The sequence below is a fragment of the Delftia sp. WSY_22 genome (genome assembly GCF_043104185.1).
In the GTDB taxonomy this organism is placed as follows: Bacteria; Pseudomonadota; Gammaproteobacteria; order Burkholderiales; family Burkholderiaceae_C; genus Comamonas; species Comamonas tsuruhatensis.
The window spans coordinates 55,404-278,852 of sequence record NZ_JBICKN010000018.1; the positions used below are offsets into that span (position 1 = coordinate 55,404).

Here is a 223,449-nt window from a genome sequence, read left to right on the forward strand (position 1 = left end):
TTCAAGCCGCCAGGCGGGCAGTGATGGGATGCGGGGGACCACGCGCATCGAAGAAAGCCGCCAGCACACGGCCATCGCGCACGATGGGCGGCTGGGCGGGCTCGGCCTGCTCGCCCCAGAAAGGCGGCAGCGCCACGGCGGGCGGTGGCCCCGCCATGCCTTCGTGCAACTGGTCCAGCAGTTGGCAGTCCGCCGGGCCGTGGCCCGAGAACAGCGCATGCACCCAGTCGACGGGTGCAGCGCAGGAGGTGGCCACCACCTCGACCGGGCCATGGGCCGTGGCCGAGGCCAGGCCGCCAGCATGCACCACACGGTGCATCTGGCCCAGCAACGGCGCCAGTGCGATGGACCAGACCAGCAACCAGGCCAAAAGCCAACCCCGATTCGGCACGGCACCGCGCAACGCAAGCCGTGAGGCGGGCGCAGGCGAGTGGCGACTCGGGAGTTTGAAGGGCATGGATGAATCAGGAGCGGGTCAGGCAGCGCAGAGTGTATGCGCCAATTGGCGGGGCAGGTTCCAGCATCCCGTCACAAAGACGGGCGACTGCTCACAGCAGTGCACGGCGGGCAATGCCGCGCTCAATGCGCATGGCGCATGCCGCAGAACTTGCCCAGCGCCAGGCCCTTGCAGTCGGCCTGCAGCTGCTTGTGGCATTGCGCATGGTCACGCCCTGCCGCCAGACACTGTGCGGCGGCCTCGTGGGCCTTGGCCATCGAGCGGTGTCGCTCCATGTCGGCACGGGCATGGGCATCCAGTTGCACCGAGCCACCCTGTGCCTTGGCGTCCGCCGGGGTCTTGGCATGGTCATGGTCTTGGCCGTGATCGTGCGCCTGGGCCGCAGCGGCCAGAAAGACAGCGGCCAGGATCAGGGAAACGGAACGGAAGGGGGAAAAAGTCATGCGAGATCCTGAAGGGCTATGCAAGAGAAAAAGGGGAAGACGGCCACCTCACACGGACGGATCATTCCGGGAGTGCCCGGTGCCGCTGCAGACCTGGCACCGCCCCGTCACCGACACATCGATGGCCTGGCCCTGCAGGCCGCTGGCTGCCAGCGCCTGCCGCAATTGCAGCAAGGCGGCCTGCAGTTGCTCACCGCCCCCGCCTGCCTCGCCGCCCAGACGAAAGGCGCTGTGGCAATCCGCACACTCGAAGTGCGCAGCGGCGTCGCCTTCGCAGGCCGCGCCCTGAAGGGGCCTGCCGTACCGGGCCACGCGTGCCGCATCCACGCTGCGGCGCAACACGCCGGCTGCGGCCAGCCGGTCCAGCAGCCGGTAGACGGTGACGCGGTTGACCTGCACGCCCTGGGCATGCAGGGCGGCTTCCACATCCGCCTCGCTCAACAGCGCATCGGCGCGCGCCTCCCACAGCGCCAGCACGGCCCGCGTGGCGCGGGTCGAACGCATGCCGCAAGGCAAGAGCAAGGGGGAGGGAGTCGGCGATGACATGGGCAATGCAAGAGCGGGCTGCAGAGCGCGACAGGACACCGTTATCGCAACCGGGTTGCATTATGCCCGCAAATCACAACCGCTTACACAACCCGCCCACCTGGGCTCATTGCTTGACCCAGCGCGCAAAGGCACCTCGGAATTTCTGCACCTTGGGCCCCACCACGAAGGCGCAGTAGCCCTGGCTGGGATGGTTCAGGAAGTAGTCCTGGTGATAGTCCTCTGCGGGCCAGTAGCTGGCCAGGGGCTGGACCTCGGTCACGATGGGAGCGTCATACGCGCCCGCCTGGGCCAGCTCGGAGATCAGCGTACGTGCGACCTCCGCCTGATGGTCATTCGTGGTGTAGATCGCGCTGCGGTACTGCGTGCCCACGTCGTTGCCCTGGCGGTTGAGCGTGGTCGGATCGTGCGTGCCGAAGAACACGGTCAACAGGTCGCGCAGCGGAATCACAGCAGGGTCGAACTGCACGCGGATGACCTCGGCATGGCCGGTCTGCCCGGTGCAGATGTCTTCGTAGCTGGGATCGTCCAGATCGCCGTTGGCGTAGCCGCTTTGCACGTCGCTCACGCCGCGCACGCGGTCGAAAACGGCTTCGGTGCACCAGAAACAGCCGCCGCCCAGATAAATGGTTTCAGTCGTCATATGCGCCTTTTCTGTGAGAAATCGAAAAAATGACCACACGCAATGCATGCAGGCCGTTGTGCCTACAGGTTAGCCCATGCACAAGCCAGGTGACGACGAACGGTTCTGCGGTTACGATAACTAACCCATCAGTCATTAATTTTCCGTGACCGACTCCCCCGCCTCTTCACCCGCCCCCGCCGAGCCTTCCGGAAAGCGCAGCCGCCGCAAGCACGAGCGTCCGGGCGAGCTGCTGGAAGCCGCGCTCGACCTCTTCGTGGAAAAGGGCTACGCCGCCACCCGCGTCGAAGAGGTCGCCGCCCGGGCCGGGGTTTCCAAGGGCACGCTGTTCCTCTATTTCGCGAGCAAGCAGGAGCTTTTCAAGGCCGTGGTGCGCCACAGCATCGCGGGCCGCTTCGGCGAGTGGAGCGAGGAACTCGACAACTACTGCGCACCGTCCACCGATCTGCTGCGCTACTGCTTCAAGTCCTGGTGGGAGCGCATCGGCAGCACCAAGGCGTCGGGCATCACCAAGCTCATGCTCAGCGAGGCGGGTAATTTTCCCGAGCTGTCGCAGTTCTATCACCAGGAGGTGGTTCTTCCAGGCCATGAACTGATCCGGCGCATCCTGCAGCGCGGCGTGGAGCGCGGCGAGTTCCGGCCCATGGATCTGGACCTGTCCGTGCACTGCGTGGTCGCCCCGATGATGTTCCTGATGATCTGGAAGCATTCGCTGGGCGGCTGCCTGCCGCACGGCGACTTCGATCCCGAGCGGTTTCTGGAATCCCAGATCGACTACCTGCTGCATGGCATGTGCCAGCCCCTTGCAGCCACCACACCACCCTCCTCCCCGCCCACACCATGAAGCGTCGCACCGGCTGGCTGATCGGCCTGGCCTTACTGATCGCCATCGGCGCCAGCGCATGGCGCGCCGCATCCACCCGGCATAGCAAGCAGGCCGCCATTGCCGCGGCCACCCAGCCGCGCGAGATGCCGGTGCGCGTGGGCCCGCAGGAGGTGGTGCAGCTGCAGCCGCGCCAGTTGCAATTGACCGTGCCCGTCAGCGGCGTGGTGCAGGCCGTGCGCAGCGCCGTGGTCAAGGCCTATGTGGCCGGCGAGCTGCGCGGCCTGCAGGTGCGCGAGGGCGACAGCGTGCGCAAGGGCCAGGAACTGGCCCGCGTGGACGCCACCGAGGTCGAGGCCCGCTGGCGGCAGGCCCGCCAGCAGGCCGACGCGGCCCAGGCGCAGCTGCAGCTGGCCCAGCGCCAGCACGACAACAACCAGGCCCTGGTCACCCAGGGCTTCATCTCGACCACGGCACTGGCCACGTCCCAATCCAATCTTGACGCCGCCCGCGCCAACCTGGCCGCCGCCCAGGCAGCCGCCGATGTGGCACGCAAGAGCGTGACCGACAGCGTGCTGCGCAGCCCCATGGACGGGCAGGTCGCCCAGCGTCTGGTGCAGGACGGCGAGCGCGTGGGCGTGGAAACGCGGGTGCTGGAGATCGTCGATCCCTCCGAGCTCGAGGTGGTGGCCCAGCTGGCGCCCGCCGATTCGGTGCGTGTGCAGGTCGGCCAGCAGGCCCTGTTGCAGGTCCAGGGCGCGGGCGACGATGTGGCCGCCGTGCCCGCGCGCGTGGTACGCATCAACCCCAGCGCCCAGCCAGGTTCGCGCAGCGTGGCCGTCTATCTGCGTGTGCAGGCTGCACCGGTCAACGCAGGCGCCGCCGGCAGATCCATCCCCATCGTGCGCCCGGGCCTGTACCTGCAGGGCAGCATCGTCACGGGGCAGACCGAACAGCTGGCCGTGCCCCTGACCGCCGTGCGCACCGACCAGCCCCAACCCTATGTGCAGCTGCTGCAGCCGGCGGGCGAGTCCGAACCGGACAAAACCCTGCTGCGCGTGCAGCACCGCCCGGTCACGCTGGGCAGCCAGAGCGCGCAGGATGGGGCCACCTGGATTGCCGTGTCCACCGGCCTGCAGGCCGGTGACAGGGTGCTGGCCGGCAGTGTGGGCGGCCTGCGCGCAGGCACGGCGGTGCAGATGCAGCAAATGCAGCAGGCCCCGCAGCCCCAGGCTGCGCCAGCCCCCGGAGCCCGCTGACCATGTGGTTCACGCGCGTCAGCCTGGCCAACCCTGTGTTCGCCACCATGCTCATGCTGGCCCTCATGGTGCTGGGTGTGTTTTCCTACCAGCGACTCAAGGTGGACCAGTTCCCGAATGTGGACTTCCCCGTGGTCGTGGTCACGGTGGACTATCCGGGCGCCTCGCCCGAGATCGTGGAGTCCGAGGTCACCAAGAAGATCGAGGAAGGCGTCAACTCCATTGCCGGCATCAACGCGCTGACCTCGCGCAGCTATGAAAGCACCAGCGTCGTAATCATCGAATTCCAGCTGCATGTCGACGGCCGGCGCGCTGCCGAGGATGTGCGCGAGAAAGTCGCCTCGGTGCGCCCCACCCTGCGCGACGAGGTCAAGGAGCCGCGCGTGCTGCGCTTCGATCCGGCCAGCTCGCCCATCTGGTCCGTGGCCGTGCTGCCCCAGGCCGATGCCGGCGCCAAGGCGCCCGATGCCGTCGCGCTGACCAGCTGGGCCGACCAGGTCCTCAAGAAGCGGCTGGAGAACGTGCGCGGCGTGGGCGCCGTCAACCTGGTGGGCGCCACGCCGCGCGAAATCAACATCTACCTGCAGCCCGAGGCGCTGGAAGCCTATGCCATCACGCCCGACCAGATCGTGAACGCCGTGCGCAGCGAGAACCAGGACCTGCCGCTGGGCGCCATCCGCTCGCGCGAGCAGGAGCGCGTGGTGCAGATCGACGCACGCATGAAGCGCCCGCAGGACTTCGAGCGCATCATCGTCGCCCAGCGCGGCGGCGCGCCCGTGCGGCTGGGCCAGCTGGCCCGCGTGCAGGACGGCGCGGGCGAGCTGGAGACCGTGGCCCTGTACAACAGCAGCCGCACCCTGCTGCTGTCCGTGCAGAAGGCCCAGGACGAGAACACCATCGAAGTCGTGGACGGCCTGAACGCCACGCTGCGCGAGATCGCCGCCGAAGTGCCGGCCGGCGTGCGGCTGGAGCCGATTGCCGACAGCGCCCGCCCCATCCGCGTGGCCGTCAACAACGTGCGCCAGACGCTGATCGAGGGCGCGGCACTGACGGTGCTCATCGTCTTCCTGTTCCTGAACTCCTGGCGCTCCACGGTGATCACGGGGCTGACGCTGCCCATTGCGCTGATCGGCACCTTTTTGTTCATGTACTGGTTCGGCTTCTCCATCAACATGATCACGCTGATGGCGCTGTCGCTGTGCGTGGGCCTGCTGATCGACGACGCCATCGTGGTGCGCGAGAACATCGTGCGCCATGTGCAGATGGGCAAGGACGCGCATGCCGCCGCGCTCGACGGCACGCAGGAGATCGGCCTGGCCGTGCTGGCCACCACGCTGTCCATCGTGGCGGTGTTCCTGCCCATCGGCTTCATGGGCGGCATCATCGGCAAGTTCTTCCACGAATTCGGCATCACGATCGTGGCGGCCGTGATGATCTCCATGTTCGTGAGCTTCACGCTGGACCCCATGCTGTCCAGCGTCTGGCACGACCCGACCATCCACGCCCATGGCGAGCAGCGCGGCCGCAGCCTCTACGACCGCACGCTGGGCCGGGTCACGGCTTGGTTCGAGCGCGCCACCGACTCGCTGTCCCACTTCTACCAGGATGTGCTGGGCTGGGCGCTGCGCCACAAGATCGCCACGCTGGCGGCGGCGCTGGCCATCTTCGTGGCCAGCATCTTCCTGGTGCCGCTGCTGGGCACGGAATTCGTGCCCAAGGCCGATTTCTCCGAGACCACGGTGAGCTTCAACACGCCCGTGGGCTCGTCCATCGAGGCCACCGAGGCCAAGGCACGCCAGGTCGATGCCATCATCCGCGCCCTGCCCGAGGTCCGCTACACGCTGGCCACCATCAACACCGGCACGGCCCAGGGCAAGATATACGCCAGCATCTACATACGCCTGCTGGACCGCCATTTGCGCCAGCGCAGCGGTGACGAACTGTCGGGCGTGCTGCGCGAGCAGCTGCAAAGCGTGCCCGGCATCACCGTCACCCATGTGGGCCAGCGCGAGCCCGTGGGCGGGCAAAAACAGGTCGAATTCTCGCTGCAGGGCCCGGACCTGGGCGAGCTGGAGCGCCTGAACCGCGTGGTGATGGAACGCCTGCGCGGCATTCCCGGACTGGTGGACCTGGACAGCAGCCTCAAGCCCGACAAGCCCGTGATCGACATCACCGTGCGGCGCGATGCGGCCGCCGACCTGGGCCTGTCGGTAGGCTCCATGGCCTCCGCGCTGCGCACCTGGGTTGCCGGCCAGACCGTGGGCAACTGGCGCGCCAGCGACGACCAGACCTATGACGTCAAGGTACGCCTGGCGCCCGAATCGCGCAGCACGCCCCAGGACCTGGAGCGCCTGCCCTTCGCCCTGCCCTCCACCTCCGGCGACGGCAACATGCGCATCGTGCGGCTGAACCAGGTGGCCACCGTCACGCCCGGCACCGGCCCCAGCCAGATCAACCGCCGCGACATGACGCGCGAGGTCGCCTTCAGCGGCAACGTCTACCTGCGCTCCAGCGGCGAGGTCTCGGCCGACATCCGCAAGGCCTTGGCCGACATCGCCCTGCCGCCCGGCTACCGCACGCAGTTCAGCGGCGCCACCAAGAGCATGAACGAATCGTTCGGCTATGCGGTGTCCGCCCTGGCGCTGGCCATCATCTTCATCTACATGATCCTGGCCAGCCAGTTCAAGAGCTTCCTGCAGCCGCTGGCGTTGATGACTTCGCTGCCGCTGACGCTGATCGGCGTGGTGCTGGCGCTGATGATGTTCGGCTCGGCCCTGTCCATGTTCTCCATCATCGGCGTGGTCATGCTCATGGGACTGGTCACCAAGAACGCCATCTTGCTGGTGGACTTCGCCATCCGTGCGCGCGGGCCGCACAGCGACCCGGACACCGGCCAGATCCGCGACGGCCTGCCGCGCGAGCAGGCCCTGCTGCTGGCGGCGCGCGTGCGGCTGCGCCCCATTCTGATGACCACGCTGGCCATGATCTTCGGCATGGTGCCCCTGGCCTTCGCGCTCAGCGAGGGCTCCGAGCAGCGTGCGCCCATGGGCCAGTCGGTGATCGGCGGCGTGGTGACTTCCTCCCTGCTGACCCTGGTGGTCGTGCCCGTGGTCTATTGCTACCTCGACGACTTCTCCCAGTGGCTGCGGCGTCTGTGGAACGGCAACCAGCACGACGCGGCCCCCGGCCAAGGCGCCGCCAGCGCCCCCACCCTGCCGCGAGACTCGTAGAATCAAAGGTTTGTCCTGACAAGTCTTTCTCCGGAGATACCCCATGAGCCTGCCCCTGAACAGCCTGCCCGAACACCACAGCGCCCAAGCGCACGCGCGCTACAACATGATCGAGCAACAGATCCGCCCCTGGAACGTGCTTGATGAAGAAGTGCTGGCGCTGCTGGGCAAGGTGCACCGCGAGAATTTCGTGCCGCCCGAGCATGCCGGCCTGGCCTTCATGGACCTGGAAATCCCCCTGGTCGCCCCGGCCGAGGAAGCCGCCGCCAAGGGCTGGTGCATGCTGGCCCCGCGCATCGAGGCGCGCATGCTGCAGGACCTGAAGATCAAGCCCACCGACCGCGTGCTGGAAATCGGCGCCGGCTCGGGCTACATGGCCGCCCTGCTGGCCGCCCAGGCCAAGGAAGTCGTGACGCTGGAAATCGTGCCCGAGCTGGCCGAGATGGCCCGCGAAAACCTGCTGGGCGCCGGCATCACCAATGCCGAGGTCAAGCTGGCCGATGGCGCCACGGCAGCGGCTGCCCTGGGCCAGTTCGACGCCATCGTGCTCAGCGGCTCGGTCGCCCAGGTGCCGCAGGCCCTGCTGGCCCAGCTCAACGACGGCGGCCGCCTGGCGGCCATCGTCGGCCAGCTGCCCATGATGCGTTTCACGCTGGTGCGCAAGAACGGCCACCAGTTCGAGACGAGCCAGCCCTGGGACGTGGTGACCGCCCGCCTGGCCAATTTCGAAGAGCCTTCGCGCTTCACGTTCTGAAACCCGCTGCAGCGGCCGATGCCCGCAAGACCATGGCCGCTGCCGCAACCCCATTCCATTCCGCAAGGATCTTTCCGATGCTTCCCCAAGTGCCTCCCGCGCAACTCAACGATTGGCTGACCCAGCACTCCAGCGGCTCCGATGCCCTGCCCCTGGTGCTGGACGTGCGCGAGCCCTGGGAAGTGGCCCAGGCCAGCGTACGCCCCGAGGGCTTCGAGCTGCGCTGCATCCCCATGGGCGAGATTCCCTCGCGCCTGCAGGAACTCGATCCGGATCACCCCACAGCCTGCCTGTGCCATCACGGCGCACGCAGCATGCATGTCGCTGCCTTCCTGATGAACAACGGCTTCGAGACCGTGGCCAATATCAGCGGAGGCATCGATGCCTGGTCGCGCGAGCGCGACCCAGGCGTGCCGCGCTACTGAGCGGCAAGACGCAAAAGAAGCCCGGGACACGGCCAACCCGCCGTCCCCGGTGCTTCGTGACGACTGTGTTTTGATTCGAGGACCTCTATGCCCCTGCTTCGGCCCCTTGCCCCTGTCGCTTACGCCCCGCCCCGCCCACACGCCTGGCCCCTTCGCCAGATTGCCTTGCTGCTGTGCGCCTGCGGCATGGGGACCGCTCTGGCCCAGTCCACCGTCCCTGCCGCCCCGGCCTCGGGCTTGCCCGCCGTGACAGCCTCATCGGCCACGGGCCAGAGCCTGTCGGAGTTGGTCGCCAAGGCACGCGGCTACGACGCCCAGTGGCAGGCCCAGCAGGCCGACGCCCAGGCCGCCGCCAGCCGTGCCGAGCAGGCGCGCTCGGGCCTTCTGCCCAGCGTGGGCCTGCAGGCGGGCGCCAACACATCGCATGTGGAAGTCAGCGTGCTGCCGGGGAGCTTTCGCTCGCCCCAGCAGAACCTGCAGCTCAGCGCCCAGCAGCCGCTGTACCGCCCGGCCAACAAGATCGCCTACGACCAGGGCCAGCGCGGCGTGGACGTGGCGCGCGCCCAGTTGGACAGCGGCGAGCAGAACCTGCTGGTTCGCGTGGCCCAGGCCTACTTCGATGTCCTCGGTGCCCAGGACAGCCTGGCCGTGGTCAAGGCACAGAAGGCCGCCATTGCACAGCAGCTGGAATTCGCCAAGCGCAACTTCGAGGTCGGCACGGCCACCATCACCGACTCGCGCGAAGCCCAGGCCCGGTTCGACCTGGCCGGTGCCCAGGAAATCGCCGCCGAGAACGATCTGCGCGTCAAGCGCCTGGTGCTGGACCAGATCGTCGGCGCCGTGGGCACCGTGCCCCGCCCGCTGGCCCAGCCGCTGCAGTTGCCGGCCCTGATGCCCGCCGATGCCCAGGCCTGGGTGGACACCGCCCTGCAAGGCCAGCCCCAGCTGCGCCAGGCCCGCCTGGCGCTGGACATCGCCCAGCTGGAAACGAAGAAAGCCGAGGCCGGCCACAAGCCCACCGTGGACCTGCAGGCCGGCTACGTGGTCAACCGCTATCCCAACGGTTCGGTCACCCCGCAGATCGGCACCAGCTACCGCACCAATGCCGCCAGCGTGGGCGTGGTCATGAACCTGCCGCTGTTCGCCGGCTTTGCCGTGCAAAACCGCATCAAGGAAACCCTGGCGCTGGAAGACAAGGCGCGCGCACAGCTGGACGACGCCCAGCGCAACGTGGAGCAGAGCACGCGCACGGCCTTCTTCGGCGTGCAGTCGGGCCAGGCCCAGGTCAAGGCGCTGGAGGCCGCGCTGGCGTCCAGCCAGAGCGCGCTGGACGCCAACAAGCTTGGCTACGAGGTCGGCGTGCGCATCAACATCGACGTGCTCAACGCACAGAGCCAGCTCTACCAGACCCAGCGCGACCTGGCCCTGGCGCGCTACCAGGTGCTGCTGGGCCAGCTCAAGCTGCGCCAGGCCGCCGGCACGCTCAGCGACGACGACCTGCGCGCCATCGATGCGCTGTCGCTCCGCGCGCCAGCCCCTTGAATCCCTGAAGCGCCCGCACGGCCGGCAGTGCCCCGGGCTGATGCCCGGCCGCCGCGGGCCGCGCGCCTGGCGCCGCAGCTCTGTGCTCTGGCAAAGCCGAGGCACGCAAACCCGCCACGACCAGAATCCAGGCAGCCAGCGCGCACAGCACCGCCAGGCGGCTCAGCAAGGAACAGCGGGAGAGTCTTGGCATGCGCGCCTTGCCTTCTTCGGAGTTGTCGAGCGGGCCACTGTGGCAAACCCGCCTGAAGACCTGCCCCGGCTTTCCTGAAGGGATGCTGAAGCGCATCGTCCCCGCCTTGACCGATACTCGCGGCAGCCCTCCCGCAGGCGCCGGTCCGCGGCATGGGAGAGGCACAGGGAACACACGATGAGACTGCTGCTGGTGGAGGACGATCTGGATTTGGGCAATGGCGTGCGCATCGCATTGGGCGATCACGCCATGGACGTGGTCTGGGTGCGCCGCCTGTCCGATGCGCTGCGCACGCTGGAGCAGCAAAGCTTCGAGATGGTGTTGCTGGACCTGGGCCTGCCCGATGGCGACGGCATCAGCCTGCTCACGCGCCTGCGCCGCGAATGGCGCCGCCTGCCCGTGCTGATCCTGAGCGCACGCGACAGCCTGCATGACCGGCTGCACGGCCTGGACAGCGGCGCCGATGACTATCTGGTCAAACCCTTTGCCCTGGCCGAACTGGTGTCACGCGTGCGCGCCCTGGCGCGCCGCAGCTATGGGCAGGGCGACGGAACGCTGCATCTGCGCGGCCTGTCGCTGCACGAGCCCACGCGCCGTGTCAGCGTTGCAGGCCAGAACGTCGAGCTGTCCCGCTGCGAATTCGACCTGCTGGCCCTGCTGCTGCGGCGCATGGACCGCGTGGTCACGCGCAGCGGCATCGAGGAGGAAGTCATCCCGGGCGGCAGCGCCAACGGCAGCAATGCGCTGGAGGTCCATGTCTCCAACCTGCGCCGCAAGATCGGGCCGGGCTTCATACGCACGGTGCGCGGCATTGGCTATGTCATCGACTCGCAGCCGATGGCTCCCCTGTCCTGACCATGACATCGCAGACCGTGCAGGGGCAGCAGGCCAGCCCGAGATGGCGCCGCTGGCTGCGGCCCACTCTGGGCCGGCGGATGCTGCTGGCCCAGATGGGCGTGCTCACCGCGATCTGGACCGCGTTGCTGGTGGCGGCCATCTACATGGCCCACTTCCACAATGAATTGCTGGTCAGCAAGCCTGTCTACGAACTTGTCATGGCAGTGGCCGAGGACCTGGCCGACCTTCCGGACCGCCAGCAGCACAGCCTGGCCGCGCTGGACACGGCCCTGCGCCATGAATACAGCGATGGAGACGACGACATCCGCTTCACGCCCACGCTGCTGGTCTGGCAGCGCGGCCAGCTCCTGTACCGCTCGCCCACGCCGGCACCCACCCTGCGCAACCGCGTGCTGGACACGGTCGAGGACATAGATTTCGAAGGGCAGACCTGGCGCATGAGCACGCTGCGCTCGGCCTCGGGCCAGACCGAAGTCACGCTGATGCTGCCGTCCTTCAAGGAACTGCTGATCACCCTCAACACCCGCAGCTACTACCTGCTGCCGCTGCTGATCAGCCTGCCCTTCCTGGCCTTTCCGGCCTGGTGGTCGGTACGCGCGGCACTGCGCCCGCTGCGCCGCGTGGGTGACGAGCTGGCCACACGCGGCCCCGACGACCTCAGCGCGCTCACCTATGCGCCGCCACACGCCGAGCTGCGGCCGCTGGTGCAGGACATCAACGCCCTGCTGGCCCGCGTGCGCTCCAGCAGCGAGCGCGAGCGCAACCTCATCGCCGATGCAGCCCACGAACTGCGCACGCCGCTGGCCGCCATGCACGTCAATGTCGAGGCCCTGCTGCGCCTTGGCAGCGAACCGCGCCAGCAGGAACTCATGGACAGCCTGCTGCGCAGCAACCAGCGCGCCAGCCGCATGGTGGCCCAGCTGCTGCAGCTCATGCGCAGCGAGACCGAAGCGCCCGGCATGGCCATGCAGCCGCTGCGCCTGGACCTGCTGCTGGAAGACCGGCTCGCCGCACTCGACGCCCTGGCCTGCCGCCGCCCGGTGGAACTGGCCCTGGAAGCCAGCGAGCCACTGAGCGTGATGGGCGAACGCGAAGGCCTGGTCTCGCTGATCGACAACCTCGTGGACAACGCCATCAAATACAGCCCCGCCCACGCCACCATCAGCGTGCGCCTGCAGCGCCAGGGCGACCAGGCCGTGCTCCAGGTGCGCGACCGTGGCCCGGGCATTGCCGAGGCCTGGCGCCAGCGTGTCTTCGACCGCTTCTTCCGCGTACCCGACCAGAGCCAGAGCGGCAGCGGCCTGGGCCTGGCCATCGCCAGGACCGTGACCGAGCGGCACGGCGGCAGCATCGAGCTGCTCAGTGCGGAGGATGGAGGGCTGCTGGCGAGTGTCAGCCTGCCCGTGCTGCAGGAAGGATAGGGCCCTTGATGCGTGCATGGGCCCAGGATTGCAGAGCCAACAGTCCAGGAACTAGACTGGGCCTGTAACCCGTGAGCGAAGGAGTGCAATCATGAAATCCTGGCCTGTACAAGATGCCCAAGACCACTTCAACGAGCTTCTCGAAGCCTGCCTGACCGATGGTCCGCAAGTGTTGACCCGGCGTGGCGCGGACACTGCCGTGCTCGTTCCTATGCAAGAGTGGCGCCGTCTGCATCCCGCTGCCGAACCTGCGTCGCTCAAGGAACTGCTGCTCTCGGAAGCGGGCCGCGCAGACCTGCTGATCCCGCCGCGCGGCCAGGCGCACCGCAGGCCCGTCGAGCCCGCCAACTGAGTGCGCCAGAAATGTATTTGCTGGACACCAACATCATTTCAGAGCTGCGGCGCCCCAGGCCCCACGGAGCCGTCCTGGCCTGGCTTCAAGCCCTGCCTGAGCCGGAGCTCCATCTGTCCGCGGTCAGCCTGGGCGAAATCCAGGCGGGCATCGAGCTGACCCGGCAACAGGATGCTGAGAAGGCCCGGGAAATCGAACGCTGGGCAGATCTGGTCTCCGCCTCCTACAACGTGCTGCCGATGGATGCCGAGAGCTTTCGGATCTGGGCCCGGCTGATGCACGGGCGCTCCGATGCGCTGTATGAGGACGCAATGATTGCAGCCACGGCCATCCGCCACAGGCTGGTCGTGGCCACACGCAACATTCGAGACTTCGCGGATTTTGGTGTGGCGCTTGTCAACCCTTTTGAGTCGCCCTTTCGCTGAACTGGCACAAGCCCCTTTGGTGCGTAGTCTTGCCTGCCCGCTCCCCTTGCACAGGAGGATCAGGAGAGCGGCTGCACCAGCCCGGCCACCGCCTGCGCCGTGGCCCGTGCGGCCCCACGGTGCTGGTCCAGAAAGCCGCGCGCCTGGGCCACGGCATGGGCGTGGGACTGGCGGTCCCCGGCCAGGTCCACGGCCAGGCGCAGCCCGTGCTCCAGGTCGGGTGCGCGCAGCGCGGCGCCGGCCTCGCAGGCCAGGTCCGAGGCTTCGCTGAAGTTGAAGGTGTGCGGCCCCAGCACCACGGGGCAGTCGCAGGCCAGGGCCTCGATGAGGTTCTGTCCACCCAGCGGCGCAAAGCTGCCGCCCATGAGCGTGGCATCGGCCAGGCCGTAGTACAGGGCCATCTCGCCCAGCGAATCACCCAGCCAGATGTCGATGTCATCCGCAGCAGCCCCGCAGGGCGGGCCACCCACCCACTGGCTGCGGCGCGAGACATGCAGGCCGCCGCCAGCCAGCAGCGCCGCCACTTCGTCAAAGCGCTGCGGATGGCGCGGCACGACCAGCCATTGCACGGCCCGGCCCACAGGCCCCAGCGTGCGCAGGGCGGACAGCAGCATGGCCTCCTCGCCCTCCCGGCTGCTGGCCAGCAGCACCACAGGGCGGGACAGGCCGGACTTCCATTGCCGGGCGCGCTCCAGCAGCGCAGCGTCCGGACGCGCATCGAATTTCAGGTTGCCGAGCACGCCGCGCACGGGCGCACCCAGCAGGCGCAGGCGCCGGGCATCGTCCTCGGTCTGCGCCCAGGCGGCGGCCAGGGCGGCATAGGTGGGCCGCGCCAGCGGCGCCACGCGCAGTGCCTGGCCCAGCGATTTGTCGCTGAGCCGCGCATTGGCCAGCGCCAGCGGCACGCCCTCTTCGCGGCAGATGGCGACCAGGTTGGGCCAGACCTCGGTTTCCATGAGCACGCCGACTGCGGGCCTGAACTGCTGCACGAAGCGGCGCACGGCCGCCGGCGTATCCCAGGGCTGCCAGACCTGCAGGTCGCCGGACTGCAGCAGCCGGCGGCCTTCTGTGCGGCCTGTGGCCGTGCCATGGGTCAGCAGCAGGCGCATGCCGGGCAGGCGCTCGCGCAGCGCGGTCAGCAAGATGGCGGCAGCGCGCGTCTCACCCAGCGATACGGCATGAATCCAGATCCACAGGCCGCGTCCGTCCTGCCCCAGCGTGGCCGGCTGGTAGCGGCCAAAGCGCTCGGGAATGTGCTCGGCATAGACGGGCTCGGCCTCGGCGCGGCGCAGCAGCTTGCGTCGCAGCAGCGGCTGCGCCGCCCAGGTCACAGCGCTGTACAGCGCGCGCGCCCAGGACGTGGGAGAGCGGGAAGTCATCGCCTGGCGCGCAAATCAGTGCGCGGCACCGCCAACCTGCGCGCCGGGCTTGACGCGCTCCAGCAGCGCCAGCATCTGCGTCTCGATGCGCGACAGCGCCTCCTGGGTCTGGCCCTCGAAGCGCAGCACCAGCACGGGCGTGGTGTTGCTGGCGCGGATCAGGCCGAAGCCGTCGGCCCAGTCCACGCGCAGGCCGTCGATGGTGCTGACCTGGGCCGGTGCGGCAAAGGTCTCGGCGGCCAGGGCCTGCAGTTCGGCGGCCAGGCGATGGGGCTCGCCCTCGGCGCAGGCCACATTCAGTTCCGGGGTGGAAAAGCTGGTGGGCAGCGCGTTGAGCAAGGCGCTGGGGTCGGCCTCGCGGCTGACGATCTCCAGCAGGCGGCAGCCCGCGTAGGTGCCGTCATCGAAGCCATACCAGCGCTCCTTGAAGAAGATGTGGCCGCTCATCTCGCCGCCCAGCGGCGCGTCCAGTTCCTTCATGCGGGCCTTGACCAGGGAGTGCCCGGTCTTGAACATCACGGGCTCGCCCCCGGCCTCGCGGATGGCGGGCGCCAGGCGCTGCGTGCATTTCACGTCGTAGACGATGCTGCCGCCCGGCACGCGCGAGAGCACGTCCTTGGCGAACAGCATCATCTGGCGGTCGGGGAAGATGTTCTGGCCGTCCTTGGTGACGATGCCCAGGCGGTCGCCGTCACCATCGAAGGCCAGGCCCAGTTCGGCGTCCGAGGTGCGCAGCGCCTCGATCACGTCGCGCAGGTTCTCGGGCTTGCTGGGGTCGGGATGGTGGTTGGGGAATTCACCGTCCACTTCGGAGAACAGCTCGATCACCTCGCAACCCAGGGCGCGGAAGATGCCGGGCGCCGAGGCACCGGCCACGCCGTTGCCGCAGTCCACCACGATCTTGATGGGGCGCGCCAGCTTCACATCACCCACGATGCGCGCCTGGTAGTCGGCCTGCACATCGGCGCGGCGCACGCTGCCGGTGCCCGTGATCGTCCAGTCATCGCTTTCGACGCGGCGGCGCAGGGCCTGGATTTCCTCGCCGTAGATGGCGCGGCCGGCCAGCACCATCTTGAAACCGTTGTAGTCCTTGGGGTTGTGGCTGCCCGTGACCTGGATGCCCGAGCGCGCCAGCGTGCTGGCTGCGTAGTACAGCATGGGCGTGGTGGCCAGGCCGATGTCGATCACCTCGATGCCGACCTCGGTCAGCCCGGCGATCAGCGCCGCGGACAGCGAGGGTCCCGACAGGCGGCCATCGCGTCCCACGGCCACCACGGTCTCGCCGGCCGCCAGGGCCGCCATGCCGAAGGCGCGGCCCACGCCGAGCGCGACCTCCTCGTTGAGCGTGGACGGCACGATGCCGCGGATGTCATAGGCTTTGAAGATGGAAGATGCGACCTGCACGTCGAAAACGCTTTCTCGTCGGTTGAAAACAGGGCGCCGCAGCCTGGGGACCTGGCCCGGCTGCGGCCCAAGGCGCGATTGTAGGCGCGGCAGGCAGGGGCGCCGGCGCACATCACCCCGGCTGCAAGCGGTTGCGGCGCGTGCCCTGCCTCACAGCTGCTGCTGCACCTGGGCCAGCGCAGCCGGGTCTTCCATGGTGCTGAGGTCGCCCGGGTCGCGCCCCTCAGCCACGGCCTGCATGGCGCGGCGCAGCAGCTTGCCGCTGCGCGTCTTGGGCAACGCACTGACGAAGACCACGCGCGAGGGCCGGGCCACGGCGCCCAGCCGCGCATCGACCAGCTTCATCACATCGGCCTGCAGAGCCGCGCGCTCGGCCTCGCCCTCCAGCGCCGTCCGGGGCACGGCAAAGGCCAGCGCCACCTGGCCCTTGAGCGTATCGGCCACGCCGACCACGGCGACTTCGGCCACCTGGGGGTGGGCGGAGATGCATTCCTCGATCTCGCGCGTGCCAAGGCGGTGGCCGGCCACGTTGATCACGTCGTCCGTGCGGCCCAGGATGAAGAAGTAGCCGTCCTCGTCGCGAATGCCCCAATCGAAGGTGCTGTAGACCATGCGGCCCGGAATGCTCTTCCAGTAGGTGTTGACGAAGCGCTGATCGTCACGCCAGACGGTCTGCATGCAGCCCGGCGGCAGCGGTCCCTCGATGGCCAGCACGCCCTTTTGCCCGGCGCCGAGCAGCTCCTCGCCCGTGGCCTCGTCGATCAGTTTCACGTCATAGCCATAGACGGCCTTGCCGGGACTGCCGAAGCGCGTGGTCTGCTGCTCCACGCCGTTGCACAGCGTGAGGATGGGCCAGCCGGTCTCGGTCTGCCAGTAGTTGTCGATGATGGGCTTGCCCAGGGCCTGGCTGATCCACTGCGCCGTGGGCTCGTCCAGCGGCTCGCCGGCCAGCCACAGCGCCTTGAGGCTGGAGATATCGTGGCGGTGCAGGTACTCGGCATCGTGCTTCTTGAGCACGCGGATGGCCGTGGGCGCCGAGAACATGTGGGTGACCCGGTACTTCTCCACGATGCTCCACCAGATGCCCGCGTCGGGGCGTATGGGCAGGCCCTCGTAGAGCACGGTGGCCATGCCCGCGATCAGGGGCCCATAGATGATGTAGCTGTGCCCCACGACCCAGCCGATGTCGCTGGTGCAGAAAAAGGTCTGGCCCGCCTCGGCCCCGAAGATCAGCGGCATGCTGGCGGCAAGCGCCACCGTGTAGCCGCCCGTGTCGCGCTGCACGCCCTTGGGGCGCCCCGTGGTGCCGCTGGTGTAGAGCGTGTAGCTGGGGTCGGTGGATTCCACCCAGGTGCAGGCGACCTGGGCGTCGGCGTGCAGCGCACGCAGGCTGGTCCAGTCGTGGTCGCGGCCGGCGCGCATGGGCGCAGGCGCCAGGCCACGGTCCACGATGAGCACGGCCGCTGGCTTGTGGCTGGCCAGTTGCAGGGCCTCGTCCAGCAAAGGCTTGTAGGCCACGACGCGCCCGCCGCGCGAGCCCGCGTCGGCACTGATGATGACCTTGGGCTCGGCATCGTCGATGCGCGAGGCCAGCGCCGCCGACGCAAAGCCGCCGAACACCACCGAATGGATGGCACCCAGCCGCGCACAGGCCAGCATGGCAAAGGCCGCCTCGGCAATCATGGGCATGTAGATCTGGACGCGGTCGCCCTTTTGCACGCCCAGCGACTGCAGCACGGCGGCCATGCGCTGCACCTCGGCATGCAGTTCGCGGTAGGTATAGACCTTCTCGGTGCCGGTCTCGGTGGAGATGGCGATCAGCGCATTCTGGTCGGCGCGCTCGGCCAGGTGCCGGTCCACGGCGTTGTGGCAAAGATTGGTCTGGCCGCCCACGAACCACCTGGCGAACGGCGGGTTGTCATAGTCGCAGATGCGCTGGGGCGGCACATGCCAGTCGATGCGGCCGGCCTGCTCGGCCCAGAAGGCATCGCGCTCCTGGATGGAGCGGCGGTGGAAATCGTCGAAACGCGGGGCCATTGTCTGTCTCCTGTCGTTGTCATGGATTGGCGGCTTCTGAATTCATAATTATTCATAATGCGCTTGCCCAAAGCTGACAAATCCTGCACAGCGACCCGGGCCGGCCCCCTCCGTCCCATTCGTCTTTCATGGCCCCGCCTTGCGACGGGCGTAAAAAAAGGCGCCGTGCAGGCGCCTCGACGGAAAACCATCGCTTCAGCCGCTTACTTGACCAGGGCCAGCAGATCCTTGAAGGCCGGGTGCTCGCAGCTGCGCAGCCACTCGAAGGCCACCATCTCCGTGGTCACCAGTTCGGCACCCGCGCCGGCCAGGCGATCGAAGGCAGCATCGCGGTTGCGCTCGGTGCGCGAGCTGCAGGCATCGGTGACGACCCAGACGTCGAACTCGTCTTCCAGCAGTTCCAGCGCCGTCTGCAGCAGGCAGACATGGGCTTCGCAGCCGGCAATCACCACCATGCTGCGCTCGGGCGCCTGCTGCTGGGGCTTTTGCAGGTGCTTGGGCAGGCTGCGCGCATTGCCGCCCTGGGGACGTGCAGGCGGACGCAGCCACTCGCCCAGTCCTTCGGACACGGCGCTGAAATGCATCTTGGACAGTGTCCTGTCGCACAGCGCGCGCAGTTGGGCATCGTTGGCACCCAGGCGCGAGGGGTTCTGTTCGGTGCCGAACACCGGCACTTCCACCAGATGCGCCAGACGAGCCAGTTTCACGGCATTGGCCAGGACTGCCGGGCCCTCGAAGATGGCCGGCATCAGGCGCTCCTGGTAATCGACGAGTACAAGCTGGGAGTCGGAGGCTTCAAGCAGCATGGCGGATCTTTCTTGGAATACGAGGCGGCGCGGGCCGCCCTTCTTATCGGAAAACAGGACAGCCCGCTATTGTCGCAGCTTGGGGGCCATCACCGCCGGGCGCCGGCGATTCCTGAGGTGGCTCAAAAACCCGGGCCTTCGGGGGTCTTATCGAATTTGTCCTACGTTTTTGCGTGGTAATCTCGCGCCCCATGTCCCGATGGCTTATCGCACTCCTGTTCGTCAGCGCCACTGCACACGCGGCTCCGCCCGAGCTGCGTGACGACGATATGAACCAGCTGCTGGTCAACCGCAGCCTCATCTCGCAGCTGCGCGAAGCCCGCCACCACATGGCGGAGCGCACTTCCGACTTCGTCAAGGAAGCACGACAAAGCGTCGCCGAAAAGACCTCCGACCTGGTCGTGACCGCCATGGGCTTCATCGGCGTTCCCTACCGTCGCGGCGGCAACAGTGCCGAGACCGGCTTCGACTGCAGCGGCTTTGTCCGTGCCATCTACTCCGAGACCCTGGGCAAGGTCCTGCCGCGTCGCGCTGACCAGCAGGCACAGGCCACGGAAAAAATCGACAAGAACGAACTCAAGCCCGGCGATCTGGTGTTCTTCAACACCATGCGCCGCGCCTTCAGCCACGTCGGCATCTATGTCGGCGACGGCAACTTCATTCATGCCCCTCGCACCGGTGCACAGGTGCGCGTGGAAAGCATGCAAAGCGCCTACTGGGCCCGCCGCTTCGATGGCGCCCGTCGCGTGCAGGACTCCGACGGCCTGGGCCTGGATGCCAGCAAGGCTGCCTTGGCCATGCAGATGCAGGCAAGCCAGCTGCAGTAACCACGGCGGGCTGTCTGCCCTCCCCCAGTCCAGGCGCCTGCAGATGCAGGCGTTTTGTTTTTCAGGGCACTGCACTGCCTTCGTCCCAGGTTGAGACGCTGTCCGACAGGGCCGGCATGCGCCGGGCCCTAGAGTCGCGGCATGGAAGCTTCAGTTCGGAGAAAAGCATGATGTCCTTGATTGGCACCCTCATCGTTGGCCTGGTCGTTGGCCTGCTGGCGCGCGCACTCAAACCCGGCGACGACAGCCTTGGCTGGATCATGACCATCCTGCTTGGTGTGGCAGGATCGTTTCTTGCCAGCTATGTCGGTGTCGCCATGGGCTGGTATGAAGCCGGGCAGCCCGCTGGCTGGATCGCCTCCATCGTTGGCGCCATCGTCATCCTCTTCATCTACAGCCTGGTGCGCAGCAAGAGCGCACGCTGACCGCACCGGTGCCAGCCGCCTCCTCCGGCTGGCGCATTCTCCTGATCGACATCTGCCCCGGACCCACTGGCACGCATGATCTTTCGCACATCGGACAAGACCCCTCCCCCTCCACCACCGCGCCACGATGTGGCGCAGGCCGCAGAGAGCGCGCGCAAGCTGCTGCACCGGCGTGCGCTGGTGGGAGCCGCAGCCAGCAGCCTGCCGATCCCGGGGCTGGACTGGCTGGTTGACGCAGCCCTGCTGGCGCGCCTGCTGCCGCGCATCAACCGTGAGTTCGGCCTCACGCCCGAACAGCTGGACAGGCTGGACCCCGGCAAGCGCGAGCAGGTGCAAAAGGCCGTGGCCATGGTCGGCTCGGTACTGATCGGCAAGCTGATCACGCGCGACATGGTGGTGCGCCTGGCACGCGCTGCCGGCATGCGCATGACGGCAACCCAAGCGGCAAAGTACGTGCCGCTGGCCGGCCAGGCTGCAGCGGCCGCGCTGGGTTACGCCACGCTGCGCTACCTGGGAGAGCGCCACATCCAGGACTGCATTCGCGTGGTCGAGCAGGCGGAGCTCGACATTCCCTCGCATCTGCCCACGCAGCTGGAACGCACGGCCCGCAAGGTCGAGCAGACCGGCAAGCAATTGCATGAGCACGGCAAAAGCAAGGGCGAGGGCGAGGGCGAGCCCGGGGCCGAGCCATCCGGCAAGCGCCCGCGCTTTTGGCGCCAGCCGGACCGCGGCCCCTGGGGCCGCTCCCAGTAAATGGCGATCAGCCCAGGTCCGAGGCGCGGTGGCGCTCCGGCACCTGGGTGGCCTCGTCTCCCCAGGTGCGATTGACGCGGCGGCCGCGCACCACCGCCGGCCGTTGGGCAATCTCGCGGGCCCAGCGCATCACATGCGTGTACTCATGGGCTGCCAGGAACTCGGCCGCGCCGTACACCTCGTTGAGCACCAGTGCGCCATACCAGGGCCAGATGGCGATGTCGGCAATGCTGTAGTGCTCTCCCGCAATGAAGGCGTGCTCGGCCAGCTGGCGATTGAGCACGTCCAGCTGGCGCTTGGTTTCCATGGTGAACCGGTTGATCGGGTACTCGAATTTTTCGGGAGCATAGGCATAGAAATGACCGAAGCCGCCGCCCAGGTAAGGCGCCGATCCCATCTGCCAGAACAGCCAGTTCAGCGTCTCGGTGCGTGCAGCGGGCTCGGCAGGCAGCAGCGCGCCAAACTTCTCGGCCAGGTACAGCAGGATGGAGCCCGACTCGAACACGCGCACCGGCGGCTCCACGCTGCGGTCCACCAGCGCGGGAATCTTGGAATTGGGGTTGACCTCGACAAAGCCGCTGGAGAACTGGTCGCCATCGCTGATGCGGATCAGCCAGGCGTCGTACTCGGCGCCGCCATGGCCCAGCGCCAGCAGCTCCTCCAGCATGATGGTGACCTTCACGCCGTTGGGCGTGGCCAGCGAATACAGCTGCAGAGGCTGCTGCCCCACCGGCAGTGTCTTGTCGTGGGTCGGCCCGGCGACCGGGCGGTTGATGTTGGCGAAGGTGCCGCCCGAGGGCGCAGGCTGCCATACGGCGGGCGGGACATAGGTGGAGCGGTCGGACATGCAGGATTCCTGTGGTTCGCGGGCATGGGAAAGGCGCCCGGCTGAAGGCCATTGTCCAGCCCCTGACACACTCCTGCCGCCGCGCGCAGAACGCCGCCACGGCGTCCGGGGATTTGCCACAATCGTTGCATGACTGCAGCCCCCACACCCTCCGCCCGCCAGTTCTGGCTCATGAAGAACGAGCCCGACGAATACTCCATAGACCATGCGCTGGCCGCGCCGCAGGCCACCATTGCCTGGGACGGGGTGCGCAACTACCAGGCGCGCAACTTCATGCGTGATGCCATGCAGGTCGGCGACGGGGTGCTGTACTGGCATTCCAGCTGTGCTGAGCCCGGTATCTACGGCATCGCCCGCATTGCCGGCAATCTGCGCACCGACGCCTCGCAGTTCGACCCGGCCAGCCCTTACCACGACCCCAAGTCTTCTCCCGACAAGCCGCGCTGGCTCACGCTGGACGTGCAGGCGCTGCGCAAGACACGCACGCTGCAGATTGCCGAGCTGCGCGCGCATCCTGAACTGGCGCAGATGCGTGTGCTGCAAAAGGGCAATCGGTTGTCGATCACGCCGGTCACGCCCGAGGAATGGAGCTTCATCGAAGGCCTGCTCAGGCACGGCTGAACACGCCTCGCACGGGCTGCTTTCTTACAAGCAAGAAGCCTCTTTCCTGCACTCCTGCCCTGCATCGGCCGCTATGCTTTTGGGCATTTGCGAACCTGGATTTCGCAAGCTGGAGGGACCATCTTCGTGCGCTGGCGAAAATCAAAAGCAAAAACAACCACTGGACCACTCAAGAGCGGCATGGCCGCGGCGCCAGGCCGCCTGCGGCTGGCGCTGCGCGATGCCATCGCCGCCTCGCTGGGCGCCATGCTGGCCTGGGAACTGTCCCACTACCTGCTGGGCCACCCCAGACCCGTCTTTGCCGCCGTCACCGCCCTGGTCTGCCTGGCGCCCGGCCTGCCCAGCCATCTCAAGCAAACCTGGGGCCTGGTGCTGGGCTGCGCCATCGGCATCATCGTCGGCGAACTGGCCTGGCTGCTGCCCGACACCATTCCCCTGCTGCGACTGAGCCTGGCCTCGCTGGTCGCGCTGTCGCTGGCCGCCATGCTGGGGCAGCCGCCTGTGGTTCCGATACAGGCCGGCGTTTCCGTGGTGCTGGTCCTCAGCATGGGGCCCAGCGCGGCGGGCGAGACCCGGCTGGTCGACGTGCTGGTCGGCGCAGGCGTGGGCCTGATGTTCAGCCAGGTCATCTTCACGGCCAATCCGCTGCGTGCCGTATCACGTTCGGCAAGCGCGTTGCTGGGTCAGCTGGCCGACGGGCTGGACGCCACGCTGCGCGCCACCGCCACCCACGACACACCCGACGCCACCGTGGCACTGGGCCAGCTCACGCGCAGCAGCGATGCGCTGAGCGCGCTGCGCACCGCCATGGCGGAGGCGCAAAGCGCCAGCCGCTGGTCCGTGCGCGGACGCCTGGGTGGCGCGGCACTGCAGACCGTCACGGCGCGCTACGACCGCCATGCCGTGCGCCTGTACGCCAGCGCGCTGCTGCTGGGCGAAAGCCTGGTGCGCGGAATGTCGCATGACAGCGGCCTCATGCCGCGCGCCATCGTCCTGCACTGTGAATGGCTGATCGAAGCCTGCCGGCAACTGGCCGCCAATGGCAACGTGGTGGCCCTGCAGCCCGACGACGCCCTGGCCAGGTTGGCCGCCTCGGCCCCCCAGGCGCCCACCCAGCCGCTGCCTGAGGCCTGGCTGCCCGCGCTGGACCACGCACGACAGATGGAAGAGGCCCTGAAGGCGCTCACAGGTTCGCGCGACGCGTGATCAGGCGGCAGCGCGTTCGCGCTGCCTTGCAGGCGCCGCGCTGATGCGGGCAATGGCGCCGGCCAGCCACCAGCCGATGGCGCACATGGCCGCCGTCACCACCCAGGTCCACTGCCATCCGCCCGCCTGCACTGCCACGGCCGCCACCAGAGGCGGCCCTGCAAACTGGCCCACGCTGGACCATTGCTGCATGAAGCCCACCGTGGTCGAAACAGTGGACTCATCGGGGGCAAGCCGCACGGCCATGGAAAACAGCGTGCCCGGAATCAGTCCCCCCGCTGCCGAGAACATAACTACCGCAGCAAAGCGCAGCCACAAAGGTGCCAACGGCTGGCCTTGCCATTGCACATAGGCCAGCAGCGCGCACAACGCCATGCAGCCGAAGCCCAGGCGCAGCGCCCGCGATGCGCTCCAGCCGCCTTGCAGCAGACGGCCCGATGCCACATTGCCCACCATGTTGGCCAGCGCCACCACGGCCGTCAGCGTGCCCGACAACGCCGCTCCCAGGCCCGCCTCGGCATAGACCGTGGGAAGAAAGCCGATGACGGCCATCCACTGTCCCGAATACACGGCAAAGCCCAGCGCCACGCACCAGGGGCCAGGGCTGCGCAAAGTCAGCGCCAGGCGCGGACGCCACCCCCCGCCAGCCGCCGACGTGCCAACGGGTGCCTTCGGGCCGTCTGCCGGCACGCCGTACCACACGGCGGCGCAAGCCAGGGCAGAGACCAGCCCCAGAAGCAGCCACCACAGCGGCCAGGAAGCCCAGGCCATCACCCAGGGACCCAGCAGCAAGCCGATGGCACTGCCCAGCGGCATGTAGGTGCCCCACCAGCCCATGCGCGCGCTCAGATCGTGCGGCGCCACGCAGCGGCGAATCAGGCCTGGCCCCGGCATGGCGACCAGCAGAAAGCCCAGTCCTTCCACGGCGCGCAGGGCCAGCAACGGTGCAAAACCCGTGGCGATGGCGCCCAGTGCGCTGGCACCCGCCATCAACAGCAGGCCCGCCAGCATGCTGCGCCGCAGTCCCCAGCGGTCAGCCCCCAGGCCCACCACCAGGCCCAGCAGCATGCCGGCCACCTGCACGGTGGAAAGCAGAAAGCCGGCCTGCAGCAGGGACACGCCCAGCTGCTGCTGCAGCACCGGCACGGCCGGCGGCAGCTTGCCTACATGCAGGGCCGCGCTGACGCCGGCCATCACGACGATCCATGAGGGATGCACCCCCTGCCTTGTTGTTTCCATTGGATGCGGTTTCCTGGGGGCACATGCCGTGCGCCCTGTGGGTGATGTGTGAAGTATCGAAAGCATAGGCCAAGCGGCGCCCGCAAGCAGCGCTCCTGGCATCTGCCCACCAACCGGCTTGCGGCAGCGGGCATCGGCAGCGCATTCGACATAGCCCGTGGCACTGGAACGCCCAGGTGAGGCGCTCCAGCTGCGCGGCCAGGCATTTCCGCTGCCCCAGAAACAGCTTGGCCTGCGAGGCACCCCATGGCACCTCGCAGGCCTTGCATGCCGGGCAGAGGCCGCATGCGCTGCGGCCTTTTGCCCGTCCTCCCCCACCGATTCCTGTCAGGCCTTCATGGCATCACAGCCTCAGCTTGGCACTGGCCAGCAACACACCGAAGCCCACCAACATGCCGCCAAAGGCCCGGTCTATCCAGTGCCGTACGGCCAGCAGCCGGGCACGAACCCGCTGCGCGGAAAAGCACAGCGCCACGATGCAAAACCAACCCACATGGGCCAGCGAGATGAACCCGCCGTACGCCAGTTGCGTGGCCAGCGATGTGTCCTGCCCCACGATCTGCAGGAACAGGCTCACCACAAACACCGTGGTCTTGGGATTGAGCGCATTCGTCAGAAAGCCCGTGCGCAGCGCCGCCATGTCGGACAGTACGGCAGCCGGCTGGCTGGCCATTTCTCCGTCCGGCCGGCTGCGCAGCATGGTCACGCCCAGATAGATCAGATAGGCTGCACCCAGCAGCTTGACCACATCGAACAGCCAGGTGGCCTGCTGCATCAGCAACCCCACCCCAAGCAAGGTATAGCTGACATGGACCAGCACGCCCAGACCTATGCCCAGCGCCGTGAGCATGCCCGCGCGGCGCGAGCGCAGCAGGCTGTTGCGCGTGACCATGGCGAAATCCGCCCCGGGGCTGATCACGGCCAGCAAGGTAATGGTGACTACAGCTATCCATTCGGTCATGCATTCTCCGTTCGACTCAGTGCAACGCGGGATAGTATTGGCCTTCCATGAAAATACATAACGATGTTTTCTGACACAGTTAGTGAACTCAATTCACAGACTCCCAGCAAGCGGCTGCCGTCGTTGCAGGCCCTGCGCTGCTTCGAAGCAGCCGCCCGACGGGAGAACTTCAGCAAGGCGGCTGAAGAGTTGCATCTGACCCACGGCGCCATCAGCCGGGCCGTGCGCCTGCTGGAAGACGATCTGGGCGTGACCCTGTTTGACCGCCGCAGCCGCCGCGTCTTCCTGACCGACGCTGGGCGCCATCTCGCACAGGCCGTGCATGAAGGCCTGGAGCGCATGCGCCAGGCGACGCAGGAGTTGCGCGCACGCGCGCGGCATGCGCGCCGCTGGGTGCTGTCCTGCGAACCCACCTTGCTGATGCGCTGGCTGATTCCACGCTGGCCACAGTTCCAGCAAATGCATCCCGAGCTGCAACTGCACCTGGTGGCCGGCGGCGGCCCGTTCTCGTTTGCGGACGGGATCGACCTGGCCATACGGCGCGACGATTTCGCCCTTCCCGCAGGCTGCCATGCCGAAACGCTGTTCGCAGAGCGCATAGGCCCGGTCTGCCGGCCCGATCGCCTGGCGCAATGGTGCGACCGCCCCGCGCAAGAGCACACGCCCAGGCTGCGCGCCGATGCGCCCTTGCTGCAAAGCCGCACGCGCCCCGGCGCCTGGGCCACCTGGGCCGAGTACAGCGGCCAGCCCCAGCCCTCGGGACCGCAGCTGCAGTTCGAACATTTCTATTTCACGCTCCAGGCTGCCGTGGCCGGAATGGGCGTGGCCATAGGCCCCTGGCAACTGGTGCGCGACGACATTGCCAGCGGCGTGCTGGCGGCGCCCATGGGCTTTGTGGAGGATGGATCGCGCTATTGCCTGCTGTCCCCTGCCCCGCCTGCACCGAATGGCGTGCACGCGCAGTTACTGCAGTGGCTGCGCTCCCAGGCCTGAGCCGGCCTGCGACCCGTACTACCCCCCAAAGCACAAAGGCAGCCGAAGCTGCCTTTGTGTCCTTGCCCGTTCCGAAGGCCGGGCGTTGCGCTTACTTGCGCTGCGGCGGCAGGTCCGTGCAGGAGCCGTGCGCCACCTCGGCCGCCATGCCCAGGCTCTCGCCCAGCGTGGGGTGAGGATGGATGGTCTTGCCGATGTCCACGGCGTCGGCACCCATTTCAATGGCCAGCGCGATCTCGCCGATCATGTCGCCCGCATGCGTGCCGACGATGCCGCCGCCCAGGATGCGGCCATGGCCATGCGCCTCGGGGCTGTCGTCGAACAGCAGCTTGGTGACGCCTTCGTCGCGGCCATTGGCAATGGCGCGGCCCGATGCCGTCCAGGGGAAGACCCCCTTCTTGACCTTGATGCCCTGGGCCTTGGCCTGGTCCTCGGTCAGGCCCACCCACGCCACTTCCGGGTCGGTGTAGGCCACGCTGGGGATCACACGGGCATTGAAGGCGCTGGCGGCCAGCTCCTTGTTGCCCTGCAGTTCACCGGCGATGACTTCGGCGGCCACATGGGCCTCGTGCACGGCCTTGTGCGCCAGCATGGGCTGGCCCACCACGTCGCCGATGGCGAAGATGTGGGGCACGTTGGTGCGCATCTGGATGTCGACTTCGATGAAACCGCGGTCCGTGACGGCCACGCCGGCCTTCTCGGCGGCGATCTTCTTGCCGTTGGGCGTGCGGCCCACGGCCTGCAGCACCAGGTCGTAGACCTGGGGCTCGGGCACGGTGATGCCGTCCTTGGCGGGCGCGAAGCTGACCTTGATGCCTTCGGGCGTGGCTTCGGCACCCACGGTCTTGGTGTTGACCATGATGTTGTCGAAGCGCGGCGCGTTCATCTTCTGCCAGACCTTGACCAGGTCGCGGTCGGCGCCCTGCATGAGGCCGTCCATCATCTCCACCACGTCCAGGCGTGCGCCCAGCGTGGAGTAGACGGTGCCCATTTCCAGGCCGATGATGCCGCCACCCAGGATCAGCATGCGTTTGGGCACGCTGGCCAGGTCCAGCGCGCCGGTGGAGTCCACCACGCGCGGGTCCTTGGGCATGAAGGGCAGGTGCACGGCCTGGCTGCCGGCGGCAATGATGGCGCGCTTGAACTGCACGATCTTCTTGCTGCCGGTCTTTTCCTGGCCGTCGCCCGTGGTCTCTTCCACCTCAAGGTGATTGGCACCGACGAAGTTGCCGTAGCCGCGCACCACGGTGACCTTGCGCATCTTGGCCATCTGGCCCAGGCCGCCGGTCAGCTTGCCGATGACCTTGTCCTTGTGTCCGCGCAGCTGGTCGATGTTGACCTCGGGCGCGCCGAACTTGACGCCTGCCACTTCCAGGTGCTTGACCTCGTCCACGACGGCCGCCACGTGCAGCAGCGCCTTCGAGGGAATGCAGCCCACGTTCAGGCAGACGCCGCCGAGGGTCTTGTAGCGCTCGACGATGACCACGTTCAGGCCCAGGTCGGCTGCGCGGAAGGCGGCAGAGTAGCCGCCGGGGCCACCGCCGAGCACGACCACGTCGCAGTCATAGTCGGCCACGCCACCAGCGTAGCTGGCTGCCGCAGGAGCAGGGGCCGGGGCCGCTGGAGCCGGCACGGCAGGTGCCGCGGCGCTGGCGGCTGCAGGAGCCGCAGCGGCAGCCTGGGGCGCAGCGGCCGCCTCGCCGGCAGCCTCCAGCGTCAGGACCACGGAGCCCTCGGCGACCTTGTCGCCGAGCTGCACCTTGAGTTCCTTGACCACGCCGGCGTGGCTGGAAGGAATCTCCATGGAAGCCTTGTCGGACTCCACGGTGATCAGGGACTGGTCCTTCGCCACGGTATCGCCGGGCTGGACCAGCAGTTCGATCACGCCCACTTCGGCGAAGTCGCCGATATCGGGCACCTTGATGTCGATGATTGCCATGTGTCGGGCCTCCGTTTACAGCAGGATGCGGCGGTAGTCCGCCAGCACTTGGCCCAGGAAGGCATTGAAGCGCGCGGCCGAGGCACCATCGATGACGCGGTGGTCATAGGACAGCGACAGCGGCAGCGTCAGGCGCGGCACGAACTGCTTGCCGTCCCACACGGGCTTCATCTGGCCCTTGGACAGGCCGAGGATGGCCACTTCCGGGGCGTTGATGATGGGGGTGAAGTTCGTGCCGCCGATGCCGCCCAGCGACGAGATCGAGAAGCAGCCGCCCTGCATGTCGGCAGCGCCAAGCTTGCCGTCGCGGGCCTTCTTGGCCAGCTCGCCCATTTCCTGGCTGATCTGCAGGATGCCCTTCTTGTCGGCATCGCGCAGCACGGGCACCACCAGGCCATTGGGCGTGTCTGCCGCGAAACCGATGTGGAAGTACTGCTTGTAGACCAGGGTGTCGCCGTCCAGCGAGGCATTGAACTCGGGGAACTTCTTGAGGGCCGCGACCACCGCCTTGATCACGAAGGCCAGCATGGTCACCTTGACGCCGCTCTTCTCGTTCTCCTTGTTGGTGGAGACACGGAAGGCTTCCAGGTCGGTGATGTCGGCCTCGTCATTGTTGGTGACGTGCGGGATCATGACCCAGTTGCGCGACAGGTTGGCGCCGCTGATCTTCTTGATGCGCGACAGGTCCTTGCGCTCGACCGGGCCGAACTTGGCGAAGTCCACCTTGGGCCAGGGCAGCAGGTCCAGACCTGCGCCGCCGCCGGAGCCGCCCTTGGGAGCCGCCGCAGCCTGGGCCTTGGTCTGCACGGCACCGGCCATGACGGACTTGGTGAAAGCCTGGATGTCGTCGGCCGTGATGCGGCCCTTGTTGCCCGAGCCCTTGACCTCGTCCAGCGGCACACCCAGTTCGCGGGCGAACTTGCGTACCGAGGGCGACGCATGGGGCAGCTTGCCCGTGGGCGCCACGGTGGGGTTGTGTGCAGGTACAGCGGCACGAGCCGATGCTGCAGCGGCAGCCACCGGAGCTGCAGCGGCCGGGGCAGCAGTTGCCGGTGCAGGGGCTGCAGCAGCAGGTGCCGGGGCCGCAGCCTGGGCTGCAGGCGCGGCAGCGCCCTGCACGCTCATCTGGCCGACCACGTCGCCCACATTGACCGTGTCGCCGATCTTGAGCGTCAGCGCCGTGATGGTGCCCGCTGCGGGCGAGGGGATCTCCATCGAGGCCTTGTCGGATTCGACAGTGAACAGCGATTGCTCTGCCGTCACGGTGTCGCCGACCTTGACCAGCATCTCGATCACGGCCACGTCCTTGAAGTCGCCGATGTCGGGAATCTTGATATCGATCTGCGTGGCGGCGCCCGAGGCCGCAGGCGCGGCAGCGGGAGCAGCGGCCGGCGCAGGCGCAGATGCAGGCGCAGCAGATGCAGGCGCTGCCACGGGAGCCGGGGCAGCAGCTGCCGGTGCCGGTGCCGCAGCGTCTGCGGTCTCGATCACGGCAATGATGCTGCCTTGCTTGACCTTGTCGCCCAGGTTCACGCGCAGCTCCTTGAGCACGCCGGCGTGGCTGGACGGAATCTCCATCGATGCCTTGTCGGACTCGACGGTGATCAGCGATTGCTCGGCCTTGATCTGGTCGCCGGCCTTGACCAGCACTTCGATCACACCGACTTCATCGAAATCGCCGATGTCCGGAACTTGAATGTCTACCAATGCCATAGGTGTCTCCCGTTCTTACTCAGGCGTGCAGCGGGTTGATCTTGTCGGCCTTGATGCCGTATTTGGCGATCGCCTCGGCCACGGTGGTGGCGTTGATCTTGCCTTCTTCGGCCAGCGCGCGCAGTGCGGCGACCACGATGTAGTGGCGGTCCACCTCGAAGTGCTCGCGCAACTTGCGGCGGAAGTCCGAACGGCCGAAGCCGTCGGTGCCCAGCACCTTGTAGGTGCGGCCCTTGGGCATGTAGGGACGGATCTGCTCGGCGTAGGCCTTCATGTAGTCGGTGGATGCGATCACCGGACCATTGTGCGACTGCAGCTGCTGCGTGACGAAGGGCACCTTCTGCGTTTCCAGCGGATGCAGCAGGTTCCAGCGGTCGGCTTCCTGGCCGTCGCGGGTGAGTTCGTTGAAGCTGGGGCAGCTCCACACGTCGGCGGCAATACCCCAGTCGGCCAGCAGCAGTTCCTGGGCGAAGAAGGATTCGCGCAGGATGGTGCCCGATCCCAGCAGCTGCACGCGCAGGCCGCTTTCCGGCACCTTCTGGCCGGGCTTGCACAGGTACATGCCCTTGATGATCTGCTGCTCAGTGCCGGGCGTGAGGCCGGGCATGGCGTAGTTCTCGTTGAGCAGCGTGATGTAGTAGAAGACGTTTTCCTGCTCCTGCACCATGCGGCGCAGGCCGTCCTGCATGATCACGGCGACTTCGTGGGCGAAGGTCGGGTCGTAGCTCACGCAGTTGGGAATGGTGTTGGCCAGGATGTGGCTGTGGCCGTCTTCGTGCTGCAGGCCTTCGCCGTTCAGCGTGGTGCGGCCCGAGGTGCCGCCCAGCAGGAAGCCGCGCGCCTGCATGTCGCCGGCCGCCCAGGCCAGGTCACCGATGCGCTGGAAGCCGAACATCGAGTAGTACACGTAGAACGGGATCATGATCCGGTTGCTCGTGCTGTAGCTCGTGGCTGCCGCGATCCAGCTGCTCATGCCGCCGGCTTCGTTGATGCCTTCCTGCAGGATCTGGCCGGCCTTGTCCTCGCGGTAGTACATCACCTGGTCCTTGTCGACCGGGGTGTACTGCTGTCCAGCGGGGTTGTAGATGCCGATCTGGCGGAACAGGCCTTCCATGCCGAAGGTACGTGCCTCGTCCACCAGGATGGGCACGACGCGCGGGCCGATTTCCTTGTCGCGCAGCAGCTGCGTCAGGAATCGCACATAGGCCTGCGTGGTCGAGATCTCACGGCCTTCGGGCGTGGCTTCGAGGATGGCCTTGAAGGTGTCCAGCGCAGGCGCCGTGAACTGCTCGCTGGCCTTGACGCGGCGGTGCGGCAGGTAGCCGCCCAGGGCCTTGCGGCGCTCGTGCAGGTAGCGCATTTCCGGCGTGTCGTCAGCCGGCTTGTAGAAAGGCAGGTCGGCGATCTGGCTGTCGGGAATCGGGATGTTGAAGCGGTCGCGGAAGGCCTTGATGTCCTCGTCGCCCAGCTTCTTGGTCTGGTGAACGGTGTTCTTGCCTTCACCGATCTTGCCCATGCCGAAGCCCTTGACGGTCTTGACCAGCAGCACGGTGGGCTGGCCCTTGTGCGAGTTGGCCGCATGGAAGGCCGCATAGACCTTCTGCGAATCGTGGCCGCCGCGGCGCAGGTTCCAGATCTCGTCGTCGCTCATGTGCTCGACCATCTTCAGCGCGCGCGGATCGCGGCCGAAGAAGTTCTTGCGCACGTAGGCGCCGTCATTGGCCTTGAACGACTGGTAGTCACCGTCGTTGCACTCGGCCATGATCTTCTTGAGCACGCCGTCCTTGTCCTTGGCCAGCAGCTCGTCCCAGCCCTTGCCCCACAGCAGCTTGATGACGTTCCAGCCGGAGCCGCGGAACTCGCCCTCGAGTTCCTGGATGATCTTGCCGTTGCCGCGCACCGGACCGTCCAGGCGCTGCAGGTTGCAGTTGATCACGAAGATCAGGTTGTCCAGCTTTTCGCGGGCGGCCAGGGAGATCGCGCCCAGCGACTCGACCTCGTCCATTTCCCCGTCGCCGCAGAAGACCCAGACCTTGCGGTTTTCGGTGTCGGCAATGCCGCGGGCGTGCAGGTACTTGAGGAAGCGCGCCTGGTAGATGGCCATCAGCGGGCCCAGGCCCATGGACACCGTGGGGAACTGCCAGAACTCGGGCATCAGCTTGGGGTGCGGGTAGCTGGACAGGCCCTTGCCGTCCACTTCCTGGCGGAAGTTCAGCAGCTGCTCTTCGGAGATGCGGCCTTCCAGATAGGCGCGGGCATAGATGCCGGGCGAGACGTGGCCCTGGATGTACAGGCAGTCGCCACCGTGGTTTTCGTTTTCGGCGTGCCAGAAGTGGTTGAAGCCGGCCGCAAACATGTTGGCCAGCGAAGCGAAGGAGCCGATGTGGCCACCCAGGTCACCGCCTTCGGGTGGGTGCAGGCGGTTGGCCTTGACCACCATGGCCATGGCGTTCCAGCGCATGTAGGCGCGCAGGCGGCCTTCGATTTCCAGGTTGCCGGGACAGCGCGCTTCCTGCGAGGCCTCGATGGTGTTCACGTAGCCGGTGTTGGCCGAGAAGGGCATGTCCACGCTGTTCTGGCGTGCATGTTCGAGCAGGTCCTCGATCAGCTTGTGCGCATATTCGGCGCCTTCACGGTCGATGACGGCCGACAGTGCGTCCATCCATTCGCGCGATTCTTGTTGGTCCAGGCCGGCGGGAACGCCTGCATTGCCTTGCGGGTCAGTCTGAGCTGTCATGGGAATGTCTCCTTGCAGAAGGTAGCGTCTTGGGGTCGAACCAGTGAGCGGCGCAGCGCGCCATCGCAGGCGGGTAGTTCACCACGCCTTGCGCGGCACAGACCCTGTCTGGCGAACTTGAAGATACCGATTCACTGCCTCAATGCTCGGCGAGTGTCGCATACTTTTTTCGAATTTCAAATGGTGCTTTTTGATTTCATAATTTGAAATTTTGCTGCAAACGCACATACAGTGAAGACCCCAAAGAACGTCGCCGAAGCGCCTGCGTGGCGACTCCAATACTCCTTAAAAACAGTCAGACTCTCCCCTACACTGGGCGCATGCAATCCTCCCCTTCCGAGCACGGCACGCACAGCCCTGCCCCCATGGCGGGCGTGGCCGCGCCAGTGCGCTGGTGGCGCAGCTGGTGGCGCAGTCTTTCCCCCACGCGCCAGGACCGCTTTGCGGCACTCGCCCCGCTGGCCGCCGTACTGATGTTCATGGCCGCCATCGTCGCGTCGTTCTGGTATCTGCGCATGGAGGAGATCGACCGCGAGAAGGAAGCGTTGCACCGCGACGTGGAATATGCCCAGCAGCGCGTGCGCCTGCGCCTGCTGGAGCGCCAGGAGCAACTGATGCGCATGGCGCGCGACATCAGCAACCACGATCTGGCCGAGTCCGATTTCGCCAGCCGCGCCGAAGCGCTCATCAGCCAGTATCCCGAACTGCAGTCCATCACCTGGATCGACTCCCAACGCCGCATTCTGGCCAGCCAGTCCGCCCCCACCGTGAGCAGCGACCAGTTGCGCATCCCCCGCGAGGTACTGCGCGCCGGTGACGCCCTGGAGGCCTACCAGCTCGCGCGCGAGATGCAGCAGCCCATCTATGTGCAAGGCCTGGCCCACAAGGGCGAGGCCGCGCCGCTGCTGCAGCTGCATGTGCCGCTGGCGCAGGACGGCCGCTACATCGGCGAGCTGCTGGGCGAGTATTCCGTGGACAGCCTGCTGCGCTACGGCACGCCCACCGAAATCATGGCCCGCTATGCCATGACCATGCTCGACAGCCGGGGCCAGGTTCTGGCCGGCACACCGCTGACGCCGCGCAAGCAAAATGCCACAGACCTGCTGCGCTGGCGCACGGTGGCCAATGAGGACGAGGCTCCGGTCGCCCCCGTGGGCAACAGTCTGGTGCTGCGCGCACAGGCCTACCGCACCTCGCTGGGCGTGGTGGGCAGCGGCCTGTTCTGGCTGGTGGGCACGCTCAGCGCGATGACGGCATGGCTGCTGCTGGCCACCTGGCGCCACACGCGACGCCGCCAGCGCGCGCAGGAAGCCCTGGTTGCCGAAACCAATTTCCGCCGCGCCATGGAGAACTCGGTGCTCACCGGCATGCGCGCGCTGGACCTGCAAGGCCGCATCACCTACGTGAACGCCGCCTTCTGCCAGATGACGGGATGGAGCGAATCCGAACTCGTCGGCCAGATGCCGCCCTATTCCTACTGGCCCGACAACGACTATGACAACCTGCACTCCAAGCTGCGCGAGGAGCTGTCGGGCAAGACCATCGTCGGGGGCTTTCAGGTGCGCGTGCAGCGCAAGAACGGCACGCAGTTCGACGCGCGCCTGTATGTCTCGCCGCTGATCGACGCCCACGGCCAGCACACGGGCTGGATGTCGTCCATGACCGACATCACCGAGCCCAACCGCATCCGCGAGCAGTTGTCGGCCTCCTACGAGCGCTTCACCATCGTGCTGGAGGCGCTGGACGCCTCGGTGTCCGTCGCCCCGCTTGGCAGCGCCGAGCTGCTGTTCGCCAACAAGCTGTACCGGCAATGGTTCGGCTCGCAGACCGATGGCCATCTGCAGCTCGTCGCCCAGGCCGGCGTGCTGCCCGTGCGCTCTCAGCCGCAGGGCATGGACGATGAGGATGGCCTGATGGGCCTGCCCACCGACTCGCTGACCAGCGCACGCAGCGAGAACGCCGAGATCTATCTGCCCGAACTGGGCAAGTGGCTGGAAGTGCGCTCGCGCTACCTGAGCTGGGTGGACGGACGCCTGGCGCAAATGGTGATCGCCACCGACATCACGCCGCGCCGCCTGGCCGAGGAGCAGGCCGATCGCCAGGCCGAGCACGCCCAGTCCGTCAGCCGCCTGATCACCATGGGCGAGATGGCCTCCAGCGTGGCCCACGAACTCAACCAGCCGCTGACCGCCATCAGCAACTACTGCAGCGGCATGCTCACGCGCCTCGAAAAAGGCACGCTGACCGAGGAGCAGATGAAGTTCGCGCTGGAGAAGACCGCCCACCAGGCGCAGCGCGCGGGCCAGATCATTTTGCGCATACGCTCCTTCGTCAAGCGCAGCGAACCCAACCGCACCCTGGCCCAGGTCACCGACATGGTCAGCGAGGCAGTGGAGCTGGCCGGCATCGAGCTGCGCCGCCGCAATGTACAGCTGACCTACCACGTGGCCGAGCGCATGCCGGCCATCATGGCCGACACCATCCTCATCGAGCAGGTGCTGGTCAACCTCATGAAGAATGGCGCCGAATCCATCGAGCAATCGGGCCGACCCAGCCACCAGCGCAACGTGGAACTGCGCGTGGTGCCGCGCACCATCGAGGACCAGCGCGTCATCGAATTCAACGTGCAGGACACCGGCAAGGGCTTGCCGCCCGAGGTGCTGGAGCGCCTCTTCGAGGCCTTCTTCACCACCAAGAGCGAAGGCATGGGCATGGGCCTGAATCTGTGCCGCAGCATTGTCGAGTCCCACCAGGGCCGTATGCGTGCCGAGAACCTCTACAATGGTTCCGAGGTTGTCGGCTGCCGATTTTCATTCTGGCTGCCGCTGGCCCCGCCGGGCGACGCGACAACGCCGGCAGCGACCATTGAACCCACAACAAGGACGATTGCATGAGCTTGATCCCCAAAAAAGGCACTGTGTACGTAGTTGATGACGACGAAGCGGTTCGTGATTCGCTGCAATGGTTGTTGGAGGGCAAGGACTATCGTGTGCGCTGCTTCGACTCGGCCGAGACCTTCCTCTCGCGCTACGACCCACGCGAAATCGCCTGCCTCATCGTCGACATCCGCATGGGCGGCATGACCGGCCTGGAACTGCAGGACCGACTGATCGAACGCAAGTCTCCCCTGCCCATCGTCTTCATCACCGGCCACGGCGACGTGCCCATGGCGGTGAACACCATGAAGAAGGGCGCACTGGACTTCATCCAGAAGCCGTTCAACGAGGAAGAACTGCTGAACCTGGTCGAGCGCATGCTGGACCATGCCCGCGAAGCCTTTGCCGGCCACCAGCAGGCCGCCAGCCGCGACGCCCTGCTGGCCAAGCTGACCAGCCGCGAAGCCCAGGTGCTCGAGCGCATCGTCGCCGGCCGCCTGAACAAGCAGATCGCCGACGACCTGGGCATCAGCATCAAGACCGTGGAGGCGCACCGCGCCAACATCATGGAAAAGCTCAACGCCAACACCGTGGCCGACCTGCTCAAGATCGCCCTGGGCCAGGGCCAGACCGCTGCGGCGGCCAAGGCGGCCGTCGCAGGATAAGCACCGACGCCATCCCCTGCTTTTTTCAAAGGGCTGCTAGCGCTTGACCAACAAGCCCTAGCAGCATTTTTATTTTGGTATCCACTGCAATGACAGCCCAACTCATCGACGGCAACGCCCTCTCCCGCCAACTGCGTGCCGAAGTCGCACAGCGCGCCACTGCCCTGAAGGCCCGAGGGACCACGCCCGGCCTGGCCGTGGTCCTGGTCGGCGACAACCCTGCCTCCCAGGTCTATGTGCGCAACAAGGTCAAGGCCTGCGAGGACGCGGGCTTTCATTCGGTGCTGGAGAAGTACGATGCCTCGATGACCGAGGCCGAACTGCTGGCCCGCGTCGAGGCGCTGAACAACGACCCCAGCATCCACGGCATCCTGGTCCAGCTGCCGCTGCCCGCACACATCGACGACCACAAGGTCATCGAGACCATCTCGCCGCTCAAGGATGTGGATGGCTTTCACGTGGCCAGCGCCGGCGCGCTGATGGTGGGCGAAGTCGGCTTCAAGGCCTGCACGCCCTATGGCTGCATGAAGATGCTCGAATCCATCGGCATGAAGGACCTGCGCGGCAAGCACGCCGTGGTCATCGGCCGCTCCAACATCGTCGGCAAGCCCATGGCCATGATGCTGCTGGCCGCCAATGCCACCGTCACCATCTGCCACAGCGGCACGGCGGACCTGGCCGCCATGACGCGCCAGGCCGACATCGTGGTCGCCGCCGTGGGCAAGCGCAATGTGCTGACCGCAGACATGTGCAAGCCTGGCGCCGTGGTCATCGACGTGGGCATGAACCGCAACGACGAAGGCAAGCTCTGCGGCGACGTGGACTTTGACGGCGTCAAGGAAGTGGCCGGCTTCATCACCCCCGTGCCGGGCGGCGTCGGCCCCATGACGATTACCATGCTGCTGGTCAACACCATGGAGGCGGCCGAGCGCGCCGCCGGCTGACCAGGAGCTGACAAGCATCGGGCGGCTCCCCGGGGAGCCGCTTGATTTCAATGCACCCGACGGCATCTGACACGCATGAGCAATCCCCTCCTCGAATCCTCCGACCTGCCCCTGTTCGATCGCATCCGCCCCGCCGACGTCGGCCCGGCCATCGACCATCTTCTGACCGGGGCCTGCGAGGCCCTGGAGACCGTCACGGCACCTGACTTCCCCGCGCGCTGGGATTCGATCTCCGCCGTGCTCGATGTCGCCACCGAGAAGCTGGGAACCGCCTGGGGCGCCGTCAGCCACCTCAACAGCGTGGCCGACACACCCGAGCTGCGCGCTGCCTACAACGAATCCCTGCCCAAGGTCACCGAGTTCTGGACGCGCCTGGGCGCCGACGAGCGGCTGTACGCCAAGTACAAGGCCATCGACCCTGCCACGCTCAACGTGGAGCAGCGCGCCGCATGGGACCATGCCATGCGCAATTTCGTGCTGTCTGGCGCGGAGCTGCAGGGTGAAGCCAAGCTGCGCTTTGCCAAGATTCAGGAACGCTCGGCCGAACTCACGCAGAAGTTCAGCGAGAACGCGCTGGATGCCACCGATGCCTTTGCCTACCACGCCACGGCCGATGAGTTGGACGGTGTGCCCCAGGACGTGTGCCAGGCCGCCCGTGCCGCCGCCGAAGCCGAAGGCAAGCAAGGCTTCAAGCTCACGCTGAAGATGCCCTGCTACCTGCCCGTGATGCAGTTCGCCACCAGCAGCGCGCTGCGCGAGAAGCTCTACCGCGCCTATGTGACACGCGCCTCCGACCAGGCAGAGGGCGATGCCCGCCGCTTCGACAACACGGCCAACATTTCCGAAATACTTGCCCTGCGCAAGGAAGAGGCGCAGCTGCTGGGCTACCGCAACTTCGGCGAGATCTCGCTGGTTCCCAAGATGGCGCATTCGCCGCAGCAGGTGATCGACTTCCTGCGTGACCTCGCGCACCGCGCCCGCCCCTATGCCCAAAAGGATGTCGCCGACCTGCGCAGCTTTGCACGCAAGGAACTTGGCCTGGCCGATCCCCAGCCCTGGGACTGGGCCTATATCTCGGAAAAGCTCAAGGAAGCGCGCTATGCCTTCAGCGAGCAAGAGGTCAAGCAATATTTCCCCGCCCCCAAGGTGCTGGCCGGCCTGTTCAAGATCGTGGAGACGCTGTTCGACGTGGCCATCCGCCGCGACGTGGCGCCGGTGTGGCACCCCGCTGTCGAGTTCTATCGCATCGAGCGCAGCACGCCGCAAGGCCCCCAACTGGTCGGCCAGTTCTACCTGGACCAGCCCGCACGTTCGGGCAAGCGCGGCGGCGCCTGGATGGACGATGTACGCACCCGCTGGCTGCGCCCCGACAGCCACAAGCTGCAGACGCCGGTCGCGCACCTGGTCTGCAACTTTGCCACCGGCGTTGACGGCAAGCCGGCCCTGCTCACGCACGATGACGTGATCACGCTGTTCCATGAGACAGGCCATGGCCTGCACCACATGCTGACCCAGGTCAACGAGCGCGATGTCTCGGGCATCGCGGGCGTGGAATGGGACGCGGTGGAACTGCCGAGCCAGTTCATGGAAAACTTCTGCTGGGAGTGGGAAGTGCTCAAGCACATGACCGCCTACGTGGACACGGGCGAGCCACTGCCGCGCGCACTGTACGACAAGATGATCGCGGCCAAGAACTTCCAGTCTGGCATGCAGACGCTGCGCCAGATCGAGTTCTCGCTGTTCGACATGCTGCTGCACACCGAGCACGATCCGAAGGCCGACATCATGCCGCTGCTGGCCCAGGTTCGCGCCGAAGTGGCCGTGCTGCCCTCGCCCGCCTACAGCCGCTCGGCCCATACCTTCAGCCACATCTTTGCAGGCGGCTACGCAGCGGGCTACTACAGCTACAAGTGGGCCGAAGTCCTCTCGGCGGATGCCTATGCGGCCTTCGAGGAAACCATGCTGGCCGATGGAACCCCCAACCCCGAGACAGGCCGCCGCTACCGCGAGGCCATTCTTGAAGCCGGCGGATCCCGCCCGGCGATGGAGTCGTTCAAGGCCTTCCGTGGCCGCGAACCCCAGCTGGACGCGCTATTGCGCCACCAGGGCATGGCCGAGGCCTGAGCCTGGCAACCAAGTCTGCAGCGCCCCGATGGGGCGCTTTTTCCTGGCCCGGCAACTCCACCGGACGCGCAGCCACATCCTGCGACTCCAGAAGATGGCCCAGGATGAATGGCACGCTATGCTTGCAGGCACTCCTGTGCGGGCATCCATCCGGCGAGTGGTCGCCGCCCCGGCACGAAACCCTTCTTCCGAAACCGAGATCGTCCATGCAGTCTTCTCCCAGCCTTGGCCACGGCGCCCTGCGCCACCTGATGCCATGCCTCGCCCTCGCCTGCCTTGCCGCCGCGCTGCCAGCCGCCGCACAGCAGGTCTACCGTATCGTCGGGCCGGATGGAAAAGTCACCTTCTCGGACCGCCCCGCCCCAAGCGCACAGCAGCAGGCAGCGCCCGCCGCCCAGGCAGTGGCGGGCGCCCCGGACAGCAACGCAGGCCTGCCCTATGCGCTGCGCCAGATTGCGAGCCGCTTTCCAGTGACGCTGTACTCCTCGTCCGATTGCACGCCCTGCGATAGCGCTCGTCAGTTGCTGCAGTCCCGGGGCATCCCCTATGCCGAGCGCCTGGTGCAGACCGAGGCGGACGCGGCAGCCCTGAACAAGCTCAGCGGGCAGACCGGACTGCCGTTTGCCACCATCGGCAAGCAGTTTCTGACCGGCTTCTCCTCCAGCGAATGGACGCAGTACCTGGATGCCGCAGGCTACCCCGCAAGCTCCCAGCTGCCAGCCCAGTACAAGCGGCCACCCGCGCAGCCCCTGACCACACCCAAGCCTGCCGCACCGGCCGCATCAGCGCCCGCCGCAGCACCCACCGCCGAGGAGCAGGCAAACAGGCGCGCCCCCATACCCGCCCCCGCGCCAGGTGCACGCACCAGCGACAACCCCGCAGGCCTGAGCTTCTAGGCAGACACTGCCGCCGTCAGGAGCCCGGCCGTGGATTCCATGCTGTCCGACGTGGCCTGGACCTTGGCCAGGCTGGGCATTCTTGTGGGCCTGCCTGCGCTCATCGGGTGGGTACTGGTGGCAAGGCCTTCGTGGCGAGAGCCGTTGCGGCTAACCTGCCTGGTGCTGGTGCCCTGCCTGATCACGCTGTGGTTCATGCATGACGGAGGCCTGGGCAACGGTCTCAACCGCCTGGCCTACTACATGACGACGGCTGGCTTCTTTGCCATCTACGCCGGGCTGGCGGCCGTCACCTGGCTCATTCAGCGCATCAAAAAACAGCGCACGCAAGCTTCATTGCGCGCGCTGTGTCTCGGTGGCATGGCCCTGCTCGTCTGGACCGCAGGCGCTGCGGTGTTCGAGAGCATCGGCTAGCAGCCGAGAGGCCAGGACCGGGTTCCTGCCTCAATAGTCGAGCGTCTGCACGCCTTCAGGCGTGCCCAGCAGGCAGACCGATGCCTTCTGGTGCGCAAAAACGCCCACGGTGACCACGCCGGGCCACTGGTTGACCTCGGACTCAAAGGCCAGCGGCTCAGCAATCTTCAGGCCGCGCACATCAAGAATGTGCTGGCCGTTGTCCGTCACCAAAGGAGCGCCGTCCTTCATGCGGATCTCGGCCCGGCCACCCCTGGCCTCGAAACGCCGGGCAATCTGGGCAGCAGCCATGGGAATCACCTCCACCGGCAGCGGAAAGTCTCCCAGCACCTCGACGCGCTTGGAGGCATCGGCGATGCAGACAAAGCGCTCGGCCAGCGCCGCAACGATTTTCTCGCGCGTCAGTGCCGCGCCCCCGCCCTTGACCATGTAGCCCCGGCCGTCGATCTCGTCGGCGCCATCGATGTATACCGACAGGCGGTCCACCTCGTTGGCATCCAGCACCTTGATGCCCAGCGCCTTCAGGCGCTCGGTGCTGGCCACGGAGCTGGACACGGCCCCAGGGATCTGGTCCTTGATGGTGGCCAGCGCATCGATGAACTTGTTGACCGTCGAGCCCGTGCCGACGCCGACGATTTCGCCGGGCACTACGTAGGCAAGAGCGGCTTGCCCGACCAGGGCTTTGAGTTCATCTTGGGAAAAAGAGGCAGCAGATGTCGTCATGAGGGAAAATCCAGGTAATCCTTCGATTATCCCCATGTCTTTGATCCCCTACGCCCTGACCCGTCCCTTTCTCTTCGGCATGGACCCCGAATCCGCCCACGATCTCACGATGAACCTGATGGCAAAGGGGCAGAACACGCTCCTGCAGCAGGCCTGGGCCCAACCCATGGTGAGTGATCCCGTCGAGCTTGCCGGGCTCAGGTTCCCCAATCGCGTCGGCATGGCTGCAGGCCTGGACAAGAACGCACGCTGTATCGATGCGCTGGCCGCCATGGGCTTCGGCTTCGTCGAGGTAGGCACCGTGACTCCGCGCGCGCAGCCCGGCAACCCCAAGCCGCGCATGTTCCGCATCCCCGAACGCAATGCACTGATCAACCGACTGGGCTTCAACAACGAAGGCCTCGATGCCTTCCTGAGCAACGTCAAGCGCTCACAGGCCCGCGCCATGGGCAAGCCCATGCTGCTGGGGCTGAACATCGGCAAGAACGCCAGCACGCCCATCGAAGAAGCCACCAGCGACTACCTCAAGGCGCTCGATGGCGTCTACCCGCATGCCGACTACGTGACGGTGAACATCAGCTCGCCCAACACCAAGAATCTGCGTGCCCTGCAAAGCGACGAAGCGCTGGATGCCTTGCTGGGAGCGATTGCCGAGCGGCGCGAGCGACTGGCCACGCAGCACGGCAAGCGGGCGCCGGTGTTCGTGAAGATCGCACCCGACCTGGATGAGGAGCAGGTCGGCGTCATCGCCACCACGCTGCAGCGCCACGGCATGGACGGCGTGATCGCCACCAACACCACGATCAGCCGGGATGCCGTCAAGGGCCTGCTCCACGCCGAAGAAACGGGCGGCCTTTCCGGCGCGCCGGTGCTGGAGGCCAGCAACCAGGTCATCCGCCAACTGCGCTCTGCGCTGGGAAGCCGCTACCCCATCATCGGCGTGGGAGGCATTCTCAGCGGCGAAGATGCGGTCAGCAAGATCCGGGCGGGCGCCGATGTGGTCCAGATCTACAGCGGCCTGATCTATCGGGGCCCCTGCCTGGTACCAGAGGCCGCACGGGCCATCGCGCAACTGCGTTGACTGCCGCGTTATCCGCGTGCTGACCAAAGAAAACGCCCGGCATGCCGGGCGTTTTTTTGTGCAAGAAGCCTTGCAAGGCCTTATCTCAGCCCCTGCGCTGCTGAAGGCGTGCCAGCAAAGGCATGAGTGTGGTGCCGATGCGGATCAGTTTGCGCGGCCCCATGACCAAGGCAGCGGCAGCCGCCACGCCCACGGCCACGGGGTGCAGACGCGCAAACGTTGCGACGCGCTCGATCAGCGGTGCATCCGGGCGCACGTGTGTGGCGGCACGGCTCAGCGCCCGGGCCTGGGCCACGGCCGCCGAGCGCGCCCTGAGGCGCTCGCGCTGCTGGGCAATGCGCTGCATCACCTGCTGCTGCTCCACGGTGGAAGTGGGCCACAGCGCCGCATTGGGGCCCGTGGGCCTGGGCGACGCAACCTCGTCGCGGGACTGGGAAGCATTGGAAGCATTGACCATGGTTACAGCCTCTTCTTCAGCGCCTGCCAGTCCTGGCTCAGCTCGTTGCGGGTGAGGATGAAAGGGCGTGCCAGGCGTCGTACGGCCGCAAGCAACTGCCACAAGGCAATTGCAAGGATAGCCAGCCAGCCGCCAAACAGCAGCCAGGCCACCATCACGCGGTGCTCGGTGTCCCAGAACTGCACCAGCACCGCCACGGACAGCATGAGCATGACCACGACGCTGAGTCCGGCCAGCGCAATCAGCAGCACGACCACGGTCTGCATGCTGCGCTTGTGCTGAACCCATTCAAGCCGAGCCAGGTCGGTACGGTCCTCGGCGGCAATGGCCAGCTCGATCACGGCAGCACGCCAGCGCGCCACCCAGGCATCCAAACCCAGAAGGGAAATCCAGTTCACAGGCATCCTTTTCTGGTCAGGCATGCCGTTGATCAGCGACGGCCCAGCATGAAGCCCAGCAAGGCGCCCACAGCCAGGGCCGCGCCAGCCACACGCCACGGCTCGTCGTGGGCATAGCGATCCGCCGCATAGGCGGCATCCTTAGCTTGGCGGGCCGCTTCCTGCGCGGCGCGCACAGCCGAGTCACGCACATTGGACATGCCGTCATCGATGCGCTGGCGCAGCATGTGGATTTCCGGCACGGCATCCAGCTCCTTGGCAGACAGCAGGCCACGCAGGTCGCTGACCAGTTTTTCAAGATCGGCTTGCGCGGTGGAGACGGTTTCAGTGATCGACTTCGTCATGATGAGCCTTTCTATTGAGGTGAAAACAAATACAGCGGGGAGCAGGCAATCATGTCGCCCGATACCTGTCACGCAACATGGGCAGGCCCTTGTTACATGCAAGCATCTTATCCAATTGTTCCCTGGCTTCCGGGAAGCGAGGGGGCCTGAGCCTTGTCAGACAAGGCCTGCCGCGGCCGTGTGTCGTGGACCGGCAGACCATCAGGCCAGCAGCTTCGCCACATGTGCGCCGATGGCCAGGCAGCTGGTCAGACCCGGCGATTCGATGCCCAGCAACTGCACCACGCCCGCAACGCCATGGACCTGCGGTCCCTGGATCGTGAAGTCTGCCGCCGCCTCGCCAGGACCGCTGATCTTGGGACGGATGCCAGCGTAGCCGGGCACCAGCGCGCCATCGGCCAGGGCCGGCCAGTACCGGCGGATCTCTGCATAGAAGGCGTCGGCGCGCGCTGGATCGACCTGCAGATCGCTTGCGCTTTCCACCCACTGCACATCGGGGCCGAACTTGGCCTGTCCACCCATGTCCAGCGTGAGATGAACGCCCAGACCTGCAGCCTCGGGCACGGGATAGATGAGGCGCGAGAACGGCGCGCGCCCGGACAGTGTGAAATAGTTGCCCTTGGCATAGAAGGCGCGTGGAACCAACTGCTGCGGAAAGCCTTGCAGGCGCGCCGCCAGCAACGGGGCATTCAGGCCTGCCGCATTGACCAGGCTACGCGCCTGCAGCTGCGTGCCGTCGGCGGTGCGCAGCCACACGCCGCCAGACGTGGCAGCGGCCTCCTGCACCTCGGCATGGCAGACCACCATGCCGCCTGCGTTTTCGAGATCGCCCTGCAGAGCCAGCATCAGGCCGTGGCTGTCGATGATGCCGGTGCTGGGCGAATGCAGTGCCGCCACACACTGCAGCGCAGGCTCCAAGGCCCGTGCCTCGGGGCCATCCAGCCAGCGCAGGTCATTGACGCCATTGGCCTCGGCCTTGCGCGCAATGGCCTGGAGCTGGCCGCGCTGCGCCTCATCCGTTGCCACGATGAACTTGCCGCAGCGCTGGTGGGCAACGCCGCGTTCCTCGCAATAGGCATAGAGACGCTGGCGGCCTTCGACGCAAAACCGGGCCTTCAGCGAACCCTGGGGATAGTAGATGCCGGCATGGATGACCTCGCTGTTGCGCGAACTGGTGCCCGTACCAATGGCTTCAGCTGCCTCCAGCACCATGACTTCCCTGCCCTGCAACGCCAGGGCCCTGGCCACGGCCAGCCCCACGACGCCCGCCCCCACCACCACGCAATCGACCTGCTCGCTCATCCTGCCTGCCCTTTCGTCGTTCAGCCACTGATTATCAGACCGCGCCAGATACGAATACGCCGCAGATCACCGGGCTGCACTGGAATATCCAGGACCTGGAACAAATGGGAGCAACCAAAACGGAAAAGCCCTCCTGAACAAGTTTCAGGAGGGCTTGAATGGTGGGTGATACATGGATCGAACATGTGACCCCTGCCGTGTGAAGGCAGTGCTCTACCGCTGAGCTAATCACCCGTGAAGCACGGCTGCGAGGCCGTGCTTCCTTGGAAAAAATTGGTGGGTGATACATGGATCGAACATGTGACCCCTGCCGTGTGAAGGCAGTGCTCTACCGCTGAGCTAATCACCCGTGAAGCATGGCTGCGAGGCCATGCTTCCTTGGAAAAAACTGGTGGGTGATACATGGATCGAACATGTGACCCCTGCCGTGTGAAGGCAGTGCTCTACCGCTGAGCTAATCACCCATGAAGCCGGCTGTGAGGCCCGCTTCCCTGGAAAAAATGGTGGGTGATACATGGATCGAACATGTGACCCCTGCCGTGTGAAGGCAGTGCTCTACCGCTGAGCTAATCACCCATATGTCGTTACCGCGACAAGACTTAGATTATGTCATAACTTCTAGGACTGATTTTCGAAGCTGCGCCAAATTGTCTTGCCGCCGCTCGATTTATCCATTTGCACCATCACGTCCTCGTGCGCGGCCAGCTCCTGATCATTGGCGCTCACCACGCGCAGCCTGAAGCTGCGCAGATCGACCTGCGCGACCACCAGGCCGCCCTCGGACTGGGCCGGCTCCTCCACCATCAGCAGGGCCTCCTGGCCTCGCGTGAGGTTGATGTAGACATCGGCCAGCAGTTCCGCATCCAGCAAGGCGCCGTGCAGCGTGCGCCCGGAGTTGTCCACTTCCAGACGGTCGCACAGCGAGTCCAGCGAGTTGCGCTTGCCTGGGAACATTTCCTTGGCCATGACCAGGGTGTCGATGACGCCGCTCACGCACTGCCTGATCGGCGGGCGGTTGGCAAGCTCCAGCTCCTTGTTCAGGAATCCCAGATCGAAAGGCGCGTTGTGAATGATGAGTTCAGCGCCTTGCAGATACTCCCAGATCTCATCGACCTTTTGCTCGAAGCGAGGCTTGTCCTTGAGGAACTCGGTGGTGATGCCGTGCACGCGCAGCGCGTCCGGATGGCTGTCGCGCCCCGCATTGAAGTACAGATGCAGGTTGTTGCCGGTCAGCTTGCGGTTGACCATCTCCACGCACCCCAGCTCGATGAGCCGGTCGCCGTTGTCGGCGGACAGGCCCGTGGTTTCCGTGTCGAGAATGATTTGACGCGACATGTGCTGGGTCCTCAGTGGTTTTCCTTGGCGTGGTTGAGCGAGTACTTGGGAATCTCGATGGTCACGTCCTCGCGCGCCAGGATGGCCTGGCAGGACAGGCGGGACTGCGGCTGCAGGCCCCATGCGCGGTCCAGCAGGTCTTCTTCCTCTTCCTCGGCCTCGTTCAACGAGTTGTAGCCGGCCTTGACCACCACGTGGCAGGTGGTGCATGCACAGCTCATGTCGCAGGCGTGCTCGATCTTGATGTTGTTGTCCAGCAGTGCCTCGCAGATGGAGGTGCCGGCAGGCGCCTCGATTTCGGCACCCTGAGGACAGTATTCGGCGTGGGGAAGTATTTTGATAACGGGCATGGCGGATCTGCGTTCGGATCAGAAATCAGGAAAGGGATTGCACGCTCTTGCCGGCCAGGGCCTGCTGGATGCTGCGGTTCATGCGCTCGGCGGCAAAGGACTCCGTGCCCTTGGCCAGCGCCTGTGTTGCGGCCTCGATGACGGCGGCATCCTCGGAGCCCACGCTGGCGCGCAGGGCGTCGACCAGAGCGTCGATGGCTGCGCGCTGGTCTGCAGCCAGCACATCGCCATCGGCCTGCAGCGCGCTCTCCGTGGCCATGAGCATGCGGTCGGCATCGACACGCGCCTCCACCAGCGCGCGCGCCTGAATGTCCTGCTGGGCCGTGGCAAAGCCGTCCTGCAGCATGCGGGCGACCTCGTCGTCCGAGAGGCCGTACGAGGGTTTGACATGGATATGCGCCTCGACGCCGCTGATCTGCTCCTTGGCACCCACCGACAGCAGGCCGTCGGCATCCACGGTGAAGGTCACGCGGATGCGCGCCGCGCCGGCTGCCATGGGCGGGATGCCGCGCAGTTCGAAACGCGCCAGGCTGCGGCAGTCCGCCACAAGATCGCGCTCACCCTGCACCACATGAATGGCCAGGGCCGTCTGCCCATCCTTGTAGGTGGTGAAGTCCTGGGCGCGGGCCGTGGGAATGGTCTCGTTGCGCGTGATGATGCGCTCCACCAGACCGCCCATGGTCTCCACACCCAGCGACAGGGGAATCACATCCAGCAGCAGCATGTCGCCGCTGGAACTGTTGCCCGCGAGTTGATTGGCCTGAATGGCAGCGCCCAACGCCACGACTTCATCGGGATTGAGGTTGACGAGAGGATCGCGGCCAAAGAACTGGGCCACTGCCTCGCGCACCTGGGGCATGCGGGTGGAACCACCGACCAGGACCACGCCCTGCACCTCGTCGCGCGTCAGGCCAGCGTCCTTGAGTGCGCGGCGCACCGCCGCCAGCGAGCGCGCCGTCAGATGGGCCGTGCTCGCATCGAAGTCGCCACGCTTGACATCGAAATGCACAGTGCCGGTGGACAGCTCTGCCGTGAACGTGGCGGCCTGAGCATCCGTCAATGCCTGCTTGCAAAGGCGTGCCGCCATGCGCCAGCGGGCCTTGTCCTCGGCGGTCTGCGGAACCACGCCGGTCTGCTGGGCCACCCACTCAGCCAGTGCCGCATCGTAGTCATCGCCACCCAAGGCCGAGTCCCCCCCCGTGGAGACGACCTCGAACACACCCTGGGACAGGCGCAGGACCGAAATATCGAAAGTGCCGCCACCCAGATCGTAGACGGCGTAAACACCTTCGGAGCCGTTGTCCAGGCCATAGGCAATGGCGGCAGCCGTGGGCTCGTTGATCAGGCGCAGCAGGTTGATGCCGGCGAGCTTGGCCGCATCCTTGGTGGCCTGGCGCTGCGCGTCGTCAAAGTAGGCTGGCACGGTGATGACCGCGCCATGGATGTCGTCGTTGAAGGTGTCCTCGGCGCGAAAGCGCAGCGTGGCCAGGATCTCGGCGCTGACTTCCACGGGGGTCTTAGTGCCATCGATGGTCTCGATCCCGATCACGCCACGACCGGCTTCTTGCTCAGCAAAGCGGTAAGGCAGCTTCTCCGGCGCGTCGATGTCCGCCAGCGTACGGCCCATGAAGCGCTTGGCCGAGGCGATGGTGTTGCCCGCATCGGTGGACAGCGCCGCCTGCGCGGCGTAGCCGATCTCGCGGCGTCCCTGGGGCAGATAGCGCACGACGGAAGGCAGCAGTACCTGGCCCTGATCATCCGGCAGGCATTCGGCCACGCCATTGCGGACTGCGGCGACCAGCGAATGGGTGGTGCCCAGGTCGATACCCACGGCAATGCGTCGCTGGTGGGGATCGGGGGACTGACCGGGTTCGGAAATCTGCAAAAGCGCCATGGAAATACTCGGGGAAATTGCAGGTCCGGGCCGGCCGGCCTGCCTTGTGAATGAGGGACTCTCGTGGGAGGTTCGGGTCGCGGACTATTGTCCCAGTTGATCGCGGCGACGCTCTATGTCCTGCGCAAATCGCGCAACAAACATGAGGGCTCTGACCTGCTGCACGGCCGCCTGGGCATCGTGCAGTTCATCGAGCTGGCGGCCGCATTCGGCCAGCATGCTCTTTCTGGCCTGCGACACTTCGCCGTCCAGCGCATCCAAGGCGGCCTCGTCCTGCGCATCGTCCAGCGCCTCGCGCCATTCCATCTGCTGCATCAAAAAGGCGGTGGGCATGGAGGTGTTGTCCTCGGCACGCACGGGTGCACCCAGCAATTCGCAAAGATAGGCTGCTCGCCTGAGCGGCTCTTTCAGCCGTTGATAGGCCTCGTTGATGCGTACCGACCATTGCATGGCCACACGCTGCGCAGCTGCGCCCTGCGAGGCAAAGCGGTCAGGATGGGCCTCGCGCTGCAACTCCTTCCAGCGCGCGTCAATGGTGCTGCGCTCCTGCGCAAATTGGCGCGGCAGCGCAAACAGCTCGAAATCGTCCGATTGCAGGTTCATGTCGATAAAAAGCCGCCAGCACCGAAGCGATGGCGGCCTCTTGAGGGAGTAGAAAAGTCAGGGCCTGCCGGGCATGCCGCCAGGCCACCAGAGCCTGGCCCCCCCGGCAAATGCCGGTCAGATGCGAAAGCTCTCGCCGCAGCCGCAGCGATCGCGCTCGTTGGGGTTGTGGAACTTGAAGCCTTCGTTCAAGCCTTCACGCACGAAGTCCAGTTCCGTGCCATCGATATAGGCCAGGCTCTTGGGGTCGACCAGCACCTTGATGCCGTGGTCCTCGAAGATCACATCCTCGGGCAACTGTTCGTCCACATACTCCAGCTTGTAGGCCAGGCCGGAGCAGCCCGTGGTCTTGACCCCAAGGCGCACGCCGATGCCCTTGCCGCGGCGCGACAGGTAGCGGCTCACATGGCGGGCCGCGGACTCGGTCAGCGAGATCGCCATATCAGGCGGCCACCACCGCAGTGCGCTTGGCACGGTAGTCGTCCACTGCGGCCTTGATGGCGTCTTCGGCCAGGATGGAGCAGTGCACCTTGACGGGAGGCAGGGCCAGTTCTTCGGCGATCTGGCTGTTCTTCAGCGCAGCCGCTTCATCCAGCGTCTTTCCCTTGACCCACTCGGTCACCAGCGAAGACGAGGCGATTGCCGAACCACAGCCATAGGTCTTGAAACGGGCATCTTCAATGACGCCGGTTTCGGGGTTGACCTTGATCTGCAGCTTCATCACGTCGCCACAGGCAGGCGCGCCGACCATGCCGGTGCCCACCGATTCGTCGCTCTTGTCGAACGAACCCACGTTGCGGGGGTTTTCGTAGTGGTCTACCACTTTGTCGGAATAAGCCATGATGTCTACCTCTTCAATACTTGATTCGCGTGCCGGCCGACGCTCAGTGCGCCGCCCACTGGATGGTGCTGAGGTCGATGCCGTCCTTGTACATCTCCCACAGCGGGCTGAGTTCGCGCAGCTTGACCACATTGGTGCGGATGGTGCTGATCGCGTAGTCGATTTCTTCCTCGGTCGTGAAACGGCCGATGGTCATGCGCAGGCTGCTGTGCGCCAGCTCGTCACTGCGGCCGAGGGCACGCAGCACATAGCTGGGCTCCAGGCTGGCCGAAGTGCAAGCGGAGCCCGACGACACTGCCAGCCCCTTGATACCCATGATGAGCGACTCGCCTTCGACGAAGTTGAAGCTCATGTTCAGGTTCTGAGGCACACGGTGCTCCATGCTGCCGTTGATGAAGACCTGTTCCAGATCCTTCAAACCGTTGAGCAGGCGCTGTTGCAGCGCATAGGCCTTGGCATTGCTCTCGACCATCTCTTCCTTGGCGATGCGGAAGGCCTCGCCCATGCCGACGATCTGGTGCGTGGGCAGCGTACCCGAACGCATGCCACGCTCATGACCACCGCCGTGGATCTGCGCCTCCAGACGCACACGCGGCTTGCGGCGCACGTACAGGGCACCCACGCCCTTGGGGCCGTAGGTCTTGTGCGCGGTCATGCTCATCAGGTCGATCGGCAACTTGGACATGTCGATCTCCACGCGGCCCGTAGCCTGCGCAGCATCCACATGGAACAGGATGCCCTTCTCGCGGCACAGCGCGCCAATCGTGGGAATGTCCTGGATGACGCCGATTTCGTTGTTCACGAAGAGCACGCTCACCAAGATGGTATCGGGACGCAGCGCGGCCTTGAAGGCCTCAATGTCGAGCAGACCATCAGGCTGCACGTCCATGTAGGTCACTTCAAACCCCTGGCGCTCGAGTTCACGCATGGTGTCGAGCACGGCCTTGTGCTCGGTCTTGAGCGTGATCAGATGCTTGCCCTTGCCTTGATAGAAGTGCGCCGCACCCTTGATGGCAAGATTGATGGACTCGGTCGCGCCACTGGTCCACACAATTTCACGGGGATCCGCGCCAATCAGATCCGCCACCTGGCCGCGGGCCTTCTCGATGGCCTCTTCGGCCTCCCAACCCCATGCATGGCTGCGCGATGCAGCGTTGCCGAAGTGCTCACGCAACCATGGGATCATGGCGTCCACCACGCGAGGGTCCACGGGAGTGGTCGCGCCATAGTCGAGATAGATGGGGAAATGCGGGGTCATGTCCATGACTGGCTCTTATCAAAGTTCCGGCTGGCAAAAATCGGGAAGGCGATGAACTCCGGTGAATCCATCCGGGCGGGCAGCACCGCGCCACACAGCCATGCGCAGCGGCGCCCTGCCCTCAGGGTGTCAAAAGTCGATCAGGACTTGGCGAAGGCGTTGCCCAGCGCGAATACCGAGTTCGGTGCATTCACGCGGATGGGCTTGACCACGGGAGCCGTGGAAATTGCACGACGCACTACGGGCTTGTCCTCGATCTGGATGCCCTTGGCCAATTGTTCGTCGACGAGCTTTTGCAGCGTCACGGAATCGAGGAACTCGACCATGCGCTGATTCAATGCCGCCCACAGTTCATGCGTCATGCAGCGGCCAGCTTCGCCCAGACAATTTTCCTTGCCGCCGCATTGGGTGGCGTCAATGGGCTCGTCCACGGAGACGATGATGTCGGCCACGGTGATGTCGCCAGCCTTGCGGGCCAGCGTGTAGCCGCCGCCGGGTCCACGGGTGGACTCGACGAGTTCATGGCGGCGCAGCTTGCCGAACAGCTGTTCGAGATACGACAGGGAAATCTGCTGTCGCTGGCTGATGGCAGCCAGCGTAACAGGGCCATTGTTCTGGCGCAGGGCCAGATCGATCATGGCAGTGACCGCAAAACGGCCTTTGGTGGTGAGACGCATTACGAGCTCCTTCAGTCAGGCTTGTACGTTACAGAAACACCCGCTCCAGCGATTTGACTGGAGTTGGGCACAGTCTCCGCCCTTACTCCGTCCTGTTCAAAAGGTTCAGAGCCCTTCTTTTCATCGAAGTTTTTGTTGTTGTTGAGTGTTGACCCTGAGTGTACCACATTCCCCATCAATTTTGTCGGGTAACAAGAGCCAACAGGCTTCAGACAAGGCACCGCCTCAGGAAACCTGCGCGGAAGAGCCTCCGAACAGTTGCTCCTTGAGCAGTGCCAGCTGATCGCGCACCCGCGCCGCCTGTTCGAACTCCAGGCTGCGCGCATGTTCGAGCATCTGCTTCTCCAGACGCTTGATTTCCTTGGCCACATCTTTTTCGGACATGTCCTCGACACGCGCTCTTTCGAGCTGATTGGCCTCCAGACGTTCCGCTTCCTTGCCGCTTTTTTCGCTGTAGACACCATCAATCAGGTCTTTCACCCGCTTGACAATCTGCTTGGGTTCAATTCCGTTTTCCTCGTTGAACGCCATTTGCCTGGCGCGGCGGCGCTCGGTCTCGCCGATGGCCTTCTTCATCGACTCCGTGATCCTGTCCGCGTAGAGGATGGCCTTGCCGTGCAGGTTGCGTGCTGCGCGGCCGATGGTCTGGATGAGACTTCGCTCGGCGCGAAGAAAGCCTTCCTTGTCGGCATCGAGGATGGCGACCAGCGAGACTTCAGGGATGTCCAAGCCCTCTCGCAGCAGGTTGATGCCCACGAGAACGTCGAAGACGCCCAGACGCAGGTCACGAATGATCTCCACGCGCTCCACCGTCTCCACATCGGAGTGCAGATAGCGCACCTTGACCCCGTTTTCGCTCAGGTAGTCGGTGAGCTGCTCAGCCATGCGCTTGGTGAGCGTGGTGATGAGAACACGCTCCCCGCGCTCGACGCGCAGGCGGATTTCCTGCAGCACGTCATCCACCTGGTTGGTGGCTGGGCGCACTTCGATTTCGGGGTCGATCAGCCCCGTCGGGCGCACAACCTGGTCCACGATCTGACCTGAGTGGGTTTTTTCGTAGTCTGCCGGCGTGGCCGAGACAAAGATGACCTGGCGCATGCGCCGCTCGAATTCCTCGAATTTCAGCGGCCGGTTGTCCAGCGCCGACGGCAGCCGAAAGCCGTACTCCACGAGCGTGGTCTTGCGCGAGCGATCGCCGCTGTACATGGCGTTGAGCTGACCGATCATCTGGTGGCTCTCGTCCAGGAACATGAGCGCGTCGCTGGGCAGGTAGTCGGTCAATGTGCTGGGGGGCTCGCCCGGGGCTGCGCCGGAGAGGTGGCGCGTGTAGTTCTCGATGCCCTTGCAGTGGCCGACCTCGGTGAGCATTTCAAGGTCGAAGCGCGTGCGCTGCTCCAGGCGCTGGGCCTCGACCAGCTTGCCGTCACCCACCAGTTGCTTGAGCCGCTCGGCCAGTTCCAGCTTGATGGTTTCCACGGCGGCCAGCACCTTGTCGCGCGGCGTGACGTAGTGGCTGCTGGGGTAGACAGTGAAGCGCGGAATGCTCTGGCGCACGCGGCCCGTGAGCGGGTCGAACAGTTGCAGGCTTTCAACCTCGTCGTCGAAGAGTTCGATGCGGATGGCCAGCTCGGAATGCTCGGCGGGGAAGACATCGATGGTGTCGCCGCGCACGCGGAACTTGCCGCGGCTGAAGTCCTGGTCGTTGCGCTGGTACTGCATGCGGATCAACTGCGCGATGACGTCGCGCTGGTTGATGCGGTCGCCGGTACGCAGCGTCATGATCATGCGGTGGTAGCTTTCGGGCTCGCCGATGCCGTAGATGGCCGAGACCGTGGCCACGATGACCACGTCGCGCCGCTCCATGAGACTTTTGGTGCACGAAAGCCGCATCTGCTCGATGTGCTCGTTGATGGCGCTGTCCTTTTCGATGAAAAGGTCGCGCTGGGGCACGTAGGCCTCGGGCTGGTAGTAGTCGTAGTAGCTGACGAAGTACTCGACGGAGTTCTTGGGAAAGAACTCGCGGAACTCGCTGTACAGCTGTGCGGCCAGTGTCTTGTTGGGTGCGAAGACGATGGCCGGACGCCCCAGGCGGGCGATCACGTTGGCCATGGTGAAGGTCTTGCCCGAGCCCGTCACGCCCAGCAGGGTCTGAAAGGATTCACCGTCCTGGATGCCCTCGACCAGCTTCTCAATGGCGGCGGGCTGGTCGCCAGCCGGTGGATAGGGCTGGAACAGCTCGAAGGGGGAGTCCGCGAAATGCACGAACTGGCCCGAGGCCGCAGGTGCTGGAGAGGAATCAGAGACTTCGTGCATGACGTGGGTTCGCAAAAGTGGGTATCGGCCGGCGAGATCGCTAGAATTCATGGGTTAACCCGAAAGCCTACCGCAGCTTGGGGCTAGCCGCGTTTTTTCCACCTCCCAAGACATCCCAAGGACGCTTCATGTCTCTGTTTACCGCCGTCGAAATGGCCCCCCGCGACCCCATCCTGGGTCTGAACGAGCAGTTCGCTGCCGACACCAACCCCAGCAAGGTGAATCTGGGCGTGGGCGTGTACTTCGACGACAACGGCAAGTTGCCCCTGCTCGAGTGCGTGCAGGCCGCCGAGAAGGCGATGATGGACAAGCCCACGGCCCGCGGCTACCTGCCCATCGACGGCATCGCTGCCTATGATGCCGCAGTCAAGGGCCTGGTGTTCGGCGCCGAGTCCGACGTCGTCAAGTCCGGCCGCGTGTCCACGGTGCAGGCCATCGGCGGCACCGGCGGCCTGAAGATCGGCGCCGACTTCCTCAAGAAGATCAGCCCCGCTGCCAAGGTGCTGATCTCCGACCCGAGCTGGGAAAACCACAAGGCCATCTTCACGAACGCCGGTTTCGAGGTGGGCACCTATGCCTACTACGACGCCGTCAACCGCAAGGTGAACTTCGAAGGCATGCTGGCCGACCTGAACGCAGCGGCCCCTGGCACCATCGTGGTGCTGCACGCCTGCTGCCATAACCCGACCGGCTACGACATCACGGCCGAGCAGTGGGACCAGGTGATTGCCGCCGTCAAGGCCAAGGGCCTGGTGGCCTTCCTTGACATGGCCTACCAGGGCTTTGGCCACGGCATTGCCGAAGACGGCGCCGTGATCGGCAAGTTCGTGGCCGCCGGCCTGAACATCTTCGTCTCGACCTCGTTCTCCAAGAGCTTCAGCCTGTACGGCGAGCGCGTGGGCGCACTGTCGGTGGTCGCCAACGACAAGGAAGAGGCGGCCCGCGTGCTGAGCCAGCTCAAGATCGTGATCCGCACCAACTATTCCAACCCGCCCACCCATGGTGGCGCCGTGGTGGCGGCCGTGCTGAACAACCCCGAGCTGCGCGCACTGTGGGAAAAGGAACTGGGCGAGATGCGCGTGCGCATCAAGGCCATGCGCCAGAAGCTGGTTGACGGCCTGAAGGCTGCCGGCGTCCAGCAGGACATGAGCTTCATCACCACGCAGATCGGCATGTTCAGCTACTCCGGCCTGAGCAAGGACCAGATGGTGCGCCTGCGCACCGAGTTCGGCGTCTACGGCACGGACACGGGCCGCATGTGCGTGGCCGCGCTCAACAGCAAGAACATCGACTACGTCTGCCAGTCGATCGCCAAGGTGGTCTGACCGCCACCCCAGCCACCTGGCCCTGCGCCGGGTGACAAGGCATGCCGCCAGCGCTCCCTGCCCTGGCGGCATTTTCTTTGTGCGGGCGGTTTTTGCATCCTGGCAGTCCGGTATGCGCCAGGTCTGCGCGGGTACCGGTGCGATCATGCGGGCAGCCGAAACATCGAATGAAGAACGAGACGCTCCATTCCCATGCCAGATCACGCCTGCCTCACTCCCTTCACCTCCTCGCCTGCAGACGGGCTGCCCCTGTCCGGCGTACGCATTCTGAGCCTGGCACTGAACCTGCCGGGTCCCGCCGCCCTGATGCGCTGCGCGGCCATGGGCGCGCAGTGCAGCAAGCTGGAGCCGCCCTCTGCGCAGCCAGGGCCTGCCGGAGCGGACCCGATGGCGCTCTACAGCCCGCAGGCCTATTCCGACATGCACCAGGGCATCGCGGTCTGGCAGGCACAGCTCAAGACCGAGGACGGACAGGCCGCGCTGCACAAGGCGCTGGACAGCGCCGATATCCTGCTGACCTCGTTCCGCCCCGCCGCGCTGGCCAAGCTGGGGCTGGACTGGGCTTCATTGCAGCAACGCCATCCGCAGCTGTCGCTGGTGCGCATCGTCGGCAGCGCGGGAGCCCTGGCCGATGTGCCGGGCCATGACCTGACCTATCAGGCCGAGGCCGGCCTGGTGCAGGGCGGCGCCATGCCACCCAGCCTGTTTGCCGACATGGCCGGTGCGCTGATGGCCAGCGAGGCCGTGCTCAAGGCCTGGCTGCTGCGCCAGCTCAGCGGCCACGGCAACCTCCAGGAAACAGGACTGGCACAGGCCGCGCAATGGCTGGCCCTGCCCTGGCACTGGGGCCTGACCCGGCCCGACGGGGATGTGGGCGGCGCGCACGCAGGCTATCGCGTCTATGCCTGCGCCGACGGTTCGGTGGCCGTGGCGGCACTGGAGCCGCATTTCGCGGAACGCCTGTGCGCAGCAGCCTCGGTGCCGGGCGATGGCAGCATCGCCTGCATGCGCAACCCGGCCACGCATGCGGCCCTGGAAGCCTTCCTGGCTGCCCTGTCCTGCGCCGAACTGGCAGACCTGGCCGAGCGCCACGACCTGCCCCTGCATCCGCTCGCCGCTCAGCCAGCGGCCTCGCGCCGCTTGTAGGCGAATGCCGAAAGGCAGCATCTGCGCACGACCTACAAGCCGCCTGGGTCGCGGCTGCCCGCCGAGTACGAACATGCTGCTGCCGACGACCCTCTTTACCGCGATAGCCTGCTCCTCTTAAATCAGAGCTGCGCATACAACCAGACAACCCGAACACATCTGGAAACACCCATAATCGGCTCATCTGGAGGCAGCCCCATGGTTCGAGAACATCCATCGACCGCCCCGCTATCCGGGATGCGTCAGCCACCTAGCCACTCAGCGCCTGGCCTGCAGCGCATCGGCGCCAGCGCCTAAGACCGCCGCCGGGTCCCCCTTCCGTCCACCGCCTATGCAAAGCCAGCCCCCAGCCCATGTGCCGGTACTGCAGCTGGTGCAGCGCATCTGGCCCCTGGTGCTGGTGGTCGTGGTGCTGGTGGTCATGGCCAGCGGCAGCCTCTACCTTGTGTCTGCGGTGCGCGCCTTCGTTGCCGGAGAAAGCCTGTGGTCCAAGGCACAGAAGGATGCCATCTACGCCCTGAGCCGCTATGTGGACAGCGGCTCGGCGCGCGACCTGGCGCGCTTCGAGCAGGCCATGATCGTTCCTGCAGGCGACTGGCAGGCCCGCATGGCGCTGGACGATGTGCCGGCCAGGGTCAAGGACGCGCGCGCCGGCATTCTGCTGGGAGGCAACCACCCGGACGATGCCGACGCGCTGATCTGGCTGATGCAGACTTTTCGCCATGTCGAACTGCTGGAGGAGCCCTATCGTTACTGGAAGCAGGGCGACCAGTACCTGCAGCAGCTCGACCGGCTGGCGCAGGAGATAGAGCAGCGCCACACCGTGGGAAGCGTGAGCGCCGAGGACGTCATCACCTGGAAGCGCGAGATCGAGCAGATCAACGCCGGCGTCACACCCGCCACCCAGCAGTTCAGCGCCTCGCTGGGCCGCAGCTCCCGGCAGATGGTGGTGTGGCTGCAGTGCATTCACCTGATGCTGGGCGTGGCGCTGATCCTGGTGGCGCTCTGGCATACGCGGCGCATGCTGCAGCAGCGCCAGCAGGTGCAAAACGACCTGCTGACCGAAAAGGAAAGGGCCCAGACCACGCTGGCATCGCTGGGCGATGCCGTGATCACCACGGACGCCCAGGGCGTGGTGGACTATGCCAACCCTGCCGCGCTGGGCCTGCTGGGCAGCAGCGAGCAGCAGCTCAAGGGACGGCACCTGGCCAAGGGCCTGCATTTCAACAGCATCGACACCACCCAGACGGCGGAAAGCCTGCTGACCCATCTGCTGTCGGGTCGGCAATTGCGCGAAGAGCACACGCGGTGGCTGCGGCGCCATGACCGCAGCATCGTGCCGGTCAAGCTCATGGGCTCGGCCATCAGCGGCGGCGGGGAGCGCCCGGCAGGTGCGGTGATCGTGCTCAGGGATGTCTCGCGTGAGCAGCAGTATCTGGACCAGCTTTCCTGGCATGCCAGCCATGACGGCCTGACCGGGCTGGAGAACCGCGTGGAATTCGAGCGCCGCCTGCAGCGCCTGCTCAACCAGGGCCAGCACAGGCTGCGGCCCGCAGCCCTGCTGTACATGGATCTGGACCAGTTCAAGCTCATCAACGAGACCTGCGGCCATCCGGCGGGCGATGAAATGCTGTGCGAGGTCAGCCGTCTGCTGCTGCACAACCTGCGCGAGACAGACACCCTGGCACGCCTGGGCGGCGACGAATTCGGCGTTCTTCTGGAGAACTGTCCGCCCGAGCCCGCGCTGCGCATTGCCGAAAAGCTGCGCCAGGCTGCCGAAGCCCTGCACGTGCACTGGGGCAAGCAGGTGCTGCGCACAGGACTGAGCATTGGACTGGTCCACATCGGCGGCGAGGTCCAGTCGGCCCAGGACCTGCTGCGCATGGCCGACATGGCCTGCTACCGCGCCAAGGAGCGCGGCCGCAACCGCATCTATGTCTACCGCAGCGACGACGGCGAATACACCCGCCACGTCAGCGAGATGGAATGGGTCACGCGCATACGCACGGCGCTGGAGCAGGAGCGCTTTTGCCTGTACGCACAAAGCATTGCACCGCTGCAGCCCGATGGCCAGCGCGGCCTGCATTTCGAGGTGCTGCTGCGGTTGCGCGACGAGCAGGGCCAGATCATCTCGCCAGCCGCGTTCATACCCGCGGCAGAGCGCTACGGCATCATGCCAACCGTCGACCGCTGGGTGATCGCCAGAACGCTGGCCACGCTGGCCGAGCATCCGGCCGCGCTGCGCCATATCGACACCTGCGCCATCAATCTGTCAGGCCCCAGCCTCGACGACGACGGGCTGCTGGACTTTGTGCAGGCGCAGCTGAGCGCGCACGGCATCGCGCCGCAGCTGCTGTGCTTCGAGATCACCGAGACCAGCGCCATCGCCAGTCTGTCCAGCGCCACCCGGCTGATCCAGGCCCTGCGCACGCTGGGCTGCCGTTTTGCGCTGGACGACTTCGGCGTGGGCATGTCCTCGCTGACCTATCTGAAGCAGTTGCCCGTGGACTATCTGAAGATCGACGGCGGCTTCGTGCGCGACATGCTCCAGGACCCCAGCAACCACGCCATGGTGGAGATGATCAACCGCATAGGCCATATCCTGGGCAAGCGCACGGTGGCCGAGTATGTGGAAAGCCGGGAGATCGCCCAGGCCCTGCAGGCCGTGGGCGTGGACTACGCGCAGGGCTTTGCCCTGGCGCGGCCCGTGCCGCTGGACACGCAGTACTTCGAAAGCGGTGCCCAGGCCGCCCGCCGCGAATGGCAAGGCACGCTGGCGCCGGCAGTCGGCTGAGGCGCGTCAGCGCGGCTTGCGCCCGCCCGGCGCGGCCTTGCGGCCGGCCCCGGCAGCGCCTGCGGAGCCGCCCACGCCAGGGCGCGGTGGCAGGCCCGTGTGCTGGGTCAGCATGCGGCCGGGCTTGGGCTGACTGGAGCGCAAGCGCACGTCGCCTCCGGGGTCGCGGGCCTGTGCCTGCGCCTTGCCCGGCCCCGCACTCTTGCCACCGGCCTTGTTGAGGGCATAGGCCTTGCCCTGCTGGGAGACCACGGCACGCGCGGCCACGCCCGTTCCCTGGGTGCTGTTCTTGCGGCGCGCGCTCTGGTAGCCGCCATCGACCAGGGGCTGGAAGGTGGGGATCAGGTGCTGCTTGCCGTTGCCGATGAGGTCGGCACGGCCCATGGCCTTCAAGGCCTCGCGCAGCAGCGGCCAGTTGTTGGGGTCGTGGTAGCGCAGGAAGGCCTTGTGCAGTCGGCGGCGCTTTTCACCGCGCACGATGTCCACCGACTCCTCGCTTACGTCGCGCATCTGGCGACGCACCTTGGTGAGGGTGTTGCGACCCGAGTGGTACATGGCCGTGGCCGTGGCCATGGGGCTGGGGTAGAAGGTCTGCACCTGGTCGGCGCGAAATCCGTTCTTCTTCAGCCAGATGGCGAGGTTCATCATGTCCTCGTCGCTGGTGCCCGGGTGGGCGGCGATGAAGTAGGGAATCAGGTACTGCTTCTTGCCCGCTTCCTCGCTGAACTGCTCGAACATCTGCTTGAAGCGGTCATAGCTGCCTATGCCCGGCTTCATCATCTTGGTCAGCGGCCCGGATTCGGTGTGCTCGGGCGCGATCTTCAGGTAGCCGCCCACATGGTGCTGCACCAGTTCCTTGACGTACTCGGGCGACTTCACGGCCAGGTCGTAGCGCAGGCCCGAGCCGATCAGGATCTTCTTGATGCCCGGCAGATTGCGCGCGCGGCGGTAGATCTTGACCAGCGGGGCATGGTCGGTGTGCAGGTTCTGGCAGATGCCGGGGAACACGCAGCTGGGCTTGCGGCAGGCGGCCTCGATCTCGGGGCTCTTGCAGCCCAGGCGGTACATGTTGGCCGTGGGGCCGCCCAGGTCGGAGATGGTGCCGGTGAAGCCCTTGACCTTGTCGCGGATGTCCTCGACCTCCTGGATGATGGACTCCTCGGAGCGGCTCTGGATGATGCGGCCTTCATGCTCGGTGATGGAGCAGAAGGTGCAGCCGCCGAAGCAGCCGCGCATGATGTTGACCGAGGTGCGGATCATCTCCCAGGCCGGGATCTTGGTCTCGCCCTCATGGCTGCCGTTGGCGTCGGCATAGCTGGGATGGGGGCTTCGCGCATACGGCAGGCCAAAGACCCAGTCCATCTCGGCCGTGGTCAGCGGGATGGGGGGCGGGTTCAGCCACACATCGCGCGCGGTCACTCCTTCGCCGTGGGCCTGGACCAGGGCGCGGGCGTTGCCGGGATTGGTCTCCAGGTGCAGCACGCGGTTGGCGTGGGCGTAGAGGATGGGATCGGCCTTGACCTGCTCATAGCTGGGCAGGCGCAGCACGGTCTTGTCGCGCGGCGGCTGCTTGCCCTTGCCGCGCAGCGACGGGTTGGGCACGAACTGGATGGTCTGAACGGCGGCGACCGAGGCGCCGTCCGGCTTCGCGTCGGCATCACCCTCTTCCTTGGAGCAGGTCTGGCCCTGGGCCTCGGCCTGCTCGCTGGTGGTCATGTAGGGGTTGATGTGGGGCTCGACCACGCCGGGCTCGTCCACCACGGAGGAATCCAGCTCGAACCAGCCCGCCTCCGACTCACGGCGGAAGAAGGCCGTGCCGCGCACGTCGGTAATGCTTTCCACGGGCTCGCGCGCAGCCAGGCGGTGGGCCACCTCGACCAGGGCGCGTTCGGCGTTGCCGTACAGCAGGATGTCGCACTTGCTGTCCACGACGATGGAGCGGCGCACCTTGTCGCTCCAGTAGTCGTAATGGGCGATGCGGCGCAGGCTGCCCTCGATGCCGCCCAGCACGATGGGCACGTCCTTGTAGGCCTCGCGGCAGCGCTGGCTGTAGACGATGGCCGCCCGGTCCGGGCGCTTGCCGCCCACGTCGCCCGGCGTATAGGCATCGTCGGAGCGGATCTTGCGATCGGCCGTGTAGCGGTTGATCATGGAATCCATGTTGCCCGCCGTCACGCCCCAGAACAGGTTGGGCCGGCCCAGGGCCTTGAAGGCCTCGGCGCTTTGCCAGTCAGGCTGGGCAATGATGCCCACGCGAAAGCCCTGTGCCTCCAGCACCCGGCCGATCACCGACATGCCGAAGCTGGGGTGATCCACATAGGCGTCGCCCGTCACCAGGATCACGTCGCAGCTGTCCCAGCCAAGCTGTTCCATCTCGGCCCGGCTCATCGGCAGGAACGGGGCCGTGCCAAAGCGCTTGGCCCAGTAAGGACGATAGCTGGTCAGCGGCTTGGCGGCGCGATGGAAGAAGGAAACGTCAACGGGGGCGTTCATGATGGGCGGTTCGGCTTCTGGGAGCCTGTGCGGAAGGAACCGGCCAGTGTACGTTTCGGCACTCAACCCTGCTGGTCAAGGGTCTTGCTCCAGCCCCCTGATACGGCCTTCCTGCTGCTGCCAGCCCGACCTCTTTGCGGCCTCCTGCGCCAGCCAGGCCTTGGGCGTGTGCCCGGACCAGCGGCGAAATGCCCGCGCAAACACCTTCGGCGAGTCGTAGCCCGCGTTCTCGGCGATGCGGGCCGATGACAGCCCGCCGGCTTCCATCTGCTGGGCCGCCAGCGCCATGCGGTGCGCCGTCAGATAGCCGATGGGCGTGGCACCCACCAGCTCCTTGAAACGCATGCTGAAGCGGGTGCGCGACATGCCGGCCTCGATGGCCAGCGTCTCCACGCTCCAGGCCCGCTGCGGTTCGCGGTGCATGCACACCAGGGCACGCGCAACACAGGCATCGCCCAGGCCCCGCAGCCAGCCTTCGCCAATGGCAGTCTCGCGCGCCAGGTGCTCGCGCAGGATGTTGACCAGCAGCAGCTCGCCCATGCGCGCGGCCGACAGGCGCCAGCCCGGGCGCCGCGCCAGCGTCTCCAGCGTGAGCGACTCCATGGTGGTGGCCAGGCAGCCGGCCAGCGGCAGGTCGCTTGCCCGGATGTGGATCAGCGGCGGCAGGATGCGGAACACCGAATGACGGCAGTAGGCGGAAAACCACAACAGGGCCGAAAACATGTCCGTGGCCTCGCCGCCGCCGCCATGGCTGAAGACCAGGGGATTTTCGTCCCGCGGTCCTTCGGCGTGGCGGGCGATCATGCGCGAGAACAGCTCGCTGGCAACGTCCATGTCGGACGCCACCACATGCGCGGCGCCCATGGGCAGCATGACCAGATCGCCGGGCTCGACCCGCAGCGCCGGCATGCCCTCCACCTGGATCCAGTAAGGCGCGCCGCGCGCCATGCGGATCATGGCGCCGGTGACGCCCGTGGACTTCAGGCTCCACGGCGCCGTCAGCGCAAAGCGCGCCGTGACGGCGCGCTCCGAGCGGCAAATATCGAGAACTTCACTGAGTACATCCATGGCTCGCGGGACCCTTGTTTTCGGGCCGATGTTAGCCAGTGCCGGCCATGCCACGGCCCGTCGGCGCCCCGACAGCGATAGCGGTTTTCCCTGGAGCGCGACTACGCACTAGAGATCCTGCTGCGCCGCCTGCACCAGCTCCGAGAACACGGACGCGCTGCCCAGCCGTTCGGCCGCCAGCAGCGCCAGCTTGACCAGGAACAGCTCGGACCGCTGCGGGCCCGCCGTGTCGATGGCTGTGGCCAGCTGGTCGTAGACAGTTTCCAGGCCGGCGATATCAAGGGTGTGGGGTGATGTCTGTTCTTGGCTCATGCCGGAACTCCTTGCGTGCAGGTGGCGTTGTCGATGGCCGATTGCAGGCGCCGGGCATCCAGCGCCAGCCAGCGCGCGCAGACATGCTGATCGGGCCGCAGCAGATAGGCGGCACCAGGCGGGTGCCCTGCCGGCACGCCATGGCGTGCACGGCAGCGGCCATCTGCATCGGCCAGGGTCAGATCGGCACCCTGGACCGGCTGCGCGGCCGCCTGGCTGGAGATGGCCACGATGCGCAGGCCCACGCCACGGCCGCGCGCCATCCTGGCAACTTCGCACCACTGGGCAGGCACGGGCGTGCCATCGGTGAAATACAGCAGGTCGAATCCACCGCCCAGGTGGTCCAGCAGATAGTCATCGGGCCCCAGGCGCAGGTTCAGCGGCGGTGCGCCATGGCCAGGGCCGGCTTCAAACAGGTGGTTGTCGTCATCCGCGCTGTTGAGCGGCGAGTGCGCGTATTCGTGCGGCCGGGAGGTGCGCCAGTGGTACAGCGGCCGCACGAATTCCTGGGTGAGCGACAGCGACAGCACGGCATCGCGCAGCAGCCGGAAGCCGCGCGAGGGCGGCGCCATGAAGCGCGTGCTCTTGCCGGCCTCTTCGACAATCTCGCGCGCCGCGCCCACGCGCTCGCCGCTGTAGCTGTCCAGCAGCCTCACCGGCGCCACGCCGCGCGCCACCAGGGCCAGCCGCCAGGCCAGGGCCTGGGCATCCTGAAAACCCGTGTTGGCACCGCGCACGCCGAAGATGGGCAGCATGTGGGCCGCATCGCCCGCGAAGATCACGCGGCCGTGCACATAGTCCGGCAAGGTCAGCGCGCGGGCGGAGTAGACCGAACTCCAGTCCATTTCCCAGGGCGTGCCGCCGAAGCCGATCATCTCCAGCTGCGCGTCGATGCGCGCCTTGAGCGATTCGGGCTGCAGCGCCTGCTGCGCGTCCTCGCCCGCAGGCAGTTGGTAGTCCACGCGCCAGATGCCATGCGGCTCGCGGTGCATCAGGATGGTGTTGCCGGGGTTCCAGACCGGGTCAAAGAAGGCCAGGCGCTCCGTGGGCAGTGGCAGGTCGATGCGGATGTCGGCGATCACGAAGCGGCCCTCGTACGACGCCCCCTCCATCACCAGGCCCATGGCCGTGCGTATGCCGGAGCGGGCGCCATCGGCGGCGACCAGCCAGTCGGCCTCCATCGCATACGGGCCTTGCGGCGTGTCCACTTGCAGCCGCGCCTTTGCGGCGGCGCCGCTGCCGACCTGCTCCACCCGGTCCACGCGGTTGCCCCAGCGCAGCTCGATCAGCGGATGGGCCAGCACCGCATCGACCAGGTATTCCTCCAGGTACTGCTGCTGCAGATTGGTCATGGGATGGAAGCGATCGTCCTCGCTGTGCGGCGCCTCCATGCGGAACACGCGCCGCCCCCGGTAGAACGAGTTGCCACAGCGCCAGGGCAAGGCGTTCGCCATGACCCGCTCGGCCACGCCCACCTGCTGCAGGATCTCCATGGAGCGGCGCGTGAAGACGATGGCGCGGCTGCCTTCGGACACCTGCAGTTCGGACTCCAGCAGCACGCAGCGCTGGCCGTGGCGCGCCAGCTCCAGCGCCGTGGTCAGCCCCACAGGGCCCGTGCCGACGATGACGACAGGATGGCGCTGCACCCCTGGATGCTGCGAAGGCAGCCAGGGCTGGTGCACCCGGTACCGGTAGTAGATGGAATGCCGCGGCTGGGCATGGGGCTGATGCATGGATGTCTCCGTCTTGCGTCTTGCGTCTTTGTGAGGCCGCAGTGTAGGCAGCCCCCGCTCCGGCAATGTCCCCGGATGGGGACAGACAGGACCCTCCAGCCCCCAGGCTCAGGACAGCGCCTCGGGCTCCATCAGCAAGGCAAACAGCTCGCGCTGCCCCTGCACGCCCAGCTTGCCGCAGACGCGCTTGAGATAGGTCCGGGCACTGGCCACCGTGATGCCCAGGCGCTGCGCCAGCCGCTCGGTGTCCAGCCCCTCGACCACGCAGCGCACCACGTCCATATCGCGTTGCGTGAGATGCGCAAAGCGCCGCGCCAGGCGCGCCAGCACCAGGCCCGCCAGATCGTCCTGCAGGGCCTGGCCCGCGTAATGCAGGCGCATGGCCTGCATGACCAGCGGAGCAAAGGCCTCGATGCGTGCAATGGACTGCGGGTCAAAGCCGCCGTGCTCCTCACCCCGGTACAGATTCACCGCCAGCCAGCGTGCGCCGGTCTGCAGGGTCAGCAGCGAAAGCCGCTCCACCAGGCGGGGCAGGTCATAGCAGACACGGCGGTACTCGGGATGGCTCACGTCCGAAGGCTTCTGGCGATGGAGCCAGACGCGCGCTGGCGCCTGGGGATTGCGCTGCTGCCGCGCCAGCTCGGCCTGCATCACGCGCTGCGCGCCGTCCAGTGGATAGAAGCGCTCGCTGTAATCCTGGGAAATCAAAGGCAGTGCGCCTGTGCGTGCCCGGTCCCCGAACCCCACGATGCGCGGCCGAGATCGCCCCTGGAACGAAAAGATCGTGCACTGCGCCAACGGCACATGCCGGCCCAGCAGGTGCAGCAGCTGCCCGGCCACCTCGTCGCTGCTGCCGCTGGAGCGGCCCACCTGCTCCAGCAGCGCCGTCACATCGCCCAGCGGCACAGGCAGGCTGGCATCGCTGGCGCAGGCAGGTGCCAGCAGCCAATGGCTGCGAATGGTGTCATTGCTCATGGGTGCGGGAACAGGCTGTGGCAGGAATGCAAAAAGGCCGGTGCATTGCGCAGCCGGCCTGGGTGAAGATGTTGGAATGATAAATCCAGCGCAGCGAGGCCATTGCCTGCTGCGTTCCTGTCGGCGGTCGTTGGAGCCGCTCAGCCTGGCCGGATGGCCCTTGGCTGCACGGCTGCAGCCATCACCATTCGCCTACGTTGCGAATGCGCTGGTCCAGGTCCAGAGGAAGGCCGCCACCGGCGGCTTCATGGTCCTGGCCTGCCTGCTCCAACGCCATGGGCGGAGGACTGAAATGATCGCGGCCAAAGGTGTGTTCGGTGAGAACGGGATCGCGGGAAGGTGGGGTGTTCATGGTTGCGCCTCCTTGACAGAAAGCTTACTGCGAATCTTTCACGATTTCTGTAGGACAAACCTGGATGCAACCCTCTGAAGCTGAAATGACACAAGGTACGCATGCTCACAAATGTGTAGCGCTTCGTAATAAAGGCGTAATGAATCCATGCGCCAAACCCCGAGCCAGGGGCGATCGGGTAAGCTTGCCGCCCTCCATGCCACAGACACTCCGCGCGCCCGCGCACAGCGAACTCCTCATCAAGAAAAGCCGCTTCATCGGTTGCGTGCAGCCCATGGCCGACCGCGCCAGCGCCCAGGCGGTGGTCGATGCGCTATGGCGCGAGCACCCCGGCGCCGCCCATGTCTGCTGGGCGCTGCTGGCAGGCGGCCAGTCGGCAGCCGTCGATGACGGCGAGCCCAGCGGCACGGCAGGCCGCCCCATGCTGGACGTGCTGCGCCACCAGGACCTGGAAGGCGTGCTGGCCACCGTGGTGCGCTACTTCGGCGGCGTCAAGCTGGGCGCCGGCGGCCTGGTGCGCGCCTACACCGATGCCGTGGCCCAGGCCTTGCTGACTGCCGAAAAGGTGACGCTGCAGCGCATGCAATTGCTGCGCTGCAGTGTCCCTTATGCGCTCGAAGGCCTGGTGCGGCGCGAGATCGAGGCGGCAGGCGCCGAATTGCTCCAGGTCGAGCATGGATCGCTGGTGCAGTTCGATCTGCGCCTGCCGCAGTCGCAGGCTGAAGGCTTTGTGAGCCGCCTCAACGAGAGCGGTCAAGGACGCGTGGGCTGGCTGGAAGTCCACCCCAGCGAATGAGATGCGCCGGGCTCAAGCAGTTCAACCGGCCACCAGAAACCGCTGCGCCAGCAGCACCCAATAGGCGGCTCCCACGGCGATGTTGTCGTCGTTGAAGTCATAGCCCGGGTTGTGCACCATGCAGGCGCCTTGCTCGCTTCTCTCGCCATTGCCAATCAGCAGATAGCTGCCTGGCACGCGCTGCAGCATGAAGGCAAAGTCTTCGCTGCCCGGCAAGGGTGGCGCCTGCAGCGTGACATGTTCCGGGCCCAGCAGCTCCAGCGCGATCTGGCGCGCGAAGTCCGTCTCCTTGGGCGTGTTGACCAGCACGGCATAGCCGGGTCGCCAGTCGAGTTGCGCCTGCACGCCGAAGCTCTCGGCCTGCGCACTCACCAGGTCGCGAATGCGCTCCTCCAGCAGCCTGCGCACATCGGCATCCAGCGCACGCACGCTCAACTCCAGCACCGCGCTGTGGGCGATCACGTTGTTGGCCTTGCCCGCATGGATGGCGCCCACGGTCACCACCGCCATCTGCAGCGGATCGATGTTGCGCGAGACGATGGTCTGCAAGGCCATGACGATGCTGGCGGCCGCAACGATGGGGTCGGCCGCGCGGTGCGGCATGGCACCATGCCCGCCCACCCCGGTGAGCGTGAGCGTGGCGTAGTCGGAGGACGCCATGGCTGCGCCCTCGCGCAAGGCCAGCCTTCCCTGGGGCAGGCCCGGCATGTTGTGCATGGCAAAGATGGCGTCGCAGGGATGTCGCTCGAAGAGGCCGTCCTCCATCATGCGCAGGGCGCCGCCGCCGCCCTCCTCCGCAGGCTGGAAGATCAGCGTGAGCGTTCCGTCGAAGCCGCCGTGCTCGGCCAGATGCCGGGCCGCTGCCAGCAGCATGGCGGTATGGCCGTCATGGCCGCAGGCATGCATGACGCCGGCATGCGTGCTGGCATGGGCGAATTCATTGGCCTCGGCGATGGGCAGCGCGTCCATGTCGGCGCGCAGGCCCAGGCGCCGGCTGCCGCTGCCGCGCACCAGCCACCCCACCACGCCGGTGCCGCCCAGGCCGCGCTCCACCTCGTATCCCCATTGCTCCAGCTGCTGCGCGACCAGGGCGCTGGTGCGATGTTCCTCGAAGCCGAGCTCGGGGTGCCTGTGGATGTCGCGGCGCACCTCGACGAAGGCTGCGGCCGAGCCGCGCAAAGTGTCCAGAAGGGTGTTCATGTGCGGCGTCTCACTGGGGTTGCAGGCGGATGGAGCGGGCAATGCTGCGGTAGCGGGCGGTCTCGGCCTCATAGAACTGCGCGGCTTCGGCCAGCGACATGGGCGCCGCGGCCAGTTGGGTCTGCAGGGCCAGTTGCTCGCGCACGCCCGGGTCCTTGAGCATGGCGCCTATCGCCTGGTGCAGCCTTTGCACCACCTCCTGCGGCGTGTCCTTGCGCACCAGGAAGCTGGTCCAAGTCTTGTAGGCGAAGTTTTTCAGCTCCCGGCCCTCACGCACCGTGGGCACATTCTTGAGCAGCTCCGATCGCTGCTCCCCCAGCTGGCCCAGGATCTTGAGCCGGCCCTGCTCGGCCAGCGCGCCCATGGCAGCGCTGTAGACGAGCACAGCGAAATCGACCTGCCCGCTGCCTATGTCCTGCAGCAGCGGCGCATTGCCCTTGTAGGGCGCATGCATGAGTTGTATGCCAGCGTCCTGCTGCACCTTCTCCAGGATCAGGTGGTAGAGCGAGCCAATGCCGACACTGCCGTACGACAGCGGCCGGCTGGCGCTTTTGCGGGCCAGCGCGATCAGCTCATCCACGTTGCCGGCCTCCAGGTCCTTGCGAGCGACGAAGACCATCACGGCCTCGGCCACGGGATGGACCAGGCGGAAATCCTCGGCCTTGAGCCGCACGGCGGCATTGGCCAGCGGCGACAGGATCACCTCGTTGGGCGAGCCCTGGAAGACGTAGTGCCCGTCAGGCGGAGCGGCCAGCACTTTCTGCGCGGCCATGGCGCCGCTGACGCCGCCCAGGTTCTCCACGATGACCTGCTGGCCCAGGGTCTTGGACAGCGGCACGCTGAAGATGCGGGCAATGGCATCCGAAGGGCCGCCGGCCGGATAGGGAACCATCAGGCTCACGGGCCTGGAGGACGGGCTCTGCGCACAGGCCAGGCCCGCGCTCAGCAACAGGCCGGCGCCCGTCAGCCAAACGCGCTGGAACAAAAATCTCATCATGTCTCCTTGGTGGATGGCTCCGGCTCGGTCGGCCGGATACGCGGCATCCTAGGAGCCGGGTCATCGAACGTCCAATGCATTGTTGGCTGCATTAGCATGAGTTTCATGCAGACTTCAGGGCGCGAAAAATCATGACGCTGGTGCAGCTCAGACATCTCATATCGGTGGCGCAGACCGGCTCCTTCAGCCGCTCGGCCGAGGCCATGCATCTGACACAGCCGGCCCTCAGCCGCAGCGTGCGCGCGCTGGAGCAGGAGCTGGGCATACCCTTGTTCGACCGCATCGGCCGCCACAGCGAACTCACAGCATTCGGCCGCGAGATGCTGGGACGGGCACGCGCCCTGGTGACTGAAGCCGACGAGCTGCGTGACAGGGGGCGCCAATTGCGCGAGGGTGCGGCCGGCACTGTGCGTGTGGGCCTGGGATCGGGCCCCGGCGCAATATTGATGACGCCGTTCCTGCAGCACATGACCGTGCACCACCCCGGCGTGCGAACCGAGGTGGCGCGCGGCAGCACCGATCTGCTGGTGCACTCGCTACGCGAGCGCCTGCTCGACGCCCTGGTCGTGGACCTGCGCGCGCTGCGGCCCGCACCCGACCTTGCGTTGGACGTCGTGCACGAAATGCGCGCCGCCTTCATGTGCCGCACCGACCATCCACTCGCCCGCCTGCAGCGGGATCTGCGCTTCGAGGATGTGCAGCGCTACCCCGTCGCCTCCACCCCGCTGAGCGACCAGGTGGCCTGGCTGCTGGTGGAAACCTATGGCGCCATGGCCCACCCGGCGCGGTTCGTCACACTGCAGTGCGAGGAGTTGCCCAGCCTTGTGGACGTTGCGCGCAACAGCGACACCGTGCTGCTGGCCGTGCGCGCCGTCGCCCCGGACCTGGCCGAACTGTCCATGGACCCGCCCATGCGCAGCACCGCCCGCTTCGGGCTGGTCACGCTGCGTCAGCGCAGCGAGGCGCCGGCGCTGGCAATCCTGCGAGGCCTGATGGTCGATTTGATGTGCGATGGCCCTCCAGCCGTCGCATAGGCAAGGCCTCTGCCCTGCCCGGCCGGGCTGAGGCCTCTGCAAGGGCCGACAAGGACCACAGGCAGCGCTTCAGCGGCGGTCTTGGGTCGGCCACCAGGGATAAGCGAAATCGGCTTGAAACGAAGGCAGTTGTGCTCAAAACAGAAAATGATCATCGATCAGTTTTTGCTGGACATCTTTACCCATTCCAACCAATGAAGAATGTCCACCAAAAGAGTAAATTGGATTTTCCAATGACCACATCCCTATACTATTTGCTTGGACTCCACATGACCAAAAAGCCGCAATGGCAACTGACACTGCCGCTGTAAATCTTGCATATCGCTTTTTCATAAAATCACCTTTCTTGGATTTGAAATGATTTCAAGCTTTCATGGCGCACACAGGTTCTGTATGAAAGCGTGCGTCGCAAGCTGCGTGACTTCGCTTTTGCCTGTCATGTAGCAGCCATCCTGGCTCAGTGCCGAGGCCGCACTGTTCTCGCCGCCTGCGAGGGTTCCCTGGTCCACGGTGCCGCCCAAGGGGGTCCAGGTGATGGCGTGCGAACTTCCGTCGGCCAGTTCGCTGTGGCCTGCCACTGTTCCGTTGTCACCGATATCCACCACACGTGCATTCATGCCGCCAGGCAGCGGAGGAATATCGCGGATGACACCGGTCTGGCTGTTCCAGTAATAGGGCATGCTGCGCCCGTCTGCCAACTGGTAGTGCCCAATCACCTCGCCGAGGATGTTGAGATCGACGCCGCTGTTTCGCGCGGGCGGGGACGATATGGACAGCACCTGCGGACTGGAGGACGAGTTGAGCCAGACGACGGTGCGTCCACCCTGGGCACCAAAATCGCAGTAGCCCATGATGCGGGTATTGACGACGGTCTTTGCGCGGCAGAAGACGGCATTGAGAGGCAGGTTCAGGGCCGTGGCCATATAGCCGCCCAGGACTGCGGCAGACCAATAGACAGGACGCGGATGCCCGCTGTTGTCGGGACAGTTGCCCACGATGCCCGGCATGTTGCCGCCCACCACGAAATTGTCCACATCGGACGGCACGCAGTTGGTGCTGTTCAGGCCCAGCAGGCCCGCCGGCAGCGCGCGTGCCGTGGTTTCATTGTTGCGCCACATGACAGGGCGGGCCGTGTTGCTGCCGCTCAGGCTGACGCCTGCCACATAGCCGCCCTGGTTGAATGCCGTGGGCATGCTGCGCACATCGAGCGTCAGCGGCTGCAGTGTCTGCACCGTGGCCGGCGTGGCCGCATTCCAGAACACGCCGACGGACACCGAATTGCCGTCCAGGCAGGTGCCCACCACCTGGCCGCTGTTGGTGATGGCCGCCGCGTTGCAGTTGCGCCCCGGCGACAGGCGCACAAGGTCTGCCGCACTGCCCGGCGCCAGCGACACGAAGCCTGCGGACGAGCCGTCGCTCTCTGCACAGGCGCCCACGACATGGCCGCTGTTGTTGATGTCCAGGCCCACGCATTGCGGGCCTGCCGACGTGCCCACGTCCTGCATGGGCAGGGCCTGCGCGGCCGGCAGTGCCAGCAACGCAAGGCACGCCGCGGAAAAATTCAAATGCTTTGGCTGAAGGCGCATGAAGGGTTCTCCTGAAAAAGCAAAGAAGTCGTTCATGGAAATCGGGCACCGAACAGGAAATCCGCATGGGGCTTGGCATATGCGCGCCGGTGCAGACGCTATTTCCGTGATCCGCATCCCGGCCCCACGATAGGCATCGCGGTATGGAGCCGTCCATCCGAGCAGCAATCAAAACAACAAAAACAATCAACAAAATCAAAATCTTGCAAAAGAATCCCCCATCAATAATTGTCTCATCGGCATCCGGGATTCAGGCCATGCCACAGCGCAGCGCCATATGAATGGGAGCTTTCCATGGCAATCACACACTGCCTGACATCCGACAGCGCATGGCCGAATGGCGCAATTCGCCGCCGCTGGAGTCCCGCAGAACTGCTTGCACTCGAACGCTGGGCCGGCGTCCTGCCCGTGCAGGTGATCTGCCGCCGGCTGGACCGCAGCGAACGCTCCGTTCGCTGCCAGATGCACAGGCGCGGCCTGAGCACCCGGGTCCGCGAGGGCGTCGGGCTGCGGCAGGTCTGCGAGGATCTGCAGCTGTCCGCACGGTCGGCGAAGGCCTTCATCCTCGATGGCCGCCTGCGCCTGCACAGCGCACAGGTGCATGGCGGGGTGATGGCGCAGCTTCATTGGTCCCTGCGCCGCTGGCTGCAGACGGCGCAAAGCCGCTTGTGCCGTGTCAGCCATTTGAGGGTTACCGAGACATCCCTCAGGCGCTTTGCGCGGGAAGCGGATTTCGGCGCATCAGGCAGCCGCACGGGCGCGGCATGGCAACACTGGGCATCCGGCTAGGCCCTGAATGTCCAGCAGCGGTTTCGGCCCTTCGCCTACGACTGCCGCGAGCGCCAGCATGCAGACTGGCACGCATGTCCCATGGCAGGCGAGGCAGTCATCTCGACCATCTGTCGGCACTTCAGTCGGCACTCCCGTCGGCACACCTTTCGGCACATCCACCGGCAGCGGAGACCTCCACGGGACCTGGTGCCACAGTCAAAGGAATCAGACAGCATGAAAAACCCACCCACCACCGCCCTCGACGTGATCATCGTCGGCGCCGGCTCGGCCGGACTGTCGGCGCTGCGCGAGGTGCGCAAGCACACGGAGCATTTCGCCATCGTCAACGACGGGCCCTGGGGAACGACCTGTGCGCGGGTGGGATGCATGCCGTCCAAGTTGCTGATCGAGGCGGCCAACGCCTTCCATGCACGCCATCACTTCGATGCCTTCGGCATACGCGGCGCGAGCGGGCTGCAGCTGGACCTGCCCGCCGTTTTGCGCCGCGTGCGCAAGCTGCGCGACGAGTTCGTGGCAAGCACGATCAAGGCCACGGAGGGCCTGGGCTGGCGGGCCATCGACGGGCGTGCCAGGCTGCTGGCAGCCAATCGCATCGAGGTCAATGGCAAGGTGCTGGCTGCGCGCAAGCTCATCCTCGCTCCGGGCTCCAGCCCCGTGGTGCCGGAGGAATGGAAGCGCTTTGGCAAGCGCATCCTGACCACCGACACCTTGTTCGAACGCAAGACGCTGGGCCCGCGCGTGGCCGTCGTCGGCCTGGGTCCGCTGGGCGTGGAGATTGCACAGGCGCTGGCGCGGCTGGGCCTGGAGGTCACCGCACTGGGACGCGGCCCGAAGCTGGCGGGCCTGTCCGACCCGAACGTCACCGATGCGTTGCGGCATCTGCTTGAGAAAGAGATGGTGGTGATCACCGACCATGAAGTGCAGTTGAGCAAGGGCCCGGACAGCAGCATCGTCGTGCGTGCAGGCGACACCCGCATCGTCGTGGACCACGTGGTGGCCGCCATGGGTCGGCGCCCGCAGCTCGAAGGCCTGGGCCTTGAGACGCTGGGCCTTGAGCTGGACGAGCATGGGCAGCCGCCCGTGAGCCGCGAGACACTGCAGGTCGGCGAGCTGCCGCTGTTCCTCGCGGGCGATGCCAATGGCGACCGCCCCTTGCTGCATGAGGCCGTGGACGAAGGCCATATCGCTGGCACCAACGCCATGGCAGAGAACGTGGCCTGCTTCGAGCGGCGCGCGCCGCTGTCCATCGTCTTCAGCTCGCCCAACGCGGCCGTCGTGGGCCAGCCCATGAAGGCGCTGCTGGGGCAGGACTTCGTGGTGGGCCGCGTGGATTTCGCGCACCAGGGGCGTGCGCGCGCTGCGCAGCGCAACGCGGGCCTGCTTCATGTCTATGCGGACACGGCCAGCGGCCGGCTGCTGGGCGCGGAAATGTGCGCACCGGGCGGCGAGCATCTGGCCCATCTGCTGGCCCTGGCCGTGCAGCAGCAACTGACCGTGCATGAGTTGCTGCGTGCGCCCTTCTACCACCCCGTGCTGGAAGAGGGCCTGCGCACCGCCCTGCGCGATGCGGTGCGCCAGTTGCCCCAGCAGCCGCCCTCCGACCTGGGCAACTGCGATTCTTTGCCCATGGACGATTGATCGCGCGCGGCCCAGGGCCGCACGCGATCAATCCTGGGGCGCGCTCTGCGGTGCGCTTACTTCCGACAGCGTCCACCCGCCATTGCCATCGACCGCCAGCGCGTGGGTATGGAAACCCGCCAGCGTGCTGCGGTGGCCCACGCTCACCAGCATGGTCGAGCGCATCTGCTCGCGCAGCAGCGTGTACAGCGCATGCTCCAGGCCCTCGTCCATGGCCGAGGTGGATTCATCGAGAAAGACGATGGCGGGCCGGTTGAACAGCACGCGGGCAAAGGCCAGGCGCTGCTGCTCGCCAATCGACAGGATGCGGGACCAATCCTGGTTGACATCCAGCTTGTCGGCCAGATGGGCCAGGCTGACCTGGCGCAGCGCCTGTTGAAGGCGCTCGTCGTCCTGCGGTGAAGCATCCATCGGATAGGCAATGGCCGTGCGCAGGTCGCCCAGCGGCAGATACGGGCGCTGCGACAGGAACAGCGCCTGGTGGCCGCCCGGGCGGCCCACCGTGCCCTGGGCATGCGGCCACAGGCCGGCAATGGACCGCAGCAAGGTGGTCTTGCCGCTGCCCGAAGGCCCCTTGATCAGCAGCGCCTGGCCGGGAATGAGCTTCAGTTGCAGGCCGCTGAGCAGGTGGTGGCCGTCCGGGCGGCTGACCTGCAGGTGCTCGATGTCCAGGGCGCCGGGCTGCTCTCTGTGGACGACCTGGGGCAGTTCGCGGGTCTGCGCATTGGCATCCAGAAAGCCGCACAGGCGATCCAGCGCAGCGCGGTACTGGGCGAAAGTGTCGTAGGAGGTTCGGAAGAAGGACAGCGCATCCTGCACCTGCCCGAAGGCCTGCGAGGTCTGCATCACATCACCGAGCTTGATGGCACCGCTGAAAAAGCGCGGCGCCTGCAGCAGAAAGGGAAAGACCACGGCCACTTGGTTGACGGTGAGGTTGAAGCCGTCGAACTTCAGGCTGCGGTAGACCAGCGCCCAGACATTGGCGATCAACGCCGAAAAGCGCGTCAAAAGCGTGTTGCGCTCGATGGCCGCGCCCTGGTAGAAGGCGATGTTCTCCGCATATTCGCGCACGCGCACCAGGGCGTAGCGGAAGTTGGCGGTCAGCCTCTCGTTCAGGAAGTTCAGCCGGATCAGCGGCTGGCCCAGGCGAAAGGCGATCAGCGTGGCGACGATCACATAGAGGTAGACCGCGAACACCATGGCCCGCGGAACCTCCACGCCCGCCACGGCAATCGGGGCAGACAGCCCCCAGAGAATGCCCGTGAACGCCACCAGCGAGACCACCGCGCTGACGGCACCCAGCGCCAGGGTCAGCGAGTTCGAGACAAAGGTGTTCACATCCAGCTCGATGCGCTGGTCGGGGTTGTCCACCGGCTCGTCCAGGAAGTGGCTGCGATAGTAGGCATCGCCGCGCATCCAGTCGGTGGTCACGCGCTCGTTGAGCCACACCCGCCAGCGGATGCGAAACGCCTGGTTCACATAGAAATTGAACAGCTCGCGCAGGATGTGGACCGTGGCCAGCACCGCAAAGATACCCAGGAAGCGCCAAAAGCCCTTCTGGTCCAGTTCCTGCAGCGCGCTGTAGAAGCCGTTGTACCAGTAGGAAAACAGCACGTTCATGCGCACCGAGACCAGGGCCAGCACCAGCAGCAGCGTGAACACCAGCAGCGGCCACCAGCTGTTTCTGGGGTGCAGGAACGGGCCGGCCAGCTGCCAGAACTGCCGACCCCAGCGGGTGAATCGAACCACCAGCAGCGCCACGGCCGCGAAAGCCACGACGGTGATCACTGAGGCCGCCGCCAGCCAGACCAGGCTTTCCTGCAGCGCCTTGCTCCAATCCATGTCCATGTCGGAGATCCTCGGGTTGTGTGGGTGGAGAGAATCTACTCCTGTTCAGACAGGCCGGCGGGCAGGCCTGGGCGCATGCCGGCAGCAAGCCATCTGCGCTTGCAATGCCCCCATCGCCGTTGCCGATGGGGCCGCTGCCGACAAGGCCGCTGCGCAGGATTAACATTCCGTGCGTGCCGCCCCGGCGGCAGGCACGAAGACAGGACCGGCCCGCGCGGTTCCCCCACGACAACAGCGATGCCCTCCCGGGGCCCTGCCCGGGCGGCTCAGACACAAGCCAGAACATGCCCGCATCGCCGCCCCAGGCCCTCCCGCCACACGACCCCGCCGATGTGCCGGCCCGGCGTCCCGCCCCCGTCAATCTGCGCGATCTGTTCTGGTCCTTCACCTGGCTGGCCCTGCAGGGCTTTGGCGGTGTGCTGGCCGTGGTACAGCGCGAGCTGGTCGAGAAAAAGCGCTGGCTGACCAATGAAGAGTTTGTGGAGGACTGGGCCGTGGCCCAGATCATGCCCGGCCCCAATGTGGTCAACCTGTCCATCACCATTGGCGAGCGCTACTTCGGCTGGCGCGGTGCCGTGGTGGCCGTGTGCGGCATGCTGTGCTTTCCCATGCTGCTGGTGCTGACGCTGACCGTGATCTATTCCCAGCTGGCCGACCACCCCGCCGTGGCCGGCGCGCTGCGCGGCATGGGCGCCGTCGCAGCCGGCCTGGTGGCGGGCATGGGCCTGAAGCTGGCCAGCACGCTGAGCCGCCACCCGCTGGGGCGCTGGTGCAGCGCGGGCCTGGCGCTGGCCTCGTTCATTGCCATGGCGGTGATGCGCATTCCGCTGGCCTGGGTGCTGCTGGTGGTCGGCGGCGCGGGCTGCGTGCTGACCTGGAGAAAGCTCACGCCATGAATGCTGCCCACCAGATTGCACTGAGCCTGCAGCCCGCCGACTGGTTGCAGTTGCTGCTGTATTTCCTGACGCTGTCGCTGATGGCCGTGGGCGGGGCCATTGCCACGGCGCCCGACATGCACCGTTTTCTGGTCGATGGCCATGGCTGGCTCAGTGAGGCGCAGTTCAGCTCCTCCATCGCCATTGCCCAGGCGGCGCCCGGGCCCAATGTGCTGTTCATCGCCCTGCTGGGATGGAACCTGGGCCTGAACGCAGGCGGAGGCACGGGCCTGCTGGCCTGGGCCTTTGGAGCACTGGGCGTGACCATCTGCATGGTGGGCATCCTCTTGCCCAGTTCGCTGCTGGCCTGGCAGGCATCGCGCTGGGGCCAGCGCAATAGGAACCGGCGCGGCGTGCGGGCCTTCAAGCAGGGCATGGGCCCTCTGGTCATCGGCCTGCTGCTGGCCACGGGCTGGCTGCTGGGCACGGGCAGCGGTCGCCCCGCCCAGGATTGGCGCCTGTGGCTGCTGACCCTGGTCTGCGCCCTGCTGGTCTGGCGCACGCGCATCCACCTGCTGTGGCTGCTGGGCGCCGGCGCGGCGCTGGGAGCGCTGGGCTGGATCTGAGCGGATGCGCGAGAGGGAGGGGACTGCCCCGGTTGTGCGTCAAATGGAGCCGCCATGGCGCAAGCCCCTTCCCTCCCCCCCTGGGCCGCGTCGGGCGGCCTGCCCCTCCGCCTTCAGTCGCCCAGCAGCAGCGGCAGCACCTGTGCCGACGGGCCGCGCAGGCATTGGTGGGCCGCGTCATCCAGCTCGGACGGTGCGGGATTGATCACGGCCACATGTGCGCCCGCCCTGCGTGCGATTCGCGCCAGCCCTGCAGCCGGGTACACGGCGCCCGATGTGCCCACCACCAGCAGCACATCGCACTGCTGCACCGCCGCCTCGGCGGCCTGCCACACGCCCATGGGCAGGGACTCGCCGAACCAGACCACGCCCGGGCGCACCAGGTTGCCGCAGACGGCGCACTGCGGCGGCTCGCCCGGCTTCACCTGGGCCAGATCGCAGCATGCGCGCGGCCTTTCCAGCCAGCGGTCCCGCATCAGCTCACCATGCAGGCACAGCACGCCGGGGCTGCCTGCGCGCTGGTGCAGGCCATCGACGTTCTGCGTGACCAGCGTCATGCGGCCCGGGTGGCGCAAGGCCCATTGCGCCAGCGCATGGTGGCCGGCGTTGGGCTGCACCGCGGCCACGGCTTCGCGCCGGTGCGCATACCACTGCCAGACGCGCTGCGGATGCGCGCGAAAGCCTGCCTCGCTGGCCATGTCCTGCGGGTTGAACTGTGCCCAGTAGCTATTCTTGTCGTCGCGAAAGGTGGGTACGCCGGATTCGGCGCTGACGCCTGCGCCCGTGAGCACCGCGATATGGGCTGCACGCGCGATGCGGTCGCGCAGCTCGCCCTGGCCGGCCAGTTCAGGCTCGGCGGGGGAAGGCGAGGAAAGGGAATGTTCGTCGGGCATCGGGGCGGCGATGGAAAAAAGGCAGGCCATTGTGAGGCAGTGTCGCCCCGCCACGCATCAAATGCCTTTTTCCACCATCTCCAGCAGGCGCAGCGCCAGCGCGCGCCGCTGCTCGGCGGTGGCGTGGCGCAGCGGCCCGTCTATCACCAGCAAGGCCATGCCGTGCACCGCGGACCAGGCCAGGAACTCGGCCTGGGGCCGGCGCTCGGCAGGCAGCACGCCGGCCTCGGCCATGCTGTCCAGCGCATAGCCCAGCAGCTCGAACGGGTTCAGTCCCATGGCCGCTGCACGCGTGGTGTCGGGCGGCAGGTCCACGTCGTACTCGACCGAAGCAAAGGCCGTGCGAAACCAGCCGGTCTCCGTCTGGGCAAAGCCCAGATAGCCGCGCCCCACGGCAGCCAGCAGCGCGCGTGAGCGCTGCAGCACATCGGGCAGGGTGCGCGCCTGGGCCATTTCGGCCTCGATGGCTGCGGCCAGTGCGCCCAGGGCCGCGGCGCGCACGGCATCAAACAGCGCCTGGCGGTTGGCAAAGTGACGATAGGCTGCATTGGGCGCCACGCCCGCCCGGCGCGTGGCCTCGCGCAGCACGATCGCCTGGGGACCGCCTTCACGCGCCAGCGCCAGGCCAGCCTCGACCAGGGCTTGGCGCAGGTCGCCATGGTGATATGACTCACGCCTGACACGTCGCTGCGTCACTGTTTTGCTTCCTTTTTTCTGCGTGGCCACATCACCCGAGAGGGAAGACAGCCCTGCCCCGCCGATTTACAGCTTGACACCGAAGCTGACAGCGCCTGATGTGGACAGCGTCCATTTTAGTCCCTAGCATATGTGAACGGCGTACACACGCCGGGCAGAAATCGATAAAAAGCCGGCATCGAACGGCATGAAACGGTTATCACCGTCACCAAGGAGACAAGCATGGCTTTGCACACCGGCCGCATACAGCCCTGCCTCTGGTTCGACAACCAGGGCGAGCAGGCGGCGCGCTTCTATACCGAAGTCTTTCCCGATTCCCGCATCACGGCCATTGCGCGCTACGGCGAAGCAGGCCACGACATCCACGGCAGGCCGGCGGGCAGCGTGATGACGGTGCAATTCGAGCTGGAAGGCCAGCCCTTTCTGGCGCTCAACGGCGGCCCCATGTTCCGCTTCAACGAGGCCGTCTCGCTGATGGTCAGTTGCGATACACAGGACGAGATAGACCACTACTGGGGCGCCCTGTCCGAGGGCGGCGACCCGGCGGCGCGTCAATGCGGCTGGCTCAAGGACCGCCATGGCCTGTCGTGGCAAATCGTTCCGTCCCAGATGGCGAACTGGATGGGAGGCCCCGACATGGCCGCCGCCCAGCGCGTGATGCAGGCCCTGCTGGGCATGCAAAAGCTGGACATCGCCGCTCTTGAGCGCGCGCATGACGGCGGCTGAAGCCTCCTGGTCCCCTCCTCCCGTCGTCCCGTCCTCCCGTCCTCCCGTTCCTCCACTCCCCTCGCCACCGTCCCTCCCAGGAGCGTTCCATGCAATTCATCCCCTATCTGAACTTCAACGGCAACTGCGCCGAGGCCTTCGCCTTCTACGCCAGGCTGTTCGGCGGCACCATCGTGCACCAGAGCACCTTTGGCGAGACGCCGGGCATGGCGCAGATGCCCGAGGCCGACAAGCGCCTGATCATGCATGCCCACCTGCAGATCAAGGACCAGGCGCTGATGGCCTCTGACGCCACCGACAACTGCGGTGGCGGCGGCTACCAGCAGGCCCAGGGCATGTGGATCTCGATCGGCGTGGACGACGCCACCGAGGGCGGCCGCATCTTCAACGCGCTGGCCGAAGGCGGCAAGGTGACCATGCCCTTCCAGGCCACGTTCTGGTCGCCGGGCTTTGGCATGGTGACGGACCGCTTCAACACACCCTGGATGGTCAACGTCAAGGGCGAGGCCTGAACAAGGCCGGCCGACACATTGCCTCTGTCACCCAAGAAGGAGTCCTCATGAACGCCAATCCCGTCGTCTGGTTCGAGATCCATGTGCAGGACATGGCGCGTGCGCGCCGGTTCTATGAAACCGTCTTCCAGGGCAAGCTGGAGCACCTGCCCGCGCCCGATGGCTCCGACAGCCAGGAGATGCTGTCCTTTCCGATGGACATGACAGGCCCCGGCGCGGGCGGAATGCTGGTGCGGATGGACGGCGCACCTTCCGGGGGCGGCGGCACGCTGGTCTATTTCGGCTGCGAGGACTGCGCCATAGAACAGGGCCGCGTCGAGGCCGCAGGCGGGCGCATCGAGCAGGCCAAATTCTCCATCGGCCCCCACGGCCACTGCGCCGTCGTGGTGGACACCGAGGGCAACCGCATCGGCCTGCACTCCATGCAATGAGGAGCACCATGACAGCACAAGACCTTCCCGAACACGCCAACGACCTGGTGCTCACGCGCCTGCTCGACATCCCCGCCGACAGGCTCTACCGCTGCTGGACCGAGCCGGCGCTGATCCAGCAATGGTTTGCACCCAGCCCCTGGAGCGTGGCCCGGGTGGACAACGACGTGCGGCCCGGCGGCCACAGCCTCATCGTCATGCGCAGCCCCGAAGGCCAGGAGATGCCCGGCAGCGGTGTCTACCTGGAAGTCATTCCCAACCGGCGCCTGGTCTTCACCGACGCCTTCACCCAAGGCTGGGTGCCAGCCGACAAGCCCTTCATGACGGGCATCGTCACCTTCGACCCCGAAGGCAGCCAGACCCGCTATACCGCCCGGGTGCGCCATTGGAATGCCGCCGACCGCGCCCAGCACGAGGCCATGGGCTTTCACAGCGGCTGGGGCCAGTGCGCAGACCAGTTGGCGGAACTCGCAGCCCGGCTCTGACGCCGGTTTTCACCAGGAGAGCACCATGCACTACATCGACGGATTCGTACTGCCCGTTCCCCGGGCCAACCTGCAGGCCTACCGCGAGGTGGCCGAGGCCGCAGGCAAGGTCTGGATGGAATACGGAGCGCTGCAGTACTGGGAATGCGCGGGCGACGACGTGCCCATGGGCAAGCTGACCTCGTTTCCCCAGGCCGTGCAGCTCAAGGAAGGCGAGATCGTGTTCTTTTCATGGATCGTCTATGCCTCGCGCGCGGAGCGCGACCGCATCAATGCCGCCGTCATGAAGGACCCGCGCATTGCCTCCATGGACCCGGCCACCATGCCCTTCGACGCCAAGCGCATGTTCTGGGGCGGCTTCGAGAGCGTGGTGGAGCTGGGCGCCGACGGCGCGCCAGCCTAGATCTGGTCGGCCGGGGCGGCGGATACGGCAGGCGTGGTGCCCAGGCCGCGCTGGCGCAGCGCCTCGTACAGGCACACGCCGCTGGCCACGGACACATTGAGGCTGGAGACGGCGCCCATCATGGGAATGCCAATCAGCTCGTCGCAGGTCTTGCGCGTGAGCTGGCGCATGCCGTCGCCTTCTGCGCCCAGCACCAGGGCCGTGGGGCCCTTGAGGTCCACCTCGTACAGGGTCTTGGGCGCATCGTCGCTGGTGCCGATGATCCAGATGTCGCGCTCCTTGAGCTCGTTGAGCGTGCGCGCCAGGTTGGTGACCATGAAATAGGGCACGGTCTCGGCCGCGCCGCTGGCCACCTTGGCCACGGTGGCGTTCACGCCCACCGCATGGTCCTTGGGCGCAATCACCGCATGGGCGCCTGCGCCATCGGCCACGCGCAGGCAGGCGCCGAGGTTGTGCGGATCGGTCACGCCGTCCAGCACCAGCAGCAGCGGGTTGCTGACGCCATCGGCCTCCAGCTGCTCCAGCAGTTCATCCAGCGAATGCACCTGGGCCACCGCCTCCACGCGCGCGGCCACGCCCTGGTGGCCGTGGCTGCCGGCGAGCTTGGCCAGGCGTTCGCCGTCTGCCTCGATCAGCCGGACGCCGGCCGACTTGGCGCGGTCGAGGAACTGGCGCATGCGCGCATCACGGCGCGTGGCCTCGTAGTAGACCTCGATGATGGATTGGGGCGCGGTCTTCATGCGCACGCCGACGGCGTGGAAGCCGAAGAGAACTTTGGGGGACGACATGGGGCGCGATTATCCCGCCAATTGGGCGCAGCCCCGGCACCCGCCGGACGAAGCCCGTCTGCACGCAACGGCTCCTGTGGTTTTTACGTAGCCGCTACACTGCGCGGGTTGGCCGCTTTCCAGCGGGCCCCTCTCATTGCGGCATGCACCGAAGCCACGGGCATGCCGCTTTGCATTTTTCATCGCCCTGTTTTTTCATTTCTTTCTCAACCATCATGCTCAAAGCCTTTCTTGCCTGGCTTGCCCGCACCAGCCTGGTGGGCCAGATCGCCATCAGTCTGGTCGCCGGCGGCCTGTTGGCCTGGCTCTGGCCCGAGGCCGCCCAGTCCGTATCCCTGCTGGGGACGCTGTTCATCTCCGCCCTCAAGGCCGTTGCCCCTGTCCTGGTGCTGCTGCTGGTGGTCTCGGCCACCAGCAACCACCGGCCCGGCCACGCCACGCAGATACGGCCCATCCTGTGGCTGTATGTGCTGGGCACCTTTGCCGCGGCCGTGGTGGCCGTGGTGGCCAGCATGGCCTTCCCGTCCACCATCCAGTTCAAGGACGCCGCCCCCGCCCAGGGCGCGCCTGGGCGCATTGGTGAAGTGCTGATGGCCCTGGTGCAAAGCGCCTTCGACAACCCGGTACGCGCGCTGATGAATGCCAACTACATCGGCATCCTTGCCTGGGCAGTGGCCATGGGCCTGGCCCTGCGCCACGCCTCTGAGACCACGCGCGCCGTGATGCATGACCTGGGCCAGGCCATCACCCGCGTGATCCAGGGCGTGATCCGCCTGGCGCCGCTGGGCATCTTCGGCCTGGTGGCGGGCACCTTTGCCCAGTCGGGCCTGGAAAAGCTGCTGGACTATGCCCACCTGCTGGCCGTGCTGCTGGGCTGCATGCTCTTCGTGGCCCTGGTGGTCAATCCGTTCATCGTCTGGACGCAGACGCGCCGCAATCCCTATCCCCTGGTGCTGACCTGCCTGCGCGAGAGCGCGGTCACGGCCTTCTTCACGCGCAGCTCGGCCGCCAACATCCCGGTGAACCTGGCGCTGGCCAAGCGCCTGGGCCTGGATGAGGACACCTACAGCGTCTCCATCCCGCTGGGCGCCACCATCAACATGGCCGGCGCCGCCGTCACCATCAGCGTGCTCTCGCTGGCTGCGGCCCATACCCTGGGCATCCAGGTCGATCTGCTGACCGCCATCTTGCTGTGCGTGGTGTCCGCGGTGTGCGCCTGCGGCGCCTCGGGCGTGGCCGGTGGCTCGCTGCTGCTGATTCCGCTGGCCTGCAGCCTGTTCGGCATCTCCAACGATCTGGCCATGCAGGTGGTGGGCGTGGGCTTTGTGATCGGCGTGATCCAGGACTCGGCCGAAACCGCACTCAACTCCTCCACGGACGTGATCTTCACGGCCGCGGCCTGCGAGGCGGCCGGACGGCGCGAAGCTGTCGCCGCCTGAGGTCCTGCCACTGGTTGCAGCCGCTTGACCCGGCGGCCGATCAGGCCGCCAGCGCCTGCCCCTCTTCGATGCTGGCGACGCGGCCGGCCTCGATGGTCACGCGCCGCTCGCAGCGCGCGGCGATGGCTCGGTCATGCGTGACCATGACCAACGTGGTGCCGCGCTCACGGTTGAGCGCGAACATCAGCTCCATGATGGTTTCGCCGGTCGCAAAGTCCAGGCTGCCCGTGGGCTCGTCGGCCAGCAGCACGGCGGGCTCGACCACGAAGGCGCGGGCCAGCGCCACACGCTGCTGCTCACCGCCCGACAGCAGCTTGGGATAGTGGCCCAGGCGCTGGCCCAGCCCCACGCGCTCCAGCATTTCGGTGGCGCGGCGGCGGGCGTCGCGGCTGCCGGCCAGCTCCAGCGGCAGCATCACGTTCTCCAGCGCCGTCAGATTGCCCAGCAGCTGGAAGCTCTGGAAGACAAAGCCCAGCTTCTGCGCACGCACGGCAGCGCGCGCATCCTCGTCCAGCGCAAACATGTCCTGGCCCTGCAACCGCACCGTGCCGCGCGTGGGCGTATCCAGGCCTGCGAGTATGGACAGCAGCGTGCTCTTGCCCGAGCCCGAGGCACCGACGATGGCCACGGTTTCCCTTGCCGCGAAGCGCAGATCGATATCCCTCAGAATATCCAGTGTTCCGGTCGAATCGCTGACCGACTTGAAGACATGCTCGACTTCGATCAGGGGCTGGGCAGTGCTTTGTGACATGGAGGATGGGAAGACGATGCAAGACAAGCTGCGCGCAATGCGCCGACGCCGCCACTTTATCTCGGCCGGCTTGGCCTTCGGTCTGCTGGGTACTTGGACGGCCATGCCCGCCCGGGCTGCAGACGCCGGCCCGTTGCTGGTACTGGGCGATTCGCTGAGTGCCGAGTACGGTCTGGCCCGCGGAACGGGCTGGGTGGCGCTGCTGCAAAAGCGCCTGCAGGAGAGCCAGAAAAATGTGCCGCTGGTCAACGCCAGCGTGAGCGGCGAGACCACCTCGGGCGGCCGCTCGCGCCTGCCGGCCCTGCTCAAGCAGCACAAGCCGTCGGTGGTGGTGATCGAATTGGGAGGCAACGATGCGCTGCGCGGCTTGCCGCTGCAAAGCACGCAGGGCAATCTGGACGCCATGGTACGCGCGGCCCGTGATGCAGGGGCCAAGGTGCTGCTGGTGGGCATGCAGGTGCCTCCCAACTACGGCAGCGGCTATACGCGCCAGTTCGAGCAGTTGTTCTCCAAGGTGGCGCAGGAGCAGAAGGTACCGCTCGTGCCCTTCCTGCTGGCCGGTATAGGCGATGCGGCCGACTCGGCCCAGTGGTTCCAGGCTGACCGCATCCACCCCACGGCCAAGGCCCAGCCGCGCATGCTGGACAACGTCTGGCCACAGCTCAGCAAACTGCTGCCCTAAGCACAGGGCAGCCAGGCTGTCAGCTGCTGCGGCCTTCCTCGCCGGAATGCGCCGCTGCGGGGGATGCCTGGTCTTCACCCGCCATACCGCCGCCCTCATGGTCGTCGGGTTTTCTTTCGGCCTTGGCCTTCTCCTTTTCAAGCTTCTTCTGCTTCTTGGCCAGTTCGCGCTGGCGTTTTTCATAGGCGTAGTTGGGTGTCGCCACAGGTGGACTCCTCTGTTGTTGCAAGCCCCACTGTAGCCGCAAGACGGGGCCCGGCCGTAAAACCTCAGGATAGGGGGGACGCAGGGTCGGCAGATTCACCCACGCTGCAGCGGTAAGCATGCCAACTGGCGCAGCCCAGCAAAGGCCCCACCAGCAGCAGGCCCACGCCGTGCCACCACAGCGCAGCAGCCACCAGCACGGTGATGATCGCGGCCCATTGCAGCATGACGGCCAGGTTGAGGCCGACCACGCGCATGCTGGTGATGCAGGCCGTCAGCGCATCGCTGCCCCGGTCCAGCATGGCCGGCAGCGCCACCACCATGCTGGCGAACACCAGGGCCGCGAAGGCGCCGCCGACCAGCATGTAGATCGCCAGGAACTCCCAATTCTCCGGCCGTGCCACGGCCTGCAGCATGCCGGCCGTGGTGGGCATGCCGGTATCGAAGAACACGGCAAACACCACCATGGAGGCGCGCGCCCAGAGCATTTCCAGCACCAGCAGCACCATGACCAGCATGCCCATGCTGCCCATTTGCGTGTCCCAGCAGGTCAGCGAGCTGCTCAGTTGGGGCGGCAATCCCCGCTCCAGCCTGCGGCTGGTGTCGTACAGGCCCATGGCCAGGAAGGGGCCGATGAGCAGACAGCCGCTGGCCATGGCCATGCTGTATTCAGGGCTGGCACGGAACACCCAGCCGATGAGCAGGGCCATGGCCCAGAAGCACAGGCCATAGAACAGCGCAACGCCCGGCGCCCGCTGCAGATCGCGCCAGCCCAGCGCCAGCCAGCGCCAGGGATCGGCCATGCGCAGCGGTTGCACCTGCAGCGCGCCAGCCGGGTGGTCGGAAGCTTTCTCGGGAGCGGGGGATGCCTGCATGCCTGGACCTCCTGGATCAGCGAGCCCCAAGTTAGCGCAGCCATGGCCGCGCTGCCATGGCGGAAACTACCGAGGGCCCCCGCCCAGACCGCGCAGGCCCGCACCCCGGTCCGCCCTCAGGCCTGCACCAGCTTGCCCGGCTGGCCGGGCAGCACCTTCCAGGCCGCGTCCCGCACGGTCTGGTACTGGCGGCTGAACACCGTATCCACATAGATCCATTCGGCCTGGCAGGCCTGGGGGGTTGCCGTGACGATCATGTAGCCGCGGCGGGAGGTATCGCAGTACTTGAGCGTGTTGATGAACTGCAGCAGCGCGCCACGCAACTGGGCCGGATCCTGGCCGGGCAGGTAGTCCTCGAAGCCGGGCGAGCTGACGGACGAGGTGGCGAACTCCACGCCCACGCCCTGCCCGCTGCGGTCGCGCAGCTCGCTGGCCCAGGCGTTGTGGGTGTCACCGGCCAGCACGACCAGGTTCTTGCCCAGGCTGCGCGCCGTGGCCAGCACGGTCTCGCGAGCCACGGCGTAGCCGTCCCAGGCATCGAGGTTGTAGGGAATGCTGGGCTGGGCCAGGATGGCCTTTTCCGCCGCCGTCAGGCTGGCCGGGTTGGCCTGGGCCTTGGCCAGCAGCGCCGCGTAGGCCGGCAGCGAGACACCGCTGCCGGGGCTGAGGATGTCCATCAGCAAGGGCGCCGGCAGCTCCATGCGCCCCATCAGCACCTGCTGGCCCAGCACCTGCCAGGTGGCCTGCGAGGCCGCCATCTGCTGGCCAAGCCACTGGGTCTGCGTGGCGCCCATGAGCTGGCGTGCGGGATTGGCCATGTCGGAGGAAAAGCGCGCCGCGTCCAGCCCCTGTGCCGTGAAATAGTCGGCGTAGTCCAGCTGTTCGTCACGGCCGATGACGCGCGTGTCCAGCATGTGCAGCGCCAGCAGGTCGCCGAAGGCGAAGCTGCGGTAGATGATCTCGGGCTGTGCGTTGCGCGTGGGCATCCACTCGTGATAGGCCTTGAGCGCGGCCACCTTGCGCAGCTCGAAGTCGCCTTCGGTGGCCGGCTGGTGGTTCTCGGCGCCGTGCATCCAGGTGTCATTGGAGACTTCGTGGTCGTCCCAGACCGCAATCATGGGCGCTGCCGCATGCAGGGCCTGCAGGTCGGCATCGCTCTTGTACTGGGCATGGCGCTGGCGGTAGTCGGCCAGGCTGACGATTTCGTTGGCCGGCAGGCTCTGGCGCTGCATGGCTTCGGCCTTGCCGTTGGCATAGCCGCCGCGCGCATATTCGTAGATGTAGTCGCCCAGATGCACGGTGGCGTCCAGGTCGCCCTGGCGCGCCGCATGCGCGTAGACATTGAAGTAGCCGGCCGGGTAGTTGGCGCAGGAAAACACGGCCAGCTTGACCTGCTGCACGGCGCCCACGGGCAGGGTTCGCGTGCGGCCCGTGGCGCTGGTCATGCCCTGGCAGCGAAAGCGGTAGTGGTAGCGCGTGGCGGGCCTGAGGCCCGTGGCATCGGCCTTGAAGGTGAAATCCTGGGTGGCGCGCGCCATGGCCTTGCCCGAAGTCACGAGGGTCTTGAAGTCGGCGTCCGATGCCACTTCCCACTCCACCTCGATGTCGCTGGAATGGCCCTGCGGCGGCGTCACGCGGGTCCAGAGGATGACGCGGTCACTCAACGGGTCGCCGCTGGCCACGCCGTGGCGGAACTCGACGGGAATGCGGCTGTCGCCATCCGACCCGCCGCAGCCGGCCAGTGGCAGCGCCAGGGCCGAGGCGCCCATGCCGCGCACGAAATGGCGGCGGCTGGCCACGAGGCCGGATTCGCGGGAGCCGGCTTTCGCCTGCTGCAGGATGTTGGTGATGCTCTCTTTGTGCTTCATGCTGGACCGGGGCCCGAAGGCCTCCGTGGGGTGGTATGAAGCCAGCGAGCATCGGCGGCGCAGGTGACAGGCAGATGTCACCTGCGCCTGGCGCTCAACTATGCAAACGCGGCGGCCAGGGCCTGCTCCAGGTCGGCACGCAGGTCCTGCACCGCTTCCAGGCCGATGGCAAAGCGCACCACGGTGCCGCTGCGCAGCTGGGGCGTGGGGCAGCTGCGCATGGACGACAGCTCATAGGGCACGACCAGGCTGATGGGACCGCCCCAGCTGTAGCCGATCTTGAACAGGCGCAGGCTGTCGCAGAAGCGGTCCACGGCCTGCTGGCCGTGGCGCGGATCGATGACCACGCTGAACAGGCCGGCGGCCACGCCCTCGCCGCCTGCGGCTGCGCCACACAGCGCCTTCCAGTTCTCGTGGCCCGGAGCGCCTTCCAGCGCCGGGTGCAGCACCTGGGCCACGGCCGGCTGCTGCTGCAGCCAGCGCGCCAGCTCGCGCGCGGCGCGGTCCTGTGCGTGGTAGCGCAGTGCGATGCTGGGCAGCGATCGCAGCACGGCCTCGGTGTCGTTGCCGCCCACGCCCAGGCCCAGGCGCATATGGGCCAGCTTGATGCGCATGTGCAGCGCCTGGTCGCGCGTGATGATGCTGCCCATGAGCACATCGCCGCCGCCGCTGGGGTACTTGGTGAGCGCATGGACGGTGGCGTCCACGCCCAGGCTGTGCGAGCCGTCGCCCAGCAGGTCGAAGGGATTGAAGGCCAGGCCCGCGCCCCAGGTGTTGTCCAGCACGGTGGTGATGCCGCGCGCGCGGCACAGGCGCACCATGGCGATGAGGTCGGGGAACTCCATGGTCACCGAGCCCGGCGCCTCCAGCCAGACCAAACGCGTCTTGGACGTGATTTTGGCTTCGAGGTCGGCAACATCCATGGCGTCGTAGCACTGGTGGCGCACACCGAAATGGGCCAGCTCGCCCTCGCTCAGGGTCTTGTTGGGACCGTAGGCGTTGTCGGGCAGCAGCATCTCGTCGCCGGTGCGCAGCAGGGCCAGGGAGGTGGTGGCGATGGCCGCCAGGCCGCTGGGCACCAGCAGGCATTGCAGGCCGCCTTCCAGCGCGCTCAGGCGCTCTTCCAGCAAGAACGTGGTGGGCGTGCCGTGCAGGCCGTAGGTGTAGCTGCTCTTGTCCAACCACTGGCGGCGGCGCATGGCCGCCACATTCTCGAAGATCACCGTCGAGGCCTTGTGCACGGGCGGCTGCGGCGCAACAAAGCCCTCTGGCGGCTGGTAGGGATGATGGATGAGATGGGTGCTGATCTGCAGGTCGGGTGTGCTCATGCAGCGCATCTTATGCGCTGGGCTGCAGCGTTCAGGCATAAAAAAACCAGGCGGGGAATCCGCCTGGTTTTCACAAGGGCAACGGAGCCGGTGGCTGCGATCAGCTGGCCTTGATCTCCAGCATGTTGCTGACGTTGTTCACGCCCTTGACGGATTTGGCAATGTCGCCTGCGCGCATCTTGAGTGCTTCGCTGGGGACCGAGCCGGTCAGCGTCACGGCGCCTGCCTTGGTGTCCACGTCGATCTTGAGGGCGGAGATATCGGGCTCCTTGATCAGGTCGGCCTTGATCTGGGCGGTGATGCCGGCGTCGTCGAGTGCGGCGCCTGCCTGGCTCATGGCGTTGTTGGTGGCCGCTTCGGCCTTGGCAGCACCTTCCTCGATCTTGGTGCCGGCGCTGCTCATGGCGTTGTCGATCTTCTGGCCGGCGCTTTGCGCGGCCTGCTGGGACTGCTGAACCGCAGAGTCGAGCTTCTGGCCCGCAGTGTCTTCGGTCTTGCCGCAGGCGGCAAGGCCGAAGGCCAGGGCAGACACGGCGAGGATCTGGCAGCAGCGTTGGGTGATGAAAGTCATGCGGTTACTCCTTGAATAGTTGTGAGGCGGTCAACACAGGCCTCGACTTTATTGAGGGCCCTGGGACAAACCCATACGACGCCGACGCAAGCGCCTGTAGGACAAGCCCGAACATCCCGGCACCATCCAGTTAGCATGACAATAGCGGCCATGCATTCCCTGGCGCGCTGGTTTCCCTTCCTGGCATGGCCCAAACCTTCGGCAGCCGTGCTGCGCGGGGAGTTCTGGGCAGGTCTCACCGTTGGTCTGATGCTTCTGCCCCAGGGCGTGGCCTATGCTGCCCTTGCGGGCATGCCGCTGATCACGGGCATTTACGCATCCATCGTTCCAGCCCTGGTGGCCGTGCTGTTCAGCGGCTCGCCCCGTCTGGGCGTGGGACCCACGGCCCTGAGCGCGCTGCTGATCGGCGCCTCGCTCACAGGCTTGGCCGAGCCAGGCTCCGCGCACTGGGTGGCGCTGGCCGCATGGATGGCGATTCTGTCGGGCCTGGTGCAGTGGTCGCTGGGGCTGATGCGCGCCGGCTGGCTGCTCAACCTGGTGACCTCGCCCGTGCTCACCGGCTTCACGCAGGCTGCGGCGCTGCTGATCCTGGCCTCGCAGCTGCCCACGCTGCTGGGCCTGCGCTCGACCTGGGGTGCCGTCTGGAACACGCCGTCGCTGCAGCTTTTCGACTGGCAGTCCATCGTCTACGGCATGGCCAGCATTGCCTTGCTCGTGCTCGCCAAGCGCTGGCGTGCGGCCTTTCCCTCGGCCATCTTCATCATTGCGCTGACCGGCGTGATCAGTTGGGCCACGGACTTTGCCGACGACGGCGGCGCCGTGGTCGGCCATCTGCCCGCGGGCCTGCCCAGCTTCCAGCTGCCGGGGCTGCTGAGCTGGGACGAGTTCGGCGCCCTGGTGATGCCGGTGCTGGTGATCTCGCTGGTGAGCTTTCTGGAGACGGCCTCCAGCGCCCAGGTGGAGCACCAGCAGGCCGGCACGCGCTGGAACGAGAACCAGGACCTGGTCGCCCAGGGCCTGTCCAAGATCAGTGCGGGCCTGTTCGGCAGCTTTGCCACCAGCGCCTCGTTCTCGCGCTCGGCCGTGAACCTGCTGGCCGGCGCCAAGACGGGATGGTCCAACGTGTTCTCCATCCTGCTGGTGGTCATCGTGGTGATGTGGTTCATCCCGGCGCTGTACCACGTGCCCAAGGCGGCGCTGGCGGCCATCGTGATCACGGCCGTGGTCAACCTCGTCAAGCCGCGTGTGCTGCTGCAGCTGTTCAAGGTGTCGCGCGTGGAGGGCAGCATTGCCCTGGCCACGCTGCTGCTGACCATCGTCACGGCGCCGCGCATGTACTGGGGCGTGTTCGCGGGCATCGTGCTGAGCCTGGGCTACTTCCTCTACCAGCGCCTGCACCCGCGCATCATCGAGGTGGGCCAGCATCCTGATGGCAGCCTGCGCGACCGCAACCTCTGGCAGTTGCCTCCGCTGGCGCCAGGCCTGCTGGCCCTGCGCATGGATGCCGAGTTGGACTTCGGCTCGGCCTCGGCCCTGGAGCGACGCATCGGCGACGAATGGGCGCTGCGCCCCGAGACGCACCACCTGTGCCTGCTGGCCCAGCCCATCAACCGCATCGACGTGACGGGCGTGGAGACCTTCGTGCGCCTGCAACTGCTGGTGGCCAAGCGCAGCGGCGTGCTGCACGTGGTGGGCCTGAAGTTGCCGGCCGAGCAGGTGCTGCTGCGCGCCGGCGCCCTGCACCGCGGGCCGCACCTGCGGCTGTACCGCACCGATGCGGAATTCCTCGCCGCGCTGGCCCTGCCGCCCTTCATATCTCGGCCGGGATCAACATCTGTTACCAGCGATGGTGCAAAAGTCGACGCCGGCGCGGCGACAATTGAGCCTACACACTGATACACTTCACCGGCTTTTGATTCAGCCCTCTGTGACTGCCCCCGCCTCCCACCAATCCGTATACCTGCGCGACCTGCGCCTGGCCACAGCCCACGCGCTGGTTACCCACGCTGGCGGGGCGGTCCATTTGCCCACGGATTCGCCGACGCGATACCTGCAGGCGCTGATCGACGAACTGTGTTCGCTGTCGCTGCGCGACCCGCTCACGGGACTGGCCAACCGCCGCCATTTCCGCACCATTGCCGAGCGCGAGATCGACCGCGTGGCGCGCTCGGGCGAAGCGGCGCTGATGCTGATGCTGGACATCGACCATTTCAAGCAGATCAACGACCAGCACGGCCATATCGTCGGCGACCGGGTTCTGCAGTCGGTGGCCCGAACCCTGACCAGTTGCGTGCGCCCCATGGACACGCTGGCCCGCTACGGAGGCGAGGAGTTCGCCATCGTGCTGCCGGCCTGCCCTGCGACGTTCGGCCTGTCCGTGGCCGAGCGCATACGCAGCGCCATCGAGCGCATGCCGGTGGTCATCTCACCCACGTTGACACTGCAGATCACCATCAGCATCGGCGGCGCCTATGCGCTGCAGTGGATACGCAGCACCACGACCTTGTGGACCGAGCGTGCCGACAAACAGTTGTACCTGGCCAAGTCTGCCGGCCGCAACCGCGTGCACATTGAAGAACAACCAGACAGTACGGTAAGCGCGGAGGAAAAAAGCCTGCTTTTCGGACCTTTGTATGCCCCCTCCCCGTTTGACAATGGGCTGAATCCAGATATTGCAACCGATGTGGACCCCGAAGATGGACTCCGCTGATAGCCCGGTGGTAAGCGACAACGCCATTCCCCACCCCTCCCTGCCCGCTGCCGTTTCGATGAGCGATGCCGTGCGCGCCAAGCCGCGCGGACACATCATCGCCGTGACCAGCGGCAAGGGCGGCGTGGGCAAGACCTTCGTTTCGGCCAACCTGGCCGCAGCGCTGACACGCCATGGCCTCAAGGTCTTGGTGCTCGATGCCGACCTGGGCCTGGCCAACCTGGACGTGGTGCTCAACCTCTACCCCAAGGTCACGCTGCACGATGTGTTCACCGGCCGTTCCACGCTGGAGGAAGCCATCCTGCCCGCCCCCGGCGGCTACTCGGTGCTGCTGGCCGGCTCGGGGATGATCGAGTACTCGCGGCTCACGCCCGAGATCCGCCAGCAGTTCACGCACACCATCGAGACGCTGGCCCCTCGCTACGACATCGTGCTGCTGGACACGGGCGCGGGCATCTCCGACGTGGTGCTGTTCTCGGTGTCCATGGCCACCGAAGTGCTGGTCATCGCCACGCCCGAGCCCACCTCGCTGACCGATGCCTATGCAGCCATCAAGGTGCTTGCCATTCAGCAAAAGCGCCAGCAGATCCGCCTGGCCATCAACCAGGCCGCGCGTCCCGGCGATGGCCGCGCCATCACGGGTCAGCTCCAGCAGGTGCTCAACCGCTTTGTCAGCACGGCCTCCGGCGAGCCATTGCGGCTCACGCACCTGGGCGACATTCCCTCCGACCCGGCCGTGCGCGAGGCCGTGATGCGACGCCAGTTGCTGCTGCAATCCATGCCCGGTGCACCGGCTTCGCTGGCCGTGGCCCAGCTGGCCAATAAAATCAAGGCCCTGCTGGTGTCGGGCGGCTGATCGGGCCGCCCCTCGCCGGCGACCCGATCCAACCTGCGGCCCTTGCCGCCCCCCGCCTGCCTTCCTGTGCCCGATATCCTCAATATTTCCTGCTACAAGTTCACGCCGCTGCCCGACGCAGCGGCGCTGCGCGACACCCTGGCCGAACGCGCCCAGGCCCTGGCGCTCAAGGGCACCATCCTGCTGGCCGAGGAAGGCATCAACTTCTTCCTGGCAGGCCCCGCCCAGGCGGTGCACAGCTTCGTCGATCAGTTGCGCAGCGATGAGCGCTTTGCCGACCTGGCCCCCAAGGAAAGCTGGTCCGACACCGTTCCTTTCCGCAAGATGCTGGTCAAGGTCAAGCGCGAGATCATCCGCATGGACCACCCCACCATCCGCCCGGCAGAGGGTCGCGCGCCTTCTGTCAGCCCCGCCACGCTGCGCCGCTGGCTGCAGCAGGGCCACGATGACGAGGGCCGCGAGGTGGTGACGCTGGATACGCGCAACGACTTCGAGGTCGATGCCGGCGCCTTCAAGGGCACCATCGACTGGCGCATCACCAAGTTCACCGAATTCCCGCCCGCGCTGCGTGCCCACAAGGCCGAACTGGCCGGCAAGACCGTGGTCAGCTATTGCACGGGCGGCATACGCTGCGAGAAGGCCGCCATCCTCATGCAGGACGAAGGCCTGGACCATGTCTATCAGCTCGAGGGCGGCATCCTCAAGTACTTCGAGGAGACCGACGGCGCCTTCTATAACGGCGGCTGCTTCGTCTTCGACGAGCGCCGCGCCGTGGGTGCGGACCTGGCCATCACGCCCTTGGCTCCGGCAGAGCCGCTGGAGCCGATACAGCCGACAAGCCCGCCAGGCAAGGCTTAGGCCTTCAACCGCAGCGCCTGCTGCGCCACGCGCTCGCCGAACAGGCGCGCGGTCTCCAGGTCGCCCGGCAGCATCTCGGCGGCCGAGGCATCCGAGGCCGATTGCGCCATGGCGCCGCTGAAGGCGCCTATCCAGTTGAGGTCGTTGCGCTGCGCGGCGCGCGCGTTGGACGGCAGCATGCCGCTGCCCACCCACAGCCCGCCGTGCTGCATGGCCAGCTGGAACAGATAGTCCAGCGTGGTCTGCTTGTTGCCGTTGACGCTGGCACTGTTGGTGAAGCCGGCGAACAGCTTGTCCTTCCAGGCCTGCACGAACCACGGCTTGGACGAGGCATCGGCAAAGCGCTTGAACTGCCAGCTGGGCCCGCCCATGTAGGTGGGCGAGCCGAAGATGATGGCATCTGCCGCCGCCAGCAGCTCCCAGCCGCCGGCAGGCAGCTGGCCGTCGCTGTCTATGGCCAGCATGCGCGCACCCGCGCCATCGGCCACGGCCTGGGCCATGCGCTGGGTGTGCCCGTAACCCGAGTGGTAGACCACCACGATATCTGCCATACAAGAAATCCTCGGGCGCCGGCCACGGCTCCAGGCCGGCAGGCGCCACATTCATCGATCATCCACGCCAAAAGGCCCCACAGCGCTGCTGCGGGGCCCACTCAGGCCGGTAGCCTAACAAAAATAAAGGAGCCGGCGGCAGTGCGCGGGCCACTCAATGGCGCCGTGCATCCACACTCCAGCCACCGGCGCCATGGGCGGCAAAGCCCAGCAGGCCGCCCGTGACGGCGATGTTCTTCCAGAACAGCAGCTGCTGCATCATGGCCGCGTCAGCCGGCACGCTCCAGTAGGCATGGAAGAAGAAGCTGGCCACCAGCGTGAAGAAGGCCAGCGCCAGGGCCGCCCAGCGCGTGCACCAGCCCAGCAGCAGGGCCAGCCCGCCGACGATCTCCACCACCAGGGCCACGGCCACGCCGATCTGCGGCATGGGCATGCCCACCGAGGCCGCATAGCCCACCGTGCCGGCGAAGCCTCCGATTTTCTGAAAGCCCGCAGGCACGAACATCAGCGCGATCAGGATGCGGCCGGCCAGCGCCAGCGGGTTGCTCAGACGGTTCAGCATGATGGTTACTCCTCGTGAATGCTCAGGCTTGCAGATCGAACACCAGGACCTCGGACTGTTCCCCGTCGTGCAGGCGCAGTCGCGGTTCATTCTCCACAAGGGCCGCATCGCCCGTTGTCAGCCGTTGCCCATTGACGCTCAGCGCGCCGCGCACCAGATGCACATAGGTTTTGCGGCCGGGGGGCAGCTCCATTTCGGCGTGCTCATCGCCGTCGAACAGGCCGGCATAGAGCCGGGCATCGGCATGGACGGTGACCGAGCCATCCGCGCCATCGGGCGAGGCCACCAGGCGCAGGCGGCCGCGCTTTTCCTCGTCGGCAAAGGCTTTCTGCGCATAGCCGGGCGCAATGCCCGTCTCGCTGGGCAGCAGCCAGATCTGCAGGAAATGCGTGGTCTGGCCTGGTGCGTGGTTGTGCTCGCTGTGCACCACGCCCGAGCCGGCGCTCATGCGCTGCACCTCTCCCGGCGAGATGGTCTGCTCATTGCCCATGCTGTCCTTGTGCGAGAGCCGGCCTTCGAGCACGTAGCTGATGATCTCCATGTCCTTGTGGCCATGGGCGCCAAAGCCCGTGCCCGGGGCGATATGGTCTTCATTGATCACGCGCAGGTTGCCAAAGCCCATGTGGCGCGGATCGTGATAGCCCGCAAACGAGAAGCTGTGGTGCGAGCGCAGCCAGCCGTGGTCGGCATGGCCGCGTTCGCGGGATTTGCGCAGGGCGATCATGTGTATGTCCCTTTCAACTGGTCAGATCTTCAAAACTCTTGCGTCGGTGGCTCCACTGTAGAAGCCGCTGTAGCAGGCCAGGCACAGCGGGATTGATGGCATCATTCAAAGCTTTTGAATCCATAACGCCCCATGCCCAGCCCCCGCGACGTGCTCACTCCCGACAGCCTGGCCATGCTCCAGGCCATTGCCGAGGCCGGCAGCTTTGCCGCCGCCGCACGCCAGCTGGGCCTGGTGCCAAGTGCCCTGACCTACCGCGTGCGCCAGATCGAGGATGCGCTGGACGTGCTGCTGTTCGACCGCCGCTCGCGCCACGCCCAGCCCACCGAGGCCGGCCGGGAACTGCTGCGCGAAGGCACCCGGCTGCTGCATGAGATCGACACCGTGGCCCACCGCGTGCGCCGTGTGGCCACGGGCTGGGAGCCGCACCTGACCATCGTGGTGGACGGCGCCGTGGCGCGCACGCCCATGCTGGAACTGGTCGAGGCCTTCTACGCCATGCAGCCGCCCACGCGGCTGAAGCTGCGCGACGGCATCCTCACCGGCACGCTGGAGACGCTGACCTCGGGCCGCGCCGACCTGGCCATCGGCGTGGCCGTCAACTCCAGCAACGTGGCAGGCCTGCAGGCCTGCGAGCTGGGCGAGCTGGACTTCGTCTTTGCCGTGGCGCCACACCATCCGCTGGCCACGGCGCCCGAGCCCATCACCGACGCGACGCTGCTGCAGCACCGCATCATCGCCGTGGCCGATTCAGGCCTGCGCGACAGCGCCAGCATGGGCCTGCTCAGCGGCCAGGACATCTTCACCGTGGACTCCATGCAGGCCAAGATCGAGGCACAGGTGCGCGGCATAGGCTGCGGCTTCCTGCCCCATTTCATGGCCGACGTCTATGTGCAAGCCGGCCTGCTGGTAACGCGCCAGGTCGCCCGGCCCTCGCGCAATGTGCGCATGCACTACGCATGGTCCTGCCCGCCGCAGCAGGACCCGCCGCGCGCGCTGCAGTGGTGGCTGCAGCAGCTGGAAAGCCCCGCCACGCGCCGCGCTCTCATGGAAAATCATCACCGACATTGAGCTGGCGCACGCCGCCGGGCGGTCTGTGCGGGTGTAGAGTGGTTACAGGTCCCGGCCTGCTCCGCCGCTGCGGCGAAGCAGGCCGGCAAGGACATGCTTCCCGGAATCTGCCACTGCCCGCAAAGGTCTGCTCCATGAACGCTTCCCGCGCCGCCTCCAAGTCCACGGTCAAGAAAAAGGCCACCAAGCCCCCCGAAGCCTCCAAGGCGCGCCCCAAGGCCGGCGCGCGCCGCATCGCCGTGATCGGTGCCGGCATGGCGGGCCTGGCCTGCGCCCGCACGCTGATACAGGCCGGCCACGATGTCCATGTCTACGAACGGCTGCCCCAGGTGGGCGGGCGCATGCGCTCCGTCAACGCCGCGCATGGCGCCTTCGACATCGGCGCGCAGTATTTCACCGTGCGCGACAAGCGCTTCGAGCTGGCCCTGCAGACCGTGCCCGGCCTGTGCCGCCCCTGGAGCGTGAGCACGCTGCGCGTGCTGGATGCGCAGGGTCGCCAGTCCAGCGCCGCACCCGCACCCACAGAGGCCCATTGGGTGGCCACGCCCGACATGCAGGCCCTGCCGCTGGCCTGGGCCGCGCCGCTGTGGGATGCCGACCGCCTGCATCTGGGCCAGCGCGTGACCAAGCTCGAACGCCAGCCCGGATCGCGCGGCTGGAGCCTGCATGTGGAGACGACCGAGCCGACCACGCAGATCCGCACGGGATTCGATGAAGTGATACTCGCCCTTCCCGCGCCCCAGGCGCGCCAGCTGCTGCAGACCACGCCCCTGGCCCTGTCGCTGGTGCAGGGCATGGCGGCCGTGGAGATGGCACCGTGCTGGGCGCTGACGCTGTCCTATCCCATGGCCACCGAGGCCGGCCTGTCCACCCTGGGCCCACAGTGGAATGCAGCCCGTACCACCCATGAGCGTGCAGTCTGGGTGGCGCGCGAATCGTCCAAGCCGGGACGCTCCCAGAGCGAGCGATGGACCGTGCTGGCCAGCCCCCAATGGTCCCAGGAGCACCGCTCCGACGACGCGCCCCGCGTGCTGGCCAAGATGCAGAAGGCCTTTGGCGAGATCACGCGCATCCGCATCCCCCCCCGCCATGCCAGCGTCTACCTCTGGCCCCATGCGCAGACCCTGTCGCCGCTGGGCCGCAGCCATTTGCGCAACAAGGATGCGGGCCTGGGCTTGTGCGGCGACTGGTGCATTGGCCGCCGCGTGGAGGATGCCTTTGTCTCGGGACTGGAAATGGCCCTGGCGTTGGCTGCGGACTGAACCAGGCCACCAGGTCCTGGCAGGGGGCGGCGCAAGGCCTTAACATCCGGCCCCGATGATTCCCGCCGCCCCTGAATCCGCCGAGACCGGCTCCGCACCCGCCCCATCCCCGTATGTCGGCCGCTTTGCGCCCTCGCCCACGGGCCTGCTGCACGCAGGCTCCCTGGTGGCAGCGCTGGCCAGCTGGCTGGATGCCCGGGCCCACGGCGGGCGCTGGCTGGTGCGCATCGAGGACATAGATCCCCCGCGCTGCCAGCCCGGTGCCGACATGGCCATCCTGGGCCAGCTCGCCGCCTGCGGCCTGCTGCCCGACGAGGAGCCGGTCTGGCAATCCCGCCGCGGCGCCCTCTACGAGGCCGCTATGGAGCAGCTCAAGGCCAGCGGCCTGGCCTATCCCTGCGGCTGCACACGCAAGGACATCGAGGCCGCCTGGGACCATCTGGGCTGGATCCATGAACGCCATGTGGAGCGCCCCTACCCCGGCACCTGCCGCGACGGCCTGCATGGCAAGAGCCCCCGCGCCTGGCGCTTTGCGCTGGACCACTTTGCCGGCCGCCACCCCGTGCTGCACTGGCTGGACCGCCGCATGGGCGCACAGCAGCAGGACGTGACCCACAGCGTCGGCGACTTCGTGCTGCGCCGGGCCGATGGCCTGTGGGCCTATCAGCTGGCCGTGGTCGTCGATGACGGCCTGCAGGGCGTCACCCATGTGGTGCGCGGCGCCGACCTCGCCGACAATACGCCCCGCCAGATGCTGCTGCAGCGCGCCCTGGGCCTGCCCGCCCCGCAGTACCTGCATACGCCGCTGGTGCTCATGCCTGACGGCGAGAAACTTTCCAAGCAGCACGGCGCCCCCGCCCTGGACCTGAGCGTCCCCCTGGCCACGCTTCGCACCGCCGCCACCCACCTGGGCCTGCCCCAGCCTTCTCCACAGACCGCATTGGGCGAAGCGCTGCAGTTCTGGGTACGGAGCTGGCGCCATACATACAATTGAGCCCGTGAACCCAATTCCTTCCTCCCACGCCGAGCAGTCCATGGACGGCGACATCCCGAACACCATGCCCGCTGCCTCCGGCACGCCGCATGATTGCCCTTCACCCTCCACGCCTGCGGCCGCGCGTACCGGCCAGCCGCCCGAGGGCGTGGCCCATCCCAAGACCATCAAAAGCTATGTGCGCCGCGCCGGCCGCACCACGACCGGCCAGGCCAAGGCCTTCGAGGAACTGGGCCCGCGCTTCGTGCTCAACTACCAGGCCGCGCCGCTGGACGCAGCAGCCACCTATGGCCGCCAGGGCCGGCTGATCCTGGAGATCGGCTTCGGCATGGGCGAGGCCACGGCACACATTGCGCGCGTGCGCCCCGACGACAACTTCCTTTGCTGCGAGGTGCACGAGCCTGGCGTGGGCGCCCTGCTCAAGCGCATTGGCGAGCAGGACATCACCAACATCCGCATCCTGCAGCACGACGCCGTCGAAGTCATAGACAACATGCTGCCCGAGGCCAGCCTCGACGGCGTGCACATCTTCTTTCCCGATCCCTGGCACAAGAAGAAGCACAACAAGCGCCGCCTGATCCAGGAGCCGCTGGTGGCCAAGCTGGCGCGCCGGCTGCGCCCCGGTGGCTACATCCACTGCGCCACCGACTGGGAACCCTACGCAGTGCAGATGCTGGAAGTGCTGGGCGCCGAGCCCCTGCTGGCCAACACGGCACAAGGCTATGCCGCCAAGCCCGACTACCGGCCGCTGACCAAGTTCGAGAACCGCGGGATCCGCCTGGGCCACGGCGTATGGGATCTGGTGTTTGAGCGCCGCTGAGCCGGTCGCGCCCTCCTCCAAGACAAGGCCTCGCATGCAGCCATTGCTACAGAATCTGGTCGAGATGACGGCCCACCGGGACCATCTGCGATTGGAAATCTCGGTGCTGTCCACCTTGTTCAAGCTCAACGGCGTGGTGCAGGTGCGGGCGCTGGAGCTGTTCGCCATGCCTGACGGCAGGCACTGCGTGCGTGCGCGCACCTGGAGCCAGGGCGATGAGGTCATGTCCACCGATGCCGAGGCCCTGTACGACCCGCAGAGCGTGGAGCTGTCCTCCATGCCCTCGCTGCAGCAGGCCCTGCAGCAGCGCGCCCTGGTCGCCTCGGCCGTGCAGCCCGATGGCCGCCATGTGCTGTGGCTGCCGCTGTGGCGCCAGGAGACGGCCTACCACTGCCTGGAGATTGCCCAGTCCACGGCCTTCTCGCCCAGCCGGCTGGATGTGATCCAGGGCATCTTCGGTGTCTATCACAACTACCAGAGCCTGCTGGACTACAGCGAGCGCGACGCGCTGACCGGCCTGCTCAACCGCAAGACCTTCGACGAGCAGTTCCTGCGCCTGTCTCTGCAGGAGCCGCCGGCAGCCATGCCTGGCGTGGCCACGCAAGATGTTCCGGGCCAGTGGCTGGCCGCCATCGACATCGACCATTTCAAGCGCATCAACGACCGCTTCGGCCATCTGTATGGCGACGAGGTGCTGATCCTGGTGGCCAACATCCTGCGCAGCTGCTTCGATGCCAAGGACCGCGTATTCCGCTTCGGCGGAGAGGAGTTCGTGGTGCTGCTGCGCTCGGTCAGCCTGGCCAATGCGCGCAAGGCGCTGGAGCGCCTGCGCCACGATGTGGAGAGCTACGAGTTTCCCCAGGTCGGCCGCATCACCGTGAGCGCGGGATTTGCCGCCATGGGCACGGGCGCGCCCGTGGAGGTTCTGGGGCATGCCGACCAGGCGCTCTACCACGCCAAGGAACATGGCCGCAACCAGACCTGGTACTACGGCGACCTGATCACCCAGGGATTGCTGGCACCCCAGGTGAACAGCAACGACATCGAACTGTTCTGAGCCCGACCTGAGGCCAGGCCGGTCAGGCCGGGTCGGCCACGCGCACGCAGTCGCGCCCGGCGTGCTTAGCCTCGTAGAGCATGGCATCGGCACGCTGCAGCAGTTGCTGCACGCCCTCGCCGCCACGCAATTGGGCCACGCCAAAGCTGGCCGTCAGCATCAGATCCAGCCCGTGGACATGCACGGGCGTGGTGCGCACGGTCTCGCGCAGTTGACCGGCCAGTGCCCCGGCCCGGGCAGCAGCGACACCTGGGATCACGATCAGGAACTCCTCCCCGCCGTAGCGCGCCATCCAGTGCGCCGACGAATCCAGCTCCAGCGCACGCTGGCAGCGCAGCGCCACTTCGCGCAGCGCGGCGTCGCCAGCGGCATGGCCGTGCCTGTCGTTCACCCGCTTGAAGTGGTCCACGTCCACGAACATCACGCTCAGCGCCGCGCCCCGGTCCCGGCTCTGGACGACCTCGGTCGCCAGGCGCTCGTCCATGGCGCGCCGGTTGAGGCAGCCGGTCAGCGCGTCGGTCAGCGACATGCGCTTGACCTCTTCCACCAGCTCCTGCAGTTGCCCGGTGCGCTGGGCCACCAGCAGGTCCAGATGCTCGATGTGGCCGCGCAGGTCATGCTGCAGCTGGGCAAAGCCCTGCACCACCAGATCGATCTCGTCGTGCTGGCCGCGCCGGGTCCGCTCCAGCACCAGTGGCCGCGACAGCTCGTTGGGCTTGAGGCTGGCCGCAAAGCTTGCAATCTGCTGCAGCGGCTGGCGAAGTTCGCGGCGCATCACCCAGGCCACCATCAGGCAGACCAGGGCCGTGAACAGCGCATAGCCCAGCAGCACACGCAGCGTGGAGTCGCGCAGCACCTCCAGGTAGTGGCCCCGGTTTTCCCAGACCTGCAACTCACCCAGCGGCAGGCTGGACTGGCTGTGCCTGGGCGCCGCAATGGCCATGGACACGGCGGGAGCCTGGCCATCCCTGGCCTCGCCGGCCTCGTACATCTCGCCCGTGGAGGTGACGCGCAGCTGCACATGGCCGACCAGGGGCAACCGGCCCAGCCACTGCACCTGCTCGTGCACCAGGGCAGGCTCTATATCCCACAGCGCGGCCGACAGCGAGATCATGCTGTTGGTCACCACCGTCTCCATGGAACGGCGAAACTCCTGCTGCCCCTTGCGGTACTCCCACCAGGCGTGGGCACCGCCGAACACCAGCATGCAGGCCACGGCCAGCAGCATGATGCGCACAATCAGCAAGGAGGCGATCGAACGGAAGCGGGGCATGGAAGGCGCTCAGCGCAGCAGGTGCTTCAACTCGAATCCGTAGCGCCGCAGCCGGGGATTGAGGTGCTTGCTGTAGCTGCGAAAGTCCAGCGGAGCCAGGGGCGCGCTGATCCTGTGCTCGTAGCGGTCGATCTGGGACTTGTCCAGCAAGGCGAACATGGGCCGCACCTGCTCCAGCCCTTCGGTGGCGAAATCGCTGCCGTGCGCATGGTCGTACAGCATGACCAGGGCCCAGGCGCCCGTGAGGAAATGGCCGCCCGCCAACGCGCTCAGCTCGCCCGTGCGCAGCGCCGTCATGGCGGCGGCCGATGAATTGATGGCACTGAAGAAGGCATCGTGCCCGGGCGCTCCCCCGCGCGCGCGCCAGGCCTGCATGGCGCCAAAGGCCATCTCGTCGTTGCCGGCCCACACCAGGCGCACTTCGGGATAGCGCTGGAACAGCACGGCCGCCTGCTGCTCGGCGCGTTCGCGGCGCCATTCGCCAAAGACTTCCTGCTGCAGCACCACGTCGCCGGCCTCGGCCGCTGCGCGGCGCATGCCGGCATTGCGCTCCACCGACGAGGGCGTGGAGCGGTCGCCGGCAATGGCCACCATGTGCAGCCGGCCATCGGCCGCACGCGCGTGGCCCGACGCCCGCGCGGCGCCGAACAGGGCCTTGGCCGTGAGGTAGCCGGCCTCTTCGGCGCCCGGCTCCAGGCTGCCCAGCCAGTGGCGATAGCGCTCTCGCGCCACGCCGGTCTGGCCGCGCAATGTCTCGGGCACGCCACTGAAGGCCATGAAGCTGTCTATGCCTGCCGCCTCCAGCGTGCGCAGGATTTCGGGCGCCACGCTGTAGTCGTTGGTGAACATCACGTAGCGGGGCCGCTGCGCCTTGGGCAGGGCCGCGATCTGCCGCGCGATCTCGATGGGGCGCAGGTGGTCGCGCTGCGCATAGCGCACCTGCAGCTGCATGCCCAGGCTGCTGGCCGCGTCCTGCATGGCCTCGCTGACCGTGGTCCAGTAGCGCTCGTCGGATCGGCCGGGGTTGATGAAGACCACGCTTTGCGCGGCGGCAGCGGCCGATTGCGCCACCACGCCCATCACGCACGCCATGCGCAGCGCCCACGGCAAGACGCCCCGGTGGAGGAATCCACCGGGGCGTCCCGAAGCGGGAGCAGCAGCAATCATCTGCCGCGCAGCTGGATCAGGCGCGCTCTGCCACCCAGGCCTGCACGGCGGCCAGCGCGGCCGGCAGGCCCGCTGCATCCGTGCCACCGGCCATGGCCATGTCGGGCTTGCCGCCGCCCTTGCCGCCGACCTGGCTGGCCACGAAGTTCACCAGCTCGCCAGCCTTGATGCGCGAGGTCTCGGCCTTGGTCACGCCGGCAGCCAGCTGCACCTTGTCGCCATCGACCGCCGCCAGCACGATGGCGGCGGCGCCCAGCTTGTCCTTGAGCTTGTCCATGGTCTCGCGCAGGGTCTTGGCATCGGCGCCTTCCAGTCTGGCGGCCAGCACCTTGATGCCCTTGACGTCGACGGCCTGACCGGCCAGTTCGTCGCCCTGGCTGGAAGCGAGCTTGCCCTTGAGCGCAGCCACTTCCTTCTCCAGCGCACGGATCTGCTCCAGCGCGCCGCCGATGCGGGTGTTCAGCTCGGCCGTCGGCGCCTTCAGCGCAGCGGCCGCCTGGTCCACCGTGGATTCCAGCGATTGCAGGTAGGCCAGCGCGTTCTCGCCGGTCACCGCCTCGATGCGGCGCACGCCAGCGGCCACGCCGCCTTCGCCCACCACCTTGAACAGGCCGATGTCGCCCGTGCGCTGCACGTGGGTGCCGCCGCACAGCTCGCGGCTGGTGCCGATGTCCAGCACGCGCACGGAGTCGCCGTACTTCTCGCCGAACAGCATCATGGCGCCCGTGGCCTTGGCCGATTCGATGTCCATCACCCGCGCGTCGGTGGGCGTGTTGGCCAGGATCTCGGCGTTCACGCGGCGCTCGATCTCGCGGATCTCGGCAGCGGTCACGGCCTGGTTGTGGGCAAAGTCGAAGCGCGTGCGCTCGGCGTTGACCAGCGAGCCCTTTTGCTGCACGTGGTCGCCCAGCACTTCGCGCAGGGCCTTGTGCATGATGTGCGTGACCGAGTGGTTGCGCATGGTGGCGGCACGCAGCTGCGTGTCCACCTCGGCCTGCACGGCATCACCTACCTTCAGGCTGCCGGACTCCAGCACGCCGTGGTGGCCGAACACATCGGCCTTGATCTTGAGCGTGTCCTCGACCGCGAAGCGCGCGCCTGCGGTGCTGATCACGCCCTGGTCGCCCACCTGGCCGCCGGACTCGGCGTAGAAGGGTGTGGTGTCGAGCACGACCACGCCGCTCTGGCCGGCCTTGAGTTCCTGCACGGCGCTGCCTTCGGCATACAGTGCCACCACCTTGGCGGCCTCGGCCAGCTTCTGGTAGCCGGTGAAGGCATTGGCCTGGCCCGTGTACTCGAGGGCGCGGTCCATCTTGAACTTGCCAGCCGCGCGGGCCTTGTTCTTCTGTTCTTCCATGGCGGCCTGAAAGCCTGCCTCGTCCACGCCCAGGCCGCGCTCGCGGCAGACGTCGTTGGTCAGGTCCAGCGGGAAGCCGTAGGTGTCGTGCAGCTTGAAGGCCACGTCGCCGGGCAGCACCTTGGCGCCACCGGCCAGCGCCGCATCCAGGATTTCCATGCCGTTGGCCAGGGTCTCGAAGAAGCGTTCTTCCTCGACCTTGAGCACTTCGGTGATGCGCGCTTCCTGCTCGCGGATCTTGGGATAGGCGTCGCCCATCACGGCCACGAGGTCCTTGACCAGCTTGTGAAAGAACGGCGTCTTCTGGCCCAGCTTGTAGCCGTGGCGGATGGCGCGGCGCACGATGCGGCGCTGCACGTAGCCGCGGCCTTCGTTGGACGGGATCACGCCGTCGGCCACCAGGAAGGAGGTGGCGCGGATGTGGTCGGCAATGACCTTGAGCGACGGGGTCTCGAGGTCGGCAATATGCGTCTCGCGCGCAGCCGCCTTGATCAGTGCCTGGAACAGGTCGATCTCGTAGTTGCTGTGCACATGCTGCAGGATGGCGGCCAGGCGCTCCAGGCCCATGCCGGTATCCACGCAGGGGGCGGGCAGCGGCTTGACGTTGCCCTGCTCGTCCATGTCGAACTGCATGAACACGTTGTTCCAGATCTCGATGAAGCGGTCGCCGTCTTCGTCAGGGCTGCCCGGAGGGCCGCCGGCCACGTGCGCGCCGTGGTCGTAGAAGATTTCCGAGCAGGGGCCGCAGGGGCCGGTGTCGGCCATCATCCAGAAGTTGTCGCTCTTGTAGCGGCCGCCCTTGTTGTCGCCGATGCGGATCACGCGCTCGGGCGGCAGGCCGATTTCCTTGGTCCAGATGTCGTAGGCCTCGTCGTCCTCGGCGTAGACCGTGGCCAGCAGGCGCTCCTTGGGCAGCTTGTAGACCTCGGTCAGCAGTTCCCAGGCCCACTTGAGCGACTCGCGCTTGAAGTAGTCGCCAAAGGACCAGTTGCCCAGCATCTCGAAGAAGGTGTGGTGGCGGGCGGTGTAGCCCACGTTTTCCAGGTCGTTGTGCTTGCCGCCTGCGCGCAGGCAGGTCTGCACCGAGGTGGCACGCGTGTAGGGGCGCTTGTCGGTACCCAGGAACACGTCCTTGAACTGGACCATGCCCGAGTTGGTGAACATCAGCGTCGGGTCGTTGCCGGGCACCAGGGGGCTCGACTCCACGATGGTGTGGCCCTTGGATGCGAAAAAGTCCAGAAAGCTCTTGCGAATGTCGGCAACGGTGAAAGTGGGTGTGCTCATGGTGTCTAGGAGTTCGGAGCGCGCACGCGGGGCGCTGTCCCTGGCGGGAGGGTGTCCCGTCGGGACCAACGCGCATTATAGGTTTGCCCCATCGTCGCGGCAGCGAGCCCTGCCTAGCCTCCATCACGCACGTGGCCGAAGAAGGCCTCTCCTCCCATCTGCCCGCCCTTGAGCACGATCTCCAGCCCGCCGCGCTGGCCGGATCGCTGACATGCGCGCGCAACAGCGGCGCGCGACTGGCCGGTCCGCGGCGCCTGCAGCTGTGGGTGGCGCCCCATCCGAGCCGCAGGGCCGACATTCTTGCGCTGGAGAAATGGCTGATGCAGGAGATGGGGGAGATGGCTAGCACAGGCGATCTCGCCGTTCCCTGATCCCGCTCAGACTGCGCGCGATGGGCGCCCTGGATAATCGCCAGCCGGAACCACAGCAAGCACACCATGGCGCAACCACCGACACCCGAGCCTCATTCCGCCGAATCGGCCCAACCAGGCAAAAGCCGCATCGTGCCCTGGCTCATCGGCCTGCCCGTGGCTTTCTTCGGTGTGCTCATGCTGGCCGGGCAGCTGCTGTCCACGCCCGAAGGTGAGGCGCGCTGGGTGGAGCGCGAAACCATCAAGATCTGCCGCAAGGAAACCGCGCGGCCAGAGGCCGAGCGCAAGACGCGGCAGTTTGAATCGGTGCAGGACTGCGACAGGCTCGAATTCGACTTCAAGCAGCGCTACGGTGAAAACCCCTGAGGCGGAGCCGCAACGAAAAATGCCCCCACGCTCCCCTGCTTCGCAAGGTCCGCTGCCCCCCAGGGGGCCAGCTTTTTGCCTTGGGGCGGCCCGGCGACAAAAAAGGCCGGCAGAGCCGGCCTTTGGCTTGCAAGGGCCCGTTCAGTCGCGCGTCTCGATGGCCCGGTTGATGCCCAGCGCCGCCAGCGTGCACAGCGCGCCCGACAGCAGATAGATGCCCAGCGCCACCAGTCCGAAGCGCGAGGACACGCCCAGCGCCACCAGCGGGGCAAAGGCCGCGCCGACCAGCCAGGCCATGTCCGAGGACAGGGCCGCGCCCGTATAGCGATAGCGCGAGGGGAAGTTGGCCGTCACCGTGCCTGCCGCCTGCCCGTAGGACAGGCCCAGCAGGATGAAGCCGACGATGATGAACACGTTGTTGCCCGTGGTGCCGCTGCCCAGCAGCCAGGGAGCCACAAAGCTGAAGATGCCGATCAGGCAGGCCATGGTGCCCAGCGTGTTGCGCCGCCCCACCCGGTCGGCCAGCCAGCCCGAAACCATGATGGCGCCGGCCGCACAGAAGGCGCCAACGATCTGCACGCCCAGCACATGGTTCACCGACTGGTCCGAATACAGCGAGATCCAGGACAGCGGGAAGATGGTCACCAGGTGGAAGAGCGCAAAGCTGGCAAGGGCTGCAAAGGCGCCGATGACCACGTTGCGGCCCTCGTCGCGCATCAGCGGCACCACGCCCATGGGCTCCAGCTCACGCTGCGCCAGCAGCTCGGTGTAGGACTGGCCCACCACCAGGCGCAACCGGGCAAACAGTGCCACCACGTTGATGGCAAAGGCCACGCAGAAGGGATAGCGCCAGCCCCAGCTGAGGAACTCGTCGGCATCCACATGCGCATAGATGAAGGCAAACAGGCCTGCCGCCAGCACAAAGCCCAGCGGCGCACCCAACTGCCCGATCATCGAATACCAGCCCCGCCGGTTCTGGGGCGCCGACATGGCCAGCAGCGACGGCAGTCCGTCCCAGGAGCCGCCCAGTGCAATGCCCTGGCCGATGCGCAGCAGCGCCAGCACGATGATGGCGTTCACGCCCGCCTGCTGGTAGCTGGGCAGGAAGGCCATGCCCACCGTACACACGCCCAGCAGGAAGAGCGCCAGCGTCAGCTTGGTCGCCCGGCCCCAGCGCCGCTGCACGGCCATGGACAGCGCCGTGCCCAACGGCCGCGCCACGAAGGCCAGCGCGAAGATGCCGAACGACATCAACGTGCCGTCAAGCTTGGAAAGATAGGGGAACAGCAGTGCCGGGAAGACCAGCACGCAGGCGATGCCGAACACGAAGAAGTCGAAGTACTCCGAGGATCGCCCCAGGATCACGCCGACGGCGATCTCGTTGGGCGTGACATCTTCGTGGGTGTCGGCGCGGGACAGAGATTCCTTGCTTTCGTAGCTTCCGTTGGGGAAGCTTGCAGTTGTGTCGAGGCCGCTCATAGATGGATGCTCCTTGTCTCGTCTCACTGACAGCTCCGTTCTACGCCCTCGCTTGATCTGGCGCAAGGCGGTTTCACCTCGACCGGACTTGGTGTTTTTCCTGCTGCGCGCGGCCGAAAAATGCGGCCTCCGGATCGCCGGGACCCCGCTGCCTGCCCCGCCAGGTAGCAGAAAGTTCCCGGCTTCTCCTTGACGTTGGACAAAATGTCCAATGGACAAATTTATACTTCGTAATACATTTGCCCGGATCTTGTAATCCGCGTTTCTATGTAAACGCGCTCTTGTTGCGCCCCTAGCATGCTAAAAATCAAGGAACTCCGTGGGCCTGCGTGGCTCACCGCGGCCGCTTTGACAGCCAGTCTCACTGGCTGCAGCAAAGCCGTCGTGCTCAACCCGGCCGGCGATATCGCCGCGCAGCAAGGCAACCTGGTGGTCACGGCCACCTTGCTGATGCTGATCATCATCATCCCGGTGATCATCCTCACGCTGCTGTTCGCCTGGAAATACCGCCAGTCGAACACCGAGGCCCACTACGACCCCGAATGGCACCACTCCACCACGCTGGAGCTGGTGATCTGGTCCGTGCCGCTGATGATCATCATCGCGCTGGGCGCCATCACCTGGATCAGCACCCACAAGCTCGACCCCTACCGCCCGCTGGACCGCGTCTCGGCCTCCAAGCCCTTGAGCACCGATGTCAAGCCGCTGGAAGTGCAGGTCGTGGCCATGGACTGGAAGTGGCTGTTCTTCATCCCTGAAAAGGGCATCGCCACCGTCAACGAGCTGGCCGCTCCCGTGGATCGTCCCATCCACTTCAAGCTGACCGCCACCTCGACGATGAACGCCTTCTACGTGCCTGACCTGGCCGGCATGATCTATGCCATGCCCGGCATGCAGACCGAGCTGAACGCAGTGATCAACAAGACCGGTGTGTTCCACGGCCTGGCATCGCACTACAGCGGCGCCGGCTTCTCGGGCATGACGTTCAAGTTCCACGGCCTCAGCGACGAGGAATTCGAGCAGTGGGTTGCCAAGGCCAAGTCCGAAGGCAAGGCCCTGAACCGCGACACCTACCTGAATCTGGTCAAGCCCAGCGAGCGCAACCCGGTCGAGCGCTTCGCCACCGTGGACGAAGGCCTGTACGACAAGGTGCTCAACCGCTGCGTCGAGGAAGGCAAGATGTGCATGCACCACATGATGGCCATCGATGCCGCAGGCGGTGAAGCCTATCTCAAGGCCGTGGGCATGAACCTGCCCCAGGATGTGTGCACGGTGCAAAACGCCGACCGCGTCGTGGCCTTCCTGGACCAGCGCGACGGCTCGGCCGCCAGCGCACAGCAATAAGCAGATAGCGGAAGCGGACGACGGCCAGCCCGCCGCCCGTTCCAAAACGACCTAAGAGACTCGATATGTCTGAACATACCTCCCCGGCACAGGCCCACTGGCTGCTGGGACGCATCACCTGGGACTCCATCCCGATGGCGCATGAGCCCATCGTGCTGGTGACCTTCATCGCCGTGGTGCTCGGCGGCCTCGGCGTGCTGGGCCTTCTCACCAAGTTCCGCCTGTGGGGCCCGCTGTGGCGCGACTGGCTGTGCAGCATCGACCACAAGAAGATCGGCATCATGTACATGATCCTGGGTCTGGTCATGCTGCTGCGCGGCTTCGCAGATGCGCTGATGATGCGCCTGCAGCAGGCCATGGCCTTCGGCGACAACCTGGGCTACCTGCCTCCGCACCACTACGACCAGATCTTCACGGCCCACGGCGTGATCATGATCTTCTTCGTGGCCATGCCCTTCGTGACCGGCCTGATGAACTACCTGGTGCCGCTGCAGATCGGCGCCCGCGACGTGTCCTTCCCGTTCCTGAACAACTTCAGCTTCTGGATGACCACGGGCGGCGCCGTGCTGGTGATGATCTCGCTGTTCCTGGGCGAGTTCTCCACCTCCGGCTGGCTGGCCCTGTCCAACCTGGGGGCGCAGAACCCGGGGGTGGGGCTTGACTACTACATCTGGGGGTTGCAGGTGGCCGGTGTCGGCACCACGCTGTCGGGCATCAACCTGATCGTGACCATCATCAAGATGCGCGCACCCGGCATGAACCTGATGAAGATGCCCGTCTTCACCTGGACTGCCCTGTGCACCAACGCGCTGATCGTGGCCTCGTTCCCCATCCTGACAGCAGCCCTGGTGCTGATGTCGCTGGACCGCTACGTCGGCACGAACTTCTTCACGAACGACCTGGGCGGCAACCCCATGCTGTACGTGAACCTGATCTGGATCTGGGGCCACCCCGAGGTCTACATCCTGATCCTGCCGTGCTTCGGCATCTTCTCCGAGATCGTCTCGACCTTCAGCCGCAAGCGCCTGTTCGGCTACACCTCCATGGTGTACGCGACGGTGTGTATCACCATCCTGTCCTACCTGGTGTGGCTGCACCACTTCTTCACCATGGGCTCGGGCGCCAGCGTGAACACGTTCTTCGGCATCACGACGATGATCATTTCGATCCCGACGGGCGCCAAGATCTTCAACTGGCTGTTCACCATGTACCGCGGCCGCATCCGCTTCACCGTGCCGATGCTGTGGACCGTGGGCTTCATGTGCACCTTCGCCATCGGCGGCATGACCGGCGTGCTGCTGGCCGTTCCCCCGGCCGACTTCGTGCTGCACAACAGCCTGTTCCTGATCGCCCACTTCCACAACGTGATCATCGGCGGCGTGGTGTTCGGCGTGTTCGCCGGCATCAACTTCTGGTTCCCCAAGGCCTTCGGCTACAAGCTCGACGAGTTCTGGGGCAAGTGCTCGTTCTGGTTCTGGCTGGTCGGCTTCTGGGTGGCCTTCACGCCGCTGTACGTGCTGGGCCTGATGGGTGTGACGCGCCGCGCCAACCACTTCGAGGACCCCTCGCTGCAGATCTGGTTCATCATCGCCGCCTGCGGCGCAGGCCTGGTGGCCCTGGGCATCGGCAGCTTCCTGATGCAGCTCGTGGTCAGCTACTTCAAGCGCGACCAGCTGCGTGACGAAACCGGCGATCCATGGGAAGGCCGCACGCTGGAGTGGGCCACATCCTCGCCCCCGCCCCAGTACAACTTCGCCTTCACGCCCGTGGTGCATGAGATCGATGCCTGGTGGGATATGAAGAAGCACCGCTACCAGCGTCCGCTGACCGGCTTCAAGCCCGTGCACATGCCCGCCAACACCGGCGCCGGTGTCGTGATCGCTGCGCTGTCCACGGTCTTCGGCTTCGCGATGATCTGGCACATGTGGCCCCTGGCCATCGTGTCCTTCGCCGCCACCGTGCTGGCGTCGATCATCCACACGTTCAACTACAAGCGCGACTACTACATCCCCGCCGCGGAAGTCGCGGCCACGGAAGAACTGCGCACACAACAGCTGGCACGTCATGTCTGATATCCGTTACACCGCAGGCGGCGCTGCCGCCCTGGCCCCGCGTGAGTACCACCTCGCCGAGGAGCCCCATCCCGAAAACGGCACCGCTCTGGGCTTCTGGCTCTACCTGATGAGCGACTGCCTGATCTTTGCAGCGCTGTTCGCCACCTATGGCGTGCTGGGCCGCAACTACGCTGCAGGCCCCACGGGCGCCCAGCTGTTCGACCTGCCCCTGGTGGCGATGAACACGGCCTTCCTGCTGCTGTCGTCCATCACCTTCGGCTTCGCCATGCTGCAAAAGCAGCAGGGCAAGCTGGGCGGCACGCAGATGTGGCTGGCCATCACCGGCCTGTTCGGCCTGTGCTTCCTGGGCCTGGAACTCTATGAGTTCTCCCACCTGCTGCACGAGGGCGCTGGCCCTCAGCGCAGCGCCTTCCTGTCCTCGTTCTTCACGCTGGTGGGCACCCACGGCCTGCACGTGACCTTCGGCCTGATCTGGCTGGTCACGCTGATGATCCAGATCAACAAGCACGGCCTGACGCACGAGAACAACCGCCGCCTGATGTGCCTGTCGATGTTCTGGCACTTCTTGGACGTGGTCTGGATCGGCGTCTTCACTTTTGTTTATCTGATGGGGGTGCTGTAAATGGCTGCACACGACATCCACGCCGGCCAGGGTCACCACGACCATCACGGCCATGACGACCACCACCACGATGCCGGCCCGCACAGCACGTTCTCGGGCTACATGTGGGGCTTCGTGCTCTCGATCATCCTGACGGCCATCCCGTTCTGGCTGGTGATGGGCAACATCATCTCTGACCGCTCGACGGCCGTGATGGTGCTCGGCGGCTTCGCCGTGGTGCAGATCCTGGTCCACATGGTCTTCTTCCTGCACATGAACGGCAAGATCGAAGGCGGCTGGACCCTGCTGTCCACCATCTTCACCGTGGTCTTCGTGGCCATCGGCATCGCAGGCACGCTGTGGGTCATGTTCCACATGAACACCAACATGATGCCCCAGCACACCATGCCGACCGATCCTGCGGCGCAGACGGCACCGGCCGTGGTCACGCCTTGACCGCATCCGGAAACTCCGGGCCCTCCAGCCGCGCAGGCGCATCGCGCCGGCGCGGCCCACTCGCTCAGGCGATGCTCATCTCGGTGGGCATCGCCTTGTTTTTGGGCTTCATCTTCCTGGGCAGCTGGCAGGTGCAGCGCCGCGCCTGGAAGCTGGATCTCATAGAGCGCGTGGAGCAGCGCGTGCACGCCGCGCCCGCTGCCCTGCCCCCGCCCGCCGAATGGCCGCAGATCACGGCCGCAGACCATGAATACCGCGCCGTGCAGGCCAGCGGCCAATGGCTGACAGGCAAGACCGTGCTGACCCAGGCCGTGACCGAGCTGGGAGCAGGCTTCTGGGTGCTGACGCCGCTGCAGCTGGACGATGGCAGCCAGGTGCTGGTCAACCGGGGCTTCATCCCCACGGAGCAGCGCGCACGCTGGCAGGCGCAGCCCGGGCAGGCATCCCAGGACCAGGTAACGGTGTCCGGCCTGCTGCGCATCAGCGAGCCGCGCGGCGGTTTTCTGCGCGAGAACGATCCTGCTCAGCAGCGCTGGTTCTCGCGCGATGTGGCGGCCATTGCACAGGCCCAGGGCCTTGGCAAGGCAGCGCCCTATTTCATCGACGCCGGCCTGCCCGGCCAGCCCGTGGCGGACGGCACCTGGCCGCGCCCGGGCATGACCGTGATCCGCTTTCCCAACAGCCACATGGTCTACGCACTGACCTGGTACGGATTGGCGCTGATGGTGGTCGGTGCCGCCTGGCTGGTCAGGCGCAATGACCAGCAGCCGGCCGGCAAGCCATAGAACCGCCTTGCGCAGGCAATGGGGCCATCGATGACATCGGTGGCCCTTTTTCTTCAGTCCTCTACAAGACCCTGCCGCGCCACGGCTGCCTGCGGTAGCGCACAATCGCCCGCGTGAATTCGCCTTCAGAGTCCCTGTTCCGCGTCGAGCGCACCACCGAACGCCAGAACATGCAGCTGCTGATACAGCTGCGCTGGTTTGCCGTGGTCGGGCAGGTGATCACCATCTCCCTGGTGCACTACGGCTTCGGCATCAACCTGCCGCTGCCGGCCATGGCCCTGGTGCTGATGGCCAGCGTCTTCACCAATCTTGGCTACATCTACTGGTACCGCAGCCACCGCCGCCAGATCTCGGCGCGCAACCTGTTCCTGGCCCTGCTGGCCGACGTGCTCGCCCTGGCCATACAGCTGTATCTGAGCGGCGGCGCCAGCAATCCCTTCATCTACCTGTTCCTGCTGCAGGGCATTCTGGGCGCCGTGCTGCTCAGGCCCGTGCACGCCTGGATCATCGTCGCCAGCACATCGCTGTGCACCCTGGTGCTGGCCATCGTGCACTGGCCCCTGCCCATTGGCGCGGCGGGGCCGGACGGGCTGCCCGGCCTGTACGTGAGCGGCATCCTGATCAGCTTCGGGCTGACCACAGTGCTGCTGGTGGTCTTCCTGCGCCGCATCGTCTCCAACCTGCGACGGCGCGACGCGCGGCTGGCCAACATGCGCCAGCGCGCCAGCGAGGAAGAGCACATCGTGCGCATGGGCCTGCTGGCCACGGGCGCGGCGCACGAGCTGGGCACGCCGCTGTCGACCATGTCCGTCATCCTGGGCGACTGGCAGCGCATGCCCGTCATCACGCAAGATCCCGATCTGCTCGCCGACCTGCAGGAGATGCAGCAGCAGCTGCTGCGCTGCAAATCCATCGTCTCCAGCGTGCTCATGTCCGCCGGCGAAACCCGCGCCGACGCGCCCCAGGCCACGACCTTGCATGCCTTCATGGATGGAGTGGTCGCCCAATGGCAGTCACGCCATGCGGTGGAGCGTTTCGACTATGTCCAGGCCGAAGAGGACTTCCCCATTCTTTCGGATACCGCGTTGCAGCAAATGGTTTGCAATGTGCTCGACAATGCCGCCGAGGCATCTCCCGGCCATGTGGCGCTGCACCTGTCCGTGCGCACCGGCATGCTGTGCATCACCGTGCGCGACAAGGGTCCCGGCTTTGCACCTGCCGTGCTGGAGCAGCTGGGCCAGCGCCATATCTCCACCAAGACGGAGCGCCCGGGCCGCGGACTGGGCCTGTTCCTGGTGCTCAACGTGGCGCGCTCGCTGGGCGGACGCGTTCAGGTGAGGAACACCCCGCCCAGGGGCAGCGAGGTGGAGATCCGCCTGCCCCTGTCATCGATTGCCATTGAACCCGGCGCCTGAAGCGGCGCCCACAGGAACCCGAATTGCCCATGGACAGCTCCCGCCTCCTGCTGCTGGTTGAAGACGATGCAACGTTTGCACGCACGCTGACGCGATCGTTCGAGCGGCGCGGCTACCGCGTGCTGCAGGCCGCCAGCGCCGAGGAAGTGCGCGAGCTGCTGCAGACGCATTCGCCGCAATACGCCGTCATGGACCTCAAGCTGGCCGGCAATGCCTCGGGCCTGAGCTGCGTGCAGATGCTGCACCAGCACAACCCCGAGGCGCTGATCGTCGTGCTCACCGGCTATGCCAGCATTGCCACGGCCGTGGAGGCCGTCAAGCTCGGCGCCTGCCACTACCTGGCCAAGCCGTCCAACACCGACGACATCGAGGCCGCCTTCGGCCGCCTCGAAGGCCGCACCGACGTGGAGCTGTCGCGCAACCCCACTTCCATCAAGACACTGGAGTGGGAACACATCCACGAAACCCTGGCCGAGAGCGACTTCAACATCTCCGAGGCCGCACGCCGCCTGGGCATGCACCGGCGCACGCTGGCGCGCAAGCTGGAAAAGCGGCAGATCAAGTAAGACGGCAGGCACCAAGACAAACCGGGCCTCAAGGGCCCGGTTTGTCATTGCGCGGCCATGGCCCTCAGGCCATCAGCCCAGCCAGAGGTAGTGATCGATCAGCAGTGCCAGGAACAGCACGCTCAGATGCACCAGCGAGAAGCGGAAAGTCCTGCGCGACAGCTCGTCCGAGTAATTGCGCCACAGCGCGAAGGCATAGCCGCAAAAGCCCACGCTCAACACCACGGCCACCACCAGGTACAGCCAGGAGCTCATGCCGTACATGAAGGGCAGCATGCAGGCTGCGAACAGGATCACCGTGTACAGCAGGATCTGCAGCCGCGTGTACTCGCTGCCATGCGTGACGGGCAGCATCGGCAGGCCCGACTGGCGGTAGTCCTCCACGCGGTACAGCGCCAGCGCCCAGAAATGCGGAGGCGTCCACAGGAAGATGATGAGAAACAGGATCAGCGCCTCGGGTCCGACCTGGCCCGTCATCGCGGCCCAGCCCAGCACGGGCGGCATGGCGCCGGAGGCGCCGCCGATCACGATGTTCTGCGGCGTGGCGGGCTTGAGGATCACCGTGTAGATCACGGCATAGCCCACGAAGGTGGCCAGCGTCAGCCACATGGTCAGCGGATTGGTGCACAGCAGCAGCACCAGCGCACCCAGCGTGCACAGGATGGCCGAGAAGGCCAGGGCCTGCTGGCTGGTCAGCTCCCCGCGCGCCGTGGGCCGCCAGGAGGTGCGCTTCATGCGCGCATCGATATGGCGCTCCACCAGGCAGTTGAAGGCCGCTGCTGCGCCCGCCACCAGCCAGATGCCCAGGCAGGCCAGCGCCATGTGCAGCCACTGGTCGGCGTTGGGCCAGCCCGGCACGGCCAGCACCATGCCGATCAGCGCGCAGAACACGATCAACTGCACCACGCGGGGCTTGGTCAGGGCATAGAACTGCGTCCAGCGTGAGGACTCGACACTCAGGGAAGCTTGTTTACTCATGCAATCTCTCCACGGGCAACCGGCAACCCGGCCCGCAGCGTGCCCGGGCGACTGGCCGCCAGGCACCAAACAATCACGGTCACCAGCGCGGCTGCGCCACCCGTATGCAGCACCGCGGCCACCAGCGGCCAGTCCAGCACCACGTTCGACAGGCCTGTCAGCACCTGCAACACCAAAAACGCAGCCAGCACGCGGCGCTGCGGCGCCAGGGCAGGCGCCTCGCCCAACCGCCACCACAGCCCGGCAAGCGCGGCCACCACCACATAGGCCGCAAGGCGGTGCAGATAGTGGATGGCCGTGAGGCCCGCAAGGCTGATGTTGCTGCCGTCCTGCAGCAGGCCCAGCGGACGCCAGATCTGCAGCGCCTGCGAAAAATCCATGGCCGGCCACCAACTGCCCTGGCAGGTCGGAAAACTGCTGCAGGCCAGCACCGCATAGTTGGTGCTGACCCAGCCACCCAGTGCCACCTGCAGCACCAGCAAGCCCAGGCCCAGCCACAGCAGAGCACGCAGGCCCGGGGAAATCACCGTTGCCTGCTGCTGGCGAGCCGCCCGGCTCAGCCCCACGGCGGGCACGCACAGCAAGGCCAGCAGGCCCGTGCCGCCCAGCAGGTGCAGGGTCACGATGGCCGGAAACAGCTTCATGGTCACGGTCCAGGCGCCAAAGGCACCCTGCAGGCAGACCCAGAACAGCGCCAGCGTGGGCCACCAGGGGCTCATGGCCCCCCGCCGTGCGCCTTCCACGCCTTCGGCGCCCGCCCTGCCCTGGCGGCGCACACGCCGCCAGGCCATGATGGTCATGGCGATGATGAGCACGCCCACGGTGGTGGCCAGATAGCGGTGGACCATCTCTATCCATGCCTTGCCATGCGTCACCGGCCCGGTGGGCATGGCGGCCTGCGCCTCGGCAATCTGCGCGCGGGCGCCCATGGGGCTGGCGCTGCCATAGCAGCCCGGCCAGTCAGGGCAGCCCAGGCCGGAATCGGTCAAACGCGTAAAGGCGCCGAACAGCACCAGGTCGAAAGTCAGGAACAGCGTCAGCACCGACAGTGCCTGCAGCCGCTTGAGCGAGCCACCGTTGCGGTTGCGCAGCCACACCCAGGCCAAGGGTCCCAGCGCCAGCAACAGGCCCAGCAGCATCAGCTCCAGAACGGGGGCCAGATCGTACAGCGCCTGCTCGTTCACCTCCGCCCTCCGCAGCGCAGCGTCCACCGGACGGAACCGACCCCAGGCAAGCCGCAAGGCAATGCCACAGGCGCATCCGGTTGGCGACAGCAGAACTTCATAAATGAGAGCAATTTGACGAGAAGGCTCAGCCCCATGCGCGAGATTGGATCGCAGGCCGGGCCCACAGAGAATCAGGACATGCACCCAGATACAGGCTGCGGGACGGCGCCCCATGCACAAGGCCCGCCAAGCGGGCCCGGTCGCTGCAACTTTCAGAGCAGCATGTCTTTGATATGAAACAATTCTACTTGCCTGCGCACCACTCAAGCGCCCAAGCGCGCAGTGCCCCTAGACCGCAGCCAGCTTCTTTTGGCCGGCGTGATGCGGCTTGGGCCGGGCGCGCACGAATTCGCGCAGGGTGCCACCCGAGGCATCGGTGGCCCGGCTTTACACACCTGCTCAGATTCGCTCAGACTCAGACGCCCAGCGTTCCTTAGATTGACGCTTTTACTTGGAGACCGGCAACCGCCGGGTGAGGCCATGATTGCAGGACGCTCGTGGACTGTGCTTGATGGGCGCGGACACGAAATCGGGCGTGTCGAAGGCGATGAATTCGTCCGGTGCGGGACCAGGCTCATCTACCGCATCGATGGGCCGGCGCTGTACTCCATGGACGGCTCGGCCAGACTGATGGGCTTTATAGAAGGGACCGAGGTCAGAACGCGGCAGGGGCGGATCTTTCTCAAATTCCTCGCGCATTGAACTGCGCTGCTCTGCTCTGCGCAGCACCGTGCGCGTGCAGCGGCAAGCTTTCGGCCCCCTTCTGCGCCAGCCGATGACAATCTATATCAATTCATTCATAGCCAGTCGCTAAGACGCACAGATAATTGCCGGCATCGTGTGAATTGTGAGAAGGGACCGGGCCACGTGCCACGCCCTTCGCATGCTGGAGGATTGGCAGATGAGCGCCCCGGAAATGGAGGCCATACAGGAGCGGCTGAAGAAGCTGCGGGCCGACGAGGCGCAGGTAGCCGAGCAGCTGGAACGGCTGCAGACCCAGAAGGCTGCGCTGGAGCACAGGCAGGCCATGATCCAGGGCGCCTTGGAGGTGCTGGAAGAGATGCGGCAGGAGCTGGAGCCATGAACCGCGGCAAGCCCGGTTCGTCCCCGTCCTCGTCACCGCCCGCCACTGCCCTGCCAACAACCCAGGACTGGCTGGAAAGAATTGCAGCCCTGGATGCCACAGAGCCGCCGCCTACCCCACCTCGTCCGCGCAACACCCGCAAAGCAGCGCGCCGCGAGGCGGTCACCATCGTGGCAAGGCTGGTGCTGCTGGTGCTGCTGGCCATCGCCCTGGCCGTGGCGGCGCAATTGATGTGGGTCAAGTAGCTGCCTGCGGTATACCCTCGCATCCTGGCGAAGTTCCCATATTGTTTGCATGCTCACTTGCGCCTAGCATGGAGGCACACTCAACGCAGTGGAGGTGTCATGGCCGATCCCGAAGAACCGCTGGAAATACGCTCAGAACGCTGGCAGTCGCTGAAGGGGCTGGACATCGCCTCCGTGGATCTGGGCCCCATCTGCGTGGTGCTCTTGCTGACGTTGATCTGCATGGCCGTGATGCTGCTGCTGGCCAAGTCCGGCGCCGAGCAGGTGCGGCAGGCCCAGCCATCGCCCCAGGCCAAAGGCCCTGCTCCCCGACCGCAACCGGCGCAGCCCGTGGCAGAACCCGCCCAGCAACAGACCTGGATACCGGCCTTGCGCACCTGAGCGCGGCAAGGGCGGTCCAGGCCGTAGGTAGCGCGTTCAGACCTTCATCGAACATGTCGCAATGAAGGTCGGCACGAACTTCTCGATCACAAAACGGGCGTGGGGCTGCCAGTCCTCGTGGAAGCCCGTCAGCACAAGCCCCGCATCCAACTGCCCCCCGATCTGATCGGCCAGCGTATGGCCGAACACCAGGGCCTCGTTGCGCTCGCGCTTGGCCGCAATCGCCTCGGGCGGCAAATCCGTCACATCAGAATACGGCAGGCGCCAGGCGGGCCGCACGAGTCCTTGCTCGCGCAATGCAGGATCACGGTCCTCCACGAAGACCACCGGATTCCAGAAGCTGGACAGAAGACGCCCGCCCGTCGTCAGCACCCGCGCGCATTCACGCCACACGGGCCGCACATCGGGCACGTAGAGGTTGGAGATGGGGTGAAAGATCACATCAAAGCTGGCGTCTGCAAAGACCCCCAGATCGCGCATATCGCCCTGCACGCAGGTCAGCGCAAGGCCTTCGCGCTCGGCCACATGCCAGTCCTGCGCAAGCTGGCCGGCTGAGGCGTCGAAGACGGTGACCTGGGCGCCCGCTGCCGCAAGAATGGGCGCCTGCTGGCCGCCGCCGCTGGCAAGGCAGAGGATGCGCAGGCCGCGTACATTATCCAGCCAGCCGGCAGGCAAGGGGCCTGGCGTGAGCCGCGCCTGCCAGCTTCCGGCGCGGGCCCGTGCTATTTCGGCGCTGTCGACCGGGCGCGACCAGTCGCAGGACTTGGCAGCCTGCTGGTTCCAGGCGGCCGTGTTGTGGGCAAGGATATCGATGGATTCCGTCATGGGCACTCTTTCAAAAATTCCGAAAGGAGGCCGCACGGCGACGCCGGGTTGCGTTCAGGAAACGCAGAGCAATCAACGAACAGGCAGGAGGTGACGCAGGCGTCCGCCGTCGGCCGGCAAAGGGCTTCGGGGGATGGGTCGGACGAAGGTCCGAAGGCGTCACAGGTTCATGTCAGGCTCGCAATGGTCGCAGGAATGGAAGCAAAAATTCTAGGGTTGCCCGAAGCACGCTGTCAAACAGCTGCGGCGCCTTCCCCACACGGTCATGCAAAAGTCACAACCGTGAGACGGCCTGGCTGTAAGTTGAACCCGCACCCTCGATGGCGCCGGCTTCTGCTGCGCCTTGGCGCGCCCGCTGACGACCGCCTTTTCCAACCCGGCGCCCAATGGATACCGAGGAGCAACACTTTGAAGGAGAGCTATGCGTAGTCCCAAGAAAGGCAGAGAGCCGATCCGGCTCCTGGACCTGGCCCCCGCCGTCTTCTGCATGCAGTGCGAACAGGAAAAGCCCGCCACAGGCGCCCGCCAATTCCATGCGTGGCACGTGTGCAGCGATTGCTCGCAGAAGCTGGCCCGACTCCCCACGGCGCAAGCACCCACGGCGCACCCTGCGCACTGAGGCAAGCGATTCCCCAAAACGACAGCCCGCCAAATGGCGGGCTTTCTCATGCCCTTTCGGGCATGGGCGGGACCATGACAGTGGATCGCGCCTACCAGGGCGCAAACACCATCATCAGCGCCACGGCCACGACGGCTGCGGCGATGTACATGGTCCGCTTGGTGGCGAACCGGTTGCGGGACGACGACGTGGGCACTTGGCCAGGGGTGTTGGGAGGAGGTGTGTTCATGGCCTCAAGCATGGGTGCCGCCCAGGCACGCCCTTGTCGGACAAGCACAGGTCAGGGAATCAGCGCAAGGCAGGACCAGGCCGTCGGCATTGGCCCATGGCCCGGTGGTCTGAAAGACGAATGGCGCTGCAATCGCTCGCGTGTGCCTCAATATGGGCGGACTCCGCAGATCAGGTGTGAACCGGTGCCGAGAAATCCCAGGCGTTTGCGGGCATGACCGCGCAAAACGCCCCTTCCAGCGTCGCGTTGTGGTGTTCCACAATCTTCTGCGCTGCAAGCTGGGGGGTGTCGGCACAAGTATGTCCATCCGCAATAAGGACGGCATCAAGGCCCAGATCGCGAGCGACCCGGCAATTGGTGTCCACGCAGTACTGAGTCTTCATGCCGGTGATGACCAGGCCGGTCACGTTGCGTGCTTGAAGCTGCTGCAACAGATCGGTGCCTGCAAAGGCGCTTGGGCGGTGTTTTTCGAACACAACCTCACTGCCGTCCAGTTGCAGTTCGGGTGCGAGTTGGGTCAGTGGGCTGCCTGGGCCAATGGGCGTTCCCACGGGACCGATGTGACGAGCCAGAAAAATTGGCGCTCCCGCACGGCGGGCCTGTGCCATCAAGGTATTGATGGTGTCCAGCACCTCGGTGCAGCGCCACATGGGTTCAGGGCCTCGGACCAGGCCGACCTGAACATCGAGGACTAACAGAGCAAACATGAGAACAACTCCTTGCGTGGTGCCGGCGACGCAAGGGCAAAAAAAAGGGCCCTGTCCATCGCTGGCGGGCCTGGGAAGTGGTTCAACTGAGACTCACGGCACTTCACACGATCCGCAGGAAGCGGTCGTGGAGGTGATAGTGGTGAGAGTGCAGTGAACCATGGAGTTCCATTGTAACGAGCGCCTTCGCCTGTCATCTCAGCACCTATGCGGCTTTTTTGCGTTTGTCGCGCCGCAGATCTCGCCCCTGTAGTTCCGGACGCTGTCCAGCTGTTTTCGGGGGAGACGTCAGGCAAGAACAAGCCCACTGTTAGGGCTTGTCTGCACCTCGGTGTGCTTCACCTTCTTCGACGTCTCGTCACTTCCCAGGATGACAAGGTGCTGCGTCCTTTGCGAGACCAGTTCATGGAGAACCCTCAGGCGCTGACGGATCCGGGCAGCGACTACGCCGACAAAAGCGCCCAGCGTTCGTGATCTCGCCAGCGACCACCGACCTTCATGAATGCGGGCGACAACCCCTCCAACTTGAAACCACAGGACTTCACCAGTGCTATGGCTGCCTTGTTCTCAGGCTGAATGTTGGCTTCCAGCCGATGCAGCTTCGAAGTCCTGAAGACCTGCTTCACGACATGCGCGAGGCCCTCCTTCATCAGGCCCTTCCCTTCGAAGCCCGAGAATGCAAAGAAGTCGATATGGGCAGAGCGGAACGGGTCCATCAGGATGTTCGTGATCTGCACGACCCCGGCAAAACCATCGCTGCACCACTCCCAGATCACAAATGCCGCACCCGACGGCTCCTGCACGCGAGCCAGGTAGCCCTGGAACTCCTGTGCCGTGCTGGGCGGCGAAACCCATGGAGCGTGCAGTTTGCGGCTCTGTCCGACCGCGTCGATGAACTGCTGCTCCAAATCGGCGGTCAGCGTCGAAACGTAGATATCTGTGCCCATGACTTCCCTTCTCTGTGGAAAGAAAAGTGTAGCCAGCCCAGGAATCCGTCGGAAGCCTGGCAGCGCGCTTGCACCCTACAGCTTTGTCAAGTGCACCATTGAAACGACGAAGCCCGCTCGGCGCGGGCAGCCTAAGAATTCGAGTTCGAGCTCGGCGCACCATCAAGAGGCGATGCGCAAGCGCTCGGGTCGAACGATATGGAAGAAATGGCGCGACTGCCAACGGCGCAGCGTTGTGGAGGCGAAGAAGAACTTGCTTTAAGCGGCCGGGCGAAATGGTGACCGTACGCATGTTCGACTGCCAGCTTGTGGAACTGCATGTCCACGTCGGCTTGCTCAATCGCTTTAGCCAGATTGGCCACTCTCAAGCCGCATTCTGTTTGTGCACCAGAACCGACGTCAGTAGGGATGTCTATCTGGAGCGGGCGATGGGAATCGAACCCACGTCTTGAGCTTGGGAAGCTCAGGTCCTGCCATTGAACGACGCCCGCCTTGGCCAAGCCATTGTCGAATCATGCATTTCTTCGCCAAGGGCTTGCATTTCTTGGAAATTTCACGGCGCGCTTGCCGCAGAACCTCAACTTGGCACCCAGCGAATCCATCTTCACTTACGAACTTGGCGTAGGTTCTGGCGTAGGTTTTTGCTCCCTACGCCGTTGGCAATAAAACCTACGCCATGACTCTGGAAGAGATTCTAGTGCCATTCGGTCCGCGTTCTTTCAAGCAGCTTGCTGCGTGGGCACGGGACTCACGGAGTGGTCGAGCATACGAACCTGGGCGGTCTTCGTCAGGGGCTTGCCAGGGGACGGTACGGTCGATGAGGTAGCCAGGAGGAAAGTCTTGGGCGTTATGGAGTTCGCGCGGCACCAGCATGCGCAACGTGATAGCCACGATCCTCCCAAGGCTCGCCCTTGAGCCACACGGTCGCGAACGCCAGGCGGTCGCGCGTGGTGGTCGTGTTCATGGGGTCGCGCAGGTCGCGGGCCGGCGTGCTGTTGAACCCGCCGTTGGCCTGGACCATGAAAGCAGAGGCGAGGTTTTGGCCGCCGCCGCTGTCCGTCGCGGGGCCCAAGGAGCCCTTGATGTATTTGGCGCCGTGGCTCCAGCGCTTGTTGCCGTCCTTGCCCTCGCCTTGTTCCGGACAGGCCAAGTCGTCCTAGACAGCTTGATGCTCGTTGTCGGTGTCGCAGAAGACCGGGACCATGCTGCAGGATGGGCAGCGCTCCATGGCGAGCAGCAGCACGGCTGTGCTGTCCTTGCCGCCAGATACGGAAATGACGTGCTTTGTCGCCATGGATTGGGAATTCAGAACATCAAAAGCCCGAGTTGCCTGCACCGTTCGGGCTTCGGGGCGGGTTGCCTGCCTCTTGATGCAAGAGTTAGTGAGCAAATAGATTACCCAAATTGAATCCAAAACTTGACTTGAATTGGAATATCGCAGTCACATGATTGCCAGTTATAGTTAATCGGTTTTTTGCAGTTCAAACATCAATGGAGTCGTTATGAATCGTTTTGCCCGTAGTGCTGTGTTCTCTGCGCTCGTATCCTGCCTGGCTGCGCCGGCAATGGCGGCCCTGCCTGATTCAGGTATGTGGACGATTGACGGGGAGCTGAACGGCAAGCCAGGACGCGGCATTCAGATCGACAGGCAAAGCGGGCTGAACGTCATCGTCACCTATTATGGCTATAGGACGGACGGGTCGGCACTCTTCCTGCAAGCGGCAGGCCGGTTGAAGGACGAGAAGATCTTCGAGGGGGAGCTGGCCGAATACCAGGGCGGTCGCGTGCTGGGAGGTCCGGCGCAGAACGGCGAAGTTGCACAAGTCGTGGGCCCTGTTCGCATCGTCTTCGACACTGAGACATCGGCGTCCATCACGCTCCCCGGCGAAGCCACTCAACTGATGAAGAGATTTCGCTTTGAAGACCACTTGAGCCGCCTTCACACAAAATCTTTCAGCTATTCCACCGCGGAGGAAATGGTCAGAAAGGTGACCCCTGGGACGATCCACATCTACGCAAAGGATGGCATCTTTCGGATGGAAGAAGAGTTGGTCAACGGCGGTTCATGCTTTTACGAAGGTGGACTCGAAGTCTCGGGGCAGTCTGTCAACTCCGCCGGGTCCGTGACCTGCAAGGACCCGTCTACTCGACCGAATGTCCATTCCTACAAGGTTGAGAACCTGCAAGTAGACGAGTATGGGGTCTTGACTGGGCGCTTCAACTGGTCCGGGTGGGACACTGCGGGAAATACGCTGAGCAATACGCGCACCGTGGTCGGCATCTGCCGCTCCAATCTGGAGCCGCTTGACGCAAAGGCCTGTCTTGAAAATGGTCACAGCTTCTATACGAAGCCGAATTGACCCGATTCCTTGATCCCAGGCGCACAGTACCGTGCTGAAAGAAAAAAGCCCCTGGCGCGTGCGCGCCCAAGGGCTTGAGGTGCCGCCTAGACTTGGCGCGCACCTGCCTGCTTGGTGTATCGGCAGTCCGTTGCCTAACTTTTGGCTGTTTCGATCAGAAATTGCTCTCTGTCCTTGCCGTCGATCCAGTTCGAGGTCTGCCTCGGTACCTCGGGGTGCCCACGCTGCCCAGGGGGACGACATCGGCAGCCGGCAGGGCGTCGCCGCGGCGGTGGTCTTCGGGCTGGCTACGGGCGTGGGCGCGGCGATTTGTGCGACAAATCCGAGCCAAGCGGGCTACAGTCGCAAGCAACGTTCCATCCAACCTCGGCAGACAGCATGCAAGACACCGTCTCTTGCGAGAGCACCAACGCAGAAATCCGGCTGAGCGGCTTGCGCGTGCAAAGCATGCGCCTCTGCGATTCCTACGTACGCATGCACATGAATCTCGAAGCCTGTGGCTCGCCCGACGCACTGGGCGTCATGCACCACTTCTTCAACTGCTACTGGCTCAACGACCTGGAGCTGCCCTATCTCACCGATCTGCTGGATTTGCGCAATCCGCAGGTGTGCCCCGTCAGCCTGCGGGAGGACGGCTGGGCGCAGATGGAGCCGGACCGACGCCAGGTACGAATCTGCAGCACCTATGGTGATTCACCCTGCGCGTTGATCGCCTGGGAAGAGTTCAGCGCGGCCATGCAGCTCAAGCACCGCTTTCTTTGCCTGATGCGGCAGTACGAGGGTCAGGGCATCCCTCGCTACAGCATCGCTGAAGGCTTCAGGGTTCGACTGCGTGCACCTGCTCGTGCATAGGCCGGGTGTCCACCCTGGAGACTAGGGACACGGAAATCTTTCCTCCTGATGCAAGCATGAAAAGGCTTTCAGAGGCCAGGGAGACCAGGTGCAGTTGCACACAGAGCATCCTGCATGCAGAAGCCCCTGACGTTTTCGACCGAGCGTCAGCCTGGGGCAAGACCATCCATCCGGCGATCAGGCCATGAGCCCAAGCAGCCAGTCCGCATACTCCACGGTGGCGGGAGTGGTCCCGGAAGGAGGCTTGATGCATGCCGCGCGTGTGGAATTCGCCATGGCGCGTATGTCGCTGGGTGTGTGGCCGAATTTGGCCCGGAATGCGCGGCTGAAGTGGGCCTCACTGGCAAAGCCCAGGCGCGCGGCCACCTCGGCGACACGCAGGCGTCGGTAGGCAGGGTTTGACAGGGCATGGAAGGCCTCTTGCAACCGTCGCTGCTGCACATAGCGCATCACACCCCCCAAAGGTTCGAAAAGGTGATAGAGCCGGTGACGTGAGATGCCGAAGCACCGGCAAAGCAGCTCGGGCGAGAGGGGAGCGGCCAGGTTTCGCGCGATATGGCGCTTGATACGGTCCAGCATTGCTGCCTGCAATTCAGTCCGAGCCTCGGCCACCGTCCGTAGACTGGGGCGCAGGCAGGCCGCCAGCATCTGGGTAGTGGCATGCACTATGTCGTCAGCCTGCTCCAGGCCGATGGAAGGCAGGCGTCGCTGCAGAGCGCAAAGATGATCTGCCAATAGCCCGGCGAAGATGCTGCTGCGGGTCAACACGGTTCCGTGCAAGCCTGAACTCGATGCACCCATTGCCTGGTCGCCAAGGCTGCGGGGCACGATCAACGAGAGCACATGGGAGTCGTCCGCAACGGTATGCTGGCAGCGAGCCATGTCGAAGAAGACCACATCACCTGCTTGCACCGTCAGCTCGTGACCATCGTCACAGCGCCCTGTGAAGCCGCCTCCCCGGTACCACTGCACCAGATAGTGGTCCAGCCCGTCATGGGCCGCGCGTGCATGTCCGCGCGAGAAGCGCTGTGCACCGAAGCGCAGGTCTCCCAAAAGCAATTGTCCCAAGTGGACTGCATCTACCGAGGCGTGGAAGCCGCCGCGCACCGTACCGCGTTCCAGCGGGGTCACATCGAACAGTACAGAGATGCCGCTGCGCCAAGCGTCGAACCTGTCCGCCTCCAGGCACTGCTCGGTGGTGAAGGTGGTGCTCGGCAGGGCTGAGGTCGGAGTCTGCATGTCGAATGATCTGGGCAAAAGAATGCCGTGGTGAAGCCGTCCCTCCGATAGCAGCCAAGGCGTTGCGACACACTCGCCCAGGACGGCTTTCATTTGAGAGCCGCGGCATCGTAACGCAATGTGTGCTGGGGCGAATCGAACTGACGAACGGTAGCCCGTCAAGATGCAACCCAGGCAGTGATGCAGGAAGATGCGCAGAAGTTGGTGCCTCGGCAGGTCCAGCAGCCATTCAGCCTGTGGCGGTGGATAGCGTTCACAGGCCTTGGAGAATCGATGCTTGAGTTTCTCAAGAGTCAAAACGGAGTGTTCCATGACCCCTACCACCGAACAAAAACGTGCCAGCTTCCGGGCCCTGCACCGCCAGGGCTGCTTTGTACTGCCCAATCCATGGGACGCCGGCAGCGCCCGCATGCTGCAGGGCCTGGGCTTCAAGGCGCTGGCCAGCACCAGCTCGGGCCATGCATGGTCGCTGGGCCGGCCCGATGGCGCCATCTCGCGCGACATGACCCTGGCGCATCTGCGCACCCTGGTCGCGGCCACCGACCTGCCCGTGAACGCGGACTTTGAAAGCGGCTTCGGCCTGGGTCCGCAGGAGGTGGCAGAGAGCGTTCGCATGGCCTTGGACACCGGCGTGGCAGGGCTGTCCATCGAGGATTCGACAGGCGATGCGGCCAACCCCTTGCGCAGCATCGAGGACGCCGTGGCCCGGCTGCGCGCCGCCCGCGCTGCCATCGACGAGGCAGGCGGCAGCACCTTGCTGGTCGGGCGTGCGGAGAATTTCTTCGTGGGCCGACCCGATCTGGACGACACCATTGCCCGGCTCAAGGCCTATGCCGAGGCCGGCGCGGACTGCCTGTACGCACCCGGCATCCGCAGCGCCGAGCAGATCCGCGCCGTGGTGGCGGCCGTGGCACCCAAGCCGGTGAATCTGCTGATCGGAGGGGCCAGCGAATGGAGCCTGCAGGATGCCGAGGCCATGGGCGTGCGCCGCATCAGCGTGGGCGGCGCACTGGCGCGCGCAGCCTGGGGCGGCTTTCTGCATGCGGCGCGCTCCATTGCCGAGACGGGGCGCTTCGACGCGTTCGCCCAGGCCACGCCGGGCGCCGAGCTCAATGGCTTTTTTCAGGGCAAGGACTGATCCGCAGCGGCCTGCAGCCGCTGCGCGGTCATGACCCAGACCGCGATATCGAGCAGGGCGGCCGCGCGCTCCACCGGCGCGAGCTGCGGGTCCAGCACGCTGTCCATCTGCCGTGCCAGGGCGGACCAGCCCAGCAGTGCGGCCTGATCGGCCCAGGCCCGGCCTGCGGCCAGCAGCGGTGCGCCGGCACCCACCAGGCCTGCGGCCTGCATATCGGCCAGCCAGACCTGGCCCTGTGCCAGCCAATGGCGCAGCGGCGCCTCGGCGTTTTCGTTCGGTGCCGTGCTCATGGCTGTTTCTCCCTGCTGCCCTGCGCTGGCGGCGGCTTCCAGGCCGTGCTGGGATGGTGCCAGTCCGTACTGTCCCGCCAGCGCACCGATGCCACGGCCATCTGCAATCGCCCGGCCACGAATTCCACGCGGCCAAAGACCTCCTGCAGCACCCGGCCGCACGCCAGCTCCCGGCGCAGGGCCTCGCCCGCCCTGCCGTGCATGCCGTGCAGATCGCCGGCCAGGCATATGACGGCGCCGGAGGTTGGCAGCTGCGGTTGCAGCTCCATCGTCCAGCGCTGCAGCAGCAAGTCAGTCTGCGGCAGGCCGCTGCCGCTCACCTTCCATCGCGCCCAAAGGGGCGGCTGCTGGCGCCAGGGGTCGGCATGCAGCTCCTGCAGATGGCGACGCAGCAGGACCTGGGGGTCGTCGGCCCCCGGCAAGGGGCCGGCCGCCTGGGCCGCCACCAGCCGGGTGGCATCCCGCGCCGAAAGGCGGCCGTCGTCGCTGACCCAGCCGTCCACCAGCACATGAGGACCTTGCAGCAGCTGCCTTGCCGTGAGGCCGCCCAGGGTTTCCGATTCCAGCGCCTGGGCAGGCTCCCATTGCGGATCAAAGCCCTCAGCGCGCGATGCCGACCAGGTCAGGAACCGGCCGCTGGCCGCATCCTGCAAGTGCACCGAAAAACCGCGCTGCCCTCCGCGCGCCAGCCACAGCTCGGCCGCCACGGCATGCAGGCACAGGCCTTGCACGCGCCGGTAGCTGCGCCTATGCACGCCAGCCAGCTCCTGCAGGGGCCGCGGCAGGGGTTGCTGGGCCAGGCCGCGCAGCAGCATCCACAGCGCGGCCAGCAGGGGCGCCACGCGCTCGGCCGCGCCGGCACGGCCCGCGCGCTCGTCGCGCAAGGCGCGCACCAGCAGGTTGAGCACGCTGGCGGGGCGCGGCAGGTCGGCCTGGCGCAGTTCGGTGGACAGTGCCTCGCCCTGGTCGAGGAAGGCCGGGCTCATGCCGGCACGGCCCTGCAGCACCCAGCCGGTCAGCCAGAGCCTCACCTGCGCCAGACGCTGCAGTGCGCCGGCTTCCAGCGCATGCGCAGGCAGCTCGGGCATGGGTGCGCCCGCTGCGCGCCGGGCCTGCAATGCCACCAGGGCGCGGTGCGCGCAGGTGGCGGCCTTGCAGCTGCAACTGGCCGCCGCCAGGCCGCCAGCACGCGGCAGGCGCACGGTCACTTCGTCGGGATTGGAGAGTTCACCGACCAGCGCGGCCGGCGTCTCTTCCAGCACGGCATCGAAACCCTGTGCCATCCAGCGCAGGGCCTTGCGCTGGGCAGCGCTGCCGAAGGCCCGCGCCACGGCCTCGGCATCGCCCTCCAGCCATGGCGCGATAGGGGCCTGTGCTGCCTCATCGGCCGCCCCTCCGCTGGCCAGGCGCGCGCGCAGGCCCAGCAGCAAGGCGCACAGATGGTGGCAGGGTCCATAGGCGGGGCAGCTGCATTGCAGCGTGGCAAAGCCCGCGCCGGCCAGGGTCTGGACATGGCCTTCGATATCGGCCCGGGCATGGCTGGCATCCAGCTCCCAGGCCGCCGCATCCAATGTCGCCAGGGCCTTTGCGCCGCGCTTGAGCAGGCCCTTGTTGGCCCAGTCGGCAATGGCGTCATCGTCCAGGGTGCGCAGCCATTGCTGCATCATGAGGAACGCCCTGCCTGCATGGCACGGGCCAGCCAGTCCACCAGATGGTCGGGCGTCATGGCGCCGATCTGCGCACCGCGTTCCACCAGTTGCGCAGCCAGGTCCCGGTCGTAGTCGGGATGGGCGCGGCGATCCAGGGCGGCCAGCACCAGCACGCGCGCACCGCTGGCGATCAGCCGCTCGGTCTCGGCGATGACGCGGGCCTCGTCATGGCCTTCGTAGAGATCGGTGATCAGCACGACCACGCTGCGGCGCGGCGCGGCCAGTTGCCCGGCCGCATGCGCCAGGGCGGCACCGATATTCGTGCCTCCGCCCAGTTGCGCGCCCAGCAGCAGTTCTTCGGGCGCATGCAACTGGCTGGTGACGTCGGCCACCTCGTCGGCGAACAGCAGCACATGGGTGCGCAGGGCGCGCACGCGCGCGAAGATGCTGCCCATCACGGCGCTGTGGATGACGGATTCGTACATGGAGCCGCTCTGGTCCACCAGCAGCCACAGGTCCCAGGTCAGTCGCTGCGCCTCGCTCTCCCTGAAGAACAGGCGCTCCAGCACCAGCACCTGCTCCTCGCTCTGGTAGTGGCGCAGGTTGTGGCGCAGGGTGCGCGGCCAGTCCAGATCGCTCATCTGCCCCTGGCCCCGGCCACTGCGGCGCCTGCGCCGCCGCCCCAGGGCCGAGTGCACGCGCGAGGACAGCCGTGCCTGCAGATCCGCCACCACGCGTGCCACCAGCCGCCGGGCCTCGTCCAGCACCTGCACGGGCAGGCTGGCGCGCACGGCCATCAGCGCGGCCACCAATTCAATGCTGGGCGTGGCCTGGGCCAGTACCTGGGGGTCGCCGAGCAGGCCGTGCAGCCCGTAGCGCGACAGCGCATCGCGCTGCAGCGTTTCCACGGCGCTGCGCGGGAACAGGTCGCGCACCTCGCCCAGCCAGTGCACTGCCTGGGGCTCGGGCACGCCGTTGCCGCCCTGGCGCGCGGACAGCCCGCCCGTGCCCTGCCAGGCGTCGGTGCCTGCACCGTCGGGCTGCTCGCGCAGGCGGTGCTCGCGCTGGTAGAGATAGTCCAGTGCCGCGTCGCGGCGCGCATCGGCGTCATCGAGCGGCTGCGCCGCAGCCAGGGGCTGGGCCGCCTCGGGCCCGAGGATGAGGCGCCAGCGCCGCAGGGTGGCGGCATCGATTGCCTGTTCCTGCATTGGCGGCTCGTGCATTGGCAGTTCGTGCATTGGCGGATCTTCCCGGCTCATGACAGTCCCCAGGGTTGCAGCAGCCGGCCCACCTGGGCCGCCAAGGCGCGGCTGTGCGCCAGGGCCTCGTCCGATGGCAGGTGCACGCAGGCCAGCGTGGTTGCGCCGGGTGGCGTGGCCGCGCCCGACAAACCGGCCAGCCGCCCGGCCAGTTGCCGCAGTTCGGCACGGGTCAGCTGGGCAAAGGCCAGCCGCAAGGCCGGCAGGCCGGCCAGGAAGGCGTCTTGCGGCCAGTGCGCAATGCCGTCGCTGAGCAGGCGCAGCAGCGGCGGATGGCTGAGCAGCCAGCCCTTGGCCACGCGCAAAAAGCCCTGCAGGTACTCGCCCATGGCGGCAGCATCGACCTGCGCCAGGCCCAGCATGGCGCGCAGGGCGGCATCGGTCTGCGCAATCTGCCAGCGGCCGGCCATGCTCAGGATGCCGGCGGTGGCGCCGCGCACGCGCGCAGGCGTGCTGCCGGCTCCTGCCTCATGCAAGGCGGCACAGGCATCGTGGAACAGGCCGGCGTCGGCCCAGGGTACGGCGCGGCAGACCATGCCGTGCAGATCGGCCAGGGCATCCAGGGCCTGCACCTGCTGGACGGCATCGCCCTCGCCCAGCCAGGGCAGGCGCAGGCAGGCCTGGGCAAAGCAGCGCCGCAGCAGCGGCAGCAGGCGCGCCAGGCCCACGCCGCCCAGCGCATGGCGGGCCTCGTAGGCCAGGGCCAGGCAGCCGGTGGCGCGGGCCAGGGCCAGGGCGTCGTGGCTGCGCTCCATCCAGGCCTGCACGGTGTCCAGCACCTGCTGGGCAATGCCGTCCAGGCCCATGACCAGCACTTCCAGCACGCGCTGCGCCGGCTCGGTGTCGGCAGTCTGCGACAGCCGCTCCAGCACGCGGTGGACAGCGGCCTCTTGCAGGCTGGAGCCGTGGCGCATGGCCTCGGTGAGTGCCACCGTGGTCTCGACCTGCCAGCCCAGCGTCCAGACCTCGCGCACGCGCGCCAGGCCGGTGCCCGCCACAAAGTCCGGTCCCGCCAGGCATTGCGCATAGGGCACGCCCAGGTAGCGCAGCCGGTGCAGTCCCTGCGACAGGCGGCGGTGGCGGGCGCTGCGGTAGATGTCCAGCTCCTTGCGCACGGGTGCGGCAGGCCGCACGGGCAGGCGGTGGCGCAGGCAGAAGGCCTGTACATCGACCAGCAGCGGGGCGGCCGGCGCGTTGGGTGGCAGCTGGCCGTAGTCGTCGGCGTCCAGCAGCCATTGACCAGTCTGCTGCCCGGTCTGCTGCCCGGTCTGCTGCACCATAGGCTGCGGACGCAGGGCCTGGGCATGCTCCTTGAACACGGCGCTGTCCAGCGCTTCCAGCAGCTCGGCCCGGCCGCCGTGGCAGGCGCGCAGTGCAGCCAGGCCATGGGCCAGGCGCACGGCCTCTGCCGCGTCGGGCAGGCTGGCGGGCAGGCCCCGGGCACGCAGGCCGTTCACGGTGCGTGCCGCCATCTCGGGCCAGGCCTGGGCATCGGGTTGCGAGGCGCCCTGCTCCAGCGCCTGCCAAACGCCCTGGTAGTAGCCGGGCATGGGCATGCCGGCCGCGTAGCCGCTGGCACGCTCCAGCCGCTGCAGCGTGTAGGGGATGAGATGCACGCCCACATCGATGGGCTGACCGGCCGCAGCCGGACGCTCGGGCGCCGACAGGCCAGCGGTGATGCCAGCCACGATGCCCGCCACATGAAAGCCGCCGCAGACCACCAGGCAGCGCCCGCCTTCGGCCAGGGCCTCGCGGACCTGGGCGGCCATGTGGGCCTCGCGAGCCCTGTCTTCGGCATCAGGGCCCGCGCCGCCCGCTGCCTCGTCCCGCTCGCGCAGCAGTTGGCTGAAGGCCAGCACGCCGGCAAAGTACGCCTGGGGCGAGGCGTCCTCATTGCCCGATTCGTAATGCCGGTCCCACCATTCGTCGAAGTCTCGGCAGCCGCCGGCCTGGATGAGGCCGGCCAGCACGTCGGGCGCGCGCCGCGAGGGTTCGTCGGCCAGCAGGGGTTCGGGCGCGCAGGCGAAGTAGTCCAGCTGCGTGGCCTGGGCCAGCCGCGCCGCATAGGGCAGGTCGATGAAGCGCACATGGCTGCGCAGCCGCACCGCCTCGCGCAGGGCCACCCATTCAGGAGAGAAGGCCGCAAAGGGCACATAGCAGCGGCAGCGCCAGTCGTCCTCCAAAGCGCCATTCGCGCCATTCGAGCCATTCGTTTCATGTGCGCCATCGCCGCCTGCCACGGTCGCATGCAGGTAGGCCGCCAGCGGCGGACGCGCCTGGGCGTGCTGCAGCGCAGGCAGCAGGGCATCGAGCTCGCCCGGGCCTTCGATCAGCACGTGGCTGGGCTTGAACTCGCGCATCAGCGCGCGCAGGTGATGGGCGCAGCGCGGGCTGTGGTGGCGCACGGGCACCAGGCGCAGCTGCGGCAGCGGCGCCAGCCAGGCGATGGCCTCTGCGGCCTCAGTGCTCACGGCCGCCTGCGACAAAGTCCTGCCAAGCCGGCTGCCCTGCACGCTGGCGTGCCACCACGCGCAGGTATTCGGCGAAGCGGCGACGGTCCTCGTCGTCGTCCTTGATCACCGTGCCCAGCAGGTGGCGCGCCAGGTGGGCCGGACCCACGCGCTCCTGCCCGAAGTACCAGCACTGGCAGGCGGCGTTGAAGGCCACGTCGATGGCCTCGGCCGTGGACAGCACGGTGCCCGGCCGCTCCACGGCCGTGCCCTCCACGCTGCCGCTGCGCAGCTCCTGGAAGGCCGTGGCCAGCAGGGCCAGCACATCGGGCGCGACGGTGGTGCCGATGCGCTGCTGCGCCAGTGCGCGGCCCACCTCCTGCCCTATCAATGCGGCCTGCGCGGCCACGCCTTCGAGCGGGCGCATGGTCTCGAAGTTGAAGCGGCGCTTGAGCGCGGCCGACATCTCGTTGACGCCGCGATCGCGCAGGTTGGCCGTGGCAATCACATTGAAGCCCGGCCGTGCCAGCAGCCAGGGCTGCTCGTGCTTGAGTTCGGGAATCTGCAGCAGCCGGTCGGAGAGCACGGGCACCATGCAGTCCTGCACTTCGGTGGAGCAGCGCGTGATCTCCTCGAAGCGCAGCAGCCGCCCTTCGCCCATGGCGCGGTGCAGCGGGCCGGGCACCAGGGCCTCGGGGCCGGGGCCGTCACGCAGCAGCAGGGCGTAGTTCCAGCCATAGCGGATCTGCTCCTCCACCACGCCGGCACCGCCCTGCACGGTGAGCTTGCTGTCGCCGCTGATGGCGGCGGCCAGCAGCTCGGACAGCAGGGATTTGGCCGTGCCCGGCTCGCCCACCAGCATCAGGCCGCGCTGGCCGGCCAGGGTGACGATGGCGCGCTCGACCAGGGCATCGTTGCCGTGGATCTTGCGGGCGATTTCGGGGCCGCCGCCATCCGGGGCCGGGCCGCCCAGGATGAAGCGCCGAACGGAGCGCGGGCTCAGGCGCCAGCCGTCGGGGCGCGGGCCCTGGTCGGCGGCCTGCAGGGCCGCAAGTTCCTGGGCGTGGGCCATCTCGGCCGGCAGCCGCTGGGCGGCAGGTTCCGGGGTGGGCGCTGCAATGCGTTTGGTGGCCATCAGTCGCTCTCTTTGGTGCTGGCCGATTTGGCGGCGATGGCCGCGAACTGCGCCATCAGCGTGGCCTGCAGCGCGCGCGGCCACTGCTGCGGCTGCAGCCGGGGCCAGCGGCCATCCTCGCCGCGGTGGCTGCTGTCATAGACCACGGCATGGGTGATGTCCACGCGGTGGTCCAGTTCCATGAACGGCAGGTAGCGCCCGTGGTGGAGTTCGATGTACAGCTGCGGTCCTGCCAGGTCCAGCTTGTGCTCGTAGATGCCGGGGCCGTCTTCCACGGGGCCAGGGCGGTAGTTCCACTTGGCCAACAGGCCGGACAGCGCGCCCTGGCGTATCTGCAGCGGGCCGGCAGGGTGCAGGGCATGGTTCTTCCACTGGCTGGCGTCGGGCAGTTGCGCACCCGCGCCCAGTTGGTCGATCAGCGGCTGCAGCTCGTAGTCGGCCAGGCAGGTGCGCCAGGCCTCAACCTCGCCCGCTGCGGCATCGACCGGATGCCAGAGCAGCACCTGCGCATCGTCGGGCAGCTCCACGGCATCGTCTGCGGCATCGAGCAGGGAAAAGTCCTCGGCAATGCGAAAGCTGGCGCCCTGCTCCAGCCGCCAGATCAGGGTGCGGCCCATGATGCGCAGCAGGGGATGCTGCAGGAACAGGCGGCGCCAGCGCGGGACGGACCAGCGCTGTCCCGTCATGAAGGCGGTACCCATGCGCGGCGCCTGCTGCCTGGCGATGGCCTTGACGCCAGCGGCAACGGTCTTGAATTCGGCCTGTGCCGCATTCCACTGAAGGCGCAGCGATTCGTCCTTGAGCGCAGGCAGGGTCTTGGAGGCCTTGCCCTTGTCGCTCACCACGCGCAGGCTCAGGTCGCCCTGCAGCTGCAGGCGGTAGCGCTGCGGGCCCACCTCCAGCACCAGGCCTTCGCCGCCCAGGCCGAAATCGGGCGTCAGCTCGTCATACAGCTCGATCAGGCTCAGGCCGCGCCGCTGGGCGGCTGCCTCCAGCGCGTCATGCGCTGCCGCAATCACCAGGTCCTTGAGCTTGCGCGAGGTGGACAGGGTCTGGACCTGGGACAGCGCGTACAGCGTGTCCAGCGCACCGAGCTGCTCCACGGCGATGATGGCGCGCAGCTTCTTGCTCCAGCCCCAGGCCTTCACGGCGGCCACCAGGGTCTGCACCAGGCGGTCGTCGACATGGCCGTTGGCCAGTCGCAGCGCCCAGCGCGCCTTGGGCTCGCCCTCCAGGGCCACCCAGGCATTGACCAGGTGCAGGGACAGCTGGGCGCGGCTTTCGGCCGGCACATGGGCCAGCAACTGCTCCACCAGCGGCGGCAGCTCTTCCTCGGCCGTGGCCACCAGATGCAGCACGATGCGGGCCGCATGCCCGGACAGCGGCGCGAACAGGGCCAGGGTCTCTGGCTGGTCATAGGCCTTGATGCTGCTGGAAAAGCGCTTGAAGCGCGCCACGCGGGCCTCCAGTGCGTCAAGCGGCACCCTGCCCCCCTCCCCCTGCGCCACGGTCAAAGCACCCGGCACTGGCACACCCAGGGCCAGCAGCCGGCCCTCGACCATGCTTTCGGAGCCCAGGTCCAGGCCCGTGCGCAGCAGCGCCTGCAGCAGCGGCGCGACCCCGGGATCGGGGTGGACCAGCAGGATGTCGCGGCAGGCCAGCTGCATCGCCTTCTCGCGCCGCTGCAGCCAGGCGTTGGACTCGAAGACAGCGCCTACGGCCTGCGCATCCAGTCCCTGCATGAAGCGCGCCACCGCTTCGCGCAGCGCCCGCGAGCTGCTGGCAGCCAGCAGTTCGCCCAGCAGGGGCAGCCGGGCATGCAGCATGGCCGGGTCCAGCTGCGCCAGCAGCGGGGCCAGGCGCACGGTGGGAATCTCGCGCAGGTAGTCGGGCTGCTCGGTCAGCATCTGGTTGAGCAGTCCGATGAAGGGCTCGATCCGCGATTTCTGCAATATGCAGCGCAGCAGATGGGGCAAAAGCTCCGGGTAGCGTGCCGTCCAGATCTGCTGGGCGACCACCGCATCGAAGTGGTACTTGGGCTGCCATCCTTCGATCCAGGCGACGAAGGGCGCGGAATCCTCCCGCACCAGGCGGTCGAAAATGGGGATGAAGTAGTCGGCCGGCTCATGGTCCGCCCTGCCCAGCAGCAGGTTGACCAGTTCCAGGCGCCGCTGGGCATCGGCGCCCAGGTCCCAGCGCAGCGCGATCAGGCCCGGGTCTTCGTTGATGGGCTTGTCGTCGAACCAGTCGGGATGGCGGCGGTAGAAGTCGTACCAGGGCGCGCAGCGCTGCGGGTGCGGAACGTCGCTGTGCCGCTTCATGTAGACATCGCGGATGTCGGCATAGAGCGCGCCGCCGCGCTCGGCCAGCTCCATCAGGTCCTGGTCGTCCAGGCTGCCCAGCAGCAGCTTCCAGTCGGCTCTGTCATACCCGCCACCGGACTGGACGTTCAGCTCTGCGGCCCAGTCCAGCAGCTGCATCACCCGTTCACGGCTGATGCCCGGGTACCAGAGCCAGCCGAACATGTCCAGGATGCGGATCTCACGGTAGTCGTTGTCGCCGTCCGGCGCAGGTGGACGGGCCAGGCTGGCGCGCGCCATCTGCTCGAACTCGGCCGCAAGCTCGGGGCTGTGGCGTGGAATGTCGCCGTCCAGGCTGCCGTCGATCCTGCACCCGAAGGGGATGGTCTGCCGCGCGAAGGCCAGCCACAGGTCATGGTCATGGGTCCAGGGCAGATCGAAGTTGCCCAGGGCGCGGATGGGGTTGGAATAGTCGTCGAAGGCCTTGCGCGTGAAGGCGCCCACTTCGTCATGCCGGCCCGCGCGCATGCGGCTGGCCAGCATCTGGACCAGTTCGGCGGGTGGCAGCGAGGCGCTCAGTTCCTCCAGCGTGGCCTGGTCGGTGTGTTCTAGGGTCGAAGAGTTCATGGATTCAGGGGTTCTGGAGGGAGTCAAACCTGGGCTGCAGCCGCGCCCGCAGCGCGCGAGGCCAGGGCCTGGAGCATGGCGCACAGCGATGCCTGCAGCGGCAGCGGCCATTCGGCCGGGGGCAGCAGGCGGTCGGCGGCCATGTCGCGCAGGGCAAAGCCTTCGATGTCGATCTCATGGCCGGGCTCGTAGTACGGCATGGCCGCGCTGTGCAGCAGTTCCACGCGCCAGCGCTGCACGGCAAAGTCCCGCAGGTGCAGGTAGATGCCGGGGCCATCGCACACGGGGCCGGCATGAAAGCGCCATGGCCCTGCCAGGCCGTCCAGCGCCTGCTGCGTGAGCCGTATCGGTGCCAGGGGCTGCAGCAGTTCCTGCTGCCACTGGCTGGCCAGCGGCAGGTCGGCGGGCGCATCGACCTGCTCGATCAGGGCCTTGAGGCCGTAGTCGGCCAGGCATTCGCGCCACTGCGCACGCTCCTGCTCGGTGGCCTGCGCGGGGTGCCACAGGGCGATGCGGCCCTCGGCCGGCAGTTGCACCGCGTCGCTGTCGGCATCGACCAGGGACAGGTCCTCGGCAATGCGCAGGCTGAACGGCTGGCCGGCCGCGGGCTCCGCCCGCCAGACCAGGCCCTGTGCCACCACGCGCAGCAGCGGGTGCTCCAGGAAGAGGCTGCGCCAGGTGGCCAGCGGCCAGTGCCGGCCCAGCATCAGGCAGGACTGCAGGCGCGGCGCCTGCTGCTGCAGCACGGCCTTGATGCCCTTGGACAGCGTCTTGAGCCGCGCGGCGGCCGCCTCCCACTCCGTGCGCAGGCCCTCGTCGGCCAGGGCCGGCAGGCTGCGCGCCAGCTTGCCGGCCGGCGTGCGCAGGCGCAGCGACAGGTCGCCCCGCAGCAGCACGTCATAGGTCTGCGCGCCCACCTGCAATTGCACGCCCCGGCCCAGGTCGAAGTCCGGGGTCAGCTCGTCGCCGAGGTCGGCCAGCGCCATGCCGCGCCGCGTGGCGGCCTCGGCCAGCACGGCCTGCGCGGCGGCCAGCACGCTGGGCTTGAGGGTCTTGCCGGTGGCCAGGGCCTGCACGCAGGACAGGGCATAGACCGTGTCGAGCCGGCCCAGCTGCTGCAGCGCGACCACGGCGCGCTCCTTGCGCGTCTTGTGCCAGGCCAGGGCGGCCGAGGACAGCACATCGACGATGCGGTCGTCCGCCGCGCCGGGCAGCAGCTTGAGCACCCAGCGCGATTCGGGCGCGCCATCGGCAGCCACCCAGTGCTGGACCAGGGCCAGCGCCAGCCGCGCACGGTTCTCCGCGCCGGCCTGGGCCAGCAGTTGGCGGGCCAGCGCAGGCAGCTCCTGCGGGCTGGAGGCCGCCAAGTGCAGCAGCGCACGCGCGGCCTGGGCCGACAGGGGCGCGAGCAGGTCCAGCAGCGCCGGCTGGTCCAGCGCGGCAATGGCGGGCGACAGGCGCTGCAGGCTGGCGGCCTGGGCTTCAAGCTCTGCCAGGGAGCCGGCATCGCTGCCCGCTGGCACGGCCTCGCCGCCAGGTGACCCGGCTGCGTCCGCAACCGGGGCTGCGGCACCCAGATCCTTCAGTCGCGCCTGCACCGGGCCTTGCTCGGCCACGTCCAGCAATCCACCGGACAGCAGTGCCGACAGCAGGCTGCCAGACGCCGGATCAGGATGGGCCACCAGCACATCGCGGTAGGCCAGCACCAGGTTCTTGTTGGGCTTGGCCAGCCAGCCGGCGGCCTGGGGCGCATCCACGGGCAAGGCAGACAGCGCCTGTGCCAGCGCCGCACGCAAACCCTTGGAGGCACTGCCGGAGGCGGCCTTGCCCAGTTGCGGCAGCAGCCGCTGCAGCGTGTCCACGCGCAGCGCGGGCAGCAGGTGCGTGAGCGGGCCGGCGGCCAGCCGGGCCAGGTCGCCAGGGCGATCGGCCAGCAAGGTTTCGGCCACCGGAGCGTAGCCGGCGCGGTCGGATTCGTGCTTGCAGCCGTCTGCGCAGGCCGGCAATAGCAGCGGCAGCAGGGCCGGCCACCGGGCTTCCCACAGCCGCTGCGCCACGGCGGGATTGATCGCCAGGTGGCCCAGTTGCTTGAACCAGGCGGCCAGGGGCGCAGCGTCGGTCTGCAGCATGCACTTCACCAGGGCACGGTCATGCGGCCAGTCATCGTCCGAGGCAAAGCACAAGGCCTTGAACAGGTCCTGGGCCAGGAGGTCGCGGCGCGCGGCATCGGCCGTCTCCCAGCGCGATGCGATCAGCACGGGCTCGGGCAGGCGCATCTGGTCAAGCACGGCGGGGAATTGCGCAAAAAAATCCCGCCACAGCGCCCAGCGCTGCGCTGCAGGCCTCGTGCGCTGCAGCGGCAGCTGGCGTTGGACGATGTCGCGGCTGAGCTGGCCGCCGCCGTCCTCGATGGCCATGGCCAGCAGTTCGGGCTCGGGCAGCTGGTGCAGCAGGTGCTGCCACTGGCAGTAGTACTGCGCGCCGGGCGCAATGCCGGCCTTTGCGCTCAGTTCCCGCGCCCAGCGCAGCAGGGCGGTGATCTCGGCACTGGACATGCCTTCATGGCCCAGCACGCCAAACACCTGCCTGAGCACGAGGTCGTAGCCATCGCGCAGTCTCCAGGGCTGGTGGCTGCGGCTGCCCCAGTCATCCAGCCAGGCGCGGGCCAGTGCCGTCAGCTCCGCGGTCAGCTGGGCACTGCGCCGGGGCACGCCCGGGTTGCCCCCATAGAACTGTCCCAGCGGAAGGCTGATGCGCGCCAGCGCCAGCCACAGCGCGTGGTCACGCTGCCAGGGCGCATGCTCGCCGGGCAGCTGGTGCAACCGCTCCTGGCACAGGCTGCTGCTGTCGCGCAGGAAGTCCGCCACCTCGGCATCACGCCCCTGGGCCAGGCGCTTTGCCAGTTCGGCGGCAAAGGCCGGCATGCCCTCGCGCCCAGCCGGCGCGGCCGTGTGCAGTTCGTACAAAGCCTGCAGGGGAAGCGCTGCTGTCTCGTTGTTGCTCATGGTCTGTGGAGTCTTCGGTGATGGGCGATCGGCCGGCCAACGTTTCAAGGGAGCAAAGGTTCACAAAGACAAGGGCTCAGGCAGCCGCCTTGGCCGCCAGGGCCAGCCACTGGCCTTGCAGCGTGGCCAGCAGCGGCTTGGGCAGCCGCGCCGGGTCGGCGCTGGCCCCGTAACCCTTGCTCAGGTCGTGCACGCGCAGGCCTTCCACGGCCACGGGCAGGCCCAGGTCCAGGTAGGGCGGGAAATAGCCGTGCGACAGCTCCAGGCTCAGCTCCAGCGCGGGCAGGCGCCACACATGCTCGTTGATGCTGGGGCCATCGCCCACGGGGCCGGGCCGGTAGCCGAACTTCTTGAGCATGGCGCCGAGCTGCTCCTGCGCCAGCGTGATCGGCGCGGGCGGCAGCAGCATGCCGTTCCTGAACTGGCTTGGCGCGGGCTGCTCGGCGCAGGCGCCCAGCTGGTCGACCAGGGGCTCCAGCTCATAGTCGGCCATGTAGGCCTGCCAGGCCTCGCGCTCGCCGGGCTGGGCCGTGGCCGGGTGCCAGAGGCTGATGCTGCAGCCAGCGGGCAGGGCCACGGTTTCATCCTCCACATCGACCAGCGAGAAGTCCTCGGCCAGGCGGAAGCTGGTGCGCGCAAGGCCCGGCGCATCCTCTGCGCGCCAGATCAGGCTGCGCCCCACGATGCGCAGCAGCGGGTGGGCCACGAACAGCCGCTGCCAGCGATCCAGCGGCCAGCGCTTGCCGCTGACCAGGGCCGCCAGCATGCGCGGCGCCTGCTGCTTGACCACGGTCTTGAGGCTGGTGGACAGGGTCTTGAGCTGCGCAGTGGCGGCCTCCCATTCGGGCTTGAGCGCCTCGTCCTTGACCGCAGGAATGGTCTTGCTGGCCTTGTTCCTGTCGTTGATGACGCGCAGGCTCAGATCGCCCTGCAGCTCCACGCGGTAGCTGTGCGGCCCGACCGTGACCGTCAGGCCCTGGCCCAGGCCGAAGTCGGGGGTCAGCTCGTCGAAGAGCTCGGGCACGCTCATCTTGCGGCGGGCAGCGGCGGCACGCAGGGCGCTGCGCGCCGTGCGCTGCACCTGGTCCTTGAGCGAGCGCGATTCGGAGATCTCCTGCACGCGCAGCAGAGCGTAGAGGCTGTCCACCTCGCCCAGATGCTCGACAGCGGCGGCCGCGCGCTGCAGGCGCGGGCGGTTCCAGGCCTGGACGGCGGCCACCAGCGCATCGACCACGCGGTCATCGGCATGGCCGGGCAGCAGCCTGAGCGCCCAGCGCTGCTTGGGTTCGCCCTCGCAAGCAATCCATTGCTGCACCAGGGCCAGCGCCAGGCGGGCACGGTTGTCGGCCGGAATGCGCGCCAGCAGCTCGTGGGCCAGCGGCGGCAGGCCGCCTTCGGCAATGGCGGATACGTGCAGCAGCACGCGGGCCGCGTGCTCGGACAGCGGCGCGCACAGCGCCAGCAGCTCGGGCGTGTCGAAGGGCTTGATGGCCGCGCTCAGGCGCTTGATGGAGGCGATCTGGGCTTCCAAGTCCACGCCGCCAGCGGCAGACGCTGGCGATGCGGCATCCGCCTGGCTTTCTTCCGATGCCGAGGCGCCCTGCCCGGTCAGGCCCAATTGGTTCAGCCGCTGCTGCACGCTGCTGGCCGAGGCCGCATCCAGCTTGCCGCCGGCCAGCAACTGCGCCAGCAAGGGACCGACGGCGGGGTCGGGGTGGGCCAGCAGCACGTCGCGGCAGGTCAGCAGCAGGTTCTTGGGCGGCTTGTTCAGCCAGCCGGCATCCACCAAGCTGGCCAGCGGAATATGGGCGGCCAGGCCGGCCATGGCGGCGCGCAGGCCCTTGGCGCTGCTGCCTGCGATGAGCGGGGTCAGGGTGGGCAGCGTGGCCTTCAGGCTGGCGGTGTCGAACGCGGGCAGCACATTGACCAGGTCCTTGACAGGCACCTCGGCCAGATCGGCCGGGCGGCGGGTCACCAGTTCGCGGATCGCGCTGCGGTAGCGGCGCAGCTCGTCCTCGCGGTCGCAGTGCTGGGCAATGGCCGGCAGCAGCAGGGGCAGCAAGGCGGCATCGTCCTGCTTCATGACATGCATGGCCAGCGCCAGGCTGATCCGATAGCCGCCGTTCTCACGCAGCTGCCTGGCAAAGGGCGCGGGATCCTCGGCCACCAGGCGGTCCAGCAGCTGCAGCGCACGGGTACGCTCCCCGCCCTGGGCATGGCCCAATTGGCCCATCAGGGTGCCCGCCAGTTCCTCACGCCGTGGGGCATCTGCGCTGGCCCAGCGCTGCTCCATCAGGTCCGGATCGCCTATGTAGGTCTGGTCATACAGCTCGGGATGCGCGGCAAAGAAGCCCATCCAGGACTTCCAGCCCTGCCCCTTGGGCTGCTTGGGTTGGCGCTCTTCGCGGTAGTGCACTATCACATCGGCGAACAGCTTGCCGCCCACGGCGGCGTAGCGCTGCAGGTCGGCATCGTTCAGCTGGGCGATCAGCCGCTTCCAGGGCGCGTGGTACTCGGTGTCGGGCTTGTACTCACCTTCCTTGCGCAGGGCCAGCGTCCAGTCCAGCGTGGCCGTCACTTCCTCGTAGGGCATGCCTGGATAGCAGAGCCAGGGCACCAGGTTGCCCAGCACCATGCCTATGCCTTTGAAGACCGGCAGATCCGCGCTGCGGGCATGGGCCAGCCATTGCTCGGCCATCACGCGCACTTCGGCGGCCACCTTGGCATTGGTCAGCTTCTCGCTGAGCCCTGCCGGCGCATGGCCGCGCGGCACCGTGAGCCGTGCCAGGGCCAGCCAGCGCTCACCGTCATGTGTCCAGGGCGATTCGCTGCTGTTCAGGCGCCCCAGCATGTAAAGGCAGCGCTCCTCGCAATCACGCAGGAAAACCTGCACCTCATCGGCCCGCCCGTCATGAAGCCGGGCATCAAGTTCGGCGGCAAAGGCCTCTTCGCTGAGGCCTTCGTCCAGCCGGTCATAGAGATCGCTCAGGGAAGCTGCGTGAAGATCGGTAGTGCTCATAAAGATGAGGAGATGAACAATGTGGGCAGCCGCAAACCGGGGCCTGCCGGGATGGAGACGGGGGTGGAGCCTGCACGGGATGGACGCAAAGGTTCTTGATCCATTCGGACAGTTCCTCGGAAAACTCACAGATTCATGCCCTGCGTATGTCGTCAGCTTCGGAAAAATCTGTAGCGCCGTCGGCAAGGAATGCGCCATTGTTCAGCGGCACGCGCGCGGCGCGGGCGCCGATCTTGTCAGGTCGCGGACCCGGGCACTTGACAGGCTGTCAAGCAGCCGACTGCCACCGCTGCGGGCCATGGACTGTACTGGGGACTTTTCGCCCAGGCGTACTGCCCGGCCCCGCCATGCCGCCGATACCATGGACCGCGACATGACCCCGGAGACACCCCATGCCCATGCCCCTGTCCCAGACGCACAAGCTCTTTGACGACGACGCCTACCTGGACCGCTGCGAAGCCACCGTGATCGCGGTCAGCCCCGAAGGCATCGAGCTGGATGCCACGGTCTGCTATGCCCGCAGCGGCGGCCAGGCCGGAGACACCGGCACGCTGATCCTGGCCGACGGACGCAGCCTGGCGGTCATCGACACCGTCTATGCCGATGACCGCCAGCGCATCCTGCATGTGCTGCAGACCGATGCGCCGCCCCAGGTCGGCGAGCGCGTGCAGGTAGCCATCGACTGGGACAGGCGCCACCGTCTGATGCGCCTGCACACCTGCCTGCACCTGCTGGGCGTGCTGGTGCCCGTGCCCGTGACGGGCTGCAGCATCTCGCCGGACTCGGCACGCCTGGATTTCGACCTGCCTGAATCCACGCTGGACAAGGCCGATCTGACGGAGCGCCTGAACGCCCTGATCGCCGACAGCCATGCCGTGAACGTGGACCGCATCACGCCCGAGCAATTGGCCGCCCAGCCCGACCTGGTACGCACCGCAGGCGCGGCGCCCCCGGGCGGCACGGCGACGATCCGCATCATCGACATCCCCGGCCTGGACCGCCAGCCCTGCGGCGGCACGCATGTGCGCAGCACGGCCGAGATCGGCACGGTGGCCGTCACCAAGATCGAGAAGAAAAGCCGCACGAACCGGCGCGTGGTCGTGCAGTTCGCCTGAGGCCTGCCGGACCTGCCTGGCCTGCCTTGGCTGCCGCCCCGTGCCTCAGGACATCCAGGACCTGGGCGCCGAGGGGCCACCCGGCTCACGGGACCCCTCGCCGCCCGGAGCCACCCCTTCGGGCTGGCTGCCGGACTTTCGCATCAGCTGCAGGATCTGATCGAGCTTGTCCTGCTCGACGGCGATCGAGTGCAACCTGAACAGCACGTACGGAATGAGGACGCTGGCACAGGCCATGCCCGCCAGCGCCGTCTGTTGCTGGGAGCTGTCGACGAAGAACGCCGTCAGCAGAAAGATGGCGCCAATGACAGCACCTATGAAAACCATCACTCTCATAAACCCCCTCTATGTTCCGCAATCGTACCCAAATGTGACTGAGGTGAGTAGAGGCATGCGAGCTGTGGGGTTGCCCGTCGCCAAAAGACGACGGACGGCAGGTGATTCCCGGCGACAGCCACCGCGCATACCCTGCCGGCGTGACGCCATACCGCATGCTTGGAGCGCAGGTCTTCGAACTGTTTTGACTTGATTCAAATCAACCCGCCCTCCCCCATCCTGTCTATGCTGGAGGCAGCCATACAAAGCATCCATGGCGACAGACCGCCTGCCGGTCCATGGCCACCGGATGCCAGCCACCTCACCCGCTTTTCAAGGAGAAAACAATGGCAATGCAATGGAAACCCGTCCTCTTGGCCCTCGCAATGACTGCCGTCGCCGCACCTGTGCTGGCCGCCGACTGCGCCGTCGAGATCGAAGGCAATGACGCCATGCAGTTCAACAAGCCCACCATCAGCGTGCCCGCCAGCTGCAAGCAGTTCACGGTCAAGCTCAAGCACGTGGGCAAGCTGCCCAAGACGGCCATGGGCCACAACTGGGTACTGAGCAAGACGGCCGACCTGCAGCCCGTGGCCAATGACGGCATCGCCGCCGGCGCCGCCAAGGACTTCGTGAAGGACAAGGACGCCCGCGTGATCGCCCACACCAAGGTGATCGGCGGCGGCGAGACCGACTCCGTGACCTTCTCCACCGCCGCCCTGAAGGCGGGCGAGGCCTACAGCTACTTTTGCTCCTTCCCCGGCCATTCCGCGCTGATGAAGGGCACGCTGACGCTGGCCAAGTAAGCCGGCGATCTGCCTTGGCCCGGGACCTTGCGCCCCGCGCCCTACCCGGCGGCACTTCGGTGCCGCTTGTCGTTTCCGCCCCTCACATTTGCGGGACCGGGCAAGCCACGCTTGCCTGGCCTGCCGGTCCCTGCCGATGCATGCCGATCCGTGCCGTTGTGCGCTGTCTCTCAGTGCCGGCTGGCGGTCCTGCCGTGCGGGCGGCCCTGCATTTCCATGCAACCCTTTTGCATCAGGCGCAGCAGCAGCTGGGTCCAGCTGGCGTCGGCCCATTTGGTGCTTTCCAGCACCAGGGACCGTGCCGACTGCAGGCCGTCGCCGGGCTGCAGCTCCACGCGGAAACTGCCGCGTTCACGCTGGGCCGTGACGGCCACCACGCTGCCCAGCAGGGCGATATCGAGGGAAGGGCGCGGGCCTTGCGGGCCGTCCAGGTCCACGCGCAGCACGCAGCCGGGGCGCAGTTCGTAGGTCCAGCGGTGGTCGGCATGGCCGGCCGCGCCCATGGCGTTCATTTCGGCAAGCCGCTGCTCCTGCGTCATGTCGTAGGGGCTGATGATGGGCGCCTGCTGCTGCGGGTAGCCCTGCACGCCGTCCAGGCAGGCGGCCATGAAGACCACGGCCGCCGCGCATGCCAGCAGTTTCCAGGCGCAGCGCGGGGCCCGTCGTTCAACGCGGTGCATGGGCTGCTCCTGCGTCTTCGTCGCCGGGCACCTGCAGCGACACGTCAACGCGCATGGCCAGCACCTTGTCGATGGCCTTGCCGTCCATGTCCACCACCTCGAAGCGCCAGCCTTCCCATTGCACGGTGTCGGTGACACGCGGCAGCCGGCCCGTGAGCAGCATGACCATGCCGGCCAGCGTGTGGTAGCGGCCGCGCTCTTCCTCGGGCACGGTGGCCAGCTCCAGCCGGTCCTTGAGCTCGGGCACGGGGATGTGGCCGTCCAGCAGCCAGCTGCCGTCCTCGCGCTGCAGCGCCCAGGAGTTGCGCGGATCGCGGGGCTGGAATTCGCCCGTGATGGCCTCCACCAGGTCCTGCAGGGTGACGATGCCCTGGACCTCGCCGTACTCGTCGATCACGAAGGCCATGTGCACGTCGGACAGCCGAAAGCTCTCCAGCAACTCCATGCCGGTGATGGTCTCGGGCACATAGAGCGCGGTCTGCATGGGCTGGTCGGTCAGGCCCTGATCCTTGCCCTGCAGCGCGCGCGACAGCCACTGGCGCGCGTTGAGCACGCCGATGATGGAGTCCATGCCGCCGCGCACCACGGGAAAGCGCGCGTGGTCGGACTGCTCGATCACGCGCAGGTTGTCCTCGAACGGCGCATCGGCATCCAGGCAGACCACGTCGCTGCGCGGCACCATCAGCGAGCCGATCTGGCGGTCGTCAAGGCGGAACACGTTGCGCACCATGGTGTGCTCGTGCGATTCGATGACGCCGGCCGTCGTGCCTTCGGCCAGCATGGCGTGGATCTCCTCCTCCGTGACGGCGCTGCCGCTGTTTTCCTTGACGCCCAGCAGGCGCAGCAGCGCATGGGTGGACACGGACAGCAGCACCACGAAGGGCTTGGTCAGATGGGCCAGCCAGTTGACTGGGCGTGCGATCAGGCGCGCAAAGGTCTCGGGATAGGTCTGGCCGATGCGCTTGGGCACCAGCTCGCCGACGACGATGGAGAAATAGGTGATCAGCACCACCACCAGCGCCGTGGCCGTGTAGCCGCCATAGGGCGCGGGCACGCCCAGGCGCTGCAGCCACTCGGCCAGGGGAGCGGCCAGCGCGGCCTCGCCGACGATACCGTTGAGCACGCCGATGGAGGTGATGCCGATCTGGATGGTGGACAGGAAACGCGTGGGGTCGGCCCCCAGCTGGGCGGCGGCGGCGGCGCCGGCGTCCCCCTCGTCTATGAGTTTTTGCAGGCGAGCCTTGCGCGCCGTCACCAGCGCGATCTCGGACATGGCGAAGACGCCATTGAGCAGGATCAGCGCAAAAAGAATGGCAATTTCCATGATGCTTGTTCTGGGAACCGGGAGCCGCCGCTGCGGCAAAAAGGGCCCATGCTGCGCTGGGTCCGGAGAGATTGGAAGCGATAGGCCAGCCCCGCAGACGGGGCATGCCGGACAGGACCCGGCGAACGGCGTGGATGCCGCATGCGCCGACCCGGAGGAGCCAACGGCCCCGGCAGGTCGCAAAGGGGATCAGGCCGCCCGGGGAGGCCGGTCGGGCGGGGCCAGGCTGCGCCACGGTCCTTCGCGAAGGCTGCTGGCGACATGGCGATCGGCCTGCAGCCGGGGGGCATCCACGCCATCGACGGCATGCATGACATCGGGGAGGTCCTGCTGATCGTCCATCAGCGCATGGTCGAAGTCATCGAGCAGGGAGGCCGTGTCCACCAGCGGCGCTGCCGTGCGCTGCACGCTGGCGCAGGCGGCGCCGGCCGGCTCGCAAGCGGCCCCCGGCAGGGCCCGCCATGGCACAAGCCCCAGCGTGGACAAGGCCACGCTGACGACGAAGTGCAGGGAAAAAGCCACGATGAACCATCTGGACATGGTCCGGGGATTTTATCCATGCGCCGCACCCGCGGGCAGGCACCGCGCCTGCCCACCGCTGCCTGCCACTGTCCACGGCTGTTCGCCGTTTCCTACAAGCGGCGCGCCGGCGCCGTGGAAACATGCGCCACGGCCCACTCTCCGCCCTTTGCCATGAAAGCACTCCATACCCTTTTCACCGTCGTGCACGCGCTCATCGCCCTGCTGTTTTCGCTGGCGGCCATCGCCCTGCTGTGGATTGCAGGCCTCAAGGGCTGGAACGCCATGGCGCATGGCGTGGATGGCGATTCGGGCCTGCGCATCGTCGAGGCGCTGGGCATTCTGGCCTCGGGCGTGGTCGCGCTGCAGATCGCCCAGACCATCACCGAAGAGGAGGTCATACGCGAGGCCCATATCAGCGGCCCCACGCGCGTGCGCCGGTTTCTCTCGCGCTTTCTGGTGGTGCTGGTCGTGGCCCTGGCCGTCGAAGCCCTGGTCGCTGCCTTCAAGACGCAGGAAGAGCCGGCCCACCTGCTCTATCCCGCCGCCCTGGTCAGCGCCGTGGGTGTCCTGCTGCTGGGCTGGGGTGCCTTCATCCACCTCAACCGCTCCGCCGAGGAGCTGGAGCCCGAGGCCATGGAACAGGCCAAGGGCGAGGACCACAAGGTGAACAAGGATTGATGGCAGGCAGCTTCCCTTCGGGTTGCCTGCATTCGTGCGAACAGGCCCTAATATGGGTATCAGCCCTTGAAGCAATTCATGGAAGGTGGATGCCGCCCGCCCCGGCCGGCAACGCACAGGAGCCCGCCATGCCCGAATCTCTTGCCCCGACGGCCGCGACGGCCTTGCCCGACGCGCAGCCCTCCTCGCCACGCCAGGAAAAACTGTCCGATGTCAGCGAGACCTTGCGCATTCCACTGGCCGCCCGCGCCCTGGGCGAGCGGCTGTTTCCCGGCATGGCCGTCAGCGACGCCCACGCCTTGGACACCCTGACCCAGCTGGGCGACGACGGCAGCCGGTGGCTGCAGGACCGGCAGAGCATCTACGGCGTGCTGGCGCGCACGCACTGCTTTCGCGCGCTGGCGCAGGACTTCTTGCAGCGCCAGCAGCAGGGCCATGTGGTGAACCTGGGCTGCGGCCTCAGCGACTATTTCCAATGGCTGGACAACGGGCAGATGCACATGACGGATGCGGACCTGGGACCGGTGACCGCGCTGCGCAGGCAGCTGCTGCCCCGGCAATCGGAGCGCCAGGAGATCCGCGAATTCGACCTGGCCGATGCCGACTGGTGGCAGCGGCTGGGACTGCCGGCCGACAGGTCCGGGCCTGCGGTGTTCATGATGGCCGAGGGCGTTTCCATGTACCTGCAGCCAGAGCAGATGCAGGCGCTGTGGACCACGTTTGCGCAGCGCAGCCCGCCGGGCTCGGAGCTGGTGTTCGACGCCATGTGCTGGCTGGCGGCCGGGCGCGCAAGCCAGCACCCTTCGGTCCGGCTCACCCAGGCCCAGTTCCATTGGGGCCTGCGCCGCGAGGCCGATCTGGCGCAAGCCCATCCCCGCCTGCAGCTGGTGGCCGCGCACCAGGTGATGGAAGGCTACGGCCCGCCCTACTCGCTGGTGGGGCCGGCATTCCGCTGGACCTTTGGCGTGCACTTCTATGCCATCTACCAGCTGAAGTCGGTCGAGACGGCGGCTTAGGCCGATTGCTCAGCCGCAACGAAAGATGCCCGGTCAAGCCGGGCATCTTTGCTTCAAGGAACCAGGATCAGCCTGCGTCGGCCGCGCTGGCGGACAGGGCCAGGGCCCGGCCTTGCACCAGGTCTTGCCCGGGCTGCCATTCGCGCACAAAGCGGTTGCGCGGCGGCCGCAGGGCTTCGCGGCCGGCCGAGACGGGCGTGCCCACATACAGCAGGCCGACGAGCCGGTCATGGGGCTCGAATCCCAGGGCCTCGCGCACGCGCGCATCGTGGCTGTTGGCGCCGCTGGCCCAGAAGCCGCCAAAGCCCAGGATATGCAGGGCGTTGAGCATGTTCATGGCGGCAGCGCCACCGGCCAGCAGTTGCTCGCTCTCTGGCACCTTGTGCTCGGGCTGCAGGTGCACGCCCAGCGCAATGATCAGCGGGGCGGACAAGGCCTTGGCGCGGAAGCGCTCGGCGTCGGCCTGCGGGTCGCGCGCCCTGGCGGCCTGCACGAACACCTCGCCCAGCGCATGGCGCGCATCGCCCTGCACCAGCACAAAGCGCCAGGGCCGCAGCTGCCCGTGGTCGGGGGCGCGCAGTGCAGCATCGATGACGGTGTCGATCACGTCTGCGCCCGGCGCCGGGTCCTGCAGCGGCCAGCGCGACTGGCGCGACATCAGCAGGTCCAGGGCGACGCGCTGCTCGGGGGTCAGGGATCTGTCGTTGGTGCTCATTCGTTGTCCTGCAGCGCAGGCTGTCTTGCCTGCTCGGGCTGTGCCGGTGATTCGGGTGGCAGCTGCGAGCACGCGCTGCAATGGCCGTACAGGGCCAGGCGGTGGTCGGCCAGGCGGTAGCCGTGGGCCTGGGCCACCTGGTGCTGCAGTGCCTCGATGTGGTCGTTGCTGAATTCATCCACGCGTCCGCACTGCAGGCAGATCAGGTGGTCATGGTGCGGGCCCTCGTTGAGCTCGAAGACGGCCTTGCCGCTTTCAAAGGTCTGGCGCAGCAGCAGGCCCGCCGCCTCCAGCTGGGACAGCACGCGGTAGATGGTGGCCAGGCCCACTTCGGCACGCCGCTCGGCCAGCAGGCGGAACACGTCCTCGGCATGCAGGTGGCGCGATGCGCTCTGCCTGAAGATTTCCAGCACCTGCATGCGCGGCAGCGTGGCCTTCAGGCCCACGCTGCGCAGTTCGGGTTCGCCACCCGGGCTCAGGGGCATCTTGCTGCGTGTCATGCGGTCGTGTCTCCGTGGCTCAGCGTCATGGCGGGGTTGTCGCCGCCGTCGGCGCCCCGGTGTATGCGGACGATGCGCAGCGCATCGGGCTGCTCCACCAGCACGCAGGTCTTGCCCGTGCGCTGGCAATGGTCCTGCACGCGCCAGTACTCGCCGTGGCTCAGGCAGCCGGTCTGGCAGATCACCAGGTCGGCCTCGCGCAGGCTGGCCTCGAAGGCCTCGGCGTCCTGTTCGGGCTCCCGCGCATGCGCGCCCGCTGCAGGCACGGCGGGCTGCGCCAGGGGCGCGGCCGATTGGCGCTGCCAGCGTGCGCGCTCGCGCAACAGGTCCTGCACGCGCACCAGCAGCGACTCCACGCGCCGCGCCAGCGTGACGCGGCGCGAGAGGCCGGGAATGGCCTTCTCCAGCGCCTCGCGCTCCTCGCGCGCCCACAGCAGCTGGGTTTCCTTGGCCATCAAGGCCGCGCGCTGGCGGATCACCAGCCTTTGCAGCCTCTCTATTTCCTGGGCTTGAAGGCACAGCAGCTCGCTGCTGCGCAATTGGGCGTGGCCGTAGCCACGCAGCAGCACCTGGTGCTCGTGCGCCAGCTGCTGAATGTCGTCCAAGGTCTGGGTCATGGTTTCCTCGGCAAACCTGAGCATCGCGCGGCGGTCGCGCGAAGGCCTTTGCGCGTGGCCGCGTGCGGCACGGGCCGGGCTTGCCGGCAAGGCGGTGTGCTGCGGTGCAAGCCGGATGCGTCGGCAAATCAGTGAGAATGATTCTTATTAAATCATGAAATGCCGGCCGTCAAACCGATGACCGTACGCCGTCTGGTGCAAAGGCCGCACCGGCGCAGATGCGCTTGCAGGGCGGCTGTCAGCGCCCTGTCCCTTGCAGCAACGCAGGCCTGCGCCCGGCCTGCCGTTGCCTGTCCGATCCGCTCAAAGCCCCTTGAGCAGCCGCCCGTTGACCTCGGTGCCGTATAGCGAGTACGGGTTGTCGTGGAACTGCTTGCGCGTGTCGGCCACGTTGCCGGTGAAGCGCGGGTCCTGGGGGCGCTCCATGCTGTTGATGTAGGTGGCCACGTCCCAGGCCTCCTGGTCATCCAGCGTGGGGTTGCCGTAGGGCATGTTGCCCTTGATGAAGCTGGCGGCCTTGTCCACTTCGTGCGTGCCCGCGCCCCAGTTGTAGGACTGCTTGCCCCACAGCGGCGGGAACACGGTTACACCGCCTACTTCCTGGCCCTGGCCCTGAGGGCCGTGGCACAGGGCGCACTTGGCCTCGTACACCTTGGCGCCGCGCTCGAAGCTGGGCTCCTGCGCGGCCTTGCCCACCTTGGTGAAGCCCGCGCCGGGCAGCTTCTCGCCCGTGGGCGCCTTCTGCGCCATCCAGTAGGCATAGGCCTCCAGCGCCACGAGGATGTCATGGCCGTCGTCGGGCGCCTTGCCGTTCATGCTGTACATGAAGCAGCCGCGCACGCGCTCGGCGAAGGTGTCCACGTGGTTGGTCTTCTTGCGGTAGGCCGGGTACAGCGGGTAGGCACCCCACATGGGTGCGGCGCCCTTGAGCCGGCCTGCGTCCAGGTGGCAGTTCACGCAGTTGAGGGTGTTGCCCGAAAAGCCCACGGCGTTGGCCGGCGTGCGCAGGAAGATGGCCTCGCCACGGCGGATCCACTCGCCCATGGGAGTGTCCGGAATGTCGCGGGCACCGGGCGGCGTGAAGGCTGCGCCGTCGGCAGCCCCCTGAACGGGCTGGGCATCGGGCTTTGCGGGGACAGCAGCGGGTGCGGCGGGTGCGGCGGCCACGTTGACCGGCACGTCGGGCCGGGCTGGACGGCTGACGTACATGCCATAGGCGAGTGTGCCCGCCAGACCGGCGAACAGGCAGGCAACGACGATGTATTCGGCGGTGTTGGAACTGCCGGGGGCGGGATTGCGTGGTGTGTCGGACATGATCGGCTCCCGGTCCATCAGGGTTTGGCCGGCGCGGAGGCCGTGGCTGCGGTGGCTGTGCCCGCGCCATGCAGGCGGGCGTAGTAGGACGCCACCGCCTGGATGTCTTCAGGCGTGAGCTTGCGGGCGATCTTGCCCATCAGGCCCAGGGGGCCGGCCTCGCGCTGGCCCTTGTTCCAGGCGGCGACCTGGCTTTGCATGTAGTCGGCCGTCAGGTGGCCGATGGCGGGGAAGTCCGCTCCCACGCCCACGCCGCCAGGGCCATGGCACTGGGCGCAGGCAGGAATGCCGTCGGCCCAGCGGCCACGCTCGACCAGCCAGGCGCCGTCATCGTCCTTGCCCTTGGGCAGCGGGCCGCGCACGGGCTGGATGGGCAGCGGCAGGCTGGCGTAGTAGGCCGAGACGTCGGCACGGTCCTGGGCCGACAGGGCCTTGGCCATGGGCGCCATCACGGGCGCCTGCCGGCTGCCGTCGGCCAGGCGCTGCAGCTGGCGCGCCAGATAGCCGGCGTGCTGGCCGGCCAGGGCCGGAAAGCCCGCCATGCCCTCGCCCTTGGCGCCGTGGCAGGTGGCACAGGCCGCCGCGCCCTGGGGCGTGCCCGCCTGGGCGATCTTCTGGCCAGCGGCAGCGTTGCCTTGCACTGCCGCCTGCGCAGCGGAGGTGTCTTGTGCCCAGGCGCCGCCCATCGGCATGCAGATGCCGACAGCAATGGCGATGCACGACCGGGACAGGGTCTGTTTGTTCATGCGGTTCATCGTGGGAAGAGGCTGTTGCCCTGCCATGCGTGGGCGCCGGCAGGTGCGCGGCAGCGGCGGACGGGGTCAGTTCTGGATACCTGCGGCTGCCCCCGCACAGCGCAATGCCTGCGCGGCTGGCCAGCCAGGTCGGCACGATACGCAGCGCAGATTAAGTCGGCGTTAATGCGCCGGCGTCGGTGCGCTCTCGTCAGTGCGTCGGCACCAGTGCGCCGGCGCCCACCGCCAACGGCAGATAAAGGCGTGCGACCAGCCCGCTCGCATCGCCTTCTTCGGGCCGCCACAGGCTGCGCGGCTGCAGCAGCAGGCAGCCGCCTGCGCATTCGGCGATGCGCTGCACGATGGGCAGGCCCAGGCCGCTGCCATGCTCCTGGGGACGCTTGCGCCAGAAGCGGCGCGTGGCCTCTTCGCATTCCTCGGCGCTGAGCCCCGGGCCATGGTCGGCCACGGTGAACTCCACATAGTCTGAGCCCGGCTGCTGTGTCTTGCCCGGCATGGCGCCAATGGGCCGCACGGCCAGTTCCACGGGATGCTGCGGCGCATGGCGCAGGGCGTTTTCCAGCAGATTGCGCAGGGCCGAGACCAGCAGGGGCTCGGAGATGGCCAGCGGCCAGGCGCCATTGCCGGGCTGCTGGTGCGTGTCCAACCATTGGCGCTGCGCCGGCGCCGGTGCTCCGGCGCTCACGGCATTCACCGCCAGTTGCCAGGCCTTGTCCAGCGCCTGCAGCGCATCGGCAGGCGCATCGCCGCAGGCCAGCGCATTGGCGGCGCCCGGTTCATGCTGCTCCAGCCGCGCCAGCAGCAGCAACTGCTCCAGCGTGTGCTGCAGGTGCTCCACGCCCTCGCCCGCCTGGGCCAGGGAATCGCGGGCCATGGAGCCGGGCGGCGCGGCCAGAAGGCCGGCAGGCATGCCGGGCGCCGCCAGCGCCATCTGCGCCACCTGCACATGGGTCTTGATGGCGGTCAGCGGCGTGCGCAGCTCATGGGCCGCGTCGTCGCTCCAGCGGCGCTCGCGGTCGATGGCCGCGCGCACGCGGTGCAGCAGCTGGTTGAGCGTGCCCACCAGCGGCGCCAGCTCGCGCGTCTGCAGGCCCTGGGCCACGGGCGAATCGTCGCCGGGCGGGCGGCGCGCCAGCTCGCGCCGCAGGGCCTCCAGCGGCCTGAGGCCCTGGGTCACGGCCCACCACATCAGCCCCATGCTGGCCAGCAGGGCCAGCACGAAGGGCAGGACGATGGTGTAGGCAAAGCCGTGGATCAGGCCCTCGCGCACATCAATGCGGTCGGCCGTGGCGATGCGCACGCCGTGGTCCTCCAGCACATAGGTGCGCCAGGGCTTGCCCCCCTTGATGATGGTCGAGAAGCCCAGCGGCATGCTCTGCGGGAACACGGGGCTGCCCTCGGTCTTGGCCAGCACCTGCGGCAGGGCCGATTCGGGCCGCACGGGCTGGACCTCGCCGCGCACCAGGCTGACCTCGCAGGCCACGCCGTCGCGCGCGATCACGTTGAGCATGGGGCTCCAGTCCTGCGGCAGCTCCCGGGCAGGCCGGAACTGGTGGACGATGCCTGCCACCATGCGCGCCGAGGCGATCAGCCGGTCATCCAGCACGGTGCGCAGCTCGTTGCGCATGTCCGAGAACATCCAGGCCGCCACCCCGCCCCACAGCGTGCACAGCGCCAGGCACAGACATGCCAGCAGGCGCACGCGCAGGCTGCGCATCATGGGTGCAGGCCCAGGCGGTAGCCCTCGCCGCGCACCGTCTCCACCAGTTCATGGCCCAGCTTGCGGCGCAGGTGGTGCACATGCACGTTGACGGCATTGCTCTCCACGTCCTGGCTGTAGCCGTAGAGGCTGTCGCGCAGTTGCTCGGTACTCAGGATGCGGCCCGGCGACTGCAGCAGCGCGCGCAGCAGCGACCACTCGCGGCGCGACAGCTCCACGGTGCGGCCCTGGCGCTGGATATGGCCGGCAGCGGGGTTGATGCGCACCTCGCCCAGCTCGATCCAGTCCACGCTGCGGCCGGCCGCGCGGCGCAGCAGCGCATGCAGGCGCGCCGCCAGTTCGTGCAGGTCAAAGGGCTTGACCAGGTAATCGTCGGCGCCGGTCTGCAGGCCTTCGATACGCTGTGACACGGCATCGCGCGCCGTCAGCACCAGCACGGGCACCTGCAGGCCCTGGCCGCGCCAGCGCGCCAGCAGCGAGAGGCCATCCTCGTCGGGCAGGCCCAGGTCCAGCACGCAGGCATCGAAATGCGAGGAACGGATGGCCGCATCCGCCTGCCCGGCCGAGGCCACGGTATCCACGCCAAAGCCCTGCAGCTGCAGGCCGGCTCTCACGCCGCTGGCCACCAGCGCGTTGTCTTCCACCAAGAGAACATGCATGTTGTTGTCCGCAGGGCCTGGCGCCAGGCCCCGCCGTCTGTATCCAAGTCGGGAACGAAAAGCGACTGAGCATCGCAGATTTGCCGCGCTGGCGCGGCGGTGCGCCGAATTTCGCAGGCACGCGCACAAGAATGCGGCCAGGCGGCCCGCTCAGGGCCGGGCCAGCAGCCCGCCCAGCAGCAGGTCCAGCGCCGCCGCGCCGCGCTCCAGCCGCAGGTCGGCGTCCTCGCCCTCGGCAATCCAGAAAGCCGCTTCGGCCAGGCTGCCGTAGATCAGCGATGCCAGCGCCTGCGGATCGGCCCGGGCCACGATGCCCTGCGCCATGAGGTCCGCAATCAGTGCCTGCATGGACGCAATGCAGTGGCGCTGCGATTGCGGCAGCGCTCCGCCCAAAGCCGCGCGCGCATCGCGCAGCACGATGCGCTGGATTTCAGGCTCCAGCGCCATTTCCAGGTAGGCCCGGCAGCGGCTGCGAAAGCCCTGCCAGGGATCCCGGGCATGGGCGGTGATGGCCTGCAGGCGTTCATCCACCTCGGCATCGATCTGCTCGACCACGGCCGCCAGCAGGCCCTGCTTGTCGCCGAAATGGTGGTACAGCGCGCCCCGCGTCAGGCCCACCTGCGCGGTGAGATCGTCCATGGAGGCATCGGCGTAGCCCTGCTCTCCAAAGGCCTTGCGGGCCGTGGCCAGCAGCGTGGCGCGGGTTTCTTCCATCTCGGCGCGGGTGCGGCGGACCATGGCCAATCTCCTTACATACGGCGTGCATGATTATTTACATACGATGCGTATGTATATAGGATTCTATTCATACGCAGCGTATGTATTTTCTCTGTCCCGCGACGGCGGTGCAACACCCCCCACCTGTTTGAAGGGATCTGGACCATGAATTCGTCTTCCTCCACGCGGCCCGAACCCGCCGCGCTCCGCCCGTGGCTGGCCGTGTCCGCCGTGGGCCTGGCCACCTTTTCCGTGGTGACCACGGAAATGCTGCCGGTCGGCCTGCTCACATCCATTGCTGGCAGCCTGGGCACCTCCATGGGCAGGGCCGGCCTGATGATCTCGCTGCCGGCGCTGCTGGCCGCGCTGTTCGCGCCGCTGGTGGTGATGGCGGCGGGCGGCATGGACCGGCGCCGCATCCTGTGCGGACTGCTGGCCCTGCTCGTGCTGGCCAACCTGGCCTCGGCGCTGGCGCCGTCGCTGATCTGGCTGCTGGCCGCGCGCGTCCTGGTGGGCTTTTGCATGGGCGGCATCTGGGCAATCGCGGGCGGGCTGGCGGCACGGCTGGTACCCCAGGCGTCGATGGGCCTGGCAACCTCCATCATCTTTGGCGGCGTGGCGGCGGCCTCGGTGCTGGGCGTGCCGCTGGGCGCGCTGATCGGCGATTTCGCGGGATGGCGCTGGGCATTCGGTGGCATGGCAGGCTTCAGCGCACTGGTGCTGGCGCTGCACATGGCCGTTCTCCCCGCCCTGCCTGCCACAGGCTCGGCCAGCCTGCGCCAATTCAGTCATCAGCTGGCCAACCGCAGGCTGCAGGCCGGGCTGGCACTGACGCTGCTGCTGGTGGCCGGGCATTTCATGTCCTTCACCTTCGTGCGCCCGCTGCTGCTGACGGTGTCGGGGTTCGATGCGCAATGGATGAGCGCGCTGCTGCTGGCTTACGGCATCGCGGGCATTGCGGGCAACTTCCTGGCGGGCATCATCGCGGCGCGCCGCACGGTGCCGAGTCTGGCGGCGATCGCCCTGGGCCTGCTGCTGGCACCTGTGCTGTTCCTGTCCGTGGGCGACTCGCCAACCGGTGGTGGCGCCGTGCTGCTGGTCTGGGGCCTGGCCTACGGCGGCGTATCGGTGGGCCTGATGACCTGGATGATGCAGGCTGCGCCACGCGCCGTGGAAATTGCCACGGCGCTGTACGTTGGCGTCTTCAACATCGGTATTGCGCTGGGCTCATGGGCAGGCGGCCAACTGGTCGATGGCTGGGGGCTGCACGCCACGCTCTGGCTGTCTGGCGGCTTGGCCGCTGCGGCCTTGCTGCTGTCTGCGGCCATGGGATTGGCTGGGCGAAATGGACCGGTCGCAGCCTGATGGCCATCAGGCCGTTAACCCCCCGTTAATTCCCCGCTGCCAGCATCCACGGCCTGTCAGCCCGCATGGCTGAAACTCCCTTCCATGCACCTCCGGTCATCCCCTCTTCTTTCGTCCTTCCTGCCCTTGCTTGCCGGCCTGCTGCTGGCGCCTTCGCCTGTTCTTGCCGGAGCGGCAGAGCCTGGCGGGCCGTCAGCGCTATCGGCGCTGGGCGCCTGGCTGCACCTGCCCGCCAGCCTGGCGCTGGGGCCGCTGGTCCTGCCGATGGGCGTGGTGGTGGCCATGCTGGCCTGGCTGCTGGCGCAGTGGCTGGCGCGCAGGAATGAAAGGCGCACGGGCCAGGCCGTGGATGCGCTGCTGTGGCAGAGCACCCTGGCCGGCCTGCTGGCGGCGCGCCTGGCCTATGTCGCGCAGTGGTGGGCCGAGGTCGCGCCTGCTCCCTGGGATTGGAGCGGGATGCCGGCCTTCGCAGGCCGCATCATCGATATCCGCGACGGGGGATGGAACCTGTGGGCCGGCCTGCTGGCCGCGCTGCTGTACATGCTGTGGCGCAGCCGCCGCTCCCCGGTGCTGCGCCGCGCCACAGGGCTGGCGCTGGGCGCGGGGGCGGCCCTGCTGGTGCTGGGCAGCCTGCTGCAGGCGCTGCCCTCCGCAGATGCACCGGCCCTGCCGGCCTTCACCCTGGTCAACGGACAGGCGCAGCCGGTCTCGCTGCAGCAGTTGCAGCAGGCCGATGGCAAGCCCATGGTGATCAACCTCTGGGGCACCTGGTGCCCGCCCTGCCGGCGCGAGATGCCGGTGCTGGCCCAGGCCCAGCAGCAGCGGCCCGATGAGCGTTTCATCTGGATCAACCAGGGCGAGACGGCAGAGGCCGTGATGGGCTATTTGCGGCGCGAGCAGGCGACGGCCCCGCTGCCGCTGGCCCAGGTGCTGTTCGACCCGCAGCAGCAGGCCGGCCGGCACTGGCGCCAGCGGGGCCTGCCTTCCACCTATTTCTATGGTGCCGACGGCCGGCTGTGCGGCATGCGCATGGGCGAGCTGTCGCGCGCCAGCCTGGCCCAGCATCTGAAGGAATGTTCATGAGCGCTTCCCCCCTGTTTCCCCTGCCTGCACTGGCAGGAGCCCTGGCACTGTCGGCAGCCTTGGCCCTGCCGGCTGCGGCGTCCGAGCTGCCATCGGAGGATTTCCTGGCCCAGCAGGGACTGACCCTGGTGGGACCGCTGCCGGCCGTGGGCGGACTCAAGGCCTGGGCCGCCTACCGCGACCGCCAGCCCGTGCCCATCTACCGCATGCCTGACGGCAAGCACTGGGTGCTGGGCACGGTCATCGACGCCCAGGGCCGCGACGTGAACGCCCAGGCCCTGCAGGCCGCCGTGCAAAAGCCCATGGGCGAGCAGCTGTGGAGCGATGTGCAGCGCGCCCAGTCCATACCGGATGGCCGCGCCGACGCGCCGCGCACGGTCTATGTGTTCACCGACCCCAACTGCCCCTATTGCAACCAGCTGTGGAACGATGCCCGGCCCTGGGTGGAGAGCGGCCAGGTGCAGTTGCGCCACATTCTGGTGGGCATCCTCAAGCCCAGCAGCGAGGGCAAGGCCGCCGCCATGCTGACCGCGCGCCAGCCAGAGCAGGCCCTGGCCGAGCACGCACGTGCCTATGCCAAGGCCGGCCGCGCCAGCGCAGAAGGCGCGGGCGCCACGTCGCTGGCCCCGGTGCCGCAGGCCACGCGGCAGGTGCTGGCCAGCCATGCCTCGCTGATGTCCACCTGGGGCCTGCGTGCCACGCCGGCCCTGGTCTGGAAGGATGACAAGGGGCTGGTGCAGGTACGCACCGGCCTGCCGCCGGGCCTGCTGGAAGAGGTCATGGGGCCGCGTGGCAGGAAATGATGAGGACGACCATGAGCACAAGCCGTTGTCCCGTCGATTCCACCGCCTCCAGCGACTGGAGCGACCTGTTCCCCGCCCGGCCGGATGCGCCGCCGCTGCGCATCGTGCTGCATGCGCCCACGCCCGGCGCCCTGGCCCGTGCACGCAGCAATCTGGCCAACCTGCGCCAGGACCGGCCCGGTGCCGAAGTCCGCATCGTCATCAACGGCCCGGCCGTCGAGGCACTGCTGGATGCCGCGCCGGGCACGCCGCAGCATCTGGATGCAGAGGCCCTGGCCCATGCGCTGGTCTGCCCGAACACGCTCAGGAAGCTGGGCCGCGAGGCGCCTGCCGGCATGCGCGTGCTGCCGCAGGGCGGCATCGAGTCACTGGCCCTGCTGCAGCAGTCGGCCTGGTGCTACGTGCGCTGCTGAGCGGCCTGCGCCAGCGAGGCCAGGCAGCGCGCCTGCCATTGGTACTCGGGCTCGAACGATTCCCGGTCCGTGACGGCGCCGTGGCCGCCCTCGCCATAGACCATGGCGTAGGCCGCATAGTCGGCCGCCTGCAGCGCCCGGCCCGCCAGCCCATGGGCCGTGGCATAGGTGGCGGACACGGCGGCATGGCCGCAGCCGTCGAGGGAGCGTGATCCCTGGTGGTGGTTGGCCAGGCTGGCGGCCTCGCGGGCCAGGCGGTCCAGCTCCTGCCTGTCGATCTGGCCGTCCAGGTAGCGGCGAAGGCCTTGTGCGCAGCGGATGACGTCCGGGTCTTCCAGCAGGTGCGCGATGCGGTCCACGCAGGCCTGTGTGAATTGCAGCCTCAGGTGCTCGCCGGCTTCGGCGGCAAGGTCCAGTTCCGAAGCAAGGCTGTTCAGGGCATGGTTCATGGAGAACTCCTTGGCAGTGGCGACACAAGCAGCGTAGACCGGGGCCGCGCACGGAAACAAGAGGGTGATTTCCGATACGCGCCCCGCATTCCCGAGGAATGCAGTCACCCTGTTAACCCCGTCTTAATCCCCGCGCCACACGCTATGGACTGCCTTGGGCGCCTGTCCATGGCAGGCAGTCGGTGGCACTTTGCAAGCCCATTGCTTGACTCACATCAAGCCACCAAGGCCCTGAATTTCATATATTAAATTCAATATAAAAAGCATATTTTTAATGCTTTATTGAGTTTGAGCGACCACGATCCGTGGCCGCAGGACGATGAAAGACAGGCCATGCCAAAAACATCCCGCGCCGGCAGCGGCTGCAACGACTGCAGCTGCAAGCCCTCCACCCAGGACATCCTCGCCCCTACCCTCTCCCATGCGCAGCCCGCCGCAGGCAAGCGCGGCTTCCTGCAGGACCTGCTGGCCGCCGCCATGGCGGCCGTGGCCCTGCCCGTGACGGCGGCCGCGCCCAGCACCACGGGTTTCCAGCCGCCGCGCCGCCCCGGCGAGGCCGGCAAGCGCTACGGCATGCTGGTGGACCTGCGCCGCTGCATAGGCTGCCAGGCCTGCACGGTGAGCTGCTCCATGGAGAACCTGCCGCCGCTGGGCCAGTTCCGCACCACGGTGCTGCAGTACGAGGTGCAGCACGCGGGCAACGAGGACCTGCCGCCGGCCATGCTCAACCTGCCGCGCCTGTGCAACCACTGCGACAACCCGCCCTGCGTGCCGGTCTGCCCTGTGCAGGCCACCTTCCAGCGCAGCGACGGCATCGTGCTGGTGGACAACGAGCGCTGCGTGGGCTGCGGCTACTGCGTGCAGGCCTGCCCCTATGACGCGCGCTTCATCAACCACGAGACGCAGACCGCCGACAAGTGCACCTTCTGCGAGCACCGCCTGGAAGCCGGCCTGCTGCCGGCCTGCGTGGAAAGCTGCGTGGGCGGCGCCCGCGTGATCGGCGACCTCAACGACGAGGGCAGTGAGATCCGCCAGCGCATGCGCGAGCACGCCAAGGACCTCAAGGTGCTCAAGCCCGCCATGGGCACGGACCCGCATGTGTACTACCTGGGATTGCCCGACGCCTTCGTCGACGGCGTGGACGGGCAGGCCAGCGTGCGGCTGGTCACTTCCCACTGAACGCAAGGAGCACCCCATGCACATCGTCGAACTCCTGACCCCCGCCTACGAATCGGCCTGGCTGCCCTGGGCCGTGCAGTACTTCTTCCTGGCCGGCATTGCCACGGGCGCCGCCCTGCTGGCCGCCGCCTGCGCCTGGGCGCCGCGCGCCAGCGCCATGGCGCGCCTGCTGCCGGCCGCCGTGCTGGTGCTGGCCGTCAGCGCCATCGCCGCGCCCGTGTCGCTGCTGGCCGACCTGCACCAGCCTGCGCGCTTCTGGCATTTCTATGCGCACTTCACGCCGTGGTCGTGGATGTCGGTGGGCGCCCTGCTGCTGCCGGCCTTCGTGGGACTGGCGCTGGCCTTCGTGCTGGCCTGGTGGCTGGGCCGGCCGCGGTGGCTGCGCTGGCTGGCGCCGCTGCTGGCCGTGTCGGCGCTGACCATCACCGCCTATACCGGCGCCGAACTGATGGCCGTGCGCTCGCGCCCGCTGTGGAACACGCTGTGGGTGCCGCTGAACCTGGCGCTCACGGGCTGGCTGGCCACGGTGGGCTGCATGTTGGTGACGGCGCGCTTTCTGCCCGCCCGCCACCGCCCCGATGCCGGCGCCCTGCAGGCCCTGCGCATGCTGGGCCTGGCGCTGGCGCTGTGCCTGCTGGCCATGGTGGGGGTCTGGGCCGTTGCCGGCTGGCTGGGCCAGGGCCGCTCCTTCCAGGCGGCGCTGCAGCTGTGGCAGCAGTTTCCGGTCTGGCGCCTGAGCATGCTGGGCTCGGCCGTGGCCGGTGCCGCCCTGCTGTGGGCCCTGGTCCGGGGTGGGCAGCGCATGGCCTGCCCGCGCTACACGCTGGCCCTGGGGCTGGGCCTGGCCGCCGCGGCCTGGGCCTTCCGCTGGGCGCTGTTCATGGGCGTGCAAGGCGTGCCCAAGTACGGCGCGGGCCTGTACATCTACCACATGCCGCTGGGCGGCGACGGCCTGCTGGGCATGCTGGGCGTGGCCGGCCTGTGCATTGCACTGGTGACGCTGGCCACCTGGGCGCTGGAGCTGTTTCCCGCGCGCTCGGCCGCGGCCCGCGCCCTCTGACACCGCCGCCCTGACGACCCCTCACCCATTCACGGAGCGCGGCCCGCCACCGGCCGGCCGCGCCACAGAAAGCCTTTCATGACCGACAAGAAGAAACTCCCCCAAGCCCCCGAAGATTCCCTGGATGCCGAGGCCGCCCGCCGCCGCCTGCTGCTGCGCGGCGGACTCACCGCCGGTGGGCTGGCCGCCTTTGCGGCCGGCTACGGCGAGACGCTGGCACGTGGCGCCAAGGGCCTGGTGACAGGCAGCTCGGGCACGCCCACGGCCAGCGCCACGCGCGGCAATTCGCTGACGCCCGAGTTCCGCATCGACCCGGCCACGGGCGCGCTCGCCACCCAGCCCGGCCAGGTGGTCAGCCCCTCCAGCTGCCTGGGCTGCTGGACGCAGTGCGGCGTGCGCGTGCGTGTCGATACCGCCAGCAACCGCATCCTGCGCGTGGCAGGCAACCCCTACCACCCGCTGGCCACCACGCGCCCGGCCGCCATGGAAGAACCCGTGCGCGAGGTCTACGCCAAGCTGGGCAAGGAGCTGGGCCTGGAGGGCCGGGCCACGTCCTGCGCGCGCGGCTCGTCCATGCTGGAGCACCAGAGTGCACCGCACCGCGTGCTCACCCCGCTCAAGCGCGTGGGCCCGCGCGGCAGCGGCCGCTGGCAGAGCATTTCCTTCGAGCAGCTGGTGCAGGAAGTCTGCGAGGGCGGCGATCTGTTCGGCGAAGGCCAGGTCGATGGCCTGCGTGCCATCTGGGACCCCAAGACGCCGCTGGACGCCGACAACCCCGAGTTCGGCCCGCGCTCCAACCAGTTGCTGGTGACCGACGCCTCCAACGAAGGCCGCGCCCAGCTGCTGCGCCGCTTTGCGGGGCCGTCCTTCGGCACCGTGAACGTCAGCAACCACGGCGCCTACTGCGGCCAGAGTTTTCGCGTGGGTGCGGCAGCGGCCCTGGGCGACCTGCCCGGCATGCCGCACGGCAAGCCGGACTGGAGCCATGCCAGCTTCGGCCTGTTCATCGGCGCGGCGCCCGCACAGTCCGGCAACCCCTTCCAGCGCCAGGGCCGCGAACTGGCTGAGGCCCGCTCGCGCGAGGACAACCGGTTCCGCTACGTGGTGGTCTCGCCCGTGCTGCCCACCTCGTCCAGCCTGGCTGCGGGCAGCGGCAACCGCTGGCTGGCCGTCAAGCCGGCCAGCGACCTGGCCCTGGCCATGGCGCTGATCCGCGTCATCCTGGACGAGGCACGCCATGACACGGGCTTTCTCGCCCAGCCCGGCCCGGCCGCCATGCAGGCGGCGGGCGAGGCGTCCTGGAGCAATGCCACGCACCTGCTGGTCAACGAGCCCAGCCACCCGCGCCACGGCAGCTTTCTGCGCGGCGCCGACCTGGGCTGGGCGCTGCCCGCGCCAGCCGAAGACGGCAAGCCGGCCCAGGATGTGTTCGTGGTGCAGCGTGCCGATGGCAGCCTGGCGCCGCACACCCAGGCCGAGCCTGCACAGCTGATGGTGCGCACCTGCGTGGCCGTGCCCGGCCTGAAGGCAGAAGGCGCGGACCAGGCCCCCGAGCTGTCGGTCTGCTCCTCGCTGGCCAAGCTGCATGAGCAGGCCAGCCTCAAGACACTGGACGAATACGCGGCGCTGTGCGGCGTGGCGCGCGGCGAGATCGAGGCGCTGGCGCGCGAGTTCACCAGCCATGGCAAGCGCGCCGTGGCCGATGCGCATGGCGGCACCATGAGCGGCGCGGGCTTCTACACCGCCTACGCCATCAGCATGCTCAACACCCTGGTGGGCAACCTCAACGTGCAGGGCGGCCTGGTGCTGGATGCCGGCCCGTTCGGCCCCTTCGGCCCGGGCCCGCGCTATGACTTCGCCAACTTCGACGGCAAGGTCAAGCCGCGCGGCCTGGCGCTGTCACGCCACCGCCAGCCCTACGAGAAAAGCGCGGAATTCCAGCGCAAGCGCGAGGGCCAGCCCGAGGGCGCGAAGGACTACCCCGCCGCCCAGGCCCCGTGGTACCCGGCCGTGGGCGGCCTGTCCAGCGAGATGCTGGCCAGCGCGCTGGCCGGCTACCCCTACCGCGCCAAGGCCTGGATCAACCACATGAGCAACCCCGTCTACGGCATTGCGGGCTTTCGCAATGCGCTGGTGGACGATCTCAAGGACCCGAAGAAGCTGCCGCTGATCGTCTCCATCGACCCCTTCATCAACGAGACCAGCGCGCTGGCCGATTTCATCGTGCCCGATACCGTGACCTACGAGAGCTGGGGCATCTCGGCGCCCTGGGCCGACGTGGTGGCCAAAAGCTCCACCGTTCGCTGGCCCGTGGTGCAGCCCGCCGTGGCGCGCACGGCCGGCGGCCAGCCCGTGAACGTGGAGAGCTTTCTCTTTGCCGTGGCAGAACGGCTGGGCCTGCCGGGCTTTGGCGAGGCCGCCATCAAGGACGCCCAGGGCCAGCCCCATGCGCTGCGCTCGGCCGAGGACTTCTTCATCCATGCCCTGGCCAACGTGGCCTGGGCAGGCGGCAAGCCCGTGCCGGCGGCCAGCGATGACGACATCGCCATCACCGGCGTGGACAGGCTGGTGCCCGCGCTGCGCCAGCGCCTGAAGGACGATGAATGGCGCCAGGTGGCCATGCTGCTGACGCGCGGCGGGCGCTTCGACCGCATCGAGGACGCCTGGAAGGACGGCCACACCCGCAAGGCCCACGCGCCTGCCCTGCAAGTGTGGAGCGAGGAGCTGGCCCGCATGCGCCACGCCATGACGGGCGAGCGCTACAGCGGCTGCCCCACCTGGTATCCGGCGCGGCTGGCCGACGGCAGCGCCATGCGCACGCATTTCGGCGAGCAGCAATGGCCGCTGCTGCTGACCTCGTACAAGTCCAACCTGATGAGTTCCATGTCGATTGCCGTCTCGCGGCTGCGCCAGGTGCATCCGCACAACCCGGTGTCCCTGCACCGCGATGACGCCGAGCGGCTGGGCATCGCCAACGGCGACACGGTGCGCATCCGCACGCCGGGCGGCGCGGTGACGGCCGTGGCCATGGTGCGCGACGGCGTGATGCCGGGGACCGTGGCCATCGAGCACGGCTACGGCCACCGCGAGCTGGGCGCGGGCCGCCACAGCATCGACGGCCAGCCCATGCCGGTGAACGCCGAGCATGCCAATGGCGTGAACCTCAACGACCTGGGCTTTGCCGATCCCACGCGGCCCGGCTGCAAAAACGTGTGGGTGGACTGGGTGTCGGGCGCCGCGGTGCGCCAGGGGCTGCCTGCGCGCATCGAGAAGGTCTGATCAGCGGGCGGGGCTGGCGACAGGTGCAGCGACGGGTGCGGCCACTGGTGTGGTGGCGGCCTGCCAGCCGCCGCCCAGCGCCTGGTACAGCGCAATGGCGTTTTCCAGCTGGCTCTGGCGCAGGCGTATGACTTCCTGCTGGGCCTGGTAGAGATTGCGCTGGGCGTCCAGCTCTTCCAGGTAGCTGGCGTAGCCGGCCTCGTAGCGGTCCTTGGCAAAGCCCAGGGAGCGCTGCAGCACCGCCTCGCGCTCGCTGGCGTGCTGCCACTGCGACTGCAGGCGCCGGGTGCCGACCAGGGCGTTTTCCACATCGGCCAGGGCCTTGATCACCACGCCCCGATAGGCATAGGCGGCCTGGTCGCGCTGGGCGGTCACGGCGTCGAACTGGCCCTGCAGCCGCCCGCCCGTGAACAGCGGCGCCAGCACGCTGCCGCCCAGGGCCCAGACCGTGGCCGGGTGGTATTGCAGGGCATTGACCAGCAGGCTGCCGGCGCTGGCCGTCAGCGAGACCTGGGGCAGGAAGGCGGTGCGCTGCACGGCCAGGCTTTCGTCGGCGGCCGCCAGCTGCAGCTGCGCCCGTGCAATGTCGGGGCGGCGCTGCAGCAACGCCGAAGGCAGGCCGGCGGCCGGCGCAGGCGGCGGTGCGCCCAGCGCAGCGGACTGGCCGTCGGTTGTTGCCATGAGCGCGGCGGCCTGCTCGTCACCCTCGCCGCCGGCCAGCAGCAGGAGCGCCGTGCGCTGGCGCGCCAGCGACAGCTCCAGCTGCTCCACGGCCTGCTGCACGCCCTGCAGCTCGGCCTGGGCCTGGGTGAGCTGCAGCTGCGAGGTGTAGCCGACGCGCGCCTGCTCGTCGGCCAGGCGCAGGGCCTGTTCGCGCGAGCGGGCCGTGGCCTGGGCCACTTGCAGCTGCGATTGCAGCGAGCGCAGGCCCACATAGGCCTGGGCCGTGGTGGCCGCCACGGCCAGGGCCACGGCGTCGCGGTCGGCCTCGCTGGCCTGCAGGCGCAGGGCGGCGGCCTTTTCCAGATGGGCGATGCGGCCCCACAGATCAGGCTCCCAGCTGGCCTGCAGGCCGGGCTGAACCGAGCGCGTGTGCGCCAGGCCCCGCGCGCCCAGACTGCGGCCCGTGGAGGCGCCGGCCGTGGCCGAGAGCTGGGGCAGGCCCGCGGCGCCTGCCACATCCAGGTTGGCCCGCGCCTCATCCACGCGCGACAGGGCCAGCAGCACATCGTTGTTCCGGGACTGGGCCAGTTCCACCCAGCGCGTGAGCAGCGGATCGCCAAAGGCCTGCCACCACGATGCCTGGACGGCAGCGGCCGGCTCCTGCCCTGCCCCGCTCCACTGGGCGGGCACGGCGGGCCGGGCCGCTTCAGGCGCGGTGCTCAGCGGCGGCACGCTGCAGCCGGCCAGCGCGGCAGCGCAGGCCATGGCCATGGCCAGTGCGCGGGCGGTCATGGGCGGGCCTCCGGTTGGGGTGCGGGCTGCCGTGCGGGTTGCGGTGCGGGCTGCTGTGCGGGTTGGGGCTCAGGCTGCGCCGTATCCAGCCGCACCACCACCGACATGCCCGCGCGCAGCCTGGCGGCCAGCTCCTGGTCGGGATCGATTGCAATCTTGACCGGCAGGCGCTGCACGACCTTGGTGAAGTTGCCCGTGGCGTTGTCGGCCTTGAGCACGCTGAATTCCGAGCCCGTGGCCGGCGCGATCTCCAGCACGCGGCCCGTGAGGTGGGCGCCGCCCAGCGCATCGACGCTGAAGCGCACTGCCTGGCCTATGCGCACCCGGGCGGTCTGGGTTTCCTTGAAGTTGGCCACCACCCACAGCGTGTGCGGCACCACGTACATGAGCTGGGAGCCGGCCGTGACGTACTGGCCCCGGCGCACGCCGACCTCGCTGACCTGGCCATCGCCGGGCGCGTGCACCACGGTGTTGTCCAGGTTGATCTGGGCCTGGCGCAGCTGGGCCTCGGCCATCTGGACCTGGGCTTCGAGCGAGGCGCGGTTCACCGTCGTCGCCTTGATCTTCTGGGCGTTGATCTCGATGTCGGCCTGGGCCTTGGCCACGTTGGTGGCCGCCAGGCGCGCGGTGGCACGCACCTTGTCGCGCTCGTTGAGCGAGACGGAGCCGCGCTCGGACAGCGCCTGCACGCGCTGCAGCTCGGCTGCGGCGCGGTCGGATTCGGCCTGCGCCGCCGCCAGGCCGGCGCGGCTGGCCCCCAGCGTGGCGCGGTTCTGCGCCTGGGTCTGGTCGGCATTGGCCAGCTGTGCGCGGGCATTGGCCAGCTGGGCCTGGGCCTGGGCCTGGGCGGCTTCGTAGGTGCGGGCGTCGATGCGCACCAGGGGCTGGCCGGCCTTGACGTTCTCGTAGTCCTGCACCAGCACCTCGGTCACATAGCCGCTGACCTGGGGCGCGAGCACGGTGACGGCGCCGCGCACATAGGCGTTGTCGGTGCTGACCACGGTGCCCGCGAAGGGGAACAGGTTCCAGGCACGCAGCACCAGCAGAACGCCGGCCAGTGCGACCACCAGCATCACCAGCACGCTGCGCAGCGAGGGCTTGATGAGCTTGGGCGAAGGCGAAGGCGAAGGCGAAGGCGAAGGCGAAGGCGAAGGCGATGGCGATGGCGAAGGCGCCGCAGCGGGAGCCGGCGCAGGCGAGGCAGAGGCGGCCGTGCCGCCATTGGAATTTTCGGAGTCACTCATGTTGTTGTCTTTTCTCTGGGCGAACGGTTTCAGGCGCGGGCGACGGGTTGGGTGGGCGGCTGGCCCGGCGCGTCCTGCGGCGCGGCGGCATCGGTGCCGCGCATGGCCGAGGCATCGGCAGCGGCGGCGCGCATGCGCTCCACGAAGGCGCGCTGGCGTGCGCGGCCGGCCAGGGCCAGCGTCCACAGCAGGTAGAGCACGGCCACGCCGGCCGTGAGGGCGAACACGTCGTTGTAGGCGCGCACATTGGCCTCGCGGCGTGCCGCCTGCGCCAGCTGGGCCGTGCCCTGGGCCGCGCGCAGGGCCGGGTCGGCAATGACGCGGGCCAGGCTTTGCTGCTGCAGGCGCAGGCGGTCGGCCACGATGGGGTCGGTGGGATCGACATCGGCCACGATGGCGGCCGAATACACCTGCTCGCGGTGCATCTGGTAGGTGCTCAGCAGGGCCGAGCCCATGAGCGCGCCCATGGCCTGCGTCATGGAGATGGTGACGATGGCCGTCAGCATGTAGTGCGCGCCGAACTTCAGGCCCTGCACCACGCCGATCAGCATCAGCGGCCCCATGAACAGGCCCGCGCCCACGGCCATGAGGAACTGGCTGCCGAAGAAGTCCTCGGGCCGGGCCAGGCTGGTGCGGCTGTGGTCCAGCCAGGCCGCCAGCGCGAACAGCACGATGGAGCCCACGATCTGCTTGCCCATGTTCTCCAGCCCGAAGGTCAGCGCCGACACGGCAATGCCCGCGATGGTGCCCAGCAGGATGACGATGAACAGCGGCTGCATCTGGTCCACCGTCATGCCCAGCATGCGCTGCATGCCGATCACGCCATAGGTCTGCTCGGTGGTCAGAAAGCGCAGCAGCAGCGCACCGATCACGAAGCGCACCGTGGGCGCCAGCACGAACCAGCGCGTCTGCAGCATGGGATTGCGGCGGTGGTGCTCGATGTACAGTGCCACGCTCAGCAGGACGATGGAGCCGATCAGCATCCAGGCCAGCCAGGGCGTGTCCAGCCACCAGTGGTTGTAGCCCTGCACCAGCACGGCGATCAGCAGGCCCACGCCGGGCACCATCAGGAAGAAGGTCAGGAAGTCCAGCCGCTCGAAGCTGCGGATATGCACGCCCGGCGGCAGCTTGAGCACCACCACGCCCGCGAACGAAATCAGGGCCAGGCCGGCCTCGAACAGGTAGAGGTTGTGCCACTCGCTGTTGAACAGCAGGCCCGGCGACAGGATCCAGGCCAGCGGCGTGGCGATCTGCCCCAGCCCCACGCCGATCACCAGCATCTTGAGCACATGCTTGCGCGGCGCGGCCTGCAGCATGTAGAGCGTGCCCAGCGTGCTGCAGGTGGCGCCCGCCAGGCCGCTGGCCGCGCGCAGCATGAGCAGGCTGGTGTAGCTGCCCAGCACCAGGTGCAGCAGCGTCAGCAGCGCATACAGGCCCAGGCCGATCTCGGCGAACAGCCGCATGCCGAACTGCTGGCGGAACTTGTAGACCAGCAGGTTGGCCGTCATGTTGAGCATGACGTAGGCGCCGGTCAGCCAGGCGGCCTCGGAAGACGTCAGCCCCATCTGGCCCTGGATGGTGGGCAGGTTGGCCGTGAACAGTGCATTGCCCAGGCCGCCCGTCAGCGCCACCAGCACGGCGATCAGGCCATAGGCGGCGCGCACGGCCGGCTGGTGCAGCGGCATGGACGGCGAGCCCGGCAGGCTGGGCTTTTCATGCTCTTCCCAGTCCGGCGGGGGCTTGAGGTAGACGACGGGGGGCGACGGGGGCAGCACGGGCCCCGGTGGAGTGGGTGTGGTGGCCATGTCAGGCCTTCAGGCCTTGCCAGACGATCTGCAGCGCCTTGCGCGCCAGGGTGCGCCGCTGCTGCGGCGTCTCGCCGCGCAGCGAGGCGCCCAGCATGCCGAAGACCAGGGACAGCTCGGCCTGCGTCAGCGGCTGGCGGCAATGGCCACAGGCCACGGCCCGGTCCATGGCCGGCCGAAAGATCTGCCACATGGCAACGCGGGCCTGGGCGATGACCTCGTCGCCGCGCTCCACGGTGCGCCAGTAATCGGTGATGGGGGCCGAGACCGCAATGCGCTCGGCCAGGCGCGACAGCAGCTTGTAGAAGGCGTCGTCGTCCTCGGCCATGGCCTCGGCCGCGCTGCGCATGCTGTCCAGCGAACGCTCCAGCAGCGCCAGCATCAGCGCACGCCGGTCAGGAAACTGCCGGTACAGCGTGGCGCGGCCGACCTCGGCGCGCTCGACGACCAGGTCCAGCGGCGCGGTCACGCCATGCTCGGAAAACACGGCATCGGCCGCGTCCAGCAACTGGGCGCGGCGGATATCGGCACTGGGTCTTTTGGAAGTCATGCGGACAATTATCGGACAAAGTTGTCCGTTAAATGTCCGCAACCAGCCTATCCCATGGCGTGGCCATGGGCAAAAAAGCCAGCGGTTTCCGGCAGCGGCAAGGCCTCTACAGGTCGGTCAGCGGCAGCAGCTGGCGGCGGCTGTCAAAGCGCCGCGACTGGCCGTCCAGAGGATCGGTGAAGGACAGGCTGCGCGCCAGCAGCTGCAGCGGGCGCGAGTAGTCGCCCTCGGGCAAGTCATGCACTTCGGGATAGAAGCCGTCGCCCCACAGCGGCAGGCCCAGGGCGGCCATGTGCACGCGCAGCTGGTGGCGCTTGCCGCTTTCCGGCTCCAGCCGGTAGCGTGCCCAGCGGCCGCGCTGCTCCAGCACCTGCATGTGGGTGCGGGTGTTGGGTGTGCCGGCCACCTCGTGCATGCGGAAGAAATGGCCGCTTTCCTCCATGCGGCTTTCATGCGTGCGCGGGAAAACCACGTCCTCGCGCCAGGGGGCGACGGCCTCGTAGGTCTTGTGGATGGCGCGGTCGCGGAACAGCGCCTGGTAGATGCCGCGTGTGGCGCGCTGCACCGAAAACACCACCAGCCCCGCCGTGTCGCGGTCGATGCGGTGGATGGGCGACAGCTCGGGCAGGTCGAACTCGCGCTTGAGCCTCACCAGCAGCGTCTGCTGCAGGTACTTGCCGGCCGGCACCACGGGCAGGAAATGCGGCTTGTCGGCCACCAGCAGATGCGCGTCGCGGTGGAGGACCTCGGCCTCGAAGGGGATGGGCGGCTCGGCCTGCAGCTCGCGGTAGTAGTAGTAGCGCAGGCCCGGCGCAAAGGCCGTGCCTGCATGGGCGGCACGGCCGTGCTCGTCCACCACTTCTTCCTGCGCCATGCGCCGCAGCCAGTCCTCGCGCGCCACGGCCGGCAGGCGCTCGGCCAGAAAATCGATCAGCAACCCGCCGCCCTGGCTGGGCAGCACCACGCAGCTGGGGCTGACGCCGTCGCGCAGAGGAAGAACCTTGGGGTCGTGGGCGTTGTGCATGTGTTTCAGCCCTCAGAGCGCCTGCCGCGCAGCCCATTCATCAGGCGTCACGATCAGGCCGGGAAAGCTGTCTCGCAGCGCCAGAAGGTCGCCGTCGCCGGTGATGAGCGCCCGGGCCCGGCCTACATGCGCCAGCACCAGGAACACCTGGTCCTTGTCGTCCCGGCACAGCGGCAATGCAGGCCAGGGCTGCGGCAGTGTGACGACATCGGCCCAGGGCAGGAAATCCTCCAGCAAGGCCTGTTGCTCGGCCGTTGACAGCTTGAACTTCGGATAGGCGAGCACACGCAGCAATTCGCTGGCCGTTTCCCTGCAGACCAGGGGCTGCAACTGCTGGTGCTGCCAGGCCCGGCGTATCCACGCAAGACGGCCGGACGTGAACAGCAATGCCGAGAGCACGACGTTGGTGTCCAGGACGACACGCATCATTTGCGCGCCCAGGAGGTAGCCTCCTGCACATCCTCTTCGGTGATGCCCATCTGCTGCAGCTTGTCGCGGACGGCCTGTGCGCGCTGGACACGCTGCACGTGCACGGGCGTGAGCACGATGCGGCCGTTTTCCACGGCCACCTCGAAATACTCGGTGGCCTCCACCTCGGACACCACGGCCTTGGGCAGGGTGATTTGGTTCTTCGACGTCAATTTGGCAAGCATGGCCGGCTCCTGCAAATCAGAGAAAACACGGAAATCTTACTTCCTTACTTCATTCCTCTGCGTCTCACCGGGTTTCTTCACCTGGCGAGGCTGACCCGCTCAGTCCACTCACGCCGTTCAACCCGCTGTCCGCCGTCACCAGCACGCCCGCCGAAACAATGTAGTCGGCCGCGCTTTCGATGTCGCCGCGCAGCGCCTCCTTGGCGGCGGGCGCATCGCCGCGCCGCAGGGCCTCGACCAGGCGCGCATGGTGGCCGACCGCCACCTGTTCGCTCACGCGGCGCGAGCCCGAGCGCATGTCGTGGTTGAGGATGGGGCCTATGCGCAGCCACAGCGCCTCGATCATCTGCAGCAGCATGGGCATGCCGGCCGCGCTGTAGACGGCGAAGTGGAAATCCTTGTTGAAGGCGATGAGCCGCGCGCCGTCCGGCGAGGCGCTGGCCATCTCGGCCGCAAAGCGGTCCTGCAGGGCGGCGATGCGTTCCAGCCCGGCGGCCGGCAGTTGCCGGGCCGCCTGCTCCGTGGCCAGGCCTTCGAGGTTGACGCGGATGCGGGTGATCTCGCGGAAGGCGCTTTCCGTCATCAAGGGCACGCGCAGCGCGCGGTTGGGCGTGAGTTCCAGCGCCTGCTCGGCCACCAGCCGGTGCACGGCCTCGCGCACGGGCATGACGCTGACGCCCAGCGCGCTGGCCGTGGTGCGCAGCGAGATCTGCTCGCCCGGAATCATCTGGCCCGTGATCAGCAATTCCCTGAGCTGTGCATAGACATCGCTGCTGAGGGTCTGCCGTTTGAGTGGGGTGACTAGTTCGTTGATGGCCATGGCGGCGATGGTAGCGCGGCGCCGCCGCTGTCATGCCTCATAGGGTATTCACCATATTTGATCTGTGATCACAGATACAAAATCCAAACCCAACCCGAATCCCTTTCACCTTTGTTTGAGTTCCCAAGGAGTCCCCGCATGTGGAAAAACGATCTTCTGGCCGGCCAGCGCGTCCTGGTGACGGCGGGCGCCGCCGGAATCGGCCTGGAAATCAGCCGCGCCTTTGCCGAGGCCGGCGCGCGCGTCATGGTCTGTGACGTGGCCCAGGCCAGCCTGGATGCGCTGGCTGCCGCCCTGCCCGGCGCCAGCGGCCGTCTTGCCGATGTGTCGGATGCCTTGCAGGTGCAGGCCCTGTTCAAGGCCGTGGACAACGAGTTGGGCGGCCTGGACATCCTCGTCAACAACGCCGGGGTGGCCGGCCCCACGGGCGCGGTAGAGACGCTGGAGCTGGCCGACTGGCAGCGCACGCTGGATGTGAACATCACCGGCGCCTTCCTGTGCACGCGGCTGGCCGTGCCCCGGCTTCGGCAATCGGCACGCGAGGGCCGGCAGGCGGCCATCGTCAACCTGTCTTCGGCGGCAGGCCACCTGGGCATGCCGGGCCGCACGGCCTATTCGGCGTCCAAGTGGGCGGTGATCGGCCTGACCAAGTCGCTGGCACTGGAGCTGGGCGCCGACGGCATCCGGGTGAACGCCATCCTGCCGGGCGCCGTGGACGGCCCGCGCATCCGCGACGTGATTGCCGCCAAGGCGCAGGCGCGCGGCCTGCCGCTGGAGGATGTCACGCGCAGCTACACGCACCAGGCCGCGCTGGGCCGCATGGCCACGGCGCGCGACATTGCCAACATGGCCGTGTTTGCCGCCAGCCCGCTGGCCGGCCATGTCACGGGCCAGGAGCTGGCCGTCGATGGCCTGACACAGGCGCTGAGCTGAGCGCCCTCTCCTCCTCCCCTCCTCTCGCCTTTTTCACCGTTCGCAAGGACCTTCCATGGCCACCCGCACCAAAGCCATCATCACCTGCGCGCCCACGGGCGCCATCCACACGCCCAGCATGTCGCCCCACCTGCCGGTGACGGCCGAGCAGATTGCCCGCGCCGCCATCGATGCCGCCGAGGCCGGTGCCGCCATCGTGCACCTGCATGCCCGCGATCCGCGCGACGGGCGCCCTTCGCAGGACCCGGAGCTGTTCCGCCCCTTTCTCAAGGCGATCCGTGCCGAGAGCGATGCCATCATCAACATCACCACGGGCGGCAGCCCGCACATGACGGTGCCAGAGCGCATGCGGCCCGTGACCGAGTTCCAGCCCGAGCTGGCCTCGCTGAACATGGGCTCGATGAACTTCGGCCTGTTCCCCATGCTGGAGCGCTTCAAGGACCTGGAACACGCCTGGGAACGCGAGCACCTGGAAAACAGCCGCAACCTGGTCTTCAAGAACACCTTTGCCGATATCGAAGGCATCCTGCGGCTGGGCCAGGCCCAGGGCACGCGCTTCGAGTTCGAGTGCTACGACATCAGCCACCTGCACAACCTGGCGCATTTCGTGGACCGGGGGCTGGTGCAGGGGCCCGTGTTCGTGCAGTCGGTGTTCGGCATCCTGGGCGGCATCGGCGGCCACCCGGAGGACCTGATGCACATGCGGCGCACGGCCGACCGCCTGCTGGGCAGCAACTACCAGTGGTCCATCCTGGGCGCCGGGCGCAACCAGCTGCCGCTGGCCACCATGGGCGCGGCCATGGGCTCGCATGTGCGCGTGGGGCTGGAAGACTCTCTGTGGATAGGCCCGGGCCAGCTGGCCACCTCCAGCGCCGAGCAGGTGCGCCGCATCCGCACCGTGCTCGAGGCCCTGAATGTCGACGTCGCCACGCCTGACGAGGCGCGCCGGATGCTGGGCCTCAAGGGTGCGGCCAACGTCGCCTTCTGAATCGCCTTCCCGGGCCAGCCCCCATGCCACCGAACAGGAGACTCCCATGCAGATCGATATCGTCGCCGACCTCAAGACCACGCTGGGCGAAGGCCCGCTGTGGGACGTCGGGCAGCAGCGCCTGTACTGGATAGACAGCTTCGACGGCCGTATCTTCCGCTGCACGGCCGACGGGCGGGAACTGCGCGCCTGGGAAGTCGGCCAGAAGATTGGCTCCATGGCACTGCGCCGCGACGGCCGCTCGGCCCTGGTGGCTCTGCACGGCGGCGTGCACACGCTGGACCTGGAAAGCGGCGAGCTGGAGCTGGTCGTCGCCCCCGAGTCCCACCTTCCCGGCAACCGGCTCAACGACGGCAAGGTGGACCGGCAGGGCCGCTTCGTCTTCGGCTCCATGGACACCCTGGAGGAGCAGCCTTCGGCGCGGCTGTACCGGCTGGACACGGACCTGAGCCTGCATGTGCTGGACGAGGGCATCATCTGCTCGAACGGCCCGTGCTGGAGCCCGGACGGCACGACGCTCTATTTCTCGGACACGTGGAGCGGCGAGATCCGCGCCTACGACTACGACACGGCCACGGGCCATGCCAGCGGCCGCCGGACCTTTGCCCCGGTCGACACCAGCGGTGGCGGCGCGGCCGACGGGGCCACGGTCGATGCCGAAGGCTGCCTGTGGCAGGCCCTGGTGTACGCGGGCCAGCTGGTGCGCTACACGCCGGACGGCCGGGTGGACCGGGTGATAGAGATGCCGGTGCGCAAGGTGACCAGCGTGATGTTCGGCGGGCCCGGGCTCGACACGCTGTACGTCACCTCCATGGGCAAGCCGCCGTTGCCGCGTTTCCCGGGCGACGGCCAGTCCCGTGGCGCGCTGTTTGCCGTCAAGGGGCTGGGCGTGCGTGGCCTGCCCGAGCAGCGCTTCGGCGCCTGAGCGCGGAGCCGGGCATGCAGGCCCGGAGCCTTCGCACCGCAACGCCGCCCGCCCCGCGAAGCGGCGCCTTCATCCACACAACAATGAAACGGCACCCACCGCTGGTGCCCGGGAGACCGCCATGGCCCAGGCCCCGCGCGCTTCGCTGCGCCAGATCCACCGCTATTCATGGGTATCCCTGCTGGTCTGCTGGCTGATCTGGGTACTGAATGCCTACGACCGCGAGATCGTGCTGCGGCTGGGGCCGACCATCTCCCGGCACTTCGGCCTGTCGGCCGACGAATGGGGCACGGTGGCCACCATCGTGATGCTGGCCCTGGCCGTGCTGGACATTCCCGGCGCGATCTGGAGCGACCGCTACGGCGCGGGCTGGAAGCGCGCACGCTTTCAGGTGCCCCTGGTGCTGGGCTATACGGCGCTGTCGTTCGCCTCGGGCTTCAAGGCGCTGAGCGGCAGCCTGGCGGGCTTCGTGGCGCTGCGCGTCGGCGTCAACCTGGGCGCCGGCTGGGGCGAGCCCGTGGGCGTGAGCAACACCGCCGAGTGGTGGCCGGTGGAGCGGCGCGGCTTCGCGCTGGGCGCCCACCACACGGGCTATCCGGTGGGCGCCATGCTCAGCGGCCTGGTCGCCGGCTTTGTGCTGTACGCCTTCGGCGAGGAGAACTGGCGCTATGTGTTCTTTGTCGCGCTGGTCGTCGCCATCCCGCTGATGTGGTTCTGGGCGCGCTACTCCACGCCGCAGAAGATGGAACTGCTGTATGCCGACATCGCCGCCCGGGGCATGACCCCGCCGCAGGCCAGCGTGGCGGCGCAGGTGGAAAAAGGCCAGGCCTGGCGCACCCTGCGCAGCACGCTGGCCAACCGCAGCATCGCCCTGACGGCTGGAAACACCCTGCTCACGCAGGTGGTCTACATGGGCATCAACGTGGTGCTGCCCGCCTACCTCTTCAACATCATGGGCCTGTCGCTGGCCGAATCGGCAGGCATGAGCGTGGTGTTCACGCTCACCGGCATCCTGGGCCAGCTGGTCTGGCCGGCTCTGTCGGACGTGATCGGGCGCCGCGTCACCCTGGTGATCTGCGGCCTGTGGATGGCCGCCAGCGTGGGCGCCTTCTACTTCGCCGACACCATGGCCCTGGTCGTGGTGATGCAGCTGCTGTTCGGCCTGGTCGCCAATGCGGTCTGGCCCATCTACTACGCGGTGGCCTCGGACTGCGCCCAGCCTGCGGCCACCTCCACGGCCAACGGAATCATCACCACCGCCATGTTCGTGGGCGGCGGCATCGCGCCCGTGCTGATGGGCAGCCTGATCGCCCTGGGCGGCGGCTGGACCAGCCCCGGCGGCTATGCCCTGTGCTTCCTGGTCATGGCCGGCTGCGCGCTGGGCGGCGTGGCCCTGCAGCTGGGCACGCGCGGCAACGCCGCCTCCACCGCCACCGCCTGACTCCGCTTTCATCCACCCATCTTTCCAAGGATTTGCCATGGTCCATCACCCATCGCCCTCCCCTGTTCACGCGCCGCCCGCACGGCCGCAGCCTGCCGCCGGCGACAGGCAGTCGCTGCTCAACGCCCGCATCTTCCGCAGGCTGATGCCGCTGCTGGTGCTGTCCTATGTGATCAGCTTCATAGACCGCACCAATATCGCGCTGGCCAAGTCGCACATCGAGGTGGACCTGGGCATCTCGGCGGCCGCCTACGGCCTGGGCGCGGGGCTGTTCTTCCTGAGCTACGCCCTGCTGGAAGTGCCCAGCAACCTCATCATGCACAGGGTGGGCGCGCGGTTCTGGATCACCCGGATCATGGTGACCTGGGGCCTGCTGTCGGCCGGCATGGCCTTCATCACCGGAGAGACCTCGTTCTACGTGATGCGCGTGCTGCTGGGCGCGGCCGAGGCGGGGCTGTTCCCCGGCGTGATGCTGTACCTGACCTACTGGTTCGGCCGCGAGGAACGGGCCCGCGCCATCGGCTACTTCCTGCTGGGCGTGTGCATTGCCAACATCCTCAGCGGCCCCGTGGGCGGCGCGCTGCTGCAGATGGACGGTTTCCTGGGCTGGCACGGCTGGCAGTGGATGTTCGTGATCGAGGGCCTGCCCGCCGTGGCCCTGGCCTGGGTGGTCTGGAAGAAGCTGCCCGACGGCCCGGCCAGCGCACCCTGGCTGACGGCCGCCGAATCGCGCGAGGTACTGCAACGCCTGCAGGCCGAGCAGGACCAGCAGGCCAGCGCCGGCCAGGTGGGCCACTCGCTCCGGGACTGCCTGCGTGACCGCCAGATCTGGCTGGCCATCCTTGTCTACTTCTGCCACCAGATCAGCATCTACACGGTGATCTTCTTCCTGCCCGGCATCATCGGCACCTACGGCCAGCTCTCGCCGCTGCAGATCGGCACGCTCAACTCCGTGCCCTGGATTGCAGCGGCCATCGGTGCGGCCTGGCTGCCGCGCTTTGCCACCCACCCGCAGCGCTGCCGGCGCATGCTGCTGGCGGGCCTGGGCACCATGGCTGCAGGCCTGCTGCTGGCGGCGCTGGCGGGCAAGGCCTCGCCCGCGCTGGGGCTGCTGGGTTTCAGCCTGACGGCGCTGATGTTCTTCGTGGTGCAGTCCGTCGTCTTCCTGTTCCCGGCCTCGCGGCTGGCGGGTGCGGGGCTGGCGGGCGGCATTGCCCTGGTCAATACCTGCGGACTGGTGGGCGGCTTCATCGGCCCCACCGTGATGGGGATGATCGAACAGGCCACGGGCAGCACGCGCAACGGCCTGTTCATCATGGCGGGCCTGCTGGTGGTGGCCGCCCTGGCATCGACCCGGCTGCGGCAGGGCCAGGAGACACGGTGATGACAGCGCTTTTGCCACGGCAGGCCGCGCTGTAAGCCAATCTCCTGTATGCGGGCCTGCCGGCTGCCCGCCAGCGCGTCCCGGACCTTGGCAAGCGGTTTTGCGGCGCTAGGATGGACCGAACTCCATTTAGCGGCCCCCTGCGCCATGACCGACACAGCGACCGACAGCTCTCCCACGCCGGCATCCAAGCCCACACCCCGCCCGCCGCGCCGCCGCTGGCTGCGCATCCTCGTATGGATGGTCTCGGCCCTGGTGCTGCTGGTGGCGCTGGTCGTGGTCCTGATTGCCACCTATGACTGGAACCGCGCCAAGCCCTGGATCAATGAGCGGGTCAGTGAAAGCACCGGCCGGCATTTCGCGATTGAAGGCGACCTGCGGGTGCAATGGAACTGGCCCCAGCCCCTGGACCAGGGCTGGCGTCACTGGATTCCTGGCGTCACCGTCCAGGCCGAGCAGCTGACGCTGGGCCAGCCCGAAGGCTGGCAGGTGGAGCAGGAGCCGGCCAAGGGCAGTGGCGAGCTGCCTGCCCTGCCTGCGCCGCCCGACCAGTTGAACAAGGGCCGCCTGCCCGAGGAGAAAGCCAAGGAACAGCCCAGGGGAAAGGCGAAGGACAAGGACAAGGACTCGCAGGCCAGCCCTTCCGCGCCCAGTATCGACAGCGACAGCATCGTCCTGGCCGACGAGAAAATGGCCCCTCCCCCGCGCGACGCCGCCACCATGGCCACGGCAGCCCGCGCCACGGCCAGCCTGCGGCTGTGGCCGCTGCTGGGCCGGCACGTGCTGCTGGACCATCTGCAGCTCGAAGGGCCTGACCTGGTCTTTGCACGGCGCAAGGACGGCAGCAACAACTGGACTTTCAAGCGCCCCGAGTCCACCGGTCCGCGCTGGCGCTTCCAAGTGACGCAATTGAGCCTGCGCGGCGGCCTGGTGGGCTGGAGCGATGGCGTGCGCCAGATGGCGGTGCGCGCACGCCTGGACAGCCTTGTACGGCCGCCCAGTCCAGACTTTCCGTATGGCATGCGCGTCGGCCTGACCGGCCGCATCGCCAAGGCCACGGTCGAGGCCCAGGGCCTCATCGGGCCCGTGCTGGACCTGCAAAGCGAGCAGGCACGCTTTCCGGTCAAGCTGTGGGCCCATGCGGGCAGCCTGCGCGCACGGGCCGAGGGCATTCTCGACAATCCCAGGGCACTCAAGGGCATGGACCTGCAGGTGCACCTGCGCGGCTCCAGCATGGCCGACCTGTTCCCACTGACCGGCCTGCTGCTGCCGCGTACACCGCCCTTCGACACCAACGGCCATCTGGTCGGCAGCCTGCAGCCCGGCCGCGCCGAGTGGGACTACGAAAACTTCGAGGGCCGCGTGGGCCAGAGCGATCTGCGCGGCTCGCTGCATTACGCATCCGGCAAGCCCCGGCCCAAGCTCAGCGGCGAGCTGGCATCGCGCAAGCTGCGCCTGGCCGACCTGGGGCCGGTGGTAGGAGCACCGTCCACCAGGCAGGACCAGAAAAGCCGGCAGGCGGCCAGCGGCAAGACCCTGCCCACGCAGCGCTTCGACACCAGCAAGTGGAATGCCATGGATATGGATGTGCACTTCCAGAGTGACCGCATCGAGCGTCCCCAGGCCCTGCCCATCGAGAACTTCAGCGTACATGCCGTCATGGACAACGGTGTGCTGCGCCTGGCGCCGCTGCGCTTCGGCATGGCCAAGGGCAAGCTGGACCTGCAGGCCATGGTGGACAGCGGCGCCAAGCCGCCCAAGGCCAACCTCCAGGGCAAGGTCCAGGGGCTGCAGCTGTCGGCCCTGTTCCCCGAGATCGAATTGATGAAGAAAAGCCTGGGCAGCATGGATGGCGCCATCGCCCTGGAGGGCCGAGGCCAGTCCATGGCCGAATGGCTGGGCACCAGCTCCGGCGACATGCGCCTGTATGTGCGCGACGGGCGCTTCAGCAAGCAACTGCTGGACCTGGCCGCGCTCAACCTGGGCAGCGTGGTGGTGACCAAGCTGTTCGGTGCCGACAAGGAAGTCCAGCTCAACTGCGCCGTGGCCGACCTGTCCGTGCAGAACGGCCTGGCACGCACGCGCAACGTCAAGTTGGCGACGCCGGAGGCGATCGTGGAGGCCACAGGCCAGATCAGCCTGGCGCAGGAGACCATGGATCTGCACATCAAGCCCGAATCGCTGAAGTGGAAGTTCTTCTCGCTGCGCACGCCCCTGTATGTGCGCGGCAGCTTCGCCAACCCCAAGGTGGGCGTGGAGCCCGGCCCGCTGCTGCTGCGTGCGGGCGCGGCCGTGGCCGCCGCCGTGGTGGCGCCCGCCGCCCTGGCCCTGGTGCCGCTGACGGTGCCGGCTGCCGAGGAAGATGCGCAATGCCAGCGCCTGCTGGCAGACGCCGGCAAGAAGTAGGAAGGCCTGCCCGGCCTTCAGCTGCAGCGCGCCCTGGGAACGCCACGAACGGCCGTCCCCAGGCGCTGGCCAGCAAGACCATGATCACCGCGCGCCTATGTGAGCCGGGGCTTGGGCCAGCGTGCAGTCTGGCAAGAGTGGCAACGCCGACCGTGCGAGCCATCAGTACCATGAGGGCCACAGCCGTTGCGAACGGCGGCGGCGCACAGTGCATATGACCCGCCCCGCTGTAGCAGGCCATGCATTGCGTATTTCCCCTTAGCCCCATCGCGGCGCAGACCGTTGATTTCGCTTAACCTTCGCCGTTAACCCGCTTTTGCCGTGCCCAGCCCTTCTCCCATGTCCTCCAAAGTCCAGTTCCGCCTGCGCGTATACAACGACAGCACCATTGCCATCGGACCCGGCAAGGTGCAGTTGCTCGAATCCATCGCCGAGGCGGGCTCCATCTCGGCCGCAGCCCGCTCGCTGGGCATGTCGTACCGGCGCGCCTGGGTGCTCGTGGACGAGATGAACCGCGCGCTGCAGACGCCGGCCGTCAACACCAGCGCAGGCGGCGCCCATGGCGGCGGCGCCTCGCTCACGGCCACGGGCGAGGCCATCGTCAGGCATTACCGCTCCATAGAAACCACGTCGCGCATGGCGGCTGCGGCCGATATCGCAGCGCTGACGCGCCTGCTCAATCCCCAGGGCACCGCCAGCGCATGAGCGATGCCGCCGCGCAAGCCATAGGCTGCCGCCCCATCGGCCATGTGCGCAGCCGCTTCACCGATCCGGTGGGCATGCCCATACAGACGGCAGGCGCGGCCGACGAGGCAGGCCGCGTGGAGCTGCTGCCCGAGTTCGAGGCCGGGCTGCGCGACATCGAAGGCTTTGACTACCTGATCCTCATCACCCACCTGCACCAGGCCGTGGAAAAGCTGGAAGTCGTGCCCTTCATGGACGACCGCAGCCACGGCGTGTTCGCCACACGCGCCCCGGCGCGGCCCAACCGGCTGGGCCTGTCCATCGTGCGCCTGGTGCGGCGCGAAGGACTGCTGCTGCATTTCCTGGGCAACGACATGCTGGACGGCACGCCCGTGCTCGACATCAAGCCCTACGTGCCCAGGCTGGATGTGCGCCAGACCGAGCGCATAGGCTGGTTCGGCAAGCGTATCGACCAGATGCCGGACATCCGCGCCGACGCCCGCATGGCCTGAGCCTGCTTCGGCAACAACGGCAACAGCCCTCAGTGGAAATTGCGGCTTGCCACGCCGGCGCCGCCCAGGCGGCCCAGCCAGCGGCTCATGTCGCGGGCGCGGTGCACGATGAGATGGCGCACGGCGGGCACCTCCTGGCTGGCCTGCTCTGCAGGCGCTGGCTCGCCGGGGTCCTTGCCGCCGCCCCAATCCGAGCTGCTTTGCCAGATGCCCTCCACCGCCAGCAGCCGCGCGCCCAGCAAGGGCTCGCCCCAGCGCGTGACGGTATCGGGCCAGACCACCAAGTTGACCGTGCCCGTCTCGTCCTCCAGCGTGATGAAGAGAGTGCCCTTGGCCGTGGGCGGGCGCTGGCGCACGGTGACGATGCCGCAGGCCCGCACGCGCATGCCCGCCAGCGTGTCGCGCAGCTCCAGCGCCGTGCGCAGCCCGTGGCGGCGCAGGCGGTCACGCAGCAGGGCCAGCGGATGGCGGCGCAGGCTCAGGCCCGTGGCCGCGTAGTCGAACAGGATTTCCTCGCCCTCGGGCGCGGCGGCCAGTTGCACGGGCGCCTCGTGCACGGGCACGCCCGCGAACAGCGGGGGCTGCACCTGCAGGGCCGCCGCATCCCACATCTGCTGGCGGCGGTGGCCTGACAGGCCCTGCAGCGCATCGGCCGCCGCCAGGGCCTGCAGCTCGGCGCGCTGCAGCCGGGCGCGCAGGGCCAGGTCCTCGGTGCTCCTGAACGGCGCCTGCGCGCGGACCTGGGCCACGCGCTCGCCCGAAGTCTTTGGCAGCTGCGCCACCATGCACAGCCCCAGGCGCACGGCCGGCTGCGGCAGCTCGACGCCGGCAATGCGCTCGTGCGGTGCCTCCAGCGTGCAGTCCCAGTCGCTGTGGCGCACATCGACGGGCAGCACGCGCACGCCGTGCCGGCGCGCATCCTGGATCAGTTGCGAGGGGGTGTAGAAGCCCATGGGCTGGGCATTGAGCAAGGCCATGAGGAAACAGGCCGGCTCATGGCGCTTGAGCCAGGCGCTGGCATAGGCCAGCATGGCGAAGCTGTAGGCATGGCTTTCTGGGAAGCCGTATTCGCCGAAGCCCAGCATCTGGCGGAAGATGGCCTGGGCAAATTCGGCGCTGTAGCCGTTGGCCAGCATGCCGTCTATCAACGGACGCTCGAAGCGGTGCACGCCGCCCTTGCGCCGCCAGGCCGCCATGGAGCGGCGCAGCTCGTCGGCATCGCCCGCCGAGAAGTTCGCCGCGATCATGGCGATCTGCATCACCTGCTCCTGAAAAATGGGCACGCCCAGCGTGCGCTTGAGCGCCTTCTCGAGCGCAGGCTTTTCCAGGACCAGCTCGCCGCCCTGCCGCCGACGCTCGCGCGCCTGAAGATAGGGATGGACCATGCCGCCCTGTATGGGGCCGGGCCGCACGATGGCGACCTCGACCACCAGGTCGTAGAACTCGCGCGGCTGCAGCCGGGGCAGCATGCTCATCTGCGCCCGGCTCTCGATCTGGAAGGTGCCCACGGTGTCGGCGCGGCAGATCATGTCGTAGGTGGCCGGGTCGTCCTTGGGGATGTCGGCCAGCTCCCAGCGCGGGCCGCGCAGCGCGGCGCGCGCGTGCAGGCTGCCGCGCAGCACGGTGAGCATGCCCAGGGCCAGCACATCGACCTTGAGCAGCTTCATGGTGTCCAGATCGTCCTTGTCCCACTGGATGACCGAGCGGCCCTCCATGGCGGCCGGCTCCACGGGCACCAGCCGCGTCAGCGGCCCGTCGGTCAGCACAAATCCGCCCACATGCTGGCTCAGGTGGCGCGGGCTGTCGCGCAGCTGCAGGGCCAGCTCCAGCCACAGCCGCGCACGCTGGGGCGACAGTTGCGGGCAGTCGTCGCCCAGCCGCTCGCGCAGCCGGGCCAGGCGCAGCAGCTTGGAGCGCACCCAGCCCAGGGCGGGGTCATCGGGTTCGGGCTCCGGCTCGGCCGCCTGGTCCTCGGCATCGCTGAACCAGTGGTGCTGCCGGGCCATGGCGTCGATCAGCACCGCATCCACGCCCAGGGCCTTGCCCGCATCGCGCAGCGCACCGCGCGTGCGCCAGCAGCTGACCACGGCCGTCAGCGCCGCACGGCCGCGGCCGTATTTTTCGTAGATGTACTGGATGACGGTCTCGCGCCGCGCGTGCTCGAAGTCCACGTCGATATCTGGGGGCTCGCTGCGCTCGCGGCTGATGAAGCGCGCCATCAGCAGCGTGGTCTTGTTCGGGTCCACGGCCGTGATGCCCAGGCAATAGCAGACGGCCGAGTTCGCGGCCGAACCGCGCCCCTGGCACAGGATGCCTTCGCTGCGCGCATAGCGCACGATGTCGTGCACGGTGAGAAAGTACATCTCGTAGCGGCATTCGGCGATCAGCTCCAGCTCATCCTTCAATTGCTTGGCGACCGATTCGGGAATGCCTTGCGGATAGCGCCCCGCCGCTCCCTGCCAGGTATGCCAGGCCAGGGTCTGGCGCGCGTCCATGCCGGGAAGCACGCTTTCCTGCGGGTAGTGGTAGCTGATCTCACTGAGCTTGAAATCGCAGCGCGCGGCAATCTGCAAGGTTGCATCCAGCATGGCGCGCGGATAGATGCCGCCCAGCCGCAAGCGTGAGCGCAGATGGCGCTCGGCATTGGGATGCAGCTCGAAGCCGCATTCGGCCACCGTGCAGCCCAGGCGCAGCGCCGTCACCAGGTCCTGCAGCGGCTTGCGCGAGCGCGCATGCATGTGCACGTCGCCGCATGCCACGCAGGACAGGCCCAGCAACCCTGCCACGTCCTGCAGGCTTTGCAGCCACAGGCTGTCGTCGGGCGCCAGCAGCAGCTCCACGCCCAGCCAGCAGCCCGGCCCCAGCTGCGCCACGGCGGCCTGCACGGCCTGGGCGATGGCGGGCACATCGCCGGCTGGAAGCAGCGCACGCTGTGGCAGGACAATGCATTCGCAGCCTTCACGCAGCAGATGCCAGGGGCTGTCGGTATCGACCAGGTACCGGCCCTTGTCGGCACGGGCGCGCGCTGCGCTGATGAACTCGCAGAGGTTGCCCCAGCCGTTCAGATCGCGCGCCAGCGCCACCACGCGCAGCGGGCCCCAGGCAAATTCGCTGCCATGGATCAGGGCCATCTCGCAGTCGCGCGCGGCCTCGAAGGCCCGCACGGCGCCGGCCACCGAGCATTCGTCGGTCAGGGCCAGCGCCTGGTAGCCCAGGGCCTTGGCGCGCTGCACCAGTTGGGCCGGCGAAGAGGCGCCGCGCAGAAAGCTGAAGTTCGACAGGCAGTGCAGCTCCGCATAGCCGGGCAGGCCCGGGCCCGATGCCATGCCGGACACCGGCCCGGTGGCCTGGGGCGGGGGCTGCAGTCGCTGCAGCTGCGGGGGCGGCGGCTCCAGCAGGATGTCCTGTTCAGCCATAGATGCCTTGCGCAAACCAGGCGGCGGGCGACAGCAGGGCCGGCATGCCTGGCAGCCGCTCCGATGCAGGCGTGCGCTCGCGGTAGATCCAGACATGGCCGACAGCCGCGTTGCTGGCCACGAAATAGTCACGCACGGCCAGCGCAGCATCGGCCTGCGGCTCTCCCCACCAGCCGGCCTCCAGCCGATAGGGGCCGGCCAGCAATTGCAGCGGCCCCTGCCAGCAAGGGCGGCTGCCCTGCAGGAGCAGGGGCTGGGGCGGATCAAGCAGCCAGGGCGGCAGCAGGCCCTGCCAGGGGTTGGCCGCCTTGCGCGCGTGCGCGGGCCGCCGCGGTGCCTGCGGGGTCTGCAGGGCCTCGCAGGCCGGGGTCCAGCGCTGCATGGCCTCGGGCCGGTGGTCCGATTGCAGCTGCGCCACCCGCACGCCCTGCGCGCCACGGCGGGCCGAGACGCGCTCCACCCATTCATGCCAGGCCATGCCGCTGGCCGCGTCTGCCCCATCTGTCGCGCCTGCCGCCTCGCCCAGCGGCGCCGGACCGGGCGCGGCCGGTGGCAGGCAACTGCCGGCATCGGCCGCGAAAGGCGCGGTGTCCAGCGCCACCAGCTCCAGCATGTCCGCAGGCGCGCGCCAGGGCGTGCGGGCCAGGCGTTCGCGCAGCAGGCGCTCCATGTGCTCCAGCGCCTGGGCGGGCCGGGCCGTGCGGATGTCCAGCGCTTCCCAGGCCGGCAGTTGCGTGCCGTCCACGCGCCGCAGATCGTGGTGCCAGCGCAGTTGCAGGCCCAGCACGCCCTGGTGGCGGGCCTGCAGCCAGGCCTGCAGCGCACGCAGCAGGGGCCGGGCGGCCTGCAGCAGGGCCTGGGCGTCGCTGGCCGGATAGCCCAGGTCGGCGCGCAATGCAAAGTGTTCGGGCAGCTCCAGCCAGTCCAGCGCATGGGGGCTGCTGCCATAGGCCTGGTCCAGCGCCAGCAGGGCCGGCAGCCCGATGCGCCGCGCCAGGCCCGCGCGCGGCAGGGCGCGCAGCTCGCCCCAGCGGCGGCAGCCCATGCGCTCCAGGGCCGGCGCATGGGGTTCGAGCGCGGGCAGGGTCCAGATCGGCAGGTCATCGGCAGGCGGCCAGGGCTGGCGCGAATCCGTGCCCTGCATGCGCCAGCGCAGCCGGGCCAGCGCCTGCCAGGCCGTGGCGGCCCGGGCCCAGACCGGCATCTGCGGGCTGCCTGCCTGCCCTGTGTCAGGCTGCTGTTCACGCAGAGCGCGCAGCAGGCCCAGCAGCATGGACTGGCGGCCGCCCCACAGGCGCTCCACGCTGCCCACCTCCATCAGCGCCACGGCCTGCCCTGCGCCCTGCCAGACGGCCACGCGCGGCGTCCAGCGCAGGGCCCACCAGGCCTGCTGCGCGCAGGCACTGCCTTTGCCATCACTGTCGCCGTTGCCCTGGCCATCGCCCTGCGCGGCATGCAGCGGCCAGGCAATCCAGTGCAGTGCTTGATTCGGCTGTGCCATGGCATCTCATCCCAGGGTGTGCGCTGCCGCCTGCAGGGCGGGCGCCTCGGCGGGCAGCAGTTGCCCGTGTCCATGAAGCCAGCGCTGCGCCTCGCCCGCCTGCCGGGTGCGCCGCAGGGCCTGGGCCTGCAGCACGTCCTGCCAGGCCCAGTGGTGCAGCGGCAGTTTCAAGGGATGCTCCAGCGCAGGCCCCCGGCGCTTGAGCAACTGCACGCGCAGGCAGGCTGGCGTGCCGCCTTCGCCCGGCTCCCCCAACTCTGTCTCCACGCGCAGCCGCAGCGGCGCAGGCGAGGCCACCGTCTGCAGGGCGGCCGAGGCCTCGCGCCACAGCCACAGAATGCGCCCCTGCGCAGCGGCCGCCCATTGCAGCCGGCGCAGCGTGGCCATGGGCAGACCGGCCGGCAGCCAGGCCAGCACGGCCAGCACGTCGCGGCAGCGCAGTGCCTGCTCACAGACCCAGGCCAGCCCTGCCCCATCGCCTGCCGGGTGGGCGCCGGGGTGGGTATCGGCCTCCACGCAGCACAGCCGGTGCGCCGCCACGCCCGCCGCTTCCAGTCCCGGAGCAAAAGGCCTGCAAGGCGGCGCCACCAGCACCACCTGGCCCGCGCTGCGCTGCATCAGGGCCGCCAGGCCCGGCAGCAGCAGCGGCCATTCGGCATGGCCATGGGCGGGTTGCAGCAGCTCGACCATCGCGCCCAGCGGCCAGCCCCCGCCCGGCAATTGCGCATCCAGCAGCGCATGGCCCGAAGGCTGGACGCGCTGCTGCAGCGCCTGCTGCCAGCCATCGCCACGCCACACGCCCTGCAACTGAGGCAGCACACGCGCCGCGCCCGCCATGGGGGCGGGCTGCGCAGGTTGGGAGGCGTGGGGCGTGGTCATGGAGAAAATCTCAAATACTGTATGAATATACAGCACTCTTGATTTCCGAGAGATCCACGGATGTAAAAAAGCCGGGCAAGCCCGGCTGTCTCAGTGCGCTGGCGCTCTCGCTGCGCCACCCGCTGGGGGTGTGGCGTCGATCTGCATGCAGGCTTCGCACCATTGCGCGACCGCCGTGTCCACGGCGTGGGTGCGGGCGTTGATGGCGGGCCAGCGGCGCAGGCAGGCGTTGACAATGGCCTGCAGCTGCCACAGGGCCTCGCGGCTGAGCAGGGCCAGCTCGCTCATGCCCTGCACGTCGTCCTTGAGGTAGGCCAGCAGGTCGGTCTGCTGGTTCGGGTGCAGGCCGGCCTCGGCCAGCTGCTTTTGCAGGCTGCCGATGCTGGAGTCGATGTAGACGGCCGCCTGGTGGTCGGGCATGGCCTGCCAGCGCTCGGGAAAGGCCTGGCTGAACGTGTCCCACATCTGGAAGGCGGCCGACAGCGCTGCCACGCTGTGCGTGACCTCGGCCTGCAGCGGCGGCAGCGGCGTGCCCGGCGAGATCTCGTCGTACAGCAGCGGCAGCAGGATGCCGACCAGATCGGCCGGATAGCGGCGGTGGTTCATGCGCAGCATCAGCGACAGGCGCTGGCCGGGCAGGTCCTGGAATTTGTCGAAGAAGGCCGAGACCACCTCGGCCAGCAACAGGATACGGCCCATTTTGGAGATGGCTTCGCCATGCACGCCGCGCGGATAGCCCGTGCCGTCCATGCGCTCGTGGTGCTCGAGCACGGCCATTTCCACGTCCTGCGAATACGCGCCCGCGCCCCGCATGATGAGCATGCCCGTGACCGAGTGCGCCACCAGGTGCTTGCGCTCGGCGCCCGTGAGCCGGTAGTTGGGGTCGGTCCAGGCCGGGTCCATGTAGAGCATGCCCACATCGTGCAACAGGGCCGCCGTGGCCAGCGGGCCGCATTCACGCTCGCTCCATTCGCTTTGCAGCGCCAGGTAAACGGCCACCAGCATCATCTGCAGGCTGTGGGCGAACAGCTCGGGGCGCTGCTCGCGCATGACCGTGAGCTTGAAGGCGATCTGCGGCGGCAGCACCATCAGGCGCAGCGGCGCCAGCAGCCGGTCCGTGCCGCCCAGCGACTGCACCAGGCGGCGCATCAGGTCCACGGTTTCGCACTGCACCATGGCCTGGGCCTCGATGGCCAGCACGTCCACGCGGTTGTCCACGCCCAGGTGCTTGTCGATGGGGTCGCGCAGCTTGTGCTTGACCAGGCGCTCGTACATGTTGCTGTCGATGCGCGCGCCCTTGTCCACGAGCTTGACGCCCTTGTCGTTGAAGATGGGCTCGCCGGTCACCACGTTGCAATGCTCGGCCATGTCGGTGACGGCGCGCAGGAAATGCACGCCCTCGTCCTTCCATCCCTGCGCTGTCGGTGGATTGCGCACGGCCGCGACATCCGTCATAGAGGCTCCCATTGGCTCGAAATCTGAAATATAAGCAAAAGAGCCCGCGCAAGGCGGGCTCTCGTCGCGCAGGCCTGCACCAGGCAGGCACTGCACAGCACGGCAACATCAGCGAATCAGCGTCACGCCGGTCTTGGACTGGATGTCCTCGAAGCTCACTTCGGGGGCCAGTTCCACGAGCTTCAGGCCCTGCGGCGTCACGTCCATCACTCCCAGGTCGGTGATGATACGGTCCACCACGCCCACGCCGGTCAAAGGCAGGGTGCAGGCGGGAAGAATTTTGAGGTCGGTCGTGCCGTCCTTCTTCTTTGCCACATGCTCCATGAGCACGATGACGCGCTTGACGCCCGCCACCAGGTCCATGGCGCCGCCCATGCCCTTGACCATCTTGCCGGGGATCATCCAGTTGGCCAGGTCGCCCTTCTCGGACACCTGCATGGCGCCCAGGATGGACAGGTTGATCTTGCCGCCACGGATCATGGCGAAGGACTGGTCGCTGCCGAAGATGGACGAGCCGGCAATCGTCGTCACGGTCTGCTTGCCGGCGTTGATCAGGTCGGCGTCCACGGCATCCTCGGTCGGGAAGGGGCCGATGCCCAGCATGCCGTTCTCGGACTGCAGCCACACTTCCTTGTCACCCGTGTGGTTGGCCACCAGGGTGGGAATGCCGATGCCCAGGTTGACGTAGAAGCCGTCTTCGAGTTCTTGGGCCGCGCGGGCGGCCATCTGGTCTTGGGTCCACGGCATGGTCAGGCTCCTTGTTTTTCTGTGATGGTGCGCTTTTCGATGCGCTTTTCGGGGTTCGGGTTGTGCACGATGCGGTGCACGTAGATGCCGGGCAGGTGGATGTCGTCCGGTGCGATCTCGCCGACCTCGACCACCTCCTCCACTTCCACGATGCAGACCTTGCCGGCCGTGGCGGCGGCAGGGTTGAAGTTGCGCGCCGTCAGGCGGAACTGCAGGTTGCCGCTCTTGTCGGCACGGTGGGCCTTGACCAGGGAGACATCGGGCACGAGCGAGCGCTCCATCACATAGGTCTCGCCGTCGAATTCGCGCAGCTCCTTGCCCTCGGCCACCATGGTGCCCACGCCGGTCTTGGTGAAGAAGGCGGGAATGCCGGCGCCGCCTGCGCGCAGCTTCTCGGCCAGCGTGCCCTGGGGCGTGAATTCCAGCTCCAGCTCGCCGGCCAGGTACTGGCGCTCGAACTCCTTGTTCTCGCCCACATACGACGAGATCATCTTCTTGATCTGGCGCGTCTCCAGCAGCTTGCCCAGGCCAAAGCCGTCCACGCCCGCGTTGTTGGAAATCACCGTCAGGCCCTTGACGCCGCTGTCACGCAGCGCGTCGATCAGGGCCTCGGGAATGCCGCACAGGCCGAAGCCTCCCACAGCCAGCAATTGCCCGTCGGCCACGACGCCCTGGAGCGCCTGCTCCGCAGAGGGGTAGAGCTTTTTCACACATGTCTCCTTCAGATTGGATGCGCTACGATACTACGTACTTGCATAGGTAGTTTTTCGTAAAGATTTGCCCATGGATATAGATTACAGGCTGGCGTTCGAGGCCGCCCCCGTCGGTCTCGTGATCTCGCGCAACCGCACCATGATCGACTGCAATCGCCAGGTCTGCGAGATGTTCGAGGCCTCGCGCGAGGTGCTGATCGGCCAGACCTTCCAGATCCTCTACCCCAGCGCCGACGAGTATGAGCGGCTGGGCGCGCGCATCGCGCCCATTCTCAACGCCCGGGGTTTCTACTCGGACAACCGCATCATGAAGCGCGCCAACGGCGAAACGTTCTGGTGCCATGTCACGGGCCGCACGCTGGACCGCAGCGACCCGCATGCCTCGGGCATCTGGAGCTTCGAGGACCTCAGCGCCCAGCGCCCCGTCAAGGCCGAACTCACGGGGCGCGAGCGCGAGGTGGCCGCCCGCCTGCTGGAAGGCCTGACCTCCAAGGAAATCGGCCGCGCCCTGGCCATCAGCCACCGCACGGTGGAGATCTACCGCGCACGGCTGATGCGCAAGTACGGCGCCTCCACGGCCGCCGATCTGGTCCACAAGCTGGTCTCTGGCTGACAGGGCGACGGCCTACACGGGCCGTATCCGCCCGCGCAACACAATGCCTTGGCAAAAAGCATGCCCGGCACGACGCAGGCGGGGTGCGGTGAAATTTTTTGGCTATGGCGCAGTTGAGATTTGCCAATCGCCAAAGCCTTGCCGCATCCATAGAAAGAAACAACAATAAAAGCAATTCGATAGCACGCAGCTATTTATTTTCCAAGCGCCGCGCTGCCTGCGTGCAAGCCGGCGCCGCTACCACCCCTCGATCAAGGAGAGACCATGACCCACAAGCTCACCACCGCCGCAGGTGCCCCGGTTGCCAACAACCAGGACTCGCTCACGGCCGGCCCGCGTGGCCCGATGCTGCTGCAGGACCTGTGGCATCTGGAAAAAATGGCCCACTTCAACCGCGAAGTGATTCCCGAGCGCCGCATGCACGCCAAGGGCTCGGGCGCCTTCGGCACCTTCACCGTGACGGGTGACATCACGCGCTATACCCGCGCCAAGGTGTTCTCCGACATCGGCAAGCAGACCGAAGTGTTCGCGCGCTTTTCCACCGTGGCCGGCGAGCGCGGCGCGGCCGACGCCGAGCGCGACATCCGCGGCTTTGCCGTCAAGCTCTATACCGAGGAAGGCAACTGGGACCTGGTGGGCAACAACACGCCGGTGTTCTTCTTCCGCGACCCGCTCAAGTTCCCGGACCTGAACAAGGCCGTCAAGCGCGACCCCTACACCAACCTGCGCTCGCCCGAGAACAACTGGGACTTCTGGACCGGCCTGCCCGAGGCGCTGCACCAGATCACCATCGTCATGAGCGACCGGGGCATTCCGCGCGGCTACCGCCACATGCACGGCTTCGGCTCGCACACCTACAGCTTCATCAACGCCAGCAACGAGCGCCACTGGGTCAAGTTCCACTGGGTCTGCCAGCAGGGCATAGAGAACTTCACCGATTCCGAGGCGGCCTCCGTCGTCGCCTCCGACCGTGAAAGCAGCCAGCGCGACCTGCTCGAGGCCATCGACCGCGGCGAGTTCCCTCGCTGGAAGCTGTGCGTGCAGATCATGCCCGAGCATGAAGCCGAGACCTACCGCTTCCACCCCTTCGACCTGACCAAGGTCTGGAGCAAGAAGGACTACCCGCTGATCGAAGTGGGCGTGATGGAGCTCAACCGCAACCCGCGCAACTACCACGCCGATGTGGAGCAGGCCTCGTTCACGCCGGCCAACCTGGTGCCGGGCATCGGCCCCTCGCCCGACCGCATGCTGCAGTCGCGCCTGTTCTCGTACGGCGATGCCGCGCGCTACCGCCTGGGCGTGAACCACCACCAGATCCCCGTGAACGCGCCGCGCTGCCCCTACCACGCCTACCACCGGGACGGCGCCATGCGCGTGGACGGCAACTACGGCGGCACCATCGCCTACGAGCCCAACACCAAGGGCGAGTGGCAGGAGCAGCCGGCCTTCGCCGAGCCGCCGCTGGCCCTCAACGGCGCGGCCGACCGCTGGAACTACCGCGAGGACGATGCCGACTACTTCACCCAGCCCGGCGACCTGTTCCGCCTGCTCACGCCCGATGCGCAGCAGCGCCTGTTCGAGAACACGGCGCGCAACATCGCCGGTGTGTCCGAGCACATCGTGCAAAAGCACATAGCGCACTGCACCCAGGCCGACCCGGCCTACGGCAAGGGCGTGGCCGATGCCATTGCCCGCCAGAAGGCCGGCACGCTCTGACCGGCTGACGCCCACGGCAAAACGCCCCCGAAACTTCGGGGGCGTTTTTCATGGCACGCCCTGCCCTCAGGCCACGGCCTTGAAGGCGGGAAGCTTGTCGCCCAGCCGCTTTCCCATCTCCGAGCCCAGGGCCTGCAGGCCGCTCATGGGGCGCACCATGACCTCGAATTCCCGGATCAGCCCCTGCTCGTCGAAGCGGATGAAGTCGATGCCCTTGAGGTTCTTGCCGCCCACGCTGGCGCTGAACTCCAGCACCACGTCCAGGCCGTCATCGCTAGCCATCTGGCGGTGGTAGGTGAAGTTCTCGAAGACCTGGACCACGGTGGACAGCGCCAGCATCAGCGCGGCTGCCGAGGCATAGGGCGTGTTCGCCATGGGCGAGCGGAACACTGCATCGGGATGGACGATGGTGTGCAGCTCGCCCAGGTCGCTGGCGGCAACCATGCGATGCCACAGCTCCAGGGAGCGGGCGACTGCGGGATGGGCGTTCTTCGGGGGCTGGGACATGCTTGTCTCCTGGTGGTTGAGGTGGAAAACGGAATCGGGCGGCGCCCTCAAAGACTGGCCGCCAGCGTGGTGCCTTGCAGGATGGCGCGCTTGGCGTCGAGTTCGGCCGCCACGTCGGCGCCGCCGATCAGGTGCACGCTGCAGCCCGCCGCGCTCAGGGCCGCATGCAGCTCGCGCTGCGGCTCCTGGCCCGCGCAGAGCACGACGTTGTCCACCTCCAGCAGTTGCGGCTGGCCGTCCACGGTGATGTGCAGGCCGGCGTCGTCGATGCGCTCATAGGCCACGCCCGAGCCCATGGCCACGCTGCGCGCCTTCAGCGAGGTGCGGTGTATCCAGCCTGTGGTCTTGCCCAGCTGGTCGCCCACCTTGGTGGACTTGCGCTGCAGCAGGTGCACGCGGCGCGGCGAGGGCTGGGCCTGCGGCTGCGCCAGGCCGCCGGCCTGGGCGTAGTCCGTGTCTATGCCCCACTCCGCATAGAACTTGCGGGGCGCCACGGCGCCGCTGTCGCCGGCATGGGTCAGGTACTCGGCCACATCGAAGCCGATGCCGCCCGCGCCGATGATGGCCACGCGCTCGCCCACGGGCCTGTCGCCCTGCAGCACGTCCAGGTAGCCGAGGACCTTGGGATGGTCCACGCCGTCGATGGCGGGAACGCGCGGCCGTATGCCCGTGGCCAGCACGATCTCGTCATAGCCGCCCTCGATGAGCTGGGCCGCATCCACGCGGTGGCCCAGTCGCAGCGCCACGCCGCCCAGCTCCAGCTGGCGGCGGAAGTAGCGCAGCGTCTCGTGGAACTCCTCCTTGCCAGGCACCTTCTTGGCAATGTTGAACTGCCCGCCGATCTCGCTGGCCGCATCGAACAGCGTCACCGCATGGCCGCGCTGCGCGGCGGTGACGGCAAAGCTCAGGCCCGCCGGGCCGGCGCCCACCACGGCGATGCGCTTGGCGGCGGGCGCGGGCGCAATCACCAGCTCGGTCTCATGGCAGGCGCGCGGGTTGACCAGGCAGGAGGTGATCTTGCCGCCAAAGGTATGGTCCAGGCAGGCCTGGTTGCAGGCAATGCAGGTGTTGATCTCGTCGGCCCGGCCCTGGCGTGCCTTGCGCACGAAGTCGCCATCGGCCAGCAGCGGCCGGGCCATGGACACCATGTCGGCATAGCCCTCGGCCAGCAGGCGCTCGGCCACTTCGGGCGTGTTGATGCGGTTGGAGGTGATCAGCGGGATGCCCACCTGCCCCATCACGCGCTGCGTGACCCAGGCATAGGCGGCGCGCGGCACCTTGGTGGCGATGGTGGGGATGCGCGCCTCGTGCCAGCCTATGCCCGTGTTCAGCAGCGTGGCGCCCGCGGCCTCGATGGCCTGGGCCAGCGCGATCACTTCCTCCAGCGTGGAGCCGCCCTCCACCAGGTCCAGCATGGACAGGCGGTAGATGATGATGAAGTCCCGCCCCAAGCGCTGGCGCGTGCGCCGCACGATCTCCACCGCAAAGCGCATGCGGCCCGCGTAGCTGCCGCCCCATTCGTCATCGCGGTGGTTGGTGCGCGCCGCAATGAACTCGTTGATCAGGTAGCCCTCCGAGCCCATGATCTCCACGCCGTCGTAGCCCGCATGGCGGGCCAGGGCTGCGCAGCGCACGAAGTCCTCGATGGTCTGCTCCACCTCGTCGCCCGTCAGCGCATGCGGCACGAAGGGGTTGATGGGCGCCTGCAGCGCGCTGGGCGCCACCAGCCCGGGCTGGTAGGCGTAGCGGCCGAAGTGCAGGATCTGCATGGCGATCTTGCCGCCCTCGGCATGGACGGCCTGCGTGACGATGCGGTGCTGGTCCGCCTCGTGCTCATTGACCATCATGGCGCCGCCCTTCATGGGCCGGCCCCGCTCATTGGGGGCGATGCCGCCCGTGACGATCAAGCCCACCTCGCCACGTGCCCGTTCCGCATAGAAGGCTGCCATGCGCTCGAAACCGTTGGGCGCCTCTTCCAGGCCCACGTGCATGGAGCCCATGAGCACGCGGTTTCTGAGCGTGGTGAAGCCCAGGTCCAGTTCGGCATTCAGGTGGGGGTAGTGGGTCATGCCTGTCTCGCTTTTTTATGCAACTGATTGCATGAATGTAGTCAGCCTCCATTATTTATGCAACTGGTTGCGCAAAAAATTGCAGAAATGACTGCAGCGCTTGGCCGCGCCTCCATGCAGGCCCGTAAGATGGCGCCCAGCGCCAGTCCCTTTGTTGCCGATGTCCCTGCCACACGCCCTTCTCACCGCCTTGGTCGAGCACCCCTGCTCGGGCTCGGAACTTGCCGAGCGCTTCGACCGCTCCATCGGCTACTTCTGGAATGCCACGCACCAGCAGATCTACCGCGAACTCGCGCGGCTGGAAGAGGCGCAATGGATAGAGGCCCTTCCCGCCGAATCCGGCCGGGGCCGCAAGCGCCAGTACCGCATCCTTCCCACCGGCCGCAAGGAGCTCAAGCGCTGGGTGGCCGAGCAGGAAGACCCCAAGCCGCTGCGCGAGGAATGGATGGTGCGCCTGCGTGCCGAGGCGGTGGTGGGGCCCTGCGGACTGCAGGACGAAGTGCAGCGGCTGCTGGCACTGCACCAGGCGCAGCTGGACGTCTACCAGCGCCTGGAGCAGCGCGACTTCCTGGACAAGCCGCCCACGCGCGAGCGGCGGCTGCAGCACCTGGTGCTCAAGGCCGGCATACAGCAGGAGCAGCTGTGGATAGGCCTGCTGCAGGAAGCCCGGGAGATCCTGGACATGCCGGCCAGGCCCTGAGGAACGGTTGCGACGACTGAGACTGCCGAGACGGCTGAGAAGGTCGCGACGGCCGCCTCAGCCCTTGTTCAAGCCGTGCAGCGCCAGCCCCGGCGCCTCCAGCCGGGCACGCAGAATGCGCCCGTGCGTGGAGTCCGTCACATGCAGCGTGCGACGGTCCGCGCCGCCAAAGGCCAGGTTGGTGAGCGAGCTTCCCGGCACGCCGCGCAGCACCTGCACGGGCTCGGCGCGGTGGTTGAGCACCCACACCAGGCCCAGGCCCGGGTTGGCCACCAGCAGCCGGCCCTGGTCATCCACGGCCAACCCGTCGGGGCCGCTGGGGCCGTAGGAGGTGAAGAACTGCCCCACCTTGGCCACGCTGCCATCGGGCAGCAGGGGCACGCGCCAGACGCAGTTGCCGCGCGTCACGGCCAGGTAGAGCACGCGGCCATCGGGCGACAGCGCCACGCCGTTGGGGCTGGGCACGTTGGCCAGCAGCAGGTCCAGCCGGCCGTCCGGACGCAGGCGGTACAGGCGGCCGCTGGGGTCGTGCAGGCCGCTCTGGCCCTGGTCGGTGAAGTAGAGGTTGCCTTCGGCATCGAAGACCAGGTCGTTCACGCCCTTGAAACGCTCGCTGTTGCGCCGCTGCAGATAGGGGCTGACGCGCCCCGTGGCCACCTCCAGGCACATCAGGCCGTTCTTGTAGTCGGTGATCAGCAGCGTGCGCTCGTCAAGGAACTTCATGCCGTTGGGCTCGCCGTCGTACTCGGCCACCAGGGTCCAGGCGCCTTGCGGATCGATGCGGAAGACGCGGCCCCAGGGAATGTCGGCCACGTACAGGTTGCCGGCGCCGTCGAACACCGGCCCCTCGAGGAAGGAGTCGGTGACGGCGCCGCCCCGGTTGGCATCGGCCCACTCGCTGCGCTCGGGGCGGCGCAGGGCGTCGGGCATGGCGGTGAACGATTCGAGTTCGCAGACCTGGGGGGCTTGCAGCAGGAACATGGTGCTTGTCTTTCTCGGGATTTCAGGGGATGGCGCTGAAGCCGTACAGGCGCGCTGGATTGTCGACCAGGATGCGGTCCATGGCCTCGTCCGTGCCCGCCCAGGCCTGCAGCAGATCGACCAGATCGGCATCGTCGACGGAGCCCGGCGCCTCGGTGGTGTGCGGCCAGTCGCTGCCCCAGACCAGGCGCTCGGGTGCGGCGCGCACCAGATCGCGGCCCAGCGGCAGCGTGTCGGCATAGGAGGGGCCGCCCACCGATGAACGCATATAGGCGCCGGAGAGCTTGACCCAGGTGTTGCCGCCATCGAGCAGCCGGCGCAGCGCGGCATGGGCCGCGCCCTCCACGCCCTGCATGCCCGCGGCCGGGTCGATGCGACCCAGGTGGTCCACGACCAGGGGCACGGGCAGCGCGCCCAGCACGGGCTCCAGCGCCACCAGCTGTTCGGGCTGCACGAAGACCTGCACATGCCAGCCCAGCCGTGCGACCCGGTGCGCCAGCGTGACCAGCATGTGGGCCGTGGTCTCGCCCCAGGACTGCGGCGAGACAAAGTTCACGCGCAGCCCGCAGACGCGGTGCGTGGCCAGCCGGTCCAGCTCGGCATCGGCCACATCGTGGGCGACCACGGCCACGCCGCGCGCATCATCGCCCAGGCGCTCCAGCGCATCCAGCGTGCAGGCGTTGTCCGTGCCATAGGTCGAGGGCGTGACCACCACGGCGCGCGAGGTGCCCAGGCGCCGCTGCAGTTGGCGGTACATGGCCACGTCGGCCTGCGGAGGCGTGCGCGGCCAGTGCGGCGACGGCGCAAAGCGCGCATCGAAGATGTGCATGTGGCTGTCGCAGGCCAGGGGCGGCAGCGTGCGCGCAGGCCTGCTCGTGCCGGCCGAGTGCGGCACGGCCATGGCGATGTCGGTCATGCCCATGCGCTCAGTCCAGCACGATGGCGCCCTTGCGCACCACCTCGCCCCACTTGGCGTCTTCCTTCTGGAGGAAGGCGGCGAACTCGGCCGGCGTCGATGCCATGGGCTGGGCGCCCAGGTCGCTCAGGCGCTGGCGCACCTCGGCTTCCTGCAGCACCTCGGACAGCGCCTGGTGCAGGCGCGCGGCCACGGGCTCGGGCGTGCCCGTGGGCAGGAAGATGCCGTTCCACTCATAGGCCTCGTAGCCGGGAATCACGGTCTCGGACACGGTGGGCACATCGGGCAGGCGCGCCGAGCGCTGGGGCGCCGCCACGGCCAGGGCGCGCAGCTTGCCGCCCGTGACCAGCGGATAGGTGGCCGCCATGGTGCCGAACATGAAGTCCACCTGCCCGCCCATCACATCGGCAATGGCCGGCCCGCCGCTCTTGTAGGGCACATGGACCATGTCCAGCTCCAGCCGCTGGCGAAACAGCTCGGCCGCCAGGCGCTGCACCGTGCCGCTGCCGCCCGAGGCGAAGTTGATCTTGCCCGGCTGCGCCTTGGCCCTGGCCGCCAGGTCGGCCACGCTGCGCACGGGCGAATCGGCCTTCACCACGACCACATTGGGCATGAGCAGCACCAGCGACAGCGGCTGCAGCGCGCTGCGCGCATAGGGCAGCTTGGCAAACAGATGCGGGTTGATGGAAAACGGCGTGGCGTCGTAGAGCACCGTGTAGCCATCGGCGCGCGCCTTGGCCACCTGGCTGGCACCAATCGTGCCGCTGGCCCCGGGCCGGTTGTCCACGATGATGCTGGTGCCCAGCCGCGCGCCCATGCGCGTGGCCAGCAGGCGCGCGGCCGCGTCGGCGCCGCCGCCGGGCGCATAGGGCACGACCAGGGTGATGGGACGCTCGGGAAAGGCGGCCTGGGCCACGGCGGCGGCCAGGGCGCAGGCCGCGATCAGGGTTCTGGCAAGGAATTTCATGGCTTGTCTCCACATTTTTTAGAGGGGGCGGCGGCCGAATCAATCCGCCTTCAGGTTCAGTTCGCGGGCGATCTGCGCATAGGAGGCCGCTTCGCTGGCCACGCGCTGCGCGAAGGCGCTGCCGCAGCTCGACTCGGCATCCATGCCCAGGCCGTGCAGCTTTTCCGCGGCCGATGCACTCTTGGCAAACTCCACGGCCACACGCTCCAGCGCCTGGGCCGCGCCGTCGGGAATGCCGGCCGGCGCGAGCACGCCGTACCAGACATCGGCCGAGTAGTCGCCGCCACCCGCTTCGGCAAAGGTGGGCACCTGGGGCAGCAGGGACGCGCGCCTGGGCGAGGCCACGGCCAGCGCCGTGAGCTTGCCGCTGCGCACCTGGGGCAGCACCGAGCCCAGCGTGGCGAAGGAGCTGTCGAGCTGGCCGCCCATGAGGTCGGTCACCACGGGCGCCGCGCCCTTGTAGGGCACGTGGTTGAGCTTCAGGCTCTTGGCCCGCGCAAACATCTCGGTGGCGAAATGGCCCGAACTGCCCATGCCCGCCGTGCCAGCCGTGACGCTGCCGGGCCGGCTGCGTGCCTGGCCCATGTAATCCTGCAGGTTGCGCGCCGGCATGCCCGGCCCCACGACCAGCACCGTGGGGCTGCTGGCCACCGTGCACAGCGGCCGGAACGAGCGCACCACGTCGAACTTCACGCGGCCCTGGTACAGCGCCGGGATCATGCTGTGGTTGGTGGCGCCGAACAGCAGCGTATAGCCATCGGCCGGCGCGCCAGCCACGGCCTGCGCGGCCAGTATGGTGTTGGCCCCGGGCTTGTTGTCCACCACGAAGGGCTGGCCCAGCGCCTTGCCCGCATGGTCGGCAAAGGCGCGCGCCACCACGTCGGTGGGGCCGCCCGCCGCAAAGCCCACGACCAGCCGCACGGGCTTGGCCGGATAGTCCTTCTGCGCCAGCGCGGGCTGGGCGCCCAGCACGGCCAGCCCCACGGCGGCCAGCAGGCCGCCGCGCAAGGCCAGGCGGCGGACCTCTTGGAAATTCCTCGACATCGCTTGTCTCCTCAAATCACATGCATGCACATGCATGGGCCAAGGGCGCGCACGGCGCCCCTGCCCTGGCTCAGGCGCCGGCCGCCGCAGGCACGCGGGCCAGCACCTCCAGCACATTGCGGGCCGCGCCCACGCCCATGTTCACGTAGGCATCGCCGGTCACGCCGCCGATATGGGGGCTGAGCACGAAGTTCCTTTCGCCCTGGAACGGGTGGCCGGCCACCATGGGCTCCACCGCAAAGCTGTCCAGCCCTGCGGCCGCCACCTGGCCCGAGCGCACGGCGGCCAGGAGCGCGGCCTCGTCGATCAGGCCGCCGCGTGCGGTGTTGACCACGATCACGCCGCGCTTGCAGGCCGCCAGCGTGGAGGCGCCGAGCATGCCCCGGTTTTCCTCGGTCAGCGGGCAGTGCAGCGAAATCGCGTCGGACTCGCGCCAGATGGTTTCCAGGTCCACGGGCTGCACGTAGGCGGGCAGGTTCTTTGCGAAGGGATCGAAGCCGATCACGCGCATGCCCAGCGCATCGGCCATGCGCGCAAAGCGCAGGCCGATGGCGCCCAGCCCCACCAGGCCCACGGTGCGCCCGCCCAGCTCCAGGCTCTTGTGCGTGGCCTTGTCCCAGTGGCCTGCGTGCATGCGGGCGTCCAGCGCCACCACCGACTTGGCGCAGGCCAGCAGCAGCGCGAGTGCCTGCTCGGCCACGGCCGCCGCATTGGCGCCCGCGGCGGCCACCACGGCAATGCCGCGTTCGGCGGCGGCCGCCTTGTCGATGGTGTCCGTGCCGCTGCCGTGCTTGGAGATCACGCGCAGCGAGGGCGCCGCGTCCATCACGGCCGCGCCCACCTTGCCGTAGCGCACGATGATGGCCACGGGATCATGGGCGCGGCACAGCGCAACCAGGTCCTCTTCGGTGGGCGTCTTGCCCGCATAGACGATGTCGTGCCGGGCCAGCAGGTCCAGGGCCTGTGGCGCCAGATCGGCGCCGGTGACGATGATGGTGCTCACAGCGATTCCCCTTCCTTGAGCACGCCGGCCGCGCGCAGGGCCGCGGGCAGCCACTTCGATGCCGTGTCGCCGCGCGCAATGGCCTCGATGCGGGCGGCCTCGTCGGCCACCTTCTTCACGGCCAGCTCCAGCATGGCGGGGGCCTTGGCGCGCTCGATGACGACCACGCCATCGGCATCGCCCACCACCAGGTCGCCCGGGTGAACCGTCGTGCCACCAGCGGAGATGGCGTGGTTGATGCGGCCCGGCACGAACTTGGTCGGGCCCGCGGGATTGAAGCCTGCGCTGAACACGGGGAAGTCCAGCTCCAGCAGCTCCAGCCGGTCGCGGATGGCGCCGTCCACGATGACGCCGGCCAGACCCAGCTTCTTGCAGGCGCTGAGCATCAGCGTGCCCATGAGCGCCGCGGTCTGGTCGCCCTTGCCGTCGATGACCAGCACGTCGCCGGGCCGGGCCAGTGCGATGGCGGCGTGGATCATGAGGTTGTCGCCGGGACGCACCTCGACGGTGAAGGCCGGGCCGGCCACTTTCATGCCCTGGTGCACGGGCGCCACGCGCGAATGCATGGTGCCGCGGCGGCCCGCCACGTCGGCCAGGATGGCGGCCTGAAAGCCGGCTGCGCGCTGCACGACTTGGGCGTCCACGCGCTCTATGTCACGGATGATTTCTGGGAGTTGGCTCATGATGGTCCAGTGAGATGAGGTGAAGGAAAACAGAAAGATGTGCGCGCGTCAGTCGGCCTTGATGCCGGCCTCGCGGATGAGTTGGGCCCACTTGGCGGAGTCGGATTTCTGCAGCTCGCCCAATTGCCGTGGCGTGCCGCCGACCAGGGTCACGCCCAGCCGCTCGGCCAGTGCCACGACGGCCGGGTCCCTGAGCGCCTGGCCGATCTCCTGGTTCAGCCGCTGCACGATGGCGGCCGGCGTCCTGGCCGGCGCAAAGACGGCCTGCCACTGCTCGACCACGAAGTCGCCGATGCCGGCCTCGGCCATGGTGGGCACATCAGGCAGGGCCTTCAGGCGCGCCGCCGAGGTCACGGCCAGCGCGCGCAGCTTGCCGCCCTGCACATGGGGCAGCGCGGCGGCCACGGGGGCGAACATGAACTGCACCTGCCCCGCCAGCGTGTCCTGCAGCGCGGGCGTGTCGCCCTTGTAGGGCGCATGGATGAAGCGCACGCCGCCCTTTCTTTGCAGCAGCTCGCCCTGCATCTGCAAGATGGTTCCGCTGCCGCCCGAGGCAAAGGCCAGCTGGCCCGGCTGCGCCTTGGCGGCGGCCAGCAGATCGGCCACCGACTGGAAGGGCTGGGCCGCGCCCACCACCAGCAAATGGGGGATGGTGCCTATGGTGATGACGGGCTCGAAGCCCGCAATCGGGTCATAGGGCAGCTTGCCCATGAGGTGGGGCGCGATCGCCTGAGGGCCGATGGAGGTGCCCAGCAGCGTGTGGCCGTCCGGCGCCGCCTTGGCCACGTAGGCAGCGCCGATGGTGCCCGTGGCGCCCGCTCGGTTGTCCACGATCACGGTGCTGCCCAGGGCCTTGCCCAGGTGCAGTGCCACCTGGCGGCCCAGCACATCGGTGCTGCCGCCGGGCGGATAGGGCACGACCCAGGTGATGAGCTTGCCTGCCGGCCATGCGGGCTGCGCGTGGACGGCGGCGCTGCACAGCGGCCCCAGCAGGGCGGCGCCCCCTGCGGCCAGCAGGGTGCGGCGCGTGGGATGGAAGGTGTTCATGGTTTGTCTCCTGCTTGTGTGCAATGCAATGGCGGCGCTGCGGTCTCGAAGCCGTACAGCGCCCGCGGGTTGTCCACCAGCACGCGCCGCAGCGTGGCGGCGCCGCCGGCACGGGCGGTCCAGTCGGCCAGGCGGTCGATCTGGCGGGCGTCATCGGGCAGGGGCTGCATGCCTGCCGAGGCGCTGACATGCGGCCAGTCGCTGCCCCAGAGCACACGCTCGGGCGCGCAGCGCAGATAGCTGGCGGCCAGGGCGTCCAGCGCCGGGTCTTCGACCGACTGCAGCGCGCTGACGATGTAGCCGCCGGACAACTTGACCCAGGCCCTGCCGCCCTCCAGCAGCTCCAGCAGCAGCGCATGGCCCGCATGGCGCCCCGCCTGCTCGGGGGCGATGCGGCCGAAGTGGTCGAACACCAGCGGCACCGGCAATTGCCGCAGCACGCCGGCCAGCGACGCCAGCAGGTCCGGCGCCATCAGCAGTTGCAGATGCCAGCCCAGCGGCGCGATGCGGCGGGCCAGCGGCACCAGCAGCTCGGCCGTGCCCGTCACGCCCAGCGACAGGTTCAGCCGCACGCCGCGCACGCCCAGGCCGTGCAGGCGCTGCAGCTGGTCATCGCTTTCGCTGCCATCGATCACGGCCACGCCCCGCGCCTGCGGGCCGAGGGCGGCCAGCCCGTCCAACATGCAGCGGTTGTCGCTGCCGTAGGTGGACGGCGTGACCAGCACGCAGCGCGAGGTGCCCAGGCGCCGCTGCAGCGCGCGGTAGTCGCCGGCCGAGGCGTCGGGCGGCAGCAGCCGCGCGCCCGGGGCTGCCGGGTAGCGGCCGTCATAGACATGCACATGGCAGTCGCAGGCATCCGGGGGCAGCACGGCACGGGGCCGGGCGCTGCCCTGCGAGAAACGGACGGGCACGGCAAGGCTGTCGCAGTCCATGGCGAGATCTCGATGGAGGAAAGGAAGGGAGGTGGGAGCGAGAAGGAAGCGAAAGGGCTGGCGCCCCTGCCCCGGGCTCAGTCCAGGCTGGCGCCCGAGTCCTTGACGATGCGTGCCCAGCGCGGCACCTCGGCGCGCAGCAGCGCGGCGAACTTCTCGGACGAGCCGCCCAGCACCTCGCCGCCTTCGGAGCGCAGCTTCTCGGCCACCTCGGGCACGAGCAGCGCGTCGTTGATGGCCTTGTTCAACTGCTGCACGATGGCCTGCGGCGTGCCAGCCGGCGCCAGCACCCCGAACCAGGTGACGGCCTCGAAGTCCTGGTAGCCGGACTCGGCCAGCGTGGGCGTCTGCGGCAGCTGGGCGGAGCGCTTGAGCGAGGTGACCATCACCGCGCGCAGCTTGCCGTTGCGCACCTGGCCCAGCAGCGTGGGCACGGCGGACATGTAGAAATCGATCTGCCCGCCCACCAGGTCGGTCATGGCCTGTGCTGCGCCCTTGTAGGGCACATGGCGCAGCTTGATGCCGGCCGCGTTCTCGGCCAGTTCGCCGGCCAGGTGCGCCACCGTGCCGTTGCCCGGGTAGCCCAGCGTGAGGCCGTCGGGCTTGGCCTTGGCGGCCTTGACCAGGTCGGCAAAGGTCTTGTAGGGCGAGTTGGCCGGCGCGGCCATGACGATGGGCGCGGAAGCCACCAGCGCCACGGGCACCAGATCCTTCAGCGGGTCATAGGGCAGCCTGGCGTACAGCGAGGGGTTGATGGCCAGGTTGCTGGTCTGGCCCATGACCAGGGTATGGCCGTCCGGCGCGGCCTTGGCCACGGCGTCCACGCCCAGGTTGCCGCCGGCGCCGGGCCGGTTGTCCACCACCACGGTCCACTTGTTGTGGTCCGCCAGCCGCTGGGCCACGGTGCGCGCGATCATGTCCGTGCCGCCACCGGGCGGAAACGGCACGACCAGGCGGATGGGCTTGCGGGGATAGGCGTCCTGGGCCTGGGCAGCGCCCATGGGCACGATGGCGGCAACGCCGACCAGGACGGCAAGAAGGCGTGCGTTGAGGCAACGCGAAAGCGAGGGAATCGGCATGGCGGTTTGTCTCCGTTTGTTGTGTCCAACGCCCGCATGGCTGCGGTGCGTGGGACGAACTTTATGAAAACGTTTCAACCCATACAATGCCGTTTCATACAGCGCAACCAATTGCATGCCTTGCACCATGAACAAGCCCCCCAGCACCCCTTCCCCGGCGCAGCCACCCGATGACAAGGCCAGCGCGGCCAAGGACGGCGGCGTCATCGCCGTCACGCGTGCCTTGCAGCTGCTTGGCGCCTTCGCCCTCGGGGAGTCGCACCTGTCCCTGGCGGAACTGAGCCGGCGCTGCGCGCTGCACAAGACCACGGTGCTGCGGCTGGCGCGCACGCTGGCGCAGTCGGGCTTCATGGTGCAAAGGGACGATGGGGACTGGCGCCTGGGCCCGGCCGCTGGCTGGCTGGGTGCGCGCTACCAGGCGGGCTTCGATGTGCAGAACGTGCTGGAGCCCGCGCTGCGCGCGCTCACGCAGGCCAGCGGCGAGAGCGCGGCCTTCTATGTGCGCGAAGGCAATGTGCGCACCTGCCTCGTGCGCGTGGAAGGGCCACAGGCGCTGCGCCACCATGCGCGCATGGGCGAGGGGCTGCCGCTGGACCAGGGCTCGCCAGGGCGCGTGATCCTGGCGTTTTCAGGCGAGCCGGGGCCGGTGTACGAGCAGATCCGCCAGCGCGGCTACCACTGGTCCATCGGCGAGCGCGAACAGGGCGTGGCCACGGTGTCGGCGCCGGTGTTCGGCATGCACTGGCGGCTGATGGGGTCGGTGTGCATCTCCGGGCCGGCATCGCGCCTGCCCGAGGCCCGGCTGGAAGCCATGGCGCAGACGGTGGTGGCGGCGGCCAACCAGCTGTCCTATGCGCTGGCGGGCAGCGCCAGCACACAGGCCCCCGTGGTGCGCGCCAGCCAGTGGCATCCCTGAGAACCCCTTCCGGGCGACGCCCGGAAGGTGGAAGGCCGCTTACTGCAGCGCCCCCATGGGCAGGGCGATGGGCTTGCCGTTGAGCGTGACCTGGCCGGCCTGCATCTTGAGCGCGCTGACCAGCTTGTCGCCTTCCAGGCGGGCATAGCCTGTGGCCTGGGCCATGCCCAGCATGCCTTCCACATCCTCGGCCGAGACATCGGGCTTGCCCGATGCCTTGATCAGCGGCTCCAGCCAGGCCTTGGGCAGGCTGGCATTGGCCTGCAGTGCCGAGGTCTTGAGCAGCGCCGGCATCCAGCCGGCCTGGGCGACCTGCTCCTGCGTGGGCGCGCTTTGCACTTCGGCGCCGTACTCCAGGTGGCCGGTCTGGCCCTGGTAGGTGGCCTGCAGCTTCATGGAGTAGGCCGGCAGGGCCGCCACCAGGCGCGGGGCGTTCTGCATCAGCACGCCCATGCCCTGCTCTTCCAGCGATTCCAGTGCCTTGGCCAGGCCCTCCTTGCGGTAGCCCTCGACCATGACGCGCTGGAAGCCGCGCAGCGCCTCGATGTCCAGGCGCTGGATCTTTTCCTCGTAGCCCACGGACTCGAAATCGATGGGGCCGATGCGGCCCGTGCCCTTGACCTGGGTGGTCATGCCCAGCGTGGTCTTGTCGGACTCGATGACCGAGCTGCCGTCCACGTTCTTGAGGTCCAGCAGCGTCTTGGCCTCGCCGCCTTCGGCGGGCGTGCTGCTCATGCCGAAGCGGGCGATGCGCACGCTGGCCTTGCCGGGGCCCAGGCCCCACAGGCCGTCGATGACCTTGTTCTCGAAGCTGCTTTCCAGGCCCGTGAGCACGATGCTGGTGCGCTCCACCGGCGCTGCGGCCGGCTGGGCGGCGATGGCCTCGTCGTTGTCGGATTCCTCCTCCTCGCCCTCTTCCTCTTCCACGCCCATGGACTTGTCGCGGCTGGGCAGGCCCAGCAGGGCCACCTCGGGCCAGCGCCAGGTGCCCTTGACGCTGCCACCGCCCAGGGCCGTGTCCAGCACCATTTCCTGCCAGCGCATGGTGACTTCGTTGTCGCCCATCTCGCCTGCAGGCAGCAGCAGGCGCACATCCTGGCCGCCCGTGAAGTGGTGCACGCTGGTCAGCGTGGGAGCGACAGCCTTGGCCAGGGTCTGGCGGCTCTTTTCGTCCAGGCCGTCGAGCGCAAAGCGCGTCTCCGACACCGCTGCCGCCAGGCGGCCACCGGCCAGCGGGCCGTGGCGCACCGTGGTGTCCACCACCAGGCGCACGGGCTTGGGGGCGGCTTCTGCGCCGGCGTCTGCAGCGGCGGGCGCATCGGCATCGCCAGCCGCAGGCCACTGCAGCACCAGCTTGGCCTGGGACGACAGGAAGCCCTTGTGGTATTCGTCGGTCACGACGGCCTTCTCGCCCAGCACCTTGCGCAATTCGGCCACGGCGTCCTTGTAGCCGGACTCGGCCCTTTGGCCCGTATACCAGGTGGTTCCTCCATAGGCCACGACGGCCAATGCCACGGCAGCAGCCACTGCGGTTTTCTTGTTGCTCATTGTGAATATCCCGTGATGAATAAGACCCTCCCCCTCGGGCGGGCCGCGCGACTGTATCAGTTCGGCGTTTCACCATGCATCGGCAATGGGCTGCGCATTGGCCCGCCTGCACCTTGTGCGGTGGTCCCCTATGGGCGCAAGGCGTTGCCCAGCCCTTGCCAGGCCTTGTCTCCAGCGGCTTTCAAGGATTGGGACCTGGGCATTGCATGCTGGCAGCAGGCATGCGGTTTTTTCAATTGCTTACCTTTTCCGGACACGATTGGCATACCAATTGAATCCATGGAGAACGCTATGTCTCCGCAGATATGGTGCGAATGCACCTTTGCCCTCTTTGCCCTTTTTTGCCGGCTTGCCTGAATGCAGTCCCGAAAGCCAGCAATGACCGCACTCACCCGGCCTGCAACAGAAATGGCAGGGCCGCGTCCAGCAGTGCGTCGGGCGCCTCCTCGGCAATGTAGTGCCCGCAGGCCAGCGGCCGGCCGCGCACATCGTCGGCCACGAGCTGCCACTCGCGCAGCGGATCGAAGCAGCGGTGCACCACGCCCTCCTCGCCCCAGAGCACCAGCAGCGGCATGGACAGCCTGCGCCCCAGCCGGCGGTCCTCGCGGTCATGGTCCAGGTCGATGCCGGCCGAGGCGCGGTAGTCCTCGCACATGCCGTGCGCGCTGCCCGGCAGCGCCAGGCAGCGCTGGTACTCGGCCAGCGCCCGGGGAGCGAAGGGCGCCAGGCCGGCGCTGCGCCGGCCCATGATCTCGCGCACATAGGCGGCGGGGTCGGCCTCGATCAGGCGCTCGGGCAGCGGCGCGGGCTGGATCAGGAAGAACCAGTGCCAGTAGGCGCGCGCAAAGGCCTCGCCGGTCTGCTCGTACATGGCCAGCGTGGGCGCAATGTCCAGCAGCACCAGACGCTGCACGCTGGCGGGATAGTCCATGGCCAGCCGGTGCGCCACGCGCGCGCCCCGGTCATGCGCCAGCACGCTGAAATGCTCATGGCCCAGCCGCGCCATCAGCCGCAGCAGGTCGCGGGCCATGGTGCGCTTGCTGTAGTTCACATGCTCGGGATCGCCGGCGGGGCGCGAGGAGTCGCCATAGCCGCGCAGGTCGGCCAGCACCACGGTGAACTGCTGCGCCAGCCGGGGCGCGACGCGGTGCCAGATGGCGCTGGTCTGCGGGTGGCCGTGCACCAGCAGCAGGGCCGGCCCCTGGCCGCCCACCCAGGCGTTGATCTCCACCCCGTCATCGACCGTGATGCGCTGCTGGCGCAGGCCCGGCATCCATGGATCTGTGTGCATCCCGGAGATTCCTTCTACGTTGTTCATGACTGTCAGCCTGCCATGCTAATCAGTAAACCAGGCTGCATAAATAGCAAAATACTGCATTGATCCATCAGTTCAATTTACGAATCAACCATCCACCGCATCCACCATGGACGGCTTTTCCGACCTGCGTTTCTTCTCGCTGCTGATCCGCGAAGGCAGCCTGGCCGCTGCGGCCCAGCAGATGGGCGTGACGCCGCCCGCCGTCAGCCGCCGCCTGTCCCTGCTGGAGCGGCGCCTGGGCGTGCGCCTGCTGCAGCGCACGACACGGCGCATCCACCTGACGCCCGAGGGCGAGGCCTACCTGCTGGACGGCGCGCGCATCCTGGCCGACCTGGAGGCGCTGGAGCGCAGCATCTCGGGCACGCGCGCCACGGCGCGCGGCCCGTTGTCCATCGCCTGCACGCTGGGCTTTGGCCGCCAGCGGCTGGCGCCCGCGCTGTCGGCCTTTGCGCGCGCGTATCCAGAGGTGCAGGTGCAACTGCAGCTGACGGACAGGCCCGTCAACCTGGTCGAGCAGGGCTTTGACGCCGTCGTGCGCTTTGGCGCCCTGCCCGACTCCGCCCTCACCGCCCGCCTGCTGCTGCCCAACCGCCGCGTGCTGTGCGCCGCGCCCTCCTACCTCAACGCCCACGGCGAGCCGCGCCAGCCCGCCGACCTACAGGCCCACCGCTGCATCGTGATCCGCGAGAGCGACGAAACCTATGGCAGCTGGCGCCTGAGCCGGCGCACGCGCCAGGGCCTGAGCGAGCACAACATCAAGGTCAACGGCGTGATGAGCACCAACGATGGCGCTGCAGCCCTGACCTGGGCACTGGACGGCCACGGCATCCTGCAGCGCTCGCTGTGGGACGTGGCCGCGCCGCTGGCCGCAGGCGCCCTGCGCGAGGTCCTGCCCCAATGGCAGCTGCCTGCGGCCGACATCTACCTGGTGCACGCCACGCGCAGCGAGATGTCGGCCCGGATCCGCGCGCTCACCGGCTTTCTGGGCGACTGGTTTGCACAACGGCCTGAGCCGGAGATGGCGCCCGCCTGAGCCCGGGCGCAATCTGCAACCTCGGCGGCAGGCAGGCTGTCATGCGCGTTCACCCCGCGCAGCGCAGGCCATGCGAACATGGACCGCAACGGCAACCACCACACCCAGGAGACAAGACACATGGCCACCGCCCGCTACCCCCAGCCCGAACTGTCCAGCCTGCCCGAGGACATCCGCACCCGCATCCTTGAAGTGCAGGAAAAGGCCGGTTTCATCCCCAACGTCTTCCTGGCCTTTGCGCGCCGCCCTGCCGAGTGGCGCGCCTTCTTCGCCTACCACGATGCGCTCATGCTCAAGGAAGAAGGCAGCCTGACCAAGGGCGAGCGCGAGATGATCGTCACCACCACCAGCGCGGCCAACCAGTGCCTGTACTGCGTGGTGGCCCACGGCGCCATCCTGCGCATCTACGAAAAGCAGCCCTACGTGGCCGACCAGGTGGCGGTCAACTACCGCAAGGCCGACATCAGCGCCCGCCAGCGCGCCATGCTGGACTTCGCCATGAAGGTCTGCGAACGCAGCCATGAAATCTGCGAGGCCGACTTCGAGGCGCTGTACCCGCATGGCTTCGACGACGAGGACATCTGGGACATCGCCGCCATCACCGCCTTCTTCGGCCTGTCCAACCGCATGGCCAGCTTTGCCGGCATGCAGCCCAATCCCGAGTTCTTCCTCATGGGGCGCGTGCCGCGCGAGAAGAAATAAGGCGTCAGAGTGGGACGGCTTCATGGAAAATCCAATCCCGTAGCCTCCAATGATCCTAGGAATAATCTGAAAATAAGCTGAGAGATATTCTGGAAAAATATCGGCCAAAGATCATAATTCGGTGCGCTTTTAAAGATGGACGCTTGGCTATTTTCTTTTCTTGACAGTCATTAACACGGGATTCCTGATGTAGCGCATTAGCTGGATTCCCGCACTCCGGCGTAAAAAGAACCGTTCGAAGCCACCCTGCCGCCCAAGGGGGCTCTCTTGCCGGCTTCCCTGAAGATGCACAGCATGGCCCTGCAGCCAGCCAAGAGCAGAACCAACTGCCCGAGCCGCGCGTGCGCACCTGTCCAGTTTCTTCAGGGAGAACCCATGAATCCGGCAATCAAGGCAATTGCGGGCAGCTTGGCGCTGCTGATGACAATGGCGGCGTGGCCCGTCCATTCCCAGGAAGTCATTCCCGACTTCTACAAAGATCCGGGAATTCAACCCAATCGCAGCTATGTGAACCAGGGATTCGGTGAATTCATTGATCCATTCACCGGCGCACTGCAACTGCATTACGTGGATATCCACCTGCCCGGCAATGGCGGCTTCGACCTGAAAGTAGTACGTTCTTACAACAGCACATCGGTAGAGCCCACGAATCCGGCGCTCCATGAATCGCTGGCGGGCGTGGGCTGGAACATCCATTTTGGAAGGGTGCTCAAGTCCCGCGAAACCAGTATTTGCTTCAACAAGAACAGCCAGACCATCGCTGACAACCCCGTGCTGGAGCTGCCTGACGGCAGCCGCCAGCTCCTGGCTTTCACAGGCACGACCGCACCACTGCTGATCACCACGCAGCGTTGGCGCGCCGACTGCATCACCAGCGGCGCGGGTGGGCTGGCCGTCACATCACCCGACGGCACGCGCTACGACATGAACCAACTGGTCAATCTGGGTGGCGGCCCCTATCCCACATATGCCTGGTTGACGAGCCGCATCACGGACCGCAACGGCAACTACGCCACCATCCAGTACGCGGCGGCCGCCTCGCCGCAGATATCCAGCGTGGTCACAAGCGATGGTCGCTCAGTCCAGTTTTTCTATGCGGACAGCGGTATGGCGAGCCGGAGGATCACCGCCATCAGCGCGGCAGGCCAGACCTACCACTACGCCTATCAGGGCATCTCAAACGTCAGGGACAAATTCCAGCTCGGCTCCGTCACCCGGCCCGACGGTCTGCGCTGGATCTATGACTACAACGGGAACCTCAACAACACCCCCGGCAGCCACATCATGCGGCGCCTGACCTACCCTCAGGGGGGCTCCATCGGCTATCAATACGGTTTCGTCCACTTCGACACCCAGGCCAATCCCGCCAGCCGCTCTACCGTGGTCACGGCCAAGTCCACAAGCACGGGAGGCAACTGGTCCTTCAGCTACGCGCCCGGACGCCCCGGCGCACACGACGTAACCACCGTCAACACCCCCTCAGGCACCGTGACCTACCGGCACATAGGGCCCAATTACTCTAGCTCGGGCAGCGTATGGATGGTGGGCCTGCTGGCCTCCAAAAGCCTGGGTAGCAGCCAGACCGAGACCTACACCTGGGGCAAGCAGAAGATATCGAGCGAGAACAACTTCCGTCCCGGCGCCTTCGCTACCAAGGTCGATATCGGTGAATTCAACGCCCCGCTTCTTGCAGAGCGCACCATCACCCGAGACAACGCCAGCTATACGACCCGCTACAGCAACTTCGACACCTATGGCAATCCTGGCACGATCTCCGAATACGGCCCATCGAGCGGCAACCGCACCACCAGCCTGAGCTACTACATCAACCCGTCCAAATGGATAGTGCGCCAGGTGCAAAGCGAAAGCCATGCGGGCGGCAGCATATCGCGCAGCTTCGACGGCAATGGCAACATGACCTCCATCACCCGCGATGGCATCCAGACCCGCCACGCGTATGACGGCCAAGGCAACCTGAGCGCCACCACCTTCCCGCGAGGGCTGACACACTACTACGGTGGCTACAGGCGGGGAATAGCCCAATCGGAATCGCAGCCCGAGGGCATTTCCATCTCGCGGACGGTCAGCGATGCGGGCAACGTCACTTACGAGACCCGGGGTGACGGCAGTACCTGGACCTATGGCTATGACGGTCTCAACCGCATCATCTCCGTCGGCTATCCCACAGGCAACAGCGTCCAGATCAGCCATGGCACCACCACGCGCACCGTCAGCCGGGGAGCGCTCACCCAGACCACCAGCTTCAACGGCTTCGGTCAGCCCGTGTCCGTCAACCATGGCGGCATCGTGCGAAGTTTCAGCGTCGACGCGCTGGGCCGCAGAACCTTTGAATCCGACCCGGGCACCAGCGCAGGAACCGCCTACCGGCACGACATCCTGGACCGCGTCATCTCCATACGCCATGCGGATGGCAGCACGCAGGGCATAGGCTACGGCCCCGCCACACGCGCCGTGGTGGACGAACGCGGTCTGACAACCACCTACCGCTACCGCGCCTACGGCGACCCCGACCAGCCGCTGCTGATGGCCATCTCCACACCGGAGCCGTCCACCAACCTGTCCATCGGCCGCAATGCCAGGGGACTGGTGACCTCAGTCACGCAAGCGGGCATCACACGAAGCTACGGCTACAACGGCAGCTACCAACTGACATCCATCACACACCCAGAGACCGGCACCACAAGCCTGGGCCGCGATGCCGCAGGCAACATGATTTCAAGGATCACAGGGACCGTAGGCACCATCCAATACCGATACGACGGGCACAACCGCCTGCAGTCCATCAGCTACCCCGGCTCCACCCCGGACGCCACGTACAGCTACGACAGGGCCCACCGCCTGCTGAGCACGGCCACATCCGAAGCCACACGTCGCTTCACCTACGACCGCAACGGCAACCTCACGCGGGAGGAGTTGGCTGCAGGTGGCTTCAATTGGAATGCTGGCTACAGCTACAGCGGCAATGACCAATTGGCATCCATCACCTACCCACTGTCTGGCTCCACCGTCAGCTACACACTGGACAGTCTGGGCAGACCCACGGCCATGCCCGGCTACATCAGCAGCGTCAGCTACTGGCCGTCCCGCCAGATCCAGCGCATCGCCTATGCCAACGGAGTGCAGTCCGAATATGGCCAGAACGAAAGGCTGCTTCCCGCCTCGTTCGCCACCTCGCGCCAGGGCAGCTATTTCCACCGATCCATCCTGACCTATGACCGCACGGGCAATCTCACCAGCGTGAGGGATACGGCCGATGCGGACTATGACCGTACCTTCGGCTATGACGGCGTGCACAGACTGGTATCCATGGGCACCTCCAGGGGGCGCGGAAGCATCAGCTACAGCGGCTCCGGCAACATTACCCGCCAGAGCCTGGGCAGCGAACTGATCGACTACCGCTACGACAGCCGCCACCGCCTGTCCTCCATCACCGTCAATGGCGGCCCGACCAACCACTTCACCTACGACACGGCGGGTAACTTCATCCAGAGCAGCCAGAAGTCCTACACCTACAACGCCGTCCCCAACCTGCTGTGCGCCGACTGCTGGGGCAATTCCCCCATCCGTTATGCCTACGACGGCGACCAGAAACGCACCCACACCACCAAGGCAGGCGTCACCACCTACGAGTTCCATGGTGTGCACGGCAACCTGCTCGCGGAATACGGCTCCGGCCAGCTCACCGAATACATCTACCTCAACGGCAAGCGCATTGCACAGAAAGTGAGCGCCCGATGAAGAACGCCATCCGCCAATCCTGCCGGCGCCTGCTGGCAGTTGCCGCGCTGCTTCTGGCAGCCCTGCTGACCACGCCCGGTGCGCTGGCCCAGGCCACCGTCACCTACTTCCACAACGACGCTGCAGGCACGCCCTGGCTGGCCACCAACCAATCCGGCGCCGTACTCTGGAAGGAAAACTACCTGCCCTATGGCTACCGCCAGAAGGTGGAGCCGGCCAGCGCGGACAACACGCTGTGGTTCGCTGGCAGGCCCTACGACCCCGATACGGGCATGACCTACATGGGCGCGCGGTACTACATGCCGCTGCTGGGCCGGTTCACGGGCATGGACCCCAAGGAGATGAATCCCGAGCAGATCCACAGCTTCAACCGCTACGCCTACGCCAACAACAACCCGAACAAATACCTGGACCCGGACGGCAAGCTTGCGGAAACCGTCTGGGACGCGTTCAATATTTCTATCGGCTTCCAGAGTCTGGTCAGCAATGTCCGGGAGGGGAACTGGAGCGGGGCTGCGGTAGATGCGGCAGGTATCGCGATTGATGGGGTTGCGGCGGCAATACCTGTAGTGCCTGGAGGGGTTGGGGCAAGTATTGCGGCGTATCGTTCGATAGATTCCGCCAAAGATGGCACCTTAATATATAGATCTGCCTCTGGAACGCCAAATAGTATGACCCCGAGGACTGTTGACTTGCAGGGCCTATCCGCCACCAATAGTATTGAAAAATCTCTACCCGGAAAAATTCAAGTCATCAACACGGCAAAATTTAAAAACCTATGTGCAGTTTGTGACAATCCTCAGACGGGCCATGTCTCCATTAAGCCGATAGACATGAATCAAATGCAAGGATGGATTGACAGTCGAGGCAGCAACAGCATGCATCCGCTAACTCAAGAATTACTTGATTCTGTGGAAGGAGTTATGCGCAAATGAATCACATACTTCATTTGGAAATAAAGACATTTTGGAAGGAAATTCAATATTTTCTTTCAAAATTCAATGCCGACATAAACAGATCAGTTAACAACGTTATTTCAAATATATCGTGTAACTCAAACGAATCATTCCCATTGAACGGATATCTAGCTTTGGCACGAAGCATTGACAGCAATGAATTAGCAATAGTTATTAATGTACATTTAATAGACGATACATTAAATATCACATCAGATGCATGCATGGAAGACGGCAGAATCATTAACAAAGGTCCTTCAGCTCAATTACCAGCAAGCACATTCTCCATGGATAACATAGTGGTTTCCAATTGGCTTCACGAATTTTCATCGTTTCTAGATAATGAAAAAGAAAATATAACGACAGAGTTGCTTCATGGATAATAATTTACAACCATTCATTAACAGATAAATATTTTCATTGATTTGAATTCGGGGAATTTTCGAAATATGATGAAATAGAATGTCAAATATAATTAGCAAATTATCCATCAAAAATGAGAAAATCACACCAACAAAAATAGTATTAGAGCCTATACCATAATACTACATACTACAATCAGGCCAACGTGCCGTAGTTCATGCTATATTTGAAACCAATACAGAAAATCAGAATTTTACCATCGCACCCAATGAGGATTTTCTTGTCATTTACACGCCTGGAGAAATATCAGGTTTTGTAGACTGCTTCGTCATGCATGAAGGTGTGATATTGAAACCTGACGGAAGTTAAGTAAAATTAAGAACCGCAGTGTCTCATATTATAGAATTTCTAATTTTCAGCAGAACTTTTAATAAAAATTGATGGCTTGACAGAATATTTATAGAAGACTGGGAGTGTTTTTAAGCAGCACCTTGGTGATAAGTAAAATGCTGTTTTATAAAAAATTTCAACAAGATTGCAGAGTCTGGCCAGCAATGTCCGGGATGGGAACTGGAGCGGGGCCGCGGTGGATGCGGCGGGTGTCGCGATGGTTAGGGTTGCGGCGGCGATACCTGTGGTGCCTCCTGGAGGGGTTGGGGTGAGTATTGCGGCCTATCGTTCGATAGAGCAAGCTCGGCTCCAAGCGACACATCGTTGTAGATACCAGAGGCGTCCCGCTGGCGATCTTGGTCAGCGGCGCGAACCGGCACGACGACAAGGTGTTCGAGAGGTGCGTGCACGCGATTCCTGCGATTGCAGGCTTGCCAGCGCATCCCCGCAAAAGACCAGCCAAGCTGCACGCCGACAAGGGCTATGACTACAAGCGTTGCCGTGCGCATTTGAGACAACGGGGTATTGCCAGACGAGGCGTTGAGACCAGCGAGCGGCCGGGCAAGCACCGATGGATGGTGGAGCGGACGAACGGATGGTTTGCAGGCTTGGGCAATCTGCGAATCCGCTTTGAACGACGGTTGGACATCCACGAAGCGCTGCTGAAATTGGCGGCGTCGATCGTCTGTGCGCGCTTCGTGGATATGTGATGCCGACAACTTTAAGCCACCTATTGGCCGCACCGGAATTTACCGATGCTTTAAATAGGAATTTTTTGAGACCAAAATTATAAGCAATCAATGAATATTGGCTTAATCAAAGCATTATCACGTATACAGCGTATTTGATGTTTCTATACCGTCAATCAACATACCAGCTTATTGCTCCGCGAAATACCTTTTGCGCCAGCACGGCTCCATTGCCAGTCTGAATATCTACCTGAGCGTATTGACCAGTTGTATTGGCTGCGAAATTTGCTCCGTGAGGAGGCTGCAAGGGGACGCCGAACTGAGGTCCTTGGTTGAGGTTGACCAAGAAGTCCACATGCCCTAAACATACCACTGCTTGGGTGGAGTCGTCTCGAACAGAAACCTGCGCGCATGGAGCATTCCAGAAATGAACACCCGGCTCATGAGTAACTATCTTTACAGACGCGCCATTTTTTGCTGCTGTTCGGAGTGCTTGTAGCGAGCCCACTGTTGCATTTCCATTTACGTCATGGGCATAAATCAAATTCCAGGCGTGCGAAGTGCTCGCAACGAGAATCATCGCAGCAGCAGAAATGCATTTTTTAATTAACATTTGATTCCTTTATTTAATAAGCGGAATTTATTCTAACCAAGATCTATGGCGATGATTTGATAAAAAGCCCTAGCAAAATGACTCAATTAAAGGTTTATCTAGAAATAAATTAAGACCAATCTGATTGCAGAGAGCAATCAGCAATCCAAAAAGACATCCACCCTCAACAATAGGCTGTACTACAGGCCTGAGAACAAGTATTTCATGGAAAGAACTCCCCAATCCATTGGATACGGCAGCGGCATGACCTGCTAGCGACGCCTGTGCGACTGGAACGCTGCTGGGGTCTGGGAGCAGTTGCAATTGGCAATGCTGACACGACTGCGTGCACATGACCAGATCGAATGGAGCCGGATCAGCATTGATGGCTCCTCGTTCCTAGGCCCCGGGGACCAGGACACGGGCACCAACCCGGCGGACAACGGCAAGCTCGATTCCAAGCGACACATCGCCGTGGATGCCTAAGACATTCCTCTGATGGTTTAAAGGCTTTGACAAGTTACGAATCCACTTTGAACGACGAATGGAAATTCACGAAGCGCTGTTGAAGTTGGCGGCAGCGATCATCTGTGCGCGCTTTGTGGATCGGTGGCGTTAATCACAACAAGTCCGACACATACTCCTCTAACCACGAGATTCACCAGGAAGCCCCCGGCATATCTCCCCCACCTGCCCCACAGCCCCCAGCAGGCGCGGCGTGGGCTCGTTGGCGCAGTTCAGGCGCAGGTGGTTGGGCAGGTCCGAGCGCGATGAGAACAGCGGGCCGGGGCTGACGCCAATGCCCAGCTCCAGCGCGCGGCGGTGCACCTCCAGTGCATTGACCTGGCGCGGCAACTCCACCCACAGCAGAAAGCCCGCGCGCGGGGCCGAGACGCGGGTGCCGGGCGGAAAGCTGGCCTCGACCCTGGCCGTGACGGCCTGCACCCCGGCCTGCACGCGGGACTTGAGACGGCGCAGGTGCCGGTCGTAGTCGCCGCTGGCCAGCACCTCGCTCACGGCGGCCTCCAGCAGCGGCGCACCGGCCCAGTCGCCCGCCAGGCGCACCTGCAGCACCTGGGCATGGAAGCGGCCCGCCGCAATCCAGCCCACGCGCCAGCCCGGCGCCAGGGTCTTGGACACGGAGCCGCAATACAGCACGTTGCCGCTGCCGTCGAAGGCCTTGCAGGCCGGCGGGCGCTGTCCGTCGCCGGCAAGGTCGCCATAGACATCGTCTTCGATCAAGGGAATGCCCGCCCGCTCCAGCAGCGCCACCAGGGCCTGCTTGCGCTCCACCGGCATGCTGGCGCCCAGCGGGTTCTGCACGGTGGGCGATGCCAGCACGGCAGCCGGCCGGTGGCGGGCAATGGCCTCGGCCAGCGGCTCCAGCAGCAGGCCTTCGCGGGGATCGGTGGCAATCTCCAACGCCTTCAGGCCCAGGTCCTCCAGCAGCAGCAGGCTGCCGAAATAGGCGGGCCGCTCCACGGCCACGACATCGCCAGGCTTGCACACGGCGCGCAGCGCCAGCCGCACGGCCTGGGTGGCGCCTGCCGTCAGGACCAGGTCATCGGGGCCGAAGCGCGCACCCCATTGCGCGGCCCGGGCTGCGATCTGGCCGCGCAGGTCGGCACGGCCCGGCGGCATGCTGTAGGTCTGCCCGTGCGCGTCCAGGCGGCGCCCGGCGGTCTGCAGCGCGCGCTGCAGCCGGGCCGTGGGCAGCCAGGCCGGATCGGGCAATGCCGCACCCAGCGGGATCAGGCGCGTGTCGGGACTGCTGAACAGCGAGCGCGCCAGGGCCGACAGGGTCACGGGCACGGGACGCGACGACGGGCGGGACGCCTGCAACGCCGCGCCGCCGGTTGCCTGCCGCACAAAGTAGCCCGAGCGCGGGCGCGCCACGATCAGGCCCTCGGCCTCCAGGCAGCGCAGCGCCTCCAGCGCGGTGGGCAGGCTGACCTGTTCGCGCTCGGCCAGGCTGCGGGCGGAGATCAGCCTGTCGCCGGGGCGCAGTGCGCCACAGGCCAGCGTCTCGCGCAGGGCCTGGGCAATGCGGCGGTACTGGGGCAAGGGTTCATTGTTGGTGGGCATGCCAATCTGTACAGGTCAGTTTTCTTGGATTCTGCTTATACAGGCATTGGCTGCCCGGATTTATCGTTGCAGCCATCAAGCAACCCGAGGAAACCCATGCAAGCCAGCAATTTCGATCTCCAGGCCTATTTCCGCCGCATCGGCTTCAGTGCCGGTGACTCCGCCCAGGCCGATACCGCCACCTTGCATGCGCTGATGCGCCACCAGTTGTTCGCGGTGCCTTTCGAGAATCTCGACGTGCAGGCCGGCAAGATCGTCTCTCTGGTGCCCGAAGACATTGCGGGCAAGATCCTCGGCGGCGCCCGGGGCGGCTACTGCTACGAGGTGAACGGCCTGTTCGCCATGGCGCTGCAGGCCCTGGGCATTGCCTACCGCTTTGTGGCGGCGCGGCCCATGTTCTATCCGGCACGCCGGCCCCGCACCCACATGGCCCTGGTGGCCGAGGTCCAGGGACGGCGCTGGCTGTGCGACCTGGGCTTTGGCAGCTACGGCATACGCGCCCCCATGGCCCTGGACGTGCTGGACACCGAGGTCCGCCAGGACGGCGACACCTTCCGCCTGAGCCTGGACGACCAGGGCGAATACCTGCTGCAGGCCCGCGTGGACGGTGAATGGGCCAACCAGTACGCCTTCAACCTGTCGCCCCAGGAATGGGTGGA

206 protein-coding genes, 5 tRNA genes and 2 pseudogenes (1 of these 213 cut by a window edge) are annotated in these 223,449 nt (G+C 67.1%); 95 read left to right on the forward strand and 118 right to left on the reverse strand.

What is annotated here, in order from left to right; all coding sequences use genetic code 11:
* Position 1: 1 nt before the first annotated feature.
* The 4 genes from ACF8NF_RS10065 to msrA all read right to left on the reverse strand — a co-directional run bounded on the left by ACF8NF_RS10065 (position 2) and on the right by msrA (position 2,089).
* Positions 2-370, reverse strand: a complete 369-nt coding sequence (locus tag ACF8NF_RS10065) for a hypothetical protein (RefSeq protein WP_223275282.1) — start codon at positions 368-370, stop codon at positions 2-4.
* Positions 371-579: 209 nt separating this feature from the next.
* Positions 580-900 carry a hypothetical protein gene (locus ACF8NF_RS10070; RefSeq protein ID WP_046987381.1) on the reverse strand — a complete coding sequence of 107 codons (321 nt, stop codon included), beginning with the start codon at positions 898-900 and terminating at the stop codon, positions 580-582.
* A 48-nt stretch (positions 901-948) separates the two neighbouring features.
* Positions 949-1,404, reverse strand: coding sequence for a transcriptional repressor (locus ACF8NF_RS10075; protein ID WP_016447083.1), 456 nt, complete (start codon positions 1,402-1,404; stop codon positions 949-951).
* Between the two features lie 148 nt (positions 1,405-1,552).
* The gene (gene msrA, locus ACF8NF_RS10080; RefSeq protein WP_016447084.1) at positions 1,553-2,089 is read right to left on the reverse strand and encodes a peptide-methionine (S)-S-oxide reductase MsrA; all 537 of its coding nucleotides are present in this window, start codon (positions 2,087-2,089) and stop codon (positions 1,553-1,555) included.
* A gap of 145 nt (positions 2,090-2,234) precedes the next feature.
* Between msrA and ACF8NF_RS10085 the strand changes: the two genes are divergently transcribed.
* The 10 genes from ACF8NF_RS10085 (at position 2,235) to ACF8NF_RS10130 (ending at position 13,371) form a co-directional block, all read left to right on the forward strand.
* A complete protein-coding gene (locus ACF8NF_RS10085; protein WP_016447085.1) occupies positions 2,235-2,933 on the forward strand; it encodes a TetR/AcrR family transcriptional regulator in 699 nt (232 codons plus the stop codon).
* Positions 2,930-4,171, forward strand: coding sequence for an efflux RND transporter periplasmic adaptor subunit (locus ACF8NF_RS10090; RefSeq protein WP_392450542.1), 1,242 nt, complete (start codon positions 2,930-2,932; stop codon positions 4,169-4,171). Before ACF8NF_RS10085 ends, ACF8NF_RS10090 begins: the two co-directional genes overlap by 4 nt.
* 2 nt (positions 4,172-4,173) lie before the next feature.
* Positions 4,174-7,401: an efflux RND transporter permease subunit gene (locus tag ACF8NF_RS10095; protein ID WP_279495284.1), complete on the forward strand. Its 3,228-nt coding sequence runs from the start codon at positions 4,174-4,176 to the stop codon at positions 7,399-7,401.
* Positions 7,402-7,444: 43 nt separating this feature from the next.
* Positions 7,445-8,155, forward strand: coding sequence for a protein-L-isoaspartate O-methyltransferase (locus tag ACF8NF_RS10100; protein ID WP_016447088.1), 711 nt, complete (start codon positions 7,445-7,447; stop codon positions 8,153-8,155).
* Positions 8,156-8,232: 77 nt separating this feature from the next.
* The gene (locus ACF8NF_RS10105) at positions 8,233-8,580 is read left to right on the forward strand and encodes a rhodanese-like domain-containing protein (protein WP_016447089.1); all 348 of its coding nucleotides are present in this window, start codon (positions 8,233-8,235) and stop codon (positions 8,578-8,580) included.
* Between the two features lie 87 nt (positions 8,581-8,667).
* Positions 8,668-10,122, forward strand: a complete 1,455-nt coding sequence (locus ACF8NF_RS10110; protein WP_016451715.1) for a TolC family outer membrane protein — start codon at positions 8,668-8,670, stop codon at positions 10,120-10,122.
* Between the two features lie 370 nt (positions 10,123-10,492).
* Complete coding sequence (locus ACF8NF_RS10115) at positions 10,493-11,170, forward strand: response regulator (protein WP_013802240.1); 678 nt, start codon at positions 10,493-10,495, stop codon at positions 11,168-11,170.
* Between the two features lie 2 nt (positions 11,171-11,172).
* On the forward strand, positions 11,173-12,594 hold the full coding sequence (locus tag ACF8NF_RS10120; RefSeq protein ID WP_016451714.1) for a cell wall metabolism sensor histidine kinase WalK: 1,422 nt from the start codon (positions 11,173-11,175) through the stop codon (positions 12,592-12,594).
* Positions 12,595-12,685: 91 nt separating this feature from the next.
* Entirely contained in the window at positions 12,686-12,946 is a 261-nt protein-coding gene (locus ACF8NF_RS10125) for a type II toxin-antitoxin system Phd/YefM family antitoxin (RefSeq protein ID WP_043790156.1), read from the forward strand.
* An 11-nt stretch (positions 12,947-12,957) separates the two neighbouring features.
* The gene (locus tag ACF8NF_RS10130; protein ID WP_043790155.1) at positions 12,958-13,371 is read left to right on the forward strand and encodes a type II toxin-antitoxin system VapC family toxin; all 414 of its coding nucleotides are present in this window, start codon (positions 12,958-12,960) and stop codon (positions 13,369-13,371) included.
* A gap of 59 nt (positions 13,372-13,430) precedes the next feature.
* On the opposite strand, the gene ACF8NF_RS10135 is transcribed toward ACF8NF_RS10130, so the two are convergent.
* The 4 genes from ACF8NF_RS10135 to ACF8NF_RS10150 all read right to left on the reverse strand — a co-directional run bounded on the left by ACF8NF_RS10135 (position 13,431) and on the right by ACF8NF_RS10150 (position 18,997).
* Positions 13,431-14,750, reverse strand: coding sequence for a 3-deoxy-D-manno-octulosonic acid transferase (locus ACF8NF_RS10135; protein ID WP_277848368.1), 1,320 nt, complete (start codon positions 14,748-14,750; stop codon positions 13,431-13,433).
* Between the two features lie 15 nt (positions 14,751-14,765).
* Positions 14,766-16,154: a phosphomannomutase/phosphoglucomutase gene (locus ACF8NF_RS10140; protein WP_016447094.1), complete on the reverse strand. Its 1,389-nt coding sequence runs from the start codon at positions 16,152-16,154 to the stop codon at positions 14,766-14,768.
* A 150-nt stretch (positions 16,155-16,304) separates the two neighbouring features.
* Positions 16,305-18,191, reverse strand: coding sequence for a propionate--CoA ligase (locus ACF8NF_RS10145; RefSeq protein ID WP_016447095.1), 1,887 nt, complete (start codon positions 18,189-18,191; stop codon positions 16,305-16,307).
* Positions 18,192-18,394: 203 nt separating this feature from the next.
* Positions 18,395-18,997: an isochorismatase family protein gene (locus ACF8NF_RS10150; protein WP_016447096.1), complete on the reverse strand. Its 603-nt coding sequence runs from the start codon at positions 18,995-18,997 to the stop codon at positions 18,395-18,397.
* 191 nt (positions 18,998-19,188) lie between these two features.
* Between ACF8NF_RS10150 and ACF8NF_RS10155 the strand changes: the two genes are divergently transcribed.
* The 3 genes from ACF8NF_RS10155 (at position 19,189) to ACF8NF_RS10165 (ending at position 21,002) form a co-directional block, all read left to right on the forward strand.
* The gene (locus ACF8NF_RS10155) at positions 19,189-19,824 is read left to right on the forward strand and encodes a C40 family peptidase (protein ID WP_016447097.1); all 636 of its coding nucleotides are present in this window, start codon (positions 19,189-19,191) and stop codon (positions 19,822-19,824) included.
* Between the two features lie 167 nt (positions 19,825-19,991).
* A complete protein-coding gene (locus ACF8NF_RS10160) occupies positions 19,992-20,249 on the forward strand; it encodes a GlsB/YeaQ/YmgE family stress response membrane protein (protein ID WP_012205794.1) in 258 nt (85 codons plus the stop codon).
* 75 nt (positions 20,250-20,324) lie between these two features.
* Positions 20,325-21,002, forward strand: a complete 678-nt coding sequence (locus ACF8NF_RS10165; RefSeq protein ID WP_016447098.1) for a hypothetical protein — start codon at positions 20,325-20,327, stop codon at positions 21,000-21,002.
* Positions 21,003-21,009: 7 nt separating this feature from the next.
* On the opposite strand, the gene yghU is transcribed toward ACF8NF_RS10165, so the two are convergent.
* Positions 21,010-21,849 (reverse strand): glutathione-dependent disulfide-bond oxidoreductase, encoded by an 840-nt coding sequence (gene yghU / locus ACF8NF_RS10170; RefSeq protein ID WP_016447099.1) that lies wholly within the window; start codon positions 21,847-21,849, stop codon positions 21,010-21,012.
* A gap of 129 nt (positions 21,850-21,978) precedes the next feature.
* On the opposite strand from yghU, the gene ACF8NF_RS10175 reads away from it, so the two are divergent.
* Positions 21,979-22,470 (forward strand): EVE domain-containing protein, encoded by a 492-nt coding sequence (locus ACF8NF_RS10175; protein WP_392450543.1) that lies wholly within the window; start codon positions 21,979-21,981, stop codon positions 22,468-22,470.
* A 180-nt stretch (positions 22,471-22,650) separates the two neighbouring features.
* Positions 22,651-23,676 carry an aromatic acid exporter family protein gene (locus ACF8NF_RS10180; RefSeq protein WP_016447101.1) on the forward strand — a complete coding sequence of 342 codons (1,026 nt, stop codon included), beginning with the start codon at positions 22,651-22,653 and terminating at the stop codon, positions 23,674-23,676.
* Here ACF8NF_RS10180 and ACF8NF_RS10185 read toward each other — a convergent pair whose 3' ends face one another.
* Both ACF8NF_RS10185 and ACF8NF_RS10190 read right to left on the reverse strand, forming a co-directional pair.
* Positions 23,677-24,915 carry a CynX/NimT family MFS transporter gene (locus ACF8NF_RS10185; protein WP_392450544.1) on the reverse strand — a complete coding sequence of 413 codons (1,239 nt, stop codon included), beginning with the start codon at positions 24,913-24,915 and terminating at the stop codon, positions 23,677-23,679.
* A gap of 343 nt (positions 24,916-25,258) precedes the next feature.
* Positions 25,259-25,876: a LysE family translocator gene (locus ACF8NF_RS10190; protein ID WP_016451705.1), complete on the reverse strand. Its 618-nt coding sequence runs from the start codon at positions 25,874-25,876 to the stop codon at positions 25,259-25,261.
* 63 nt (positions 25,877-25,939) lie between these two features.
* Here ACF8NF_RS10190 and ACF8NF_RS10195 point away from each other — a divergent pair, with 63 nt between their 5' ends.
* Positions 25,940-26,869: a LysR family transcriptional regulator gene (locus tag ACF8NF_RS10195; RefSeq protein ID WP_016451704.1), complete on the forward strand. Its 930-nt coding sequence runs from the start codon at positions 25,940-25,942 to the stop codon at positions 26,867-26,869.
* Between the two features lie 91 nt (positions 26,870-26,960).
* On the opposite strand, the gene lpdA is transcribed toward ACF8NF_RS10195, so the two are convergent.
* The 3 genes from lpdA to aceE are packed head-to-tail and all read right to left on the reverse strand — an operon-like array spanning position 26,961 to position 33,258.
* Positions 26,961-28,808, reverse strand: a complete 1,848-nt coding sequence (gene lpdA / locus ACF8NF_RS10200; protein ID WP_034365904.1) for a dihydrolipoyl dehydrogenase — start codon at positions 28,806-28,808, stop codon at positions 26,961-26,963.
* A gap of 15 nt (positions 28,809-28,823) precedes the next feature.
* Positions 28,824-30,521 (reverse strand): dihydrolipoyllysine-residue acetyltransferase, encoded by a 1,698-nt coding sequence (aceF, locus tag ACF8NF_RS10205; RefSeq protein WP_392450545.1) that lies wholly within the window; start codon positions 30,519-30,521, stop codon positions 28,824-28,826.
* A gap of 19 nt (positions 30,522-30,540) precedes the next feature.
* Positions 30,541-33,258: a pyruvate dehydrogenase (acetyl-transferring), homodimeric type gene (aceE, locus tag ACF8NF_RS10210; RefSeq protein WP_016447107.1), complete on the reverse strand. Its 2,718-nt coding sequence runs from the start codon at positions 33,256-33,258 to the stop codon at positions 30,541-30,543.
* Between the two features lie 320 nt (positions 33,259-33,578).
* Between aceE and ACF8NF_RS10215 the strand changes: the two genes are divergently transcribed.
* The 6 genes from ACF8NF_RS10215 (at position 33,579) to ACF8NF_RS10240 (ending at position 41,177) form a co-directional block, all read left to right on the forward strand.
* Positions 33,579-36,152 carry a PAS domain-containing sensor histidine kinase gene (locus ACF8NF_RS10215; protein ID WP_016447108.1) on the forward strand — a complete coding sequence of 858 codons (2,574 nt, stop codon included), beginning with the start codon at positions 33,579-33,581 and terminating at the stop codon, positions 36,150-36,152.
* The gene (locus ACF8NF_RS10220; protein ID WP_012205807.1) at positions 36,149-36,799 is read left to right on the forward strand and encodes a response regulator transcription factor; all 651 of its coding nucleotides are present in this window, start codon (positions 36,149-36,151) and stop codon (positions 36,797-36,799) included. The genes ACF8NF_RS10215 and ACF8NF_RS10220 overlap by 4 nt, the downstream gene beginning before the upstream one ends.
* Positions 36,800-36,888: 89 nt before the next feature.
* A complete protein-coding gene (folD, locus tag ACF8NF_RS10225) occupies positions 36,889-37,743 on the forward strand; it encodes a bifunctional methylenetetrahydrofolate dehydrogenase/methenyltetrahydrofolate cyclohydrolase FolD (RefSeq protein ID WP_012205808.1) in 855 nt (284 codons plus the stop codon).
* Between the two features lie 75 nt (positions 37,744-37,818).
* Positions 37,819-39,867 (forward strand): M3 family metallopeptidase, encoded by a 2,049-nt coding sequence (locus ACF8NF_RS10230; RefSeq protein ID WP_392450546.1) that lies wholly within the window; start codon positions 37,819-37,821, stop codon positions 39,865-39,867.
* Between the two features lie 206 nt (positions 39,868-40,073).
* Positions 40,074-40,763: a glutaredoxin family protein gene (locus ACF8NF_RS10235; protein ID WP_017405845.1), complete on the forward strand. Its 690-nt coding sequence runs from the start codon at positions 40,074-40,076 to the stop codon at positions 40,761-40,763.
* Between the two features lie 39 nt (positions 40,764-40,802).
* On the forward strand, positions 40,803-41,177 hold the full coding sequence (locus tag ACF8NF_RS10240; protein ID WP_223275203.1) for a hypothetical protein: 375 nt from the start codon (positions 40,803-40,805) through the stop codon (positions 41,175-41,177).
* Positions 41,178-41,207: 30 nt separating this feature from the next.
* On the opposite strand, the gene rpiA is transcribed toward ACF8NF_RS10240, so the two are convergent.
* Positions 41,208-41,900, reverse strand: a complete 693-nt coding sequence (rpiA, locus tag ACF8NF_RS10245) for a ribose-5-phosphate isomerase RpiA (RefSeq protein ID WP_026062503.1) — start codon at positions 41,898-41,900, stop codon at positions 41,208-41,210.
* A 34-nt stretch (positions 41,901-41,934) separates the two neighbouring features.
* On the opposite strand from rpiA, the gene ACF8NF_RS10250 reads away from it, so the two are divergent.
* The gene (locus ACF8NF_RS10250) at positions 41,935-42,981 is read left to right on the forward strand and encodes a quinone-dependent dihydroorotate dehydrogenase (RefSeq protein WP_026062502.1); all 1,047 of its coding nucleotides are present in this window, start codon (positions 41,935-41,937) and stop codon (positions 42,979-42,981) included.
* Between the two features lie 85 nt (positions 42,982-43,066).
* On the opposite strand, the gene ACF8NF_RS10255 is transcribed toward ACF8NF_RS10250, so the two are convergent.
* The 17 genes from ACF8NF_RS10255 to uvrB form a co-directional block, all read right to left on the reverse strand.
* Positions 43,067-43,438 (reverse strand): hypothetical protein, encoded by a 372-nt coding sequence (locus ACF8NF_RS10255; protein WP_017405841.1) that lies wholly within the window; start codon positions 43,436-43,438, stop codon positions 43,067-43,069.
* A 2-nt stretch (positions 43,439-43,440) separates the two neighbouring features.
* Positions 43,441-43,860: a phage holin family protein gene (locus ACF8NF_RS10260; RefSeq protein WP_016447116.1), complete on the reverse strand. Its 420-nt coding sequence runs from the start codon at positions 43,858-43,860 to the stop codon at positions 43,441-43,443.
* 8 nt (positions 43,861-43,868) lie between these two features.
* Positions 43,869-44,180, reverse strand: coding sequence for a DUF883 domain-containing protein (locus tag ACF8NF_RS10265; protein WP_016447117.1), 312 nt, complete (start codon positions 44,178-44,180; stop codon positions 43,869-43,871).
* A 201-nt stretch (positions 44,181-44,381) separates the two neighbouring features.
* Entirely contained in the window at positions 44,382-45,482 is a 1,101-nt protein-coding gene (locus ACF8NF_RS10270) for an NAD(P)/FAD-dependent oxidoreductase (protein ID WP_154834211.1), read from the reverse strand.
* Between the two features lie 159 nt (positions 45,483-45,641).
* Positions 45,642-45,716 (reverse strand) — tRNA-Val (locus ACF8NF_RS10275).
* Between the two features lie 40 nt (positions 45,717-45,756).
* Positions 45,757-45,831, reverse strand: a tRNA-Val gene (locus ACF8NF_RS10280).
* 40 nt (positions 45,832-45,871) lie between these two features.
* Positions 45,872-45,946, reverse strand: a tRNA-Val gene (locus tag ACF8NF_RS10285).
* Positions 45,947-45,983: 37 nt separating this feature from the next.
* Positions 45,984-46,058 (reverse strand) — tRNA-Val (locus tag ACF8NF_RS10290).
* A 42-nt stretch (positions 46,059-46,100) separates the two neighbouring features.
* Entirely contained in the window at positions 46,101-46,817 is a 717-nt protein-coding gene (gene dnaQ, locus ACF8NF_RS10295; RefSeq protein WP_016447119.1) for a DNA polymerase III subunit epsilon, read from the reverse strand.
* An 11-nt stretch (positions 46,818-46,828) separates the two neighbouring features.
* The gene (fdx, locus tag ACF8NF_RS10300; RefSeq protein WP_013802212.1) at positions 46,829-47,167 is read right to left on the reverse strand and encodes an ISC system 2Fe-2S type ferredoxin; all 339 of its coding nucleotides are present in this window, start codon (positions 47,165-47,167) and stop codon (positions 46,829-46,831) included.
* Between the two features lie 25 nt (positions 47,168-47,192).
* Entirely contained in the window at positions 47,193-49,061 is a 1,869-nt protein-coding gene (gene hscA / locus ACF8NF_RS10305; protein ID WP_016451691.1) for a Fe-S protein assembly chaperone HscA, read from the reverse strand.
* A gap of 84 nt (positions 49,062-49,145) precedes the next feature.
* On the reverse strand, positions 49,146-49,664 hold the full coding sequence (gene hscB / locus ACF8NF_RS10310) for a Fe-S protein assembly co-chaperone HscB (protein ID WP_016447121.1): 519 nt from the start codon (positions 49,662-49,664) through the stop codon (positions 49,146-49,148).
* Positions 49,665-49,781: 117 nt separating this feature from the next.
* The gene (gene iscA / locus ACF8NF_RS10315; protein WP_016447122.1) at positions 49,782-50,105 is read right to left on the reverse strand and encodes an iron-sulfur cluster assembly protein IscA; all 324 of its coding nucleotides are present in this window, start codon (positions 50,103-50,105) and stop codon (positions 49,782-49,784) included.
* 1 nt (position 50,106) lies between these two features.
* Positions 50,107-50,505 carry a Fe-S cluster assembly scaffold IscU gene (iscU, locus tag ACF8NF_RS10320; RefSeq protein WP_016447123.1) on the reverse strand — a complete coding sequence of 133 codons (399 nt, stop codon included), beginning with the start codon at positions 50,503-50,505 and terminating at the stop codon, positions 50,107-50,109.
* A 43-nt stretch (positions 50,506-50,548) separates the two neighbouring features.
* On the reverse strand, positions 50,549-51,769 hold the full coding sequence (locus tag ACF8NF_RS10325; RefSeq protein ID WP_017403940.1) for an IscS subfamily cysteine desulfurase: 1,221 nt from the start codon (positions 51,767-51,769) through the stop codon (positions 50,549-50,551).
* 134 nt (positions 51,770-51,903) lie between these two features.
* A complete protein-coding gene (gene iscR / locus ACF8NF_RS10330) occupies positions 51,904-52,440 on the reverse strand; it encodes a Fe-S cluster assembly transcriptional regulator IscR (RefSeq protein WP_012205825.1) in 537 nt (178 codons plus the stop codon).
* A 225-nt stretch (positions 52,441-52,665) separates the two neighbouring features.
* On the reverse strand, positions 52,666-54,753 hold the full coding sequence (gene uvrB / locus ACF8NF_RS10335; protein ID WP_016447125.1) for an excinuclease ABC subunit UvrB: 2,088 nt from the start codon (positions 54,751-54,753) through the stop codon (positions 52,666-52,668).
* Positions 54,754-54,881: 128 nt separating this feature from the next.
* On the opposite strand from uvrB, the gene ACF8NF_RS10340 reads away from it, so the two are divergent.
* The 3 genes from ACF8NF_RS10340 to ACF8NF_RS10350 all read left to right on the forward strand — a co-directional run bounded on the left by ACF8NF_RS10340 (position 54,882) and on the right by ACF8NF_RS10350 (position 60,018).
* The gene (locus tag ACF8NF_RS10340) at positions 54,882-56,078 is read left to right on the forward strand and encodes an amino acid aminotransferase (RefSeq protein WP_016447126.1); all 1,197 of its coding nucleotides are present in this window, start codon (positions 54,882-54,884) and stop codon (positions 56,076-56,078) included.
* A gap of 192 nt (positions 56,079-56,270) precedes the next feature.
* A complete protein-coding gene (locus ACF8NF_RS10345; RefSeq protein ID WP_392450547.1) occupies positions 56,271-57,224 on the forward strand; it encodes a CoA transferase in 954 nt (317 codons plus the stop codon).
* Between the two features lie 331 nt (positions 57,225-57,555).
* Positions 57,556-60,018 carry an EAL domain-containing protein gene (locus ACF8NF_RS10350; protein ID WP_392450548.1) on the forward strand — a complete coding sequence of 821 codons (2,463 nt, stop codon included), beginning with the start codon at positions 57,556-57,558 and terminating at the stop codon, positions 60,016-60,018.
* A 6-nt stretch (positions 60,019-60,024) separates the two neighbouring features.
* Here the strand turns inward: ACF8NF_RS10350 and ACF8NF_RS10355 are convergent, their stop codons facing one another.
* The 6 genes from ACF8NF_RS10355 to ACF8NF_RS10380 all read right to left on the reverse strand — a co-directional run bounded on the left by ACF8NF_RS10355 (position 60,025) and on the right by ACF8NF_RS10380 (position 66,951).
* Positions 60,025-62,511 carry a YgiQ family radical SAM protein gene (locus tag ACF8NF_RS10355; RefSeq protein WP_288897073.1) on the reverse strand — a complete coding sequence of 829 codons (2,487 nt, stop codon included), beginning with the start codon at positions 62,509-62,511 and terminating at the stop codon, positions 60,025-60,027.
* Between the two features lie 75 nt (positions 62,512-62,586).
* Positions 62,587-63,579: an AraC family transcriptional regulator gene (locus tag ACF8NF_RS10360; protein WP_017403934.1), complete on the reverse strand. Its 993-nt coding sequence runs from the start codon at positions 63,577-63,579 to the stop codon at positions 62,587-62,589.
* A gap of 108 nt (positions 63,580-63,687) precedes the next feature.
* Positions 63,688-63,891, reverse strand: coding sequence for a hypothetical protein (locus ACF8NF_RS10365; protein WP_016447131.1), 204 nt, complete (start codon positions 63,889-63,891; stop codon positions 63,688-63,690).
* Positions 63,888-65,624 (reverse strand): FAD-dependent monooxygenase, encoded by a 1,737-nt coding sequence (locus tag ACF8NF_RS10370; protein ID WP_392450549.1) that lies wholly within the window; start codon positions 65,622-65,624, stop codon positions 63,888-63,890. Before ACF8NF_RS10370 ends, ACF8NF_RS10365 begins: the two co-directional genes overlap by 4 nt.
* 108 nt (positions 65,625-65,732) lie before the next feature.
* On the reverse strand, positions 65,733-66,599 hold the full coding sequence (locus ACF8NF_RS10375) for a helix-turn-helix transcriptional regulator (RefSeq protein ID WP_034365923.1): 867 nt from the start codon (positions 66,597-66,599) through the stop codon (positions 65,733-65,735).
* A gap of 181 nt (positions 66,600-66,780) precedes the next feature.
* Positions 66,781-66,951, reverse strand: a complete 171-nt coding sequence (locus ACF8NF_RS10380) for a hypothetical protein (protein WP_016447134.1) — start codon at positions 66,949-66,951, stop codon at positions 66,781-66,783.
* A gap of 196 nt (positions 66,952-67,147) precedes the next feature.
* On the opposite strand from ACF8NF_RS10380, the gene ACF8NF_RS10385 reads away from it, so the two are divergent.
* A complete protein-coding gene (locus tag ACF8NF_RS10385; protein WP_016451681.1) occupies positions 67,148-67,747 on the forward strand; it encodes a YigZ family protein in 600 nt (199 codons plus the stop codon).
* A gap of 21 nt (positions 67,748-67,768) precedes the next feature.
* Here the strand turns inward: ACF8NF_RS10385 and ACF8NF_RS10390 are convergent, their stop codons facing one another.
* Both ACF8NF_RS10390 and ACF8NF_RS10395 read right to left on the reverse strand, forming a co-directional pair.
* Complete coding sequence (locus ACF8NF_RS10390; protein WP_392450550.1) at positions 67,769-68,947, reverse strand: M20 aminoacylase family protein; 1,179 nt, start codon at positions 68,945-68,947, stop codon at positions 67,769-67,771.
* A gap of 10 nt (positions 68,948-68,957) precedes the next feature.
* Positions 68,958-69,941: a tripartite tricarboxylate transporter substrate binding protein gene (locus tag ACF8NF_RS10395; RefSeq protein ID WP_016447137.1), complete on the reverse strand. Its 984-nt coding sequence runs from the start codon at positions 69,939-69,941 to the stop codon at positions 68,958-68,960.
* Between the two features lie 134 nt (positions 69,942-70,075).
* Here ACF8NF_RS10395 and ACF8NF_RS10400 point away from each other — a divergent pair, with 134 nt between their 5' ends.
* Entirely contained in the window at positions 70,076-70,978 is a 903-nt protein-coding gene (locus tag ACF8NF_RS10400) for a LysR family transcriptional regulator (RefSeq protein ID WP_392450551.1), read from the forward strand.
* Positions 70,979-71,113: 135 nt separating this feature from the next.
* Here the strand turns inward: ACF8NF_RS10400 and ACF8NF_RS10405 are convergent, their stop codons facing one another.
* Positions 71,114-71,311, reverse strand: coding sequence for a hypothetical protein (locus ACF8NF_RS10405; protein ID WP_148078937.1), 198 nt, complete (start codon positions 71,309-71,311; stop codon positions 71,114-71,116).
* Positions 71,312-71,349: 38 nt separating this feature from the next.
* Positions 71,350-72,564 carry an HAF repeat-containing protein gene (locus ACF8NF_RS10410; protein WP_133073093.1) on the reverse strand — a complete coding sequence of 405 codons (1,215 nt, stop codon included), beginning with the start codon at positions 72,562-72,564 and terminating at the stop codon, positions 71,350-71,352.
* Between the two features lie 294 nt (positions 72,565-72,858).
* Here ACF8NF_RS10410 and ACF8NF_RS10415 point away from each other — a divergent pair, with 294 nt between their 5' ends.
* Positions 72,859-73,353: a hypothetical protein gene (locus ACF8NF_RS10415; RefSeq protein ID WP_392450552.1), complete on the forward strand. Its 495-nt coding sequence runs from the start codon at positions 72,859-72,861 to the stop codon at positions 73,351-73,353.
* Between the two features lie 216 nt (positions 73,354-73,569).
* Positions 73,570-74,994 carry a dihydrolipoyl dehydrogenase gene (locus ACF8NF_RS10420; RefSeq protein ID WP_392450553.1) on the forward strand — a complete coding sequence of 475 codons (1,425 nt, stop codon included), beginning with the start codon at positions 73,570-73,572 and terminating at the stop codon, positions 74,992-74,994.
* Between the two features lie 27 nt (positions 74,995-75,021).
* On the opposite strand, the gene ACF8NF_RS10425 is transcribed toward ACF8NF_RS10420, so the two are convergent.
* Positions 75,022-76,842: an ABC transporter ATP-binding protein/permease gene (locus ACF8NF_RS10425; RefSeq protein ID WP_313282306.1), complete on the reverse strand. Its 1,821-nt coding sequence runs from the start codon at positions 76,840-76,842 to the stop codon at positions 75,022-75,024.
* Between the two features lie 284 nt (positions 76,843-77,126).
* Between ACF8NF_RS10425 and ACF8NF_RS10430 the strand changes: the two genes are divergently transcribed.
* Both ACF8NF_RS10430 and ACF8NF_RS10435 read left to right on the forward strand, forming a co-directional pair.
* Positions 77,127-77,738 carry a chromate transporter gene (locus tag ACF8NF_RS10430; protein WP_126311437.1) on the forward strand — a complete coding sequence of 204 codons (612 nt, stop codon included), beginning with the start codon at positions 77,127-77,129 and terminating at the stop codon, positions 77,736-77,738.
* Positions 77,735-78,343: a chromate transporter gene (locus tag ACF8NF_RS10435; RefSeq protein ID WP_017403920.1), complete on the forward strand. Its 609-nt coding sequence runs from the start codon at positions 77,735-77,737 to the stop codon at positions 78,341-78,343. The genes ACF8NF_RS10430 and ACF8NF_RS10435 overlap by 4 nt, the downstream gene beginning before the upstream one ends.
* 113 nt (positions 78,344-78,456) lie before the next feature.
* On the opposite strand, the gene ACF8NF_RS10440 is transcribed toward ACF8NF_RS10435, so the two are convergent.
* Entirely contained in the window at positions 78,457-79,236 is a 780-nt protein-coding gene (locus tag ACF8NF_RS10440; RefSeq protein ID WP_203400916.1) for an NAD-dependent deacylase, read from the reverse strand.
* A 57-nt stretch (positions 79,237-79,293) separates the two neighbouring features.
* Positions 79,294-79,932 (reverse strand): TetR/AcrR family transcriptional regulator, encoded by a 639-nt coding sequence (locus ACF8NF_RS10445; protein ID WP_016447146.1) that lies wholly within the window; start codon positions 79,930-79,932, stop codon positions 79,294-79,296.
* Between the two features lie 222 nt (positions 79,933-80,154).
* Between ACF8NF_RS10445 and ACF8NF_RS10450 the strand changes: the two genes are divergently transcribed.
* From ACF8NF_RS10450 to ACF8NF_RS10470, 5 genes are all read left to right on the forward strand, one after another.
* Positions 80,155-80,658 carry a VOC family protein gene (locus tag ACF8NF_RS10450; RefSeq protein ID WP_047327360.1) on the forward strand — a complete coding sequence of 168 codons (504 nt, stop codon included), beginning with the start codon at positions 80,155-80,157 and terminating at the stop codon, positions 80,656-80,658.
* An 89-nt stretch (positions 80,659-80,747) separates the two neighbouring features.
* On the forward strand, positions 80,748-81,170 hold the full coding sequence (locus ACF8NF_RS10455) for a VOC family protein (RefSeq protein ID WP_392450554.1): 423 nt from the start codon (positions 80,748-80,750) through the stop codon (positions 81,168-81,170).
* A gap of 47 nt (positions 81,171-81,217) precedes the next feature.
* The gene (locus ACF8NF_RS10460) at positions 81,218-81,601 is read left to right on the forward strand and encodes a VOC family protein (RefSeq protein ID WP_013802186.1); all 384 of its coding nucleotides are present in this window, start codon (positions 81,218-81,220) and stop codon (positions 81,599-81,601) included.
* A gap of 8 nt (positions 81,602-81,609) precedes the next feature.
* Entirely contained in the window at positions 81,610-82,086 is a 477-nt protein-coding gene (locus ACF8NF_RS10465) for an SRPBCC family protein (RefSeq protein ID WP_209669022.1), read from the forward strand.
* 25 nt (positions 82,087-82,111) lie between these two features.
* Entirely contained in the window at positions 82,112-82,489 is a 378-nt protein-coding gene (locus tag ACF8NF_RS10470) for a DUF1428 domain-containing protein (protein ID WP_016447150.1), read from the forward strand.
* Here ACF8NF_RS10470 and rlmB read toward each other — a convergent pair.
* Positions 82,486-83,277, reverse strand: coding sequence for a 23S rRNA (guanosine(2251)-2'-O)-methyltransferase RlmB (gene rlmB / locus ACF8NF_RS10475; RefSeq protein WP_016447151.1), 792 nt, complete (start codon positions 83,275-83,277; stop codon positions 82,486-82,488). The genes ACF8NF_RS10470 and rlmB overlap by 4 nt on opposite strands.
* 215 nt (positions 83,278-83,492) lie before the next feature.
* Here rlmB and sstT point away from each other — a divergent pair, with 215 nt between their 5' ends.
* Positions 83,493-84,716: a serine/threonine transporter SstT gene (gene sstT / locus ACF8NF_RS10480; RefSeq protein ID WP_016447152.1), complete on the forward strand. Its 1,224-nt coding sequence runs from the start codon at positions 83,493-83,495 to the stop codon at positions 84,714-84,716.
* A 40-nt stretch (positions 84,717-84,756) separates the two neighbouring features.
* Here the strand turns inward: sstT and ACF8NF_RS10485 are convergent, their stop codons facing one another.
* Positions 84,757-85,467 (reverse strand): ABC transporter ATP-binding protein, encoded by a 711-nt coding sequence (locus ACF8NF_RS10485; protein WP_017403911.1) that lies wholly within the window; start codon positions 85,465-85,467, stop codon positions 84,757-84,759.
* Between the two features lie 16 nt (positions 85,468-85,483).
* Between ACF8NF_RS10485 and ACF8NF_RS10490 the strand changes: the two genes are divergently transcribed.
* Complete coding sequence (locus ACF8NF_RS10490; RefSeq protein WP_016447154.1) at positions 85,484-86,149, forward strand: arylesterase; 666 nt, start codon at positions 85,484-85,486, stop codon at positions 86,147-86,149.
* Between the two features lie 19 nt (positions 86,150-86,168).
* On the opposite strand, the gene ACF8NF_RS10495 is transcribed toward ACF8NF_RS10490, so the two are convergent.
* The 5 genes from ACF8NF_RS10495 to ACF8NF_RS10515 form a co-directional block, all read right to left on the reverse strand.
* Positions 86,169-86,354 (reverse strand): hypothetical protein, encoded by a 186-nt coding sequence (locus ACF8NF_RS10495; RefSeq protein ID WP_016447155.1) that lies wholly within the window; start codon positions 86,352-86,354, stop codon positions 86,169-86,171.
* 64 nt (positions 86,355-86,418) lie between these two features.
* Positions 86,419-87,228, reverse strand: coding sequence for a DUF2189 domain-containing protein (locus ACF8NF_RS10500; RefSeq protein ID WP_310042734.1), 810 nt, complete (start codon positions 87,226-87,228; stop codon positions 86,419-86,421).
* A 116-nt stretch (positions 87,229-87,344) separates the two neighbouring features.
* Positions 87,345-89,096, reverse strand: a complete 1,752-nt coding sequence (locus ACF8NF_RS10505) for an alkaline phosphatase (protein ID WP_047327362.1) — start codon at positions 89,094-89,096, stop codon at positions 87,345-87,347.
* Positions 89,097-89,194: 98 nt separating this feature from the next.
* Positions 89,195-90,424: a PLP-dependent transferase gene (locus ACF8NF_RS10510; RefSeq protein WP_279495240.1), complete on the reverse strand. Its 1,230-nt coding sequence runs from the start codon at positions 90,422-90,424 to the stop codon at positions 89,195-89,197.
* A 100-nt stretch (positions 90,425-90,524) separates the two neighbouring features.
* Positions 90,525-90,995 carry a BON domain-containing protein gene (locus tag ACF8NF_RS10515; protein ID WP_016447159.1) on the reverse strand — a complete coding sequence of 157 codons (471 nt, stop codon included), beginning with the start codon at positions 90,993-90,995 and terminating at the stop codon, positions 90,525-90,527.
* Positions 90,996-91,145: 150 nt separating this feature from the next.
* Here ACF8NF_RS10515 and ACF8NF_RS10520 point away from each other — a divergent pair, with 150 nt between their 5' ends.
* The 4 genes from ACF8NF_RS10520 to ACF8NF_RS10535 all read left to right on the forward strand — a co-directional run bounded on the left by ACF8NF_RS10520 (position 91,146) and on the right by ACF8NF_RS10535 (position 95,419).
* Entirely contained in the window at positions 91,146-92,891 is a 1,746-nt protein-coding gene (locus ACF8NF_RS10520; RefSeq protein WP_016447160.1) for a SulP family inorganic anion transporter, read from the forward strand.
* A 31-nt stretch (positions 92,892-92,922) separates the two neighbouring features.
* A complete protein-coding gene (locus tag ACF8NF_RS10525) occupies positions 92,923-93,705 on the forward strand; it encodes a GGDEF domain-containing protein (protein WP_017403908.1) in 783 nt (260 codons plus the stop codon).
* Positions 93,692-94,561: a MinD/ParA family protein gene (locus tag ACF8NF_RS10530; protein WP_016447162.1), complete on the forward strand. Its 870-nt coding sequence runs from the start codon at positions 93,692-93,694 to the stop codon at positions 94,559-94,561. Before ACF8NF_RS10525 ends, ACF8NF_RS10530 begins: the two co-directional genes overlap by 14 nt.
* A 66-nt stretch (positions 94,562-94,627) precedes the next feature.
* Positions 94,628-95,419 carry a sulfurtransferase gene (locus tag ACF8NF_RS10535; RefSeq protein WP_392450555.1) on the forward strand — a complete coding sequence of 264 codons (792 nt, stop codon included), beginning with the start codon at positions 94,628-94,630 and terminating at the stop codon, positions 95,417-95,419.
* Here the strand turns inward: ACF8NF_RS10535 and ACF8NF_RS10540 are convergent.
* The 3 genes from ACF8NF_RS10540 to ACF8NF_RS10550 all read right to left on the reverse strand — a co-directional run bounded on the left by ACF8NF_RS10540 (position 95,416) and on the right by ACF8NF_RS10550 (position 97,256).
* The gene (locus tag ACF8NF_RS10540) at positions 95,416-95,970 is read right to left on the reverse strand and encodes a flavodoxin family protein (RefSeq protein WP_074921314.1); all 555 of its coding nucleotides are present in this window, start codon (positions 95,968-95,970) and stop codon (positions 95,416-95,418) included. The two genes, ACF8NF_RS10535 and ACF8NF_RS10540, sit on opposite strands and share 4 nt — an antisense overlap.
* Positions 95,971-96,124: 154 nt before the next feature.
* Positions 96,125-96,532 carry a DoxX family protein gene (locus tag ACF8NF_RS10545; RefSeq protein WP_016447170.1) on the reverse strand — a complete coding sequence of 136 codons (408 nt, stop codon included), beginning with the start codon at positions 96,530-96,532 and terminating at the stop codon, positions 96,125-96,127.
* A 22-nt stretch (positions 96,533-96,554) separates the two neighbouring features.
* Positions 96,555-97,256, reverse strand: a complete 702-nt coding sequence (locus tag ACF8NF_RS10550) for a pirin family protein (RefSeq protein WP_016451660.1) — start codon at positions 97,254-97,256, stop codon at positions 96,555-96,557.
* Between the two features lie 132 nt (positions 97,257-97,388).
* On the opposite strand from ACF8NF_RS10550, the gene ACF8NF_RS10555 reads away from it, so the two are divergent.
* The 5 genes from ACF8NF_RS10555 to ACF8NF_RS10575 all read left to right on the forward strand — a co-directional run bounded on the left by ACF8NF_RS10555 (position 97,389) and on the right by ACF8NF_RS10575 (position 102,460).
* Entirely contained in the window at positions 97,389-98,327 is a 939-nt protein-coding gene (locus ACF8NF_RS10555; protein WP_016447172.1) for a LysR family transcriptional regulator, read from the forward strand.
* A 134-nt stretch (positions 98,328-98,461) separates the two neighbouring features.
* Positions 98,462-99,589, forward strand: coding sequence for an NAD(P)/FAD-dependent oxidoreductase (locus tag ACF8NF_RS10560; protein WP_392450556.1), 1,128 nt, complete (start codon positions 98,462-98,464; stop codon positions 99,587-99,589).
* A gap of 55 nt (positions 99,590-99,644) precedes the next feature.
* Positions 99,645-100,583 (forward strand): tRNA glutamyl-Q(34) synthetase GluQRS, encoded by a 939-nt coding sequence (gene gluQRS, locus ACF8NF_RS10565; RefSeq protein ID WP_392450557.1) that lies wholly within the window; start codon positions 99,645-99,647, stop codon positions 100,581-100,583.
* Positions 100,584-100,647: 64 nt separating this feature from the next.
* The gene (gene trmB, locus ACF8NF_RS10570) at positions 100,648-101,403 is read left to right on the forward strand and encodes a tRNA (guanosine(46)-N7)-methyltransferase TrmB (protein ID WP_197065211.1); all 756 of its coding nucleotides are present in this window, start codon (positions 100,648-100,650) and stop codon (positions 101,401-101,403) included.
* 34 nt (positions 101,404-101,437) lie between these two features.
* Positions 101,438-102,460 (forward strand): GGDEF domain-containing protein, encoded by a 1,023-nt coding sequence (locus tag ACF8NF_RS10575; protein WP_016447176.1) that lies wholly within the window; start codon positions 101,438-101,440, stop codon positions 102,458-102,460.
* 22 nt (positions 102,461-102,482) lie between these two features.
* Here the strand turns inward: ACF8NF_RS10575 and ACF8NF_RS10580 are convergent, their stop codons facing one another.
* From ACF8NF_RS10580 to alaS, 3 genes are all read right to left on the reverse strand, one after another.
* The gene (locus ACF8NF_RS10580) at positions 102,483-103,733 is read right to left on the reverse strand and encodes a GGDEF domain-containing protein (protein WP_392450558.1); all 1,251 of its coding nucleotides are present in this window, start codon (positions 103,731-103,733) and stop codon (positions 102,483-102,485) included.
* Positions 103,734-103,742: 9 nt separating this feature from the next.
* The gene (locus tag ACF8NF_RS10585) at positions 103,743-104,825 is read right to left on the reverse strand and encodes an ABC transporter substrate-binding protein (protein ID WP_392450559.1); all 1,083 of its coding nucleotides are present in this window, start codon (positions 104,823-104,825) and stop codon (positions 103,743-103,745) included.
* 91 nt (positions 104,826-104,916) lie between these two features.
* Positions 104,917-107,541, reverse strand: a complete 2,625-nt coding sequence (gene alaS / locus ACF8NF_RS10590; RefSeq protein ID WP_016447179.1) for an alanine--tRNA ligase — start codon at positions 107,539-107,541, stop codon at positions 104,917-104,919.
* Between the two features lie 83 nt (positions 107,542-107,624).
* Here alaS and ACF8NF_RS10595 point away from each other — a divergent pair, with 83 nt between their 5' ends.
* Positions 107,625-107,912 carry a hypothetical protein gene (locus ACF8NF_RS10595; RefSeq protein WP_392450560.1) on the forward strand — a complete coding sequence of 96 codons (288 nt, stop codon included), beginning with the start codon at positions 107,625-107,627 and terminating at the stop codon, positions 107,910-107,912.
* Positions 107,913-107,978: 66 nt separating this feature from the next.
* Positions 107,979-108,278: a hypothetical protein gene (locus tag ACF8NF_RS10600; RefSeq protein WP_016451656.1), complete on the forward strand. Its 300-nt coding sequence runs from the start codon at positions 107,979-107,981 to the stop codon at positions 108,276-108,278.
* A gap of 141 nt (positions 108,279-108,419) precedes the next feature.
* Here ACF8NF_RS10600 and ACF8NF_RS10605 read toward each other — a convergent pair whose 3' ends face one another.
* Positions 108,420-109,757 (reverse strand): MFS transporter, encoded by a 1,338-nt coding sequence (locus tag ACF8NF_RS10605; RefSeq protein ID WP_016447181.1) that lies wholly within the window; start codon positions 109,755-109,757, stop codon positions 108,420-108,422.
* A gap of 297 nt (positions 109,758-110,054) precedes the next feature.
* Between ACF8NF_RS10605 and cyoA the strand changes: the two genes are divergently transcribed.
* The 7 genes from cyoA (at position 110,055) to ACF8NF_RS10640 (ending at position 116,999) form a co-directional block, all read left to right on the forward strand.
* Positions 110,055-111,101, forward strand: coding sequence for a ubiquinol oxidase subunit II (gene cyoA, locus ACF8NF_RS10610; protein WP_016447182.1), 1,047 nt, complete (start codon positions 110,055-110,057; stop codon positions 111,099-111,101).
* Positions 111,102-111,166: 65 nt separating this feature from the next.
* Positions 111,167-113,173, forward strand: coding sequence for a cytochrome o ubiquinol oxidase subunit I (gene cyoB, locus ACF8NF_RS10615; protein WP_392450561.1), 2,007 nt, complete (start codon positions 111,167-111,169; stop codon positions 113,171-113,173).
* The gene (cyoC, locus tag ACF8NF_RS10620; RefSeq protein WP_016447184.1) at positions 113,166-113,798 is read left to right on the forward strand and encodes a cytochrome o ubiquinol oxidase subunit III; all 633 of its coding nucleotides are present in this window, start codon (positions 113,166-113,168) and stop codon (positions 113,796-113,798) included. Before cyoB ends, cyoC begins: the two co-directional genes overlap by 8 nt.
* Positions 113,799-114,233: a cytochrome o ubiquinol oxidase subunit IV gene (gene cyoD, locus ACF8NF_RS10625; RefSeq protein ID WP_392450562.1), complete on the forward strand. Its 435-nt coding sequence runs from the start codon at positions 113,799-113,801 to the stop codon at positions 114,231-114,233.
* Positions 114,234-114,304: 71 nt separating this feature from the next.
* Positions 114,305-115,018 (forward strand): SURF1 family protein, encoded by a 714-nt coding sequence (locus ACF8NF_RS10630; RefSeq protein WP_046239819.1) that lies wholly within the window; start codon positions 114,305-114,307, stop codon positions 115,016-115,018.
* A gap of 113 nt (positions 115,019-115,131) precedes the next feature.
* Positions 115,132-116,433 (forward strand): ATP-binding protein, encoded by a 1,302-nt coding sequence (locus tag ACF8NF_RS10635; protein ID WP_016447187.1) that lies wholly within the window; start codon positions 115,132-115,134, stop codon positions 116,431-116,433.
* Positions 116,434-116,462: 29 nt separating this feature from the next.
* The gene (locus ACF8NF_RS10640; protein ID WP_012205888.1) at positions 116,463-116,999 is read left to right on the forward strand and encodes a response regulator transcription factor; all 537 of its coding nucleotides are present in this window, start codon (positions 116,463-116,465) and stop codon (positions 116,997-116,999) included.
* A 72-nt stretch (positions 117,000-117,071) separates the two neighbouring features.
* Here the strand turns inward: ACF8NF_RS10640 and cyoE are convergent, their stop codons facing one another.
* Together cyoE and ACF8NF_RS10650 are read right to left on the reverse strand one after the other, a co-directional pair.
* Positions 117,072-117,977, reverse strand: a complete 906-nt coding sequence (gene cyoE, locus ACF8NF_RS10645) for a heme o synthase (protein ID WP_016447188.1) — start codon at positions 117,975-117,977, stop codon at positions 117,072-117,074.
* Complete coding sequence (locus ACF8NF_RS10650; RefSeq protein ID WP_392450563.1) at positions 117,974-119,161, reverse strand: heme A synthase; 1,188 nt, start codon at positions 119,159-119,161, stop codon at positions 117,974-117,976. The genes cyoE and ACF8NF_RS10650 overlap by 4 nt, the downstream gene beginning before the upstream one ends.
* A 943-nt stretch (positions 119,162-120,104) precedes the next feature.
* Here ACF8NF_RS10650 and ACF8NF_RS10655 point away from each other — a divergent pair.
* The 3 genes from ACF8NF_RS10655 to ACF8NF_RS10665 all read left to right on the forward strand — a co-directional run bounded on the left by ACF8NF_RS10655 (position 120,105) and on the right by ACF8NF_RS10665 (position 120,913).
* A complete protein-coding gene (locus ACF8NF_RS10655; RefSeq protein ID WP_016447190.1) occupies positions 120,105-120,287 on the forward strand; it encodes a hypothetical protein in 183 nt (60 codons plus the stop codon).
* Positions 120,284-120,532, forward strand: a complete 249-nt coding sequence (locus tag ACF8NF_RS10660) for a hypothetical protein (protein ID WP_392450564.1) — start codon at positions 120,284-120,286, stop codon at positions 120,530-120,532. Before ACF8NF_RS10655 ends, ACF8NF_RS10660 begins: the two co-directional genes overlap by 4 nt.
* A gap of 99 nt (positions 120,533-120,631) precedes the next feature.
* Complete coding sequence (locus ACF8NF_RS10665) at positions 120,632-120,913, forward strand: hypothetical protein (RefSeq protein ID WP_016447192.1); 282 nt, start codon at positions 120,632-120,634, stop codon at positions 120,911-120,913.
* A gap of 36 nt (positions 120,914-120,949) precedes the next feature.
* On the opposite strand, the gene ACF8NF_RS10670 is transcribed toward ACF8NF_RS10665, so the two are convergent.
* The 6 genes from ACF8NF_RS10670 to ACF8NF_RS10695 all read right to left on the reverse strand — a co-directional run bounded on the left by ACF8NF_RS10670 (position 120,950) and on the right by ACF8NF_RS10695 (position 125,390).
* Positions 120,950-121,738: a class I SAM-dependent methyltransferase gene (locus tag ACF8NF_RS10670; protein ID WP_392450565.1), complete on the reverse strand. Its 789-nt coding sequence runs from the start codon at positions 121,736-121,738 to the stop codon at positions 120,950-120,952.
* Between the two features lie 710 nt (positions 121,739-122,448).
* Entirely contained in the window at positions 122,449-122,586 is a 138-nt protein-coding gene (locus ACF8NF_RS10675; RefSeq protein ID WP_162233967.1) for a hypothetical protein, read from the reverse strand.
* 170 nt (positions 122,587-122,756) lie between these two features.
* Positions 122,757-123,293 (reverse strand): cysteine hydrolase family protein, encoded by a 537-nt coding sequence (locus ACF8NF_RS10680; RefSeq protein ID WP_082001667.1) that lies wholly within the window; start codon positions 123,291-123,293, stop codon positions 122,757-122,759.
* A gap of 443 nt (positions 123,294-123,736) precedes the next feature.
* Positions 123,737-124,240, reverse strand: a complete 504-nt coding sequence (locus ACF8NF_RS10685; RefSeq protein WP_074921323.1) for a GNAT family N-acetyltransferase — start codon at positions 124,238-124,240, stop codon at positions 123,737-123,739.
* Between the two features lie 417 nt (positions 124,241-124,657).
* Positions 124,658-124,731: transfer RNA gene (locus ACF8NF_RS10690), tRNA-Gly, on the reverse strand.
* A 356-nt stretch (positions 124,732-125,087) separates the two neighbouring features.
* Positions 125,088-125,390 carry a hypothetical protein gene (locus tag ACF8NF_RS10695; RefSeq protein WP_392450566.1) on the reverse strand — a complete coding sequence of 101 codons (303 nt, stop codon included), beginning with the start codon at positions 125,388-125,390 and terminating at the stop codon, positions 125,088-125,090.
* Between the two features lie 352 nt (positions 125,391-125,742).
* On the opposite strand from ACF8NF_RS10695, the gene ACF8NF_RS10700 reads away from it, so the two are divergent.
* Together ACF8NF_RS10700 and ACF8NF_RS10705 are read left to right on the forward strand one after the other, a co-directional pair.
* A complete protein-coding gene (locus ACF8NF_RS10700; protein ID WP_392450567.1) occupies positions 125,743-126,600 on the forward strand; it encodes a hypothetical protein in 858 nt (285 codons plus the stop codon).
* Between the two features lie 378 nt (positions 126,601-126,978).
* Complete coding sequence (locus tag ACF8NF_RS10705) at positions 126,979-127,452, forward strand: hypothetical protein (RefSeq protein ID WP_043790505.1); 474 nt, start codon at positions 126,979-126,981, stop codon at positions 127,450-127,452.
* A gap of 177 nt (positions 127,453-127,629) precedes the next feature.
* On the opposite strand, the gene ACF8NF_RS10710 is transcribed toward ACF8NF_RS10705, so the two are convergent.
* Positions 127,630-129,003, reverse strand: a complete 1,374-nt coding sequence (locus tag ACF8NF_RS10710; RefSeq protein ID WP_227740991.1) for a helix-turn-helix domain-containing protein — start codon at positions 129,001-129,003, stop codon at positions 127,630-127,632.
* On the opposite strand from ACF8NF_RS10710, the gene ACF8NF_RS10715 reads away from it, so the two are divergent.
* Positions 129,002-129,829 (forward strand): oxaloacetate decarboxylase, encoded by an 828-nt coding sequence (locus tag ACF8NF_RS10715; RefSeq protein ID WP_016451625.1) that lies wholly within the window; start codon positions 129,002-129,004, stop codon positions 129,827-129,829. The two genes, ACF8NF_RS10710 and ACF8NF_RS10715, sit on opposite strands and share 2 nt — an antisense overlap.
* Here the strand turns inward: ACF8NF_RS10715 and ACF8NF_RS10720 are convergent.
* The 8 genes from ACF8NF_RS10720 to ACF8NF_RS10755 form a co-directional block, all read right to left on the reverse strand.
* On the reverse strand, positions 129,814-130,119 hold the full coding sequence (locus ACF8NF_RS10720) for a hypothetical protein (RefSeq protein WP_154834182.1): 306 nt from the start codon (positions 130,117-130,119) through the stop codon (positions 129,814-129,816). The two genes, ACF8NF_RS10715 and ACF8NF_RS10720, sit on opposite strands and share 16 nt — an antisense overlap.
* Positions 130,116-131,786, reverse strand: a complete 1,671-nt coding sequence (locus ACF8NF_RS10725) for an SWIM zinc finger family protein (RefSeq protein ID WP_392450568.1) — start codon at positions 131,784-131,786, stop codon at positions 130,116-130,118. Before ACF8NF_RS10725 ends, ACF8NF_RS10720 begins: the two co-directional genes overlap by 4 nt.
* Positions 131,783-132,976 (reverse strand): VWA domain-containing protein, encoded by a 1,194-nt coding sequence (locus ACF8NF_RS10730; RefSeq protein WP_392450569.1) that lies wholly within the window; start codon positions 132,974-132,976, stop codon positions 131,783-131,785. The genes ACF8NF_RS10725 and ACF8NF_RS10730 overlap by 4 nt, the downstream gene beginning before the upstream one ends.
* A gap of 47 nt (positions 132,977-133,023) precedes the next feature.
* Positions 133,024-135,498 carry a DUF5682 family protein gene (locus ACF8NF_RS10735; RefSeq protein ID WP_392450570.1) on the reverse strand — a complete coding sequence of 825 codons (2,475 nt, stop codon included), beginning with the start codon at positions 135,496-135,498 and terminating at the stop codon, positions 133,024-133,026.
* Positions 135,488-136,612, reverse strand: a complete 1,125-nt coding sequence (locus tag ACF8NF_RS10740) for an AAA family ATPase (protein WP_046241649.1) — start codon at positions 136,610-136,612, stop codon at positions 135,488-135,490. Before ACF8NF_RS10740 ends, ACF8NF_RS10735 begins: the two co-directional genes overlap by 11 nt.
* Positions 136,612-139,539, reverse strand: a complete 2,928-nt coding sequence (locus tag ACF8NF_RS10745; RefSeq protein WP_392450571.1) for a DUF4132 domain-containing protein — start codon at positions 139,537-139,539, stop codon at positions 136,612-136,614. The genes ACF8NF_RS10740 and ACF8NF_RS10745 overlap by 1 nt, the downstream gene beginning before the upstream one ends.
* A 23-nt stretch (positions 139,540-139,562) precedes the next feature.
* Entirely contained in the window at positions 139,563-142,544 is a 2,982-nt protein-coding gene (locus ACF8NF_RS10750) for a DUF4132 domain-containing protein (RefSeq protein ID WP_392450572.1), read from the reverse strand.
* Between the two features lie 76 nt (positions 142,545-142,620).
* Positions 142,621-145,563: a DUF4132 domain-containing protein gene (locus tag ACF8NF_RS10755; RefSeq protein ID WP_392450573.1), complete on the reverse strand. Its 2,943-nt coding sequence runs from the start codon at positions 145,561-145,563 to the stop codon at positions 142,621-142,623.
* A 392-nt stretch (positions 145,564-145,955) separates the two neighbouring features.
* Between ACF8NF_RS10755 and ACF8NF_RS10760 the strand changes: the two genes are divergently transcribed.
* Positions 145,956-146,678 carry an alanyl-tRNA editing protein gene (locus ACF8NF_RS10760; RefSeq protein ID WP_017403871.1) on the forward strand — a complete coding sequence of 241 codons (723 nt, stop codon included), beginning with the start codon at positions 145,956-145,958 and terminating at the stop codon, positions 146,676-146,678.
* A 45-nt stretch (positions 146,679-146,723) separates the two neighbouring features.
* On the opposite strand, the gene ACF8NF_RS10765 is transcribed toward ACF8NF_RS10760, so the two are convergent.
* Entirely contained in the window at positions 146,724-147,005 is a 282-nt protein-coding gene (locus ACF8NF_RS10765) for a hypothetical protein (protein WP_227468558.1), read from the reverse strand.
* A 335-nt stretch (positions 147,006-147,340) separates the two neighbouring features.
* On the opposite strand from ACF8NF_RS10765, the gene azu reads away from it, so the two are divergent.
* On the forward strand, positions 147,341-147,799 hold the full coding sequence (gene azu, locus ACF8NF_RS10770; protein ID WP_016446217.1) for an azurin: 459 nt from the start codon (positions 147,341-147,343) through the stop codon (positions 147,797-147,799).
* 170 nt (positions 147,800-147,969) lie between these two features.
* On the opposite strand, the gene ACF8NF_RS10775 is transcribed toward azu, so the two are convergent.
* From ACF8NF_RS10775 to ACF8NF_RS10785, 3 genes are all read right to left on the reverse strand, one after another.
* Positions 147,970-148,479: a hypothetical protein gene (locus ACF8NF_RS10775; protein ID WP_047327407.1), complete on the reverse strand. Its 510-nt coding sequence runs from the start codon at positions 148,477-148,479 to the stop codon at positions 147,970-147,972.
* Positions 148,466-149,803, reverse strand: coding sequence for a hemolysin family protein (locus tag ACF8NF_RS10780; protein ID WP_016446219.1), 1,338 nt, complete (start codon positions 149,801-149,803; stop codon positions 148,466-148,468). The genes ACF8NF_RS10775 and ACF8NF_RS10780 overlap by 14 nt, the downstream gene beginning before the upstream one ends.
* Positions 149,804-149,992: 189 nt before the next feature.
* Entirely contained in the window at positions 149,993-150,343 is a 351-nt protein-coding gene (locus ACF8NF_RS10785) for a hypothetical protein (RefSeq protein WP_016451613.1), read from the reverse strand.
* 153 nt (positions 150,344-150,496) lie between these two features.
* On the opposite strand from ACF8NF_RS10785, the gene ACF8NF_RS10790 reads away from it, so the two are divergent.
* Both ACF8NF_RS10790 and ACF8NF_RS10795 read left to right on the forward strand, forming a co-directional pair.
* Positions 150,497-151,003, forward strand: a complete 507-nt coding sequence (locus ACF8NF_RS10790; RefSeq protein ID WP_026061999.1) for a hypothetical protein — start codon at positions 150,497-150,499, stop codon at positions 151,001-151,003.
* Between the two features lie 128 nt (positions 151,004-151,131).
* On the forward strand, positions 151,132-152,019 hold the full coding sequence (locus ACF8NF_RS10795) for a class I SAM-dependent methyltransferase (protein WP_392450574.1): 888 nt from the start codon (positions 151,132-151,134) through the stop codon (positions 152,017-152,019).
* Between the two features lie 67 nt (positions 152,020-152,086).
* On the opposite strand, the gene ACF8NF_RS10800 is transcribed toward ACF8NF_RS10795, so the two are convergent.
* From ACF8NF_RS10800 to ACF8NF_RS10835, 8 genes are all read right to left on the reverse strand, one after another.
* A complete protein-coding gene (locus tag ACF8NF_RS10800; RefSeq protein WP_392450575.1) occupies positions 152,087-152,734 on the reverse strand; it encodes a nitroreductase in 648 nt (215 codons plus the stop codon).
* The gene (gene fur, locus ACF8NF_RS10805) at positions 152,731-153,234 is read right to left on the reverse strand and encodes a ferric iron uptake transcriptional regulator (protein ID WP_047327410.1); all 504 of its coding nucleotides are present in this window, start codon (positions 153,232-153,234) and stop codon (positions 152,731-152,733) included. The genes ACF8NF_RS10800 and fur overlap by 4 nt, the downstream gene beginning before the upstream one ends.
* Positions 153,231-153,851 carry a DUF2325 domain-containing protein gene (locus ACF8NF_RS10810; RefSeq protein WP_016446225.1) on the reverse strand — a complete coding sequence of 207 codons (621 nt, stop codon included), beginning with the start codon at positions 153,849-153,851 and terminating at the stop codon, positions 153,231-153,233. Before ACF8NF_RS10810 ends, fur begins: the two co-directional genes overlap by 4 nt.
* 303 nt (positions 153,852-154,154) lie before the next feature.
* Positions 154,155-155,165, reverse strand: a complete 1,011-nt coding sequence (locus ACF8NF_RS10815; RefSeq protein ID WP_026061998.1) for a c-type cytochrome — start codon at positions 155,163-155,165, stop codon at positions 154,155-154,157.
* 17 nt (positions 155,166-155,182) lie between these two features.
* Positions 155,183-155,920 carry a c-type cytochrome gene (locus ACF8NF_RS10820; RefSeq protein WP_392450576.1) on the reverse strand — a complete coding sequence of 246 codons (738 nt, stop codon included), beginning with the start codon at positions 155,918-155,920 and terminating at the stop codon, positions 155,183-155,185.
* Between the two features lie 190 nt (positions 155,921-156,110).
* On the reverse strand, positions 156,111-157,640 hold the full coding sequence (locus ACF8NF_RS10825; RefSeq protein WP_392450577.1) for an ATP-binding protein: 1,530 nt from the start codon (positions 157,638-157,640) through the stop codon (positions 156,111-156,113).
* On the reverse strand, positions 157,637-158,299 hold the full coding sequence (locus tag ACF8NF_RS10830; RefSeq protein ID WP_012206042.1) for a response regulator transcription factor: 663 nt from the start codon (positions 158,297-158,299) through the stop codon (positions 157,637-157,639). Before ACF8NF_RS10830 ends, ACF8NF_RS10825 begins: the two co-directional genes overlap by 4 nt.
* A gap of 150 nt (positions 158,300-158,449) precedes the next feature.
* A complete protein-coding gene (locus ACF8NF_RS10835; RefSeq protein ID WP_392450578.1) occupies positions 158,450-159,037 on the reverse strand; it encodes a TetR/AcrR family transcriptional regulator in 588 nt (195 codons plus the stop codon).
* Positions 159,038-159,181: 144 nt separating this feature from the next.
* Here ACF8NF_RS10835 and ACF8NF_RS10840 point away from each other — a divergent pair, with 144 nt between their 5' ends.
* From ACF8NF_RS10840 to ACF8NF_RS10855, 4 genes are all read left to right on the forward strand, one after another.
* Entirely contained in the window at positions 159,182-160,381 is a 1,200-nt protein-coding gene (locus tag ACF8NF_RS10840; RefSeq protein ID WP_392450579.1) for an MFS transporter, read from the forward strand.
* A gap of 84 nt (positions 160,382-160,465) precedes the next feature.
* Positions 160,466-161,464, forward strand: coding sequence for a TlpA family protein disulfide reductase (locus ACF8NF_RS10845; protein WP_392450580.1), 999 nt, complete (start codon positions 160,466-160,468; stop codon positions 161,462-161,464).
* Positions 161,461-162,267, forward strand: coding sequence for a thiol:disulfide interchange protein DsbG (gene dsbG, locus ACF8NF_RS10850; protein WP_392450581.1), 807 nt, complete (start codon positions 161,461-161,463; stop codon positions 162,265-162,267). Before ACF8NF_RS10845 ends, dsbG begins: the two co-directional genes overlap by 4 nt.
* An 11-nt stretch (positions 162,268-162,278) precedes the next feature.
* Positions 162,279-162,680, forward strand: coding sequence for a hypothetical protein (locus tag ACF8NF_RS10855; RefSeq protein WP_392450582.1), 402 nt, complete (start codon positions 162,279-162,281; stop codon positions 162,678-162,680).
* Here the strand turns inward: ACF8NF_RS10855 and ACF8NF_RS10860 are convergent.
* Positions 162,665-163,129 carry a hypothetical protein gene (locus ACF8NF_RS10860; RefSeq protein WP_012206046.1) on the reverse strand — a complete coding sequence of 155 codons (465 nt, stop codon included), beginning with the start codon at positions 163,127-163,129 and terminating at the stop codon, positions 162,665-162,667. The genes ACF8NF_RS10855 and ACF8NF_RS10860 overlap by 16 nt on opposite strands.
* A 333-nt stretch (positions 163,130-163,462) precedes the next feature.
* Between ACF8NF_RS10860 and dsrO the strand changes: the two genes are divergently transcribed.
* From dsrO to ACF8NF_RS10875, 3 genes are all read left to right on the forward strand, one after another.
* Positions 163,463-164,308 (forward strand): sulfate reduction electron transfer complex DsrMKJOP subunit DsrO, encoded by an 846-nt coding sequence (dsrO, locus tag ACF8NF_RS10865; RefSeq protein ID WP_392450583.1) that lies wholly within the window; start codon positions 163,463-163,465, stop codon positions 164,306-164,308.
* Between the two features lie 16 nt (positions 164,309-164,324).
* A complete protein-coding gene (gene nrfD / locus ACF8NF_RS10870; protein ID WP_203400827.1) occupies positions 164,325-165,368 on the forward strand; it encodes an NrfD/PsrC family molybdoenzyme membrane anchor subunit in 1,044 nt (347 codons plus the stop codon).
* A gap of 78 nt (positions 165,369-165,446) precedes the next feature.
* Entirely contained in the window at positions 165,447-168,647 is a 3,201-nt protein-coding gene (locus ACF8NF_RS10875; protein ID WP_392450584.1) for a tetrathionate reductase subunit A, read from the forward strand.
* Here ACF8NF_RS10875 and ACF8NF_RS10880 read toward each other — a convergent pair whose 3' ends face one another.
* The 8 genes from ACF8NF_RS10880 to ACF8NF_RS10915 form a co-directional block, all read right to left on the reverse strand.
* Positions 168,648-170,102 carry an efflux transporter outer membrane subunit gene (locus tag ACF8NF_RS10880; RefSeq protein ID WP_016446237.1) on the reverse strand — a complete coding sequence of 485 codons (1,455 nt, stop codon included), beginning with the start codon at positions 170,100-170,102 and terminating at the stop codon, positions 168,648-168,650.
* Complete coding sequence (locus ACF8NF_RS10885; RefSeq protein WP_392450585.1) at positions 170,099-171,346, reverse strand: HlyD family secretion protein; 1,248 nt, start codon at positions 171,344-171,346, stop codon at positions 170,099-170,101. Before ACF8NF_RS10885 ends, ACF8NF_RS10880 begins: the two co-directional genes overlap by 4 nt.
* A gap of 29 nt (positions 171,347-171,375) precedes the next feature.
* Positions 171,376-173,151, reverse strand: a complete 1,776-nt coding sequence (locus tag ACF8NF_RS10890) for an MFS transporter (protein ID WP_016451598.1) — start codon at positions 173,149-173,151, stop codon at positions 171,376-171,378.
* 1 nt (position 173,152) lies between these two features.
* Positions 173,153-173,701 carry a TetR/AcrR family transcriptional regulator gene (locus ACF8NF_RS10895; protein WP_016446240.1) on the reverse strand — a complete coding sequence of 183 codons (549 nt, stop codon included), beginning with the start codon at positions 173,699-173,701 and terminating at the stop codon, positions 173,153-173,155.
* Positions 173,702-173,807: 106 nt separating this feature from the next.
* A complete protein-coding gene (locus tag ACF8NF_RS10900; RefSeq protein WP_392450586.1) occupies positions 173,808-174,725 on the reverse strand; it encodes a pseudouridine synthase in 918 nt (305 codons plus the stop codon).
* 12 nt (positions 174,726-174,737) lie between these two features.
* Entirely contained in the window at positions 174,738-175,154 is a 417-nt protein-coding gene (locus ACF8NF_RS10905; RefSeq protein WP_392450587.1) for a putative toxin-antitoxin system toxin component, PIN family, read from the reverse strand.
* Entirely contained in the window at positions 175,151-175,378 is a 228-nt protein-coding gene (locus ACF8NF_RS10910; RefSeq protein WP_016451595.1) for an AbrB/MazE/SpoVT family DNA-binding domain-containing protein, read from the reverse strand. The genes ACF8NF_RS10905 and ACF8NF_RS10910 overlap by 4 nt, the downstream gene beginning before the upstream one ends.
* Before the next feature lie 64 nt (positions 175,379-175,442).
* Positions 175,443-176,198: a GntR family transcriptional regulator gene (locus ACF8NF_RS10915; RefSeq protein WP_392450588.1), complete on the reverse strand. Its 756-nt coding sequence runs from the start codon at positions 176,196-176,198 to the stop codon at positions 175,443-175,445.
* 138 nt (positions 176,199-176,336) lie between these two features.
* Here ACF8NF_RS10915 and ACF8NF_RS10920 point away from each other — a divergent pair, with 138 nt between their 5' ends.
* The 8 genes from ACF8NF_RS10920 (at position 176,337) to tsaA (ending at position 185,471) form a co-directional block, all read left to right on the forward strand.
* Positions 176,337-177,131 carry an SDR family oxidoreductase gene (locus ACF8NF_RS10920; protein ID WP_046988026.1) on the forward strand — a complete coding sequence of 265 codons (795 nt, stop codon included), beginning with the start codon at positions 176,337-176,339 and terminating at the stop codon, positions 177,129-177,131.
* A gap of 55 nt (positions 177,132-177,186) precedes the next feature.
* Positions 177,187-178,119: a 3-keto-5-aminohexanoate cleavage protein gene (locus ACF8NF_RS10925; RefSeq protein WP_392450589.1), complete on the forward strand. Its 933-nt coding sequence runs from the start codon at positions 177,187-177,189 to the stop codon at positions 178,117-178,119.
* Between the two features lie 46 nt (positions 178,120-178,165).
* Positions 178,166-179,044, forward strand: coding sequence for an SMP-30/gluconolactonase/LRE family protein (locus ACF8NF_RS10930; RefSeq protein ID WP_016446247.1), 879 nt, complete (start codon positions 178,166-178,168; stop codon positions 179,042-179,044).
* Between the two features lie 121 nt (positions 179,045-179,165).
* Positions 179,166-180,485: an MFS transporter gene (locus ACF8NF_RS10935; protein ID WP_392450590.1), complete on the forward strand. Its 1,320-nt coding sequence runs from the start codon at positions 179,166-179,168 to the stop codon at positions 180,483-180,485.
* Between the two features lie 37 nt (positions 180,486-180,522).
* Entirely contained in the window at positions 180,523-181,869 is a 1,347-nt protein-coding gene (locus tag ACF8NF_RS10940) for an MFS transporter (protein WP_017403840.1), read from the forward strand.
* Between the two features lie 147 nt (positions 181,870-182,016).
* Entirely contained in the window at positions 182,017-184,275 is a 2,259-nt protein-coding gene (locus ACF8NF_RS10945; protein WP_392450591.1) for an AsmA family protein, read from the forward strand.
* A 339-nt stretch (positions 184,276-184,614) separates the two neighbouring features.
* Entirely contained in the window at positions 184,615-184,980 is a 366-nt protein-coding gene (locus tag ACF8NF_RS10950; protein WP_016446251.1) for a winged helix-turn-helix domain-containing protein, read from the forward strand.
* Complete coding sequence (gene tsaA, locus ACF8NF_RS10955; protein WP_016446252.1) at positions 184,977-185,471, forward strand: tRNA (N6-threonylcarbamoyladenosine(37)-N6)-methyltransferase TrmO; 495 nt, start codon at positions 184,977-184,979, stop codon at positions 185,469-185,471. The genes ACF8NF_RS10950 and tsaA overlap by 4 nt, the downstream gene beginning before the upstream one ends.
* 29 nt (positions 185,472-185,500) lie before the next feature.
* Here the strand turns inward: tsaA and dnaE are convergent, their stop codons facing one another.
* From dnaE to ACF8NF_RS10985, 6 genes are all read right to left on the reverse strand, one after another.
* Positions 185,501-188,887, reverse strand: coding sequence for a DNA polymerase III subunit alpha (gene dnaE / locus ACF8NF_RS10960; RefSeq protein ID WP_392450592.1), 3,387 nt, complete (start codon positions 188,885-188,887; stop codon positions 185,501-185,503).
* Positions 188,880-190,388: a Y-family DNA polymerase gene (locus tag ACF8NF_RS10965; protein WP_392450593.1), complete on the reverse strand. Its 1,509-nt coding sequence runs from the start codon at positions 190,386-190,388 to the stop codon at positions 188,880-188,882. Before ACF8NF_RS10965 ends, dnaE begins: the two co-directional genes overlap by 8 nt.
* Positions 190,389-190,394: 6 nt before the next feature.
* On the reverse strand, positions 190,395-191,267 hold the full coding sequence (gene imuA, locus ACF8NF_RS10970) for a translesion DNA synthesis-associated protein ImuA (protein ID WP_070080453.1): 873 nt from the start codon (positions 191,265-191,267) through the stop codon (positions 190,395-190,397).
* Between the two features lie 90 nt (positions 191,268-191,357).
* Positions 191,358-192,722: an HD-GYP domain-containing protein gene (locus tag ACF8NF_RS10975; RefSeq protein WP_061288148.1), complete on the reverse strand. Its 1,365-nt coding sequence runs from the start codon at positions 192,720-192,722 to the stop codon at positions 191,358-191,360.
* Positions 192,723-192,830: 108 nt separating this feature from the next.
* Complete coding sequence (locus tag ACF8NF_RS10980) at positions 192,831-193,469, reverse strand: 3-oxoacid CoA-transferase subunit B (RefSeq protein ID WP_012206068.1); 639 nt, start codon at positions 193,467-193,469, stop codon at positions 192,831-192,833.
* Positions 193,470-193,471: 2 nt separating this feature from the next.
* Positions 193,472-194,179 carry a CoA transferase subunit A gene (locus tag ACF8NF_RS10985; RefSeq protein WP_016446257.1) on the reverse strand — a complete coding sequence of 236 codons (708 nt, stop codon included), beginning with the start codon at positions 194,177-194,179 and terminating at the stop codon, positions 193,472-193,474.
* A gap of 73 nt (positions 194,180-194,252) precedes the next feature.
* On the opposite strand from ACF8NF_RS10985, the gene ACF8NF_RS10990 reads away from it, so the two are divergent.
* Both ACF8NF_RS10990 and ACF8NF_RS10995 read left to right on the forward strand, forming a co-directional pair.
* Positions 194,253-194,795 (forward strand): PAS and helix-turn-helix domain-containing protein, encoded by a 543-nt coding sequence (locus ACF8NF_RS10990; RefSeq protein ID WP_016446258.1) that lies wholly within the window; start codon positions 194,253-194,255, stop codon positions 194,793-194,795.
* A 264-nt stretch (positions 194,796-195,059) separates the two neighbouring features.
* Positions 195,060-196,511 (forward strand): catalase, encoded by a 1,452-nt coding sequence (locus ACF8NF_RS10995; protein WP_016446259.1) that lies wholly within the window; start codon positions 195,060-195,062, stop codon positions 196,509-196,511.
* Between the two features lie 66 nt (positions 196,512-196,577).
* Here ACF8NF_RS10995 and ACF8NF_RS11000 read toward each other — a convergent pair whose 3' ends face one another.
* Positions 196,578-197,018: a nuclear transport factor 2 family protein gene (locus ACF8NF_RS11000; RefSeq protein WP_154834156.1), complete on the reverse strand. Its 441-nt coding sequence runs from the start codon at positions 197,016-197,018 to the stop codon at positions 196,578-196,580.
* Between the two features lie 47 nt (positions 197,019-197,065).
* A complete protein-coding gene (locus tag ACF8NF_RS11005; RefSeq protein WP_343740150.1) occupies positions 197,066-199,087 on the reverse strand; it encodes an NADPH-dependent 2,4-dienoyl-CoA reductase in 2,022 nt (673 codons plus the stop codon).
* A gap of 160 nt (positions 199,088-199,247) precedes the next feature.
* On the opposite strand from ACF8NF_RS11005, the gene ACF8NF_RS11010 reads away from it, so the two are divergent.
* Positions 199,248-199,787 (forward strand): PadR family transcriptional regulator, encoded by a 540-nt coding sequence (locus ACF8NF_RS11010; protein WP_016446262.1) that lies wholly within the window; start codon positions 199,248-199,250, stop codon positions 199,785-199,787.
* 57 nt (positions 199,788-199,844) lie between these two features.
* Here the strand turns inward: ACF8NF_RS11010 and ACF8NF_RS11015 are convergent, their stop codons facing one another.
* The 9 genes from ACF8NF_RS11015 to ACF8NF_RS11055 form a co-directional block, all read right to left on the reverse strand.
* Positions 199,845-200,768, reverse strand: a complete 924-nt coding sequence (locus ACF8NF_RS11015) for an SMP-30/gluconolactonase/LRE family protein (RefSeq protein ID WP_016451554.1) — start codon at positions 200,766-200,768, stop codon at positions 199,845-199,847.
* 22 nt (positions 200,769-200,790) lie between these two features.
* Entirely contained in the window at positions 200,791-201,690 is a 900-nt protein-coding gene (locus ACF8NF_RS11020) for an amidohydrolase (RefSeq protein WP_043790525.1), read from the reverse strand.
* Positions 201,691-201,694: 4 nt separating this feature from the next.
* Positions 201,695-202,651, reverse strand: coding sequence for a tripartite tricarboxylate transporter substrate binding protein (locus ACF8NF_RS11025; RefSeq protein ID WP_016446265.1), 957 nt, complete (start codon positions 202,649-202,651; stop codon positions 201,695-201,697).
* Between the two features lie 39 nt (positions 202,652-202,690).
* The gene (locus ACF8NF_RS11030; RefSeq protein ID WP_043790526.1) at positions 202,691-203,695 is read right to left on the reverse strand and encodes a tripartite tricarboxylate transporter substrate binding protein; all 1,005 of its coding nucleotides are present in this window, start codon (positions 203,693-203,695) and stop codon (positions 202,691-202,693) included.
* Positions 203,696-203,765: 70 nt separating this feature from the next.
* Positions 203,766-204,698 (reverse strand): NAD(P)-dependent oxidoreductase, encoded by a 933-nt coding sequence (locus ACF8NF_RS11035; RefSeq protein ID WP_338500527.1) that lies wholly within the window; start codon positions 204,696-204,698, stop codon positions 203,766-203,768.
* Positions 204,695-205,381: an RraA family protein gene (locus ACF8NF_RS11040; protein ID WP_016446268.1), complete on the reverse strand. Its 687-nt coding sequence runs from the start codon at positions 205,379-205,381 to the stop codon at positions 204,695-204,697. Before ACF8NF_RS11040 ends, ACF8NF_RS11035 begins: the two co-directional genes overlap by 4 nt.
* Positions 205,382-205,429: 48 nt before the next feature.
* Positions 205,430-206,428: a tripartite tricarboxylate transporter substrate binding protein gene (locus tag ACF8NF_RS11045; protein ID WP_016446269.1), complete on the reverse strand. Its 999-nt coding sequence runs from the start codon at positions 206,426-206,428 to the stop codon at positions 205,430-205,432.
* Positions 206,425-207,360 carry an amidohydrolase gene (locus ACF8NF_RS11050; protein ID WP_016446270.1) on the reverse strand — a complete coding sequence of 312 codons (936 nt, stop codon included), beginning with the start codon at positions 207,358-207,360 and terminating at the stop codon, positions 206,425-206,427. The genes ACF8NF_RS11045 and ACF8NF_RS11050 overlap by 4 nt, the downstream gene beginning before the upstream one ends.
* Before the next feature lie 77 nt (positions 207,361-207,437).
* Positions 207,438-208,439 carry a tripartite tricarboxylate transporter substrate binding protein gene (locus ACF8NF_RS11055; protein ID WP_012206083.1) on the reverse strand — a complete coding sequence of 334 codons (1,002 nt, stop codon included), beginning with the start codon at positions 208,437-208,439 and terminating at the stop codon, positions 207,438-207,440.
* 127 nt (positions 208,440-208,566) lie between these two features.
* Here ACF8NF_RS11055 and ACF8NF_RS11060 point away from each other — a divergent pair, with 127 nt between their 5' ends.
* Positions 208,567-209,355 carry an IclR family transcriptional regulator gene (locus ACF8NF_RS11060; protein ID WP_016451548.1) on the forward strand — a complete coding sequence of 263 codons (789 nt, stop codon included), beginning with the start codon at positions 208,567-208,569 and terminating at the stop codon, positions 209,353-209,355.
* A 39-nt stretch (positions 209,356-209,394) separates the two neighbouring features.
* Here the strand turns inward: ACF8NF_RS11060 and ACF8NF_RS11065 are convergent, their stop codons facing one another.
* On the reverse strand, positions 209,395-210,903 hold the full coding sequence (locus ACF8NF_RS11065; protein WP_392450594.1) for a YdgA family protein: 1,509 nt from the start codon (positions 210,901-210,903) through the stop codon (positions 209,395-209,397).
* A 15-nt stretch (positions 210,904-210,918) separates the two neighbouring features.
* Between ACF8NF_RS11065 and ACF8NF_RS11070 the strand changes: the two genes are divergently transcribed.
* Entirely contained in the window at positions 210,919-211,260 is a 342-nt protein-coding gene (locus ACF8NF_RS11070; RefSeq protein ID WP_143044513.1) for a hypothetical protein, read from the forward strand.
* A 31-nt stretch (positions 211,261-211,291) separates the two neighbouring features.
* On the opposite strand, the gene ACF8NF_RS11075 is transcribed toward ACF8NF_RS11070, so the two are convergent.
* Positions 211,292-212,194, reverse strand: a complete 903-nt coding sequence (locus ACF8NF_RS11075) for an alpha/beta fold hydrolase (protein ID WP_392450595.1) — start codon at positions 212,192-212,194, stop codon at positions 211,292-211,294.
* 133 nt (positions 212,195-212,327) lie between these two features.
* Between ACF8NF_RS11075 and ACF8NF_RS11080 the strand changes: the two genes are divergently transcribed.
* The 6 genes and pseudogenes from ACF8NF_RS11080 to ACF8NF_RS11105 all read left to right on the forward strand — a co-directional run.
* Positions 212,328-213,254, forward strand: a complete 927-nt coding sequence (locus ACF8NF_RS11080) for a LysR family transcriptional regulator (protein ID WP_279495150.1) — start codon at positions 212,328-212,330, stop codon at positions 213,252-213,254.
* Between the two features lie 120 nt (positions 213,255-213,374).
* Positions 213,375-213,956, forward strand: a complete 582-nt coding sequence (locus ACF8NF_RS11085) for a peroxidase-related enzyme (RefSeq protein WP_013801997.1) — start codon at positions 213,375-213,377, stop codon at positions 213,954-213,956.
* Positions 213,957-214,331: 375 nt separating this feature from the next.
* Positions 214,332-217,715, forward strand: coding sequence for a DUF6531 domain-containing protein (locus ACF8NF_RS11090; RefSeq protein ID WP_392450596.1), 3,384 nt, complete (start codon positions 214,332-214,334; stop codon positions 217,713-217,715).
* Complete coding sequence (locus ACF8NF_RS11095; protein WP_143044514.1) at positions 217,712-218,650, forward strand: RHS repeat domain-containing protein; 939 nt, start codon at positions 217,712-217,714, stop codon at positions 218,648-218,650. The genes ACF8NF_RS11090 and ACF8NF_RS11095 overlap by 4 nt, the downstream gene beginning before the upstream one ends.
* The gene (locus tag ACF8NF_RS11100) at positions 218,647-219,054 is read left to right on the forward strand and encodes a hypothetical protein (RefSeq protein ID WP_392450597.1); all 408 of its coding nucleotides are present in this window, start codon (positions 218,647-218,649) and stop codon (positions 219,052-219,054) included. The genes ACF8NF_RS11095 and ACF8NF_RS11100 overlap by 4 nt, the downstream gene beginning before the upstream one ends.
* A 669-nt stretch (positions 219,055-219,723) precedes the next feature.
* Positions 219,724-220,134 (forward strand): annotated as a pseudogene (locus ACF8NF_RS11105) (transposase); the annotation flags it as partial.
* Between the two features lie 151 nt (positions 220,135-220,285).
* On the opposite strand, the gene ACF8NF_RS11110 reads toward ACF8NF_RS11105, so the two are convergent.
* Positions 220,286-220,726 carry a hypothetical protein gene (locus tag ACF8NF_RS11110; protein ID WP_139093439.1) on the reverse strand — a complete coding sequence of 147 codons (441 nt, stop codon included), beginning with the start codon at positions 220,724-220,726 and terminating at the stop codon, positions 220,286-220,288.
* Between the two features lie 187 nt (positions 220,727-220,913).
* Here ACF8NF_RS11110 and ACF8NF_RS11115 point away from each other — a divergent pair.
* Positions 220,914-221,324 (forward strand): annotated as a pseudogene (locus ACF8NF_RS11115) (hypothetical protein); the annotation flags it as partial.
* 26 nt (positions 221,325-221,350) lie between these two features.
* Here the strand turns inward: ACF8NF_RS11115 and ACF8NF_RS11120 are convergent.
* Complete coding sequence (locus ACF8NF_RS11120) at positions 221,351-222,790, reverse strand: PLP-dependent aminotransferase family protein (protein ID WP_392450598.1); 1,440 nt, start codon at positions 222,788-222,790, stop codon at positions 221,351-221,353.
* A 96-nt stretch (positions 222,791-222,886) separates the two neighbouring features.
* Here ACF8NF_RS11120 and ACF8NF_RS11125 point away from each other — a divergent pair, with 96 nt between their 5' ends.
* Positions 222,887-223,449 carry the 5' portion of an arylamine N-acetyltransferase gene (locus ACF8NF_RS11125; RefSeq protein WP_392450599.1) on the forward strand. It continues 232 nt past the right edge of the window, so only the first 563 of its 795 coding nucleotides appear in the window; it begins with the start codon at positions 222,887-222,889; the stop codon falls past the right edge of the window.

Bases quoted from the DNA above. Each gene is read 5' to 3' on its own strand.
- ACF8NF_RS11100 (WP_392450597.1), top strand. From the start codon at position 218,647: ATGAATCACATACTTCATTTGGAAATAAAGACATTTTGGAAGGAAATT.
- ACF8NF_RS10410 (WP_133073093.1), bottom strand. From the start codon at position 72,564: ATGCGCCTTCAGCCAAAGCATTTGAATTTTTCCGCGGCGTGCCTTGCG.
- ACF8NF_RS11120 (WP_392450598.1), bottom strand. From the start codon at position 222,790: ATGCCCACCAACAATGAACCCTTGCCCCAGTACCGCCGCATTGCCCAG.
- ACF8NF_RS10860 (WP_012206046.1), bottom strand. From the start codon at position 163,129: ATGAACCATGCCCTGAACAGCCTTGCTTCGGAACTGGACCTTGCCGCC.
- trmB (WP_197065211.1), top strand. From the start codon at position 100,648: ATGCCCGCTGCCTCCGGCACGCCGCATGATTGCCCTTCACCCTCCACG.
- ACF8NF_RS10825 (WP_392450577.1), bottom strand. From the start codon at position 157,640: ATGATGCGCAGCCTGCGCGTGCGCCTGCTGGCATGTCTGTGCCTGGCG.
- ACF8NF_RS10835 (WP_392450578.1), bottom strand. From the start codon at position 159,037: ATGGTCCGCCGCACCCGCGCCGAGATGGAAGAAACCCGCGCCACGCTG.
- ACF8NF_RS10515 (WP_016447159.1), bottom strand. From the start codon at position 90,995: ATGACTTTCATCACCCAACGCTGCTGCCAGATCCTCGCCGTGTCTGCC.
- ACF8NF_RS11085 (WP_013801997.1), top strand. From the start codon at position 213,375: ATGGCCACCGCCCGCTACCCCCAGCCCGAACTGTCCAGCCTGCCCGAG.
- ACF8NF_RS10600 (WP_016451656.1), top strand. From the start codon at position 107,979: ATGGCGCAACCACCGACACCCGAGCCTCATTCCGCCGAATCGGCCCAA.
- ACF8NF_RS10755 (WP_392450573.1), bottom strand. From the start codon at position 145,563: ATGAGCACTACCGATCTTCACGCAGCTTCCCTGAGCGATCTCTATGAC.
- ACF8NF_RS10540 (WP_074921314.1), bottom strand. From the start codon at position 95,970: ATGGCAGATATCGTGGTGGTCTACCACTCGGGTTACGGGCACACCCAG.
- ACF8NF_RS10380 (WP_016447134.1), bottom strand. From the start codon at position 66,951: ATGAACACCCCACCTTCCCGCGATCCCGTTCTCACCGAACACACCTTT.
- ACF8NF_RS10920 (WP_046988026.1), top strand. From the start codon at position 176,337: ATGTGGAAAAACGATCTTCTGGCCGGCCAGCGCGTCCTGGTGACGGCG.
- ACF8NF_RS11010 (WP_016446262.1), top strand. From the start codon at position 199,248: ATGTCCCTGCCACACGCCCTTCTCACCGCCTTGGTCGAGCACCCCTGC.
- cyoA (WP_016447182.1), top strand. From the start codon at position 110,055: ATGCTAAAAATCAAGGAACTCCGTGGGCCTGCGTGGCTCACCGCGGCC.
- ACF8NF_RS10425 (WP_313282306.1), bottom strand. From the start codon at position 76,842: ATGGACATGGATTGGAGCAAGGCGCTGCAGGAAAGCCTGGTCTGGCTG.
- ACF8NF_RS10910 (WP_016451595.1), bottom strand. From the start codon at position 175,378: ATGCTTGCCAAATTGACGTCGAAGAACCAAATCACCCTGCCCAAGGCC.
- ACF8NF_RS10255 (WP_017405841.1), bottom strand. From the start codon at position 43,438: ATGGTCAATGCTTCCAATGCTTCCCAGTCCCGCGACGAGGTTGCGTCG.
- rlmB (WP_016447151.1), bottom strand. From the start codon at position 83,277: ATGTCGTCCCCCAAAGTTCTCTTCGGCTTCCACGCCGTCGGCGTGCGC.
- ACF8NF_RS10460 (WP_013802186.1), top strand. From the start codon at position 81,218: ATGAACGCCAATCCCGTCGTCTGGTTCGAGATCCATGTGCAGGACATG.
- yghU (WP_016447099.1), bottom strand. From the start codon at position 21,849: ATGTCCGACCGCTCCACCTATGTCCCGCCCGCCGTATGGCAGCCTGCG.
- ACF8NF_RS10785 (WP_016451613.1), bottom strand. From the start codon at position 150,343: ATGTCCAGATGGTTCATCGTGGCTTTTTCCCTGCACTTCGTCGTCAGC.
- ACF8NF_RS10270 (WP_154834211.1), bottom strand. From the start codon at position 45,482: ATGAGCGAGCAGGTCGATTGCGTGGTGGTGGGGGCGGGCGTCGTGGGG.
- ACF8NF_RS10995 (WP_016446259.1), top strand. From the start codon at position 195,060: ATGACCCACAAGCTCACCACCGCCGCAGGTGCCCCGGTTGCCAACAAC.
- ACF8NF_RS10420 (WP_392450553.1), top strand. From the start codon at position 73,570: ATGAAAAACCCACCCACCACCGCCCTCGACGTGATCATCGTCGGCGCC.
- ACF8NF_RS10385 (WP_016451681.1), top strand. From the start codon at position 67,148: ATGCCACAGACACTCCGCGCGCCCGCGCACAGCGAACTCCTCATCAAG.
- ACF8NF_RS10455 (WP_392450554.1), top strand. From the start codon at position 80,748: ATGCAATTCATCCCCTATCTGAACTTCAACGGCAACTGCGCCGAGGCC.
- ACF8NF_RS10780 (WP_016446219.1), bottom strand. From the start codon at position 149,803: ATGGAAATTGCCATTCTTTTTGCGCTGATCCTGCTCAATGGCGTCTTC.
- ACF8NF_RS10470 (WP_016447150.1), top strand. From the start codon at position 82,112: ATGCACTACATCGACGGATTCGTACTGCCCGTTCCCCGGGCCAACCTG.
- ACF8NF_RS11005 (WP_343740150.1), bottom strand. From the start codon at position 199,087: ATGACCCACTACCCCCACCTGAATGCCGAACTGGACCTGGGCTTCACC.
- ACF8NF_RS11060 (WP_016451548.1), top strand. From the start codon at position 208,567: ATGAACAAGCCCCCCAGCACCCCTTCCCCGGCGCAGCCACCCGATGAC.
- ACF8NF_RS10155 (WP_016447097.1), top strand. From the start codon at position 19,189: ATGTCCCGATGGCTTATCGCACTCCTGTTCGTCAGCGCCACTGCACAC.
- ACF8NF_RS10415 (WP_392450552.1), top strand. From the start codon at position 72,859: ATGGCAATCACACACTGCCTGACATCCGACAGCGCATGGCCGAATGGC.
- fur (WP_047327410.1), bottom strand. From the start codon at position 153,234: ATGACACGCAGCAAGATGCCCCTGAGCCCGGGTGGCGAACCCGAACTG.
- ACF8NF_RS10215 (WP_016447108.1), top strand. From the start codon at position 33,579: ATGCAATCCTCCCCTTCCGAGCACGGCACGCACAGCCCTGCCCCCATG.
- iscU (WP_016447123.1), bottom strand. From the start codon at position 50,505: ATGGCTTATTCCGACAAAGTGGTAGACCACTACGAAAACCCCCGCAAC.
- ACF8NF_RS10975 (WP_061288148.1), bottom strand. From the start codon at position 192,722: ATGACGGATGTCGCGGCCGTGCGCAATCCACCGACAGCGCAGGGATGG.
- ACF8NF_RS11050 (WP_016446270.1), bottom strand. From the start codon at position 207,360: ATGGACTGCGACAGCCTTGCCGTGCCCGTCCGTTTCTCGCAGGGCAGC.
- ACF8NF_RS10730 (WP_392450569.1), bottom strand. From the start codon at position 132,976: ATGCAGGAACAGGCAATCGATGCCGCCACCCTGCGGCGCTGGCGCCTC.
- ACF8NF_RS10560 (WP_392450556.1), top strand. From the start codon at position 98,462: ATGAACGCTTCCCGCGCCGCCTCCAAGTCCACGGTCAAGAAAAAGGCC.
- ACF8NF_RS10990 (WP_016446258.1), top strand. From the start codon at position 194,253: ATGGATATAGATTACAGGCTGGCGTTCGAGGCCGCCCCCGTCGGTCTC.
- ACF8NF_RS10345 (WP_392450547.1), top strand. From the start codon at position 56,271: ATGCCAGATCACGCCTGCCTCACTCCCTTCACCTCCTCGCCTGCAGAC.
- ACF8NF_RS10890 (WP_016451598.1), bottom strand. From the start codon at position 173,151: ATGGCCACCACACCCACTCCACCGGGGCCCGTGCTGCCCCCGTCGCCC.
- dnaE (WP_392450592.1), bottom strand. From the start codon at position 188,887: ATGGCTGAACAGGACATCCTGCTGGAGCCGCCGCCCCCGCAGCTGCAG.
- ACF8NF_RS10705 (WP_043790505.1), top strand. From the start codon at position 126,979: ATGCAAGACACCGTCTCTTGCGAGAGCACCAACGCAGAAATCCGGCTG.
- ACF8NF_RS10830 (WP_012206042.1), bottom strand. From the start codon at position 158,299: ATGCATGTTCTCTTGGTGGAAGACAACGCGCTGGTGGCCAGCGGCGTG.
- ACF8NF_RS10685 (WP_074921323.1), bottom strand. From the start codon at position 124,240: ATGGGCACAGATATCTACGTTTCGACGCTGACCGCCGATTTGGAGCAG.
- ACF8NF_RS10375 (WP_034365923.1), bottom strand. From the start codon at position 66,599: ATGAGCAATGACACCATTCGCAGCCATTGGCTGCTGGCACCTGCCTGC.
- cyoE (WP_016447188.1), bottom strand. From the start codon at position 117,977: ATGAGTAAACAAGCTTCCCTGAGTGTCGAGTCCTCACGCTGGACGCAG.
- ACF8NF_RS11080 (WP_279495150.1), top strand. From the start codon at position 212,328: ATGGACGGCTTTTCCGACCTGCGTTTCTTCTCGCTGCTGATCCGCGAA.
- cyoD (WP_392450562.1), top strand. From the start codon at position 113,799: ATGGCTGCACACGACATCCACGCCGGCCAGGGTCACCACGACCATCAC.
- ACF8NF_RS10090 (WP_392450542.1), top strand. From the start codon at position 2,930: ATGAAGCGTCGCACCGGCTGGCTGATCGGCCTGGCCTTACTGATCGCC.
- ACF8NF_RS10250 (WP_026062502.1), top strand. From the start codon at position 41,935: ATGTCTTTGATCCCCTACGCCCTGACCCGTCCCTTTCTCTTCGGCATG.
- ACF8NF_RS11090 (WP_392450596.1), top strand. From the start codon at position 214,332: ATGAATCCGGCAATCAAGGCAATTGCGGGCAGCTTGGCGCTGCTGATG.
- ACF8NF_RS10725 (WP_392450568.1), bottom strand. From the start codon at position 131,786: ATGATGCAGCAATGGCTGCGCACCCTGGACGATGACGCCATTGCCGAC.
- nrfD (WP_203400827.1), top strand. From the start codon at position 164,325: ATGCACATCGTCGAACTCCTGACCCCCGCCTACGAATCGGCCTGGCTG.
- azu (WP_016446217.1), top strand. From the start codon at position 147,341: ATGGCAATGCAATGGAAACCCGTCCTCTTGGCCCTCGCAATGACTGCC.
- ACF8NF_RS10940 (WP_017403840.1), top strand. From the start codon at position 180,523: ATGGTCCATCACCCATCGCCCTCCCCTGTTCACGCGCCGCCCGCACGG.
- ACF8NF_RS10175 (WP_392450543.1), top strand. From the start codon at position 21,979: ATGACTGCAGCCCCCACACCCTCCGCCCGCCAGTTCTGGCTCATGAAG.
- ACF8NF_RS10950 (WP_016446251.1), top strand. From the start codon at position 184,615: ATGTCCTCCAAAGTCCAGTTCCGCCTGCGCGTATACAACGACAGCACC.
- ACF8NF_RS10740 (WP_046241649.1), bottom strand. From the start codon at position 136,612: ATGGCCACCAAACGCATTGCAGCGCCCACCCCGGAACCTGCCGCCCAG.
- ACF8NF_RS10265 (WP_016447117.1), bottom strand. From the start codon at position 44,180: ATGACGAAGTCGATCACTGAAACCGTCTCCACCGCGCAAGCCGATCTT.
- ACF8NF_RS10070 (WP_046987381.1), bottom strand. From the start codon at position 900: ATGACTTTTTCCCCCTTCCGTTCCGTTTCCCTGATCCTGGCCGCTGTC.
- iscA (WP_016447122.1), bottom strand. From the start codon at position 50,105: ATGGCGATCTCGCTGACCGAGTCCGCGGCCCGCCATGTGAGCCGCTAC.
- ACF8NF_RS10390 (WP_392450550.1), bottom strand. From the start codon at position 68,947: ATGAACACCCTTCTGGACACTTTGCGCGGCTCGGCCGCAGCCTTCGTC.
- ACF8NF_RS10490 (WP_016447154.1), top strand. From the start codon at position 85,484: ATGCAAGACAAGCTGCGCGCAATGCGCCGACGCCGCCACTTTATCTCG.
- ACF8NF_RS10355 (WP_288897073.1), bottom strand. From the start codon at position 62,511: ATGAACGCCCCCGTTGACGTTTCCTTCTTCCATCGCGCCGCCAAGCCG.
- ACF8NF_RS10190 (WP_016451705.1), bottom strand. From the start codon at position 25,876: ATGACCGAATGGATAGCTGTAGTCACCATTACCTTGCTGGCCGTGATC.
- gluQRS (WP_392450557.1), top strand. From the start codon at position 99,645: ATGATTCCCGCCGCCCCTGAATCCGCCGAGACCGGCTCCGCACCCGCC.
- ACF8NF_RS11025 (WP_016446265.1), bottom strand. From the start codon at position 202,651: ATGAAATTCCTTGCCAGAACCCTGATCGCGGCCTGCGCCCTGGCCGCC.
- ACF8NF_RS10125 (WP_043790156.1), top strand. From the start codon at position 12,686: ATGAAATCCTGGCCTGTACAAGATGCCCAAGACCACTTCAACGAGCTT.
- ACF8NF_RS10505 (WP_047327362.1), bottom strand. From the start codon at position 89,096: ATGAAGCACAAAGAGAGCATCACCAACATCCTGCAGCAGGCGAAAGCC.
- ACF8NF_RS11015 (WP_016451554.1), bottom strand. From the start codon at position 200,768: ATGTTCCTGCTGCAAGCCCCCCAGGTCTGCGAACTCGAATCGTTCACC.
- ACF8NF_RS10130 (WP_043790155.1), top strand. From the start codon at position 12,958: ATGTATTTGCTGGACACCAACATCATTTCAGAGCTGCGGCGCCCCAGG.
- sstT (WP_016447152.1), top strand. From the start codon at position 83,493: ATGCTCAAAGCCTTTCTTGCCTGGCTTGCCCGCACCAGCCTGGTGGGC.
- ACF8NF_RS10775 (WP_047327407.1), bottom strand. From the start codon at position 148,479: ATGCACCGCGTTGAACGACGGGCCCCGCGCTGCGCCTGGAAACTGCTG.
- ACF8NF_RS10325 (WP_017403940.1), bottom strand. From the start codon at position 51,769: ATGGACATGACCCCGCATTTCCCCATCTATCTCGACTATGGCGCGACC.
- ACF8NF_RS10605 (WP_016447181.1), bottom strand. From the start codon at position 109,757: ATGAGCGGCCTCGACACAACTGCAAGCTTCCCCAACGGAAGCTACGAA.
- ACF8NF_RS10370 (WP_392450549.1), bottom strand. From the start codon at position 65,624: ATGCATCAGCCCCATGCCCAGCCGCGGCATTCCATCTACTACCGGTAC.
- ACF8NF_RS10400 (WP_392450551.1), top strand. From the start codon at position 70,076: ATGACGCTGGTGCAGCTCAGACATCTCATATCGGTGGCGCAGACCGGC.
- ACF8NF_RS10500 (WP_310042734.1), bottom strand. From the start codon at position 87,228: ATGCAGGCATCCCCCGCTCCCGAGAAAGCTTCCGACCACCCGGCTGGC.
- ACF8NF_RS10150 (WP_016447096.1), bottom strand. From the start codon at position 18,997: ATGCTGCTTGAAGCCTCCGACTCCCAGCTTGTACTCGTCGATTACCAG.
- ACF8NF_RS10655 (WP_016447190.1), top strand. From the start codon at position 120,105: ATGAGCGCCCCGGAAATGGAGGCCATACAGGAGCGGCTGAAGAAGCTG.
- msrA (WP_016447084.1), bottom strand. From the start codon at position 2,089: ATGACGACTGAAACCATTTATCTGGGCGGCGGCTGTTTCTGGTGCACC.
- ACF8NF_RS10520 (WP_016447160.1), top strand. From the start codon at position 91,146: ATGCATTCCCTGGCGCGCTGGTTTCCCTTCCTGGCATGGCCCAAACCT.
- imuA (WP_070080453.1), bottom strand. From the start codon at position 191,267: ATGACCACGCCCCACGCCTCCCAACCTGCGCAGCCCGCCCCCATGGCG.
- ACF8NF_RS10915 (WP_392450588.1), bottom strand. From the start codon at position 176,198: ATGGCCATCAACGAACTAGTCACCCCACTCAAACGGCAGACCCTCAGC.
- ACF8NF_RS10100 (WP_016447088.1), top strand. From the start codon at position 7,445: ATGAGCCTGCCCCTGAACAGCCTGCCCGAACACCACAGCGCCCAAGCG.
- ACF8NF_RS10800 (WP_392450575.1), bottom strand. From the start codon at position 152,734: ATGAGCACCAACGACAGATCCCTGACCCCCGAGCAGCGCGTCGCCCTG.
- ACF8NF_RS10715 (WP_016451625.1), top strand. From the start codon at position 129,002: ATGACCCCTACCACCGAACAAAAACGTGCCAGCTTCCGGGCCCTGCAC.
- hscA (WP_016451691.1), bottom strand. From the start codon at position 49,061: ATGGCGCTTTTGCAGATTTCCGAACCCGGTCAGTCCCCCGATCCCCAC.
- ACF8NF_RS11030 (WP_043790526.1), bottom strand. From the start codon at position 203,695: ATGTCGAGGAATTTCCAAGAGGTCCGCCGCCTGGCCTTGCGCGGCGGC.
- ACF8NF_RS11000 (WP_154834156.1), bottom strand. From the start codon at position 197,018: ATGTCCCAGCCCCCGAAGAACGCCCATCCCGCAGTCGCCCGCTCCCTG.
- ACF8NF_RS10135 (WP_277848368.1), bottom strand. From the start codon at position 14,750: ATGACTTCCCGCTCTCCCACGTCCTGGGCGCGCGCGCTGTACAGCGCT.
- ACF8NF_RS10640 (WP_012205888.1), top strand. From the start codon at position 116,463: ATGGACAGCTCCCGCCTCCTGCTGCTGGTTGAAGACGATGCAACGTTT.
- ACF8NF_RS10465 (WP_209669022.1), top strand. From the start codon at position 81,610: ATGACAGCACAAGACCTTCCCGAACACGCCAACGACCTGGTGCTCACG.
- ACF8NF_RS10765 (WP_227468558.1), bottom strand. From the start codon at position 147,005: ATGGTTTTCATAGGTGCTGTCATTGGCGCCATCTTTCTGCTGACGGCG.
- ACF8NF_RS11095 (WP_143044514.1), top strand. From the start codon at position 217,712: ATGAAGAACGCCATCCGCCAATCCTGCCGGCGCCTGCTGGCAGTTGCC.
- ACF8NF_RS10360 (WP_017403934.1), bottom strand. From the start codon at position 63,579: ATGGATGTACTCAGTGAAGTTCTCGATATTTGCCGCTCGGAGCGCGCC.
- ACF8NF_RS10220 (WP_012205807.1), top strand. From the start codon at position 36,149: ATGAGCTTGATCCCCAAAAAAGGCACTGTGTACGTAGTTGATGACGAC.
- aceF (WP_392450545.1), bottom strand. From the start codon at position 30,521: ATGGCATTGGTAGACATTCAAGTTCCGGACATCGGCGATTTCGATGAA.
- ACF8NF_RS10660 (WP_392450564.1), top strand. From the start codon at position 120,284: ATGAACCGCGGCAAGCCCGGTTCGTCCCCGTCCTCGTCACCGCCCGCC.
- ACF8NF_RS10820 (WP_392450576.1), bottom strand. From the start codon at position 155,920: ATGAACCGCATGAACAAACAGACCCTGTCCCGGTCGTGCATCGCCATT.
- cyoB (WP_392450561.1), top strand. From the start codon at position 111,167: ATGTCTGAACATACCTCCCCGGCACAGGCCCACTGGCTGCTGGGACGC.
- hscB (WP_016447121.1), bottom strand. From the start codon at position 49,664: ATGAACCTGCAATCGGACGATTTCGAGCTGTTTGCGCTGCCGCGCCAA.
- ACF8NF_RS10530 (WP_016447162.1), top strand. From the start codon at position 93,692: ATGGACTCCGCTGATAGCCCGGTGGTAAGCGACAACGCCATTCCCCAC.
- ACF8NF_RS10555 (WP_016447172.1), top strand. From the start codon at position 97,389: ATGCCCAGCCCCCGCGACGTGCTCACTCCCGACAGCCTGGCCATGCTC.
- fdx (WP_013802212.1), bottom strand. From the start codon at position 47,167: ATGCCCGTTATCAAAATACTTCCCCACGCCGAATACTGTCCTCAGGGT.
- ACF8NF_RS10195 (WP_016451704.1), top strand. From the start codon at position 25,940: ATGTTTTCTGACACAGTTAGTGAACTCAATTCACAGACTCCCAGCAAG.
- ACF8NF_RS10750 (WP_392450572.1), bottom strand. From the start codon at position 142,544: ATGAGCAACAACGAGACAGCAGCGCTTCCCCTGCAGGCTTTGTACGAA.
- dsrO (WP_392450583.1), top strand. From the start codon at position 163,463: ATGCCAAAAACATCCCGCGCCGGCAGCGGCTGCAACGACTGCAGCTGC.
- ACF8NF_RS11075 (WP_392450595.1), bottom strand. From the start codon at position 212,194: ATGCACACAGATCCATGGATGCCGGGCCTGCGCCAGCAGCGCATCACG.
- iscR (WP_012205825.1), bottom strand. From the start codon at position 52,440: ATGCGTCTCACCACCAAAGGCCGTTTTGCGGTCACTGCCATGATCGAT.
- ACF8NF_RS10945 (WP_392450591.1), top strand. From the start codon at position 182,017: ATGACCGACACAGCGACCGACAGCTCTCCCACGCCGGCATCCAAGCCC.
- dsbG (WP_392450581.1), top strand. From the start codon at position 161,461: ATGAGCGCTTCCCCCCTGTTTCCCCTGCCTGCACTGGCAGGAGCCCTG.
- ACF8NF_RS10350 (WP_392450548.1), top strand. From the start codon at position 57,556: ATGCAAAGCCAGCCCCCAGCCCATGTGCCGGTACTGCAGCTGGTGCAG.
- ACF8NF_RS10115 (WP_013802240.1), top strand. From the start codon at position 10,493: ATGAGACTGCTGCTGGTGGAGGACGATCTGGATTTGGGCAATGGCGTG.
- ACF8NF_RS10580 (WP_392450558.1), bottom strand. From the start codon at position 103,733: ATGCCCCGCTTCCGTTCGATCGCCTCCTTGCTGATTGTGCGCATCATG.
- ACF8NF_RS11070 (WP_143044513.1), top strand. From the start codon at position 210,919: ATGAATAAGACCCTCCCCCTCGGGCGGGCCGCGCGACTGTATCAGTTC.
- ACF8NF_RS10760 (WP_017403871.1), top strand. From the start codon at position 145,956: ATGCCCATGCCCCTGTCCCAGACGCACAAGCTCTTTGACGACGACGCC.
- ACF8NF_RS11110 (WP_139093439.1), bottom strand. From the start codon at position 220,726: ATGTTAATTAAAAAATGCATTTCTGCTGCTGCGATGATTCTCGTTGCG.
- ACF8NF_RS10365 (WP_016447131.1), bottom strand. From the start codon at position 63,891: ATGAGCCAAGAACAGACATCACCCCACACCCTTGATATCGCCGGCCTG.
- ACF8NF_RS10405 (WP_148078937.1), bottom strand. From the start codon at position 71,311: ATGAAAAAGCGATATGCAAGATTTACAGCGGCAGTGTCAGTTGCCATT.
- ACF8NF_RS10075 (WP_016447083.1), bottom strand. From the start codon at position 1,404: ATGCGTTCGACCCGCGCCACGCGGGCCGTGCTGGCGCTGTGGGAGGCG.
- ACF8NF_RS10720 (WP_154834182.1), bottom strand. From the start codon at position 130,119: ATGAGCACGGCACCGAACGAAAACGCCGAGGCGCCGCTGCGCCATTGG.
- ACF8NF_RS10105 (WP_016447089.1), top strand. From the start codon at position 8,233: ATGCTTCCCCAAGTGCCTCCCGCGCAACTCAACGATTGGCTGACCCAG.
- ACF8NF_RS10440 (WP_203400916.1), bottom strand. From the start codon at position 79,236: ATGCCCGACGAACATTCCCTTTCCTCGCCTTCCCCCGCCGAGCCTGAA.
- alaS (WP_016447179.1), bottom strand. From the start codon at position 107,541: ATGAGCACACCCACTTTCACCGTTGCCGACATTCGCAAGAGCTTTCTG.
- ACF8NF_RS10855 (WP_392450582.1), top strand. From the start codon at position 162,279: ATGAGCACAAGCCGTTGTCCCGTCGATTCCACCGCCTCCAGCGACTGG.
- ACF8NF_RS10145 (WP_016447095.1), bottom strand. From the start codon at position 18,191: ATGGCCCCGCGTTTCGACGATTTCCACCGCCGCTCCATCCAGGAGCGC.
- ACF8NF_RS10430 (WP_126311437.1), top strand. From the start codon at position 77,127: ATGCCCGCATCGCCGCCCCAGGCCCTCCCGCCACACGACCCCGCCGAT.
- ACF8NF_RS10745 (WP_392450571.1), bottom strand. From the start codon at position 139,539: ATGAACTCTTCGACCCTAGAACACACCGACCAGGCCACGCTGGAGGAA.
- ACF8NF_RS10930 (WP_016446247.1), top strand. From the start codon at position 178,166: ATGCAGATCGATATCGTCGCCGACCTCAAGACCACGCTGGGCGAAGGC.
- tsaA (WP_016446252.1), top strand. From the start codon at position 184,977: ATGAGCGATGCCGCCGCGCAAGCCATAGGCTGCCGCCCCATCGGCCAT.
- ACF8NF_RS10485 (WP_017403911.1), bottom strand. From the start codon at position 85,467: ATGTCACAAAGCACTGCCCAGCCCCTGATCGAAGTCGAGCATGTCTTC.
- ACF8NF_RS10435 (WP_017403920.1), top strand. From the start codon at position 77,735: ATGAATGCTGCCCACCAGATTGCACTGAGCCTGCAGCCCGCCGACTGG.
- ACF8NF_RS10260 (WP_016447116.1), bottom strand. From the start codon at position 43,860: ATGCCTGACCAGAAAAGGATGCCTGTGAACTGGATTTCCCTTCTGGGT.
- ACF8NF_RS10880 (WP_016446237.1), bottom strand. From the start codon at position 170,102: ATGACCGCCCGCGCACTGGCCATGGCCATGGCCTGCGCTGCCGCGCTG.
- ACF8NF_RS10120 (WP_016451714.1), top strand. From the start codon at position 11,173: ATGACATCGCAGACCGTGCAGGGGCAGCAGGCCAGCCCGAGATGGCGC.
- ACF8NF_RS10165 (WP_016447098.1), top strand. From the start codon at position 20,325: ATGATCTTTCGCACATCGGACAAGACCCCTCCCCCTCCACCACCGCGC.
- ACF8NF_RS11040 (WP_016446268.1), bottom strand. From the start codon at position 205,381: ATGAGCCAACTCCCAGAAATCATCCGTGACATAGAGCGCGTGGACGCC.
- cyoC (WP_016447184.1), top strand. From the start codon at position 113,166: ATGTCTGATATCCGTTACACCGCAGGCGGCGCTGCCGCCCTGGCCCCG.
- ACF8NF_RS10925 (WP_392450589.1), top strand. From the start codon at position 177,187: ATGGCCACCCGCACCAAAGCCATCATCACCTGCGCGCCCACGGGCGCC.
- ACF8NF_RS11020 (WP_043790525.1), bottom strand. From the start codon at position 201,690: ATGGGCATGACCGACATCGCCATGGCCGTGCCGCACTCGGCCGGCACG.
- ACF8NF_RS10810 (WP_016446225.1), bottom strand. From the start codon at position 153,851: ATGACCCAGACCTTGGACGACATTCAGCAGCTGGCGCACGAGCACCAG.
- ACF8NF_RS10235 (WP_017405845.1), top strand. From the start codon at position 40,074: ATGCAGTCTTCTCCCAGCCTTGGCCACGGCGCCCTGCGCCACCTGATG.
- ACF8NF_RS10160 (WP_012205794.1), top strand. From the start codon at position 19,992: ATGATGTCCTTGATTGGCACCCTCATCGTTGGCCTGGTCGTTGGCCTG.
- ACF8NF_RS10680 (WP_082001667.1), bottom strand. From the start codon at position 123,293: ATGTTTGCTCTGTTAGTCCTCGATGTTCAGGTCGGCCTGGTCCGAGGC.
- ACF8NF_RS10545 (WP_016447170.1), bottom strand. From the start codon at position 96,532: ATGCTGAACCGTCTGAGCAACCCGCTGGCGCTGGCCGGCCGCATCCTG.
- ACF8NF_RS10905 (WP_392450587.1), bottom strand. From the start codon at position 175,154: ATGATGCGTGTCGTCCTGGACACCAACGTCGTGCTCTCGGCATTGCTG.
- rpiA (WP_026062503.1), bottom strand. From the start codon at position 41,900: ATGACGACATCTGCTGCCTCTTTTTCCCAAGATGAACTCAAAGCCCTG.
- ACF8NF_RS10395 (WP_016447137.1), bottom strand. From the start codon at position 69,941: ATGAGATTTTTGTTCCAGCGCGTTTGGCTGACGGGCGCCGGCCTGTTG.
- ACF8NF_RS11055 (WP_012206083.1), bottom strand. From the start codon at position 208,439: ATGCCGATTCCCTCGCTTTCGCGTTGCCTCAACGCACGCCTTCTTGCC.
- lpdA (WP_034365904.1), bottom strand. From the start codon at position 28,808: ATGGCAATCATCGACATCAAGGTGCCCGATATCGGCGACTTCGCCGAA.
- uvrB (WP_016447125.1), bottom strand. From the start codon at position 54,753: ATGCACGAAGTCTCTGATTCCTCTCCAGCACCTGCGGCCTCGGGCCAG.
- ACF8NF_RS10675 (WP_162233967.1), bottom strand. From the start codon at position 122,586: ATGAACACACCTCCTCCCAACACCCCTGGCCAAGTGCCCACGTCGTCG.
- ACF8NF_RS10815 (WP_026061998.1), bottom strand. From the start codon at position 155,165: ATGTCCGACACACCACGCAATCCCGCCCCCGGCAGTTCCAACACCGCC.
- ACF8NF_RS10550 (WP_016451660.1), bottom strand. From the start codon at position 97,256: ATGATCGCCCTGCGCAAATCCCGCGAACGCGGCCATGCCGACCACGGC.
- ACF8NF_RS10845 (WP_392450580.1), top strand. From the start codon at position 160,466: ATGCACCTCCGGTCATCCCCTCTTCTTTCGTCCTTCCTGCCCTTGCTT.
- ACF8NF_RS10630 (WP_046239819.1), top strand. From the start codon at position 114,305: ATGCTCATCTCGGTGGGCATCGCCTTGTTTTTGGGCTTCATCTTCCTG.
- ACF8NF_RS10885 (WP_392450585.1), bottom strand. From the start codon at position 171,346: ATGAGTGACTCCGAAAATTCCAATGGCGGCACGGCCGCCTCTGCCTCG.
- ACF8NF_RS10180 (WP_016447101.1), top strand. From the start codon at position 22,651: ATGGCCGCGGCGCCAGGCCGCCTGCGGCTGGCGCTGCGCGATGCCATC.
- ACF8NF_RS10700 (WP_392450567.1), top strand. From the start codon at position 125,743: ATGAATCGTTTTGCCCGTAGTGCTGTGTTCTCTGCGCTCGTATCCTGC.
- ACF8NF_RS10965 (WP_392450593.1), bottom strand. From the start codon at position 190,388: ATGGCACAGCCGAATCAAGCACTGCACTGGATTGCCTGGCCGCTGCAT.
- ACF8NF_RS10935 (WP_392450590.1), top strand. From the start codon at position 179,166: ATGGCCCAGGCCCCGCGCGCTTCGCTGCGCCAGATCCACCGCTATTCA.
- ACF8NF_RS10790 (WP_026061999.1), top strand. From the start codon at position 150,497: ATGAAAGCACTCCATACCCTTTTCACCGTCGTGCACGCGCTCATCGCC.
- ACF8NF_RS10185 (WP_392450544.1), bottom strand. From the start codon at position 24,915: ATGGAAACAACAAGGCAGGGGGTGCATCCCTCATGGATCGTCGTGATG.
- folD (WP_012205808.1), top strand. From the start codon at position 36,889: ATGACAGCCCAACTCATCGACGGCAACGCCCTCTCCCGCCAACTGCGT.
- ACF8NF_RS10240 (WP_223275203.1), top strand. From the start codon at position 40,803: ATGCTGTCCGACGTGGCCTGGACCTTGGCCAGGCTGGGCATTCTTGTG.
- ACF8NF_RS10110 (WP_016451715.1), top strand. From the start codon at position 8,668: ATGCCCCTGCTTCGGCCCCTTGCCCCTGTCGCTTACGCCCCGCCCCGC.
- ACF8NF_RS10795 (WP_392450574.1), top strand. From the start codon at position 151,132: ATGCCCGAATCTCTTGCCCCGACGGCCGCGACGGCCTTGCCCGACGCG.
- ACF8NF_RS10875 (WP_392450584.1), top strand. From the start codon at position 165,447: ATGACCGACAAGAAGAAACTCCCCCAAGCCCCCGAAGATTCCCTGGAT.
- ACF8NF_RS10575 (WP_016447176.1), top strand. From the start codon at position 101,438: ATGCAGCCATTGCTACAGAATCTGGTCGAGATGACGGCCCACCGGGAC.
- ACF8NF_RS10840 (WP_392450579.1), top strand. From the start codon at position 159,182: ATGAATTCGTCTTCCTCCACGCGGCCCGAACCCGCCGCGCTCCGCCCG.
- dnaQ (WP_016447119.1), bottom strand. From the start codon at position 46,817: ATGTCGCGTCAAATCATTCTCGACACGGAAACCACGGGCCTGTCCGCC.
- ACF8NF_RS10900 (WP_392450586.1), bottom strand. From the start codon at position 174,725: ATGCACAACGCCCACGACCCCAAGGTTCTTCCTCTGCGCGACGGCGTC.
- ACF8NF_RS10980 (WP_012206068.1), bottom strand. From the start codon at position 193,469: ATGCCGTGGACCCAAGACCAGATGGCCGCCCGCGCGGCCCAAGAACTC.
- ACF8NF_RS10665 (WP_016447192.1), top strand. From the start codon at position 120,632: ATGGCCGATCCCGAAGAACCGCTGGAAATACGCTCAGAACGCTGGCAG.
- aceE (WP_016447107.1), bottom strand. From the start codon at position 33,258: ATGACAGCTCAGACTGACCCGCAAGGCAATGCAGGCGTTCCCGCCGGC.
- ACF8NF_RS10510 (WP_279495240.1), bottom strand. From the start codon at position 90,424: ATGAGCACACCCGACCTGCAGATCAGCACCCATCTCATCCATCATCCC.
- ACF8NF_RS10450 (WP_047327360.1), top strand. From the start codon at position 80,155: ATGGCTTTGCACACCGGCCGCATACAGCCCTGCCTCTGGTTCGACAAC.
- ACF8NF_RS10895 (WP_016446240.1), bottom strand. From the start codon at position 173,701: ATGACTTCCAAAAGACCCAGTGCCGATATCCGCCGCGCCCAGTTGCTG.
- ACF8NF_RS10585 (WP_392450559.1), bottom strand. From the start codon at position 104,825: ATGGCGTGCGTGATGGGCGTGGTGGCGCAATCGGCCGCTGCCGCCGCG.
- ACF8NF_RS10670 (WP_392450565.1), bottom strand. From the start codon at position 121,738: ATGACGGAATCCATCGATATCCTTGCCCACAACACGGCCGCCTGGAAC.
- ACF8NF_RS10710 (WP_227740991.1), bottom strand. From the start codon at position 129,003: ATGGAACACTCCGTTTTGACTCTTGAGAAACTCAAGCATCGATTCTCC.
- ACF8NF_RS11045 (WP_016446269.1), bottom strand. From the start codon at position 206,428: ATGAACACCTTCCATCCCACGCGCCGCACCCTGCTGGCCGCAGGGGGC.
- ACF8NF_RS11065 (WP_392450594.1), bottom strand. From the start codon at position 210,903: ATGAGCAACAAGAAAACCGCAGTGGCTGCTGCCGTGGCATTGGCCGTC.
- ACF8NF_RS10095 (WP_279495284.1), top strand. From the start codon at position 4,174: ATGTGGTTCACGCGCGTCAGCCTGGCCAACCCTGTGTTCGCCACCATG.
- ACF8NF_RS10340 (WP_016447126.1), top strand. From the start codon at position 54,882: ATGTCTCTGTTTACCGCCGTCGAAATGGCCCCCCGCGACCCCATCCTG.
- ACF8NF_RS10230 (WP_392450546.1), top strand. From the start codon at position 37,819: ATGAGCAATCCCCTCCTCGAATCCTCCGACCTGCCCCTGTTCGATCGC.